This is a genomic window from Paucibacter sp. B2R-40, assembly GCF_025717555.1.
Lineage (GTDB): Bacteria > Pseudomonadota > Gammaproteobacteria > Burkholderiales > Burkholderiaceae_C > Paucibacter_A.
In genome coordinates, this window is the sequence record NZ_JAJIRP010000006.1 from 115,344 (window position 1) to 346,029 (window position 230,686).

At 60.4% G+C, this 230,686-nt stretch carries 190 protein-coding genes, 1 tRNA gene and 3 pseudogenes (2 of these 194 only partly in view); 102 read left to right on the forward strand and 92 right to left on the reverse strand.

What is annotated here, in order from left to right; translation table 11 throughout:
* A protein-coding gene (locus LNV09_RS13705) for a PA4780 family RIO1-like protein kinase (protein ID WP_263557632.1) crosses the window boundary here: on the forward strand, positions 1-771 show its 3' portion. The gene continues 75 nt to the left of window position 1, outside the view; 771 of the gene's 846 nt are visible here — the last part of the coding sequence; its start codon lies beyond the left edge, outside the window; its stop codon occupies positions 769-771.
* Between the two features lie 99 nt (positions 772-870).
* Complete coding sequence (locus tag LNV09_RS13710; RefSeq protein ID WP_263557633.1) at positions 871-1,734, forward strand: universal stress protein; 864 nt, start codon at positions 871-873, stop codon at positions 1,732-1,734.
* A gap of 9 nt (positions 1,735-1,743) precedes the next feature.
* Here LNV09_RS13710 and LNV09_RS13715 read toward each other — a convergent pair whose 3' ends face one another.
* Together LNV09_RS13715 and LNV09_RS13720 are read right to left on the reverse strand one after the other, a co-directional pair.
* Positions 1,744-2,925: an MFS transporter gene (locus LNV09_RS13715; RefSeq protein ID WP_263557634.1), complete on the reverse strand. Its 1,182-nt coding sequence runs from the start codon at positions 2,923-2,925 to the stop codon at positions 1,744-1,746.
* The gene (locus tag LNV09_RS13720; protein ID WP_263557635.1) at positions 2,922-4,268 is read right to left on the reverse strand and encodes a DNA recombination protein RmuC; all 1,347 of its coding nucleotides are present in this window, start codon (positions 4,266-4,268) and stop codon (positions 2,922-2,924) included. The genes LNV09_RS13715 and LNV09_RS13720 overlap by 4 nt, the downstream gene beginning before the upstream one ends.
* Positions 4,269-4,414: 146 nt before the next feature.
* Here LNV09_RS13720 and LNV09_RS13725 point away from each other — a divergent pair, with 146 nt between their 5' ends.
* Complete coding sequence (locus LNV09_RS13725; protein ID WP_263557636.1) at positions 4,415-5,965, forward strand: FAD-binding oxidoreductase; 1,551 nt, start codon at positions 4,415-4,417, stop codon at positions 5,963-5,965.
* A gap of 10 nt (positions 5,966-5,975) precedes the next feature.
* Here the strand turns inward: LNV09_RS13725 and LNV09_RS13730 are convergent, their stop codons facing one another.
* The 3 genes from LNV09_RS13730 to LNV09_RS13740 are packed head-to-tail and all read right to left on the reverse strand — an operon-like array spanning position 5,976 to position 10,427.
* Positions 5,976-7,343 (reverse strand): efflux RND transporter periplasmic adaptor subunit, encoded by a 1,368-nt coding sequence (locus LNV09_RS13730; protein WP_263557637.1) that lies wholly within the window; start codon positions 7,341-7,343, stop codon positions 5,976-5,978.
* Positions 7,344-7,368: 25 nt separating this feature from the next.
* Complete coding sequence (locus LNV09_RS13735) at positions 7,369-9,750, reverse strand: ABC transporter permease (RefSeq protein ID WP_263557638.1); 2,382 nt, start codon at positions 9,748-9,750, stop codon at positions 7,369-7,371.
* Between the two features lie 17 nt (positions 9,751-9,767).
* Positions 9,768-10,427, reverse strand: coding sequence for an ABC transporter ATP-binding protein (locus tag LNV09_RS13740; protein WP_263557833.1), 660 nt, complete (start codon positions 10,425-10,427; stop codon positions 9,768-9,770).
* Between the two features lie 235 nt (positions 10,428-10,662).
* Here LNV09_RS13740 and LNV09_RS13745 point away from each other — a divergent pair, with 235 nt between their 5' ends.
* From LNV09_RS13745 to LNV09_RS13760, 4 genes are all read left to right on the forward strand, one after another.
* Complete coding sequence (locus LNV09_RS13745; protein WP_263557639.1) at positions 10,663-12,699, forward strand: 3'-5' exonuclease; 2,037 nt, start codon at positions 10,663-10,665, stop codon at positions 12,697-12,699.
* 113 nt (positions 12,700-12,812) lie between these two features.
* Positions 12,813-13,415, forward strand: coding sequence for a PEP-CTERM sorting domain-containing protein (locus tag LNV09_RS13750; protein ID WP_263557640.1), 603 nt, complete (start codon positions 12,813-12,815; stop codon positions 13,413-13,415).
* Between the two features lie 28 nt (positions 13,416-13,443).
* Positions 13,444-15,378, forward strand: a complete 1,935-nt coding sequence (locus LNV09_RS13755; protein ID WP_263557641.1) for a bifunctional metallophosphatase/5'-nucleotidase — start codon at positions 13,444-13,446, stop codon at positions 15,376-15,378.
* Positions 15,378-16,577 carry a S1 family serine peptidase gene (locus tag LNV09_RS13760; RefSeq protein ID WP_263557642.1) on the forward strand — a complete coding sequence of 400 codons (1,200 nt, stop codon included), beginning with the start codon at positions 15,378-15,380 and terminating at the stop codon, positions 16,575-16,577. Before LNV09_RS13755 ends, LNV09_RS13760 begins: the two co-directional genes overlap by 1 nt.
* A 7-nt stretch (positions 16,578-16,584) precedes the next feature.
* Here LNV09_RS13760 and yghU read toward each other — a convergent pair whose 3' ends face one another.
* From yghU to LNV09_RS13785, 5 genes are read right to left on the reverse strand one after another with little or no spacing between them, the layout of a single operon-like run.
* Positions 16,585-17,475, reverse strand: a complete 891-nt coding sequence (yghU, locus tag LNV09_RS13765) for a glutathione-dependent disulfide-bond oxidoreductase (RefSeq protein WP_263557643.1) — start codon at positions 17,473-17,475, stop codon at positions 16,585-16,587.
* Positions 17,476-17,505: 30 nt separating this feature from the next.
* Entirely contained in the window at positions 17,506-18,420 is a 915-nt protein-coding gene (locus LNV09_RS13770; protein ID WP_263557644.1) for a LysR family transcriptional regulator, read from the reverse strand.
* A gap of 28 nt (positions 18,421-18,448) precedes the next feature.
* Positions 18,449-19,417, reverse strand: coding sequence for a 2-hydroxyacid dehydrogenase (locus tag LNV09_RS13775; protein ID WP_263557645.1), 969 nt, complete (start codon positions 19,415-19,417; stop codon positions 18,449-18,451).
* Positions 19,418-19,420: 3 nt separating this feature from the next.
* Entirely contained in the window at positions 19,421-20,128 is a 708-nt protein-coding gene (locus LNV09_RS13780; RefSeq protein ID WP_263557834.1) for a nitroreductase, read from the reverse strand.
* Positions 20,129-20,162: 34 nt separating this feature from the next.
* Entirely contained in the window at positions 20,163-21,119 is a 957-nt protein-coding gene (locus tag LNV09_RS13785) for a histone deacetylase family protein (RefSeq protein ID WP_263557835.1), read from the reverse strand.
* Between the two features lie 248 nt (positions 21,120-21,367).
* Here LNV09_RS13785 and LNV09_RS13790 point away from each other — a divergent pair, with 248 nt between their 5' ends.
* Both LNV09_RS13790 and LNV09_RS13795 read left to right on the forward strand, forming a co-directional pair.
* Positions 21,368-21,931 (forward strand): phasin family protein, encoded by a 564-nt coding sequence (locus tag LNV09_RS13790; protein WP_263557646.1) that lies wholly within the window; start codon positions 21,368-21,370, stop codon positions 21,929-21,931.
* Between the two features lie 296 nt (positions 21,932-22,227).
* The gene (locus LNV09_RS13795) at positions 22,228-22,782 is read left to right on the forward strand and encodes a phasin family protein (RefSeq protein WP_263557647.1); all 555 of its coding nucleotides are present in this window, start codon (positions 22,228-22,230) and stop codon (positions 22,780-22,782) included.
* 79 nt (positions 22,783-22,861) lie between these two features.
* Here the strand turns inward: LNV09_RS13795 and LNV09_RS13800 are convergent, their stop codons facing one another.
* Entirely contained in the window at positions 22,862-23,500 is a 639-nt protein-coding gene (locus LNV09_RS13800; RefSeq protein ID WP_263557648.1) for an LON peptidase substrate-binding domain-containing protein, read from the reverse strand.
* A 35-nt stretch (positions 23,501-23,535) separates the two neighbouring features.
* The gene (locus LNV09_RS13805; protein WP_263557649.1) at positions 23,536-24,495 is read right to left on the reverse strand and encodes a patatin-like phospholipase family protein; all 960 of its coding nucleotides are present in this window, start codon (positions 24,493-24,495) and stop codon (positions 23,536-23,538) included.
* Positions 24,496-24,562: 67 nt separating this feature from the next.
* Here LNV09_RS13805 and LNV09_RS13810 point away from each other — a divergent pair, with 67 nt between their 5' ends.
* The gene (locus tag LNV09_RS13810; protein ID WP_263557650.1) at positions 24,563-24,892 is read left to right on the forward strand and encodes a cupin domain-containing protein; all 330 of its coding nucleotides are present in this window, start codon (positions 24,563-24,565) and stop codon (positions 24,890-24,892) included.
* Between the two features lie 64 nt (positions 24,893-24,956).
* Positions 24,957-27,323, forward strand: a complete 2,367-nt coding sequence (locus LNV09_RS13815) for a penicillin acylase family protein (protein ID WP_263557651.1) — start codon at positions 24,957-24,959, stop codon at positions 27,321-27,323.
* A gap of 72 nt (positions 27,324-27,395) precedes the next feature.
* Here the strand turns inward: LNV09_RS13815 and LNV09_RS13820 are convergent, their stop codons facing one another.
* Positions 27,396-27,821, reverse strand: a complete 426-nt coding sequence (locus LNV09_RS13820) for an Lrp/AsnC family transcriptional regulator (RefSeq protein WP_263557652.1) — start codon at positions 27,819-27,821, stop codon at positions 27,396-27,398.
* Between the two features lie 161 nt (positions 27,822-27,982).
* On the opposite strand from LNV09_RS13820, the gene ocd reads away from it, so the two are divergent.
* A complete protein-coding gene (gene ocd / locus LNV09_RS13825) occupies positions 27,983-29,029 on the forward strand; it encodes an ornithine cyclodeaminase (RefSeq protein WP_263557653.1) in 1,047 nt (348 codons plus the stop codon).
* 4 nt (positions 29,030-29,033) lie between these two features.
* On the opposite strand, the gene LNV09_RS13830 is transcribed toward ocd, so the two are convergent.
* From LNV09_RS13830 to LNV09_RS13845, 4 genes are all read right to left on the reverse strand, one after another.
* Entirely contained in the window at positions 29,034-30,239 is a 1,206-nt protein-coding gene (locus LNV09_RS13830) for a hypothetical protein (RefSeq protein ID WP_263557654.1), read from the reverse strand.
* 55 nt (positions 30,240-30,294) lie between these two features.
* Entirely contained in the window at positions 30,295-30,738 is a 444-nt protein-coding gene (locus LNV09_RS13835; protein WP_263557655.1) for an HIT family protein, read from the reverse strand.
* Between the two features lie 14 nt (positions 30,739-30,752).
* On the reverse strand, positions 30,753-34,895 hold the full coding sequence (locus tag LNV09_RS13840) for a response regulator (protein WP_263557656.1): 4,143 nt from the start codon (positions 34,893-34,895) through the stop codon (positions 30,753-30,755).
* 92 nt (positions 34,896-34,987) lie between these two features.
* Entirely contained in the window at positions 34,988-38,914 is a 3,927-nt protein-coding gene (locus LNV09_RS13845) for a DUF3683 domain-containing protein (protein ID WP_263557657.1), read from the reverse strand.
* Positions 38,915-39,256: 342 nt separating this feature from the next.
* Between LNV09_RS13845 and ugpB the strand changes: the two genes are divergently transcribed.
* The 9 genes from ugpB to LNV09_RS13890 all read left to right on the forward strand — a co-directional run bounded on the left by ugpB (position 39,257) and on the right by LNV09_RS13890 (position 50,157).
* Positions 39,257-40,561 (forward strand): sn-glycerol-3-phosphate ABC transporter substrate-binding protein UgpB, encoded by a 1,305-nt coding sequence (gene ugpB / locus LNV09_RS13850; protein ID WP_263557658.1) that lies wholly within the window; start codon positions 39,257-39,259, stop codon positions 40,559-40,561.
* A gap of 220 nt (positions 40,562-40,781) precedes the next feature.
* On the forward strand, positions 40,782-41,663 hold the full coding sequence (ugpA, locus tag LNV09_RS13855) for a sn-glycerol-3-phosphate ABC transporter permease UgpA (RefSeq protein WP_263557836.1): 882 nt from the start codon (positions 40,782-40,784) through the stop codon (positions 41,661-41,663).
* Positions 41,664-41,678: 15 nt separating this feature from the next.
* Positions 41,679-42,530 (forward strand): sn-glycerol-3-phosphate ABC transporter permease UgpE, encoded by an 852-nt coding sequence (gene ugpE / locus LNV09_RS13860; protein WP_263557659.1) that lies wholly within the window; start codon positions 41,679-41,681, stop codon positions 42,528-42,530.
* A gap of 12 nt (positions 42,531-42,542) precedes the next feature.
* The gene (locus tag LNV09_RS13865) at positions 42,543-43,640 is read left to right on the forward strand and encodes a sn-glycerol-3-phosphate import ATP-binding protein UgpC (protein WP_263557660.1); all 1,098 of its coding nucleotides are present in this window, start codon (positions 42,543-42,545) and stop codon (positions 43,638-43,640) included.
* Positions 43,637-44,377, forward strand: coding sequence for a glycerophosphodiester phosphodiesterase (ugpQ, locus tag LNV09_RS13870; protein ID WP_263557661.1), 741 nt, complete (start codon positions 43,637-43,639; stop codon positions 44,375-44,377). Before LNV09_RS13865 ends, ugpQ begins: the two co-directional genes overlap by 4 nt.
* A 39-nt stretch (positions 44,378-44,416) precedes the next feature.
* Positions 44,417-44,848 (forward strand): hypothetical protein, encoded by a 432-nt coding sequence (locus LNV09_RS13875; RefSeq protein ID WP_263557662.1) that lies wholly within the window; start codon positions 44,417-44,419, stop codon positions 44,846-44,848.
* 215 nt (positions 44,849-45,063) lie between these two features.
* Positions 45,064-45,666, forward strand: a complete 603-nt coding sequence (locus tag LNV09_RS13880; protein WP_263557663.1) for a PEP-CTERM sorting domain-containing protein — start codon at positions 45,064-45,066, stop codon at positions 45,664-45,666.
* A 96-nt stretch (positions 45,667-45,762) separates the two neighbouring features.
* Entirely contained in the window at positions 45,763-48,543 is a 2,781-nt protein-coding gene (locus LNV09_RS13885; RefSeq protein WP_263557664.1) for a M4 family metallopeptidase, read from the forward strand.
* Between the two features lie 201 nt (positions 48,544-48,744).
* On the forward strand, positions 48,745-50,157 hold the full coding sequence (locus tag LNV09_RS13890; protein WP_263557665.1) for a hypothetical protein: 1,413 nt from the start codon (positions 48,745-48,747) through the stop codon (positions 50,155-50,157).
* A gap of 20 nt (positions 50,158-50,177) precedes the next feature.
* Here LNV09_RS13890 and LNV09_RS13895 read toward each other — a convergent pair whose 3' ends face one another.
* Positions 50,178-53,303 (reverse strand): ATP-binding protein, encoded by a 3,126-nt coding sequence (locus tag LNV09_RS13895; protein WP_263557666.1) that lies wholly within the window; start codon positions 53,301-53,303, stop codon positions 50,178-50,180.
* A 182-nt stretch (positions 53,304-53,485) separates the two neighbouring features.
* Here LNV09_RS13895 and LNV09_RS13900 point away from each other — a divergent pair, with 182 nt between their 5' ends.
* The gene (locus LNV09_RS13900) at positions 53,486-55,522 is read left to right on the forward strand and encodes a M13 family metallopeptidase (protein WP_263557667.1); all 2,037 of its coding nucleotides are present in this window, start codon (positions 53,486-53,488) and stop codon (positions 55,520-55,522) included.
* A 55-nt stretch (positions 55,523-55,577) separates the two neighbouring features.
* Here the strand turns inward: LNV09_RS13900 and LNV09_RS13905 are convergent, their stop codons facing one another.
* Positions 55,578-56,549, reverse strand: a complete 972-nt coding sequence (locus LNV09_RS13905; protein ID WP_263557668.1) for a glycosyltransferase family 9 protein — start codon at positions 56,547-56,549, stop codon at positions 55,578-55,580.
* Between the two features lie 71 nt (positions 56,550-56,620).
* Between LNV09_RS13905 and LNV09_RS13910 the strand changes: the two genes are divergently transcribed.
* Positions 56,621-57,277: a DUF4254 domain-containing protein gene (locus LNV09_RS13910; RefSeq protein ID WP_263557669.1), complete on the forward strand. Its 657-nt coding sequence runs from the start codon at positions 56,621-56,623 to the stop codon at positions 57,275-57,277.
* Here the strand turns inward: LNV09_RS13910 and LNV09_RS13915 are convergent.
* The 7 genes from LNV09_RS13915 to LNV09_RS13945 all read right to left on the reverse strand — a co-directional run bounded on the left by LNV09_RS13915 (position 57,274) and on the right by LNV09_RS13945 (position 68,788).
* Positions 57,274-58,338 carry a GGDEF domain-containing protein gene (locus LNV09_RS13915; protein WP_263557670.1) on the reverse strand — a complete coding sequence of 355 codons (1,065 nt, stop codon included), beginning with the start codon at positions 58,336-58,338 and terminating at the stop codon, positions 57,274-57,276. The genes LNV09_RS13910 and LNV09_RS13915 overlap by 4 nt on opposite strands.
* Positions 58,339-58,437: 99 nt before the next feature.
* Positions 58,438-64,674: a hybrid sensor histidine kinase/response regulator gene (locus LNV09_RS13920; protein WP_263557671.1), complete on the reverse strand. Its 6,237-nt coding sequence runs from the start codon at positions 64,672-64,674 to the stop codon at positions 58,438-58,440.
* Positions 64,675-64,690: 16 nt separating this feature from the next.
* Entirely contained in the window at positions 64,691-66,991 is a 2,301-nt protein-coding gene (locus LNV09_RS13925; protein ID WP_263557672.1) for a methyl-accepting chemotaxis protein, read from the reverse strand.
* Between the two features lie 61 nt (positions 66,992-67,052).
* The gene (locus LNV09_RS13930; protein ID WP_263557673.1) at positions 67,053-67,643 is read right to left on the reverse strand and encodes a chemotaxis protein CheW; all 591 of its coding nucleotides are present in this window, start codon (positions 67,641-67,643) and stop codon (positions 67,053-67,055) included.
* Between the two features lie 13 nt (positions 67,644-67,656).
* Entirely contained in the window at positions 67,657-68,022 is a 366-nt protein-coding gene (locus LNV09_RS13935; RefSeq protein WP_263557674.1) for a response regulator transcription factor, read from the reverse strand.
* A 54-nt stretch (positions 68,023-68,076) separates the two neighbouring features.
* Complete coding sequence (locus tag LNV09_RS13940; RefSeq protein WP_263557837.1) at positions 68,077-68,445, reverse strand: response regulator; 369 nt, start codon at positions 68,443-68,445, stop codon at positions 68,077-68,079.
* 190 nt (positions 68,446-68,635) lie between these two features.
* The gene (locus tag LNV09_RS13945; RefSeq protein ID WP_263532277.1) at positions 68,636-68,788 is read right to left on the reverse strand and encodes a rubredoxin; all 153 of its coding nucleotides are present in this window, start codon (positions 68,786-68,788) and stop codon (positions 68,636-68,638) included.
* Positions 68,789-69,038: 250 nt separating this feature from the next.
* On the opposite strand from LNV09_RS13945, the gene thiD reads away from it, so the two are divergent.
* From thiD to LNV09_RS13965, 4 genes are read left to right on the forward strand one after another with little or no spacing between them, the layout of a single operon-like run.
* Entirely contained in the window at positions 69,039-70,040 is a 1,002-nt protein-coding gene (thiD, locus tag LNV09_RS13950) for a bifunctional hydroxymethylpyrimidine kinase/phosphomethylpyrimidine kinase (protein ID WP_318023295.1), read from the forward strand.
* 41 nt (positions 70,041-70,081) lie between these two features.
* Positions 70,082-71,368 (forward strand): glutamate-1-semialdehyde 2,1-aminomutase, encoded by a 1,287-nt coding sequence (hemL, locus tag LNV09_RS13955; RefSeq protein WP_263557675.1) that lies wholly within the window; start codon positions 70,082-70,084, stop codon positions 71,366-71,368.
* 37 nt (positions 71,369-71,405) lie between these two features.
* Positions 71,406-72,770, forward strand: coding sequence for a UDP-N-acetylmuramate:L-alanyl-gamma-D-glutamyl-meso-diaminopimelate ligase (gene mpl / locus LNV09_RS13960; RefSeq protein WP_263557676.1), 1,365 nt, complete (start codon positions 71,406-71,408; stop codon positions 72,768-72,770).
* Positions 72,767-73,216 carry a GNAT family N-acetyltransferase gene (locus LNV09_RS13965; protein ID WP_263557677.1) on the forward strand — a complete coding sequence of 150 codons (450 nt, stop codon included), beginning with the start codon at positions 72,767-72,769 and terminating at the stop codon, positions 73,214-73,216. The genes mpl and LNV09_RS13965 overlap by 4 nt, the downstream gene beginning before the upstream one ends.
* Here the strand turns inward: LNV09_RS13965 and LNV09_RS13970 are convergent.
* Positions 73,213-74,445 carry an MFS transporter gene (locus LNV09_RS13970; protein WP_263557678.1) on the reverse strand — a complete coding sequence of 411 codons (1,233 nt, stop codon included), beginning with the start codon at positions 74,443-74,445 and terminating at the stop codon, positions 73,213-73,215. The genes LNV09_RS13965 and LNV09_RS13970 overlap by 4 nt on opposite strands.
* Before the next feature lie 80 nt (positions 74,446-74,525).
* Between LNV09_RS13970 and LNV09_RS13975 the strand changes: the two genes are divergently transcribed.
* The 3 genes from LNV09_RS13975 (at position 74,526) to LNV09_RS13985 (ending at position 76,902) form a co-directional block, all read left to right on the forward strand.
* Positions 74,526-75,347, forward strand: a complete 822-nt coding sequence (locus tag LNV09_RS13975; protein WP_263557679.1) for an AraC family transcriptional regulator — start codon at positions 74,526-74,528, stop codon at positions 75,345-75,347.
* Positions 75,348-75,377: 30 nt separating this feature from the next.
* Positions 75,378-76,481: a quinolinate synthase NadA gene (gene nadA, locus LNV09_RS13980; RefSeq protein WP_263557680.1), complete on the forward strand. Its 1,104-nt coding sequence runs from the start codon at positions 75,378-75,380 to the stop codon at positions 76,479-76,481.
* Positions 76,482-76,611: 130 nt separating this feature from the next.
* The gene (locus LNV09_RS13985; RefSeq protein ID WP_263557681.1) at positions 76,612-76,902 is read left to right on the forward strand and encodes a late competence development ComFB family protein; all 291 of its coding nucleotides are present in this window, start codon (positions 76,612-76,614) and stop codon (positions 76,900-76,902) included.
* A gap of 12 nt (positions 76,903-76,914) precedes the next feature.
* Here LNV09_RS13985 and nadB read toward each other — a convergent pair whose 3' ends face one another.
* Complete coding sequence (nadB, locus tag LNV09_RS13990) at positions 76,915-78,555, reverse strand: L-aspartate oxidase (RefSeq protein ID WP_263557682.1); 1,641 nt, start codon at positions 78,553-78,555, stop codon at positions 76,915-76,917.
* A gap of 1,044 nt (positions 78,556-79,599) precedes the next feature.
* Here nadB and LNV09_RS13995 point away from each other — a divergent pair.
* A complete protein-coding gene (locus LNV09_RS13995; protein WP_263557683.1) occupies positions 79,600-80,271 on the forward strand; it encodes a class I SAM-dependent methyltransferase in 672 nt (223 codons plus the stop codon).
* Between the two features lie 18 nt (positions 80,272-80,289).
* On the opposite strand, the gene LNV09_RS14000 is transcribed toward LNV09_RS13995, so the two are convergent.
* Positions 80,290-81,171, reverse strand: coding sequence for a sterol desaturase family protein (locus tag LNV09_RS14000; RefSeq protein WP_263557684.1), 882 nt, complete (start codon positions 81,169-81,171; stop codon positions 80,290-80,292).
* A 139-nt stretch (positions 81,172-81,310) separates the two neighbouring features.
* On the opposite strand from LNV09_RS14000, the gene LNV09_RS14005 reads away from it, so the two are divergent.
* Together LNV09_RS14005 and LNV09_RS14010 are read left to right on the forward strand one after the other, a co-directional pair.
* The gene (locus LNV09_RS14005) at positions 81,311-82,300 is read left to right on the forward strand and encodes an AraC family transcriptional regulator (protein ID WP_263557685.1); all 990 of its coding nucleotides are present in this window, start codon (positions 81,311-81,313) and stop codon (positions 82,298-82,300) included.
* Positions 82,297-83,313 carry a DUF2804 domain-containing protein gene (locus LNV09_RS14010; RefSeq protein WP_263557686.1) on the forward strand — a complete coding sequence of 339 codons (1,017 nt, stop codon included), beginning with the start codon at positions 82,297-82,299 and terminating at the stop codon, positions 83,311-83,313. The genes LNV09_RS14005 and LNV09_RS14010 overlap by 4 nt, the downstream gene beginning before the upstream one ends.
* Positions 83,314-83,338: 25 nt before the next feature.
* On the opposite strand, the gene LNV09_RS14015 is transcribed toward LNV09_RS14010, so the two are convergent.
* Positions 83,339-83,614: a DUF3297 family protein gene (locus LNV09_RS14015; protein WP_263557687.1), complete on the reverse strand. Its 276-nt coding sequence runs from the start codon at positions 83,612-83,614 to the stop codon at positions 83,339-83,341.
* A gap of 182 nt (positions 83,615-83,796) precedes the next feature.
* Between LNV09_RS14015 and LNV09_RS14020 the strand changes: the two genes are divergently transcribed.
* Positions 83,797-85,902 (forward strand): M3 family metallopeptidase, encoded by a 2,106-nt coding sequence (locus LNV09_RS14020; RefSeq protein WP_263557688.1) that lies wholly within the window; start codon positions 83,797-83,799, stop codon positions 85,900-85,902.
* A 44-nt stretch (positions 85,903-85,946) separates the two neighbouring features.
* Complete coding sequence (locus LNV09_RS14025; RefSeq protein WP_263557689.1) at positions 85,947-87,257, forward strand: M16 family metallopeptidase; 1,311 nt, start codon at positions 85,947-85,949, stop codon at positions 87,255-87,257.
* Positions 87,258-87,278: 21 nt separating this feature from the next.
* On the opposite strand, the gene LNV09_RS14030 is transcribed toward LNV09_RS14025, so the two are convergent.
* The gene (locus tag LNV09_RS14030) at positions 87,279-88,007 is read right to left on the reverse strand and encodes a GNAT family N-acetyltransferase (protein ID WP_263557690.1); all 729 of its coding nucleotides are present in this window, start codon (positions 88,005-88,007) and stop codon (positions 87,279-87,281) included.
* Between the two features lie 141 nt (positions 88,008-88,148).
* The gene (gene clpB / locus LNV09_RS14035) at positions 88,149-90,755 is read right to left on the reverse strand and encodes an ATP-dependent chaperone ClpB (RefSeq protein ID WP_263557691.1); all 2,607 of its coding nucleotides are present in this window, start codon (positions 90,753-90,755) and stop codon (positions 88,149-88,151) included.
* A 124-nt stretch (positions 90,756-90,879) separates the two neighbouring features.
* Between clpB and LNV09_RS14040 the strand changes: the two genes are divergently transcribed.
* Positions 90,880-91,395, forward strand: a complete 516-nt coding sequence (locus LNV09_RS14040; RefSeq protein ID WP_263557692.1) for a DUF1993 domain-containing protein — start codon at positions 90,880-90,882, stop codon at positions 91,393-91,395.
* On the opposite strand, the gene LNV09_RS14045 is transcribed toward LNV09_RS14040, so the two are convergent.
* Positions 91,392-94,910, reverse strand: a complete 3,519-nt coding sequence (locus tag LNV09_RS14045) for an ATP-binding protein (protein ID WP_263557693.1) — start codon at positions 94,908-94,910, stop codon at positions 91,392-91,394. The genes LNV09_RS14040 and LNV09_RS14045 overlap by 4 nt on opposite strands.
* 168 nt (positions 94,911-95,078) lie before the next feature.
* Here LNV09_RS14045 and LNV09_RS14050 point away from each other — a divergent pair, with 168 nt between their 5' ends.
* The 5 genes from LNV09_RS14050 (at position 95,079) to LNV09_RS14070 (ending at position 102,221) form a co-directional block, all read left to right on the forward strand.
* On the forward strand, positions 95,079-96,158 hold the full coding sequence (locus LNV09_RS14050) for a PEP-CTERM sorting domain-containing protein (RefSeq protein ID WP_263557694.1): 1,080 nt from the start codon (positions 95,079-95,081) through the stop codon (positions 96,156-96,158).
* Positions 96,159-96,211: 53 nt separating this feature from the next.
* Positions 96,212-98,164 (forward strand): PEP-CTERM sorting domain-containing protein, encoded by a 1,953-nt coding sequence (locus LNV09_RS14055; protein ID WP_263557695.1) that lies wholly within the window; start codon positions 96,212-96,214, stop codon positions 98,162-98,164.
* Positions 98,165-98,459: 295 nt separating this feature from the next.
* The gene (locus LNV09_RS14060) at positions 98,460-100,967 is read left to right on the forward strand and encodes a M9 family metallopeptidase (protein ID WP_263557696.1); all 2,508 of its coding nucleotides are present in this window, start codon (positions 98,460-98,462) and stop codon (positions 100,965-100,967) included.
* A 63-nt stretch (positions 100,968-101,030) separates the two neighbouring features.
* A complete protein-coding gene (locus LNV09_RS14065; protein WP_263557697.1) occupies positions 101,031-101,687 on the forward strand; it encodes a PEP-CTERM sorting domain-containing protein in 657 nt (218 codons plus the stop codon).
* Positions 101,688-101,729: 42 nt separating this feature from the next.
* Positions 101,730-102,221 (forward strand): YciI family protein, encoded by a 492-nt coding sequence (locus tag LNV09_RS14070; protein ID WP_263557698.1) that lies wholly within the window; start codon positions 101,730-101,732, stop codon positions 102,219-102,221.
* 48 nt (positions 102,222-102,269) lie between these two features.
* Here the strand turns inward: LNV09_RS14070 and LNV09_RS14075 are convergent, their stop codons facing one another.
* Positions 102,270-103,265, reverse strand: coding sequence for a collagenase (locus LNV09_RS14075; protein ID WP_263557699.1), 996 nt, complete (start codon positions 103,263-103,265; stop codon positions 102,270-102,272).
* A 110-nt stretch (positions 103,266-103,375) separates the two neighbouring features.
* Positions 103,376-103,606 carry a hypothetical protein gene (locus LNV09_RS14080; protein WP_263557700.1) on the reverse strand — a complete coding sequence of 77 codons (231 nt, stop codon included), beginning with the start codon at positions 103,604-103,606 and terminating at the stop codon, positions 103,376-103,378.
* Positions 103,607-103,859: 253 nt separating this feature from the next.
* On the opposite strand from LNV09_RS14080, the gene LNV09_RS14085 reads away from it, so the two are divergent.
* Positions 103,860-104,609 (forward strand): PEP-CTERM sorting domain-containing protein, encoded by a 750-nt coding sequence (locus LNV09_RS14085; RefSeq protein ID WP_263557701.1) that lies wholly within the window; start codon positions 103,860-103,862, stop codon positions 104,607-104,609.
* 144 nt (positions 104,610-104,753) lie between these two features.
* On the opposite strand, the gene crcB is transcribed toward LNV09_RS14085, so the two are convergent.
* Complete coding sequence (gene crcB, locus LNV09_RS14090) at positions 104,754-105,131, reverse strand: fluoride efflux transporter CrcB (protein ID WP_263557702.1); 378 nt, start codon at positions 105,129-105,131, stop codon at positions 104,754-104,756.
* Positions 105,128-105,613: a molybdenum cofactor biosynthesis protein MoaE gene (locus tag LNV09_RS14095; RefSeq protein WP_263557703.1), complete on the reverse strand. Its 486-nt coding sequence runs from the start codon at positions 105,611-105,613 to the stop codon at positions 105,128-105,130. The genes crcB and LNV09_RS14095 overlap by 4 nt, the downstream gene beginning before the upstream one ends.
* A 108-nt stretch (positions 105,614-105,721) precedes the next feature.
* On the opposite strand from LNV09_RS14095, the gene LNV09_RS14100 reads away from it, so the two are divergent.
* Genes LNV09_RS14100 through LNV09_RS14110 form a run of 3 tightly spaced genes read left to right on the forward strand, consistent with a single transcriptional unit; the run spans position 105,722 to position 108,649 of the window.
* Positions 105,722-106,765, forward strand: a complete 1,044-nt coding sequence (locus LNV09_RS14100; protein ID WP_263557704.1) for an SPFH domain-containing protein — start codon at positions 105,722-105,724, stop codon at positions 106,763-106,765.
* Positions 106,766-106,772: 7 nt separating this feature from the next.
* Positions 106,773-108,380 carry a DUF4178 domain-containing protein gene (locus tag LNV09_RS14105; RefSeq protein WP_263557705.1) on the forward strand — a complete coding sequence of 536 codons (1,608 nt, stop codon included), beginning with the start codon at positions 106,773-106,775 and terminating at the stop codon, positions 108,378-108,380.
* A gap of 44 nt (positions 108,381-108,424) precedes the next feature.
* Positions 108,425-108,649: a DUF350 domain-containing protein gene (locus LNV09_RS14110; RefSeq protein ID WP_263557706.1), complete on the forward strand. Its 225-nt coding sequence runs from the start codon at positions 108,425-108,427 to the stop codon at positions 108,647-108,649.
* 23 nt (positions 108,650-108,672) lie between these two features.
* Here LNV09_RS14110 and LNV09_RS14115 read toward each other — a convergent pair whose 3' ends face one another.
* The 3 genes from LNV09_RS14115 to LNV09_RS14125 all read right to left on the reverse strand — a co-directional run bounded on the left by LNV09_RS14115 (position 108,673) and on the right by LNV09_RS14125 (position 113,496).
* Positions 108,673-109,524, reverse strand: a complete 852-nt coding sequence (locus LNV09_RS14115; RefSeq protein WP_263557707.1) for a GNAT family N-acetyltransferase — start codon at positions 109,522-109,524, stop codon at positions 108,673-108,675.
* A 34-nt stretch (positions 109,525-109,558) separates the two neighbouring features.
* Positions 109,559-110,563 carry a transporter gene (locus LNV09_RS14120; protein WP_263557708.1) on the reverse strand — a complete coding sequence of 335 codons (1,005 nt, stop codon included), beginning with the start codon at positions 110,561-110,563 and terminating at the stop codon, positions 109,559-109,561.
* 191 nt (positions 110,564-110,754) lie between these two features.
* Positions 110,755-113,496: a zinc-dependent metalloprotease gene (locus LNV09_RS14125; protein WP_263557709.1), complete on the reverse strand. Its 2,742-nt coding sequence runs from the start codon at positions 113,494-113,496 to the stop codon at positions 110,755-110,757.
* 251 nt (positions 113,497-113,747) lie between these two features.
* Here LNV09_RS14125 and LNV09_RS14130 point away from each other — a divergent pair, with 251 nt between their 5' ends.
* Positions 113,748-114,353: a YqiA/YcfP family alpha/beta fold hydrolase gene (locus tag LNV09_RS14130; protein WP_263557710.1), complete on the forward strand. Its 606-nt coding sequence runs from the start codon at positions 113,748-113,750 to the stop codon at positions 114,351-114,353.
* Here LNV09_RS14130 and LNV09_RS14135 read toward each other — a convergent pair.
* Together LNV09_RS14135 and LNV09_RS14140 are read right to left on the reverse strand one after the other, a co-directional pair.
* Positions 114,350-115,258, reverse strand: coding sequence for a DUF2145 domain-containing protein (locus LNV09_RS14135; RefSeq protein WP_263557711.1), 909 nt, complete (start codon positions 115,256-115,258; stop codon positions 114,350-114,352). The two genes, LNV09_RS14130 and LNV09_RS14135, sit on opposite strands and share 4 nt — an antisense overlap.
* Positions 115,255-115,710 carry a hypothetical protein gene (locus LNV09_RS14140; RefSeq protein WP_263557712.1) on the reverse strand — a complete coding sequence of 152 codons (456 nt, stop codon included), beginning with the start codon at positions 115,708-115,710 and terminating at the stop codon, positions 115,255-115,257. The genes LNV09_RS14135 and LNV09_RS14140 overlap by 4 nt, the downstream gene beginning before the upstream one ends.
* 257 nt (positions 115,711-115,967) lie before the next feature.
* On the opposite strand from LNV09_RS14140, the gene LNV09_RS14145 reads away from it, so the two are divergent.
* The 4 genes and pseudogenes from LNV09_RS14145 to LNV09_RS24860 form a co-directional block, all read left to right on the forward strand.
* Positions 115,968-117,659 carry an alkaline phosphatase D family protein gene (locus tag LNV09_RS14145; protein WP_263557713.1) on the forward strand — a complete coding sequence of 564 codons (1,692 nt, stop codon included), beginning with the start codon at positions 115,968-115,970 and terminating at the stop codon, positions 117,657-117,659.
* 23 nt (positions 117,660-117,682) lie between these two features.
* Positions 117,683-118,303 (forward strand): DVUA0089 family protein, encoded by a 621-nt coding sequence (locus LNV09_RS14150; protein ID WP_263557714.1) that lies wholly within the window; start codon positions 117,683-117,685, stop codon positions 118,301-118,303.
* Between the two features lie 188 nt (positions 118,304-118,491).
* Positions 118,492-119,901, forward strand: coding sequence for a bifunctional enoyl-CoA hydratase/phosphate acetyltransferase (locus LNV09_RS14155; protein ID WP_263557715.1), 1,410 nt, complete (start codon positions 118,492-118,494; stop codon positions 119,899-119,901).
* 872 nt (positions 119,902-120,773) lie between these two features.
* Positions 120,774-120,920: pseudogene (locus tag LNV09_RS24860) on the forward strand (DUF8817 family protein); the annotation flags it as partial.
* A gap of 27 nt (positions 120,921-120,947) precedes the next feature.
* On the opposite strand, the gene LNV09_RS14160 reads toward LNV09_RS24860, so the two are convergent.
* From LNV09_RS14160 to LNV09_RS14170, 3 genes are all read right to left on the reverse strand, one after another.
* Entirely contained in the window at positions 120,948-122,564 is a 1,617-nt protein-coding gene (locus tag LNV09_RS14160) for a PEP/pyruvate-binding domain-containing protein (protein ID WP_263557716.1), read from the reverse strand.
* Between the two features lie 8 nt (positions 122,565-122,572).
* On the reverse strand, positions 122,573-124,531 hold the full coding sequence (locus LNV09_RS14165; RefSeq protein ID WP_263557717.1) for a DUF47 domain-containing protein: 1,959 nt from the start codon (positions 124,529-124,531) through the stop codon (positions 122,573-122,575).
* Positions 124,532-124,724: 193 nt separating this feature from the next.
* Positions 124,725-126,890 carry a prolyl oligopeptidase family serine peptidase gene (locus tag LNV09_RS14170; RefSeq protein ID WP_263557718.1) on the reverse strand — a complete coding sequence of 722 codons (2,166 nt, stop codon included), beginning with the start codon at positions 126,888-126,890 and terminating at the stop codon, positions 124,725-124,727.
* Between the two features lie 538 nt (positions 126,891-127,428).
* Between LNV09_RS14170 and LNV09_RS14175 the strand changes: the two genes are divergently transcribed.
* Together LNV09_RS14175 and LNV09_RS14180 are read left to right on the forward strand one after the other, a co-directional pair.
* Positions 127,429-128,223: a spondin domain-containing protein gene (locus tag LNV09_RS14175; RefSeq protein ID WP_263557719.1), complete on the forward strand. Its 795-nt coding sequence runs from the start codon at positions 127,429-127,431 to the stop codon at positions 128,221-128,223.
* Between the two features lie 344 nt (positions 128,224-128,567).
* A pseudogene (locus tag LNV09_RS14180) lies at positions 128,568-128,795 on the forward strand (IS1595 family transposase); the annotation flags it as partial.
* Positions 128,796-128,854: 59 nt separating this feature from the next.
* Here LNV09_RS14180 and LNV09_RS14185 read toward each other — a convergent pair.
* The 3 genes from LNV09_RS14185 to LNV09_RS24815 form a co-directional block, all read right to left on the reverse strand.
* A complete protein-coding gene (locus tag LNV09_RS14185) occupies positions 128,855-129,799 on the reverse strand; it encodes a PEP-CTERM sorting domain-containing protein (RefSeq protein WP_263557720.1) in 945 nt (314 codons plus the stop codon).
* A 480-nt stretch (positions 129,800-130,279) separates the two neighbouring features.
* A complete protein-coding gene (locus tag LNV09_RS14190; protein ID WP_263557721.1) occupies positions 130,280-130,654 on the reverse strand; it encodes a hypothetical protein in 375 nt (124 codons plus the stop codon).
* Complete coding sequence (locus LNV09_RS24815) at positions 130,612-130,791, reverse strand: DUF1214 domain-containing protein (protein WP_411969287.1); 180 nt, start codon at positions 130,789-130,791, stop codon at positions 130,612-130,614. The genes LNV09_RS14190 and LNV09_RS24815 overlap by 43 nt, the downstream gene beginning before the upstream one ends.
* Between LNV09_RS24815 and LNV09_RS14195 the strand changes: the two genes are divergently transcribed.
* The gene (locus LNV09_RS14195) at positions 130,761-131,129 is read left to right on the forward strand and encodes a DUF885 family protein (RefSeq protein ID WP_263557722.1); all 369 of its coding nucleotides are present in this window, start codon (positions 130,761-130,763) and stop codon (positions 131,127-131,129) included. The two genes, LNV09_RS24815 and LNV09_RS14195, sit on opposite strands and share 31 nt — an antisense overlap.
* A gap of 16 nt (positions 131,130-131,145) precedes the next feature.
* Positions 131,146-131,553: pseudogene (locus LNV09_RS14200) on the forward strand (DUF885 family protein); the annotation flags it as partial.
* A 187-nt stretch (positions 131,554-131,740) separates the two neighbouring features.
* Here LNV09_RS14200 and LNV09_RS14205 read toward each other — a convergent pair.
* The 3 genes from LNV09_RS14205 to LNV09_RS14215 form a co-directional block, all read right to left on the reverse strand.
* Positions 131,741-132,607 (reverse strand): hypothetical protein, encoded by an 867-nt coding sequence (locus tag LNV09_RS14205; RefSeq protein ID WP_263557723.1) that lies wholly within the window; start codon positions 132,605-132,607, stop codon positions 131,741-131,743.
* Positions 132,608-132,702: 95 nt separating this feature from the next.
* Positions 132,703-132,987: a hypothetical protein gene (locus LNV09_RS14210; protein WP_263557724.1), complete on the reverse strand. Its 285-nt coding sequence runs from the start codon at positions 132,985-132,987 to the stop codon at positions 132,703-132,705.
* A 5-nt stretch (positions 132,988-132,992) separates the two neighbouring features.
* Entirely contained in the window at positions 132,993-133,184 is a 192-nt protein-coding gene (locus tag LNV09_RS14215; protein WP_263557725.1) for a hypothetical protein, read from the reverse strand.
* A gap of 87 nt (positions 133,185-133,271) precedes the next feature.
* Between LNV09_RS14215 and LNV09_RS14220 the strand changes: the two genes are divergently transcribed.
* The 11 genes from LNV09_RS14220 (at position 133,272) to LNV09_RS14270 (ending at position 143,790) form a co-directional block, all read left to right on the forward strand.
* Positions 133,272-135,326 (forward strand): ribonuclease catalytic domain-containing protein, encoded by a 2,055-nt coding sequence (locus LNV09_RS14220; RefSeq protein WP_263557726.1) that lies wholly within the window; start codon positions 133,272-133,274, stop codon positions 135,324-135,326.
* A gap of 2 nt (positions 135,327-135,328) precedes the next feature.
* The gene (locus tag LNV09_RS14225; RefSeq protein WP_263557727.1) at positions 135,329-136,189 is read left to right on the forward strand and encodes a cell envelope integrity TolA family protein; all 861 of its coding nucleotides are present in this window, start codon (positions 135,329-135,331) and stop codon (positions 136,187-136,189) included.
* Positions 136,186-137,037 carry a shikimate dehydrogenase gene (gene aroE / locus LNV09_RS14230; protein ID WP_263557728.1) on the forward strand — a complete coding sequence of 284 codons (852 nt, stop codon included), beginning with the start codon at positions 136,186-136,188 and terminating at the stop codon, positions 137,035-137,037. The genes LNV09_RS14225 and aroE overlap by 4 nt, the downstream gene beginning before the upstream one ends.
* A 2-nt stretch (positions 137,038-137,039) precedes the next feature.
* Positions 137,040-137,804: a transglycosylase domain-containing protein gene (locus LNV09_RS14235; protein WP_263557729.1), complete on the forward strand. Its 765-nt coding sequence runs from the start codon at positions 137,040-137,042 to the stop codon at positions 137,802-137,804.
* Between the two features lie 14 nt (positions 137,805-137,818).
* Positions 137,819-138,439: a hypothetical protein gene (locus tag LNV09_RS14240; protein WP_263557730.1), complete on the forward strand. Its 621-nt coding sequence runs from the start codon at positions 137,819-137,821 to the stop codon at positions 138,437-138,439.
* Positions 138,432-138,980: a TlpA disulfide reductase family protein gene (locus LNV09_RS14245; protein WP_263557731.1), complete on the forward strand. Its 549-nt coding sequence runs from the start codon at positions 138,432-138,434 to the stop codon at positions 138,978-138,980. The genes LNV09_RS14240 and LNV09_RS14245 overlap by 8 nt, the downstream gene beginning before the upstream one ends.
* Positions 138,981-139,150: 170 nt before the next feature.
* Entirely contained in the window at positions 139,151-139,609 is a 459-nt protein-coding gene (aroQ, locus tag LNV09_RS14250) for a type II 3-dehydroquinate dehydratase (protein WP_263557839.1), read from the forward strand.
* A gap of 68 nt (positions 139,610-139,677) precedes the next feature.
* On the forward strand, positions 139,678-140,136 hold the full coding sequence (gene accB, locus LNV09_RS14255; protein ID WP_263557732.1) for an acetyl-CoA carboxylase biotin carboxyl carrier protein: 459 nt from the start codon (positions 139,678-139,680) through the stop codon (positions 140,134-140,136).
* 9 nt (positions 140,137-140,145) lie between these two features.
* A complete protein-coding gene (gene accC, locus LNV09_RS14260) occupies positions 140,146-141,495 on the forward strand; it encodes an acetyl-CoA carboxylase biotin carboxylase subunit (RefSeq protein ID WP_263557733.1) in 1,350 nt (449 codons plus the stop codon).
* A 201-nt stretch (positions 141,496-141,696) separates the two neighbouring features.
* A complete protein-coding gene (prmA, locus tag LNV09_RS14265) occupies positions 141,697-142,593 on the forward strand; it encodes a 50S ribosomal protein L11 methyltransferase (protein WP_263557840.1) in 897 nt (298 codons plus the stop codon).
* A 60-nt stretch (positions 142,594-142,653) separates the two neighbouring features.
* Positions 142,654-143,790, forward strand: coding sequence for a zinc-ribbon and DUF3426 domain-containing protein (locus LNV09_RS14270; RefSeq protein ID WP_263557734.1), 1,137 nt, complete (start codon positions 142,654-142,656; stop codon positions 143,788-143,790).
* Positions 143,791-143,845: 55 nt separating this feature from the next.
* Here LNV09_RS14270 and LNV09_RS14275 read toward each other — a convergent pair whose 3' ends face one another.
* A complete protein-coding gene (locus tag LNV09_RS14275) occupies positions 143,846-145,282 on the reverse strand; it encodes a cyanophycinase (RefSeq protein WP_263557735.1) in 1,437 nt (478 codons plus the stop codon).
* Between the two features lie 260 nt (positions 145,283-145,542).
* On the opposite strand from LNV09_RS14275, the gene LNV09_RS14280 reads away from it, so the two are divergent.
* Together LNV09_RS14280 and LNV09_RS14285 are read left to right on the forward strand one after the other, a co-directional pair.
* Positions 145,543-148,326, forward strand: coding sequence for a TonB-dependent receptor (locus LNV09_RS14280; protein WP_263557736.1), 2,784 nt, complete (start codon positions 145,543-145,545; stop codon positions 148,324-148,326).
* 22 nt (positions 148,327-148,348) lie between these two features.
* Entirely contained in the window at positions 148,349-149,422 is a 1,074-nt protein-coding gene (locus tag LNV09_RS14285) for a serine hydrolase domain-containing protein (protein ID WP_263557737.1), read from the forward strand.
* 23 nt (positions 149,423-149,445) lie between these two features.
* Here LNV09_RS14285 and LNV09_RS14290 read toward each other — a convergent pair whose 3' ends face one another.
* From LNV09_RS14290 to LNV09_RS14300, 3 genes are all read right to left on the reverse strand, one after another.
* Positions 149,446-149,667 (reverse strand): hypothetical protein, encoded by a 222-nt coding sequence (locus tag LNV09_RS14290; protein ID WP_263557738.1) that lies wholly within the window; start codon positions 149,665-149,667, stop codon positions 149,446-149,448.
* A gap of 212 nt (positions 149,668-149,879) precedes the next feature.
* Positions 149,880-150,530: a YceH family protein gene (locus LNV09_RS14295; protein WP_263557739.1), complete on the reverse strand. Its 651-nt coding sequence runs from the start codon at positions 150,528-150,530 to the stop codon at positions 149,880-149,882.
* 12 nt (positions 150,531-150,542) lie between these two features.
* Positions 150,543-151,325, reverse strand: coding sequence for an SDR family oxidoreductase (locus LNV09_RS14300; RefSeq protein WP_263557740.1), 783 nt, complete (start codon positions 151,323-151,325; stop codon positions 150,543-150,545).
* A 219-nt stretch (positions 151,326-151,544) separates the two neighbouring features.
* Between LNV09_RS14300 and LNV09_RS14305 the strand changes: the two genes are divergently transcribed.
* From LNV09_RS14305 to LNV09_RS14325, 5 genes are all read left to right on the forward strand, one after another.
* Complete coding sequence (locus LNV09_RS14305; RefSeq protein WP_263557741.1) at positions 151,545-153,230, forward strand: electron transfer flavoprotein-ubiquinone oxidoreductase; 1,686 nt, start codon at positions 151,545-151,547, stop codon at positions 153,228-153,230.
* Positions 153,231-153,352: 122 nt separating this feature from the next.
* Positions 153,353-153,742: a VanZ family protein gene (locus LNV09_RS14310; RefSeq protein ID WP_263557742.1), complete on the forward strand. Its 390-nt coding sequence runs from the start codon at positions 153,353-153,355 to the stop codon at positions 153,740-153,742.
* 135 nt (positions 153,743-153,877) lie between these two features.
* On the forward strand, positions 153,878-155,116 hold the full coding sequence (gene egtB / locus LNV09_RS14315; protein WP_411969291.1) for an ergothioneine biosynthesis protein EgtB: 1,239 nt from the start codon (positions 153,878-153,880) through the stop codon (positions 155,114-155,116).
* Complete coding sequence (gene egtD / locus LNV09_RS14320) at positions 155,113-156,075, forward strand: L-histidine N(alpha)-methyltransferase (protein ID WP_263557743.1); 963 nt, start codon at positions 155,113-155,115, stop codon at positions 156,073-156,075. Before egtB ends, egtD begins: the two co-directional genes overlap by 4 nt.
* Before the next feature lie 111 nt (positions 156,076-156,186).
* Positions 156,187-156,477 carry a hypothetical protein gene (locus LNV09_RS14325; RefSeq protein WP_263557744.1) on the forward strand — a complete coding sequence of 97 codons (291 nt, stop codon included), beginning with the start codon at positions 156,187-156,189 and terminating at the stop codon, positions 156,475-156,477.
* Positions 156,478-156,659: 182 nt separating this feature from the next.
* Here the strand turns inward: LNV09_RS14325 and LNV09_RS14330 are convergent, their stop codons facing one another.
* Positions 156,660-157,904 carry an ABC transporter substrate-binding protein gene (locus LNV09_RS14330; protein ID WP_411969292.1) on the reverse strand — a complete coding sequence of 415 codons (1,245 nt, stop codon included), beginning with the start codon at positions 157,902-157,904 and terminating at the stop codon, positions 156,660-156,662.
* Between the two features lie 486 nt (positions 157,905-158,390).
* Here LNV09_RS14330 and LNV09_RS14335 point away from each other — a divergent pair, with 486 nt between their 5' ends.
* The 4 genes from LNV09_RS14335 to LNV09_RS14350 are packed head-to-tail and all read left to right on the forward strand — an operon-like array spanning position 158,391 to position 163,534.
* On the forward strand, positions 158,391-159,707 hold the full coding sequence (locus LNV09_RS14335; protein WP_263557745.1) for an ABC transporter substrate-binding protein: 1,317 nt from the start codon (positions 158,391-158,393) through the stop codon (positions 159,705-159,707).
* A complete protein-coding gene (locus tag LNV09_RS14340; RefSeq protein WP_263557746.1) occupies positions 159,704-160,420 on the forward strand; it encodes a response regulator in 717 nt (238 codons plus the stop codon). The genes LNV09_RS14335 and LNV09_RS14340 overlap by 4 nt, the downstream gene beginning before the upstream one ends.
* 25 nt (positions 160,421-160,445) lie before the next feature.
* Positions 160,446-162,011 (forward strand): ATP-binding protein, encoded by a 1,566-nt coding sequence (locus LNV09_RS14345; RefSeq protein WP_263557747.1) that lies wholly within the window; start codon positions 160,446-160,448, stop codon positions 162,009-162,011.
* Positions 162,011-163,534 carry a tryptophan halogenase family protein gene (locus tag LNV09_RS14350; protein ID WP_263557748.1) on the forward strand — a complete coding sequence of 508 codons (1,524 nt, stop codon included), beginning with the start codon at positions 162,011-162,013 and terminating at the stop codon, positions 163,532-163,534. Before LNV09_RS14345 ends, LNV09_RS14350 begins: the two co-directional genes overlap by 1 nt.
* Positions 163,535-163,597: 63 nt before the next feature.
* On the opposite strand, the gene LNV09_RS14355 is transcribed toward LNV09_RS14350, so the two are convergent.
* The 4 genes from LNV09_RS14355 to hmgA form a co-directional block, all read right to left on the reverse strand.
* Positions 163,598-164,923 carry a sugar MFS transporter gene (locus LNV09_RS14355; protein ID WP_263557749.1) on the reverse strand — a complete coding sequence of 442 codons (1,326 nt, stop codon included), beginning with the start codon at positions 164,921-164,923 and terminating at the stop codon, positions 163,598-163,600.
* Positions 164,924-165,073: 150 nt separating this feature from the next.
* Positions 165,074-167,737, reverse strand: coding sequence for a TonB-dependent receptor (locus LNV09_RS14360; RefSeq protein ID WP_263557750.1), 2,664 nt, complete (start codon positions 167,735-167,737; stop codon positions 165,074-165,076).
* A 217-nt stretch (positions 167,738-167,954) separates the two neighbouring features.
* Entirely contained in the window at positions 167,955-169,274 is a 1,320-nt protein-coding gene (gene fahA, locus LNV09_RS14365) for a fumarylacetoacetase (protein ID WP_263557751.1), read from the reverse strand.
* Entirely contained in the window at positions 169,271-170,566 is a 1,296-nt protein-coding gene (gene hmgA / locus LNV09_RS14370; RefSeq protein WP_263557752.1) for a homogentisate 1,2-dioxygenase, read from the reverse strand. Before hmgA ends, fahA begins: the two co-directional genes overlap by 4 nt.
* A gap of 161 nt (positions 170,567-170,727) precedes the next feature.
* Here hmgA and LNV09_RS14375 point away from each other — a divergent pair, with 161 nt between their 5' ends.
* Positions 170,728-171,540 (forward strand): IclR family transcriptional regulator, encoded by an 813-nt coding sequence (locus LNV09_RS14375; protein WP_263557753.1) that lies wholly within the window; start codon positions 170,728-170,730, stop codon positions 171,538-171,540.
* Positions 171,541-171,547: 7 nt separating this feature from the next.
* On the opposite strand, the gene LNV09_RS14380 is transcribed toward LNV09_RS14375, so the two are convergent.
* The 3 genes from LNV09_RS14380 to LNV09_RS14390 form a co-directional block, all read right to left on the reverse strand.
* The gene (locus tag LNV09_RS14380) at positions 171,548-172,231 is read right to left on the reverse strand and encodes an N-acyl amino acid synthase FeeM domain-containing protein (protein ID WP_263557754.1); all 684 of its coding nucleotides are present in this window, start codon (positions 172,229-172,231) and stop codon (positions 171,548-171,550) included.
* Positions 172,232-172,583: 352 nt separating this feature from the next.
* Positions 172,584-173,339 (reverse strand): SapC family protein, encoded by a 756-nt coding sequence (locus LNV09_RS14385; RefSeq protein ID WP_263557755.1) that lies wholly within the window; start codon positions 173,337-173,339, stop codon positions 172,584-172,586.
* Positions 173,336-174,640: a hemolysin family protein gene (locus tag LNV09_RS14390; protein WP_263557756.1), complete on the reverse strand. Its 1,305-nt coding sequence runs from the start codon at positions 174,638-174,640 to the stop codon at positions 173,336-173,338. Before LNV09_RS14390 ends, LNV09_RS14385 begins: the two co-directional genes overlap by 4 nt.
* A gap of 112 nt (positions 174,641-174,752) precedes the next feature.
* Between LNV09_RS14390 and LNV09_RS14395 the strand changes: the two genes are divergently transcribed.
* From LNV09_RS14395 to LNV09_RS14440, 10 genes are all read left to right on the forward strand, one after another.
* Entirely contained in the window at positions 174,753-175,577 is an 825-nt protein-coding gene (locus tag LNV09_RS14395) for a symmetrical bis(5'-nucleosyl)-tetraphosphatase (protein ID WP_263557757.1), read from the forward strand.
* A 199-nt stretch (positions 175,578-175,776) separates the two neighbouring features.
* Positions 175,777-175,866 (forward strand) — tRNA-Ser (locus LNV09_RS14400).
* Positions 175,867-175,931: 65 nt separating this feature from the next.
* Positions 175,932-177,752: a site-specific integrase gene (locus LNV09_RS14405; protein ID WP_263557758.1), complete on the forward strand. Its 1,821-nt coding sequence runs from the start codon at positions 175,932-175,934 to the stop codon at positions 177,750-177,752.
* Positions 177,753-178,332: 580 nt separating this feature from the next.
* Positions 178,333-178,872: a hypothetical protein gene (locus tag LNV09_RS14410; protein WP_263557759.1), complete on the forward strand. Its 540-nt coding sequence runs from the start codon at positions 178,333-178,335 to the stop codon at positions 178,870-178,872.
* Positions 178,872-179,156, forward strand: coding sequence for a DUF433 domain-containing protein (locus tag LNV09_RS14415; protein ID WP_263557843.1), 285 nt, complete (start codon positions 178,872-178,874; stop codon positions 179,154-179,156). Before LNV09_RS14410 ends, LNV09_RS14415 begins: the two co-directional genes overlap by 1 nt.
* Positions 179,153-179,689 (forward strand): HAD domain-containing protein, encoded by a 537-nt coding sequence (locus LNV09_RS14420; RefSeq protein ID WP_263557760.1) that lies wholly within the window; start codon positions 179,153-179,155, stop codon positions 179,687-179,689. The genes LNV09_RS14415 and LNV09_RS14420 overlap by 4 nt, the downstream gene beginning before the upstream one ends.
* Before the next feature lie 253 nt (positions 179,690-179,942).
* Positions 179,943-180,785, forward strand: coding sequence for a hypothetical protein (locus LNV09_RS14425; RefSeq protein ID WP_263557761.1), 843 nt, complete (start codon positions 179,943-179,945; stop codon positions 180,783-180,785).
* A gap of 10 nt (positions 180,786-180,795) precedes the next feature.
* Positions 180,796-180,993, forward strand: a complete 198-nt coding sequence (locus tag LNV09_RS14430; protein ID WP_263557762.1) for a hypothetical protein — start codon at positions 180,796-180,798, stop codon at positions 180,991-180,993.
* A 298-nt stretch (positions 180,994-181,291) separates the two neighbouring features.
* Positions 181,292-181,765 (forward strand): hypothetical protein, encoded by a 474-nt coding sequence (locus tag LNV09_RS14435; RefSeq protein WP_263557763.1) that lies wholly within the window; start codon positions 181,292-181,294, stop codon positions 181,763-181,765.
* 97 nt (positions 181,766-181,862) lie between these two features.
* A complete protein-coding gene (locus LNV09_RS14440; RefSeq protein ID WP_263557764.1) occupies positions 181,863-182,072 on the forward strand; it encodes a hypothetical protein in 210 nt (69 codons plus the stop codon).
* Positions 182,073-182,515: 443 nt separating this feature from the next.
* Here the strand turns inward: LNV09_RS14440 and LNV09_RS14445 are convergent, their stop codons facing one another.
* From LNV09_RS14445 to LNV09_RS14455, 3 genes are read right to left on the reverse strand one after another with little or no spacing between them, the layout of a single operon-like run.
* Positions 182,516-182,947, reverse strand: coding sequence for a hypothetical protein (locus tag LNV09_RS14445; protein ID WP_263557765.1), 432 nt, complete (start codon positions 182,945-182,947; stop codon positions 182,516-182,518).
* A gap of 25 nt (positions 182,948-182,972) precedes the next feature.
* Positions 182,973-183,467 (reverse strand): hypothetical protein, encoded by a 495-nt coding sequence (locus tag LNV09_RS14450; protein ID WP_263557766.1) that lies wholly within the window; start codon positions 183,465-183,467, stop codon positions 182,973-182,975.
* A gap of 48 nt (positions 183,468-183,515) precedes the next feature.
* Positions 183,516-184,247, reverse strand: coding sequence for a hypothetical protein (locus tag LNV09_RS14455; protein WP_263557767.1), 732 nt, complete (start codon positions 184,245-184,247; stop codon positions 183,516-183,518).
* 1,574 nt (positions 184,248-185,821) lie between these two features.
* On the opposite strand from LNV09_RS14455, the gene LNV09_RS14460 reads away from it, so the two are divergent.
* Complete coding sequence (locus LNV09_RS14460) at positions 185,822-186,094, forward strand: hypothetical protein (protein ID WP_263557768.1); 273 nt, start codon at positions 185,822-185,824, stop codon at positions 186,092-186,094.
* Positions 186,095-186,486: 392 nt separating this feature from the next.
* Here LNV09_RS14460 and LNV09_RS14465 read toward each other — a convergent pair whose 3' ends face one another.
* The 4 genes from LNV09_RS14465 to LNV09_RS14480 form a co-directional block, all read right to left on the reverse strand.
* Entirely contained in the window at positions 186,487-187,233 is a 747-nt protein-coding gene (locus LNV09_RS14465; protein WP_263557769.1) for a hypothetical protein, read from the reverse strand.
* 459 nt (positions 187,234-187,692) lie between these two features.
* Positions 187,693-188,064, reverse strand: coding sequence for a hypothetical protein (locus tag LNV09_RS14470; protein WP_263557770.1), 372 nt, complete (start codon positions 188,062-188,064; stop codon positions 187,693-187,695).
* 531 nt (positions 188,065-188,595) lie between these two features.
* Positions 188,596-189,054 carry an AAA family ATPase gene (locus LNV09_RS14475; protein ID WP_263557771.1) on the reverse strand — a complete coding sequence of 153 codons (459 nt, stop codon included), beginning with the start codon at positions 189,052-189,054 and terminating at the stop codon, positions 188,596-188,598.
* Between the two features lie 289 nt (positions 189,055-189,343).
* The gene (locus tag LNV09_RS14480; RefSeq protein WP_263557772.1) at positions 189,344-189,844 is read right to left on the reverse strand and encodes a hypothetical protein; all 501 of its coding nucleotides are present in this window, start codon (positions 189,842-189,844) and stop codon (positions 189,344-189,346) included.
* 564 nt (positions 189,845-190,408) lie between these two features.
* On the opposite strand from LNV09_RS14480, the gene LNV09_RS14485 reads away from it, so the two are divergent.
* A complete protein-coding gene (locus LNV09_RS14485) occupies positions 190,409-190,612 on the forward strand; it encodes a hypothetical protein (RefSeq protein WP_263557773.1) in 204 nt (67 codons plus the stop codon).
* Positions 190,613-190,683: 71 nt separating this feature from the next.
* Positions 190,684-191,172, forward strand: a complete 489-nt coding sequence (locus LNV09_RS14490; RefSeq protein ID WP_263557774.1) for a thermonuclease family protein — start codon at positions 190,684-190,686, stop codon at positions 191,170-191,172.
* Positions 191,173-191,295: 123 nt separating this feature from the next.
* Here the strand turns inward: LNV09_RS14490 and LNV09_RS14495 are convergent, their stop codons facing one another.
* From LNV09_RS14495 to LNV09_RS14545, 11 genes are all read right to left on the reverse strand, one after another.
* Positions 191,296-191,760 carry a hypothetical protein gene (locus tag LNV09_RS14495; RefSeq protein ID WP_263557775.1) on the reverse strand — a complete coding sequence of 155 codons (465 nt, stop codon included), beginning with the start codon at positions 191,758-191,760 and terminating at the stop codon, positions 191,296-191,298.
* 113 nt (positions 191,761-191,873) lie between these two features.
* Positions 191,874-192,725 carry an OST-HTH/LOTUS domain-containing protein gene (locus LNV09_RS14500; protein ID WP_263557776.1) on the reverse strand — a complete coding sequence of 284 codons (852 nt, stop codon included), beginning with the start codon at positions 192,723-192,725 and terminating at the stop codon, positions 191,874-191,876.
* Positions 192,726-192,791: 66 nt separating this feature from the next.
* Entirely contained in the window at positions 192,792-193,106 is a 315-nt protein-coding gene (locus LNV09_RS14505; protein ID WP_263557777.1) for a hypothetical protein, read from the reverse strand.
* Between the two features lie 22 nt (positions 193,107-193,128).
* Entirely contained in the window at positions 193,129-193,626 is a 498-nt protein-coding gene (locus tag LNV09_RS14510; protein ID WP_263557778.1) for a hypothetical protein, read from the reverse strand.
* 327 nt (positions 193,627-193,953) lie between these two features.
* On the reverse strand, positions 193,954-194,613 hold the full coding sequence (locus LNV09_RS14515; protein WP_263557779.1) for a PEP-CTERM sorting domain-containing protein: 660 nt from the start codon (positions 194,611-194,613) through the stop codon (positions 193,954-193,956).
* A 228-nt stretch (positions 194,614-194,841) separates the two neighbouring features.
* Positions 194,842-196,215, reverse strand: coding sequence for a Y-family DNA polymerase (locus LNV09_RS14520; protein WP_263557780.1), 1,374 nt, complete (start codon positions 196,213-196,215; stop codon positions 194,842-194,844).
* 20 nt (positions 196,216-196,235) lie between these two features.
* On the reverse strand, positions 196,236-196,700 hold the full coding sequence (locus LNV09_RS14525; protein ID WP_411969288.1) for a LexA family protein: 465 nt from the start codon (positions 196,698-196,700) through the stop codon (positions 196,236-196,238).
* A gap of 180 nt (positions 196,701-196,880) precedes the next feature.
* Complete coding sequence (locus LNV09_RS14530; RefSeq protein ID WP_263557782.1) at positions 196,881-197,882, reverse strand: HNH endonuclease; 1,002 nt, start codon at positions 197,880-197,882, stop codon at positions 196,881-196,883.
* A 2-nt stretch (positions 197,883-197,884) separates the two neighbouring features.
* A complete protein-coding gene (locus tag LNV09_RS14535) occupies positions 197,885-198,274 on the reverse strand; it encodes an HIT family protein (RefSeq protein WP_263557783.1) in 390 nt (129 codons plus the stop codon).
* Between the two features lie 6 nt (positions 198,275-198,280).
* Positions 198,281-199,384, reverse strand: coding sequence for a protein NO VEIN domain-containing protein (locus LNV09_RS14540; protein WP_263557784.1), 1,104 nt, complete (start codon positions 199,382-199,384; stop codon positions 198,281-198,283).
* 312 nt (positions 199,385-199,696) lie between these two features.
* Positions 199,697-200,080, reverse strand: a complete 384-nt coding sequence (locus LNV09_RS14545) for an H-NS histone family protein (protein ID WP_263557785.1) — start codon at positions 200,078-200,080, stop codon at positions 199,697-199,699.
* 334 nt (positions 200,081-200,414) lie between these two features.
* Between LNV09_RS14545 and LNV09_RS14550 the strand changes: the two genes are divergently transcribed.
* Positions 200,415-201,359: a hypothetical protein gene (locus LNV09_RS14550; protein WP_263557786.1), complete on the forward strand. Its 945-nt coding sequence runs from the start codon at positions 200,415-200,417 to the stop codon at positions 201,357-201,359.
* A gap of 908 nt (positions 201,360-202,267) precedes the next feature.
* Here LNV09_RS14550 and LNV09_RS14555 read toward each other — a convergent pair.
* The 7 genes from LNV09_RS14555 to LNV09_RS14585 form a co-directional block, all read right to left on the reverse strand.
* Positions 202,268-202,894, reverse strand: a complete 627-nt coding sequence (locus LNV09_RS14555; RefSeq protein ID WP_263557787.1) for a hypothetical protein — start codon at positions 202,892-202,894, stop codon at positions 202,268-202,270.
* A 345-nt stretch (positions 202,895-203,239) separates the two neighbouring features.
* Positions 203,240-203,653: an NUDIX domain-containing protein gene (locus tag LNV09_RS14560; RefSeq protein WP_263557788.1), complete on the reverse strand. Its 414-nt coding sequence runs from the start codon at positions 203,651-203,653 to the stop codon at positions 203,240-203,242.
* Positions 203,654-203,699: 46 nt separating this feature from the next.
* The gene (locus tag LNV09_RS14565; protein WP_263557789.1) at positions 203,700-207,458 is read right to left on the reverse strand and encodes an SNF2-related protein; all 3,759 of its coding nucleotides are present in this window, start codon (positions 207,456-207,458) and stop codon (positions 203,700-203,702) included.
* A gap of 6 nt (positions 207,459-207,464) precedes the next feature.
* Positions 207,465-209,222 carry an EH signature domain-containing protein gene (locus LNV09_RS14570; RefSeq protein WP_318023297.1) on the reverse strand — a complete coding sequence of 586 codons (1,758 nt, stop codon included), beginning with the start codon at positions 209,220-209,222 and terminating at the stop codon, positions 207,465-207,467.
* Positions 209,219-209,908, reverse strand: coding sequence for an OmpA/MotB family protein (locus LNV09_RS14575; RefSeq protein WP_263557790.1), 690 nt, complete (start codon positions 209,906-209,908; stop codon positions 209,219-209,221). The genes LNV09_RS14570 and LNV09_RS14575 overlap by 4 nt, the downstream gene beginning before the upstream one ends.
* Positions 209,909-209,911: 3 nt before the next feature.
* Positions 209,912-211,948 carry an anti-phage ZorAB system protein ZorA gene (gene zorA / locus LNV09_RS14580; protein ID WP_263557791.1) on the reverse strand — a complete coding sequence of 679 codons (2,037 nt, stop codon included), beginning with the start codon at positions 211,946-211,948 and terminating at the stop codon, positions 209,912-209,914.
* Complete coding sequence (locus LNV09_RS14585) at positions 211,941-212,138, reverse strand: hypothetical protein (RefSeq protein ID WP_263557792.1); 198 nt, start codon at positions 212,136-212,138, stop codon at positions 211,941-211,943. The genes zorA and LNV09_RS14585 overlap by 8 nt, the downstream gene beginning before the upstream one ends.
* A gap of 382 nt (positions 212,139-212,520) precedes the next feature.
* Between LNV09_RS14585 and LNV09_RS14590 the strand changes: the two genes are divergently transcribed.
* From LNV09_RS14590 to LNV09_RS14610, 6 genes are all read left to right on the forward strand, one after another.
* Positions 212,521-214,332, forward strand: a complete 1,812-nt coding sequence (locus LNV09_RS14590; protein ID WP_263557793.1) for a type I restriction-modification system subunit M — start codon at positions 212,521-212,523, stop codon at positions 214,330-214,332.
* On the forward strand, positions 214,329-215,648 hold the full coding sequence (locus LNV09_RS14595) for a restriction endonuclease subunit S domain-containing protein (protein WP_263557794.1): 1,320 nt from the start codon (positions 214,329-214,331) through the stop codon (positions 215,646-215,648). The genes LNV09_RS14590 and LNV09_RS14595 overlap by 4 nt, the downstream gene beginning before the upstream one ends.
* 38 nt (positions 215,649-215,686) lie before the next feature.
* Positions 215,687-216,082 (forward strand): YjaZ family protein, encoded by a 396-nt coding sequence (locus LNV09_RS24865; RefSeq protein WP_505190994.1) that lies wholly within the window; start codon positions 215,687-215,689, stop codon positions 216,080-216,082.
* Between the two features lie 121 nt (positions 216,083-216,203).
* A complete protein-coding gene (locus LNV09_RS14600; RefSeq protein ID WP_263557795.1) occupies positions 216,204-217,034 on the forward strand; it encodes a hypothetical protein in 831 nt (276 codons plus the stop codon).
* Between the two features lie 109 nt (positions 217,035-217,143).
* Positions 217,144-217,446, forward strand: coding sequence for a hypothetical protein (locus tag LNV09_RS14605; protein ID WP_263557796.1), 303 nt, complete (start codon positions 217,144-217,146; stop codon positions 217,444-217,446).
* Position 217,447: 1 nt separating this feature from the next.
* Positions 217,448-220,531 carry a type I restriction endonuclease subunit R gene (locus LNV09_RS14610; protein ID WP_263557797.1) on the forward strand — a complete coding sequence of 1,028 codons (3,084 nt, stop codon included), beginning with the start codon at positions 217,448-217,450 and terminating at the stop codon, positions 220,529-220,531.
* Between the two features lie 511 nt (positions 220,532-221,042).
* Here LNV09_RS14610 and LNV09_RS14615 read toward each other — a convergent pair.
* Positions 221,043-221,660: an RES family NAD+ phosphorylase gene (locus tag LNV09_RS14615; RefSeq protein ID WP_263557798.1), complete on the reverse strand. Its 618-nt coding sequence runs from the start codon at positions 221,658-221,660 to the stop codon at positions 221,043-221,045.
* Positions 221,644-222,531 carry a hypothetical protein gene (locus LNV09_RS14620; protein WP_263557799.1) on the reverse strand — a complete coding sequence of 296 codons (888 nt, stop codon included), beginning with the start codon at positions 222,529-222,531 and terminating at the stop codon, positions 221,644-221,646. The genes LNV09_RS14615 and LNV09_RS14620 overlap by 17 nt, the downstream gene beginning before the upstream one ends.
* Before the next feature lie 571 nt (positions 222,532-223,102).
* Between LNV09_RS14620 and LNV09_RS14625 the strand changes: the two genes are divergently transcribed.
* Positions 223,103-223,612: a hypothetical protein gene (locus tag LNV09_RS14625; protein WP_263557800.1), complete on the forward strand. Its 510-nt coding sequence runs from the start codon at positions 223,103-223,105 to the stop codon at positions 223,610-223,612.
* A gap of 66 nt (positions 223,613-223,678) precedes the next feature.
* Here the strand turns inward: LNV09_RS14625 and LNV09_RS14630 are convergent, their stop codons facing one another.
* Positions 223,679-225,157: a hypothetical protein gene (locus tag LNV09_RS14630; RefSeq protein ID WP_263557801.1), complete on the reverse strand. Its 1,479-nt coding sequence runs from the start codon at positions 225,155-225,157 to the stop codon at positions 223,679-223,681.
* Positions 225,158-225,610: 453 nt separating this feature from the next.
* A complete protein-coding gene (locus LNV09_RS14635) occupies positions 225,611-226,216 on the reverse strand; it encodes a hypothetical protein (protein ID WP_263557802.1) in 606 nt (201 codons plus the stop codon).
* Between the two features lie 377 nt (positions 226,217-226,593).
* Here LNV09_RS14635 and LNV09_RS14640 point away from each other — a divergent pair, with 377 nt between their 5' ends.
* The 4 genes from LNV09_RS14640 to LNV09_RS14655 all read left to right on the forward strand — a co-directional run.
* The gene (locus LNV09_RS14640; protein ID WP_263557803.1) at positions 226,594-227,202 is read left to right on the forward strand and encodes a hypothetical protein; all 609 of its coding nucleotides are present in this window, start codon (positions 226,594-226,596) and stop codon (positions 227,200-227,202) included.
* Between the two features lie 140 nt (positions 227,203-227,342).
* Positions 227,343-227,873, forward strand: coding sequence for a hypothetical protein (locus LNV09_RS14645; protein ID WP_263557804.1), 531 nt, complete (start codon positions 227,343-227,345; stop codon positions 227,871-227,873).
* A gap of 254 nt (positions 227,874-228,127) precedes the next feature.
* Entirely contained in the window at positions 228,128-230,383 is a 2,256-nt protein-coding gene (locus LNV09_RS14650) for an McrB family protein (RefSeq protein WP_263557805.1), read from the forward strand.
* Positions 230,384-230,398: 15 nt separating this feature from the next.
* Positions 230,399-230,686 carry the beginning of a DUF2357 domain-containing protein gene (locus tag LNV09_RS14655; RefSeq protein WP_263557806.1) on the forward strand. It continues 1,257 nt past the right edge of the window, so the window shows 288 of its 1,545 coding nt (coding positions 1-288); its start codon is at positions 230,399-230,401; its stop codon lies beyond the right edge, outside the window.

Below are 230,686 nucleotides of genomic sequence, written 5' to 3' on the forward strand. Positions count from 1 at the left end.
GGCAAAGAGGCCCAAGTGTTCGTCGTCCAGTGCGGCGGCGAAACCCGTTGCGCCAAGGTCTACAAGGAAGCCACCCAGCGCAGCTTCCGCCAAGCGGTCGACTACACCGAGAACCGCAAGGTCAAGAACAGCCGCGAGGCCCGCGCCATGGCCAAGGGCAGCAAGTTCGGCCGCGAGAAGCAAGAAGAAGCCTGGCAAAGCGCCGAGGTCGATGCGCTGTATCGTCTGGCCGGCGCCGGCGTGCGGGTGCCCAAACCCTTCAACTTCTTCGAGGGCGTGCTCTTGATGGAATTGGTGACGGACGCCGACGGTTCGGCCGCGCCTCGTTTGAACGATGTGCAGTTCACGCCGCAGCAGGCCTTGATGCACCACGCCACACTGGTGCAAGAAGTGGTGCGCATGCTGTGCGCCGGCATCGTGCACGGAGACTTGTCGGAGTTCAACATCCTGCTGGCGGCGGACGGCCCGGTCATCATCGACTTGCCGCAGGCGGTCGACGCGGCCGGCAATAACCACGCCAAACGGATGCTTTTGCGTGACGTCGAGAATCTGCGCAACTTCTTCGGCCAGTTCGCGCCCGACCTGCTGCGCAGCGATTTCGGCCATGAAATCTGGGCGCTGTTCGAGCGCGGCACGCTGACGCCGGACGCCCGGCTGAGCGGCCGCTTTGTGCACCAGAGCCGCCCCGTTGATCTGCGCGGCGTGCTGCGCGAGATTGACGATGCCCGCGATGAAGATGCGGCACGGCGGCTGCGCATGCAGCAACAGTAGTCAGAGCACTGGCCCTGGCCCTGGCGAGATTTGGGCCCACAGCGCTGCAGGCGTTAGCATGCTTGCATCCAATCACTCATTCACTCAACGGAGGATGCGATGGCTGCGAGCAAGATCAAGTCTATGGTGGTGCATGTCAACGACAAGCCACGCTCGGCCCAAGTGGTGGCACTGGCAAAGCGTTTTGCCGAGGCCTTGGGCGCCAGTTTGGCAGCGGTGCATGCGGTGACGCCCAGCAATACCGGCGCCTATCTTTCGCCCGAAGCCGCCAGCCTGGCGCTGGACCTGCACGAAGGCGAAGATCAGCGCCGCGTGCAGCGTGCTGCCGAGTTGGTCAAAGCGGCCGGCGCCGACATCAGCTTCAGCAGCGAGATGGGTGACTCCGCCGAGGCGATGGTGCAGATTGCGCGCAACTGCGATTTGCTGGTCATGAGCCAGCAAGACCCGCAGGTGCCGGACGGTTCGGCCGATGGCCTGATTGGCCGCTTGCTGATCTCGGGCGGGTGCCCGATTTTGTTTGTCCCCTATGTCAACGACACGCCGCTGGCGCGCTGCGGCGAGCGCGTGCTGGTGGCCTGGACTGACAAGCGCGAGAGCGCCCGCGCCTTGCGCGACGCCCTGCCTTTCTTGCAGCGCGCCAAGCATATCGAGCTTGTGCGTTTTTCAGAAAGCGCCGAGCTCGGGCCCGAACCGCTGCTGCGCCCGCAAGCCTATCTTCGCCTGCACGGTATCGAGTGCACGCTGAAGGTCTTGCATCAACGCGAGCCCTCGCTGGGCGAACGCCTGATGTCATCCTTTATGCCGGACGCCTCGGTCGCCGAGGCCTTGTTGTCACACGCGGCCGACAGCGACCTGATCGTGATGGGCGGCTATGGGCAGACGCGGCTGTGGGAGCTGGTCTTGGGCGGCGTCACACGCTCAATGCTGCATTCGATGACGGTGCCGGTCTTGATGTCGCACTGAACAGCACGTTCAATGCTCACCGTTTTGATGGCGAGTTAGCCTTGCCGCAGGCCATTGCGCCAACAGCAACAAGCCCGCCATCAACCACAGGGGTGCGGCGCTGACGCTGGCGGCCGCCAGCAGGCCAAAGCCGACCGGCATCGCCACCGTCGCGCCATTGGTGGCCACCATGCGCAGACCCAGGGCCTGACCGTGACGGTCGGCCGGCGTGACTTGGTGCAGCATGGCCATCACCATCGGTTGCACCGAGCCCAAGGCCAGACCCAGCAAGGCGGAACCCAACATCAGCCCCGGCGTGCCGGGCAACCAAGCGTAGACGGCCAAGGTGGCGGCGGCCATCAGCATCGCCACCCGCAAGGCCTTCACTTCATCCAACTGTTTGGACCAGCGGATGATGGCCAGGCGCACGGCCATCGCGGCGACCGCAAACGAGGCCAGCACAAAGCCAATGCTGGAAGCACTCAGCCCCTTGGCATGGCCGATCACCGGCACCACAAAGCTGTGGGCATCCCAGGCCGCGGCCAGCACTACGTTCATCAGCAGCAAGTAGCGCAAGGCCGGTTGTCGCAACAAATCCCAGGCCGGCTTGGCACGGCTGGCCGCACTCTGGGCTTTCGGCGTGTGGCGGGGCAGCTTGGTGATGAACACCCAGGCCAGCACCGGCAAGAGCACGGCCAAGCCGAAAGCGGCCCGGAAGCTGACGAAATCGATCAGCAAACCAGCCGCCACCGGCGCCAAGGCGTTCGACATCGCCGGCCCCAGGGCCATCCAGCCGAACACGCGCTTGAGCTCGGAGGGCTCGTCGGCCATTTGCCCCGCCTCACGCTGCATCGCCACCGCCGCCACGCTGAGCGCGCCGCCAGCGAGGAAGCAGCTCAGGCCTATCGTCCACAGGCCTTGGCCCGCCAGCGCCACCAGGGCGCCAAACAGCGCCATCAGCACCGCGATGCCGACGGGACGGTGCAGGCCGTAACGGTCGGCCTGGCGCCCCGCCCACATTGCCAACAACATCGGCGCCACCGCAAACAGGCTCAGCAAAACCCCGACCGCCCACTCACCGTGGCCTTGATGCAAGACCCACAGGCTGGCGGCAACGCGCGTCACCGCCATGCAGGCATGCAAGGAAATGAGACCGGCGATCAACCAGGGGAAAGCGCGGCGCAAATTGGCGGCCGGGCTGGACTGAGTCAAGACCTGGCCTCGTCAGCTTCGTCATCATCAAGGGGACTGCCTGCCAATTTAAGCAGGGCCAAAGCCGCCTCATCCGGCAGCGCCTCCACATCCTTGAGCTTCCTCGTCATCACCCGAGTGCGGGTCTCGGCCAGGTCGATGCTGTTGCTGGCCTCGTCGAGCTTTTTCTTGGTCTTGGCCAAAACTTCGCCGAACTTGCCGAACTCGGTCTTGACCGCGCCCAGCACTTCCCAGACCTCGGCCGATCGTTGCTCCAGCGCCAGCGTGCGAAAGCCCATCTGCAAGCTGGTCAGCGTCGCCAGCAAGGTGGTCGGGCCGACCAGCATCACCTTGAATTCACGTTGCAGCGCCTCCAGCAAACCGGGCCGGCGCAGCGCCTCGGCATAGAGGCCTTCGGTCGGCACAAACAGCATGCCGAAGTCGGTGGTGTGCGGCGGCGCGATGTATTTGTCGCGAATGGTTCTAGCCTCGGCACGCAGGCGCGCCTCGATCGCTTTGCTGGACTGCTCGACGCCGGCCGCATCGGCGCGCTCCTGCGCATCGAGCAGACGCTCATAGTCTTCACGCGGGAACTTGGCGTCGATAGGCAGCCACAGGGCGACGCCATCGGCGCGCTGGCCCGGCAGTTTGATCGCGTACTCGACCCGTTCATTGCTGCCGGGGATGGTCGCCACATTGGCCGCAAACTGCTCCGAGGTGAAGACCTGCTCCAGCAAGCCCAGCAGTTGCACCTCGCCGAAGATGCCGCGCGTCTTCACATTGCTCAGCACTCGGCTGAGGCTGCCCACATCGCGGGCCAAGCCCTGCATCTCGCCCAGGCCTTTGTGCACCTGCTCCAGCCGCTCGGCCACTTGTTTGAAGCTCTCGCCCAAGCGCTGCTCCAGTGTGGCGTGCAGCTTCTCGTCGACGGTGGCACGCATCTGCTCCAGCTTCTTTTCATTGTCTTGCTGGATCAGGCTCAGGCGCTGCTCGACCGTTTGCGCCAAGGCCCGCAAGCTGTCGGTGAGCGTTTGAGTTTGGCGCTGCGCGGCCAAGTCTTGCGCCTCCCGGGCGGCCAAGGCCTGGGCGGTCTGCGCCTGCGTGCTTTGCCCCAGGCCGCTGCTCAAGGCTTGTTGGAAACGCGCCAAGCTCTGCTGCAACTCTTGGCGTGTGGCGCCGGCGCTGCGCGTCAGCTCATCGCGCAGTTCGCGCTCCAGGCGCTCATTGGCTTGCTGGACCCAGGGCAGCAAGGCCGCATGACCTTGCTGCGCCGCAGCCGCCCGGCGCATTTGCAGCCACAGCAACAAGACCCCCAGCAGCAGCATGAGCAGTGCCGCCACCAACATCACTTCGAAAACAGTCATGACGACATTGTCTCAGCAGCGTCGAATCGATGAGCACCGGGCGGGCGCCCTGCGGATATCCCCCGAGAAAACCCGCAGCCGGCACCATCAAAAGTGGTCCTAAACTGGTAGTAATTGAGGTGACAAATCATCCGGGAGCGAGAACAATGGACCGACGAAAATTCCTGCAATATGGCTCCGGCGCTGGCGCGGCCGCCTTGTTGAGCGCTTGCGGCGGCGGCTCGGGGCTTGATCCAGCACCACCGCCCACTCCCACTCCTGCTCCCCCACTCCCTCCAGCGCCGCCCAGCGGTGGCCCGGCCGCCAGCGAATGGGAGGCGCTGGCCTCACAACTCAAGGGCCAACTGATCCGCCCCGGCCATGCCGACTATGAGCGCCTGCGCCGACCCGCCAATGCGCGCTTTGATGCCGTGCTGCCGCAAGCCTTGATTCGCTGCGACGGTGCGGCCGACATCCGGGCCGGCCTGGCGTTCGCGAGCCGGCTCAAACTGGCCGTCGTGCCACGCGGCGGCGGCCACAGCTATATCGGCAACTCGACCGGCCCCGGCCTCGTCATCGACGTCGGCTCGATGGACAGCGTGCGTCTGGACGGCGAGTTAGCCACCGTCGGCGCCGGCGCCAAGTTGGCCGATGTGTACGAAGGTTTGATCAATCAGGGCCGCTGTATCCCGTCCGGCAGTTGCGTGACGGTAGGCATTGCCGGCATCACCCAGGGAGGCGGCTTCGGCGTGATCGACCGCGCCTACGGCCTGACTTGCGACGTGCTGCGTAGCGCCCGCGTGGTCACCGCCGACGGGACCGAACTGCTCTGCAGTGAGAGCCAGAACGCCGACCTGTTTTGGGCGCTGCGCGGCGGCGGTGGTGGCAATTTCGGCATCGTCAGCGAGTTCACGTTTCAGACCCATGCGGTAACCCCCTTGCAGCAATTCGCGGCCGATTTCTCCCTGGCCGATCTGCCGGCGGTATTGGCAGCCTGGAGCAAATGGCCCAAGACCATGCCGGATCAGATTTGGTCGCAACTCGTTGTCTCGCCCAGCGGCTGCCATCTCTGGGGCTTCAGCATCGGGGACGCGGCAGCCTTGCTGCCGCATTGGCAGAGCTTGCTGGCCCAGATCGGCCGCACTGCCTTGAACAATACCGTCCAAGCGCGCAGTTACCGCGAGGTGATGCTTGGAGCCTGCGCAGGTTTGAGTCCGACGCAATGCCATCTGCCGGGTCAGAACCCAGCCGGGCTGCTGGGGCGAGTCGCGATGGCCGCCAGCTCGGACTTCTTTGACAGCCTGGCCGATCCACAAGGCATGGCCGCCGCGCTGAGCGCGGCCATGCTTGAGCGCCGCAGCGCCGGCCGCCCCGGCACAGTGATCATGAATCTGATGGGCGGCGCGGTCGGCCGCGTGGCGGCGGACACAACTGCTTTTGCGCACCGCCAGGCCTTGTTCAGCGCCCAGTATTACGCCGAATACAGCCCGCTCGCATCCAGCAGCGAAGTCAGCGAAGGCGAGCAATGGGCTCATGGCATGCGGCAGACCCTGCGCCCCTGGAGCAGCGGCCGGGCCTACCAAAACTATCTCGACGCCTTGATCCCCGATCCCGAGCAGGCCTATTACGGCAGCAACTTGGCGCGGCTCAAGCAAATCAAGGCGAAGTTCGATCCGGTCGGCTTATTCAAACAAGCACAAGGCATCAGCGCCGCCTGAGCCCACCCATTCAGCGCAGCTTCACCTTGGCCTTGTCTGCGAGCTTGCTGTCCGGGTAAACAATCACTTGCGTGCCAACGGCGAGGCCTTCCTTGACCCAGGCGCTGACGCCATTGCGGGCTTGCACGCTGACCTCCTTCAGATAGGCACGGTCCTTCTCCACCACAAAGACCCCGACTCTTGAGCCGATCGGAAACAGCGCGCTGACCGGCACCATCACCGCGTTCTCCTGCACTTGCACCAGCACGCGCACATCGACCTTGAAGCCGTCGCCCAAGGCCTGCCATTGCGCGGCCGGCGCCGTGATGTCGACCACCACATTGACGCGCTGCTCTTCCACGCCCAGCGCCGACACCTTGGTGAAGGCGGCGGGCTCGACCCAGCGCACGCGGCCGCTGAGTGCCTGACTGGGCGACTGAGCGCCGCCCCAGTTCAAAAGCTCCACCGCAGCGCCGGGCTGCACCTGGGTGGCGTCTTCGGTCAGGATGTCCACCACCACTTCCAATTGGCTCGGGTCGCCCAGCTCAATCAGGCCGGTGCCCGCCGACACGCTGGCTTCGCTCTGCTGCAAGACCTTCAGCACCTTGCCGCTGACGGGGGCCTTGACGGCAAAGCTGGGCTGCACGCCGCCCAGCGGCGCTTGCGCGTATTGCTGGCGCGCGGCCATGGCCTGTTCCAGTTCGTGGCGGGCGGCATTTTCTTCCTGGCGCGCGCTTTCCAGCTCTTGCACGCGTTGGCGCAGAGCGAGCCGGCCGGTCTCGTTTTGAGTGGGCGAGATAAAGCCTTGCTGGGCCAGCGCTTCGCTGCGCCGTAGCTCCACCTGCGCCTGGTCCATCGCCGCCTTGGCGCGCCCTACATTGGCTTGGGCGCGGGCCAGCGCGGCCGCCATGGTGCCGACGCGCGCCGCTTGCTCGGCGCGCGTGCGTTCATCCAGCAGGCCAGGCGCCATCGGCCACAGCAGGGCCACGGTCGCCCCCTGCTCGACCTCGTCGCCTTGCTTCAGCAGCACCCGGCCGACCCGCCCGGCCAGCGGCGCGGAGACGATGAAGCGGTCCCGCACCCGCGTCTTGCCGTAGTCCTGCACCGCACGCTCGAAGCGACCCTGCGTCACGGCGGCCACTTCCACCGTGACGGGTTTTGGCATGAAGGCCCACAGCAGCAACGCGACCAGCAGCAGGCCCACGCCGCCCAGAATCAGATTACGCTTGAGCTTTGATTTAGCTGGCGCCTTGGGCGGAACAGGCGCCCCAGGCTTGGCCGGCTCGCCCGCTGCCGGTGGAGCGGGCGGAGTAGGCGTTGGCGTTGGCGTTGGCACTGTCGCCGGCACAGGCGGCGCAACAGCAGTAACAGCAGCAGGATCGTTGGGGCTTTGGCTCATATGGGTTCCAAGTGAGGCTGTTTCTTCATTCACGCGTCTTCAGCACCGCGACCAGGTCCAGCGCATCGACGCGCCGGCGCACGATGAAGGCGCTGACCGCACCGGCCAGCAGCACGCACAGGGCCGAAAACGCATAGGTGGCGGGCGTGATCACAAAGGGGAAAAAGAATTCGTCGGTTTGAATCGCTGTGACGATGCCGCTCGCCAGCAGGTAGCCCAACAGCATGCCCAGCGGCATGGCCAGCGCGATTTCAATCGCCAACTCACCCAGCAAAATGGCCGAGACTTCGCCGCGCGTGAAGCCCAGCACGCGCAAGCTGGCCAGCTCCCAGCCGCGCTCGGCCAGCGCAATGCGGGCATTGTTATAAACCACGCCGACGGCGATCACGATGGCAAAAGCGGTCAGCACCGAGCTGACCATCAGCAGATTGCCCACGGTCACATCCTCGATATTCTTGGCCATCGTCGACTTGCTGATGACCAATCCGACCCGGGGCAAGTCCTTGAGACGGCTCAGCAAGGCGGGCTCGGCGCCGACATCGCGCGCCACGGCCAAGGTGAAGCTGTTCACCAGATCGCCCTCGCGCAAGAGCCTGTTCAGGCTGGCCCGCTGCAGATAGGCATTGAGCCCCAGCATTTCATGCACGGTGCCGCTGACCGGCAGCTCCAGCACTTCGCGCCGGCCCTCCTGCATTTCCACCCGCAGCAAGTCGCCCACTTGCACCTGCAGCTTGGTGGCCAGGCGATCCGTCAGCAGCAAGCCATCGCGCGGAGCCGCGTAAGCGCGACCGTTCATATCCACAATCCGGCTCAGATCGGGCTGCGGCGCTTTGCCAGACAGGGTGCCGCGCCAATGATGCGGTCCATTGACCAACCGCACCGGCACGCTGCGCATGCCTTCCACGGCAGTGACATGGGGCAGCTTGGCGGCCTCATACAAGACCTCGGCAGGCGTGGCCTCCAGCAAGGCCGCCACCACGTCGCCGCGCAGCACCTGGCTGAACTGAATCTCCATCAGCACCGCCACCGAGTCGCGCATGAATGCACCGGTGATCACGATCGCCATCGACAGCGCCACGCCGAACACCGTCAGGCTGCTGCGCAGCGGCCGGCGGGCCATCGTGCGCAGCACCATGCGCAGCGCCGGTGACAGACTTTTTTGCAAACCCCAGCGCTCGATCATCATGGGCTTGTAAATGCCGGGCGAAGGCGCGCGCATCGCCTCGGCCGGGGCTAACTGCACGGTGGCGCGGATGGCGCTGACAGTAGCCAAGACCGCCGCGCCCAGCGTCACGAACACGGCCACCAGCACCAGATCGGGCCGCAGCCGAAAGCGCATGTCGGGGAAGCGAAATGATTCCGCGTAGACGCCGACAAAAAGCTGCCCCAACACGGCGCCCAGGGCCAGACCCAGCACGACACCCAGCGCCACGATCAGCAGCAGCAACTTCAGATAATGCAGGCCAATCGCCAGATTGTCGTAACCCAGCGCTTTCAGCGCGGCGACCTGCTCGCGCTGCGTGGCGATTTGCCGCCCCAGTACCACATTGAGCAAAAAGGCCGCGACCGCCAAGAAGATGCTGGGCAGCACCGTGCCCATCACCCGCTGCTGGCTGATTTCAGAGCTCAGCATCGCATGTGACATCTGCAAATCACGGCCATGCGCATTGCTGGCGCCATAGCGCGCCAGCAGACGGTCGAGCTGATCAATCACCGCGCCTTCGCTGGCGCCGGGGCCAAGCCGCACGGCCACTTGATTGAAGGCGCCCTCCATGTTGTAGGCGGCCGCCAGCGTTTTCTTGTCGACCCAAAACACGCCAAAGCCGCGCTGATCGGGCGAGCCCCCTAAGCCGGCAAAAATGTATTCCGGCGACAGCGCGATGCCAACGATCAGCAACTGCTCGCGGGTGCCGTTGATCAGCGCCGTGACCGAGTCGCCGGGTTTGAGCCCGCGTGCCTGGGCAAAGCCTTCCGACACCAGCGCTTCCATCGCGCCTATGCTGCTACCACTGCGGGCGGGGCTGAGCATGCGCCCGCTGCGCAGATCGACCTTGTTGAGCCGGGGCGGTGCCAGCGGGTCCAGCCCCAGCAGCAGGCCGACGATGGGGTCCGCCACATTGGCAATGCTGACCGGCACGACCTGCGCCTGCGAGGTTTCCACATGCGCCGCGCCGGCCATGGCCTGGAGCTGCGGCTCCAGCGACAAGGGGGCGCGCTTGAGGGTGGCGAACACATCGGCAAAGCGAGCGTCGGCGTAGTACAAATCGCGCGACCAGGACAAGGCGTCATAGGCGCTGAAGCTGGTGATGAAGCCGGCCACACCGCTGGCCACCACCAGCGCGATGGTGAGCGCCTGGCTCCACATCAGCCTCAGGTCGCGCAGCAGCTTTTTGTCCAGCGTCTTCATCGGTGCTTGACCTTGCCCTACCAGGTCAGCTCGGACGGCTGCAGCTTGTGAGCATTGACTTCGATCCGCTGCACCCGCCCCTCGCCCAGGTACAGCACACGGTCCGCCATGCCGGCAATCGCGGCGTTATGCGTAATGACGATGGCGGTGGTGCCCAGATCGCGGTTGATATTGGCAATCACCTCCAGCACCAGCTTGCCGGTCAGATAATCGAGCGCGCCGGTCGGTTCATCGCACAGCAGCACATCGGGGCGCTTGACGATGGCGCGGGCAATCGCCACCCGCTGCTGCTCGCCGCCCGAGAGCTGGGACGGGAAGTGATCGACCCGCTCCGCCAGCCCCACCAGCTTCAGCGCCTCCAGGGCAGGCATTGGATTGCTGGCGATATCGGTCACCAGTTCGACGTTCTCGCGCACCGTCAGGCTGGGAATCAGGTTGTAGAACTGAAACACAAAGCCGACATGTTCGCGCCGGTAGCGGGTCAGCTCGGCCTCGGTTGCCGCCGTCAAATCCTGCTCGCCAAACTGCGCCTTGCCGCTGCTGGGGCTGTCCAGCCCGCCCAGAATATTCAGCAAAGTCGATTTGCCACTGCCCGAGGGGCCCAGCAAGACAATGAACTCGCCCTTGTAAATCGTCAGGTCGACATCCACCAGGGCCGTCACCGTCACCTCGCCCATTTGGTAGGTCTTGGCCAGCGCTTTGGCGACAAAGATGGCTGAGCCGGGCTCCGGGCCTAACGCTGAGCGAGGTGGCGCGGCGGCTTGAGTGGACGAGACATTGTCGGTTTGCATAAACAATAACTTTGCCTGATAGAACCGGCGCGGGTCTGTTCGTTATCAAACATAGGCGAACACAGGCCAGACAAGTAAAGCAAAATGCCCGGCTCTGCTTGCACCGAATAGGCCTTTCCTCATGTCAACTCATGGCTCACTGCGCTTCAGCACCCAAGCCATCCCTGTCACCGCCGAGCAAGAAGATATACAGGCCTCGGGCGAGCGCTCCATCCTGATCGAAGCGGCCGCCGGCACGGCCAAAACCACCTCGCTGGCGCTGCGCATCTGCGAGGTGCTGGCGCGAGGTGCTGCGCCGCGCCGCATGTTGGCGCTGACCTTCACGCCCACCGCCTGCCTGGCATTGCGCCGGGCATTGCAGTTCCTGGCCGGCGACAGCCTCCCGCACAAGCAGGTGCGCATCGAGACCTTCGATGACTACGCGCGAAGCGTGCTGCAGCAGATCGAAACCATCGACGGTGTCAACCCGGTGCGCCAGCTGCGCAGCGCCGAGCAGGCCAGGCCCTATGTCTGGGCCGCCGTTGACGCAGTGGCCAACAACGCGGCTGAGCGTTTTGCCGACGAACTCAGCCTGCCCTCGTATGGCGCCGAATCCTATGTCGGTGAATTCTTGCGCCGCACACAAGGCATCAAGGGCCGCTTGTTGCTGGAGTTGAACCCGCCCGAGCAAGGCGAGAGCCCCGACTACGCGAGCGACGAACTGGGCCTGGACTACAGCCTCTTGCGCATCTTGCGCGCCTATGAGCATCTGCGCCTGGACTCCGGCCACGAGCATGCCAACTTCCGCCTGCCGCTGGACGCCACTTATGACCTCGCCCGGTTGCTGCGTTCGGACCGCATCGATGGGCCCGAGGAGCTGCCGCTGGGCCAGTTCGACGGCATCTTTATCGACGAAATGCATGATTGCAACGAAGCAATGTTCACCGTGCTGCGCGCGCTGCTGCACAGACCCGAGGTGTATTTTTGCGGCGTCGGCGACCGCGATCAGGTCATCCATCAACACTTCGGCGCCGACGCCCGCTTCATGAGCCGCGCACTCGACGCAGAACTCGGCCGCAAGCTGCAGCGGTTGCCACTGTCACTGAGTTTTCGCTATGGGCCCAAGCTGGCGGGCTGGATGGCCAAGCTGGCGGGCAAGCCGATAGCGGCCCAGCAGCAGCGCCAGACCGAGCTGCGAGCTATCGCTTGCGATGGCCCCACGACTCCGACAACGGCGGCGGCAACCGTGGCGGCCTTGCAGGCCTGGCGCAGCGAGCAGCGCAGCAATGAGGTCTACAGCGACTGCGCGGTGCTGCTGCGGCGCGAGTCCCAATCGGTGCTGCTGGAGAACGCCCTGCACGCCCAGGGCATCGCCTATCAATGCATGGGTTTTGTCAGTTACCTGCACAGACCCGAGGTGCTGTTCGTGCGCACCGTCTTTGCGCTAGCCAGTGGCAGGCTTGACACGCTGGGCGGCGCCGCCACACGCCGCTTGATCCCCGACGCCTTGTTCGAGATGACGCAGACGCCGCCGCTCAAGGCCGACGACCCCGACTACCAATCGTCTGAGGCTTTCATGCGCGAGGCGCGCGCGGCGGCCGCCGACAGCGAGCAGGTGGTGGCCTCGATCTTCAATCAGCACATCCTCGACTGGGCGCCGGCCCAGGTCAAACAGCGGCTGCAAAAAGCGCTGCAAGCGGTGCAGGACGGGGCGGGCTTCTCGGCTTTTCTGTCAGCGCTTGACATGACGCGCTTTGGTCGTGACGTGTTCGTTGAGAAAGAGCGGCGCGACGAGCTCGCTCGCCATATGCAAGGCCTGCTGGCGGCGGCGAATGACTATGCCAGCGTGCTCGATTTCTTCAAATCGCTGCAAGCGCAGGACGAGGCACAAGCGCAGCGCCTGGCAGGCCGCGCCGAAGGCAAGGTGCGCTCCAACAAGGCGCAGCCCGCCATCACCTTGGCCAGTGCCGCCCATGTCAAGGGACTGGAATTCGAGCATGTGCTGCTGCCCTATTTGAGTCAAGGCGTGTTCCCCGACGCCGAGTCCGAGGTGGCCGGCGAGCGCAATCTTTTCTATGTCGCCGCGACGCGCGCCAAGGGTCGGCTGACCTTGTTGGTCAACGCCCAGCGGCCGAGCAGCTTTGTGCCCGTGGCCTTGCTGAGCCCGCTGAAGCCATGATCCATTTGTCCTAGTTGGCGGGGTCCGAGGTCACGCCCCGGTCACTGCGCGCAGGCAGGATCGCGGCTTGTCGTTTTTTGACGGCGGCCCTCCCCTCCAACCAGGACTTGATCATGACAAGCAAATTCTTCATTCGTGCAGCTGCCGTCGGCGCATTGACATTGGCCAGCGCTTTGGGCGCGGCCCAGGCTGCCACTTTGGCCGCAAATGGCAGCTGGACCGAGTTCTTGGTCAATGTCGACCAGGCGCCGGCTTACAGCCTCGACTGGCTGGTGGGTTTTGATGATGCCTCCCCCGCGCACTTCAGCTTCACGATCGCCAACGGCTTTGTCGGCAGCCTGACCGTGCTGGACACCGGCATCTCCGGCGACCGCTTCATCGTCCAAAACAAGGGCGCGACCCTGGGCGAAACCAGCGTCGGCGTTGACGGCGACCCGATGTTGGAAGGCAGCTCGGTCACCGATTTCGATCTGGCCCTGGCCAAGCCCGCATTCAGCCGCGGCGTCTTCACGCTTGAAGCCGGCAGCTACGACATCAGCGGCTATTTGTCGCGCTCGGTCCTGCTGGACGGCAACCCGATGAACGTCACCACCGGCGGCATTGCGCTGACCGTTGCGGAAGTCTCCCCAGTGCCCGAGCCAGCGACGCTGCTGAGCCTGCTGGCCGGTCTGTCTTTGATCGCCATGCGCCGCCGCAACGCCGGCCAACAGCAATAACACGACCACCATCGAAAGAGCACCCATCATGTTGAACACACGCCCCCTGCTGCTGGCCCTGACGGCAGCTTTCGGCCTGACTATGGCCCAAGCTGCGCCCATCAGCGTCAAGATCATTGGTTTCAATGACTACCACGGCACGCTGGAAACGCCCGGCACCTTCGGCAAGAACACCACCGTCCCGACCAATCTGCGCCCTGCCGTCGGCGGCGCCGAGTACCTGGCCGCTTATGTGGCACAAATGAAGGCCAAGAACCCCAATACGGTGGTCGTCGGTGCGGGTGACTTCATCGGCGCTTCGCCGCTGATCTCGGCGCTGTTCTTTGACGAACCAGCGGTTGAAACACTGAACAAGATCGGCGTCGATTTCTCGTCGGTGGGCAACCATGAGTTCGACAAAGGAAAGGACGAGCTGCGCCGGCTGCAAAACGGCGGCTGCAAGTTGGGCGCTGGCGGCATCCCAGAGGCCAATAGCTGCAAGGGCTTCGGCTCCTCCGCAGCGGGCACTTTCGACGGCGCCAAGTTCAAATGGCTGTCGGCCAATGTGATCGAGACCGCCACCGGCCGCACCCTGCTGCCGGCCTATGGCATCAAGAGCTTTGGCGGCGTCAAGGTCGCCTTCATCGGCATGACGCTGATCGGCACACCGGGCATCGTCACCCCCACCGGCGTGGCCGGCTTGGAATTCAAGGACGAGGCCGACTCGGTCAACGCCTTGATCCCCAAGCTGCGCGCCCAGGGCATCGAGTCCGTCGTGGTGCTGATTCACCAAGGCGGCTTCCAGAACGCGCCGGCCGGCAGCGGCTTGACCAATGCCAGCGATATCAACGGCTGCTTGAATGACCTCAAGAACCCGGACGGCAGCGCCAGCGATATCGCCAAGGTCGTCGCACGCTTTGACAACGCGGTCGATCTGGTCATCAGCGGCCACACCCACGCCGCCTACAACTGCTCGAAGAACACCGTCGACGTGACCGGCAGCAGCGCCGCCAACGCGGTCATCACGCCGCGTCCTACCGGCCTGCCTAACAAGACCGGCCGACTGATCCCGGTCACCAGTTCCAGCGCCTTCGGCCGCGCCCTGACCGAAGTTGATTTGACGATTGACTCGGTGACGCGTGACGTCACGGCCGTCAGCGCCACCAACCGCTTGGTCGATCGCACTGACGCTGCCGTCAACACCGCCATTGCCAACAACCCCGAAGTCAAGAACGTGGTGCTGGCTTACAAGAGCGCGGTCTCGCCGATTGCCGGTCAAGTGGTGGGCACCATCACCACCGGTCTGAGCAATGCCGCCAACAGCGCCGGCGAAATGGAAGCCGGTGACTTGATCGCCGACGCCCAGTTGCAAGCGACACAGCCGGCCGCATTGGGCGGCGCCGTGATGGCCTTCATGAACGCCGGCGGCGTACGCAGCCCCGGCTTCGTCAAGCCCGCAGCAGCCAGCTATCCTTATGCGCTGACCTACGCCGACGCCTTCACCGTCCAGCCTTTCGGCAACAGCCTGGTGACGATGACGCTGACGGCTCAGCAGCTCAAAGATGTGCTTGAGCAGCAATTCGCCGGCTGCAAGGGCCAGACCGCCAACCGCGTGATGCAGTCCAGCAATGGCCTGAAGTACAGCTGGAGCGCCACAGCACCGGCTTGCGCCAAGATCCAGAACGTCACGCTGACACCGACCGATGTGACGGTCTACCCACCGGTTGTGACGGGTGCTGCTGACAACATCGTCATCAACGGCGTGGTGCAAAACCCGGCCAAGACCTACCGCGTGACGGTCAACAACTTCACCGCCACCGGCGGCGACGGCTTCACGGTCCTGCTGGGCGGCAGCAATGTCCAGGGCGGCGCACAAGACATCGATGCCTTGATCGCCTACCTGGCCGGCTACAAGAGTGCAGCAAACGCCTATAACCCCAGCAGCGCGGTGCTGAACAAGCCCCGCATCACACAGACGCCTTGATGAAAAAGAGCCGCCCACAGCTTGGAAGCAAGCGGGCGGTGTCGAGCTGGAACCCAAGCGTGGCCGGGCTATTTTTTAGCCTGGCCATCTTCGTTTCGGGCGGCACCCAAGCCCATGAACACAAGCATCAACCGGTGCAAGGCCAAGCCTTGCACACAAGCGAGCCCGAGCGTTTGGCGCTGCTGCAGGCCGCCCGCAGGGCGTTAGCCGCAGGCGACAGCGCGACGGCCATAGCCCGGCTTGACGCCGCTGCTGCGATCAGCCATTCCGCCGATACCGAGCTGCTGATGTTGCAGGCACAAATGCAGAGCGGCGACTACCGCGGCGCCTTGATGTTCGCCTCGCACACCGCCGGCGCGCATATCCATGATCCAGAGGCCTTGGCGCTGTATGCCTGGATGCTGGCTCTGGGCGAACAGCGGGTAGAGGCCAAGCGCATGTTGGACGTCGGCTTGCAGCGGCTGCCGGATGAGCCTACGTTGTCGGCCATGAGGCAGGCTTTGCCGGCAGCTGAACCGGGGGCCGAGGCCGAGTCCGACCCGCTGACCGCCCGCATTCGCCCGGGTCCGCTCGCCATTGGGGCGGACCTGCCCGCCCATGCGCAAGCCGTGGGCAGCGGGCTCTTGCTGGACGGCGGCCGCCTGGCCCTGGTACCGCTGGCACCCAGCCAAGCCGCGACGCAACTCTGGCTGCGCAATGGCTTGGGCCATACCAGCGCTGCACGCTTGGTGCAAACTTTTGACAACCTGGGCCTGGCCCTACTGAGCCTGGACAAACCATTGCCCACGGCGCAATCGACCCTGTCGCGCGCGCCCCGCGATGCCTTCGCCGGCAGCCCGGCCACCAGCTTTGCCTATCTGGCCACACCCTCGGCGCAGGCCGCCTGGCCGGCCATGCACCGGGGCTTTCTAGGCCGCATCAGCGCGGCCAACAATCAACAAGCCGTGGGTGTAGAACTCCCGATCGCCCCACGCGGCGGGCCAGTGTTCGACCAGGCGGGACGCTGGATCGGTCTGGTACTGCCAAACCAGGCCGGCGAACCCCAACTGCTGCCATTGAGCGTCTTGCAAGCCCAGCTGGGGACATCATTTACAGACGTCCCGGTGCTGCAGGCAGGTCGGCCCATTGCACTTGATCAGCAGTACGAGCAGGCGCTGCCTTTGACGCTGCAGCTGCTGGTAGAAAGCAAGCAGCCCTGAGCCAAAATCAGCTTGGCGCGCCTATTTTGTCTTGCGTCTGGGACTCGAAGTCACTCGCCTCATGGCGCTCCCATAGCTGGCCGGCCGGCTCGCCCCAGCTGCGATTGACCATGCGGCCGCGCTGCACCGCCGGGCGTGCGGCGATCTGCTTGGCCCAGCGCTGCACATGGACATAACTGTCTACCTGCAAGAACTCGGCTGCACCGTAGAGCTGACCCAGCACCAAGGCACCATACCAAGGCCAGACCGCAATATCGGCAATCGTGTAATCGCTGCCGGCCAGATAGGGGCTGTCGGCCAGGCGCCGGTCCAGCACGTCGAGTTGGCGCTTGGCCTCCATCGCGAAGCGGTCGATCGGGTATTCCATCTTGCTCGGCGCATAGGCATAGAAATGCCCAAAGCCGCCGCCAAGATAAGGCGCGCTGCCCATTTGCCAGAACAGCCAATTCAGGCATTCGGCGCGGCCGGCGGCGTCCGCAGGCAGGAAGGCGCCAAATTTTTCGGCCAGGTGCAGCAAGATAGAGCCCGACTCGAACACCCGGATAGGCGCAGCGCCGCTACGGTCCAGCAGCGCTGGGATCTTGGAGTTAGGGTTGACGGCAACAAAGCCGCTGCCGAACTGATCGCCGTCATTGATGCGGATCAGCCAGGCGTCGTACTCGGCGCCGCTATGCCCCAGCGCCAGCAACTCCTCCAGCAAGACCGTGACCTTGACGCCATTGGGCGTGGCCAGCGAATAGAGCTGCAGCGGGTGGCGGCCTACCGGCAGTTCTTTCTCATGCGTAGGGCCGGCGATGGGGCGGTTGATGCTGGCGAACTGGCCGCCATTTTCCTTGCTCCAGGTCCAGACCTTGGGCGGCGTGTAGGTCGAAGAATCGGGTTTGGCTGAATCGTTCATGCGATGAATTGGCTGCTTAGGGTTGGCGGATTACTGACTATCCCACAAGGGCTCGGGCGCGAACTGCTCGGCCAAAAAATCCAACATCACCCGTAGGGCCGCAGGCATATTCTTGCGCGAGGCGTAGACCGCATAAATGCTCAACTCGGTCGGCTTCAAATCGGGCAGCAGCGCGAGCAAGCGCCCCGCGCGCAGATGCTCGCCGGCCAGGTAGGTCGGCAGCAGGGCCACGCCCGCGCCGGCCAGAGCGGCCTGCATCAAAGCGCCGGCGTCATTGGCACTGACGTTGCCACTGACATTGACGCTGGTGGCGACCGAAGCGGGCGCGCCATCCTGCTCGAAGGTCCAGAGACTCTTGCCGTAGTAGAAATGGCTCAGGCAGTTGTGCTGGCTCAGCTCTTCCAAGCGTTTGGGCGTACCCCGCTGCTGCAAATAGGACGGCGCGGCGCATAGCACCGAGCGGCACACTGTCAAGCGCCGGGCGATCAAATGGGGGTCCAGCTCATTGCTGATGCGCACACCCAGATCGATACGTTCCTCGACCAGATTGACCGCTCGGTCCAGCAAGACCAGATCGACGGACACGGCCGGGTAAAGTGCGACGAACTCGGCCACCACACGCGCCAACTGGGCCTGCCCAAAGGAGCTGCTGGCCGTCAAGCGCAGCAGGCCTTGCGGCGCCTTGTCGGGCAAGGCCACGGCGGCCTGCATATCGGCGCTCAAGTCCAGTAACTGGCGGCAGCGCGGCAGCAGTTCATGGCCGGCCGCCGTCAGGCTGAGTTTGCGGGTGGTGCGGTGCATCAGGCGCGCACCGGCCCAGGCCTCCAGCTCGGCCAGGTAGCGCGACACGACCGGGCGCGACAGATCCAGCTGCTCGGCCGCGGCGGACTGGCTGCCACTGTCGACCACGGCCACAAAGACCTGCATCGCCGTCAACTTATCCATGCCGGATCTTCCGTGCTCAGGTTCGCGCTCAGTTCAAGCCGGTCAGGGGCTCGCCACCACCGAGCAAGGCGATCAAGTTGTCAACCGCCAGATTGCACATCGCGCGGCGCGTCGGCAGCGAAGCGCTGGCGATATGCGGCGTCAGCACCACATTGCTCAGCGCCAAAAGGGCCGGATTCAGCGCCGGCTCGCCCTCGAACACATCCAGGCCGGCAGCGGCCAGACGCCCGGCCGCCAAGGCCTCGGCCAGCGCCGCATCATCGACCACGCCGCCGCGCGCGATATTGGTCAGGGTGGCGGTCGGTTTCATCAACGCCAGTTCGCTCGCGCCAATCAAATGATGCGCCTGGGCTGAGTAGGGGACGACCAAGATCAGGTGATCGGCGCCCCGCAGCAACTCGTCCTTGCTCACCCATTGCGCACCCAGTGGCGTTTCTAACTCGGGGGCCAAGCGGCTGCGATTGTGATAAATCACCTGCATGCCGAAGCCCAAGGCGCCGCGCTTGGCAATCGCTTGGCCGATGCGGCCCATACCCAAAATACCCAGCGTGGCGCCATGCACGTCGGCGCCGGCCAAGAGGTCAATCGACCACTGACCCCAGCGACCGGCGCGCAGGTAATGCTCGGCCTCGGTGATGCGCCGCGCCGCCGCCAGCATCAAGCCAAAGCCGAAGTCGGCCGTGGTCTCGGTCAGCACCTCCGGCGCGTTGGTGACCCGCACGTCTCTGGCGCTACAAGCGGCCAGATCAACATTGTTATAGCCCACCGTCATCAGGCAGACGGCGCGCAGCTCCGGGCAGGCGGCCAGCAGCGTCGCGTCAATCAGCTCCGTCCCGGTCGCAAATAGACCAGCCTTGCCTTGCAGGCGACGGATCAACTCGGCCTGCGGCAAGGGCGTGTCATCGAGCGGCTCCTCGACGTCGAAATGTTCGGCCAAGCGCCCCACGATATCGGAAAAGATGCGCCGGGCCACCAGCACTTTTTTTCGCGCAGCCAAGCTTCAGTCCTCCAAGAAACGCGTGAACTCGGCCACCGCCGCGCGCTCGGTCTGCAGCGTGTTCTCGACCGCGTTCGGATCGGCATAGCCCAGCGCCATGCCGCACACCAGCATTTGCGTCGGCGGCAAGCTCAGTTCTTCGGCGATCAGACGGTGGAATTGGGTGAACGCGGCCTGCGGGCAGGTATGCAGGCCGTGGCCACGCGCCGCGATCATGATGTTTTGCAAGAACATGCCGTAGTCCAACCAACTGCCTTGCTGCATCACCCTGTCGATGGTGAACATCAGGCCGACCGGCGCATCGAAAAAGCGGTAGTTACGGCCATGTTGAGCGTGCATGCCGGCGCGGTCGGTCTTGGCCAGACCCAAGAGGCCGTACAGATCCCAGCCGACCTTGCGGCGGCGGTCGATATAGGGCGAGGCCCACTCGACCGGGTAGTAGGCATATTCCTCGCGATGCGTGCTCAGCTCGGCCGGATCGTTGTGAGCGGCCAGGATGCGCGCACTCAAGCGTTCCTTGGCCGCCCCCGTCAGCACATGCACCTGCCAGGGCTGGGTGTTGGTGCCGGACGGTGCGCGGGCGCCCACGCGCAGGATCTCTTCAATCAAACTGCGCGGCACCGGCGTGGGCAAAAAAGCGCGCATCGAGCGGCGGGTTTCAATCGCCTTGTCGACGGCGGCCTGATCTTGCGGGCTGGGGGTTTCAAACAAATTCACTGGTGCATTCCTTTGGAGGTGGCTGGGGCTATTCTTGCATTGAAGGCTGTGGCGGCATCCGCTGCCATTGCAGCCAGCTGTGTGCTGCGGTGTTCAAGGTATTGACCTGGCAGGCCAAGGTGCTCGTGATGTCACGGCCATAGCCGCCCGCCATGCTCAGCGCGACCGGGATGCGGCGGCTGCGCAAAGCATCCAGCACCAATTGGTCGCGTGCCAGCATGCCGGCGGTCGTCAGCTTGAGACGGCCGAGGCGGTCGCCCTCATGCGGGTCGGCACCGGCCAGATAGAAGGCCAAGCCGGGCGCCGCGCTCTGGTGGCGGTCCCAAACCCTTGTCAAAGCGGTATCAAGTGCGGCCAGGTAGTCGGCATCGCCGCAGCCATCAGGCAAATCCACATCCAGGTCACTCGCTTCCTTGCGGGCCGGGAAGTTCTTGGCCCCATGCATGGAGAAGGTGAACACGCTGGCATCGCCTTGAAAGATCGCGGCCGTGCCATTGCCTTGGTGCACATCGAGGTCAATCACCAGCACGCGCAACAATTGCCCGTGTTGCAGCTGCCATTCGACCTGCATCAGCCTGGCGGCCACCGCCACATCATTGAAGACGCAGTAGCCCGAGCCTCGATCGGCAAATGCATGATGGGTGCCGCCGGCCATATTCGCGGCCACGCCTTCTTGCAAGGCCGCGCGCGCCGCCGCGATGCTGGCACCGACCGAATGCCTCGAGCGTGCAGCCATTTGCGCCGACCAGGGGAATCCGATTTCGCGCTGCGCCGCCGCACTCAGTCGGCCCAGCAAGACCGCATCAAGATAGTCCGGCGTGTGCACCAGCGCCAACTCGGCCTCGCTGGCGGCCGGCGCGGCTTGCATACGCAACAGGCCCGGATTGGTTTCGAAATGCTCGCGCAGCAGCCGATACTTGGACTGCGGAAATGGGTGCGTTGGCGGCAGCGCCAAGCTATGGGCATCGGAATGAAAGGCCAACATGCCCACACCATAGCCGCTTTGGCGCGGCCCCGATGTCATGCCGGCGTCACGGGCCAAGCGCAAGCTCATGCGCAGGGCAGGCAGCGTCTCATTCGCCTACCCCCTAACTTGTTGCGGTGCAGCAAAAACCTCTTGCAAACTTATGGGTCGTCCATATACTTTGCATTGTTGCAGCGCAACAATCCCGCTGTCGAAGCAATTCAACAGACCCATATCTCGGGGGGTAGACCCCGATCAAGGAGTGCTACATGCTGAATACAGAACAAATCCTGGCCGCCCACAAAGCCAATATCGAAACGCTGTTTGGCCTGACCAGCAAAGCGTTCGAGGGCATCGAAAAGCTCGTCGAGCTGAATCTGCAAGTTGCAAAGACCGCCTTGGCCGAGTCGCTTGAGTCCACTCAAGCCGTGCTTTCGGTGAAGGACGCCCAAGAACTGCTGGCCCTGCAGTCGACGCTGTTGCAGCCAAGCGCCGAAAAGGCAGCCGCGTACAGCCGTCATTTGTACGACATCGCCAACAGCACCAATGCCGCCGTGAGCAAGGTTGCCGAAGCTCAAATTGCCGATGCGCAAGCCAAGTTCGCCGCCGTGATCGACAGCGCCGCCAAGAATGCACCGGCCGGCAGCGAAAACGCCGTAGCCCTGGTCAAAACCGCCGTGGCAGCCGCCAACAGTGCGTTTGAGTCTATCCAGCACGCGACCCGCCAAGCCAGTGAAGTGGCCGAGGCCAACTTCGAGGCCGCCGCTGACACCGCCGTCAAAGCATCGCAAACCGCCGCCCGCAGCAGCAACGGCAAGCGCGCGACGGCCTGAATACGGCGGCAGCCGCTCGGGCCCACGGCCTGAGTTTGCCTTGCCAAGCCCGGTTTTCGTAGCCGGGCTTTTTTTACGCCCGCTGCGCTCGCGCTCGCGCCCAATCTGGCCCAGCGGACGATGAGTTTTGAGGTTATTTGCTGCGCCGCAACAAATAATGCTTGCAAATCATTTTGAAGTCCCTACAATTCGTTTTGTTGCAGCGCAGCATTTAACTGTGCAGCAGCTTGCGAACATCCGCAAGACGAATTTCATTTGAAATCAACCGGGGGTCGCCCCCCACACAGGAGCACACCATGCTGACAGCTGAACAATTCTTCGCCGCCCACAAAGCCAATGTCGAAACCCTCTTCGGCCTGACCACCACCGCCTTCCAAGGTGTTGAGAAGTTGGTCGAGCTGAACATGCAAGTCGCCAAGACCGCCTTGGCCGAAGCCGTTGAGTCCACCCAAGGCCTGTTGTCGGTCAAGGACGCTCAAGAACTGCTGGCTTTGCAGTCGACACTGCTGCAGCCAAGCGCCGAGAAGGCTGCTTCGTACAGCCGCCACGTGCAAGAAATCACCAGCGGTACCAGCGCCGAAATCGCCAAGGTTGCTGAAGCTCAAGTCGCTGATGCCCAAGCCAAGTTCGCCGCACTGGTCGAAACCGCCGCCAAGAACGCACCGGCCGGTTCCGAGAACGTGGTTGCGCTGGTGAAGAACGCCATCACCACCGCCAACAACGCGCTGGAATCGGTGCAAAAGGCTGGCAAGCAAGCCGCTGACGTGGCTGCCGCCAACTTCCAAGCCGCCACCAACTCGGCCGTCAAGGCAACGCAAGCCGGCGCTCGCTCGTCCAAGCGTGCTGCCTAAGCAGTGAGTTGCGGGTCAGCCCCTCGGGCTGGCTTTGAAGTTTGAAAAGAGGCCTGCTGTACACAGCGGGCCTCTTGCGTTATTGCGGCGGGATTTGCAGGCGATCCAGTTGATCCGCCACCAACTCCAGCCGCAGCAAGGGGTTGTCCAACTGCATCAGGCGTTGGCGCTCGTCGGGCGGCAAGGGCAAAAGCTCGCACCAGCGATTGGCCAACCAGCCGCAGTCGGCCCAGCGGTAAGGCGGCTGCAAGGGCAGATCGAGCGCAGCCGCCCCCTGCTCCAGCTTGTGCAACAAGGTTTGCAAGAGTTCAGCCGCCGGCAAAAGATCGGTCGGCACCGCGACATCGGCATCTGCGGCCAGCAGCTCGGCCTGGCCCCACCACAGACCGTGCGGCGCCTGCTCGCTGCTCAGGAGCCTGAATCTCTGGCCACCTCGGCAACGCAGCCTGAACAAGCCGGCCTGTGGCTTTTCCAGCGCTTCAATATGCGCCAAGGTGCCGTGCAGATTGAAACGCTCGCGCACAAAGCTCGCTTGTCCGCTCAGGCGGCGGCGCACTTCACCGCCCTCCAGCAAGCTGACCACGCCAAAGGCTTGCCCTGATTGATGGCAGCGCTCCACCATGTCCAAGTAGCGCGGCTCGAACACCTGCAACTGCAAATAGCCACCCGGAAACAGCACCGATTGCAGCGGAAACAGCGGCAAAGAATTTGAGTTCATAAGGTGGGGCCGCAGCCAGGCAATCTCAGTAAGAGTCAATGCGTCTTGGCGGCGATTTTGGCCCGAATCTGCGGCAGCGCGACTAAAGCCGCTTCACGTCCCGCCTGCACCGAGCGTTTGCGCGCCGTGAAGTCGGCGCTACCAATGCCGTCGAGCTTGGGCCGCAGCACGATGTCGGCCTCGCGCAACTCATAGTTGTTGATGCTGCGCATCATGATGGAGACGGACTGGGCCGACATGCTGATGGCGTTGCCGCCGGGCTTCTCTTCGGGCGGCGATGTGATGTCCACCGCAATCACCACCTCGGCCCCCATCTTGCGGGCATAGCTCACCGGCACCGGCGCCACCAGACCGCCGTCAACATAGTCTCGCCCGCCAATCCTGACCGGCTGAAACACCGCCGGCACCGAGCTGGACGCACGCACCGCCGTGCCGGTGTCGCCGCGCCGAAACAAAATGCCCGAGCCGTCCGACGCGTCGGTGGCGACGATGCCCAGCGGCAGCTTCATTTGCTCGATCTGCTTGGCGCCTGTCTTCTCGCGCACAAAACGCGCCAAGGCCTCGCCACGGATCAGGCCACGGGTCGGGAAGGCCCAGTCGGTGATGACACCTTCATCCATGTTCTCGGCCAGCAGCGCCATCTCACGGCCACTGAGGCCGGACGCATAGAGAGCTGCAACCAAGCTGCCGGCCGAGGTGCCGGCGAGCAAATCAACCTTGATGCCCTGCTCTTCAAGCACCTGAATCACACCAATGTGCGCAAAGCCCCGCGCACCGCCGCCGCCCAGGGCCAAGCCAAGGCGGGGAGGCACCGGCGCCGGCAATGGCGCCGGCAAAGTGCTGCGGCCTGTTACTTCCGGGACGATCGTGACCGCCTTCTCCGGCGGGACCAAGGGCGCATGCGAACAAGCCGTGATCAGCAAACTCAGCGACAGGATCAACAACAAAGTGCCAGAGCGAGCCTGCCTGGAACTGCAAAAGAATGAAATGAGCATGGCCGATTCTAGAAGCCTGCAACACAATCAAGCGGCGAGCTTAGACTGCAAGCTCCTGGAGACCAGCATGGCAATCCAACACGCAAGCCTCGGACAATTGATAGACCTGAAGGCACTGACGGAGTTCAGCGCAGGAACCCCCAGCACCAGCTTGATCAAGGCCGAGCAGCTGCAACTGCTGCACCTGTTGTTGCCGGCCGGCCAGCGTTTGAGCGAGCACAAATTGGCCGGCGAGTTGTGCATCCAATGCCTGGCCGGACGCGTGCGCCTGGACATGCCGGGCACGCACTTGCCGCTCAGCGCGGGCCAGTTGACCGTGCTGCGCGCCAGCGAGGCGCACGCGGTGGTGGCCGAGTTGGACAGCAGCCTTTTGCTGACCCTGGTGCACACAATTTGATCTCCGCTTGGGGCAGGGAAACCCCAGGCCACAACAAGCTGGCGGCGCCACCACAATGGCCGCCATGAACAAAGCAAGCACAACGAAACGCCGCGCGCCGCGCCTGTTGCCGAGCCTATTGATCGGCGCCAGCAGCGTCTTCTTATTGACCGGGCTGTCAGCCTGGTTGGCAGTGCGAGCCAGCCTGCCGCAAATAGACGGCAGCATCACCCTGCCCGGCTTGGCAGCGCCACTGAGCCTGGAGCGCGACGCGCTGGGCACTGCCGTGCTGCGCGGTGAGAACCGACTGGATTTGGCCCGGGGGCTGGGTTACTTGCATGCGCAGGAACGTTTTTTCGAGATGGACTTGACACGGCGCTCGGCAGCCGGCGAGTTGTCGGCCTTGTTTGGGGACAAGGCCCTTGCGCGCGACAAAGAGCGTCGCGTCCACCGCCTGCGCGCCCGTCTGACCGAGCGACTGGCCCAAATGTCGGCCGCCGACCAGAGCTTGCTGAACGCCTATGCCGACGGTGTCAATGCGGGCCTTTCCGGCCTGCACTTGAGACCCTGGCAATACCTGATTTTGCGCGGCGAACCTGCGGCCTGGACGGCCGTTGACTCGCTGCTGGTCGTCGGCGAAATGTTCTGGATGCTGCAAGGCGGCAGCATCGACGCCGGCTTCGAGCGCGCGGCCTTGCGCGAACGCGCTGGTGATGCGCTGTTCGATTGGCTCAACCCACGCGGGGGCCACTGGGACGCGGCGCTCGACGCCAGCCCAGTGAAACCGGCCACACTACCGGGGCCAGCGCTGCTGGACCTGCGCAAGGCGCAGCCCAGCCCAGCACCGCAGGCTGCGCGCAGTGTGCAAGCTGTCGAGGAACAAGTTCTGGGCAGCAATAACTGGGCCGTGGCCGGCAGCCGCAGCGCCGATGGCCGCGCCATCTTGGCCGACGATATGCATCTGGACCTGGGTGTGCCCAGCATCTGGTACCGCACCCAATTGGAGATCAAAGGCAAAGGGGGTCAGGTCTTGCGGGCAGCGGGTTTGAGCCTGCCCGGCATGCCCAGCCTGGTGGTTGGCTCCAACGGCCAAGTAGCCTGGGGCTTTACCAATGCCTACGGCCAGTGGTTTGATTGGATCAAGCTGCCCGCCGAACTTGCTCCTGCGAGGCTGAAAAGCCATGTGGAAACTATCGCCATCAAGGGCGCGGCGCCGCAGCAACTGGATGTGCTGGACTTTGATGGCTCACCGATCGTGCGCGAGCGCGCTGGCCAACGCTATGCGCTGCGCTGGGTTGCCCATTTAGGCGAGGCCTACAACTTGAGCTTGGACAACATGCTGTGGGCCGGCGACGCAGCGGCTGCGCTACGCATCGCGCAGGCGTCCGGCATTCCGCACCAGAACATCCTGGTCGCCGATGCCAAGGGGCAGATCGGCTGGAGCGTGGCCGGCCGATTGTGGACACAAGCGCCCGATGAGGCCGGCTACGCTCGCTTTCAAACCATTCAATCGCCCAAGCATGAATGGCTGACCCTGGGCGACTATCCGCAATTGCTCAATCCTCCGGCGGGCCAACTCTGGACCGCCAACAACCGCCAATTGGGCGGCGCGCAGGCGCAGCTGATCGGCGACGGTGGTTTCGACCTGGGCGCCCGCGCGCAGCAGATCCGCGACCGCTTGAGCGAGCGCCCCATCCAAACCGCAGCCAGCCTGGGCGCGATTCATTTCGACACCGAGGCTCGCTTCATCAAGACCTGGGGGGAGCGCCTGATGCCTCTGCTGAACGCCGACTCAAGACACGCCGAAGCGGCCGCGCAGCTCAAGCAATGGAGCGGCCGCGCCGATGCCGAACAGGTCGGCTACCGCCTGATTCGCACGGTACGGCTGCGGACCCTGGACGCGCTTTGGGCCGCCTGGACGACGCCCCTGCTGGGCGCCATGCAGGCCGACGAAAAGTTGCGCTTCAAATGGCGCTCACAGTTCGAATACAGCGCCGTGCAAGCACTGACCGAACGGCCTGCCCACCTGCTGCCACCGGGCTTCGCCAATTGGGATGCCTTTCAACTGGCCCAAGTCGACGCGGCGCTGATGGAGCTGACCCAGGACGGCAAACAGGCATTGGCCCAAGCGAGCTGGGGCCAGTACAACACCAGCCGCATCCAGCATGTGATGTCCAAGGCCGTGCCCGCCCTGTCGGCTTGGCTGGACATGCCCTCCGCTCCGCAAGGGGGGGATGCCAACCTGCCCTTTGTCGCACGGCCGGCCTTCGGCCAATCCCAGCGCATGGTGGTTTCTCCCGGCTTGGAGGCCGAGGCGACCTTGAGCATGCCGGGCGGCCAGAGTGGTCATCCGCTGTCACCGTTTTACGGCGCCGGCCATGCCGATTGGGCGGCGGCCAAGCCGACGCCTTTGCTGGCTGGCCCCACGCTGCACCGGCTCAGCGCGAATTGAGGCCCGCCTGATCAAGCCTTCGCCGGGCCGGGCGAGATCAGAACTCCCAGGACAGAGGGCGCAAACCCGGGCTCAAGACAGTTTGTAGCTCTGCAAATGGATGCTGGTTTCGGTCGTCTCGATGCCCTTGATCAGGCGCACCCGCTCCAGCACATTGGCCAACTCGCCCAGGCTGGGCGCTCGCAACTCGGCCAAGAGATCCCAGCGCCCATTGGTGTCGAACAAGCCTGACACGCCGGGCTCGCCGAGCAAGATGCTGATCACCTCGCGCGTTTTATTGCCCTCCACCGCGATGCTCATCCAAGCGGTGATTTGATTCGGCGTTGCGTCCGGGCGCAGCTTGACCGTATAACCATTGATGACCCCGGTGTCCTCCAACTTGGTGATGCGGTTGCTGACGGTACCGCGTGAGACCTTCAGCTTGAGCGCCAAGGTGGCCACGCTGGCGCGTGCGTCCAAGCGCAAAAGCGCGATCAATTGCTGGTCCAAAGTATCCATAGGCTGAAGTCCTCATTCACCTTGCTTGCCGTCGATTCTGCCATTTCGGCAGCCACAGCTGACGAATTGATAGTTTCCGCTGACTTTTTGATCGTTTCTTGCTCTTCTCGCTAGCAGCGGGCTTGGCCAGAATCCACTCAATCGAATAAACGGAGACCTTCATGACCACCTTGCTGACTACCCAAGACGTTGCCCGCATCACCCAAACCCTGGGCCTGCCCGAGGTCTTCAAACGCATGGTGGGCTACCTCGAAGCCGACTATCTGCGCTGGAACGAATTCGACAAATGCGCCCGTGTGGCCAGCCATACCGACGACGGTGTGATCGAGCTGATGCCGATTGCCGACGCCAGCCTGTACAGCTTCAAATACGTCAACGGCCACCCCAAGAACACCCGCCTGGGCTTGCCCACCGTGATGGCCGTGGGCCTGCTGGCCGAAGTGGCCACCGGCCGGCCAGAGCTGCTCAGCGAGCTGACATTGACAACTGCCATCCGTACGGCGGCCACCTCGGCGATGGTGGCGCGCAAGCTGGCACGCAAGGACGCCAAGTCCATGGCCTTGATCGGCAATGGCGCGCAGAGCGAGTTCCAGGCGCTGGCCTTCCACTACCTGCTGGGCATCAGCGAGATCCGCATGTTCGACATTGACCCGGCCGCCTCCGCCAAGCTGTTGCGCCATCTGCAAGGCCTGCCGGGTCTGACACTCAAGGTCTGCGCCAGCACGGCAGAGGCCGTACGCGGTGCTGACATCATCACCACCGTGACCGCCGACAAAACCAATGCCACCATCATCACCCCCGAAATGATCGAGGCCGGCATGCATATCAATGGCGTCGGCGGCGACTGCCCCGGCAAGACCGAGATGCACCGCGGTGTGCTGGAGGCGGCCAAGGTTTTCGTTGAGTTCGAGCCTCAGTCGCGCATCGAGGGCGACTTGCAACAAATGCCGGCGGAATTTGCAGTGACCGAATTCTGGTGCGTGCTCAAAGGCATCAGCAGCGGCCGCGACAGCGCCGAGCAGATCACTTTCTTTGACTCGGTCGGCTTCGCGCTGGAAGACTTCTCGGCGCTGCGCTTGCTGCGCGACTGCGCGCGTGAGCTGGGTCTGGGCCAAGATGTCAGCCTGATCCCGACGATGGCCGACCCGAAAAACCTGTTCGGTCAGCTCGGCCTCGGTCAAACGGCCAGCACCTTGCAGGCCGCCTGAGCGGCTATTGGCTGGAATCGCCGACCCATTCGTGATCTCGCAAGGTCAAGCCGGCGCCCTGACGGCGTTGCTCACGCAGTTGCCGCACAACTTCATCCAGGCGCGCACTCTCGGCGGCCGCCAAACTGGCCAAGATGCGCTGATCCAGGCCGGGCAATTGCTGCTCGGCTTGATGCACCGCTTGCCGCCTCGCGGCCTGCCGCGCTGCCCATTGCGCGGCCGCCGCGGCCGCGCGCTCGGCTTGTCCAACAGCGCTGAAGCAGCGTGTTTGCGCGCGCAGCGCCGGCAAGGCCACCACATCCCGCACGCGCAATTGCGCGTCCTCGAACACCGCCGCCAGCAGCGTCAGTGCCTCTTGCGGGCGACCTTCGCCTTCTTCCATCAAGGCCAACTCCAGCAGGACCGGGCGGCGTACCGCGTGCCAGGCAAGCTCCGCCGCGCGCTGCTCCAGATCGAGGAAAGCGCCACGCGCCACCTGGCGGCGACCACAACGCCGGTGCCAGCGCGCCTGATTGGCCCGCCACATATTGACGATGTAATGGCTCGCAACCTCCGGCGCCAAGGCCGCGGCTTGATGGTTGAACCCATCTGCACGCTCCAGCACGGCACTCGCCGCGGCAAAATTCTCCGCATCGACATAGGCATCGTGCAGCGTGCAGATCAGATGCATCGCATTGGAGTAACGCCGCAAGCGCTCGTAGCCTGATTTGTGCTGGTCCATATGAACCAGCGCCTCGAAAATAAAAGTCAGCGCCGCCGAGCCGTCGCCCATCGACAAATAAGCCATGGCCAAACGCTCCAAGGCCTGCGCTGTCAACAAACTGCCCTGCAGTTGCAAGCCGTCTTGCAGCGCCACATGGGCGGCGCGCAGCGCCTGCTCGGGCATCAGCAAATTTGCTTGTGCAAACGACAGCTGAATCATCACGCTGGCGCGCTGCTGCGAGGGCTGGTCCAGCGACACCAGGTCAAGCATGCGGGCACAGTCCAGCAAGACCTGGTCAAAGCGATCGAGCTTGGTCAACGCCGCCACCCGCGCGGTCAGCAGGCGAATTTTTTGCTCCCGCATGGTCTCATCGCTGTCTTCGGGCAGACGCGCCAGCAGGCGCTCGGCAGCAAACAAACCGGCCTCAAACTGCTCGCCGTCCAACAGGGCTTGGGCGGCGCTGAATTCACTTTCAAACGGGCCCTCGGCGGCAAATTCAGCGCTCATGATGTAGATCCTAAAAACGGTGGACTGCGCGGCCCAGCCCTGGCTTTGTCGTCTCTCAGTTTAAGCCCGCAAGCGCCTGCGCTACTTGGGCGTCAAGCGCCGGCAAACCCAGTGCCAACCGGGCTTGCGCTGGCTCGGCCAAGGCGCGCAGCGGCTCGCCCCAGATCGGATTGGGGAAATGGCTGTCCCAATCGAAACGCGCGACGACATGCCAATGCAAATGCGGCACCACATTGCCCAAGCTGGCCAGATTGACCTTGGTCGGACGCAGGGCGCCGCGCAAGACGCGCTCGATGGCCGTCACCGCCCGCATGCAAGCGAGTGCGTCCGCGTCGCTCAAGTCACTGAACTCCGCCACATGGCCGAGCCAGATCAATCGGTAAAAGGCCGGGAAGTTCGCGTCCTCCACCCGCACCACCCGCCACAGCGGCGTCTGCACAATCAGCATGCCGCCCGCTTCCAGGCACAAGGGGCAGGCGTTGTTGGATGGAATGCTCATGGGGACCTTACCGTTCAAGATGGACGCACTGTAATCGCAGCACAGTCCATCGATGCAGCGGCTTGGGCCGAGGCAGCCCAATCGCTGATGAGTTTTGCCAACAGGGCCAGGTCATGTGTGCCGCTTTGCAGCTGCCGGGTGAAGTCGGTCCGCCACTGCGCATCGGGCATCTGCTGACGTTTGAACATCGCCTCTCCCTCGGCGCCCAAACTGGCCAGGCCAGTGGCGCCCAAGGTCGCTGCCAGACCCTTGAAGCTGTGCAGCGCCCGCTCGGCCTCAACGAAGCTTGCTGCGGCCAAGTAGCCGTCCACCTGTGCCGGCAGCCCTTGTGCCGAAACGCAAAAGCTGCTCACCATGCGCTGATAAAGCGCCGTCTTGCCCATGAATCGGTCGATGGTCGCCTGGGCCTCAAGTCCCATGCTGTCGGCCTTGCTCAGCAAGTCGGCAGGCAGCGTCATCGACATGAATTGCTGCCCTGACACCCCCTTGGCGGCCTTGGCCGCAGCCGTGCGCCCGCTGACGCGCAACAAGACCTGCACCAAGTCGGCCAACTCGAAAGGCTTGCTGACAAAATCCGTCATGCCCGCGGCCATGCAATCCTCGCGGTCCGAGGCCATCGCATTGGCCGTCATCGCAACCACCGGCAGCGCCGTCAAGCCCAGTCCTTGCGCGCCACGCGCGCGTATCAAACGCGTCGCCGTGAAGCCATCCATCACCGGCATCTGCACATCCATCAACACGACATCGAAGGCCGTGGGGTCGGCGCGCAGCAGATCCAGCGCCAGCTGGCCATCGCCGGCCAAGCGTACCGTGGCGCCGGCCTGCTCCAGCAGCGTTTGCGCCACCTCTTGATTGAGCTCGTTGTCCTCGACCAGCAGCAGGCGCAGCCCTGCCAGCACCAGCCGCTTGGCGGCTGCCGGGCGGGCATGGCGGCGCACATTGGACTGGCCGGTGCGGGCGCGCTTGAGCATGTCGTGCAACATCGCGGCGGTGATCGGCTTGACCAGGATACCGTTCAGGCTGGCTTGCTCCTCCTTGCTGCGCTCGGCCAGGCGCTCGCGGCCATGTGCAGTCACCATCACCGTGATCGGCGAGTTAGGCCCCATCAGCTCGCGCATGCGCGCGATCGCGGCCCAGCCGTCCATGCCGGGCATTTCCCAGTCCATAAAGACCGCATCGAAGGGCGGGCGTTCGGCCAGCTGACGGGCCTGCATCAGCTGCAAAGCCTCCTGCCCATCGGCCGCGGCTTCGGCCAGCCAGCCCAGCGACTGCGCCATATGCTGAACCAGCTCGCGGGCAATCGCGCTGTCGTCCACCACCAGCACGCTTAAATGTTCCGCCAGGTTTTCAGCCAGTTCATCGGCCGCGTCCGCTTCGGCGTCTACAGCCAGCGCCGCGCCGACCGGCAGCCTCAGGCTGAAATGAAAGCTACTGCCCTTGCCCAGCTCGCTGTCCAGCGCCAGCTCCCCGCCCATCATGGCCACCAGGCGCTGTGAGATATTCAGGCCCAGACCGGTGCCGCCAAAGCGCCGGGTGGTCGAGACCTCAGCCTGCGAAAAGCCCTCGAAAATTTTCTGTTGATGCTCCGGCGCGATGCCAATGCCGCTGTCGCGCACCACAAAGCGCAGGGTCACATCAGGGCCGATATCACTGACCAACTCGATCCGAATCACCACCTCGCCCTGGGCGGTGAACTTGATCGCATTGCCGCTCAAATTGATCAGCACCTGCTGCAAGCGCATGGCGTCGCCAACCAGCACCGGCGGCACCCGGGCGTCGATATCGAACAAGACCTCGACCGGCTTTTTGCCGATATTGGTGGACACGATGGTCGACAAATCGCGCATCAGCTGGTCGAGCGCAAAAGGCTGCGGGTCCAGCGTCATCTTGCCCGCATCCATCTTGGAAAAATCCAAGATATCGTTGATCAAACCCAGCAGAGATTTGGCGGCCCCGGCGGCCTTGAGCGTGTAGTCGCGTTGACGTTGATTCAGGTCGGTGCCCTGCAGCAGCTTGAGCATGCCCAGGACCGCATTCATCGGCGTGCGAATCTCATGACTCATATTGGCCAGGAACTGCCCCTTGGCGGCCGTCGCCGCTTCGACTTGGGCGTAAGCCTGGGCATTGTCGAGCGCAATTGCGCCGTAGCTGCACAGCGCGCGCATGATGAAAATTTCGCGCTCGCCATAGGCCATCGCACGCGGTGACTGCACCGACATCACGCCCAGCAGGCGCTCGCCAATCAGCATCGGGAAATACATCAGGCTGTTGGTTGCCAGCGTGCCGGGAATCACATCTGAGCCCTGCTGCTGCGCCTGCAGATTGATCAGCAGCTCACGCCGCTCGCGCGCGCAGAGCGAGAACGACGAGGTCTCGTCGCTCAAGTCCATGCTCATGCCCGGCACGGCTTGCTCGCCCTCCATCGCGAAGACCATCTTCAGCGCGCTGGCATTTTGGTCATACAAGCACACGCCGAAAAAGCTCGCGTCCATCATGCTGTGAACATGGCGGTGCAGCGCCGCAAAGACAGCCTGCGCGCTCAAACTGGCCGTGATCTCCCGGCCGACCTGGCCGAGCGTTTCCAAGGTATCGCTGGTGGCTTGCAGCAGCTCGGCGCGGCGCGACTCGGTCTGCGCCAGCAGGCGCAACTGCTCGGCGGCCGCATGCGCACGCGCCGTCTCCTGGCGCACCTGCATCGCGATGGCGCGGTTGCCGGCGTCCTTGCTGCGGGCGCTGTCACGTGCTGCGGCCGCGGCCCTGGCGCTCTTATAGGCCTGCTGATAGTCAGCGGCATCGGCATAGGCCTGCGAAAGTTCATCGAACAACTCGCTAGGCGACAGAAAACCGCTGATGCTGGCCGCACATTGCTGGGCCTGCTGCAAATAGTGCAACGCCGCTGTCGGGGCCTGCATGCCGGTCGGTGCGGGCAAGCTGTGCTGGCGATGCAAGTCGGCCAGCACGCGCAAGACCTTGACCTGTTCCTCGACATTGCCCTGCTCGACCACCAAGCGCAGCGCGGCTTCAATTTTTGCCAGCGCCTCCACGGGCCTGCCGAGCTTGGCCAGCGCACTGGCCTGGCCACGCCAGCTGCGCAGCACCGCGATCGGTTCGCCCAGCTTGGCCGCGGCCTGCTCGGCCTGGATGAAACGCTGCAAGGCTTCTTCGGGCTGGTCCAGGTCCAGCAAGATCTCGCTCAGACCTTGCATCACCATCACATAGGTATTCGAGGCCCCCAAACCCTTGAAAGTCTCCAAGGCTTCGAGCTGGCACAGCTTGGCATCCTCCAGCCGGCCCAGCAGGCGCAAGACCGAGCCGGTTTGCGTCAGGGCCAGCGCCAGCATCGCCGGCCAGCCGCAGCCACGCGCCAGAAGCAAGGCGCGTTCATCCCATTCCAAGGCGGCGTCCAGGTCGCCCAGGCCGGCAAAAGAGTCGGCACCATTGCTGGCGGACAAAATCGCGAAACGCAGCTGACCGGTTTCCTCGGCCGCATTGAAGGCTTGTAGAAAATAGCTGATCGAGGCACCCAGCTCGCCGGTATAGCCGGCCACCACGGCGCGCACACTGGCCAGCACCGGCTGCACCACCGGCCCCGGGTCCTGCGCCGCATCAAACTGCTGAGCCAGGCTGAGCCCGGTCGCTTTGGCATCGCGAAAGGCTTGGAACAGCAAGCCTCGGGCGCTGGCAAAGCGCAGACGCACCGCATCGCCGCTGCGCCGGTAGTCCTCCACGCATTGCAGCAGGGTCGTATCGCGCCGTGCCGGGTCGCCGGCATCGCTGCAGATCGACACCAACAAGCTCTTCGCATCACCGCTGCCGATGGTGTCGCCACTGCTCTCAAACACGGCCAGCGCGGCCTGCACCTTGGGTTCGGCAGCGGCCGATTGGCCGCGCAGCGAGTCGATCTCTGCCCGCAGCAGAGTCAGGCGCGCTTGCGCGCGCTGATGATCAATCAAGGGCAGATCGGACTGCGCCAGCAGGTGCTCGGCCTCAGTGGCCCAGACCAAGGCCTGTTCGCTAGCACTTTGACGCTGATACCAAGCCAATCGCAACAAAGCGGCCAGCCGATCAAGACCAAGCAAAGTCGGCAGCGTTTGTGTCAAGGAAGCCAGCATGTCCTTGGCGGCAAACAACTCAAGCGGAGGATTGAATTTCTTCACGCGAATGCGAGTCCCAAAACCCAAGGAATGGCCCTCATTCGACCACAGGTGGCCCGCCCTGCGATCCCAAAACTGACTGCTTTACTGCCCCTTTACACCAGCACCCTCTCGATGCCGCCGCTGTTCGCCTTGGCCACGTATTCAGGCATCCAGTCCTCGCCGAGGATCTGCCGAGCCATTTCGACCACGATGTAGTCGGCCTCCAGCAAGCCGTTATTGAGGTCATTGCCGTAGCGGCTCAGGCCTTGCAAGCAGCTCGGGCAGCTGGTCAGGATTTTGAGGTTTTCGGCGGCCGCGACCTTGCCGCTGCCGCGCAAATCGGCTTCCATCTTGAGCAGCTCTTCTTCCTTGCGGAAGCGGATCTGCGTCGAAATGTCTGGCCTTGTGACGCCCAGCGTGCCGCTCTCGCCGCAGCAGCGCTTGCTCTCGACCACATTCGGCCCGACCAGCGCATTGACGGTCAACATCGGCGCCTGCAGCTTCATCGGCGTGTGGCAGGGGTCGTGATAGAGATAGCTCTTGTCACTGCCCAGCGTGATGCCTTTTTCCAGCAGGTATTCATGGATGTCGATGATGCGGCAGCCGGGGAAAATGTCCTCGAACTTATAGCCCTGCAACTGGTCATAACAGGTGCCGCAAGACACCACCACCGTCTTGATATCCAGGTAGTTCAGCGTGTTGGCGACACGGTGGAACAAGACCCGGTTGTCGGTGATCATCTTCTCGGCCTTGTCGAACTGGCCCGAGCCGCGTTGCGGATAGCCGCAGCACAGATAACCCGGCGGCAAGACGGTCTGCACGCCGGCATGCCAGAGCATCGCCTGCGTCGCCAGCCCGACCTGGCTGAACAGCTTCTCCGAGCCGCAGCCGGGGAAATAAAACACCGCCTCGGTCTCGGAATTGGTCGCGGCCGGGTTGCGGATGATGGGAACGTAGTCCTTGTCCTCGATGTCCAAAAGCGCACGCGCGGTCTTCTTGGGCAGGCCGCCGGGCAGCTTCTTGTTGATGAAGTGAATCACCTGCTCCTTGATCGGCGCTGCGCCCACCGTGGCGCGGGGTGCTGCCGTCTGCTTCTTGGCAAAGCGTTTCAACACATCATGGGCCAGGCGCTGTGCCTTGAAGCCGACGCCGACCATGGCCGCACGCGCGAGCTTGATGGTCTCCGGGTTGGAGGCATTGAGCATGAACATCGCCGCCGCGTTGCCGGGCCGCCAGGTTTTTTGCCCCATCTTGCGCAAGAGATTGCGCATATTCATCGTCACTTCGCCGAAGTCGATCTTGACCGGACAAGGGTTCAGGCATTTGTGGCAAACCGTGCAATGGTCGGCCACATCCTCGAACTCCTGCCAATGCTTGATCGAGATACCGCGCCGGGTTTGCTCCTCGTACAAAAATGCCTCGACCAGTAGCGAGGTCGCGAGGATCTTGTTGCGCGGCGAATAGAGCAGATTGGCACGCGGCACATGGGTGGCGCAGACCGGCTTGCACTTGCCGCAGCGCAGGCAATCCTTGATCGACTCGCTGATCGCGCCGATATCGCTTTGCTGCATGATCAGCGACTCATGGCCCATCAGGCCAAAGCTGGGCGTGTAGGCGTTGGTCAAGTCCGCCGGGCTCGCACCGCCACGCAGCAGCTTGCCCTTGTTGAAGCGCCCTTCGGGGTCGACCTTGGCCTTGTAGCCCGCGAAGCCCGCCAACTCCGAGTCCAGCATGAACTCGAGCTTGGTGATGCCGATGCCATGTTCGCCCGAGATCACCCCGTCCAAGCTGCGCGCCAGCACCATGATGCGGCCAACGGCCTCATGTGCCGTCTGCAGCATCTCGTAGTTATCCGAGTTGACGGGGATGTTGGTGTGGACATTGCCGTCGCCGGCATGCATATGCAGGGCCACCCAGACGCGGCCGCGCAGCAGCTCTTTGTGAATGCGTTTGCACTCGTCCAGAATCGGTGCAAAGGCACCGCCGTTGAAGATGATTTGCAGCGGCTTGAGGATCTGCGTTTTCCAGGACGCGCGCAAGCTGTGGTCTTGCAGCTGATCGAAAAAGCTCAGCCCCTCGGGCTGCGCCACGTCAAGCTGATCCATCCACAGCTGCCATTGGCCGCCGACCTCGTCCAGCAGCGCCAGCGCTTGCTGAACCCGGTCACCCAGCAACTCGGCGCTCGGGATATCACCGGCGTCGTCGCTGCGGCCCAGCGGCAAGCTGCTCTGCGTGAACAGCTTTTTCAGGCCGGCCACAAAGGCCAGCTTGTTGCGCAGGCTCAGCTCGATATTGATGCGCTCGATGCCCAGCGTGTATTCGCCCATGCGCGGCAGCGGGATCACCACATCCTCGTTCACCTTGAAGGCATTGGTGTGTTTGGAGATCGCCGCCGTGCGCTTGCGATCGAGCCAGAATTTCTTGCGCGCATCGGGGCTGATGGCCACAAAGCCCTCGCCATTGCGGCCATTGGCCAAGCGCACCACCTCGGAGGTCGCACGCGCGACCGCGTCTGCGTCTTCGCCGACGATGTCGCCGACCAAGACCATCTTGGGCAGACCGCCCGAGGACGCGCCGGCCAGATTGGCGCGCTTGCTCTTGGTGCTGTAGCCAACCGCCTTCAGGTAGCGGTCATCCAGGTGTTCGAGGCCCGCCAGCACCGCGCCGCCGGGGCGCTTGGCCTCGGCGAACATGAAGTCCTTGATGTCGACAATCGCCGGCACGCAATCCTTGGGGTTGCCGAAAAACTCGAGGCAGACCGTGCGGACATGAGCGGGCATCTTGTGCACGACCCAGCGTGCGCTGGTGATCAGGCCGTCGCAGCCTTCTTTCTGGATGCCGGGCAAGCCGGCGAGGAACTTATCGGTGACGTCTTTGCCAAGGCCTTCTTTGCGGAAGGTGCTGCCGGGGATGTCGAGGCGCTCGGTCCGCTCCAGCCTCAGGCCGGAGGCATCGAAGTAGCGCAGCTCGAAGCTGGCCGTCTCCACGTCATGGATCTTGCCCATATTGTGGCTCAGGCGCGTCACCTCCAGCCACTTGGCGTCCGGCGTCACCATGCGCCAGGAGGCGAGGTTGTCTAGCGCCGTGCCCCAGAGCACGGCCTTCTTGCCGCCGGCATTCATCGCCACATTGCCGCCCACGCAGCTGGCCTCGGCCGAGGTCGGATCGACCGCGAACACAAAGCCATGCGCTTCGGCCAGATCAGCAACGCGCTGCGTGACCACGCCGGCCTCGCTCCAGATCGTCGCCACCTCGCGGTCCATCCCCGGCAGGGTCAGCATCTCGACGCCGCGCAAGGCCTCCAGTTTTTCGGTGTTGATGACGGCGCTATTCCAGACCAGCGGCACGGCGCCGCCGGTATAGCCGGTGCCGCCGCCACGCGGGATGATGGTCAGGCCTAACTCGATACAGCCCTTGACCAGGCTGGCCATTTCGAGCTCGGTGTCGGGGGTCAAGACGACGAAGGGGTATTCGACCCGCCAGTCGGTCGCGTCGGTCACATGCGAGACGCGCGAGAGGCCGTCGAACTTGATATTGTCCTTGGCCGTGGTTTTGCCCAGCAGCTTGGTCGTGCGCCGGCGCAGCTCGGCCACCGCGTCAAACTGAGCGGCAAAGCCGGCGATCGCGGCGCGTGCCGCGGTCAGCAACTCACCGACCGATTGATCGCGCAGCGGATCGGTGCTCGGGTCGCGGCGCAGCTCGACCTCATGCAGCCGATGCTCCAAGGCCTCGATCAGCAGGCGACGGCGCTTGGGGTTGTCGAGTAAATCATCTTGCAAATAGGGGTTGCGCTGCACCACCCAGATATCACCCAACACCTCGTACAACATGCGGGCCGAGCGGCCGGTGCGGCGCTCCTGGCGCAGCTGGTTGAGCAGCTCCCAAGCCGGGGCGCCGAGCAAGCGGATGACAATTTCGCGGTCGGAGAAGGAGGTGTAGTTGTACGGAATCTCGCGCAGGCGGGGAGCGGCATCGTGACCCTGTTTAACAAGGGTCAGGTCTTGAGTCGGGGCAGACATCAGCGGGAGCGGAGCATTCATGGCGGCCGGACGCTCAAAAGCGCCCATGGTTGGCTGTTGAGTGGGCATCTGGACAGACCCAAACAACAAGGCTGAGAATTTTTGTTTGCAAGTAGCGGCTGAGCTTGTGGCTTCGCATCTGCTGAATCTGATTCGAATTACAGGGAATACCCCATGCAAGCCGGGCGCCGATCGTACCGCAGCGCAGCAATATGCCGCGTCGCGTACGCCTATGCCCTTGCCTGATTTTGGGTAAACCGGCTCTGGCGAACTCTGTTCTACAAGCGTATTTTCGCAGCACTGTCGCTGTCACAATCCTGGCTGGTTTGTGCAGACTCATCACTTCTACGGAGCCATCACCTCATGACATCCAGACAACTCGCCGCGCTCACCCTGCTGCTCGCCGCTTTGGCACCGCAAGCCCAGGCGCAGACCGAAATCCAGTGGTGGCATTCGATGGGCGGCGGCCTGGGTGACTGGGTCACCGACCTGTCCAAGGAATTCAACGCCAGCCAGAAGGACTACAAAATCGTGCCCAGCTACAAGGGCAGCTACGACGAGTCGATGACGGCGGCGATCGCCGCCTTCCGAGCCGGCAATGCGCCGCATATCTTGCAGGTCTTCGAGGTCGGCACGGCCACCATGATGGCCAGCAAGGGTGCCATCGTGCCGGTCGGCGAGGTCATGAAAATGGGTGGCGCCAAGTTCGACCCAAATGCCTATGTGCCTGCCGTGGCCGGCTATTACACGGCACCGAGTGGCCAGATGCTGAGCATGCCTTTCAACAGCTCGACGACAGTCTTCCACTTCAACAAGGACGCGCTGAAGGCCGCCGGTATCACGACCCCGCCCAGCACTTGGCCCGAGGTGGCGCTGGCCGCGGCCAAGCTCAAGGCCAGCGGGCACAAATGCCCGTTCACCACATCGTGGGTCAGCTGGACGCAGTTGGAAAGCTTCTCGGCCTGGCATAACGTCGAGTACGCCACCAAGAACAACGGCTTCGGCGGACTGGACACGCGCTTGGCCTTCAACACCCCGCTGCATGTGCGCCATATCGAGAACCTCGCCAATATGAGCAAGCAAGGCCTCTTGGTCTACAAGGGCCGCGGCAATGCGGCGGATGCCACCTTTGTCTCGGGCGAATGCGCAATGATGACCGGCAGCTCCGGCATGTACGCCAATATCAAGAAGAACGCCAAGTTCGCCTCCGGTATTGCGCCGCTACCCTACTACCCTGATGTGCCCGGCGCGCCGCAAAACACCGTCATCGGCGGCGCCAGCCTGTGGGTGATGGCGGGCAAGAAGACGCCCGAGTACAAGGGCGTGGCCGCCTTTTTCAGCTTCCTGGCCCAGCCCGAAGTGGCGGCGGCCAGCCACAAGCGCACCGGTTATTTGCCGGTCACCAAGGCAGCATTTGAGTTGACGGACAAGAGCGGCTTCTACAAAGAGAACCCCGGCACCGATGTCGCCGTCACGCAGATGATCCGCAAGACCACCGACAAGTCGCGCGGCATTCGCCTGGGCAACTTCGTGCAGGTACGCACCATCATCGACGAGGAAATGGAGCAGGTCTGGGGCGGCAAGAAGAGCGCCAAAGAAGGCTTGGACGCAGCGGTGCAACGCGGCAATGAGCAGTTGGAGCGCTTCCAGAAAGCCAACAGCAAGTGAAACCGGGAACGCGCCCTCTTTGGGCCGAGCGCTGGGCCGCCAACGGCCTGAGGCCGTTGGCCTTCGGCAGGCACAAACAGTCCGCAGGGACTGTTTGTGTCCGGCCTCAGTTCACCGAGCCGGCCCGCTTGGCGATGTCCTTGCCGGTCGCGCCGGCAAGGATCGCCGTCCCCTCGGGGGACCGACCAGCGTACTCGCTGGACGAGGGGCTCAAATGAGTATAGAGAAGAGAGTTCAATTCAAGGCCTCCTGGCTGCCCTGGCTGCTGCTGGCGCCGCAGTTGCTGGTCATTTCGGTGTTCTTCTTTTGGCCGGCGGCTCAAGCCCTTTTACAGTCGCTGCAGCGCCAGGACGCCTTCGGCCTGTCCACCGAGTGGGTGGGCCTGGAGAACTTCAGTCAATTGTTCAATGACCCCGGCTATCTGGCTTCGTTCAAGACCACGGCGGTTTTTTCGCTGCTGGTGGCCGGCAATGGTCTGGTCTTGTCACTGCTGCTGGCGGTGATGGCCGATCGCGTGGTCAAGCGGGCCGGCGTCTACCGCACGCTCTTGATCTGGCCCTATGCGGTGGCGCCGGCGATTGCCGGCGTGCTGTGGCTGTTCATGTTCGCGCCCTCGATCGGCGTGGTGTCGTACTGGTTGACGCAAATGGGCATCCCCTGGAACCATTTGCTCAACTCGGATCACGCGATGACGCTGGTGGTGATGGCGGCGGTGTGGAAGCATATCTCCTACAACTTCCTGTTCTTCATGGCCGGGCTGCAGGCGATCCCGAAGTCATTGATCGAAGCGGCAGCGATCGACGGCGCCGGGCCTTGGCGGCGCTTTTGGACCATCATCTTCCCGTTGCTTTCGCCGACCACCTTCTTTTTGCTGGTGATCAATATCGTCTACGCCTTCTTCGACACCTTCGGCATCATTGACGCCGCCACGCACGGCGGGCCTGGCAAAGACACGTCCATCCTGGTCTACAAGGTCTATTACGACGGTTTCAAGGCGATGGATCTGGGCGGCTCGGCCGCGCAGTCGGTGGTCTTGATGCTGATCGTGATCACGCTGACCGTGGTGCAGTTCCGTTATGTCGAGAAGAAGGTTCAATACTGAGCGTGGAGCCAACACATGATTGAACGCCGCCCCATCCTCACCTTTGTCTCCCACCTGATCCTGATCCTGGGCGTGCTGATCGTCGCCTTTCCGGTCTACATCACCTTTGTCGCGTCCACACAGACGGCCGATGCAATCGTGCAAGCGCCTATGCCCATGTTGCCGGGCAGTCACTTGATCGAGAACTACAAGACTGCGCTGTTCGGCAACTCCGCCGGCGCGGGGTCCACCGCTCCGGTCGGCCGCATGATGTGGGTCAGCCTGGTCAGTGCGCTGACAATTGCGATCGCCAAGATTGCCATCTCGCTGCTGTCGGCCTTTGCGATCGTCTACTTCCGCATTCCAGGCAAGTCCTTCTTCTTCTGGAGCATTTTTGTCACGCTGATGCTGCCGGTCGAGGTGCGCATTGGCCCGACCTACCAGGTGGTGGCCGACCTCGGCATGCTCAACAGCTACGCCGGCCTGACCGTGCCCTTGATCGCCTCGGCCACCGCGACCTTTTTGTTCCGCCAATTTTTCATGACGGTCCCGGATGAATTGCTGGAGGCAGCCCGCATGGACGGCGCCGGGCCGCTGCGCTTTTTCAAAGACATCCTGCTGCCGCTGTCGACCACCAGCATCGCGGCGCTGTTCGTGATCCAGTTCATCTACGGCTGGAACCAATACCTGTGGCCGCTCTTGGTCACTACCGACGAGAACATGTACCCGGTTGTTATCGGCATCAAACGCATGATCAGCGGCGGCGACGCAGCGAACGACTGGAACATCATCATGGCGACAGCGATGCTGGCGATGATCCCGCCGGCCTTGGTCGTGATGCTGATGCAGAAGTGGTTCGTCAAGGGCTTGGTCGATACCGAAAAATAAGAAGAAAGACACATGGCTTCCATCTCCCTCAGAAACGTCATCAAGCGCTACGGCCACGGCCCCAAGGCCAATCAGGTCATCCACGGCGTCAATGCCGAGATACGCGACGGCGAGTTCGTCGTCATCGTCGGGCCCTCGGGCTGCGGCAAGTCAACCTTGCTGCGCATGGTGGCCGGCCTGGAGGAAATCTCTGGCGGCGAGATCGCGATTGGCGAGCGTGTCGTCAACAACATCGAGCCGGCCGAACGCGATATCGCGATGGTGTTCCAGAACTATGCGCTCTACCCGCATATGACGGTGTTCGAGAACATGGCTTATGGCCTGAAGATCAAAAAAGTGCCCGAGGCCGAGATCAAGGCCCGCGTCGACAAGGCCGCCAAGATTTTGGAACTGAGCGGCTTGCTGGACCGCACACCACGCCAGCTCTCCGGCGGCCAGCGCCAGCGCGTCGCGATGGGTCGCGCCATCGTGCGCAAGCCGCAGGTGTTCTTGTTCGATGAGCCGCTCTCCAACCTCGACGCCAAGCTGCGCGCGCACACCAGGCTGGAGATTCAAAAACTGCACCGTGAACTCGGCGTTACGTCTCTGTTCGTCACCCATGACCAGGTCGAAGCGATGACGCTGGCCCAGCGCATGATCGTGATGAACGGCGGCCATATGGAGCAGATCGGCACGCCCGAAGAAGTCTATGCCCGCCCGGCCTCCACCTTTGTGGCCGGCTTTATTGGCTCGCCGCCCATGAATCTGCTCAAGGGCCAGGCACAAGGCCTGACATTCAGCGTCGGCGGCATCACGCTTACCCTGCCCGAGGCTGCACCGCGCGATGGCGAGTTGATCCTGGGTCTGCGGCCCGAGCATCTGGATCATTGGCAGGACGCAATGGCGGGAAGCTCAGGCTGGCCCTTCACGGTCGAAATGATAGAGATGCTGGGAGCCGAGCGCCTGGTCTATGGGCGCTTGGGCTCGGAGCTGTTCACCTTGCGCATTGACGGCACGCAGCCGCCGCCGGCCATTGGCGCCAAGCTGATGCTGGCCCTCAGCGACAAGCACCTGCATTGGTTCGACCCACAAACTACCCAGCGTGTGCGCAAAGAAAAAGGTCCCCAATGAGAGCAAATGATTGGCCCCTTCCCTTTTGGATCGCCCACCGCGGAGCGGGCAAGTTAGCACCCGAGAACACGTTGGCGGCGTTTCGCCTGGGCGCGCAATACGGTTACCGAGCGTTCGAGTGCGATGTCAAGCTCTCCAGCGACGGCATGCCCTTCTTGCTGCATGACGCCACGCTGGAGCGCACGAGCAATGGTCAGGGTGTGGCGGGTCAAATGAACTGGAGCGCGCTGTCGCGCCTGGACGCCGGCAGCTGGCACAGCCGCAGCTATGCGGGCGAGGCGCTGCCTAGTCTGGATGCGTTAGCGCGCTTCGTCTTGGCGAACCGGCATGCGCTCAATATCGAAATCAAGCCGACACCGGGCCAGGAGCTGCTGACCGGCCAGGTGGTCGGGCGCGAAGTTTTGCGTTTATGGGCGGGATCAGGCTTTGCGCCCTTGTTCAGCTCTTTCGATCCGCTCGCCTTGAAGGGCGCCAAGGAGACCGCACCGGGCATCCCGCGCGGCCTTTTGCTCGACGAGCTGCGCCCTGGCTGGCTCGGAGAAGCGCAGGGCTTGGGTTGCCGCGCCGTCATCAGCAACTACCGGCTGATGGACCGTGCCACCATCGCTCAAATCCACACCGCCGGCATGAAGGCGCTGGTCTACACGGTCAATGAGGCGGCCGCCGCGCAAGCGCTGATCGCCGACGGTGTGGACGGCATCATCACGGACGCGGTGGACAGGTTCTCGCCGGTTTGAGCGCGCATCCCAACACGAAGCCATCGATCTGAAGCCCAGATGCGACTCCAAGCAGTGGTTTTTGCTATTTCATTGGCCTGGGCAGCGCCCCTATTGGCTGCACCGCTCACAAGCGAAGAGCAGGCCTCAGCACAAACCATCAACCTGAAGATCGGAGAATCCGCCCAAGCACGGGACGAGCCCGCCTTGCGCATCGGCTTCGCGGGCGTGGCGGCCGATTCGCGCTGCCCCAAGGGCGCGCAATGCATCTGGGCCGGCGAGGCCACCGTGCGGGTATGGCTGCAGCGCGGCAACGAGCCAAAGCTGACGCTGGAGCTGACCAGCAGCTCAGGCTCGGTGAAAACTTTGCAAGTACTTGATCAAGAGCTGAGCCTTCTGGACCTCAGCCCCTACCCGGTCGCCGGCAAGGCCCCGGCCGAGGAAGACTACACCGCCACGCTGTCTTTGAGCCGCAGTTCTGCCGCGAAGTGAAGCAGCTCTAGCCACTGTGCTGGGACCATGAAGCTCCCAAGTGATGCCTCAGCCAGCCTGAGCGATGGGTAGTGGATTTCCCTTGTTTGAGCCTACGACTCGTGGCTTTCCCTATGGTGGCTTTCCCTCTTTCAAATGGGTTGCGCTTCATGGAAACATAGGCTTACAAGAATCCAGCAGGATTCCCCCCATTTGACTCTAGCCAGGGACCTTGAATGAAGCCTACACATCGCTTAGTCGCAGCCGCCGTGCTGACTTTGCTGTCCGCGTCATCTTTTGCGACAAGCACGATTTACACTTCCTCCGCCGCCTTCCTCGGTAATGTCGCCGCAGGCTCCTACACGGAGAGCTTTGACAGCTTGGGTGAAATTCCCCTGGGTCCGCTTGCTTTCAACAGTGGTGCGTTTGCTTACGCTGTCTCGGCACCCGGCGCCCTTTATGCATCCGGCGAGTTCTTGGGCACCAGCCTGCCCGATGACGCGCTGACGATTACTTTCAGCAGCGGCAATGTGACGGCCGTCGGCAGCAACTTTTATGCGGTGAACCTGAGTGACGCGTTCCAGGCCGTGTCGCTGACCGTCACCCTGAGCGACGGCACCGTCACGAGCTTCACGCCCACTTCAGTGAATGATAGCTACCGGGGTTTCAGCTCGGATGTGGCCATCACTTCGCTGGTCATCAGCGGGCCGGGCACTTCGCTGTACGCCAGCATCGACAACCTGACCGTCGGCGTGAGCGCGGTTCCTGAGCCCAGCAGCTGGGCGCTGATGGGCCTGGGCTTGGGCGGTCTTTTGCTTGCCCGCCGCCGCGCGGCCTGATCGATTTCGGGTCACCAGGAGGGTGGCAGACATTGCCAGCTTCAACTCAAACGATTCATCATTGATGCAGCCACTGCGCCGCACAAGGAAGTGATTATGTCCAGAACCAAATTCCGCGTTTCATTGCTGGCCCTGTCCGTTGGCATGGCCTTGGCCGCTCAGGCTCAGGCTCAGAGCTCGCTGAAGGGTCAAAGCGAGGCCGCTGCGCGCCTCTCGGCCAACACCGGCAGCGAGGCGCAAGTCTCCATCCATGCCGCCACCGGCGCGGCCCGGTTTGTCCGCGTGGCCCCTGGCGTCAAGCTCAATGCCCAGGCCCGCACTGGCGCCAGCACCGATGTCGCAAAACAAGCCAATTCGGCCCAATTCCTGAACGAATATGCCGGCCTGTTCGGCATCAGCAATGCTGCCACCGAACTGTCTGCCGCCCGTGTTGAGAAAGACCGCCTGGGTGGCACGCACCTGACGCAGAAACAGGTCTACCAAGGCCTGCCGGTGTTTGGCGCCGAGCTGAAGTCGCACTTTGACGCCGCCGACAATCTGGTCGTCGTCAACGGCACCTTCATCCCCGGCATCGACGTCAGCGCCACCCCAACTCGCACAGCCGAGCAAGCAAGCGCAATTGCGCTGACCCTGGTCAAGGCCGACCTGGCTCGCCCTAGCAAGCTCGCAGCAAGTACGCCGACCCTGATGATCTATCGCGAAGGCCTGGCCAAGGGCGTGCCCGGCGCCAACCACTTGGCTTGGGCGGTCGAAGTCGGCAACCGTGCCGATGTACGCGAATTTGTCTATATTGACGCTCACACCGGCAAGCTGATCGACAGAATCAGCGGCATCCACGAAAGCATGAATCGCCGCGCCTTCGACGGCGAGGGCAAGCTGCCACCGGTGCCGAACTACCCGGGTAAGCCGTTCTGGGTCGAAGGCCAAGCCTTCCCGACCGGCACCACCGAGGCCGACAATATGATCGCCGCCTCCTCGGACATCTATAAGCTGTTCAGTACCGCCTTCGGCCGCGATTCCTTCGACGGCAAGGGCAAGACCATGGACTCGATCTTCAACCGTGGCGATGCTTGCCCGAATGCCTCGTGGAACGGCACCTACATCTCGTTTTGCCCAGGCACGACCACCGATGACGTCACCGCGCACGAGTGGGGTCATGCTTACACCGAGTACACCCATGGCTTGATTTACCAATGGCAACCCGGCGCGCTGAACGAGGCTTATTCCGATATCTGGGGTGAGACGGTTGACCGCATCAACGGCCGCGGCGGCGACACGCCCGATGCAGCGCGCTCGAACGCTGCATGTACCGTTTCGACCAAGGTGGCTCAGGTTTCGATCACTGCTCCGGCAGCGATAGCCGGTGTGAAGATCACCGGTACGGCAGCCTTCGGACCGCAAACATTTGGCGCCGTTGTCGGCGATGTGGTCGGCGTAGATGTGGGCAGCACGAGTGCCGGCTGTACCTCGCCATTTGCGGCCAATGTGAGCGGCAAGATCGCCTTGATCGACCGCGGCACCTGCGGCTATGCAGTCAAGGTCAAGAATGCCCAACTGAACGGCGCGATTGGTGTGATTGTCGGCAACAACACCGGCGGCGCTTCTATCGTCAATATGGGCGGCGCCGATGCCACCATCACGATCCCATCGCTGTCCGTCTCTCAAAACGACGGCACGGCGATCAAGGCTCAATTGGGTGCGGGCGTGAAAGCCTCGCTGATACGCGGCCCTGGCTCCGACAATTCGGTACGCTGGTTGATGGGCGAGGACTCCTCGGCCTTCGGCGGCGCGATCCGGGATATGTACACCCCGACCTGCATGGGCAACCCCGGCAAGGTCACGGATGCGCAATACGCCTGCTCGACCGCTGATTCCGGCGGCGTGCACGGCAACTCGGGCGTGCCAAACCATGGCTATGCATTGCTGGTTGACGGCGGCTCTTACAACGGCCAGACCATCAACGCCATCGGCCTGACCAAGGCAGCGCATATCTACTTCCGTGCGCAAAGCGTCTACCAAGGCCCTGCCAGTGGCTTCGCTGATCATGCCGACGCGCTGCAGCAGTCTTGCAAAGACCTGAGCGGCAGCAATCTCAATGATCTGAAAACCGGCGCGCCGTCGGGTGAAGTGATCAGCGCGTCTGATTGCGAGCAAGTCGCGAAGATGGCCACGGCCGTCGAACTGCGCACACCGCCAACGCAATGCAACTTCCAACCTTTGCTGGCCAAGGCACCACCGGCTCTGTGCACCAGCGGCAGCGTCGCACCCTTGCTGAGCGACAGCTTCGACGGCGGCAAGCGCGTCGGTGTCAAGTGGTTGGTCAGTTATGCAGGCAACAACCCTGAGTTCACACCACGCAACTTCGGTGTCGTCACAGGTCTGCCTGATGGTCGTGCCGGTTATGCCCTGTTCGCCGCTGACGCGAACATCGGCAGCTGCGCAGCGGGCTCCAACCAAGCCGGTCTGCAACGCGTCGAAAGCCCTGAGATCACCATTCCGGCCGGCAGCGCGGATGTGAAGCTCACGTTTGACCACTATGTGGCGACCGAGTCTGGCTATGACGGTGGCAATATCAAGGCGAGCGTGAACGGCGGCGCCTGGACCTTGGTACCGGCCGGCAGCTTCTTGTACAACCCGTACAACATGACCATGGCCGCAGCGCCGGGCAACGACAGCCCCTTGGCAGGTCAAGCTGGCTTCTCGGGCACCGACGGTGGCTCACTGGGCGGTTCATGGGGTCGTTCGATCGTGAACTTGGCCGGCCTCGCCAAGGCCGGCGACAAGATCAAGCTGCGCTTCGAAATGGCCAACGACGGCTGCGGCGGTATCAAGGGCTGGTACCTGGACGATGTGATGGTCTACAGCTGCAAGCCTTGAGTCTGGGCTGAGCTGAACCGGGCTAGCGTCCGGTGCGAAATCAAACAGGGGCGTCCGATGGGCGCCCCTTTTTTTGGCGGGTATTCAGCAGCACCATGGCCCTAGGTTCTGGCTTGACGGCTTCGTTTGGCGCGATCAACAATGCCCCGCCTTGCTGGCGACCTGGCCAAGGCAATTCTTCATCAAGCTCGGGAGAACCGCATGATCACTCGCAAGACCGGCAATTTCCTCAAGCCTTGCGCTTGGGGTGGTCTGATATTTTTCGCCGTCCATCTCGGTGCCTGGGCGCAAGTGCCGGACCCGTTCGCCGGCAACAACACGCTATACCCGGCCGATTGGTCGCAGCCGTTTCGGACCAGTCACTATGACTATCCGCTGCATCCGGTCGCGCCAAAATGGCCCACCGACAGGCCGGCCGGCCCCTTGAGCAAGAGCACTGCGCCGGCCTATGTGGCGGCAGTCAAGACAATGCTGGAGAAAGACTTGAAGGGGCTGCTCAATGACCCGCTGCACTGGTCTCCTCAGCAAGCGGGCTGGTACGACATGCCCTGGGGCGGCCAAGGCTCCACCATGAGCAACGGCAAGATCGACCCATCAACAGGCCGCGAGGCCCTGCTGGGCTCCTACACCGGGCAAATCCTGCAAAGCATTTCTTACCCCGAGAATCAACGCCCCACCGTGCCCTCGTTTCAGAACCATGCGGTGGTCTATTACAACGATGTCGCGGCGCATCAATTGGGCAAGGTCTGGAAGAATCCGCTGCGCCCGGATCTGAGCGCTGCGCAATTCCCGGAAGGCTCCATCGTGGTCAAGGTCGAGGGGGTGACCTTGCTGGAGGACCAGTGGCCGAGCAAGAACGGCCCGCCGGTCTTGAAGGGCTCGTCGGTTTCGCATCTCTACCGCCCTTCGGTCGCTTCGATGGAGAAGGAACCGGACCCGACCAAGCGCGTGCCCGTCATCACGCCGATGCGCTTCTTGCAGATGGCGGTGCGCATCAAGGACAGCCGCGCTTCGCCCAAGACCGGCTGGGTCTTCATCGCCTTCGCCTATGACAGCCGCTCCAAGGCCGCCACGGTCTGGGACCGCGCTTTGCCGGTGGGGGCGATGTGGGGCAACGACCCGGAACTGGCCAAATTTCCCGATGGTTTAGGCCCCAACGGTGTGCTGCAAGAAACCTGGGTCAGCCCGGACCTGCCCGACTTCATCAGCTACGGCCTGGGCTGGGGTGGCCGCCTCGCCGGCCCGCTGGATGTGGGCATTAGGCACAATGTGGTGACCGTGTCGGGGCGCAGGTCGGAGCTTGGCAAGCCATTTCCGGCCACCTCCTGCGTGAGCTGTCACTCGGCCGGCCAGTACCCCTTTGTCGCCAATCTCTACCCTTCGCCCAACAAGGTGTTTCCGGAGGATGGCGGCCAGTTCATGCTCTTTGACCCCGGCTCCAAGCAGTGGGCGCAGTGGTTCCAGAATCGGTCAGGCAAACAAGCTTTGTCCGGCAAAGGACGCGACGGCATCATCGCCACCGACTACGACATGATGCTGACCTTCGCCTTGATGACCGCCGGGGGATCGACCGGCGCTGATGTGTTCGTGCGGCCCCGTCTGCCTGGTCACTGAGCCGGGCCACTGACCCACAACTACTGCGGCAGCACTTGCGCCCTTCTGCTGGCGATGCGCTGCGACCAGGCGGCTGCACCTTGCTCGTGTGCCAAGGCGGCCGCTGACTCGAAACCCGCCTCGGCTTCGGCACTGCGCCCGGGCAGGGCAGCAAGGGCGGCTGCCCGCTCAGCCAGCAACAGGCTTTCAAACTGGCGCTCGCCGTTGGCCGCGACGCGAGCGAGTTGCCGCTCGATATGTTCCAACGCCAGGTTCTGCCGCCCCAATTGAGCCAGGATCTCTGCCTCCAGCACCGCGAACCAAGGCTGCCAGTTTTCGAATCCGGTCTGCGCCCAGCCCGCCATGCCCGCTTGCAACTCGGCCAGCCCCTCGTCCCAACGCTGCTGCCCATGAGCCCAAGCCCAACCGCGCGCAATCCGCGCCATCGCGATGAATTCCGGAAAACCGAACTGACCTGAAAACTCGATACAGCGCTCAGCCATCGGCAGCGCCTCCGCAATGTCGCCACGCATTACCGCCGTGTTGAAGTTGGCCAGCATCGCAAAGCCCAGCGTATGCGGTTGATTCAGGCCCTCGGCCAGCAACAGCGCCTCCGCGGCGATGCGGCGCGCGGCATCGGCAAAGCCCAGCACCTGGGTTGCCAGCGCCAGGTAGAAGCGCCCGAAGACGCCAAAATCCATCAGATAGACCGGGTAGAGCGCAGCGTCGCGCTGCGGCTCGTACAGCGCGGTGGACTGCGACAGATGCGCGCGCGCGGCTTCCGGATGGCCACGATGAAACGCCACCATGCCCGCCATCGTGTGGGCAGCCAGTGCCGCCTCGGTCTCGCCCGCGCGCAGCGCTGCGGCCAGCAGCAGACCATTGGACAACTCGCCTGCCGCAGCCAAGCGGGCGCGGCCCCAGTTGAACAAGCACCAGGCGTAACTGGTGGGGAACAGCCGCGGCTGACCGGGCAGGGTCTGGCTAAGGCTATAGGCGCGCTGCTGCACGCGGCCGAATTCATCGCTGCCGGGGCCCAGCAAGACCATGGTGGTCGGGCCCAGCATGGACAACAAGCCCAGCTCGGCGATGTCACGGCCAAGGCTTGGTGCGACCCCGTCCAAAGCCGCCACACCGGCGCGCAGATGCCCGGCGGCTTCGCGCGGCGCACCGCGCGACAAGGCCTGCCCACCGGCAGCCTGCCACCATGCGGCGGCTTCCAGGCCGCGCCCGGCCCGCGTCAGGTGCCGAGCAGCCAACTCGGGCTGATGATCAACACGGTCCTTGAACCGATTCAGCAGCACATCGGCCAAGCGGCCATGTATCTCGGCGCAGCGTTTGGCCGGCACCGAGCCATAGGCCGTATCCTCAACCAGGGCATGCTTGAACAACAAACGCTCACCGTCGGCACTGCCGCTCAGCAGCAGGCCGCTGTCCAGCATCGCCTGCAACGCCGCTTGCAGCCCGCCCTCGATGTCAGGGGCCGCAGCGCAGAGCAGCTCGCGGTCAAACTCACGGCCGATGACTGCCGCCACTTGCGCCAACTCCTTGGCCGCTGCCGGCAGCCTGTCCAGTCGCTCGGTCAGCAAGTCCACCAAGGTCTCGGGCACCGCATGGGCCAAGCCCACTGCGCCACTCGGTGCCGCGCGCCGCTCGATCAGCATGCGCGTCATTTCTTCAATGAAGAGCGGCACACCGTCGGTTCTTTCGATGACGGCAGCCAGCCATTGCGGCGGCAGATCGGCCAGTTGCAACTGCTGGGTCGCTACCGCGAACGCGTCACCATCGGGCAATCTTTGCAGTACCAGCTGCAGGAAGTTTTCGCTTTCTTGCCAGCGCGAGCCAAAGTCATGGCGCGCGGTCATCAGCAGCAGGATGGACGCGTCGTCGCCGCTGGCCAGCAATTGTTCGATCAACTCCAAGGAGGTCGGGTCGATCCAATGCATGTCCTCGATCACCAGCAGCAAGGGTCGCTCTTCCGCATGCCCGACAAAATAACGGGTTAGCGTCTGCTCATTGGCCGGGCTCAGGCGTTGATGGGCCAAGCCGGAGAAGTAATGTTTGAGTGCCTCCTTGATCAGCTGCAACTGCAACGGCGGAGGCAAGACCAAGGCGGGGTAGCGGCCATCCGAGGGCACGCCCAACAGCGCCGCAATCAATGCGCAGTCAGCGGGATCCTGAATGCCGCCGATGGCCAATTGGGCTTCGAGCTTGTCCAACTGCACCTGGTTGCTGTCACTGCTGCTCAGGCCGGCGGCCACGCCCAAATGCTGCACAAAGGGCTGCAGGGCACTGTTGACGTGAAACGGCGAACACTGCAGCCGCAACATGGTGTGGCCTTGCGCCGGCAGGGCCAGATCCAGCGCAGTGACCAAGCGCGACTTGCCCAGCCCCGGCTCCCCCAGCAACAAGGCGCCGCAGGTTCGCCCGGCGCTGGCCCGCTGCCAGATCGCTTGCAGGCTGCTGAGTTCGGCCGTGCGGCCTATCATCGGCAGCGTCGCGTCACGCCCGCGCCAGGCCGAGCGGCTGTCTTGCGACAAAGCCTTGCGCACAAGGCTGATCGCCACCGGTGCCTCAAAGCCTTTGAGTGCATGCTCGCCGAGCTCAGCGAACTCGAATTGCCCGCCGGCGATGTGCCGGGTGCTGGGCGCCACACCGATCGCCCCCGGCGGCACGGCGGCCTGAATGCGCGCGGCCAGATTGGGCGTCGGCCCTGCTACCGCGACGCCCTGCCCCACGCTGACAGCGACCATGCCGGTCGCAATCCCGATACGCAAGGACAGCGGCACACCCGGCTCCACCTCGATGCGCGGCAAGTCGGCCGCCAAATTCAGCCCGGTATGCAAGGCCCGCGCCGCATCGTCCTCGTTGGCAAGTGGATAGCCGAAATAGACGTCGACGCCGTCGCCGACGATGCGAGCCACAAAACCGCCAAAGCGCGCACTGACTTGACGCACCAAATCGTGATACTGCTGCAGGGCGCTCAACCAGTCGTCCGGGTCTACGCGCTGGGCCAATTCGGTGGAGCCGACCAGGTCACAAAACAAGACCGTCATCTGGCGCCGCGAGCTGCGCTGCACGGTGTCCGAGGCCGGCAAAGGCGCACCGCACTGCGCGCAAAATCGGCCGCCAGCTGGACTGGCGGCTTGGCAACGGGGGCAAAACATAGTGGACTCTTCTTGGTGGCGGACCGGCGCAGTGTACGCGCTGACTTCAAGGGTTAACTCGCTCTGCAAGCCCTTGCGCTGCACCAAGTCACCAAGGGTCAACCCTGTGTGCGGAAAGTCATCTTGCCAAGCAGCAGCCCATCCACTACGCTGCGCGCTCTCCTATTCAAGGCATCATCTGCATGAAACTCTTTCGACTATTGCCCCTGGCCGCACTGCTGTTGACGGCCGGCTTGGCACAAGCTGCCGCCCCGGCCATCCCAGCGACCTCCGGCCTTGATCTGTCGGGCTTTGACAGCAAAGTCCGCCCACAAGACGACCTCTTCCTGGCCGCCAACGGCGCCTGGGTCAGCAAGACCGCGATCCCCGCCGACAAGGCCGAGTACGGCAGCTTTTATCAGCTGCGCGACCTGTCCGACAGGCAAGTGCGCGTGATCGTTGAAGCGCTGGCCGCCAATCCAAAGGCGATCCAAGCGAAGGGCGGCGTCGAGCAAAAAATCGCCGCCTTTTACGGCTCCTACACCGACCTGGCGGCCATCGACAAAGCCGGTTTGAAACCCGCCAAAGCGATGCTGGCCAGCATTGACGCCATCAAGACGCCGGCCGACTTGGCGCGCTGGTTGGGTAGCGCTCAAGGCGCCGTCAACACGCCTATGGTGCTGTGGGTGATGCCCGACTTCAAAGAGCCCGGCATCAACCGTGCGCTGACCTGGCAAGGCGGCCTGGGCATGCCGGACCGCGACTACTACCTCAAGGACGACGACAAGCTGAGCCAGGCGCGCAAGGCCTATCTGGCCTATCTCACGACGCTGGCCAAGCTCTCGGGCGAAAAGGCACCTGGAGCGGCGGCCGCCCAAGTGCTGGCACTGGAAAAGCGCATCGCCGAAGCTCATTGGGACAAGGTCGAGAACCGCAATCCGGTCAAGACCTATAACCCGATGACTGCCGCCGAATTGGCCAAGGCCGCGCCCGGTTTTGACTGGGCCGCCTTCATGGAAGCCGCGCAACTGCAAGGCGTCGACCGGATCACGGTCTCGCAGCCCAGCACCATGGCGGCGCTGGCCAAGATGAGCACGGAAGTGCCCTTGGCCGATTGGAAGGCCTATCTGAAGCTGCGCGTGCTGGATGAGAACGCTGAACTGCTGCCCAAGCCCTACCGCGAGGCACGCTTTGCCTTCCACGGCAACGCACTGACGGGCGCCAAGGAAGAACGGCCGCGCTGGCAAAAAGGCATCGCCGAGGTCAACGGCGCCTTGGGTGAGGCGATCGGGCAGGTCTATGTGGCGCAACATTTCCCGCCGGCCTACAAGACCCGCATGGTCGAGTTGGTCAGCAATTTGATGAATGCTTACGGAGACTCCATCGACGGTTTGAGCTGGATGACGCCCGCCACCAAGGCCGCCGCCAAGGACAAGCTGTCCAAGTACATGGTCAAGATTGGCTACCCCGACACCTGGCGTGATTACAGTGCGCTGGAAGTGCGCGAGGGCGACGCCTTCGGCAACCGTGCACGCTCGGGCCGCTTTGAGTGGGAACGCATCGCCAAGCGCGTCGGCAAGCCGGTCGACCGGGCCGAATGGGGCATGACGCCGCAAACCGTCAATGCCTATTACAACCCCTCGATGAACGAGATCGTCTTCCCGGCCGCGATTTTGCAGCCGCCCTTCTTTGATATGGCGGCCGACGACGCGGTCAATTACGGCGCCATCGGTGCCGTCATCGGGCATGAGATCAGCCATGGCTTCGATGACCAAGGCAGCCAGTTCGACGGTGACGGCGCCTTGCGCAATTGGTGGAGCGATGCCGACCGCCAGGCCTTCGAGAAGGTCGGCGCGCAACTGGTCGCGCAGTACGAGAAATATGAGCCGCTGCCAGGCAAAACGCTCAACGGCAAGCTGACGCTGGGCGAAAACATTGCCGACTTGTCCGGCCTGCAGATCGCCTACAAGGCCTACCGGCACTCACTTGGCGGCAAACCGGCCGCCGTGATCGACGGCTATACCGGCGAGCAGCGCTTTTTCATGGGCTGGTCGCAAGCCTGGCGCGCCAAGGCACGCGATGAGCGCACCATGCAGAACTTGACCGTGGACCCCCATTCACCGGCCAAGTTCCGCGCCAACGGCGCCGCCGTCAATCACGACGGCTTCCACGAGGCCTTCGGCACCAAGCCGGGTGATCAGATGTTCAAGGCGAGCGAGGAACGCATTCGCATCTGGTAAGTTCTGTTAGGTTCTGGCAAGTTCAAACGGGCCCTCTTGCAGGGCCCGTTTCCATTCAAGCCGCTACGGGATGGAGGCGCTGCTGCACCCTGGCCAAGACCTCATCAGCGCTGAACCATTCGGGATAGCGCTGCATGATCTCGACATTTGGCCCCCAGGGCGCCCACAGCGCCAGCGGGGTCGGCCCGATGACACTGAGCAGCGGCGCGCCGACAGCCGCCGCCATATGGGCTGGGCCGGTGTCATTCGAGACCACCAGCCGGGCGCGGGCCAGCAAGGCGTTGTAGACGCCCAGGCCGACGCCTTCAAGGCGCAGCGCTGTGCCGTAGATGCGCCGCCCTCCCTCGACCTCATTGGGCCCCGGGCAGATCAGCACTTGCTGGCCGCTGGCCACCAGCCGCTCGACAAAGGCCGGAAAATGCGGCCAGGTTTTGTCGACCATTGCTATCGTGTCATTGGCAAACGGGCATACCAATACGAAGCCGGGCCGGATGCCCTGCTGCTCCAGCAAGGCATCGGCCTGCGCATATTGGGCAGCACTGACCTTGAAATCAATCGAAGCCGGCGGCGATTCGCTGATGCCGAGGAAAGCACAACTCAGATCCCAATAGCTGCGCAAGGTATGGACCTGCATATCGATGGGATGGCTGCGCGCCAGCAGCCAACTGCGCCCATCACCGGCATAGCCCTCGGCTCGCAGGCCGGCCAAGCGCATATCCAGCGCGGCCGAGATAGCACCGGGAAATACCAAGGCATTTGAGCGGCGATCAAAGTCGGGGTCGAGGCGCCTCGCCTCACAGCGCAACTGGCGCAACTGCTTGATCCGATCACCCAGCTTCTTGGGTCGCACATGCACCGGCCAGCCTTCGGCGGCGAACAGATCCGGCGCCCAGCCCTTGCCGACCAATTGCAGCTGATAGCCATGGCGCTCCAGCAGGCGCAGCGCCGGCAGGCCGAGTACCGTATCGCCGACAAAGTTGCGCAGACGCACAATCAATGGGCGCGGCCCATTTGTCTTGACTATCATTGCGAATACTCCCGGTTATGCTCTGCGGCGGCATTCTGCCATTGCACCCAATGCCCACTCTCGAGAACCTTATGCCCTCTGCTGCCCAAGCCCTGATTGCTTTGCCCACCGCGCGCGAAATCATTGCGCTGCAAACGCTGGCACTGGAACAGGGCTTGCCGGCCACGCCGCCCGTCGCCGACGACCTGCTCGGCTGGATCAGCGTCAACCATTTCTACAACGCCAGCCTCTGGGCCGAGGAAGATTTGGCCCGGCGCCAGCAGGCCCAGGACGCCGACATCGTCGCCAACAAACGCGCCATTGACCGCTTCAACCAAGCGCGCAATGACGCCATCGAACGCATCGATGAATTCTTGCTCAGCGCCTTGGGCCTGGTCGACCCCGCCAGCCTTGGCAGCCCGACGCCGCGCTCGACGCAGGGTGCTGGCGCCAGGCTCAATAGCGAGACCGCCGGCAGCATGGTGGACCGCATGTCCATCATGTCTTTGAAGGTCGAGGCGATGCGCTTGCAGACCCTACGCAGCGATGTTGACGAGGAACACCGCACCTTGTGCAGCGAACGCCTCGCCCGCCTGCACCAACAGCGCAGCGATCTGGGCGACTGCTTTGATGCCTTGCTGGCCGATTCACTCGCTGGCCGCGCCTACTTCAAGGTCTACCGCCAATTCAAGATGTACAACGACCCGCGCCTCAATCCCGCGCTGGTGGCGGAAAAGTCAAAGGGCTAGAACAGCTCCATCGCACTGAGTTGCGCCTGCTCGCTCATCTTGCCGGCCGAGACCAACTCGGCATGGCTATGCACTTGGTTGCGGCCCGAATCCTTGGCGTGATAGACGGCTTTGTCAGCGCGCTCGAACGCCGAGGCCGGCGAATCCTCGATACGTACCTGCGTGAAGCCAATGCTGACGGTGATGCGGCCAATTTGCGGGAAGGCGTATTGCTCGGTATTGAGGCGTAGGCGCTCGAAGGCATGGGCCGCGTCTAACTCGTCTTCGCAGCGCATCAAGACCACGAACTCCTCGCCGCCAAAGCGGTAAAGCAGGTCATGAAAGCGAAAGCTGCTGCGCATCAGGCGCGACAACAAGAGCAAAACCTCGTCACCGATCAAATGGCCAAAGCGGTCATTGACCTGCTTGAAGTGGTCGATATCGATGACACCTAAAAAGTAGCGAGGGCTGCTGCTCTCATGCCGCCGTCCATCATCGGTGTCGGCCAGGATTGCCCGCGCCGGCAACTCGCTGACGGCTTTCAGAAAACTGTCCTCGAAGGTCTTGCGGTTGAGCAGGCCGGTCAAGGTGTCGCGCTCGCTGTAGTCGAGCAGGCCCTGAAAGTTATGATAAATCCGCAGCACGCTGCTGACCATGCGCTGCGCCTTCGGACTCATGCGCTCCGCCGAAATAACTTCCAAGACCCCCACCACCTCACGATCGGTGGCAATAGGAAACAAGCTGATGAATTGCGCGGCAATCTCACCCACGGCCGCCGTTTCGCCCTGCACCACAGCGCGGCTGTGCATGCAGTCCAGGCGCTGCGGGTAGTCTTGCAGCAAGGGCAAGCCTGCCGGGTCGGACCACAGCGGGTCAGCGGTGGCCACCGCATCATCGGCATTCAGCCGCGCCCGGGTCAACCAGCGCTGTTCAGTGGCAGAGTCACCCACAGCCACGCAACGATAAATCGCCACGGACAAAGGCTCCAGCAGGTCACGCAGCGCCGACACCAGGGTCACATCCATGACATCCCGGTCCCGGAAGCCGGTCATTTCGGCCAGATGATCAACGACTTCGGACATTTTTTTGACTCACCCCATTGCAGGGGTTCGAGTTGTTTTCGTTTGCTTTTTAGGGTCCTAGCTGGTGATAGCCGGCCCAAGCCTCTTCACCCCATATTGCTAGATAGATTGCGGCGGCACGTGCTCGGCCGCAAATTGTGACGAAGTGTATCCAGCAATCAATGACAAAAGTAATTCTTCGTCATAGGGCTTGCCCAGGTAATGGTTGACCCCTAGCTGTTCGGCGTAGTCGCGATGTTTTTGCGCGATTCTGGAGGTGATCATCACCACCGGCAGGCCGGCCAGACGCGGATCGGCCCGCATATTGCGGACCAGGTCAAAGCCGTCCATGCGCGGCATCTCGATGTCGGACAAGACCATGGCCGGCAATTCCTCGGCGGCCAGGCACTCCATCGCGTCCAGACCATCTTTGGCCAACTGGACCCGGTAACCCTCGCGTTCCAGCAAACGCTGGGTGACGCGGCGCACTGTCAACGAGTCGTCAACCACCAGCACCAGCGGCGCCAACACATGTTCGGCCTCGACCGGTATGGCCTGGTCAACTTCAGCACCCGGCTCCAGCTGCTGGCGCAACAAGGCCAGGCGCTGCTGCGCGGCCACACCGTACCAAGTCGACAGTGCAACCGGGTTGTAGATCAGAGCGACCTCGCCAGAGGCCAGCAGGCTGATACCAGCCAGACCCGGCACCCGGCTCAGCTGTGGCCCCAGGTTCTTGACCACCACTTCCTGATTGCCCAAGACTTCGTCGATGTGCAGGGCGATGCGCTGCTGCGCGCTGCGCACCAAGACAACCGACATATTTTTGCCATGGCCATGGCCTCGTCCGGCCAAGCCTAGCAAACCGCCCAGCCAGTAAAAGGGCAAGGCCTCGCCGCCAAACTGCAGCGTGCCGCTGGCGTAAGCAGCCTCGACCTGCTCGGTCGGCACGCGCTGCAAGGAATCCATCAAACCGGCCGGCACCGCCACCACCTGCTCGCCGCAGCGCAAAAGTACCACTTGCGTCAGCGCCGTGGTCAGCGGCAGGCGCAACTTGAAAGCGGTGCCTTGGCCGGAGACCGAACTGGTCTCGATCGAACCGCCCAGCGTGCTGACTTCGGCCCGCACCACATCCATGCCTACGCCCCGGCCGGACAGCTCGGTCACCTGCGCAGCGGTGGAAAAACCGGGCGTGAAAATCAGCTGCATCAGGGCGGCCTCATCGAGCACGCCCGCCTTGCCCTCTTGCAGCAAACCCAGATGGAGACCGCGCGCACGGATGCGCTCCAGATTCAAGCCCGCCCCGTCATCGCTGAAATTCAGCAAGACCTCGTTGCCTTCTTGGCTGACCGTCAGGCGCAGCGTGCCGATCGGGTCTTTGCCCATGGCTATGCGCGCCTCGGCCGGCTCAATGCCATGGCTGACGCTATTGCGCAGCAGATGCTCAAATGCGCCCGCCATGCGCTCCAGCACGCTGCGGTCAAGCTCGGTCTGCGCGCCGACAATCTCCAGCCGTGCTTGCCGCCCAGCGTCGCGCGCGGCTTGGCGCACGACCCTGTGCAGACGCTCGGCCAAGCTCTCAAACTCAACCATGCGGGTGCGCAGCAAATCGTCTTGCAACTCTCGCGTCAGGCGAGACTGTGCGGCCAGCTCATCCTCACCTAACTGCACATTGCGCTGCAAAGCACGCTGCACGGTGGCCACGTCGCCGACCGACTCGGCCATCATTCGTGTCAACTCTTGGAAGCGCGTATAGCGGTCAAACTCCAGCGGGTCAAAGTCGGCTGAGCCGGCCTTGGCCTGGCGCAGTTCTTGTTGGCCGCCCAGCTGCGATTCGGCCTGCAACTCCAGCTCGCGCAGTTGCGAGCGCAAGCGGCCCAAGTTGTCATCCAGATCCAGCAAGCTGCCCTTCATCTGCGCCAACTCGGACTCCAGCCGTGCGCGTCGGATGCTGACCTCGCCGGCCTGTGCGGCCATGCGCTCCAGCAAGCTGCCGCGCACCCGAACCAGGGCCTGCAGGCCGGTAGCGGCCGCCTCAGTGCCCTCATCCTGCGGCGACGCGGTGAAACGCGACCAATCGATTTGGGGTCCGCCCGCCACGGGCTGCGTCGGCGAGGCTGGGCTAGATGCCGGCGCCTCCACCAACAGCGCCGGCGCCACAGCTTCGGCAGCAAGCTCGGCCAAGGACTCGGCAACAGCTTCAGAAACAGGTGCGGCCTCAGCTTCGACACTGGGCTCAGTGCTTGGCGCTGCACTCGGCTCGACCAGGGGCTCGACGATTGGCTCTGCCAGGGCTTCGACAACAGGCGGCACGACGGCCAACGAAGCCGGGGCCGGCGCTGCGACGCCCAATTGCTCAAAACTGACTTCAAGCGCGTCTGCACCGGCCTGCAAACCCAGCAAGTCGGCGGGCAAGGGCAAGCCGTTGGCGACAGCTCGCTCAAGGGCCGATTCCAAGGCATGCGCCTGCTCCCCCAAGCGCATTGCGCCGGTCAGGCGTGCGCCGCCCTTGAGTGTGTGCAACGCCCGCATACAGGCCGAGGCGCAACGCAAATCGCTGGGCTTGGCCACCCACTCACGCAAGGCGGCATGCAGATCACGCAGCAGGTCGCGTGCTTCCTCTTCGAAGATCGGCAACAACACCGGGTCGATCTCGTCGGGCAAACCGGGCTCGACCTCATCGGCGTCCGCCGACGGCGTCAGGGCGGTACCAAACTCAAGGGCTTCAAGCGTTTCAACCGTCTCAAGCGCTGCAGACGCGGCGCCCGGTCGCGAGTCGCGCCAATGCTTGCCATCGTCCTCAAGATCACTCAACTCGCCGAAGCGGCTGTTCGGCTCAAGATTGGGCTCATAAGCGCGCAATTGCGCCAGCGTGTCGGGGTCAAAAGTCTTCAGGAAACCGGCCGCAAATTGATGCAGCAACTGGCGCACTTGATCGGCCGCGCCGACAAACAACTGCGCCTCGGCCTCGCTATAGCGGCTGGCACGCCCGGCGCGGCCCAGGGCATGCTCCATCGCGCGCGTCAAGGTGGCCAAATCGTCAAACTTAACGGCAGCGGCGCTGCCCGACAGCGCGTGCGCCAAGGCCTCGCAATTGGCCGGCACCGGCCGGTTCAACTCCAAAGCCCATTCGGCCAGACTGGTGGCCAACCGGCGCGACAACTCATCGGCCTCGTTGAGGAAGATATTGAACAGCTCCAGCTTGACCGGCAAATTGCCAATCATTTTGAACTGCTCGTCCAGCGACTCGTCCAGCAGGCCAGCTTCGGACAAGAGCTCCGGCTCGACCTGAGTCTCCGGCGGCGGCTCGTCAACGGCACGCCCGCCTTTGACCAAGACCGGTTCAAAGGCCGCGCGCACCGGTGTGCGGGCAATGATGGGCTCGGCTGTCCCTTCTGCTTCTGCTTCTGCTTCTGCTTCTGCTTCCGTTGCCGCGTCTATATGAGCGTCAGCAACCGGCTCCACAGGCACCAAGGGCAGCGGCGTACTGGCCACGAAAAGCTGCTGCTCGATTTCCTCACCCAGGTCCAGCCTGAGCTCAAACTCGGGCAACTCAAATACAGGCGCAGCTTGCTCAAGCGCTTCACTGGGCAAGTGGAGTTCAAAGGGCAATTCTTCGGCCGCGATCTCCTGATCCAAGTCGGCCGGCTCAGCTGGCGCAGCTGACTCACCTGACACTTGGGCCAAATCTGGCAGCAAGGTTTCAGCGTGCTCCAAGTCCTCCAGCTCTTGCAGTTCCGGCAGCTCGCGCAAATCCAGCAGTTCCAAGGATTCAAGCGCTGCTGGCGCGAGATCCAGCGGCGCAATTTCGACTGAAGTGGCCGGCCATTCCGTCGCGGGAACCTGGACCGCCGGCGAGGCCGCAGCGCCCAGGCGCAAAGCATCGGCCGCATGGCGCAAATGCTCGGACAAATGCGAAACCGGCTGCTGTGCAGCGATCTGCGCACACCAAGCACCGAGGTAGTCCAAAGCCTCATTGGTGAAACTCAGCAGGGCCGCGTCACCTGTGGGCACGGCCTCGGCCAAACGAGCGTTGTACAACTGCTCACAGGCCCATGCACCTTCACCGAAGGCGTCCATGCCAACCATGCGAGCGCTGCCCTTGAGCGTGTGAAAGGCGCGCCGCAAGACTGTTAAGGCTTCCCGCTCGCTCGGCGCTTCTTGCAAAGTCGCCAGCGCTGCGCGAGCGTTGGCCAAGACCTCGGTCGCCTCTTCCAGGAAGATCTCTTGCATCTCCGGGTCATGCGGCACCGCCGACGCAGCAGCTGCAGCCGGCGCTGGCAGCTCCTGCACTACGGCCAGCGCCGGCAATGTTGGCTCGGGCGCTCGACTGACAGGCTGTTCGGGCGGCAATTCAAGGGCAAAGTCGAGCACCGGCAAGTCGGCTTGCACAGGCGCTGCTGCCGCCACGGGAGCGGGCACCGAAGGGACCGCGGGCACGGGTACAACAGCGGCCGCAGCGGCGGCCCCAAGCTCGACCACATCATGCGCCGGCAACAGCGGCGGCGGGCTCAGTGGAGGTACCTGGTTAGCGCCACTGCGTCGGCCCATGACAGGATTGAGCCGCCCACTGGCTTCGTCGAATACGAACATGCGCTTGGCCAGTTGCGGCTGCACGCTCAACATATCGATCAAGAATCCCAAGGCACCCAGGTTATTGGCCAGCCGGTCGAACAACTCTCGCGGCCCGCCACGTTCGACATCAACCTCGGTATTGGCCAACTCGTCGACCTCGTCGCGCATGCGCAAACAAGCCAGCGAGGCTTGATCCAGACCCAGCACCGTCAACACGCCCCGCATTGCCTGCAACTGCCCCGGCACCGGGATCAGCCGCTCACGCTGGCTGGGGTCACGGAAATACTCGTCCGCCTGGCGCTCAATCTCGGACAGGTTGACACGCAACTCCTGAACCACGCTGCCCAAGGTCTGACGATCCGAGACCCGGCGGTAAAGATCCTCCATCCAGGCTTCCAGCGGCTCGGGCTCACCGCCCCGCGCCACCGACTCGATACGGCCCGCCAGCCGGCGCACACGTTCGGCCTGCTCGGGTTGATCGAAAGCAGCGTCATCCAACGCCGCCTCGACATAAAGCAAGCTGGTCGCGACCTCCATCGCCAAGGCCGGCGGTGGCGGAGCTTCCGAGCGCAGGGTCGCAACCACAGCGCGCTGCAGCGACTCGGCCAGGACCTCGCCGCTGGGGAAGAGCTTTTGCAGCGATTCGGCCAAGGCGACAAACTGCTCGTTCAAGGCGTTGGCACGTTGGCTATCACCCTCGGCCGCACTGCCCCAAGAATCCTTGGCCGACACCACCCGGCGGCGTGCCTGAGTCACCCAAGCCGGGTCAATATGGCCCAGCGTCTGGTCCTCATAGTCACCCGCGGCGACGTCCAAGAGCCCGTAACTGGCCAAGGCCGCCTGCAAACGCGGGGCCGACTGCGCCAGCGCCAGCGTGCTACTTTGGGCGCAAAAGAACAGCAGGTCTTGCGCCAGGCGTTCGTTCACACCCGCATCGCCTTGCGCCACGGCGCGCATTTGCGACAGTAGTCGCGAGCCCAGTCGCTTGACCAAGGCATCGACCTCCAGCAAGCCCAGCGCCTGCGCCTCGAACATCGCGGCGGCCAGCTGCCACAAGGTTTTGGAACGCGGCGCGTCTAGACCCATGGCCAGGCCTGCGCTGAGTTCACTCAGGCTGCGTGCATGCTCGGCGCTCGGAGCCCGCATATGTTTGAGCAAGGCGGCCTCAAAGGCCGGCCGCACCGTCGCCGCCGGCAAGGCTTGAACGCGAGCATCCGGCGGCAGATGACGCCAGCTCCATTCAAACTGCCACAGATCGGCCGGGTGAATGCGCTCCGCGCCATTCATCGCCTGCAAGTCCCGGTAGGCCGGGAACAGACTCAAGGTCGACACGGGGCTCGCGGTCTGGCTTGGCAATGGGCTCGCTGTCGAACCACCGGCCAACATCCGCGCGATCAAAGACAGCAAAGCAAAGTCGGCACGTTCGATTGTTTCAACCCGCGCCAAGTCAATCTTGGCAGGCGCTTCAGCCAAGGTCGCCACAGCCTGCTCAGCGGCCCTCAGAACCAGGGAACCGGCCGGCAAACCGACCAAACCCAGCACGCCAGCGACTTGATGCAACTGCGCAGCGGCGGCTTGCAAAGCCGTCTGAGCGCTCGCATTCACCGACGCTGCGGCCTGCCCCTCGACACCCAATCCGGCCGCTGCGGTCTGACGATTTTCACCATCGCGCAAGAGACGGCGCAGGGTCTTGTGAACCGCTTCGAGCGAGCGACGCAACTCCTCTTGCACCCAGGCAAGCGGGCTGAGGTCGGCGGGCAGCTCTGAGTCGCGTGCAATATCCATGCTCAGGTCCCTGGCCTCAAGCAACCTTGAAGCGAGCCACCGACTGCTTCAATGCGTCTGCCGAACGGGACAACTCGTGCACCATCTGGGCGGTCGAACGCGTACCCTCACTGGTCTGCTCGGTCACCGCAAAAATATGCTGAATATTCGATGCCACCTCATTCGCCGACTGCGCCTCGCTGAGCGCCTGGCTTGAAATCTGCGCAATCAATTCATCCAGGCGGCGCGAGACCGTGTCAATTTCCTCCAAGGCGCGGCCGGCCGCATCGGACAAACGCGTGCCTTGCACCACGCCCAGCGTCGAGCGTTCCATCGCCGCCACCGCGTCATGGGTATCGGTCTGAATCGTCTTGACCAAGGCCGCAATCTGGCGCGTCGCATCACCCGAGCGCTCGGCCAAGCGCTGCACTTCCTCGGCCACCACCGAGAAGCCGCGCCCCGCCTCGCCGGCCGACGCCGCCTGGATCGCCGCATTCAGCGCCAGCACATTGGTTTGCTCGGTAATGTCCGAGATCAGCTCGGTAATTTCGCCAATCTCTTGCGACGATTCGCCCAGCCGTTTGATGCGTTTGGAGGTCTCCTGGATATGCTCGCGGATTGAATTCATGCCGCTGATATTGTTCTGCATCGCCTGCAAGCCAGACTCGGCCGCTTGGCGCGACTGCCGCGCAACGGTCGCGGTGGCCTGGGCCTGATTCGACACCTCATTGATGCGCCCGGCCATTTGCAGCACGGCTTCGCCGGTTGAGCGGATTTCGTGCAGCTGCTCTTTCGACGCGGCCAGCAGATCGGTCGAGGTCTGGTCGACCTGGCCGGTGGTGTCGGTTACCCGGGAAGCCGTCAGTTGCACCTGGCTGACCAAGTTACGCAATTCTTCGACGGTGTAGTTGACCGAGTCGGCGATCGCGCCGGTGATGTCCTCGGTCACGGTGGCTTGTTGGGTCAAGTCCCCCTCGGCCACCGCTTGCAATTCGTTCATCAAGCGCAAAATCGCGCCCTGATTGGCGTCATTGACGCGTTTGGCTTCTTGCTCCTGCGCCTCGGCCTCGGCCTTTTGCGACTCAGCCATGGCTGCGCGTTGCGCTTGACCGCTGACGTACAGGCGCAAGAATCCCAAAGCGCCGACCACCAAGGCGGTCAAGGAAGCCAGCATCAAAGCCAGCAAGCCCAAGCTGATGCCACCGGCCGACTCCAGCTCCAGGGCCACTTGCTCCAGGCCTTTGCGCAGGCCCTCGCTGTCTCCCAGAATGCTGCTCTGCGCCTCGCGCGCCGACACCAGGCCTTGCAAATTGCCCAGGATCGCCGTCGCCTGTGTGCGGGTTTGATCGTATTGCTTGAGCAGGCTGACCAAGCGGGTGCGCAGTTGGCCGTCTTTGGCGGCTGCCAAACGCAACTCGGCACTGCCATTGAGCAGCGCATCGGTGATCAGCTTGAAGGAATTCAAATCCTTGCCCAGCAAGAACACCGCCTCAGGGCTGACACCCTCTTGGGTCAGAAATTCATTCGCGCTCTTGCCAATACGCTGGGTCAGCATCACCAATTGGCCGGCCGCCGCGATCTCTCCGGCCGAGCCGCCTTGTTGCAATGATTCGGCCGCCACCGCCTCGGCACTTTCCAGCAAGTCAGCCGACTGCCGATTGATCGCCCGCAGGGCCGCCGCCACTTCGGTCAAGACCTTTTCTTGCGACTGCACCAATTGACCGTTTTTAGACGCCCGCTCCACCAGCGGCATCACCACCGCCAAGCTCGGCTGCACGGCCGCAGCCGCTGGGGCCAGCTCCCCTTCGCCACCGCGCAAATTGTTCACCACCGAGCTCAAGATGCCGGTACTTTCCTTCAACTCGGCGAACGCCGCCGGCGTGCCGATCAAGGCCGCTGACACGGATTTGGCCATGCGCTGCGAATGCATCAAGGCCTGGCCGGTGGCCCGCACCTGCGCTGCGCTGCGGGACGCGCCCACCAAGCTCAAACTCACCGTCGCGGCCGTACCCAGCAGGCCCAAGGCCACCAAGGCCGTCAGCACGGCCTGGCGGCGCCCACTGCTGGGCTTCACCGCAGGCACCCGATGGAGCCCATTTTCGGCGGCGGAAACAGTGGAGGCAAAGGTCGCTGTGGTCTCCCCAAATTCGGTGCTGGCGGCCTCCGTGGGCAAGGACTCGGCAATGATGGAGACGGCTGCATCGGGCTGTCTGCCCAAGCTGTCCGGCCCAGGCGCGGCAGCAGGCAAGGCATTGCCAGTCTGCACGGAAGCGCCTTGGTGCGCTGCCAGCTCCGCCTCGGTCTTACCCAGGTTCTTGATCTTGTCCAGGAAGCTCATCTCACCCTCGTTCTTCGTTGGTTAAGCGGGCTTGAACCCAGCTTGTACTTGCTAAACCGAATCAAACCACAACTCGCAAGAACTGTTCATGCCTAGAAAGGGCATCCAAATGCAGCTGTTGCCAAGATCGCCCCTCGGCGTCACGCATATGCGGGCCGGCAAAACGGGGTCGTTTCAAAGCAACTTCCTTCCCCGTTTCATCCAAGCGGGGCCGCTGGTCGCCGTCGCTGGCTTCATCCAGCAACGTCAACTGCTCATCGCCACGCAGACCGACCAAGCGGTCCACCAACAAGGCGCAATTGATATGCAACTCGGGGTTCAATGACACCAGCCGTGTTTGCGCGCTGTCGGCTCGCAACTCGGAACGCACGGCGCCGGTCTCCCGCAGGCCCAAGAACATGGCCAGATCCACCACCGTGAACAAACCGCCGCGCAGATTTGCCACCCCCACCATCCAAGGCTTTGCATAGGGCACGGGCTTGATGGCAACCGGCGTGAAGATTTCGGCCGCCTGCTTCAAAGATAAAAGCAGGCCGTAGCCTCCACATTCGACCGCCAGCCAACTGGCGACCTCGGTCTTTTGTTCGCGCGCATCTTGCATGCGCTGCGCCAGACGTTGCTGGAGCTCCCGCAGGGCTTGCTTATTACTCATTGCCGAGCAGGCCCTAGCCCAGTGCCTTGATCTTGGCCAACAACTCCTCGGCTTTGACCGGCTTCACAACATAGTCGCGCGCGCCCTGACGCATGCCCCAGACCTTGTCGGTTTCTTGGCCCTTGCTGGTGCACATGATCACCGGTACAGCGGCAAAGCGTTCGTCGCGGGTGATGGTGCGGGTCAGTTGGAAGCCGTTTTGGCCCGGCATCACCACGTCCATCAAGATCAGATCGGGCGTCTGCTCGGCCAAGCGCTTCATCGCTTCCTCGCCGTTTTCTGCGGTGCGGACGGTGAAGCCGCGCTTGATCAGCATCTCGCTGAGAACGTGCAACTCGGTCTTGGAATCATCGACCAGCAGGATGTTTTGGATAGGCATAGGTTGTTCCTCAGGCCAGAGCGGCGACAAAGGCGGGGCGCAAATAGCGAAACATCAAACGCCGCGCCGGTGCGCCAGCACAGCCTTCAGCAATTGATCTTTGGTGAAGGGTTTGGTCAGATAGTCTTGCGAGCCCACCATGCGGCCGCGCGCTTTGTCGAACAAACCGTCCTTGCTGGACAGCATGATCACCGGCACGCCGGCGAAGGCAGGGTTGCGTTTGATGATGGCGCAGGTCTGATAGCCATCCAAGCGCGGCATCAAGATGTCGCAAAACACCAGATCCGGCTGATAGTCGCTCAGCTTGGCGAGCGCATCAAAGCCGTCCTCGGCCAGCACCACCTCGTGCCCGCCTTGCTTGAGGAAGATCTCGGCGCTGCGCCGGATGGTGTTGCTGTCGTCGATGACCAGCACCTTGGCCACCGCAGCGTCGCCTGCAACACTGCCGAGTAGATTGCCAGGCGCTTTGCCATTTGCGTTGCCTTCAGGAACTTGCACGTCCAAGCTGTTCTCCCCTCACCAACAAACAAGTGGCCTAGCCTAGCGCCCCACATCAACGCAGTGTGACATGCCGACCCGGCCGTCACGCATTGTTACGTGGGTCGACACCCGTTCAGATGCGGACCATCTCGAAGTCATCTTTGCGCGCCCCGCATTCCGGGCAGGTCCAATTCATATCGACAGCGGCCCACAAGGTGCCGGGCGCGATGCCATGTTCGGGGTCGCCGGTAGCCTCGTCGTAAATCCAGCCACAGATCAGGCACATCCAAGTACTCGCACTAGCTTCGGTCACGATAGGTATCTTTTTTGCTCACTACAATGAGAAGATTGTAGCCACGCCGGACGAGTCCGCCGTCGCTGGTGAATCGGCAAGAATGCCACAGACTGTGGTCGTATTGCACAGTTATTGCACGCTTCACCGCGACCAGAATCCGGCCAAGCCTCTTGCCGCCTGCGGCCAGCCTATTGCAGCATTGATAAAGCTTGCAGAACCCGTTCGATCGCGCCGCACAGCCATGACAAAACCCGCCATTCCAGCCACCTCAGCGGCCGTCCTTGTCGACCCTGCGATGAGCCTCGAAGATCAAGAAGAAGCGCAAGCCCCGGCCTGCGTGATGAGCTTCAATGCCAGCGAAGCGAGCGGTGCCGGCGGCCTGGCTTGCGACATCGCCACCATCGCCGCGATGGGCGCGCATTGCCTGCCGGTGGTGACGTCCATCATCTTGCGCGACACCGCCGAGACCTTCGAGCACCACACGCTGGACTCCGAGACCATCGCCGAACAGGCCCGCATGATCTTGGAAGATGTGCCGATCTCGGCCTGGAAGGTCGGCTTCCTCGGCAGCCCCGAGGGCATCAGCGCGGTGGCCGAGGTCCTGAGTGACTACCCCGATGTGCCCTTGGTCGCCTATCTGCCCAACGTCTCCTGGCTGGACGAGGAGCAGCAGCAGAGTTATCTGGACGCCTTTCGCGAGTTGGTGTTGCCGCAAACCCACGTCCTGGTCGGCAACCACAAGACCTTGACCGACTTTTTGCTGCCCGACTGGGACGCCGACCGCCCGGCCTCGCCGCGCGAATTGGCGGTGGCCGCCGGCCAACATGGCACGGCGCATGTCTTGGTGACCGGCATCAGCATGGCCAACCAATTCGTCGACAACGTGCTGGCCAACTCGCTCGGCCCCATCACCGGTGAGAAGTTCGAGCGTCTGGACGCCAGCTTCATCGGCGCCGGCGACACGCTGTCGGCCTCGCTGGCCGCCTTGCTCTCGGTCGGGGCCGAGATTCACTCGGCCGTCGGCGAAGCGCTGTCCTTTTTGGATCAGGCGCTGGACGCCGGCTTCAGGCCCGGCATGGGCAACGCCATCCCCGACCGCTTCTTCTGGGCGCTGCCGCCCAGCGAGGAAGAGGAAGCCGCTGCGGCCGCCGAAGCTGCGGCTGCGGGTACCCTGCTGGCCGAGTCGGCCGTACCCGAGCCGGAAGACAGCCCGCCGACCCGCCCGTCGCGCCGCATGCATTAATTAGTTAGTTGGATAGATCAACCGTTTTCTCTCGCCCGCTCATGTCCAAAAATCAAACTCTGTTCGAACGCGCCCAGCGCGTGATCCCCGGCGGCGTCAATTCTCCGGTGCGCGCGTTTCGCGCCGTCGGCGGCACCCCGCGCTTCATCACCCGCGGCGACGGTGCCTATATCTATGACGCCGACGGTCAGCGCTATATCGACTACATCGGCTCCTGGGGCCCGATGATTCTGGGTCACGGTCACCCGGCGGTGCTGGAGGCGGTGATCAGCGCCGCGCGCGAAGGCTTCTCCTATGGCGCCCCGACCGAACGCGAAATCGAGCTGGCCGAAGAGATTCTCAAGTTGGTGCCCAGCATGGAACAGGTGCGCCTGGTCTCTTCCGGCACCGAGGCGACGATGAGCGCCATCCGCCTGGCGCGCGGCGCCACCGGGCGGAGCAAGTTCATCAAGTTCGAGGGCTGCTATCACGGCCACACCGATGCCTTGCTGGTCAAGGCGGGCTCGGGCCTTGCCACCTTTGGCCACCCGACCAGTGCCGGCGTGCCCGAAGAAGTGGCGCAGCACACCTTGGTGCTGGAGTTCAACCACTTGGCGCAGCTGGAAGAAGCCTTCCTGCTGCACGGCAAGTCGCTGGCCTGCGTGATCATCGAGCCGATTGCCGGCAATATGAACTTCGTGCGCACGCAAGTCGCCTATATGAAGCGGCTGCGCGAGCTCTGCACCGAGTCCGGCGCGCTCTTGGTGCTGGACGAGGTGATGACCGGTTTTCGCGTTGGCTTAGCTTCCGCGCAGGGCCTTTACGCCCAGCTGATCCCCGGCTTCAAGCCCGACATCAGCGTGTTCGGCAAGGTCATCGGCGGCGGCATGCCGCTGGCGGCTTTCGGCGCCAGCCGCGAGATCATGAAGCACTTGGCTCCCTTGGGCGGCGTCTACCAAGCCGGCACCTTGAGTGGCAACCCGGTCGCCACCGCCTGCGGCCTGGCAACGCTGCGCGAGATTCAAAAGCCCGGCTTCTTCGAGGCGCTGTCGGCCAAAACCCGCAGTCTGGTCGACGGCTTGGCGACGGTCGCCAAAGCCAATGGCGTGCCCTTCAGCGTTGACTGCGAAGGCGGCATGTTCGGCTTCTTCCTGATGGACAAGTTGCCGCAGGAATACCAGACGGTGATGACGACCGACAAGGCTAGATTCAACCAATTCTTCCACGCGATGCTCGACGCCGGTGTCTACCTGGCACCCGCGCTGTATGAAGCCGGCTTTGTGTCGGCCGCCCACAGCGAGGCCGATATCGAGGCCACGCTGGCAGCGGCCGCGCAAGCCTTGCGCTGATCCGCGCTGATTCGACATTAGCCAACCTCGGTTCAAGATGCATATCCACATCCTCGGTATCTGCGGCACCTTTATGGGCGGCCTGGCCGCCTTGGCCCGCGAGGCGGGCCACAAGGTCACCGGCTGCGACGCCAATGTCTACCCGCCCATGAGCGATCAGCTCCAAGCCCTGGGCATCGAATTGACAGAAGGCTTCGGTGCCGATCAACTCGCGCTCAAGCCGGATCTGTTCGTGATCGGCAATGTGGTCACGCGAGGCGAGAAGTTCCCGCTGATGGAAGCCATTTTGGACGCCGGCCTGCCCTACACCAGCGGCCCGCAGTGGTTATCGGACCATGTGCTGCAGGGCCGCCATGTGCTGGCCGTGGCCGGCACCCATGGCAAGACCTCGACCACCTCGATGCTGGCTTGGATTCTTGAGCACGCGGGTCTGCAGCCGGGCTTCTTGGTCGGCGGCGTGCCGCAGAATTTCGGTGTTTCAGCCAGGCTAGGTCTCGGGAACACCTTTGTTATTGAAGCGGATGAGTACGACACCGCCTTTTTTGACAAGCGCAGCAAGTTCGTTCACTACCGCCCGCGCACGGCCGTGCTGAATAACCTCGAATTCGACCATGCCGACATCTTTGCCGACCTGGCCGCCATCGAGACGCAATTCCATCACTTGGTGCGCACCGTGCCGGCCAAGGGCCGCTTGGTCGTCAACGCACGCGAAGAGGCGCTGCAGCGGGTCTTGAGCCGCGGCTGCTGGAGCGAATTGCAGCGCTTTGGCGCGCGCAAGGAAGAGCCAGGCGCGCTGCGCGCGCGCGGCGAGCCGCAGGCCTTTGATGTGCTGCGCGGCAGCCTGAAGGTTGCGCGCGTCGAGTGGGCTTTGTACGGCGAACATAACCAATTGAATGCACTGGCTGCGATCGCTGCAGCCGAGCATGTCGGCGTGACGCCCGAGCAAAGTGCCGCAGCGCTGGCCGCTTTCAAGAATGTGCGTCGCCGCATGGAGCTGCGCGGTGAGGTGAACCAGATCAAGGTCTACGACGACTTTGCCCACCACCCGACCGCCATCCGCACCACGGTGGGCGGCCTGCGCCGACGCATTGCGCCAATTGAGCGCATCCTGGCCATCTTCGAGCCGCGCTCCAATACGATGAAGCTGGGCGCCATGAAGGCGCAGCTGCCCTGGGCGTTGGAAGAAGCCGACCTGAGTTTTTGCAATCAGCTAGGCCTGGACTGGGATGCCAAGGACACCTTGGCGCCACTGGGCGCGCAGGCCATCGTCGGTGCTGATGTCGACGCGCTGGTCGCAGCCGTAGTCAAGGCCGCCAAACCCGGCGACCACCTTTTATGCATGAGCAATGGCAGCTTCGGCGGCATTCATGAGAAGTTGCTGGCCGCCTTGGCTGGCAAATGAAGGACTCCATTCGCCCCACGCGGATTGATGAAATCTCCCGCCTGTTCGAGATTCGCGCGACCACCCGCGAAAACGCCATCGGCAGGGCGCGTTTGGCCGAGCTGGGTATCACGCCCGACAGCATTCGATCGGCCCTGCAGGCGGGCGAAATGCACAGCTGGGTCGCCCTGCCGGGTGAACACGCCGTCGCGTTTTGCAGCGTCGCAGACCGCAGCGGCGAGGTCTTGGTGCTGGCGGTGCAAGCCGGCTTTGAAGGCCGAGGTTTGGGCCGGGCCTTGCTGCAGACCGCCGTAAAGCATCTGCGCGAAGTGGCCGGCTGCGAGCGCATCTGGCTGATGGCCGGCGTAGACCCAACGCTCAGATCGCACGGGTTTTATCGCGCCCAGGGCTGGCGGCCCAGCGGGCGGCGCGATGAGAGCGGCGATGAGGAATTGAACTTGGCTTAGCGCCGCCGCACCCAACCCACCAAACTCGCCGCACCAATGGCCAGCAACAAGGCCAGCGCCGCGCCATAGAACACGCCTCTGGGCTGCCCTCGGTCCATCAAAGCACCGAAAATTGGCGCGGCCACGGCGAAGCCCAGATCCAGCCCCGAGTAGACGGTACCGTAGACCCGCCCAGTGGCGCCCGGTGGCGCGGCGCGCTTGATCAACATATCGCGCGAGGGCCCGGCCAGGCCGGTGCCAAAGCCCGCCACCGCCACCACCGTGGCAGCCAGCAGCGGTGCGATCCAACCCGTCGCGGCCAAGGCCAAGAGCGCGCTGGCGCCGGCCAAGCCGACGGTGATATTGCGCTCCAGCGATGCGGACTTGGCGACCCAAAAGCCCCCAATCACCATGCCGAGGGCGCCACTGAGCATATAGCCGGTGACGACAAAGGCGGTGGCCTTCAAAGGCAGGCCGTAGAGGCTGGCCAAGGCCGGGCTGGCAAAGCTCTGAATTGCCGTCAAGGCGGCGGTGCCGAAAAAGAAAAACGAGAAACACAGCCAGACCGAGGGCAGGCGCAAAAAGGCCATCGGATGCTCATCTTTGACTGCGGCGGCGCCGGGTTTGTCATGCGACCAAGCGCCCTGGCTGTCGTCGATGGCATCCCGCTTGAGCCATAACAGCGCCAACACCGCCAGCGCCAACATGCCGGTACCCAGATAGGCATAACGCCAATTTCCACTGGTTTCGGCGATGCCAATGGAAAACACCGGCGCCAGCGCCCAGCCCAGATTGCCGGTGATGCCATGCACCGAGAAGGCGTGGCCCAGCCTGGCTTGCGAAACCCGCTTGTTCAGGATCGTGAAGTCGGCCGGGTGGAACGGCGCATTGCCCAAACCCGCCAGTGCGGCCGCCAGCAGCAATCCGCCAAAGCCGCCCGCCAAGGCTGCCGCAACCGAGGCCAGCACGAAACAGCTCAGCGCCGCGAACAAGACCGGCCGCGCGCCGGTGCGGTCGACCAAAAAGCCGGCCATGGCTTGACCCAGGCCCGAGATGATGAAAAACGTCGTCACCAACAAGCCGAGCTGCGAGTAGCTGAGGCCAAAGTCATGCATAAAGGCCGGGAACAGCGGCGGCAAGAGCATATGGAAAAAGTGCGAGGTACCGTGAGCCAGGCCGATCAAGCCTATGGTGGAGAAGTCGCGGCGCGCTTGCTCGCTGGCCTGGAGAGGAAGGGTTGCTGTGTTCATGGCTAGACTTTAGGCGCGGCGCTGCCGGCCGGGTTACGATAGGCCGACAAGTTCTATCGAATTCAAGCCATCGCTGCTCCGTGACCCGCAAACCATCCTCCCAAGGCATTGCCAAGCGCATCAGCCTGCCGCCGCTGGACCCGCAGCGCTACGCGCCATTTGCCGAGCGGCCGGTGCGCGCCAAGGCCCGGGTCTTGGACCATGATGTGGACATTCAGGCCCACCACCATGCTTGGGGCCAGCTGGTGTTTTCGATCAGCGGCGCGGTGCGAGTCAACACCGCGCATGCCACTTACCTGGTGCCGCCGGCGCGCGCCGTCTGGATCGCGCCGGGCATCGTCCACGCGGTGACCGCCGTCGAGCGCGCCGATCTGCGCACCGTCTACCTGCATCAAGCGCCCAGCGACGGACCGGCATGGCTGGATTGCCGCGTGCTGGAGGTGACACCGCTGCTGCGCGAGTTGGTGATGCAGTTGGCCATCTCGCCCGATGCAGCCCAGGAGCCGCGCCGCGAAGCTTGCATCGCCAGCCTGGTGCTGGATGAATTGAGACGCGCCAACAGTCTGCGCTTGGGCGTTGACCTGCCGCAAGACAAGCGCCTGCGCCGCCTGTGTGAGGCAATGCTGGTCGAGCCACTGCGCCATGCCGATCTGGACGGCTGGGCGGCCGAGGTAGGGGCCAGTGCGCGCACGGTTTCGAGACTGTTCCGTGATGAGCTGGGCAGCAGCTACGCGCAGTGGCGCTCGCAGGTCTTGCTGGCCCGCGCGCTCACCCTGGCCGCCCGCAAGATGCCGATGAGCCTGATCGCGCATGAACTGGGCTACGCCAGCGCCAGCGCCTTCACCGCGATGGTGACGCGCACGGTCGGCATGCCACCCAGCAAGTTCTTCGCTGAGGCTTGATGTTTTTGTCACACCCTTAAAATTCTCGCCATGAATCAACAAGTTCTCTTTGACTACACCCGCCAAGACGGCGATGGCCTCAGCTGTACCGCACAAGCCTGGGCTAAAACGCCTGCGCCGCTGAACAAGAGCCAAAAGCAGGCGCTCAAGGCCCGCGCGGCCGAGTTGCTGAAGGCCAAGAACGCGGTGCTGGTGGCGCATTTCTACGTCGACGGCGACCTGCAAGACTTGGCGCTGGAGACCGGTGGCTGCGTGTCCGACTCCCTGGAGATGGCTCGCTTTGGCCGCGACCATGCGGCCTCGACGCTGGTGGTGGCCGGCGTGCGCTTCATGGGAGAAAGTGCCAAGATTTTGAGCCCTGAAAAGCGCGTGCTGATGCCCGATCTGGACGCCACCTGCTCGCTCGATCTGGGCTGCCCGGCCGATCAGTTCGCGGCTTTTTGCGACGCGCATCCGGACCGCACCGTGGTCGTCTACGCCAACACCAGCGCTGCCGTCAAGGCGCGCGCCGACTGGATGGTTACCAGCTCCTGCGCGTTGGAGATCGTCTCGGCGCTTAAAAGCCAGGGCAAAAAAATCCTCTGGGCGCCCGACCGCCATCTGGGCCGCTATATCGAGGAGCAGACCGGCGCCGACATGCTGATGTGGCAAGGCGACTGCATCGTCCACAACGAATTCAAGGGTCTGGAGCTCCAGTTGCTGCGCGAGCAGCATCCGGACGCCATGATTCTGGTCCACCCCGAGTCACCGCAAAGCGTGGTGGCGCTGGCCGATGTGGTCGGATCGACCTCGGCGCTGATCAAGGCGGTGGTCGAAGGGACGGCACAGGAATACATCGTCGCCACCGACAACGGCATCCTCCACCGGATGCGCCAGTTAGCTCCAAGCAAGACGCTGATCGAAGCCCCCACAGCGGGAAACAGCGCCACCTGCAAGAGCTGCGCGCACTGCCCCTGGATGGCGATGAACGGGCTGCAAGGTCTGGTGGATTGCCTGGAGCGCGGCCTGCCGGAGAACGAGATCGAAGAGGCCACCCGCGTCAAGGCACTGGGCTGCATTGAGCGCATGCTGGACTTCACGGCCAAGTCAAAAGCTTCGGCAGCGCGCCTGGTGCCGGGCATCGGCGCAGCCTGAAGACGCCAAACAGGCCAAACAGGCCAAGCAGGCAGGCCGGCAAATAAGCGACCAGATCAGGGCTTTTCAGCGGCCCGCTGAAGGCAAAAAGCGTTTATCGTGTGGGAATCTCTGACGCAGGACTAGCCCCATGACCCAAGACTTCAGCTCGATCTATAACCACCACGAACGCGAGGTGCTGGGTGCCGTGATGGCCTTGGCGCCGCAGTTCCCGGCTATCGCCGCCGACAGCGACCTGCTCTGCGACGTCGCCTGCGTGGCCCTGAACCGCCTGCCGCCGCGCTACATCCGCCACGCGGTCGACTTCTTGTTCTACCTGACCGAGCATGAGCGACGCGAGATTGACGCCGCCATCGAAGAGTCGGTCGGCTACGCCTTCAACTTCGTGCAGGCGCGGTTGGCGCTGCGCGCCAAGCCCTGAGGGCCGGCTGCGTCAAAGCTTGCGCAAGCCTCGCTCAGCCATCAAGACCGTCGGGAAACTGACCGGCAGCGTCAGCGGATAGTCGCGGCTGTAATGCAGGCCGCGGCTCTCGTGGCGAAGCAAGGCAGAGCGCACGATCAACTCGGCGCAGTCGACCAGATTGCGCAGCTCCAGCAGGTCGCGGCTGACGCGGAAATTGGCGTAGTAATCATCGATCTCGCCGCGCAGCAAGGCGATGCGGTGCAGCGCCCGCTCCAGCCGTTTGGTGGTGCGCACAATGCCGACATAGTTCCACATCAAAAGACGTAGCTCGTCCCAGTTATGCGCGATGACGACCTGCTCATCGGCGTCTTCGACCTGGCTTTCATCCCAACCCGGCAGGGGTGCAGGCTCGGTCTCGGGCAGGCCCAAGATGTGCTCGGCACAGGTCTGGCCCAAAACCACGCATTCCAATAGCGAGTTGCTGGCCAGGCGATTCGCGCCATGCAGGCCAGTGTAGGCCGTCTCACCCACCGCATAGACGCCCGGCATATCGCTGCGCCCGGCCAGATCGGTGACCACGCCGCCACAGGTGAAATGCACGGCCGGCACGACCGGAATCGGCTGTTTGGCGATGTCTATGCCCAAGCTCAGGCAGCGCGCATGGACGGTCGGGAAATGCTCTTTCAAAAAGGCCTCGCCCAGATGCGTGGCGTCCAGCCACACATGGTCAACGCCGTGCTTCTTCATCTCGAAGTCAATCGCGCGAGCAACGATATCGCGCGGCGCCAGCTCCATCCGTGCATCATGCGCGGCCATGAAACGGCCACCACCCACATGCTCGGGCAGCTTCAAATAGCCGCCCTCACCGCGCAGCGCCTCGGTGATCAAAAAGCTGCGCTCCTGGGGGTGATACAAGCAAGTCGGGTGGAACTGGATGAACTCCATATTCGCGACCCGGCAGCCGGCCCGCCACGCCATCGCGATGCCGTCGCCGGTGGACGTATCCGGGTTGGTGGTGTAACGGTAAACCTTGCCGGCGCCGCCGGTGGCCAGCACCACTGCACGCGCCGGCAGCGCTTCAACGCGCTGGGTGTCGATGTCGAGCGCGTAGATGCCGTAGCAACGCGGCTCTTCCTCGCGCTGCACATGGCGCGAGGTGATCAGATCCAATGCCATCCAGCGCTGGCGCAGCGTGATGTTCGGGTGGGCCTTGGCGGCAGCCAGCAACTGGTCATGGATGGCCTTGCCGGTGGCGTCGGCCGCATGGGCAATACGGCGCACCGCATGGCCGCCTTCGCGCGTCAGGTGCAAGCCCAGCGGGCCGTCGTCATCGGGCGTGAAGGGCACGCCCTGGTTGACCAACCATTCGACCGCCGCGGCGCTGCGCTCGGCGATGAAGCGGGCTGTAGCCGCATCGACCAGGCCGGCCCCGGCGTCTTGCGTGTCGCGCACATGGGACTCGATGCTGTCGTCATTGCCCAGCACGCCGACGATGCCGCCCTGCGCCCAGGCGGTGGCCCCTTCGGTCAACTCACGCTTGGCCAGCACCACCACCGGCACCGTGTCAGCCAGATGCAGCGCCACTGTCAAACCGGCCAGGCCGGCTCCCACGATCACAACGGGCGACACCGGCGGGGCGGGCGACTTCGACTTGGCAGCAGCAGCATTCATTCGTGGGCTTCCGGCGCCTTGTTGAGGGCGCCATGCAGGGGCAGGAGAATGGATTCTAAAGACAGGCTTGGGAGGCAGAGCCGAACGGGCTGGGATGCCACTTCAAACTGAGCGCCCACTCGGAGTGGATTGGGCAGTCGAACTACGTTTCAGCTGTCTTAATTTCAATGATCTAGCTGGGCTAAACGGTGCCGGGATCATTGCGTAAGGCCTGATGGACTTCGGCTAATCCACCCTCCCCGCACGATGCCGGGAGTTCGCCCCGGCGGGCGACCTACTTCTCTTGTCTCGCCAAGAGAAGTAGGCCAGAGAAGGCGACCCTGCCGCATGGCCCTGCGGGTTCGCTCGGATGCTCCAATTTGCCGGGCCGCGCCCAACTCACTTCGCGCCCTAACGGCCGCTACGTTCAAACAGGGGGCGCGAAGTCAGTTCTTGAAGTCGCTGCGCGACGCCCAGCAAATTCTCCGCTCCTCGCCCATGCAGAAGGGGAACTCCAAAGAACACGGCTCGCTGCGCATCGCCTCGAACTGGGTGCTGCGCGCAGCGCGCACCCCTCAAGGAGATGCGCAGCGAGCCACAACGCTTAGTCCCGTATGACTGGGTGAGGAGCGCAGCAATTCAGGGCAGGCGCGCAGCGCCCTCAATGACTGACTTCGCGCCCCCTGTTTGAACGTAGCGGCCGCAGGGCGCGCAGTGAGTTGGGCGCGGGCCCTGAATTGCGAACACCGCAACGAACCCCGCAGGGGCCAGGCGTCCGGGTCGACTTCTCTTGCCTACTTCTCTTGGCGAAGCAAGAGAAGTAGGTCGGCTGCCGGGACGAACTCCCGGCATCGTGCAGGAAGAGCAAACATGCATCTGATCAGGTCTTGCTGACCCCGATCCAGAGCGTCTGGCCAGGGTGGCGCAGCTTCAAAGCGAAAAGCACAGCTGCATTCGCTGGCCTGACAACGCAGGGGACTGTGAGAAAGTGGAGCCCAGTCCAGCGTAGTTTGCGAAGACTGAGCTGAGCCACACTCCAAGTCAATCTCTTGCCTCCTGAGCAACATGGATCACAGCGACCAGTCCTCATCCACCGCCCAAGCCTTCGGCAGCTTCGCGCAGAGCTACGCCGAAAAATACTTTGGCCTTCCGGACTACCATGCTCATCTAGACCGCTTCCTCAACGGACTGAAACTCGAACAGACCGCCCTCCTGGACCTCGCCTGCGGCCCGGGCAACGTCAGCGCTTATCTGCTAGCGCGCCGTCCAAGCCTGCGCATCCATGGCCTGGACCTAGCCCCCGAGATGATAGAGATCGCGCGCCGAAAAATTCAGGATGCGGTCTCTGAAGTGGGCGACTGCCGCGACCTGGCCCTACTGAACCGCCAGGGTCTCCGCTACGACGCAGCGGTTTTTTCCTTCGGCCTGAGCTATCTCAACGATGGGGACGCCGACCAATGCCTCAAGGGCTTGTACGCCCAGCTGCGGCCCTCGGCCTCGCTCTACCTCACAAGCCTCACCGGCGACCCCGCGCAGTCTGGCTCCATCGAGGTCAACGGGCACAGCCTCTATACAGCCTATCGCAGCGCCGACGACATCCTGGCCCGCATCACGGCTGCCGGCTTCCAGGTAAGCTTCAGTGCATTGATCTCAAGCCCGGCGAATGCGACAGTGCAAACGCAGGACTTGGTGGCAATTGCGACCCGAGGAGAGGATGAAGTGCAGACGGGGCGTTAAGGGTCTGCAGCCTCACCACTACCCCACATCCCCCCGTTCCCACTCCGGCGGCGCCCACAAATGCTTGAACGCCAGCCACCAAGACCCCTTCTCGCGCAACTCGCGCCGCATGTCCTTCAACATCGCCGCCCATTCATGCACATTCAGCCAGACCAGATTATTGGTCGGCACCGGGTGCTCCAGGCCGTAATCCACCGCCTCCTGTTCCGGCACAAAGCTGCCGAACAGACGGTCAAAAATGATCAAGGTGCCGCCGAAGTTACGGTCTATATAAACGGGGTTGCGGCCATGGTGAGCGCGGTGATGCGAAGGCGTGTTGAACAGCCACTCGAACCAGGCCGGCAGCTTGCCCACCCATTGCGTGTGCACAAAGAACTGATAGCCCAGGTTCAGAGACAGCGCAAACAAGACCCAATGCGGCTCGAAGCCCAGCCAGACCATGGGCGTGTAGAACAACCAATTGCCGGCAATCGCATAGAACCAGCTCTGGCGCAGCGCGGTGGTGAAGTTCATATGCTCGGAGCCGTGATGCACGACATGCGCGCACCAGAACCAGCGGATGCGGTGGCTGGCGCGGTGAAAGCCGTAGTACAGCAGCTCAACACCCATAAAGAGCGCAAAAAAGGTCCAGGGCGTGATCTCTATCGTCCAGATTCGAAATTGATAGGCCCACTGCATCGCCGGGATCACCAAGACGATCACCAGCAATAGGTCGACGAACAAATAGCTGCCGCCGCTGTTCATGCTCATGAAGGTGTCGCGCCAGGTGTAAACGCCGGGCGTCTTGCGAAAACGCCAGGCCTCCAGTGCGATGCTCAGCATGAACAGTGGCGACAAGAGCAGCAGGGTCAGGTCGCGCGGGTCGAGATGCTGGCGAAAAAAATCGAGCAAGTGTTCCATGTCTTCACAGGCCTATGGGTTCAAATCGAGCTGCCGATCTTGCAAGCTTATGTGCGTTTTGCCTTGACCATACGCGCCAACATGGCGCGGGGTAAACCACGGCTGTGATGGGCGCTGCGCTGCGGCATCATCATGCCCCATGACCGAAGCCCGCCTTGCCGCCTCCTATGTGCATCTGCTCTACGAGTATTTGCGCGGGCTGGGGCTTGACCCCCTGAAGCTGCTCGGCCCCTTGCCCAGCGGCCATTTTGTAGCGCTGGCCACATGGCGCGCCGCACTGGATCTGGCCCAAGCGTTGGACCCTCGCCCTGCTTTGAGCCTGCGCCTGGCCGCCGGCATCAGCGCGCGGCATTTCGGGGTGGTGGGCTTCGCGGCGCTGGCCTGCCCGAACCTGTTCGCGGCGCTGCAGCGCCTGGAGCGCTTTCACAACTCGGTCTATGACGTCAACCCGGCGCAGGTCCAGCTTAGCGAACAAGGCCTTTGCATTGAGTGGGGCACGGCACGCGGGCGCCCGGGCGCCTTGGTTGACGAGACCGCGCTGGCCTCGCTGGTGCAGTTGACGCGCGACTTCACCGGGCGGCGGCTGGCGCCGCTGCAAGTCGACTTCGTCAACCCAAGGCCGCTCGATACCTCGCCTTACTTGAGCTTCTTCGGCTGCCCGGTCTATTTTGAGCAGCCTTCGACAAGGCTGCTGCTGGCGACGCAAGACCTCGCCCTGCCGCTGCGCAAGTCTGACCCTGCCCTCTTGGCGCTGCTTGACGCGCAAGCTGAAGCCTTGTTGCAAGCGGTCAGTACGGTGGCTGCACCCGTTGCGGCCTTCCGGCTCAGCTTGGTGGCCTTGATACGCGAAGGCCACACCTCGCTGGCCGCGCTGGCGCGGGCCCACCACCTCAGCCCACGCAGCCTGCAGCGGCGCTTGGCCGAGCAAGGCCTGAGCTTCCAAGCGCTGCTGGACGGCACCCGCCGGCAACTCGCCGAAGCCTATTTGCGCAGCTCCGATCTGGAGCTCAGCGAGATCGCTCTGCTCTTGGGTTTTTCCGAGCAAAGTGCCTTCACGCGCGCCTTCGGTCAATGGACCGGCATGGCCCCGGCGAATTGGCGCAAACAACATTTGAGAGGCCCACTTTGACTGAAGCCCGCAGCCGCTTGCCGACGCCACCGCCCGAGGTGGTGATAGACGGCGCACCGGCAATCGGCCGTTATGCCGGACGCATCGCGACGATTGACTGGCGCGCCTTGAGCGGGCCGCATCAACGCTCGGACTTGTGGCTGCGCCTGCATCACAAGCGCTGGCACTATGTGGGGCTGGGCAATGGTGAGTTGTTCATCGGCGTGGCCATCGTCGACCTGGGTTGGACCTGCACCGCATTCGCCTATGTGTTCGAGCGCGGCAGCAAAACGCTCTTGGCCAATTGGCGCCAGGACGGTTTGCCGGGCCTGCAATGCCGCGTGTCGGATCAGCCCTTGAGCGGATGCGACAGTTGGTTCCGAGGGCCTGGTGCGCGCCTGAGCTTGCGCCATCAGCCTGAGGACACACTGAATCTGAAGGTGCAGACCGCTGGCATCGACTTGCAAGCCGAGTTGAGCTTGACTGACGCCGCGCCCTTGCTCTTGGCCATAGGCCGGATAGAGAACGGCGGTGTGGCCCATGCGACGCAAAAGAGCCCGGCGCTGACGGTCAAAGGCCTGTTGAAGGTCGACGGCCACGCTTCTTTCTCACTGGACGATGCGATCGCCAGCGTGGATGCCTCCAACGGCCTCTTGGCTCGCAACACCGATTGGCGCTGGGCTTGCGCGCACAGCACGGAAGTCGGCTTCAATCTGCAGAACGGCTATTTCGGCGCCAACGAGAACGCGCTCTGGCTGCAGGGGGAATTGATTCCCCTGGGCGCGGCGCGTTTTGAGTTTGACCCCAAGTGCCCGCTGGAGCCCTGGCATGTCAGTACTGATGACGGCCTGCTGGACCTGAGCTTCAGCCCCGAAGGCGCGCGCCAAGAAGACCGCAATTTATTCATCGCGGCCAGCCATTACATCCAGCCGGTTGGCACCTTCAGCGGCATGGTCAAGGCCTCAAAAGACGCCCTGCCCTTCGCCGTCAAAGGCTTGCTCGGCGTGACCGAGGATCACCAATCGCGCTGGTGATCGTGGCGATGCCCCGGTCAGCTGCTTACTTGTAAAACGCTTCGACCTTGCCCTTGATCTTCATCATCAGCGGGTTGCCCTTGCGGTCGCGCGTCTTGGCGGCGCGCACCATCACCCAGCCTTCGCTGATCGAATATTCCTCGACGTCGGAACGCTCTTTGCCATTCAGACGGATGCCGATTTCATGCTGGAACACGGCCGCGTTGAAATGCGGGCTGCGCTCGTCCACCGACAGGCGGTCGGGGATGGCGGGCTTTTCAGCGGCGGCTGCGGCGGTGATTTCTGGCTGGGCTTCGGTCATGATTTCTTTTGCTACTGATTTCAATGGCGCCTCACAAGTGCATCTAGGAGGCGGACAGGCCCGATTCTCGCGGATAAATCTCAGTTAACTCTGCCAAGCCGCAGCGTTTTCACCCGGATCGCGGCGGGCAGCTCGCGGCGATACTGCAGCCCACCTGACCCAATCCGCCCTCGACACGCTCCATGCGCAAACTTCTGCTTCCCTTTTTGCTTCCCGTCTTGCTCGCCACCAGCTTCGCAGCCGGCGCACGTGACAACCCGCTGCTACAGCCCTCAAGCCTGCCGCTCGGCTATCCGCATTTCGACCAGATCCAAGACGCCGATTTCGCGCCGGCGCTGCAGGCCGGCATGGCGCTGCACTGGCGTGAAGTCGACAACATCCTGCGCAATCCGGCAGCGCCGACCTTCGAGAACACGGTGGAAGCGTTGGAGCGCGCAGGCCGCCTGCTTGGCCGCACGCAAAACATGCTGGGCAGCCTCAGCGGCACCGACAACAACCCGGCCCGCCAAGCCTTGCAGCAACGCTTGGCGCCCGAGATGGCCGCACACCGCGACCGCATCGCGCTGGACCCGCGCCTGTTCGCCCGCATAGACGCGCTACTCAAGGCCAAACCCAAACTCGACGCCGAGCAGCAACGCCTGCTGGAGCGCATGCACCGCAATCTGCGCCGCGCCGGCGCCGAGCTGCCCCTCGACAAGCAGCAGCGCCTGCGCGAGATCAACAGTGAACTCGCGCAGATGGGCGCAGAGTTCAACCGCAAGGTGCTGGCCGGCGTCAACGACGCGGCCTTGTTCATCACCGACCGCGCTGCACTGACAGGTCTGAGCGATGCCGAAATCGACGCACTCAAGCAAGCCGACGGACGCTTTCAAATAGCGCTGCAAAACACCACCGGCCAGCCCTTGTTGCACCGCTTGCAGCACCGCCCCCTGCGCGAGCAGCTCTACAAGGCTTCGATTGCACGCGGCAGCCAGGGCGACGCCAACGACACCACAGCCCTGGTCAGCCGCTTTGCCGCCCTGCGCGCCGAGCGCGCCGCGCTGCTGGGTTTTGCCACCTACGCGGACTTTGAATTGCAGGAGCAGACCGCCAAAGAGGTCAAGACCGTCAATGCGCTGCTGCGCCAATTGGCACCTGCGGCAGTGGCCTCGGCACGCAAGGAACAGGTCGCGCTGCAACAGCTGGCCGACCAGGAACAAGACGCCGCCGGACAGCCGCGCTTCGCCTTGCAGGCCTGGGACTGGGATTTCTACAGCGAGCGTCTGCGTGCCGTCCAGCATGGCTACGACGGCGAGCAGCTGCGCCCCTACCTTGAATTGCAGACGGTGCTGGAGCGCGGTGTTTTCCATGCCGCCACCGAACTGTTCGGTTTGACCTTCAAGCGGCGCCACGATCTGCCGGTCTACCACCCCGATGTGCAGGTCTGGGAGGTCTTCGCGCCGAATGGCAAGACGCAGGCGCTGTTGCTGCTGGACCTCTACGCCCGCCCCAGCAAACGCGGTGGCGCCTGGGCCAATGGCTATGTGCGCCAGAGCCGCTTATTCGGCGAGAAGCCCGTGGTCGGCAACCATCTGAACATCCCCAAGCCGGCGCCAGGCCAGCCCACACTATTGACCTGGAGCGAAGCCAACACCTTGTTCCATGAGTTCGGCCACAACCTGCACAGCATGCTCAGCGACATCCGCTACCCCGGCTTGGCCGGCACGCCGCGTGACTATGTCGAGTACCCATCCCAGGTCAACGAAATGTGGCTGAGCTGGCCCTCGGTGTTCAAGCACTATGCCCGCCACCATCAGACTGGCGCGCCCATGCCCGAGGCCTTGTTGAACAAGGTGCTGGGCGCCGGCACTTTCAACCAGGGCTTCGCGACCACCGAATACCTGGGCGCGACGCTGCTTGACCAGCGCTGGCATCAACTGAGCTTGGCCGAAGTCCCCAAGCCCGAAATGGTGATGGCGTTTGAAGCTCGCGTGCTGCAGCAAGAAGGCTTTGGCCCCGACCAGACCTTGGTCGCACCGCGCTACCGCACGCCTTATTTCAGCCATATGGTCGGCGGCTATTCGGCCGGCTACTACAGCTATCTGTGGAGCGAGCTGCTGGATGCGACCACGGTCGAGTGGATAGAGAAAAACGGGGGCTTAAGCCGCCAGGTGGGCGAGCAACTCAAGCGCCATGTGCTGTCGATTGGCGGCAGCAAAGACATCATGGCGGAGTTCGAGACGATGGTCGGGTCGAAGCCGAAGCTGGAACCGTACCTGAAGCGACGTGGACTGAGCTTGAGCAACTGAGCCTCGATCGCTTGCTTGATAACGACTGATTAACACAGACCATTTTGAACAATTTGACCGCCTTCCACCCCAGCCACAACGCCCAATTCGAAACGCTGCCAAACGGCCTGCGCACCGTCGTGATTCCTATGCCCTGGCGCCAAACGGTCAGCCTGAGCGTCTTCATACGCACCGGCAGCCTTGATGAGAGCTCCCGGCAGAACGGCATCAGCCATGTCGTCGAGCATATGGCCTTCAAGGGCACGGCAAGCCGTGATTGCCAGCGCATCAACCTCGACGCCGAGGCCATGGGCGCCGAGGTCAATGCACACACCGACAAAGACCACACCGCTTTTCACATCGAAGGCTTACCCGCCGACTTGCCGGCCTTTGTGGCCTGGCTGGCCGACATTGTGCTGAACAGCAACTTTCCGGCCGATGAGCTGGAACGAGAGCGGCGCGTGATCGAGCAAGAGTTCAACGAGTTCGAGGACGACCCCAGCAGCGTCGTCTTCCAGTTGCTGGACCGCGCGTGCTATGGCCAGCGCCATGCCGCTGGGCGACCCATCATCGGCACGCGAGCCAATATCCTGCGTTTCAGCCGCGATGAGCTGCTGGCCTACGTCCAGGCCCAGTACACCGCCAGCAATGTGGTGGTGGCCGTGGCCGGGCCGGTGGACGGGGAGGCGTTTTCGCGGCTGGTTGAGCAGTTCTTCGGCGCCATGCCTGAGGGTCAGCCGAATGCGCTGAGCGCGCCGCTCTGGCAAGGCGGCATGAAGACCAGGCGTATGGCGGGCAGCGGCCAATGTCAGCTGATGCTGGGTTTTGAAGCGCCAAGCCTGGGCGAGTACAAGAGCCGCCGGCATCTGCCCCATGTGCTGGCCGCTGCCCTGCTGGGCGAGGGCATGAGCTCGCCGCTGCTGGACGAGATCCGCGAGCGCCGCGGGCTGGCCTATCACGTCGCCTGCTCAGCCGACATCCTGCCGCTCTACGGCCAGTTTTTGATCGAGGGCGCGACCGCACCGGCCCAGGCCGAGGAGTTCTTAAAAGCGGTGCAGCAATTGCTGCAGCGTCAGGCCGACGGGCCGCTGAACAAGGTCGCGCTGGCGCGTGCGCGCAAGCAGTTGCAAGTGCGCGGGCTGCGGGCGCTGGAGCAGCCGGCGCGGCGCATGGAAGCCGCCGCGCAAGAGCTGTTCAACTTCGGCCGGCTGCGCGAGCCCCAAGAGGCGATGGCGCAACTGCAAGCGGTCACGGGCGCGCAGGTACAGGCGGTGTTCGAGCAGCTGCTCCAGCCCGGCCGCTCAAGCCCGGCCATTGCCTTGGCAGGCAGCGTGCCGCAACGCGCAAGGGACTCCGCCGAAGCGCTGTTTTCCTGATCCCGAGCTGGCCGGCTTGAACTAGGCTTCCTCGTCCTGCGCGATCACATCCCAATTGCCATACAAACTCAAACCGGCGGCCTGGGCCAGGGCAATCGAGGCCGCGTTGTCCAGTTGGCAGCGATATTGAGTTTGAAACCCGGCTTGAGCTGCATGGCGACAAATGGCCCGCACGACCCGGCGCGCTTGGCCTTGGCCGCGAAAGGCAGGCAAGGTCAAAACACCGATGTCCGTGATTGGCGCGCCGTCCCAGGGGTACATGCTGGCCGCGCACATCAGCTTGCCTTTCGCATCAAAGGCGCCAAACACCGCCCAGTGATCCAGCTCGACCCAAGCATCATCCAAATCCTGCTCACTTGCCTGCGACTGGAATTCGGCAAACAGCTTTTCATCGCTAGCATTCAATGGACGGATGTGATCCGCCTGAGGCTCAGCCAACAAGGCCGCAAATACCGCTTCGCTGAAATGGAAAACATGATCTGCCCCGTGCAAGGCAATGCCGGCGGCCTGCAAGTTCAGCCGCAAGCTTTCCGGCGTCAAGTTCTGGGTTTGTGACAACAAGCCAATCTGCTGCGCCAACGCTGGCTTCATGGCCACCATCAGCTTGCCCTCAATGCGTTCCAGCAAGACAAGCCGGCGCGACTCTTCCAGTTCAGGATTGATGTGAACGCTCAGGCGTTCACTGTCGAAAGCCGCTGTCTCTGACAGGAATTGGCTTTGCCAAAAAGATTCAATAACCGGAGGGAACATAGGCGTGACGGGCGCTGAACGCCCTTTTGAATGGGGGATTGATTGATCCAATCCCCCATTATCAGAGCGCATAAGACACGGTGAGCCAAGGGACGGCCCCTTCACGGGGCCGTCTTGGAACCGTATGAAGTGCAAGCTTCCTCAGTGCACCACCCGCCCAAAGTGGAACTGCCCGTCCAGCACGTCGACCGGGATCACATCCTTGGGTCCGAACTTGCCTTCCAGAATCAGCTTGGACAGCGGATTCTCGACCCGCTGCTGGATCGCGCGCTTGAGCGGCCGCGCGCCAAACACCGGATCAAAACCGACCTTGGCCAACTCGGCGATCGCCTCGTCGCTCACGTCCAGCTTCATCTCCAGTTTCTCCAGCCTGGATTCGAGAATCTTCAATTGGATCTTGGCGATGGCCGCGATGTTCTTGGCATCGAGCGCATGGAAGATCACCGTCTCGTCGATGCGGTTCAAGAACTCGGGTCTGAAATGCGCCTTCACCTCGCCCCAGACCGCTTCGCGGATCACCTCGGCAGGCTCACCGACCAGGCCCATGATCTGCTGAGATCCGAGGTTACTGGTCATCACGATCACGGTGTTCTTGAAGTCCACCGTGCGGCCCTGCCCGTCGGTCAGGCGGCCATCGTCCAAGACCTGGAGCAGCACGTTGAAGACATCCGGATGCGCCTTCTCGACTTCGTCCAGCAGCAGCACGCTATAGGGCTTGCGCCGCACCGCCTCGGTCAGATAGCCGCCTTCGTCGTAGCCCACATAGCCCGGCGGCGCGCCGATCAGGCGTGACACCGAATGTTTTTCCATGAACTCGCTCATGTCCATGCGAATCAGGTGCTCTTCGCTGTCGAACAAAAAGCCGGCCAGCGCCTTGCACAACTCGGTCTTGCCGACGCCGGTGGGGCCGAGAAACAAGAAGGAGCCCAGCGGCCGATTCGGGTCGCTCAAGCCCGCACGCGAACGCCGAATTGCATCGGCCACCGCCGTGATCGCCTCGTCCTGGCCGACCACGCGCTGATGCAACTTGCCTTCCATTTGTAAGAGCTTGTCGCGCTCGCCTTGCAGCAGCTTGGAGACCGGAATGCCGGTCGAGCGCGCCACTACTTCAGCGATTTCTTCGGCGCCGACCATGGTGCGCAAAAGGCTGGGCCGCGCACCTGGAGCGGCGTTCTTGCCTGACTTACCGGCTTCCTTGGCCTGCGCATCCTTGAGCTTGGTTTCCAGTTCAGGCAAGCGGCCATATTGCAGCTCGGCGACCTTGTTGAAGTCGCCTTTGCGCTTCCATTCCTCGATCTGCTGGCGGATCTGGTCGATCTCTTCCTTCACATGGGCCGAGCCCTGCGCCTGCGCCTTCTCGGCCAGCCAGATTTCTTCCAGATCGTTGTACTCGCGCTGCAGCTTGAGCAGCTCGACCTCGATCAGATCAAAGCGCTTGATCGAGCCTTCGTCCTTCTCGCGCCGCACCGCCTCGCGCTCGATCTTGAGCTGGATCATGCGTCTATCGAGCTTGTCCATCACCTCGGGTTTGGAGTCGATCTCGATCTTGATCTTGGCCGCCGCCTCGTCGATCAGATCGATGGCCTTGTCGGGCAGGAAACGGTCGGTGATGTAGCGGTGGCTCAGCTCGGCCGCGGCAATGATGGCCGGGTCGGTGATCTCCACGCCATGGTGAACCTCATACTTTTCCTGCAAGCCGCGCAGGATCGCAATCGTCGCCTCGACGCTGGGCTCGTCGACCAGCACCTTCTGGAAGCGCCGCTCCAGCGCCGCGTCTTTCTCCACGTATTTGCGGTATTCGTCCAGCGTGGTCGCACCGATGCAATGCAGCTCGCCGCGCGCCAAAGCAGGCTTGAGCATATTGCCGGCATCGATCGCGCCCTCGGCCTTGCCCGCGCCGACCATGGTGTGGATTTCGTCGATGAACAGGATCGTCTGGCCTTCGTCTTGCGCCACTTCTTTCAAGACCGACTTCAGACGTTCCTCGAAATCTCCACGGTATTTGGCACCGGCCAATAGCAGGGCCATGTCCAGCACCAGGATGCGCTTGTTTTTGAGCGAATCGGGCACCTCGCCGTTGACGATGCGCTGCGCCAGACCTTCGACGATGGCGGTCTTGCCCACACCGGGCTCGCCGATCAAGACCGGGTTGTTCTTGGTGCGGCGCTGCAGCACCTGGATCGAGCGGCGAATCTCGTCATCGCGCCCGATCACAGGGTCGAGCTTGCCGGCGCGTGCGCGCTCGGTCAGATCCAGCGTGTATTTCTTCAAGGCCTCGCGGTTGCCTTCAGACTCCTGGCTGTCGACTTTTTGGCCACCGCGCACCGCCTCGATCGCAGTTTCGAGCGCCTTGCGGTTCAGGCCATGGCCACGCGCGATGCCGGCCAGATCGGTCTTGGCGTCGCTGAGCGCCAGCAGGAACATCTCGCTGGCGATGAAATGGTCGCCGCGCTTGGAGGCCTCTTTCTCGGCCGCTTGCAGCAGTTGCACCAAGTCGCGCCCGGCACCCACTTGCTGGCCCTCGCCTTGCACCTGCGGCAAGCCGCTGACGATCGCATCAAGCGCCGTCTTCAGCGCAGCGGTCTTGACGCCACCGCGCTCCAACAAAGCCTTAGGACCATCTTCTTGGGCGAGCATCGCCACCAAGAGGTGGGCCGGCTCGATATAGGGGTTGCTGCGGTTGATGGCCGAACTCTGCGCCTCGGCCAGGGCTTCTTGAAAACGCGTGGTGAATTTATCGGGGCGCATGAATCATTCCTCCGGTTAGAGCTAGACGAGCAGATGAGGTAAAGCTTGGCTGATTTCAAGACGGGCAAAAAAACAAGGCTTGCCTTGACAATGCGAGTCAAATTTCAACCCGTGCTTCTTAACTATGAGCTTGAACCTTTATGCGGCCTCGGTGCCGGTTTTTCAACGCTATCTCGGGCAATTGAGTGCAATGCTTGATTTAGCTCAAACGCGGGTTCAGGCCGGCCCAATTTCAGAAGCCGACTTGCTCAGCGCTCGTTTGGCGCCCGATATGTTGCCGCTGCGATCCCAGGTCGAGGTGGCCGGCGGCTTTGTGCTGCGGGCCCTGGCGCCGCTCTTGGACCGCGAGTTGCCCGCGTTTGGCGACTTTTCAGCCGACTTGCGCGGGCTGCAAGCCATGATCCACGCTCACCAAGCTTGGCTGATGGACTTGACACCCGAGCAGTTCGCGGGCGCCGAAGCCAAACTCATCAGCAGCGACGCCGGCCACGCGACGATCAGGCTGCCAGCGGCCGATTTTCTATGCCAATTCGCGCTGCCTAACTTCTTCTTTCACCTGAGCTGCGCCTACGCCATCCTGCGCCAGCAAGGCGTGGCCTTGAGCAAAGAAGACTTCGACGGGTTGCATCGCTGGCGCTAGCCTTGCCCAGCAAGCACCTGCCGGTTATGAGGATTGGATTCAAGAAAGCTGGGCAAAAAAGCCGGCGGCACGAAGGGCTTGGCTTGCTCGATCCAGTCTCTGGCCTGTGCAAGTGCCTGCTGCGCTGCGGGCTCGTACGCCTTGCTTGCAGCCAGCGCCTGCGCCGCAAGCCAGCACAACTCCACCAGCTCCAGCTCCACCGGCTTGGCCTGTTCGATCCAGCGCAAGACCTGTTCGGCCTGGCCCGCTGCCTCTTGCCCGCGCCCCAAGCGGCGCAAAGCATCCGCGCGCCAAGCGCCAAGGCTGAGCCGCACGGACAAAAGCTCGGCAGGAACAAGGGCCTGCAAGCGATCACAGCGCACAAGCGCCGCCACAGCGCTCTCGTAGCGCAGGATGTTCAGCTCCAGAATACAGCGGTCCATCAGGTCCACGGTATCGCCATCCCAGGCCGCCTGCGCTTGCAAAAGACGCGGCAGCACGTCTTGCCTGTTCAGTGCATCGAGCCTGCATTCCAGGCACAGCCGAGCGATGCGGTTGCCCACCCGCAGACCGTCGGGCAGCGCTGTCATCACTTGGCGCGCCCGCGCCCATTGACCTAGGCGCAAATAGGCTTGGGCCAGCCGGTTCTCGGCAATCACCGTCCAGACCGGTGCCTGCCCCTGCCGAAACTCCTTCAAACACCAATCCAGCAATTCAAGCGCCTCGGCAAAGCGCCCCCGCAAAAACAAACTTGAGGCCACATGCAGCAAATTGCCGGCGTTGCCCGCGCCCCCGGGCTGCCCCATTCGCTCCCAGACCGACTTGATGCGCTCGTAGATGGGCAGGCTGGCCTCACCTTGGCCCAGCAATTGCTGGCAAACCGCAAGATTGCCCAGATGATCTGCCGCTTCGCTCAGGTCCCCCATGCCTTCGGCCAAAGCCGCGGCCTGCGCCAGCGGCGCCAGCGCCTGCTGATAGCGCGCACAGCCATGCAGCACATAGCCGTAGGCCCCAAAAAAATCGAGTTTGAGCCGGGCCTCGGGCTGGGCCAGCACCCAATCCTTGAGGCCCTCGAACAAGCCCAAGCCCTCCTCGGCACGCTGCGCGAACACCAAGGCAATGCCCAACCACGCGACTGCCAAGGCCTCGCTCGCCCGATCGCCCAGCGAGCGCGCCAAAGCCAGCGCCTCGACGCCGATGTCAAGCCCGCCCAAACCGCTCACCACAGCCTCGTACCGCCCACACAACAGCAAGGCCCGCAGCCGCTGGTTGTCGCCCTGAGCCTGGGTCAAGAGCGCGGCCAGCCGCCCATGCACTTTCTCGGGCGGCTCCGCCACCATGGCGGCTTGAAGCGCCAGGCACGCCACCTCAAACAACTGAGGCTGCGGGGCCTGTTGCCGCTGCAGACAGGCTTCGGCGCGCGCCATAAAGCTCAGCTCTTCAACCCGGCGCGATGCCTGCCGCGCCTGCTGCGCAGCCGCCAGCCATTGCTCTGCGGCATAGGCCCAGGCCTGCGCTAGCTGCCAATGCATGGCCACCACGGCGGCAGCCGAGCCGCCCGCTTGCAGCACCGGCGCAATGGCCGCATGCAACAGACAGGCCAGCGCCTGCGGCACCGAAGCTGCAGCAACTTCGGCGGCCAGATCGAAGGCAAAGCCGTCCTCGCTCATGAACTGCGCCGCCTGCAACTCGGCCCAGGCGTCCACCAGATCAACCGGATGCTGGCCCAGTACCGCAGCCACCCAGTCAAGGCGAAAGCGCGGACCCAACAAGGCCGCAACCCGCAGCAGGCGTAGCGCCGGCGCACTCAAAACGGCCAGTCGCTTGGCAATCAACGCCTGCAGCGGCGGCGCCAATGTCGTTTGCCCGGCCACCGCCTGCGCCAGTTGACCCGCCGCGCCGCGCAAGATCTCCAGCATGAACAAGGGCCGCCCGCCCGTAAGACGCTGCAAGTTAGCCAGCTGCTCGCAGTCTGGGGCCATAGCCACAGGCCGACCTTCCTGCGCGCCAAGCGCCGCCATAGGCAAGTCAAGTGACAGCACGAAGGCGGCCGCGGCCACTTCCGTCAAAGGGCCCAGTGTCAGCTCGAACAGACCGTCAGGCTCTCGGGCCAGCCACTGCGCCAGCGGCGCTGGCAAATCCTCGTCATTGCGCGCCGTCAGCACACAAAGCGCAGCCGCAGGCCCCACCTGCAAGGCCGGACTGGCCAGCACCGGCAGCAAGCACTCCAGCGAGGCCAGGTCAATCCACTGCACGTCATCCAGCAAAAGCCACTGCGTTGCAGCGCCTTGGCAGGCCTGCAGCAAGGCTGAACAGGCGCCCTGCAAGCGCTGCGGCTGCAAGGGGGCTGCAGCGGCCTCACCGAACGCGGGCAGGATGCGGGCTAGCTCCGCCAAGGCCCAGCCCGGCAAGTCGCCCGCCGCCGGGCCAAGAAGCTCCCAAAGCCCTTGCAGCCAACGCGCCAAGAATGCATAGGGCGTGGCTGCGTCCGCCGCCGAGGCCTTGATCACCAGCCCCGGCCCGGCGCTCGCGCAAAAGTCCTGCGCCAGCCGCGTCTTGCCCATGCCCGCCTCCCCGCGCACCAGCAGCAGCTGCCCGCGCTGCGCGGCGCTGGCCAAGGCCTGCCATTCGGCCTCGCGGCCGATCAGGCGCGGAGGGCGCCACAGCGCCGCCGCGAGCGCGGGTGGCAGCGCGACAGGGCGGGCCTGCGGCGCCGCAGAAACCGTCTGACGGGGCGGTGCGGAGCCTGCAGCCACACCCGCCGGCAAGGGCTGCAAAACCGGCGTCGCAGCCGGGCTGGCAGACGCGGCTTGCAGGGCCGGCGCGCTGGCCTCGCTGCGCTCTATCATCTCGGCCAGAGCCCGGGTCTCAGCCCCCGGCGTCACACCCAAGTCCTGCAGCAAACGCTGCCGGCAAGCCCGGTAAGCGGCCAAAGCGGCGGTGCGATCGCCGCGCCGGTAATGCAAGCGCATCAGGCGCCGATGCGCATGTTCGCTGCTGGGTTCATGGAGGGTCAGGTGTTGCGCCCAAATCAAGGCCTGCGCCAAATGGCCTTGCGCCTCCAGCGCCTCGGCCTGCTGCGCCGCCCAGCTACGCCGCTGCTTCAGCCACTGCTGCTGCATTTGCTCCACACGCTCGGCCAGCGGCTCGCAGTCCAGGTAGTTCAATCCGCCCAGCGGCACCGCCTCTTCGCTCAATAACTGCGGCTCGGCGCCTACATCAAGGTCATGACGCAGCCCGGGCCGCAGCGCCAGCATCTCGCCCTCGGCAAACACATCCGCAGCCAAGCGGCGCTTGAAGCGAAACAAGCGCTGGCGCAAATTGGTCAAAGCCATGCGCTCGCTCACATCGGGCCACAGCGCTTGGGCCATCTGCTTGCGGGAGGCCGCGCCGCTCAGCGCCAAGAACACCAACAGGGCCGCGTCCCGCCGCTCCAATAAATGGTCCGGCAAGCCCGGCCTCAACACCCTCGGCCGGCCCAACAGCCGCAAGTCCAAGCGATCCAGTGCAACAGCATGAGCTGTAAGAGCCGTCATCAGCCAAACCTCTGCAACAAAGTCGTCACAAACGAAGCGCCATCGTCGCTGACACCCCCCTGTTTGAAGGTTAGCACAGGCTCTTTACACGAACAGTGCGCAGCAGTAACGCGTCAGTAACGCGGGTCGGGAGATGCTGCGTTCAAGCCAACAAGCCGCGCAACTTGGATGCTGCCAGCGTCGGCAAATTGCGCCGAATCATTCGACTTACACAGATCCCCGCCTCAGGCTCAATTCAGGGAGAGAACCATGATTTTCAATGCGAAAGCGCAAATCCTCGTCGGCTTGACATTCTGCGGCGCGAACTGTCTCGCCGCCGGTGCAATGTCTGCAAGCAGTGTTTCCTACATCTATGGCGCGCCGCCAACGACTGCGCTCTACCAGACAAATACAACAGGCGCGACCACAGAGTCGTCAATATCTGCCAACACCAGCTACAACGGTGTGGAGAGTGCTTATGCCCAGGCCTCACTGCGAACAGCTTCACTCAAGGCCCGCTCCGGCGGCACCGCTGATCAAATCAACAGCCGGGCCTCCGCCCAGTTTGGCGACTCTTTTGGTGCCGTAGACAGTGCCACCGGTCAGGCCCACAACTGGCAAGCAAATGAAAAAGTCAGCTTCAACTTCGCCATTACCGGCGCAGTTCAACAATCGCTGAGCTCGGAGCAGATGTCGGCCTTGGATTCCCAGTTTTCGTCAATGAATCACTTTGGGATCAGCGTCTATCGCCCGGGATACTTCAGTCGCGCGGCGCGCATGGAAGAACTGTGGGCCTTGCCCTATACCGATGCGGTTGCACTGGAACTGTCGGTCTTGAATGCGGAGATCGACTCGCTCAGGATTGCTTCAACCCACGCTTGGCTTGGGCGGGTGTACACGCCTTGGTTCGATGGCTCGCAGGCGCCCTATATCAATATCGACGCCCAGAACCCGACCGTCGTTTCACTGGATTTTGCGCCGGGTGGCAGCTTCGAGTGGACGGCCTATCTGGAGGTCATGACCCGGTTCCAGCCGAGCACGCCGCTGGCCGAGCGTCCAACATTCGTTGCTGACTTTTCACACTCGATCGGGGTCAGTTTCACCGGGATTGATGGAACGGTCACCACATCCACTTCTGGCTACTTCCCCGACACCATTGCCGTCGCTGCAATTCCGGAGCCCAGCACTTGGGCGCTGATGCTGGGCGGTATGGGCCTGCTGAGCTGGCTGCGCAAGCAAAGCCCTAGCAAGCGCACAGAGCTGGCTTGACCCCCGAAAAAGTAAAGACCAGACCGCTGTCATCACCCGTTAGGAATATCGACATGAAAAATATTGATCGCAAGTTTGCACCAGCATCACCGAAACGCCGGCACCTGCGTTCGGCACTCAGACTCAGCTGCGTTGCCCTCGCGCTGGCAGCACTGCAAACGCCTGCCAGTGCAGTGGACTATCTCTGGAAAGGCAATTGGGGCAATTGGGAAGACGCCAATCAATGGACGCTGCTCGGCGTTCCGGGCGCGGCTGACGCTGTGGAGTTGGCCGGCGGCGCGAGTTGGCTGTCCACCACACGCGCGGTCAGCAGCCTGCGAATGAGCGGAGGGCAGCTCTGGGGTGATGGCTCTTTGACAAGCGGCAGCCTCGACTTTCGATCCGGGATTCTTGGCGGAGGCGGGCTCGCCGACACTTACCCGACCGGATTTACCACCATCACCGGCGCCGCTGTGTTTGACGGCTCCCGCAGCCAAGAGGTAGCCAACCACCACACCCTGAGCTTGCAAGGCAAGAGCACTTGGACGGCCGGCACGGGCTCGATCGGTGGCACCCCGTATGGTGGCTCCATCATCAACAACGCCAGCTTCACCGACCTCGGCACCGGCTCCAACGCGACCAATTCGAACAAGAGCCTGCGTGCTGCCAGCGAGTTTGGTGGCGGGGTCTTCATCAACAAGGGCAGCTTTGTGCGCGATGGCCTCGGCGTGACCCGAGCCTATGGCTTCGAGAACGCAGGCAATGTGCAAATTCAAAACGGTACGTTCCAAATGCGGGACACGGGCAGCTCAGCAGGCCAGATCCAAGTCAGCAAGGGCACCGAGCTGTCTTTTTACGAAAGCACAGCGACGGTCAGCGGCAGCATCAACAATCAAGGCCTGGTGAGTTTCGACAGGAGCAACGTCGCCCTGACAAACACGGCCACATTGAATGGAGATGTGAGCGTCCTGGGCGGCTTGGTCCGAAACGACAGCACCAACACGCTCAACACCTTGGTTCTGTCCGGCGGACAAATTGCGGGTACCGGCCACCTCACGGTGAAGAGCCTTGAATTCAAGGCCGGAATTCTGGGAGGAGGCGGGCTCAGCGACTCTTACCCGACCGGATTCACCACCGTGACCGGCGCCGCTTTTTTCGATGGTTCCAAGGGTCAAAATGTGGGCGCCAAGCACACGCTGACTTTGCAAGGCAACAGCACTTGGACGGCCGGCACCGGCACGATCGGTGGCACCCCGCATGGGGGCTCCATCATCAACAGCGCCAGCTTCACCGACCTCGGCACCGGCTCCAACGCGAGCGATTCCGACAAGAGCCTGCGTGCTTCCAGCGTGTTTGGTGGCGGTGTCTTCATCAACAAGGGAAGCTATGTGCGCAATGGCCTCGGCGTGACCCGGGCCTTTGGTTTCGAAAACGCGGGTGTGCTCCGAATCGAAGCCGGCACATTTGCTGACGAAGAGGGTTTCAGCAACAAAGGGACGGTTCAAATCGCTGATAAAGGCACGCTCAGAACTTCATTCACGAATGCAGGCCTTGTTCAAGGAACTGGACGGGTTGATACGGGTTCAGTCAACAATGCACTCGTCAACAATGGCACGATTGACCCAGGAATCGACGGCGCCTTAGGCACGCTGACCATCTCCGGCGACCTCACGCTTGCAGCCAATGGTGTGCTGCACATCGACCTCGCCAGCGCCGGCCAGTCGGACCAGTTGGTCGTCACCGATGATGCGCTCTGGGCCGGCGAGTTGTCGATCTGGGCAACACCCGGAACCGAGCTGCATCTTGGGGATGTCTACACCATCGCCAGCTACGGCAAACGCCAAGCCAACTCCAGCTTCCAAAACATCAGCTGGCACGGGCTGAGCGCCGACCAGTTCTCAGTGGACTACACCAGCAACAACATCACGCTGCGCGTCACGGCAGTGCCCGAGCCGGCCTCTATCGCCCTGCTGCTGGCCGGCCTGGGCTGGGTCGGATGGGTCAGCCGTAGAAAACTCAATGCCTGATTTCAATGCCTGAGACCGAGCGCTGACAAGCCGCTCAAACGGGCTTGTCGAACAATGATCGTTGCGGGGCCTGGAGCAATCCAGGCCCCTCCACATTGAGCATGGCGTCGACTGAGTCAGTTCGACACAGCTCCGCAAAAACCCCATCAGTAGTTTCCATATTTATCAAATATATTTATAGTATTCATACAAAAAACATTCTCTAATGCGGCACGGATGAGCTGGCATACCGCCAAGTCCATGACTTCGTGAACTGCTCCACCCCAGCCCACGAAAAGCCCCGCAGGAGAATTGAATGTCTTCGCTAAAACTGGCCCCAGGCGGCCAATTCCTAACTCAATGGCTCAGCGCCACCGGCGCCGCCCTCTTGCTCTGTGTCTACGCCCAAGCGGCACCCTCGACCGAGCAAGCACATAGCGCAATTGCGGCGCAGCAGCGCCAAAACCTGTTGCCGAATGACCCCGGCGCGCCTCGCCCAGGTAGCCACGCCGCACGCCTGGGCGTGCACCCGGCCCAGTTGCCTTTGCGCCGCGCGGACGACGCCGTCGCACAACGCCAGCGCATCGGCGAAGCGCCAACAGTCACTGATGCGAGCAGCCTGCCGGCCTCGGCCCAGGCGGCTTTGGCGGTGCAAAACGGCAGCACTATGCGGCAACTCGCCGCCGGCGCCGCTGCTCCACTGGCCTGCAGCGGCACCGACTTTGTCGGCAAGAGCGGCGCCGCCTTGATCGCCTTCATCGACGCCGCCGATCTGCGCGGCTGCATGTACCAGCTCTACTACGGCTCGGCCACCGACTACGCCACAGTCTTCAGCGATGCCAACATCATCACCGTCTCCAAGACCCTGAAGGCACGCGCCGAGCAGTACCCCGGCAACAACAGCAACAAGGCGATGAATCTGTTGTCCTTTTTGCGCACCGCGGGGTATTGGAGTTATCTATCGGTCTATGGCGACGCAGCCAACGGCATCCCGGCCGGCAGCCGCGTGATGATGAATACAGCGCTCGGCGCGCTCAAACAATTGATCGCCTCACCGCGCTTTTACGACAGCACCGAGGACAACGCCTACTTCGTCAGCGAGGTCTTCAAAACCGTCTCATCGGGCTTCGCGCGCGCTTACGCGCCGGCTGCCAAACGCTGGCTCGATCAGGTGCAGCCGGCCACGACCAAGATCGGCTACTGGACCAATGACGCCATCTTGAGCGCGATGAATGTGCTGTATTACGGCGAGTACCAGGCCGACTACCGCGCCGCAGTGGCCGCCGACGGCAGCTATGCGCAGACCCTGAGCGCCTTCCTCAGCCGCAATCTCAGCCTGCTCGGCAGCAACGAGAGTTACCACCTCGCCAATGCCATGGGCGAGCTCTTGCGCTTTGTGCAATACCCTGCCTTGAGCGCCCCAACCCGCAGCCTGGGGCTGAGCCAGATGGCGCATTTCCCGGTCACTGATGACAACACCATTGACGTCTGGATGCGCGCGGCCAGCATGGTCGACCAATACGATGCCAGCAACTGCGGCCTCTACGGCACTTGCAATGGCTATGAGACGGTTGCGCAGCTGAAGCTGCCGATCCGCTATGCCTGCGGCAGCCAATACACGATACGAGCGCAAGCGATGACGCCGGCTCAGCTGGCCGGCAGCTGCGCCAGCATCAGCCATCAAACGGCTTACTTCCACGCCTTGATGGGCACCGATGCAGAGCACCCGGTTGCCGACGACCACAATGAGACGCTGGAGCTTGTGGTGTTCGACAGCGCCAACCAATACAAACGCTTTTCCGGCTATCTGTTCGGCAACGACACCAATAACGGCGGCATGTATCTGGAGGGCTACCCGAGCGAGCCCGGCAATCAAGCCCGCTTCCTGGCGCACCGGGCTGACTGGTTGGGAGAATTCGAGATCTGGAATCTGAACCACGAATTTACCCATTACCTGGACGGACGCTACAACATGCGGGGCAATTTCGGCGACTACCCGCTGGAGCTGGGCGACGGCGCCGTCGCCAACTCCGCCGTTTGGTGGATCGAGGGTGTGGCCGAATATGTGTCCTACAGCTACAGGCGCGCCTACTACGCCGACGCGACCTCACGTGCCCAGACCGCGCCGCTGCCCTTGAGCGAGCTGCTGAGGAACACCTACTCCAGCGGCCAGACCCGCGTCTATAACTGGGGCTATCTGGCGGTGCGCTACATGCTGGAACGCCAGCTTGAGCAGGACGGCGCCTTCTTGCCCAAGATGCGGGCCGGCGACTATGCCGCCTACAGCGAGCAAATCTCGGCCCTTGGCACCTCATTGGACGCGGACTTCAGCCACTGGCTCAGCCAATGCGTCGGCGGCGGTGATATTGCGAGCTCCACCTGTCTGAGCCAGCGCGCCAGCACCTTGCCGCTGCTAACGCCAAATGCCTTGGGCGAATGCAATCTCAGCGCCAGCAACCGGCTGGCCAATGGCTGCGCGCGCAGCTTGACCCCGGGCTCGGTGATGCAGTTCGCCATCCCCTCCAGTTCCTGGGCGCAAAGCATCTTCACGCTCAGCGGCGTGAGCGGCAGCGCCGACATCTATGTCCGCGCCGACGGCTGGGCCAGCCCCAGCAACTACGGCGATATGGCCAGCAGCAGCGGCGGCAAGGTTTCCGTCAAGGTGCCGACCGGCAGCAGTGGCTGGAGCTATGTGACCGTGGTCCCGCGCAGCGGCTTCACCAAAGCCACTTTGCGCGGCATGTTCAGCGAGTTGCCCTTTGCTGCAGCAAGCAAGCCTGGCAAGTCAAAAGTTGCCCCTGGCCAAACATCAGCAAGCCATTAAATCCATCAAGGGCGGCGCATCAACTCCAAAGCAGGCGTCGCCTACTCTTCAGAGAGAAAATCCATGAAACCACGCAACACCCTCATTGCACTGGCAGCCGCTGCCATGCTCAGCCTGCCCGCCCAGGCGGAAATCCTGGTCTTCCATTCGCAAGCTGCCTTCCAGGCCGCCAGCAGCGGCCTGGGCAGCGACAGCTTTCAAGGCCTCAGCACCGGCGAGGCGCTCAGCGGTCCGCTGTTGCGCCAAGCCGGCGACCAGGCCTACCGCGTCAGCGCGCTGGACGGCATCGAGAACCAGTTCTACCCGGTGGAGGGGGAGAACGGCGCGGTTTGGCTGTCAGCCAACCGCAGCCAAGCGCATCTGCTGTTTGATGGCTTCAACGCTGGCGTGCGCGCCATTGGCGGCAACTTTCTCGCCACCACCTATTTGGGTGAACCTTGGGCTGATGCGCGCCTGAACATCACGCTTACCGATGCCAGCGGCCAGCACCTGCAGCAGCTGGATCTGTCCAGCGCCAGCGGCTTCTTGGGCTTTATCAGCACCGATCAATTGACGAGTTTTGACATCGCCTTGTTCGACAGCAATTTGGCAGTCTTCCCGACCGTGCAGGACTTCAGCCTGGGTCTGGCCGCTGCTGTGCCTGAGCCCACGCCAGCAGCGCTGCTCTTGGCCGGATTGGGGCTGCTGGCTTTGCGGCAACGCCGCAGCTGCCAAGCCTGAGGGTGGCGTAGCATGGCTGCAAACTCAATGGAGATGTCAGCCATGCGAATGCTTCTCGCCAGCCTAGCCCTTTGCTTGCCATGGGGCTTGGCGCTCGCCCAGGCGCAGCCACCCTCAGCGGCCCTCAGCACCACAAGTACGACCAGTCCGATCTACAACGCTGAAATGGCAAGTGCCGTCGGCGCTGACGACTACGGCATGAAAAAGTATGTGCTGGTGGTCCTGAAAACCGGGCCATCGCCCATGCCTGCTGGCGCAGAACGCAGCGCGATGTTCAAAGGGCATTTTGCCAATATCAATCGCCTGGCCGCCGAGGGCAAGTTGGCCCTGGCCGGGCCTTTTGACGGCGTGGACGGCTGGCGCGGCCTGTTCATCCTGGCCGTCAGCGACATCGAAGAAGCCAAGCAGCTGACTCAGACCGACCCCGTCATCAGCAGCGGCGAGATGGTGGCCGAGTATCACAAGTATTACGGCTCGGCGGCGCTGATGCTGGTGAATGACGCGCACAAGAAACTGGCGAAGAAGAGCTTTTGAGCCCACCTCACTCGGATTGATTCAGCGAACGAGGTTTGCGATGCCGCGCTACTTCAATGCTGTCTGCGTATGCGGCTGCGTCTGGGTAGGCGCAGAATTCAAACTCTCCAACCATTTCGCAAACTCCGCGTCCAAGCTGCTGCCCCAGCCGCGCAGCAAGGCTTGGTAGCGGGGGTAGTCGCCGCTGCGCGTGAAGCTCAACATCTGCTCCAGCCGCGGGCGCTGCTGCTCCAGCATGAAGCGGGCGGCCAAATAACCCCAAGCATAGACGCGCTCATCGCCGCTATTGCTCATATAGCCGGTGTCAAACAACTGGCTCAGGCTGAAGACCTTGCTGCCGGCCAACTTCAAGGCTCTGGGGTGATCGGCGCCGCGCGCGATGTACTCGGCCACGCCTTCGGTCCACCAGATCAGATAGGGTGTTTGCGGCGCTGGCTTGGCGCAATTCTCCGGCGGCTCATGGGAGTCATGCAGATTGGCGCAAAAGTCACCATAGAGGTTGAAGCGCCCATCCAGATAATGCACATACTCGTGCCCAAGATTGCGCACGCTGCCGTCCTTGTTCTGGTTGGCAACAAATTCGGCGCGATTGCCGGTCTGCTCGGGCAGGCCTTCCAGGTACATGCCGCCGTTATTCGTCGGCATATTGAAATGCGCGCCCGCATAACGAATAAATTCATCGGCAGAGGCATAAATATTGGCGCGCAAGGAGTTGTTCAAGTCATGCTTGACCGGCTTGCCCTCGGTGCCGAACACCCGGTGAAAGCGAGCCTCGATATCGGCCAACTCTTGGCAGATGGCCTGCTCTTGCTGGGGGCTCAAGGCTTGGGAGCGCAAGTCCAGCGTGGCGCTGCAGCGATAGCCGCGACTCAAGACCTGGTCCGTGCCGCCTAGCTCAACCGCGACTGGCTTGACTTCAACTGCGGTATGGACTTCAGCGGCAACCGCTTGCGTCGCCGCCAAGAATCCCAGGCTCAGCAGCAAGCTGATGGCCACACAAACATCCCTGCACGCAAGCGTGCCGGCAGCCGCAAATTGGTTCATCGTGCTCAACTCTGTCTCCCCGCTCATGCGTCCAAATCACTAATATATCTGAAATATAAGTTGTATTTGAATCACGGAGCAGCGAGCAAACCCGTAAACCACCGCGCAGCTCAGCGCAAGCGATCGTGCATGCGCAAGGCCGTGCTGAAACAAGGCCAATGACTCGGCCGAGTTGGCCCAAAGGTGCTCAGCACGCCCAACAAATCGGCGACCAAATAAATCATTGGGCCGTGGCCATTGCAAGCCATGGCCATACCGATCACGCGCCAAGCGGCCAGATGGGCCATCGGCATACCGAGCGCAAAGCCAGCGAAGCTGGTGCAAGGGTGATTGCGCCACATGCTGGTATTCCAGCGCAGCGCTGGCGCCAAGCTTCGAGTCGCTGTTGCCAACAAGCCCGGCACCCTGGCCGTCCAAGCGGCAATGCCCCCCTTGCTTGGGGGGATGCCGCCTCTTTCACCCCCTCAAACTAGGGGGATCGAGAGCCCAATTGCCCGCTTGCACACCAGACAATGCAGACATCGCAGGAAGTTGGGATTGACCGGCTTTCAAGAATGTGGTCGCTATCCTCCCCTGTTAACTGGAATAAGTCTTATGCAAACCCAACTCCGCACCCTCGCAACTGCTGTTGCCCTGACGCTGTCAGCTGCCACAGCGTTTGCCGCGCCTGCTCTGCTGACCGTCGGTTCGGCCGACTTCAGCAGCGCCACCAGCGGCCTGGGTTGGGGCAATAATGCTTGGGCCACTGCGGCCGCCAGCTTCCAGAATGGCCAGCTGCTGCTCAGCGGCACAAACGAAAACGCAGCCACCCGAAAGCTGAACAACAGCATTAGCTCTGCAGTGCGAGTGGAATTCGACCTCAGCTTCAGCGGCGTACTGAGCAGCAACGACTTTGCCGCCCTGTGGTTCGGCAACTCGAACGGTCCCAATATCGGCTTGAAGGCCAACTGCGGCGGCAACTGCAGCAACGACTTGTTTGTGCGCGGCAGCGGCAGCGCCGGCTCTTTCGCGAATAACTTCGACATCAGTAACAACACCGTGTACCACCTGATGGGCTTGCTGGAAAAAACCGGCAAGAGCGCAAACTACGACAGTTTCAAGCTCTGGGTTAACCCCAGCGAAACCGAGCGTGTGCAGCTGACCGGCGCCGATACCTTCTCGAACTTGACCTCAAACCTGAGCAGTTTTGACAAGATCGGCTTTCGCACCGCCAACCTCACAGGTAACGACCGGGTCAGCATCGACAACCTGAACATCAGCGTGGTGCCCGAGCCCGCTTCGTTGGCCTTGACCGGGCTTGGCCTGGCACTCCTGGCCTTCACCAAGCGTCGTCGCGTAGGCTGATTCGCAGGCGGCCTTGGCAGATCCCCCTCTGCCAAGGCCCGTCCGCACTGCCGCATAAGCAAAAGGCTCGTCTCATGGACGAGCCTTTTTTTTTGGGGCTCAAAGCAGCCCGGTCGAGCCGCGCTGAATGCCTGCTGATTGCCATCAAGCCCGCAATAGCCGCATCCCGATGGCCGCGCAGGCAAGCCCGCCCAGCATATGGGCGCCGGCATGCGTGAGCAGCAGACCGTAGTGGCCGCGCTGCAGCAGACTCAAGGACTCGGCCGAGAAGGCCGAAAAAGTGGTCAGCCCACCCAAAAAGCCGGTGACCAGTAAGAGCTTGAGTAAATCGTTGGGGCTGCGGCCAAACCAGGCCATCGCCATGCCGATCAAGAATCCACCGACCAGATTGACGGCCAAGGTACCGAGCGGAAAGCCGGCATAGCTGGCGTTCAGCCAAAGACCTGTGCCCCAACGCGCCAACGCCCCGACGGCCGCACCACCGGCGACGGCCGCCGCCTGCAGGAATATCGCCGTCGTCATACGCGGGCGTTGCTCGAGACCAAGCCCCAGCGCGCCAGCGCCGCGTCGTCGCTGTCTCGCGCATCGACCCACTGGGCGCCCTCGGGCGTGGTTTCCTTCTTCCAGAACGGCGCCTGCGTCTTCAGATAGTCCATCAAAAACTCGCAGGCCTGAAAAGCCTGACCGCGATGCGCCGAGGCCACCAGCACCAACACGATCTGATCACAGGCCAACAAGGCGCCGACGCGGTGAATCACCCGCGCGGCGCGAATATCAAAGCGCGCAAAGGCCGCGTCAATCATGCGCTCGATCGCCGCTTCGGTCATGCCGGGGTAATGTTCCAACTCCATGGCGCTGACGTTCTGGCCATGACTGGCATCTCGCACGGTGCCGACAAAAGCCACCACGGCACCTATACCGCCGTCTTGCCCACGCAGGGCCAGCGTTTGCGCGCCCAGATCAAAGTCTTCGGTCTGAATGCTGACACGGGGAATTTTCTTCATGGCGGAATTGTGCCTGCACCCGACGGTGAAAATCACCCACAGGAGGGAGTAAAACCCGGCCACAGATGTCGCATACTGCTGCGCACGCCTACAACCAAGGAGCACGCCATGGGACTGATGGACTTCATCAAGAAACAGTTCATAGACATTATTCAGTGGACCGAAGACACCGACGGTACGCTGGCCTGGCGCTTCCCCATGGCTGATATGGAAATCCAGCAAGGCGCCTCGCTGACCGTGCGCGAGTCGCAGGTCGCCGTCTTCGTCAATGAAGGCAAGGTTGCAGATATGTTTGGGCCCGGCATGCACAAGCTGACGACGCAGACGCTGCCGATCCTGACCTATCTGAAGAACTGGGACAAGCTGTTCGAGTCACCCTTCAAGAGCGATGTCTACTTCTTCAGCACCCGCCAGCAAATCGATCAGCGCTGGGGCACCCAGCAGCCGGTGACGATTCGCGACAAGGATTTTGGCGCGGTGCGCTTGCGCGCCTTTGGCAACTTCGCCTATCGCATCGGTGACGCCAAACTGTTTCACACCGAGATTTCCGGCACGCGCGAGCGCTACAGCGTGCAAGACCTGGACGGCCAACTGCGCGGCATGATGCTGCAGCACATCAGCGACGCGGTCGCCCAGGCCGGCATCCCTTTTCTTGACCTGGCCGCCAATCAGGTGGAATTTGCCAAACAGTTGCAAACCGTCACGGCGCCAGAGTTCGAGAAAATTGGCCTGAAGCTGGAGAGCGTGACGCTGCAAAACGTCTCGCTGCCCGAGGAGTTGCAAAAGATCCTCGACCAGAAAATAGGCATGGGCATGATTGGCCAGAACATGGGCCAGTTCATGCAGTACCAAACCGCGCAAGCGATCCCCAAGTTTGCTGAAGGGGCCGGCAATGGCGGCGGCGGCGGTGGCGTGGCCGGTGACGCGATGGGCCTGGGGGCAGGTCTTGCCATGGGTCAGGTGATGGCGCAGCAATTGCAAGCCGGTTTGGCGGGTCATGCTGCCCCAGCTGCAGCGGCGACCGCCCCGGTACAAACCGCCGATGACATCATGGCCTTGCTGGAAAAGCTTGGTGATCTGAAGGCCAAGGGCATCTTGACCGACGAGGAGTTCGCCGCCAAGAAGGCCGAACTGCTGAAGAAGCTCGGCTGATTCTCCTTTGAGTCAACCGGCATCCTCTCAGCGCCGCTGGAGCGCGGCCTGCCCGAACTGCGGCGCTCAGGTTGAGTTCGCGTCGGCGGCTTCGGCCAGCGCGGTTTGCAGCTTCTGCCGCAGCAGCCTGCTGCGCGACGGTGAAGCATTGCGCAAAATCGGCATCAGCGCCGAGTTGCTGGCTGACTATTCGCCGCTGCAGCTGGGTGCCGGCGGCCGCTTCGCCGGCGAGGCCTTCTCTGTGCTTGGACGCCTGCAGCTGGGCTATAGCGGCGACAGCTGGAACGAATGGCATGTGCTGTTTGATTCGGGCAAGAGCGGCTGGCTGAGCGAAGATAACGGCCAATTCGTGCTGAGCTTTGACGCCACCTTAAGCGAAGCGCCGCCGCAGTCGCATGAACTGGTGCTGGGCGATTTGCTGGTGCTGGCTGGCCAGAGTTGGCGGGTAGCGGCGCTGACGCAGGTCAAGGTCTTGGCCGCGCAAGGCGAGTTGCCGCGCCCGCCCGAGCTGCAAACAGCGCATTGGCTGGCCGAGCTGCGCAATGACAAGAACGAAGTCGGCACGCTGGACTTTTTTCAAACCGGCGCCGTTCAATGGTCACTGGGCCGGCCGGTACGCTTTGAAGAACTGGCCATGTACGGCCTGCGAGAAGACAAACAAGAGGCCGCGTTCAAAGCACGCAGCTTTGAGTGCCCCAGCTGCGGTGCGGCGCTGACGCCGAAGTTGGCCATCAGCAAGGCCATCGTTTGCGGCCAATGCCAGGCAGTGGTCGACATCTCGCAAGGCCTGTCTGCCGATCTGGGGCACTACGCGCAAGAAAATGGCGGCCGCGAGCCGCAGATTCCGCTCGGCGCTATTGGTCAGTTGGCATTTGACGGAAGCTCGCAGCGCCCCTGGCAAGTGCTCGGCTACCAAGAGCGCTGCGACTTGCCAGCTGCAGGCAGCGACGACGAGCAGACCTTCTGGCGCGAGTACTTGCTTTTCAACAAGCTGGAGGGCTTTGCATTTCTGGTGGACACCGAGGAAGGTTGGAGTTTGGTGCGCCCGCTGACCGGCTCACCGCAAGGCAGCGGCGACAAGGTCCAATGGCAGGGCAAGGGTTTCAAAAAACGCTGGACCTACCGAGCCAAGGTCACTCATGTGCTGGGCGAGTTTTATTGGCAAGTCGAGCGTGAACAACAAGCCTTGATCAGCGACTACGAAGGCGCCTCGGGCAATCCGGGTGCACTGCTCAGTCGCGAGCAGACCGACAAGGAAGTCACCTGGAGTCTGGGCCAAAAGATCGATGCCGGCGCAGTCGCCAAAGCCTTCAAGCTGGCAGCGGACGCGGGCTCCGGTTTGACACGCGATGCCGGCAGCCTCAGCAGCCGAGGCACGGACCCGCGCTTTGTGCGCAACTTCGTGCTCGGTCTGTTCGCGCTGTTCTTTGTCTTCATGCTGGTGAAGTCCTGCAGCGGCGATGACTGCCAGAGCTACAAGGACAACTTCGGGGAAGCGAGTACCGAATATGCGCAGTGCCTGCGTAGCGGCGGCCCGCGTATCTATCCCGGGGGTGGGTCCTACAGCGGTGGCTCCTACGGCGGCTCGGGCAGCGGCGGCGGCGGCCACAAATGAATTTTTCGGCCGCACCTTAGCAATCAGATTTCAAGGAGAACCCTATGAGTGGATTTGAATGGTTACGCCCGGCCGTTGTGCTGGGCTCCATCTTGTATGCCGTGATCGGCGTGCTGGTGTTCTGGATCAGCTTTGTCATCATCGACAAGCTGACGCCTTACAAGCTGTGGGAAGAAATCGTCGAGGAAAAGAATGTCGCGCTGGCCATCGTGGTGGCGGCGATGTGTATCTCGATCGGGCTGATCGTCGCGGCAGCGATTCACGGTTGAGGAATGGCCTTGGCCAACACCGCTCAGCGGCTTGCTGGCTGCGGCCGGCACCGATAGCGCATCGGCCAGGTCTGGCAAATCGGCTTGAAGCCGATGGCCTCCAGAATAGGTCGGCTCATCAAGGACGCGTCCACTGCCATCCACTCAAAGCCCCGCGCACGGGCTTCGTTGAAACGCACATTGAACAAGGCCGAATAGACACCCCGGCCGCGCCAGGCGGGCAGCACCGAGCCGCCGTGCAACTCCGGGAATCTCGAGCCGGGCGGGTAGTCGGTCCAGCCCGTGCCTATGGGCTGACCGTCGGCGTAGGCGCAGAACATGCTCATGTCTTCGGGCTTGTGCAGGCTCGCTGCCAGCTTGGCGCGCAGCCATTCAAAGTCGCGCCCCCAGACTTGGGCCTGCACGGTCAGCACATCATCCAAATCCAGCGGATCAACGATGCGGCGCAGGCTCACGCCGGCAGGCAAGCCTACATTCGCAGAGGCCTTCGCGGGCGTGTTTTCAAGCAAGTGTTCAAGCAAGGGATAGAGCATGAAAAGCTCGGGCTCGTCGGCCACAAAACCCTGCGCTTCGAGCAATTGCTTGAGCGCCGCGGGCTGCTCAAACCCATACAGCTTCCACTCGAAATTTTGCCGTCGAGCTTCAAAGTAGTCGATCTGCTCGCGAATCTGCCCGGCCTCTTGGCCGGCGCTCAAGCGCGAAAAGCACAGCAGCGCTTCGGCGTCGGCGCTGTCACTGTGCGGCAGATAGCGGCGCAGATGCGGCAAGACTTCGAGGCGGAATCCCTCGATGTCATGGTCTTGTCGGTCGGCCCGGTAGGCTTCAAAAAGTTGCTGCTCGTTCGTCATCGCGAGGCCCTTGGTCACCCTATTCATGGGGCTGCCGCCATGTGGCACAGCAGCGCCTTTCTCAATCCTTCTTCCTGAACGCCAGCCACCCCGCCACCGCCGTGAACCCCAGCACCACCAGCGCCAAGATGCTGAAGCCATGCGGATGATCGGACAAGGGAATGCCGCCCACATTCATGCCGAACATGCCGGCCATGATGTTGATGGGCAAGGCCAAGACGGTCACCACGGTCAAGGTAAAAACACTGCGATTGGTTTGCTCGCCCACTTGCGCGACCATTTCTTCTTGCAGGAGCTTGATGCGCTCTTGCAGTGCGGAGAGGTCGCGGATGACCAGCGAGAACTCCTCGGTCGCCTGGCGCAGCTCGTCCAGATCATGGGCCGTGACCCAAGGTGGCGGCAGGCGCAAGAGCCGAAACAGCGCGCCCGGCTCGGGCGCCAGCAAGCGCTGCAAGCGCACCAGCACGCGCCGCAACTTGCCCAGCTCGCCGCGCTTTTGCTGCAAGCGCCCGACCAGCAAACCGTCTTCGATATGGTCCACCTGCAGCGTCGCTTCGCGCACGATGCGCACCAGCACGTCACCCTGGTCATTCATCAAATGGTTCAGCAATTCGACGCTGGAGCTGAAGCGCGCACCGTCCTTGACTGCTTGGCGCAAGCGGTCGATCGAACGCAGCGGATGCACGCGCGCACTGACCAAGACCCGCTCGCTCACATTGACCCACAGCGTGGCGATTTCGGACGGATCAAACGAGAACTCGAAGGCCACATCGTTGACGACGGCGATCAGGTTGTCGGACGCGTCTTCGATGCGGGTCGAGCGCGAGCCTTCACGCAGCGCCTCAAAAAACTCCGGCGGCAGGCTCAAATTGGCCTGCATCCATTTCTCGGCCGTGGTGTCGGTGAGGTTGAAATGCAGCCAGATGAACTCATCGGCGGTCTGCTCAGCCCCCTGCGCCAACCAGCTCAGGGATTCGGCCAAGCCTATGGGCCGGCCGGCCCGCCCGGGAGCCAGCACAAAGCCGCAGATCAAGGCGTTGTCGACAGCGCCAAACACATAATTCATTGCATCCTTCCCCAAAGACCAGCACAGCCCATTGCAGGCCCGTCACAGACTCACCACAGACTCCTGGCGGCCTTATTCGCAAGCCATTGCGGGCCCGATTGTCAGGCAAGTAAAGCGGGCACTTGTGCGGTGCAATAAAAAAAGGGCCGACGCAGCCGCGCCGGCCCTTCCAGAGCTGATTTATCTAACGATCAGCTGCGCTGCATATTGGCTTTGAGCACGCTGCTCAAGGTGTCCAGGCTTTCGGCCAAATGGGCGCGCGTTTCAATCGACAGCCCGCCCTTGCTCGAGGCCGCCCGCAAATCAGACTGCAACTGCACCGCATGGAAGCGCACCATCGCATAAGCATCGGCCAAGAGGCCGGGGCCGCCGCCGCGCGTCAGCACCGCCTGCAAGCGCTTCAGATGCTCGCGCTGCAGATTGCGGCGCATGCCGTCGATCTCGGCGCCGGTCTTGAGTTCGCTCCAAACGGCCGCGTTCAAGGTGCTATAGACCTCGGACAGCGAGACCAAGCCCTTGCGTTCCTTCTCGCCGACAAAGGCCGGCATATCGATCAGGCGGCGCGCGGTATTGGCCGACATCAGCCGGTCCAGCACGGTCGCTTGCACGGCGCCAACGGCGGCCGGAATCGACAGCTGCACGCGCTCCCACTCGTTGTAGTCCAGCGTCTGCGAGGCCAGGAACTCGGGGCGGAAGCGGAAAGAGTTGGCCGACAGCAAGCCGGTCGAGATGAACTTCAAGGCTTCACGCTGACGCGCAGGCTCGACGGCACTGAAGGCCGGACGGCCGGTGCTGCCGGGCAGATCACGCAGCGCGTGCATGCCGCCGACATACTTGCCGGTCAACTCGGCCGAACGGGCCAGTTGCCGGAAGCTCTCGACGATGGAGCGGCGGTCACGCAGCGGGTCGCCGCCGACCACCGGCTTGCGGTCCTGCACGCGCGCCCACAGCTCCTGGCTCAGCGCCAAACGGCGCTTGAAGTAGGCCAGCGGGTCGTCGCCCAGATCGAAGCGATTAGCGTCCGGGTCGAAACCGTCATACGGGCCGCCCACGCCGGCGTCGATGTCATCGGCATAGGCCAGCTGCGGCTCGGTGCTGCGGGCAGCGATTTTGGCCAGATCGGCCACTTCGGTCTCGGCGGGCAAAGGCTTGTAAGCGTATTCAATTGCCCAGTAGTCGTAGGCACCCAGCGTCGTGTTGGTCAGGCTGCCCTGCGGCTCGCCCTTCAGCGACAAGTTGTAGGCGTTGTAGTCCATCACCGAGTTGGAGATGCCGTATCTCTCGGTATAGGCCTTGTCCTGCAACTGCTTCAGGCTGACCGAGGTGGAGGCCTTGAAGTTGTGCTTGAGCCCCAACGTGTGGCCGACCTCATGCGTGATCACGTCCTTGATAACGGCCTGCACAAAGGCCTCGGCCTCGGGGCTGTCGGGCGCCATATCGCCACGGCCTTCCAGCAGATCGAGCGCAAAGCCCATTTCGGCGGCGGACTCATTGGCATAACTGCAATAGTCGGCGGCGCCATGCTGGTGGCCACGACGGTCCAGCGCCAGCGCCGAAACAGCCGGGCTAGCAGGCGAAGCCCCCAGATCATCGTTGATGAAACGGCGCGAACCGCGCGCGAAAACATCGCTCATGCCGATGTCGGCATCCAGAATTTCGCCGGTGCGTGGATCGGCGTGGTTGGGACCAATGGCGAAGCCCACATCGGCGCCCACAAACCAGCGGATCGAGGCGTGGCCGGAGTCCATATTGTCCCAATCGGCATCATCGGGCTGCTGCTTGGCGTGGATGGCGTTCTTGAAACCGATTTTCTCGAAGGCCTTGTTCCACTCCAGGATGCCGGCCTCTACCGCAGCGCGGTACTGGGGCGGGATGTTCTTGTCCAGCCAGTAGGTGATGGGCTGGATCGGCTCGCTCAACTCGGCATTGGCATCTTGCTTTTCCAGGCGCCAGCGCTTAACCATGTGCACGCGCACATTGGCCTTGCTGTCGCTGCCGAAGTCGGAATAAGACTCGCCAAAATGGCCCAGGCGCGGATCCAGTTTGCGCACCGGCATCGGCAGGTCGGGCAGCGCCTGGAAGTTGTAGACGAAGCTGAAGAACATGCTGCGCGGATCGGGCGTGGTCTGCGGCGGTGTGGGCACGGGTGCCGGCGGCGCGACCAGCGGCGGCGCGGGGATGCGCGGCGTGAAGAAGTGCATGCGCGCGGTCAGCGTGCTCAGCTTGGCATCGGCGCGTGAGGCCTCGAAAGAAGAATTGCTGCGGTCCGGTGCATAGGGCAGACGGTAGGCCGCTTCCAGCCTTGTGGACAGGCCGGGGATGTCGGTCAGGAATATGCCGGCATCGACCAAGATCGATTTGGTCTGCGGATGCTCGGCGCTGCCGACTGGGCCGGCCGCCAGCAAGCTCGGCGAGAAGGCTTGGGCTACAGCCAGCTTGCCGCCACCCTCGCCACGGAAAGCGGTGTTCAGTGCCACCAATTGAATCTGGTTGCCGATCCGACGCCACTCGACCATTTGGTCGGCCACCATCTGGCTGGCGTAAAGCCCGCGCTCGCCGATCGCGCTGGCGATATTGACGGTGAACAAAAAGGGCTTGCCAATCATCGCCTTTGGAATCTCGAGCCAGACTTTTTCGTCCTTGCGCCAGATCGGGAACAAGCCGGCCTGCACCTTGGCGTCTTTGCTGACTTCGGCGAAAGGCTTGGGCGCGGCCGGATCGGCCGGAGGCTTGGCGGCTGCATTGGGCGCCGACGCGGCGGAAGCAGGAGCGGCTGCCGCCACAGGGCTGGCTGGGCTGGCGGCCGTTGACGGCGCAGCCGGCGCTGCGCCCTCGGGCGTCGTGGTGGCACAAGCGCTCAGCAAGGCCACGGCCGCAGCCACGGCAGACAGGCTCAAACGGCGGGAAACTAGCGGCGATTCATATGAAGTCATTCAGACCATCCTGGAACATTGCACAAGGCTCACCAACATGGCATGAGCCCGAAAAATCGGCAGCGCCGGCGCCCATCAGTGAGGCACGCTCGGCAAACAAAGTCGGCCACTGTGAACCAGCCGCCGCGCGCCGTCAACGTCGCCGAGCGTGGTTCACACAAAGCGAACCGCCATTCGTCGCATTTAGTCACCAAGCAAAGGGTTTACCCGAAACCGACCGAGCCCCGCACGTGGCCATTTAGACTGCGGCCATGCCTGCCCAACACAAAACCACCCACCTGCTGTATCTGCATGGCTTTCGCTCGTCACCACGCTCGGCCAAGGCAATGCGCATGGCCGAGTGGGTGCGCGCGCACAAGCCCGAGCTGGTGTTCGCCTGCCCGCAGCTGCCGCCCTCACCTGCCGAGGCAATGGCCTTGCTGAAGACCTTGACGGCAGACTGGCCGAGCCAGGGCGGCGCGCTGATGGGTAGCTCATTGGGCGGTTTTTATGCCACCGTGCTGGCCGAGTGGCCGCGCTTTCAAAGCAGCCGGGTCGTGCTCTTGAACCCGGCCGTAGCCCCGGCCCGTGACCTGGAGAGCTATATCGGCGAGCAAAGCTGCTGGCAAGACCCGCTGGAGCGCTTCTTCTTCCGCACGGAATTCATTGCCGAACTGCTAGCGCTGAGCACGCCGGTCACCAGCAGCCCGCAGCGTTTGCTGGCCGTGATCGCCAAGGGTGATGAGTTGCTGGACTGGCGCGAGATGCGCCAGCGCTATCTGGCCTGCCGCATCAAGCTGCTGGAAGGCAGCGACCATGGCTTGTCGGACTTTGACGATTATTTGCCCGAGTTGAGCGATTTTCTGGGTCTGGCCTAATTCAATTCAATGACGGTGTCTTGCGCCTCGGCCACACAGGCCTCGGCCAGACCCGGCCCCCAGCCACGCCGGACCAGCACATGCCGGCCGTTATGGCAAAACTCGATGCGCTGCGCGCCGGCCATGGTTTGCTGCACAAAGCCTTCGATCGAAGCCGGCATGCTGACGAGGTAGCGGGCCGCTGCCAGGTCGTCGGCCGGATGATCATCGTTATGCACCCAGGGGATAAAGGCGGCTGCACCCCATAGCAGCGGTGTGAAGCCGATGTCGAAAAGCGCGGGCCGGTAGCCCTGCGCCTTCAACCAGGCCTGCGCCTGCGGGCGAACATCTTCGACCGCGCCCTGCCCCAAATTGCCCAAGCTGGCCGCCAACAACTCCGCCACCCATTGGTTGCAGTTTTGATAGCGTGTGCTGAAAGCGTAGGCATTGGCGCTGTAATTGGGCGCCAGCAGCTGCAAGGCGCTGCGCTTGTCCAGCGCGGCGCGCTCTATCGCTGCGGCTTCGGCAGGCGGGAACAGCACCACCGACAAGAACCCCAGCTCGGCCTGATTGGCCCCGATCAAGAAACCAGCCAGGCCTTGGTCGTAGAGCTTGGGGGCCGCTTCATCGCATACGTAGTAAAGCTGGCGCACCGACCAAGGCGTGTTGTCGCTGTCCCGCAATGCCAAACCGGCGTGCGAATAGCGCATCTCGAAGCGACTCAGGTCGGTGCCGGCGCGCGACACCAGCGCGACGCCCTGCCCGCTGCGTTCCAGCTCGTCTTTGACGATGGCAATGAAGCGCAGCTGCTTGTCTTGCTGGCTGGCGTTGAGCTGCTTGGGCTGCTCGCAAAAGCGCAAGCCCCCGGCCTGCGCTGCGCTGCAGCCGACCAGCAGCAGCGCCAGCAGTCCAAGGGCCCGATTCAAAGCACGACGGCCCTGCTATCGAGTTCCCGGTACCACTCATCGCTCAACACCAGGAAGAAAGCCTGCTGGGTCTGGTGATTGGCAAACTCAAGGCCGTAAGCATGTTGGCGCGCCGTCACGAGCTGACCCGCCACGAGCTGGCTTTTCTCGAAGGCCGGCTCAGGCAGCACCAAGTAGAAGTCATCGGCAGCCGCTTGCAAGTGCACGCGCACCATGCCGGGCCGGTCAGCGGCGGCCGCCACGTCGATGATTTTGTAGTTGCCGGCCGCGACCTTGTCACCCTTGGTCGACGAGCCACTGGACGCCTCCAAAGATTTGGAGCCACTGCTGGCTGCGCTGCTGGCACCCTCGGAGGCAGAGGAAGCGGTCGAGCTGGCGGCCAAGGCCGAGAGAGACAGGCTCAGCAGCAGCGCGGCAGCCAAAGACTGTTTAAGTACAAAGCTTGTATTCATATTGAGACGTCCCGGAATCGGCGTACCTGGTGGCGAAGTTGGCCGCCATGGTAGCAAGGCTTTGCGGCAGCTCAGCCTTGCTACCCCCTGCCGAATGCCGTGGTCCATCAGCACCATAAGGTCACACAGCGCCCCTACAGTCGCCGCGATCCGAGCCTGCTTGCCAGCACCGTTCGGATCAAGCAAGCGGCATCTTCCGCAACGCCCGCAAGTCTTCCCCCACTCGCGGCGCCAAACAAGCACAAGGACAGTCCATCATGGGTCGCCCCTCCATCATCAAGCCCGTTCGCGTCGGCAGCAGCCGCCGCGCTTTCTTCAAGAGCTCTGGCTCGGCCGCTGCTGCCTTGGTGGCCGCGCCCTTGCTGCCTTTGGCCGGCACGGCTGAAGCGGTCGCCATCAGCAGCAACTTCCAGCATGGCGTGGCCAGCGGTGACCCGCTGTCCGACCGCGTGATCCTGTGGACCCGCGTCACCCCGACCAATGGCCGCAGCGCGCAAGTGGTCGATTATTCAATCGCCAAGGACCCGGCCTTCACGCAAATCGTGTCCAGCGGCCGCAGCAAGGCGATTCTGGAGCGCGACTTCACGGTCAAGATCGACGCACTGGGTCTGAGCCCCAACACGACGTATTACTACCGCTTCTCGGTTGACGGCGTGATCTCGCCCATCGGCCGCACCAAGACGCTGCCGGTCGGCGGCGTCAGCAATTTGCGCATGGCCGTGGTCAGCTGCTCCAACCATGCCTATGGCTACTTCAATGCCTACCGCCGCATCGCCGAGCGGGCCGATCTGGACATGGTCGTGCACCTGGGTGACTACATCTACGAATACGGCGCCGGCCAATATGGCAATGTGCGCACGCCCGAGCCGACCAACGAGATCGTCACGCTGGCCGACTACCGCATGCGCCATGCCCAGTACAAGCGCGACCCGGACTCCCAAGCCATGCACCGCCAGCATCCTTTGGTTGCGATTTGGGACGACCATGAGACCGCCAACAACGCCTATGTCGACGGCGCCGAGAACCATCAGGCCAGCGAAGGCGCTTGGGCCGCCCGTGTCGGCGCGGCTTTGCAAGCCTACTACGAGTGGATGCCGGTGCGCGTGGTCGACCCAGCCAAGCCGCGCAACAACGCGCGCAGCTATGCCTTCGGCAACCTGGTCGACCTGATCATGCTGGAAGAGCGCCTGAATGGCCGTTCGGCCCAGCTGGGCACGAATATCGGCAACGCCAGCGGCTACTTCATTCAAGCCGGTGCCTATCTGGACCCGGCCCGCCAACTGCTCGGCGCCAGCGAAGAAGCCTGGCTGTTCAACAAGCTGCGCAGCAGCACCGCCAAGTGGAAGTTCCTCGGCCAAGGCGTGATGTTCGCCCAGGTCAAGGTGCAAGGCGCGCCGAATTCGGCCGGCGGCGGCGTGTTCTTCAACTCCGACGCCTGGGACGGCTACCAGCCCGCCCGCGACCGCGTCTACGACGTGCTCAAGGGCAACAGCAGCCTTGGCCAGGCCCCGGTCAACAACGTCGTGATCCTGACGGGCGACATCCACAGCAGCTGGGCGGCCGATCTGAGCCAGGACCCGAACAATGCCAACGTGGCTACCGGCGGCTACGACAAGGTCACGGGCCAAGGCTCGCGCGCGGTCGAATTCGTCGGCACTTCGATCTCTTCGCCCGGCGTGGACAACCCAGCGCAAGCAGCCGGCACCATCGCAGCGCTGGCACCGGCCAACCCGCACCTGAAGTACATCAACCTCGACAAGCGCGGCTATATGTTGATCGACGCCGACGCCACTCGCTGCGTGTGCGAGTGGTGGTATGTCGACACCGTCGCCAGCGTCAGCAATGTGCAGACCTTTGCCACCGCCTTCCAGGTGGTGGACGGCGCCAACCGCCTGACACCCGCCGCTCAAACACCGAACCGGGCCAACCCGCCTGCGCTGGCGCCTTGACCTCACGAATTGGAATCAAAACCATGAAGATCTCAAAATCATTCGCCCGACTCGCCCTGAGCAGCGCGCTGCTCGCAGCCGCCGCTGTGTCATCCGCCCAAGCAGCCGACTTCGGCTTCTCCGGCAACGCCGTCTACAACACCGACGTGGTGCGCATCAGCTTCAGCCTGGACGCCGACAGTGCAGACTTCAAGGCCTGGACTGACTCTTGGGCCGCCGGCCTGAACTTCGACCCGGTCTTGCAACTCTGGGCCCAATCGGGCAACGACTACAGCCTGATCACCGAGGTGGACGACAACGACCAGATCGGCCCCGGCCAAGGCTCGCTCGACGCCGGCATCCAGCAGGCCGGTCTGAGCAAGGGTCAATATCTGCTCACGCTCAGCGCCGCCGACAACTACGCCAAGGGCCAAATGCTGTCGGCCGGCTTTACGCTGGACGGCAGCACGCCTGTGGCCATTGCCGACTGGACGCAAAGCAGCAGCAACCCCAACTTCCCCGACCAAAAGGGCGGCCTGTGGAGCGTCAAGCTGAATTCGGTGGACCAAGCTGCCGTGGTGCCCGAGCCCGCCAGCTGGGCTTTGATGGGCCTGGGCTTGGTCGGCCTGCTGAGCTTGAGCCAGCGCCGTCAGCGCAAAGCTTGAGTTAGCAAGCAGGCAAGCAAGAAGGCAAGCCCACCGAGCGGGGCTGCGACCGAAACGGGTCGCAGCCCCGTTCTTTTTGATCCAGCTCAAGCGAAGCAGCAGCAAGTCCAGGGGCCAGCCGCAGCGTCACGCGCCTGACATGAAGCAAATCCAAGCTATCGCTTCATGTCCTTTGGAGCAAGCCGCCCATGAACGCCCCCGACCTCTTGCGCAGCGACTGGATGCGCAACCGCACCTATGACGAGCTGGCTCTGGGCCAGAGCGCTCGGCTGGTGCGCACGCTCAAACACAGCGATATCCAGGCTTTTGCCCTCGTTTCGGGCGATGTCAATCCGGCCCATCTCGACGCCGAGTACGCCGAGAGCACGCGCTTTCACGGCGTGATCGCGCATGGCATGTGGGGCGGCGCTTTGATCTCCTCGGTACTGGGCAATGAGTTCCCCGGCCCCGGCACCATCTATATGGAGCAGACGCTGCGCTTCTCGCGTCCGGTGCACATTGGTGACACCTTGACCATTGTGCTGACCGTGCTGGAGAAGAACGACGACAGCGGCGTCGTCAAACTCGGTTGCGAAGCCGATAACCAAAAAGGCCAGACCGTCATCAGCGGCCTGGCCACCGTGCTGGCCCCGCGCACGCGCATCGAGCGGCCGCGCCCGGCCTTGCCCGAGATGCATTTTCTGTTCGATGCCGAAGCGCGCATGAACGCTTGGCTGAATCAGATTAAGCTGGCCACGCCGCTGCGCTGCGCGGTGGTGCACCCTTGCAGCGAAGACGCCTTGCGCGCCGCATTGCTGGGTGCCGAGCGCGGCCTGATAGCGCCCACCTTGATCGGGCCCGAGCAGCGCATACGCGCGCTGGCCGAGCAGCTCGGGCTGGATCTGCACGGTTGCCAATTCAAGCCCACGGCGCACAGCCATGCTGCCGCCCAACAGGCCTGTGCGATGGCGGCCTCGGGCCAGCTGGACATGCTGGCGCAAGGCAGCTTGAGCGGCGACGAGCTGCTGGCGGCGGTCCAGGCGACACCTGCGCTGCACGCCGGCCAGCGACTGGCGCATGTTTACCGATTCGACATACCCAGCTATGCCAAGCCGCTGTTCATGAGCGACGCGGGCATCAATATCCGTCCCGATCTGGACGCCAAGGCCGACATCCTGCGTCTGGCGATAGGCCTGGCGAAAGCGGCGGGTGTGCCCTGCCCCAAGGTCGCCTTGCTGTCGGCGGTGGAGACCATCACCGAGCGCATCACTTCAACACTGGACGCAGCAGCGCTGTGCAAGATGGCGCAGCGCGGCCAGATCGAGGGCGCGATTCTGGACGGTCCCTTGGCCTTTGACAGCGCCGTCAATCTGGAAGCGGCGCGCCTGCAGGGACTGAACTCGCCGGTGGCCGGCGACGCCGACATCCTGCTCGCACCCGACCTGGAATCGGGCAGCCTCTTGGCCAAGTTGCTCGAATACATGGCCGGTGCGGCCAGCTGCGGCGTCGTGCTGGGTGCGCGCGTGCCCGTGGCGATGAGCGGGCGCACGGACAGCTTGCGCACGCGGCTGGGGTCGGTGGGCTTGGCGGTGCTGGCGGCGCGCGCCACCAAGGACTAGCTCAAGTTCTTAGCGGGCTGAAGTCAAAGTGGGCTAGACAACAAGGCTGGAAACCCTGAACATAACGTCCAAACAATGTGGCAATATATGCTGCACACATCAAAACGCTTGCGTTGATGGCTATTGCGCCTGACACAGAACTGGTTCCAATGGTCCTCGCTGCCCGCAAGCCCACCCACGTAGCGGCGCTGCGCTGACAAGCTGTCCTTGTCTGTTCTGGTTTGCCACAAAAGGAATGTCATGCACCGTCTGATTTTTTCAGCCGCAGGGCTGTCAATTCTTTTTGCAGGCTGCACCACTGCGCCAGGCCTAGAGCCTGTCAGGCCAGAACCTGATTACGTACGTAACAGCGTTGAATGCGACGAATTGGGAAGTCCCGATCTTCCGGAGTCATTTAAGTTGGACTCTATGCCGTATGGTTGGGCGCTGGTTCGAATCGACGTTGAGCGCGGCGTTGTAATCAGCGTTGAAATTCTGGACGCCAGTCCAAGGAAAGTTGTAGAGGCCCCGACGACAGCCCTTTTCCAGAGCGTGCATTTTCCTTCGCTAAAGTCAGCTCGTGAATGCTTTTGGATCCACAGTCGTTCAATCACGCCTGGAAGCGATTGATCAACAGGACCGTTAGCGGCAAGAGTCGCAAGGCGTTGTCTATGCAAAGCCATGACATCGCCATCCCTCCGCTCCGCTCCACATCAATGGCGAGCACATTTGCCTTTTAGCGCCGGCTTGGCTTCGACTGCGCAGTCGTTTCGCCATCCGACGACTACGCGATTGCTGACCGTGGCTCGCTCGAGGTTCACTTCCTTCTACACGAGTCCCTGATTCCCGAAGAATCGTCCTTTGGCTGCTAATTCAGGGTTCTAAACGTTGATGCGCTTTATGCCGAGTTTGCCAAGGCCGGCTTACCTAAGCATGGCATTCCGCGCATGACAGCGCTGGAAGACAAGCCCTGGGACAAGCGCGAGTTTGCCGTCATTGATGAAGACGGCTCACTGATTCGGATCGGGCAAGAGTTGTAAATACATAAGGCTCTTGCCTGGTCGTTCTCAAGCCGCTTCCGCCACTTCCTGCCTGAGTTCAGCCAACTCGGCCAGCAGCTCCGCCGGGCAGGACCACTCGGTCTGCACCTGGCCGGCATAGATACAAGCTTCATTGCCATCCAGGCTGAGCCAATCGCCCTCAACCAAGCGCGTCTCGCCGATGCGGATCTCGCGCCGCGCTTCGTCGACGGTCAAGCCCTCGCACGCGACCAGACAAACCTTGCCCATCTGGCGCGCCACCACCGCCGCATGCGAGGTGCGCGCGCCGTTCTGCGTCAACAGACCCAGCGTCAACTCCAAGGCTGCGCTGTCGCTGGTCTCGGCATCGCGGCGCACCAGAATTGCCGGCAAGCCCGCCGATTGGGCAGCACGCGCGCCCGCTTCGTCCAGCACGATCTGCCCCATCGCCACGCCGCTGCTGGCCGCCTGAGCGCGGGCCAAGGGCTGCAGCGGCTGACCTTCCGGGCTGACCACAAGGCTGACGCGCAAGCGCTCGGCGTCCAGCCCTTCGCAACGCCGCCGCGCCGTTGCGATATCAATCACGCCCTCGCTCAGCAGATCGAGCGCAATGCGCGCCTGGGCCTGCGGCGTGCGCTTGCCGTCACGTGTTTGCAGCAGGTACAAACGGCCATCCTGCACGGTGAACTCGAAGTCCTGCATATCGCCCATCTCGCGCTCCAGCCGCGTGCAAGCCTGCTGCAGCTCGGCCCAGACCTGCGGCAAGACCTGCTGCAACTGCTCATGCCCCTGCGCGCTGCGCCGGCCGGACACCACATCTTCGCCCTGCGCATTGAACAAAAAATCCACCCACAGCGTGGCCTCGCCGCTACGCGGGTCGCGCGTGAAGCCGACCCCGGCACCTGAGCGTGCGCCGGCATTGCCGAACACCATGGCCTGCACCGTCACCGCCGTGCCTATCGTGTCTTTGATGCCGTGGGCGGCGCGGTAACTGCAAGCCTTGGCGGACTGCCAGGAATCGAACACGGCAGCGATGGCCTGCTGCAATTGCGCTTCAGCCGCCTGCGGGAAAGGCCGGCCGGCGGCCTGCGCAAACAGCTGCAAATAGCGCCGGCTCAGTCCCCGCAGCTCGGCAAAGTCGAGCAGGCGCTCGTCGCGCCCGGCACAGAGCAGCGTCAATTCATCTTCGAACAAGGCGGCCGGCAGCCCCGCCACCACCTCGCCAAAGCTGGCGATCAGGCGGCGATAGGCATCCCAGGCCAGGCGCGGGTTGCCCGTCTGGCGGATCAGGCCCTGCACGGTCTCGTCGTTCAGGCCGATATTGAGCAGGGTTTCCATCATGCCGGGCATGGACACCGGTGCGCCGGAGCGCACCGACAGCAGCAAGGGCCGGGCCGCACACCCAAAGCGCAGGCCCGCGCTGGCAGCTTCCAGGGCTTGCAAGGCCGGCGCCCAAACTTCAGGCTGCGCAGCCTCGGCCCGCAGATCAGCATCGGCGCAAAAGCGCGTGCCCAGGACAAAAGCCGGTGGCACCGGCAAGCCCAGCTCGGCCATGCGTAGCAGATTGAAGGCCTTGAAGCCCAAGCGCTGCGGGCTGGTCTGAGCGACCGTCGTCTGGCCTGGGCAGCCAATCAAGAACAATTCGGCGTTCGTGCCGACTTTCATTGCGGCATTCATGCGCCCACCTCGGTCTTGCTGAACACCAGCTCGCGCAAGGCATAGGCCGCGTTCAGCAGCCGGTCGGACGCGAACTCCAGCTGATTGGCCAGGTCATTGACCAGCATCAGCGCGGCCGCGTTGCTCACCTCGGCCGCCATGCAGCGCTTGGCCGCGCGCAGCAGTTCATCACATTGGCGCTCGGCGCGCAGCACCTGCCATGTCGCCGCCACAAACTCATCATGCTCGGCGGCCTCGCTGGCCCCGTTCAGGCCGCGCGCCACCGCCACAGCCTTGACCTGCTCTTGCGTTGCATGCAGCACCGCCTGCGCCAGCTGCGACAGCAAGTCGCGCAACTCGCGGTTCCAGCCCTGGTGGTGATGCTCGGCAATCAGGCTGAGTAAAAACGCGCATTCCTCCAGCGCATCGGCCGCGTCGTCAGCCGTCTCCAGCAGGCGCGCAAACTGGCCCCAGCGTGGCTGGCGGCGCGCCCGCTCGCGCGCTTGCATCACCAGATGATCGGCCTGGCGCTCCCAGGCCTTGGCGCGCTGCGCCAGCTTGGCCGCCGCGTCTTTGTCTTGCTCCCAGCCATGGGCCAGAGCCTGGCTGATGGCTTCGGCCAAGGTCTGGCAATAGGCGGCATGCTCGGCCAGCAAATCGAACTCCGGCGCACGCTTTTGCAATTGGCGCGCCAGCAGCAAACGGGTTTCATCGGCCACCAAGGCAACCGGCTGCTGCTGCAACATCGCCGTTGACGACAGGCGCAAAACTTCGACCAAAAAGGCCTGTGCGCCGGCCTGGCCTAACACCTCATCCAGCCGGTCACCGATGCGAAATGCATCCGCACCCAAGGCCTGCATGGCCTCGAACAACATGCGCTCGGCGCCGGCCTTCAGCCAGGCCATATGGCCGATCTCCAGCTTGGCGGCCTCGGCCAGGACGGCGATCGCCTCGCGTTTGCCGACGAAGTTCAGCAGCCGCTTGCGGGCGCGATTCCAGTCGATCAAGAAGACGATGCGCGAGGCCACACCTTCCAGCATCCACAGCAGCTGCGCCTCGTCTGTAGCCTCGAAGCGCGCCGTGCCGAGTTGATAGGCCTCGCCCCGGTTCAGCCCGGCCGAAACCCGCGCCTCGGGTGAAGACCATTGCGCGCCATAGGCGGCCAGCAGGGCCTGAAAGAACTCGAAGCGGCTGCTGTGCAGATCGGAATAGGTCAGGCTGATCGTCAGCCCTTGCACCTGCAGCACCAGCACATGGGCGTCATTGGTGCCGATGTCGTTCTGGATCAAGAGTCGCTCGCCATCGCGCGTGGCGGCGGTATCCAGGCCCGGGTGCTCGAACTTCAGCGCGGCGGTGCGCTGCAGGCCGCGCATGAAAGCGGCGACACGCGGCCGGTCGCTGTCCTGCAACTGCCACACATGAGCGCCGTCTATGACTTCGCTGGCCAGGCTGGCGGCCAAATGGTTGAGCTGCTTGTGCAGGTCCATCACCAGCAGGTGCAGGCTGTCATCCGCAGGCTCACCATGCTTGGCACGATGGCCGTGGCTCAAGGCTCGCAGCAAGGTGGGACTGAGCAGTTCTTCCTCATGCAGGCCTTCCAGCTTGCTCGCCCAAAAGGCGAGCCGCTCGCGGGTGCGCTGATCGGTTTCGGTCTGCAAGAGCGGGCGCGCCATCAGGGTCAGGTCTTGCGCGAGTTGCGTGGCCAGCTGCGGCAGCTGCGGCAAGAGCACGTCCTCGCCGTCGCGGCTGGCCTGCGCCGGCATCTCACGCAGCCAGGCGGCGTCAAGACCTGCGGCGGCCATTTCACTGCGCAGATCGGGCAGCGACTTGGCGGGGGCCATGGCGTGATCGGCGGCGGCTTGCAGAACCGTCAGGCACAGCTTCAAGCGGTCATTGGCGAGCAAAGCGGTCTTGACCCACGCGGGCAGCAAGAGGCTGTGTTGGCCCAGCGAGGCGACGGCGTCGGACTTTTCCATGATGATGAGGCGCCGGGGCAAAGCGGCGATAGAAACAATGCCTGGCAGTATGTTCAGCGCGCCGTGACAGCATGGTTACAAAGCTCGGCAAACGCTAGGCAAGATGGCGCGGGATTGATCTGGCTCAAAGGCATGAAAAAAGCCGGGCCATCTTGACGATGGCCCGGCTCGGGTTCTGCCCTATTGGACTACTTCAGCGCTTGGGCTGAAAAGCCGCGTCACCAAATTGCCACAAGAAGAAACTCCACACATCGGCGGTTTCATCCAAGCGCTGCGCCAGGCCTGAGCCCATGCCGTGGCCGCCGTCGAAGTCCACCCGCAGGATCACCGGGCGAGTCTTGGCTGCGTCTGGATTGGCGGTTTGCATGCGTGCGGCCAGCTTGGCCGGGATCCAGGCCTCGACGCGCGGATCATTGGCGCCGGTGGTGACGATGACGGCCGGATAGCTGCGCCCATCTTTGACGTTATGGTAAGGGCTCAGCGCGAACATGCTCTTGAAGTGCGCCGGGTTGGTTACCGTGCCGAACTCGGCGATATTGGGCGCACCGTTCAGCGTCAGCTCCATGCGCAACATATCGGACAGGCCGACCGCACTTTGCGCCGCTGCGAACAACTCGCCGCGCTGCGTGACCGCGCCGCCGATCGTGATGCCGCCGGCGCTGCCGCCCGTACCAGCAAGCGTCGCAGGTGAGGTGTACTTGTTGGCGATCAGCCATTCGGCGCAAGCAATGAAGTCCGAAACCGTGTTCTGCTTGGTGGCGATATAGCCACCACGGTGCCAGTCATCGCCCAGCTCGCCGCCGCCGCGCACATGGCATATCGCCTGTACGCCGCCGCGCTCGGTCCAGGCCAGGCGGGTGGCGCTGAAGCGCGGCTCTTGCGTGATGCCGTAGGCGCCATAGGCATTCAAAATCGTTGGGCGCTTGCCGTCCAAGGTCAAAGACTTGGGTGCCACGATGGACAGGGGCACCATCACGCCGTCATGGCTCTTGACCATCACGCGGCGCGCTTCAATGCCGGAGGTGTCAACGCTGACAGCTTTTTGGATGCTCAGCCGCTGCGCTGGCGCGTCAGCTACACCACCTGCCTGCAAGAGCAAGCTCTGCGGTGCCTGCGTCCAGCCTTCGTGCAGAACCAGGAGCTCGTCACCCTTCAGCGGCGTGACGCTGCGCAGCGTGCCCTCAAACGGCAGGGCCACGGTCGACACCTTGCCGTCCTTCTTGCCCACACGCCAAAGTTTGCTCACACCCGCGTCCAGCGCCTTCACATAGACGGCCGCGTCGCCGGTCTCGATGGTTTGCAGCACGCTGTCCCCTGCGGGCAAGGCAGTCTTGAAGCCGGCCTTGGCAGAGGTCAAATCCAGGCTCAGCAGTTCGCGGCGCGAGGCTTTTTGCTGGCTCAGCGCATACAGCGAGCCGCCGGCCACTTCGGCCCGTGTAACCTTGTGCTCAGGCCGCACCACGCGCCGCCATGGTGTGGCCGCGCCCTTCAGTTGATCAACCCGCGCCACCCAGTAGCTGCGCTCGGCCGCGTCGCCATGCAAAACCTCGGCCAAGGCCCAGGGCGAGCCCTTGGTGAGGCGCACATAGGGCAGATCGGCGATCTCAAAATTTTCTTTCTTGCTCACCTGCCAGCCGAACTGCGCCACGTCCTTGGCCGGGTCCTGGCCCAACTTGTGCATGAAGACCGCGCTCTTGTTGTAACGCTCCTCTGCGGGATGGCGGTTGTACAGAAAACCGCTGGCATCGGGCAGCCAAGCCACACCGCCTTCGTTCAAACCGGTGCGGTCAATGGCCAATGGCAGCAGCTTGGCCGTGGCAACGTCAAGCAGGCGCAAGACGCTGTTCTCGCTGCCGCCCTTGGACAGACCCACCGCCAACAAGCGGCCGTCGGGCGAAACGCTATACCAATCGACCGCGTGTTTGCCGGGCTCGCCGGGCAGGTTGTTGGGATCCAGCAGTTCGCGCTCGGCACCGTTCAAGCCGTCACGCACCCATAGCCTCGCCTGGTTTTGCCCAGGTGCGCGCTTGGAATAAAACAGCTTACCGGCCACCATCTCGTAGCCGCCAGTGCTTTCGCCCGCATCGGCCAGCACACCCAGGCGCTCGCGCAAGGCGGCACGGCCGGGGATCTGGGCCAGCACGCCGTCCGCATAGGCAGCCTGCGTCTTCAGCCAGGCCTGAAACTCTGGCGACTTCATGTCCTCCATCCAGCGGTAAGGGTCGACGACCGAAGTGCCGTGATAGACATCGGTGACCGGCTTGACGGACGTGGCCGGATAAGGGCCGACTTGTGCCAATACAGACAGTGGAGCGACCAATAGCGCTGCCAGGGCGGACTTGAGGATGGATGAGTTCATCGTTTGCCTGAATATTTGAGATGCCGCGGTGGCGGCGAAATTGCAGCTGTGCAGTTTACGCATTGATTGGGCTGAGGGCGCAATAGCTCTGCGAACGCCCTCCCAACTTGACCCGGCTCGCGCGCACTGCGCTGCAAGCAGGCGCCAGCTTTGTCCGCAGCGGGTCATGCGCCCTTTTTGGCGCAAAGGCACGCCAAGCGCGTCAGCTGAGCTAGCGAGCTAGTCAGGCAGAGTCAGGCCCGTCCCAGTCAAAGAGATCTATTTTTTGCAGCGAGCGTAAGGATGTCATGCAGCAGCACGACCGAGATCGGTACGCAAAACGGTGTCCAGGAGCGTGCAACCCAAGCCAGCCTGTCACCAACCACATCACCCACTTCACCCATCTGGAGATTGATATGCAAGCCACTCTCAAAACCGGCCTGAGCATTGCTGCCACGCCATGCAACAAGACCGGCGGCAAGGACGGGTAAGGAGCCCGCACTGCTTCCAGGGTTTATTTGAAATTTGTTCTACTTTTTCAACTCTTTCGAGGTCACACATGAAATTCCCAACTTCTTTGAGCAAGAGCCTGCTGTGCGCAGCGATTTTTTCTTCAGCCGGCGCGCAAGCTGCCATCGTTGACTTAACGGTAACCGTCCACAACCTCGCCCCCGTGAACAGCGTCGTCGTGGCGCCGCTGAGCGTCGGTTTCGGCCAAGGCTTGTTTGACGGCTTCGACATCGGCGGCTCAGCCAACGCCTCCATCGTCAAAGCGGCCGAACTGGGCAACGGCAATCTCTGGCGTGATGCCTTCTCCGCCACAGACGCTGGCGCCGTGGTTGGCGTGGTGGGCGGTGCGCCACTCGCTGCGGGTCTGTCGGCCACCCAGACTTTCCGTGTCGACACCTCGCTGAACAGCTATTTCAGCTTTGTCGCCATGGTGGTGCCGAGCAATGACTTCTTCATCGGCAACGATTCCGCCACCGCCTTCAAACTGTTCGACGGCGCCGGCAATTTGCAGATCAGCAGCATTGGCCAAAAAGCCCGTGACATCTGGGACGCTGGCTCCGAAGAGTTCAATGTGGCCAACGCGGCCTTCATCGTCGGCTCGAACGCTGTTGCCCGTGATGCTCAAAATTCCGTCGTCGCACGCAACTTTGGCGAGTTCGCCGCTTATAACGGCTTGAGCACCGCCTACGGCTATACCTTCAACAGCGGATTGAGCGGCGGCAGCGATGTCTACCGCATCGACTTCTCGGCCCAAGCGGTGCCTGAACCTCAGTCCTACGCTCTGATGTTGGCGGGTCTGGCAGCCATGGGCGCGGTAGTGCGCCGTCGCAGCAGCGCAGTCTGAGCGCAGTCAAGCTGCACAAGCTAAAGCGGCCGAGTTGGTGGCCTTAGCTCTCAACACAGCATGCCGGCGCACAACAATAGCCACCGACTCGCATCGCATCGCATCGAGCCGGCGGCTATTTTGTTTATTTGCATCGGCCATCAGCCTGCGCCTTGTACCTTCAACGGCCACACGCCGACACGATTTCTCCCTGCACTTTGCAGCAGGATGCAAAAGTCAGGAGCGCGCCCATTCCGGGTATTCGCACGGCATCAGCAGATTCACGCAATCGACCCAGAGCGGGTACTGACCGGTGCTGAATTGCTGCCGCGAAGCGGTCAATCATCGAGTTAGCGGCGAACCGCAGCCAAGCCAAGACGGGCCTGTCGGTGTTGGCGTCCAAGCGCCAGATCGGTGTGAAGTACGCCACTGCCTGGCTGCTGCATCTGAAGATCAACCGGGCAATGGCAGCGCGTGAGACCTGCCATCCGCTCCAGGGCGCCATTCAGGTCGACGACGCTTACCTCGGTGGCGAGCGAGTGGGCGGCAAGCTCGGTCGCGGCTCGGAGAACAAGTATCCAGGGGTTTGTTCCTGGTTTTCGCCGGCTGCGCACCACGCTTGGCCGGATATCTGGGCAACCAGTACCTGAATTCAGGACACCCGCCGTCGTGCGGCGAAGGCCAGCACGCCAAGCCCGGCGACTCCAAGCCACAAGGTTGCCGGCTCCGGCAAATGAGCAACCTCGGCGACACCGAACTGTGTGAGGTGGACCGAAAACTGGTCAGTCGCACCCGGTGCAAGAGTGATCTCGTACCTCAATTTCCCGATCGCGGGAGGCGGATTCGGCCGCACCGGGACCATGGACACCGGCGGATCAGAGGGAGGGTCGCCTGCGACATTGAAGGCAATAGCGTCCTTAGGATCACAGCATGGAAGACCCGCTCCGATTCCAGCAAAAAGTTTGGTCTCCACCAAGGCACTGTCGCTGGGCGGATGATCGGCATGCGCCCTGGCTGTCAAGTTGTAGTTCACTGTCCAGACCACGGTTAGCGGATCCGCTGTCATATTTTTGAAGAACGTGTTCGCCAGCCAGTTCACGCCGGCCGACGCGTAGCCTATGGATTCAAACGCCTCGCCAGTGATGTTTGAATTCATCGTGAACGAGAGCCCTGACCCAGACGGGGTCGCACACGCACTTGCTGCCCCCCTCGACGAACTGGCGTTCGCGCAGGGATAGTCGAGCGATCCATTTTTGTCTTTGAAAATCAGCGGGGCGATTCCGCCGTTCAGGTTGACCTCGTCGTAGGGTATTGGCGGCGCGTATTCCCTATTGACCGATTGGTTGACGTGCGAGATCTGGTAGGCCGCATCCCCCTGCGTCGCCACCTGGGCCGAGGCATCAAGAAAGTTCGAACCCGCAGCGAAGCCGAGGCCGGACCATGACGCGCCTTGTCCAAGGCTGACCGTGGCGGTCACGTCGGCGTAGGAGTTGAAAAAAGTCGCGGCGGCTACATTGACCGGGTAAATTCCGGCAGCACCGGCAAGGACAATGGCGTTTAGTGCGACGCGATGTGACAGGCTGTGCGAAATGGTCATGACGGAGTCCCCTGCAGTGGCAGAGCGCCTAAGCGCGTTCGTTGGAAGCATAGTGTTAAAGAGTCGTTGAAGCTTGAGGCAAGTCAACAGGTGTCGTCGTCTTGGAGCGCTCCACTGTCATTGACGCTTCAGGCCGCTGTTCAACAAAAGTGACAGTGAACTATTCAAACCCTCGTAGCGATGTCAAAGCGATTCTGTTCTTGGCTCCATTGGGCACATGGGAAAAAGGCAGTCCCGTGGCCACCGAGTTCTCCAGGAGTAAAAAATCTAAGCTCAGCTCCTGCGCCCCATGCCGAAAGCTGACCGTGGCGAGCGGCACGTTATGGCCGGTCGCGTGAGTTCGTCCAACTGGACCGGATGACTGCAACGAGCACGTTGCAGACGCTGGGAGCCTACCCAACTTGTGCTGACTGAACCCGCTTGTTCATATCGATCTGGAAGCCACATGCCTTAAGTTCGCGTGCCGTTTCGGATTTGAAGCTAGAACGGAATCTCTGCTGCCGATGCATTTTCCAAATCAACAAAGAGAATGATTTGAGAAGTGAAGACAGCCAGCATGTACTCAGCGATTTCCGGGGTGACTTTCCCTCCGGTTGCACCCCCGTGAGCAACACCTTCACCGCAGAGTTGATGAAAGAACAGATAGAGGCCAGCACTCGCCCGTACGCCCCTTTGTCTTCTAGAGGCTGACACTGGTACGAAAAGGGTCAACTGGACTGCGGCTTCGTGATTGATGTCGCAGGGAAGAGCTAGGGCGCGACTTCTTTTTTTCGAATCCTCCGTTGTTGAAGGTCGTACCAGTTGGCCGGGCGTTAGCCTCCGCCAGCAGCCAGGATAGGCTTTGATTCCTTCCATGTTCTTTTCAGCACTGATTCCGCAGGAAGATAGAGCCGGATGACGTAGAAGAACGGACCCTCAGGGGGAGTGGGGATCCAATTGCTTTCCTTACCTTTCCCGGGCGATGTTGATTGCCGACCAGCTGCAGCGTTCACGCGCCGTGGTGGGCCTGGTGCCCAAGGCGGCGCTGGAGGTTCAGCGCGTACCCGAGTTCAAGGAAAAGACCTCGGCCGGCGCCTACTACAAGCCACCGGCGATGGACGGCACCCGGCCGGGGGTCTTTTACGCCAACCTGCGCAACCTGAACGAATTGCCGAAGTTCGGCCTGCGCACCCTGTCCATCCGCGAAGGCGTGCCAGGCCACCACTTCCAGATCGCGCTGGCGCAGAAACAGAAAGGCGGCCCGATGTTCCGAAAGGTGCTGCCCTTCACCGACTACGCCGAGGGCTGGGCGCTGTACGCCGAATGGCTGGGCACCGAGTTGGGCGTCTAAGTACGACCCCTTCAGCGACCTGGGCCGCCTGCAGGCCGACATGTTCCGTGCGGTGCGCCTGGTGGTCGACACCGGCCTGCACTTCAAGCGCTGGCCGCGGCAGCAGGCCATAGCCTACATGGCCTGCCTGGCCTACATGGCCGACAAGACCGGCAAGCCGCAGGGCGAGGTGCTTGCCGAGATCGAGCGCTACATCGTCATGCCCGGCCAGGCCTGCTCCTACAAGGTGGGCATGCTGATCATCCGCGCGGCGCGCACGCGGGCCGAAAAGGCGCTGGGCGCGCGCTGGAACGCCGAGGCCGAGAAGGCCTTCCACGACACCGTGCTGGGTTCGGGTTCGCTGCCGCTGCAGATCCTGGACGAGCAGGTCGACGCCTGGATCAAGAGCCGGCTACGGGAGCCCAGCACAAGCCAAGTCAACTGACTCCCTTGCACCCAAGCGAGCCTCGGCGGCGCGACCTGTGGGCGGCGGTGATTGCGCGGGTCATGCCGGCGACGTTGCAGCTTATGCCGGCGGCATCATGCCCGCCAGGGTAGACGCCATCGAAGTGGCCGGAGCCTTGGGCGTGAATCAGCTGGCGTCGCGTCGAAAGCGTGAGCCGTTCTCGCCCCTACTCTGCGAACTGCGGCTTGCTGCGCCGCTGATAGAACTGCTCGATCTGTGGCCCCAGACGTTTCAAGGCTTCGGGGTCAAAATAGCCTGCACTGGCTTTCTGCAGATGGGCCGCGCCCTCGGGGGTGCCCAAGACTTGATCGATGGCTCGGCTCGCCGCCAGACCCCAAGGCGTGCGTGGGCAGGCGATGCTCAGCTGCAAGGTCCGTGGGGCGCCCTGGATAGCCAGGGCGATGAAATCGTCGATCGGCAGCCCACGCGCTTGCATCTGTATCAAAGCGCCGCTCACATCGATCCAGAAGTCGGCGCGGCCTTTCACCAGCATGTCTTGCAGGCGCTCGCCAAAACCCTGGGTGGCGTAGTCGGCCAAATAAGGGCCTCGCGGCTGCTGGGCCAAAACACCGTCAACGAAATCGCCATAGCTGCGCCCACGGACGATCGCCCCCCATAGCTGTGCCCTCTTGAGCAGCAAAGCCAAATCCACTTCATCGGCGCTATTGCGCGGCACCAGGGCCAGTTTGTCGCGCCTGACCAGTAACTCGGCGTGCGGGGTCAACTGGGTGTCGACGAAATAGGCCTCTTTTTCGCGCGCTGCAGTGCGCACGGTCTCGGACCGGCAGGCCGGCTCACCATGCTGAATCATGTGCCAGCTGCGTATCGAATTGGTCGATAGGTACTCATGGCGCACTTGCGGCAGCTTTTGGGCGATGAAGCTCAAAATCGGGTCGCTGCGGCTCGCATCTGCTTTCAACCAGATGATGAGCTCAACAGGTTCCGGCGTGTTCGATACTGCCTCGGGTGTGGCCCATGCCATACGCGTCATCAGCAGCAGGCCAATCATCGACATCCACAGCAGCTTGCTCATCGGCGAGGGTTCCCTAGGCGCCCGGAAGACTTGAGCAGTTTAGGGCGCAGATTTTGTTTTGGGCACTGGATTCACGCAACTGTTGCGCCGCGTGCTCAGAATACTTTGCTGGGTCGAGCATGATCTTTGTAGAACGCTGCATGCCGGCTCGCGCAAGCGCGCCAGGCCCCGGGCTGCAGCCGTCGGTCGGACGACTCGCGCAACATCGCCGCGCCTGCCGGCATGCTCACAACCCGATTGATCTGGTTGATTGCCGCCAGATCCCAGGGTGTGCTCGGACAGGCCACGCCGCTCACCACCAGTTCACTGGCGCCTTGAACCGACAGGCTGAGCAAGGCCTGCGGGTCCGATCTCGGGCTGTGGTTGAGAAGGAGATCCATGGCGGTCAGATAGTCATCTGCAGCAACTTGCCGCCACAGTCGCCATGCGCGTGGCTGAACACGGGCCGGTTCTCAAGGCGGGTCGCGAGAATGGCGTCGATGTATTTGCGGTAGCTGCGCTTGTCAGCTGTGCGCTTTTGCGCGTCCGTATGAACAAGGTGGGTTTTGGGCCGGCACAGGGAGTCCGTGACGGGCACGGAGCTGACTTCCCAATTCGGCGGACTATCTGGTCGGCTGGACACGCCCGCAGCCCCTCCCCGACTATCAGCGACAATCCCCCCCATATGTTTGCACTGTTCGATGACGCCGGAAAATTCCTCGCCGGCCGCGTGATGTCTGAAGCCGATAGTTCGATGCAGATCGAAATGGATTCGGGCAAGCGCGTCAAAGTAAAAGCCGCCAATGTGCTGCTTAAATTCGATAAACCCGCACCGGCCGAGCTGATTGCTGCAGCGCAGGCGCTGGCCAAAGAGATCGATCTCGACCTCGCCTGGGAGTTTGCGCCAGAGGGCGAGTTCGGCTTTGCGGAGCTGGCGCGAGAGTACTTCGACGCCAAGGCCAGCCTTGCCCAGCAGGTCGCCGCGCTGTTCGCCTTGTTCGAAGCACCGCATTACTTCCGCCGCGCCGGCAAGGGCCAGTTCAAAAAGGCGCCGGAAGAAATCGTCAAGGCTGCCCTTTTGGGCCTAGAGCGCAAGCGCCTGCAAGCGCTGCAGATCGAAGAATGGGCCACCGAGCTGGTCGAGGGCCGCTGCCCAGGTCCGGTGGCGGAGCAGATCTACAAGATTTTGTTCAAACCCGACAAGAACGGCCCTGAGTACAAAGCGGTGGCCCTGGCCACCCAGCGCGCCCGCAAGGCGCCGCTGGAGTTGCTGCAAAGCGTCGGTGCGATCAGCAGCGCTTACCAGTTCCACTGGAAGCGCTTCTTGTTCGACCAGTTCCCCAAGGGCTATAAGTTCCCGCCTTTGAGCGCGCCCGCGATCAAGGACGATTTGCCTCTGTCGACCGTGAGTGCTTTCTCGATCGACGATTCAGCCACGACCGAAATCGACGATGCGCTGTCGGTGCAAGGCCTCGGCACCGGCAAAGTCATCTTTGGCATCCATATCGCAGCACCGGGCCTGGCTTTTGAGCCCGATTCGGCGATCGACAAGGTCGCACGCGAGCGCCTGTCCACCGTCTATATGCCGGGCTGGAAGCTGACCATGCTGCCCGACGATGTCGTGCAGGCCTACACGCTGATCGAGGGCCGCGCCTGCCCTGCGGTGTCGCTGTATGTGACCATGGACGAGGCGACGCTGGCCATAACCGGCAGCGAGACCAAGCTGGAGCGCGTGCCTATCACCGCCAATCTGCGCCACGACAAGCTTGACGCCGTCATCACCGAAGCGACCTTGACCGGCGAGGCTGCGGCCGACTACGCGTTTGAGCCCGAACTGGCATTTGCATTCCGCCTGGCTCGCCACTTGAAGGCCGGCCGCGAAGTGGTGCGCGGCAAGCCGGAGAACTTCAACCGGCCGGACTACAACTTCCGCCTCGACTCGAACGGCGCGCATGAGCCCAAGGGCGGCGAGATCGTCAGCATCACGACCCGCCAACGCGGCGCGCCGCTGGACCTGATCGTCGCCGAGGCGATGATTCTGGCCAACTCGACCTGGGGCGGCTGGCTCAACGACATGGGCCTGCCCGGCATCTACCGCAGCCAGGCCAGCATGGCGCCCGGCATCAAGGTGCGCATGGGCACGCGTGCCCAGCCGCATGCCGGCTTGGGCGTGGCGCAATACACCTGGTCGACCTCGCCGCTGCGCCGCTATGTGGACCTGGTCAACCAATGGCAAATCATTGCCTGCGTGCGCAATGGCCGCACCGCCGCGCTGGTGGCACCGTTCAAGCCCAAAGACGCGGCGCTGTTCTCCATCATCTCGGGCTTTGACGCGGCTTATGCGGCCTACAACGGCTTCCAGAACGGCATTGAGCGCTTCTGGACCATCCGTTATGTGGTGCAAAACCAGATTACCGAGATGACAGCCACGGTGATGAAGGACGGCTTGGTGCGCGCCGACGACTTGCCGCTGGTCTTCAAGGCGGCCGGCTGCGACGCGCTGCCGCGTGGCTGTGCGGTGCGCGTGCGCATCACCGGCACCGATGAGATGACGCTGGATGTGCATGCGACGCTGATCGAGCGCCTGGATGCGGCGGCGGCATTGCCGGTCGAAGACGAATCGGCCGAGGACGAAGACGAAAGCGAAGGCGCCGGACCCTTGACGCTGACCGTCGACATGGACGCGCCGGAAGCCGTGGCCGACCAAGCCAGCGAAAGCGCCGAGGCGACGCCGACCTGACGATGGCCGTCAAGCCCTCCACCATCCACTACGCGCTGCTGGTATCGCTGGGCCTTCACGGCGCCCTGCTGACCCTGCGTTTGGTGGACCCGGAGCGCTTCAACCGGATGTTCCAGGACACGCCCTTGGAAGTGGTGCTGGTCAACAGCCGCAGCCAGGAAGACCCGGCCAAGGCGCTCGCCTTGGCGCAAGCCAGCTTGGCCGGCGGCGGGCAGGCCGAGGCGGGGCGCTCGACCTCGCCGCTGCCGCCGTCCAAAACCATCGAAGTCGGCGAAGCCAGCGAGACCCAGCGCGCCCAGATTGCCCAGTTGCGCGAGCAGGAACAGCAACTCCTCGCCCTGGTGCGGCGCGAGCTGGCGCAGATGCCCGCGCCCGACCCGCAGCACAACAAGGGCGCAACGGCAGCGCAAGAGCAGACCGAGCGGCGCCGCCAACTGGTGCAACTGCTGGCCGAAATCGAAATGCGCGTCAACGAGGAAAGCGCCCGCCCACGCAAACGCTATGTCAGCCCAGCCACACGCGAAGTGGTCTATGCCCAGTATTACGACAGCCTGCGCCGGCGCGTCGAAGCGCGCGGCACGCGTGACTTCCCCGAATACAAGGGCCGCAAGCTGTATGGTGAGCTGACCATGAATATCCATGTCAACCAGCGCGGCCGGGTAATCGAGACCGACATCGTGGCCTCCTCGGGTGACCCCAACCTGGACCGCCGCGCCGAAGCCATCGTGCGTGCGGCCGGGCCGTTCGGCAACTTCAGCCCGGCGATGCGCAAGGGTGCCGAGGTGTTGGTGATCACCTCGCGCTTTCGCTTCACGCGGGATGAGGGCCTTGAAACCACCTTGAGCGCATCGCCAACACCATGACTTCTTCCATTGATATTGATCGCTATGCCGTGGCCGGCAACCCGGTGGCGCACAGCCGCTCGCCCGAAATTCATGCTCAGTTTGCCGCGCAGACCGGCCAAGACCTGACTTACGAGCGCCTGCTCTGCCCGCTGGACGGCTTTGCCGACAGCATGCGCGCCTTCGCGGCGAGCGGCGGGCGCGGTTGCAATGTCACCGTGCCTTTCAAATTTGAGGCACACGGCTTGGCGACGCACTTGAGCGAGAGGGCCAAGCTGGCCGGTGCGGTCAACACCTTAAGCTTTGATGAGCAAGGCTGGTTCGGCGACAACACCGACGGCGCCGGCTTGGTGCGCGATATCGAAGTTAACGCTCAGCGCCCGTTGGCAGGCAAGCGCGTGCTGCTCTTGGGCGCCGGCGGTGCCTCGGCGGGCGCCTTGGGCAGCTTGATCGCCGCACGGCCGGCATCGATTTGCATCGCCAATCGCAGCGTGAACAAGGCCCAAGCCTTGATCACCGAACACCAGTCCTACGCGCAGACGCATGGCGTAGCGCTTGCGGCCACTGGGCTGGACGATTGCGGCGAGGGCTACGACTTCCTGATCAATGCCACCAGCGCCAGCTTGGGGGGCGCCGGCGTGCCGGTCGCGGCGAGCGTCTTGGCGCCGGGTGCTTTGGCGCTGGACATGATGTATGGCCCGGCCGCAGCGCCCTTCTTGAGCTGGGCCCGCGAGCATGGGGCCGAAGCACGCGACGGCCTGGGCATGCTGGTGGAACAGGCCGGTGAGGCCTTCGCAATTTGGCGCGGCGTGCGGCCGGACACGGCGGCTGTGTTGAGCGCCATGCGGTTGAAGTTGAGCGCGGGCTGAGCATGAAGCAGATCGGGCGAAGCTTGCTGCGCTTGGCCGCCCTGCTGCTGCTGGGCGTGTTGGCGCTGCAGCTCTACTTCGCGGCACGCATTGCCTTGATGATTGTGGTCGCGCCGCAATCGACCAGCTTTCAGCGCTCCGAAGCCTGGCGTTTAGCCACGGAAAGCGGTCGTATCAATTGGAGCCAGCAATGGGTTGACGACAAGGAATTGTCCAAAAACCTCAAGCGCGCCGTCATTGCCAGTGAGGACGCCGGTTTTGTCGAACATGGCGGCGTCGAATGGGATGCTTTGGAAAAAGCCTGGGCGCGCAACCAACGCGAAGAACAACGGGTGATCAAACGCGTGCAAGCGAGCAAGCCCAGCAGCCCGGCTGTGCCCGGCAAGCTACGCGAGCCAAAGGTGATTGGCGGCTCCACCATCAGCCAGCAGTTGGCGAAGAATCTGTTTCTCAGCGGTGAGCGCAATTTGGCCCGCAAGGGCCAAGAGTTCATCATCACCTTGATGCTGGAGGCGCTGCTGAGCAAGCAGCGGATCCTGGAAATCTATTTGAACAATGTCGAATGGGGCGAAGGCGTCTTCGGCGCGCAGGCGGCCGCCCGCCACTATTTCCACATTGATGCCAAGCAGCTGAGCCCGGCACAGGCGGCCCGCTTGGCCGTGATGTTGCCAGCACCTAAGCGGTTCGAAAAACGCCCGGCCTCGCCCTATGTGCTGGCGCGCGCCGCGACCATAGAAGCCCGCATGGGCGCGGTTGAACTGCCCTAGTGTTAGCCTCCAGCATGACGTCAGAGAACAGCATCAGCACCGAAATCGCCGCCACCGCCGCCCGCCTGGTGGTGGAAGAAGGCATGGAATATGGCCCCGCCAAGCAGCGCGCGCTGAAGGTCTTGGGCCTGAGCCGCAATAGCCGCGCCGCTTTGCCCAGCAACGACGAGCTGGAAGACGAGGTGCGCGACTATCTGGCGCTGTTCTGTGCCGACACCCAGCCGGCCGAGTTGGCCGCGCTCCGCGAATTGGCGGCCGAATGGATGGCCCGTTTGGCCGAGTTTCGCCCTCATTTATGCGGCGCGGTCTGGCGCGGCACCGCCACCCGGCAATCCAATATTCATTTGCAGCTCTATTGCGATGACAGCAAGTCCGCCGAAATCGCGCTGATCAATATGGGTATTGACTATGAGGTCGGCGCCATCAGCGGCCCCAAGGGCTCGCGTGGACGCGACATCGATGTGCTGTCCTTGGCCGCCATGAGCCGCCAACTGGGCGAACTGATCACCGTGCACCTGAGCATCCTGGACTTTGACGATTTGCGCGGCGCCCTCAAGGTGGACGCGCGCGGCTGCAGCGAGCGCGGCGATCTGGCCGCTTTGCGCAAATTAATGGAACAAGCTTCGAATGAGTGAACCCACTTCAAACACCCGCCGTAATCTTTTCATCGCGGCCGGCGTTGGCGCCGCAGCGATCGGCGCGGGGCTGGCTCTACGGCATCGCCCTGCAGAGCCAGCCCCGCTCTCGGCGGCGGCCGCGAGTTTTTGGGGCGCTCGGTTTGACCGACCCGAGGGCGGCGAGTTGCTGGCAAGCGAATTCAAGGGTAGACCGCTGCTGCTGAATTTTTGGGCCACTTGGTGCGCACCCTGCGTCAAGGAACTGCCCGAGCTGGCGCAGTTTCAGCGCGAATTCAAAGACAAGGGCTGGCAAGTTGCGGGCCTTGCGGTCGACAGCCCGAGCGCCGTGCGTGAGTTTTTGAAGAAATTGCCACTGGACTTTGCGCTGGGTTTAGCCGGATTGACCGGCACCGAATTGACACGGACACTGGGCAACACACAGGGGGGCCTGCCCTTCAGCGTCGCCTTCGATGCCTCGGGTGAACTGATTTGGCGCAAACTGGGTGCGACGAATTTAGAAGAGTTGCGACAAATGACTCTCAAACTTACGCCGGTTTGACGCCCAGCATGTCGCCGCGTAGATCGCAAAAGCAAACTGAGGTCAAGCGAATTATTTACGGCCAGAAGTCACGAACAAGGCTTAAAACGCGTAAAGTTCGGCCTTTTCCGCTTCTAGGGTCTTCACTCTAAGCTGCCAATTGCGGCAGACACAGAGCCGCACCATCGTCGCTGATGCATATTCTTGTTATTCATGGCCCCAACCTCAACCTGCTCGGCACCCGCGAGCCTGGGGTCTATGGCTCGCAAACTCTGGCCCAGATCGACGCAGATCTAAGCGAGAAGGCGACCTTAGCCGGGGTTGAACTAAAATCCTTCCAAAGCAACCATGAAGGCGCTTTGGTGGATCGCATCCAAGCGGCGGGCAGCGATGGCTGCCAGTTCATCATCATCAACCCGGCCGCCTACACCCACACCAGTGTGGCCATGCGTGATGCCTTGGCTGCAGTGGCTCTGCCTTTTGTCGAAGTTCATCTTTCCAATATTCACAAGCGCGAATCGTTTCGGCATCACAGCTTTTTTTCTGCACTCGCCGATGGCGTGATTTGCGGACTGGGTGCCCAGGGCTATCAATTGGCCTTGGCTTACGCGCTTGAGAAGCTGAAGAACCCGCCCAAGCGCCCGACCTGAATGGTCGGAGCCGCAGCCGGCGACCTCTTTAATCAACAAACAATAACCAATCTCGTTGGAGAAAAAATATGGATCTGCGCAAGCTCAAGACCCTGATCGACCTGGTTTCCGAGTCGAATATTTCCGAACTTGAAATCACCGAGGCCGATGGCAAGGTGCGCATCGTCAAGTCCGACGGCGCCGTCGCCGTCCCCATGATGATGACAGCCGCGCCTGCCGCTGCCGCACCCGTGGCCGCCGCGGCGCCCGTCGCCGCCGCAGCCCCCGTCATTGCCGCAGTCCCAGAAGAAACAGGCCGCATCGTGAAGTCACCGATGGTGGGTACCTTCTACCGTGCCGCCGGCCCGAATGCCAAGCCTTTCGCTGAAGTGGGCCAGGCGATCAAGGAAGGCGAGCCGATCTGCATCATCGAAGCGATGAAGATCATGAACGAAATCGACACCGAAATTGCTGGCACGGTGACCAAGGTGCTGTGCGAGAACGGCCAACCGGTCGAGTTCGGTCAGCCCTTGTTCGTGATCGAATAAGGCACGGCGATGTTCAAGAAAATCCTGATTGCCAATCGAGGCGAGATCGCCTTGCGGATCCAGCGCGCCTGCCGCGAGTTGGGTGTCAAGTCGGTGGTGGTCTACTCCGAAGCCGACCGCGACGCCAAGTATGTCAAGCTGGCCGATGAGGCCGTTTGCATCGGCCCGGCCGCTTCCTCGCTGAGTTATCTCAGCATGCCAGCCATCATCGCCACGGCCGAGGTCACCGACGCCGAAGCGATCCACCCCGGCTACGGTTTCCTGAGCGAAAACGCCGACTTTGCCGAGCGAGTCGAGCAAAGCGGCTTCACCTTCATTGGCCCAACGCCCGAGTCGATCCGCATGATGGGTGACAAGGTCTCGGCCAAGCAGGCGATGATTCGCGCCGGCGTGCCTTGCGTGCCCGGCTCTGAAGGTGCCTTGCCCGAGGACCCGAAGGAAATCATCAAGATCGCCCGCACGGTCGGCTACCCCGTGATCATCAAGGCAGCCGGCGGCGGCGGCGGACGCGGCATGCGCGTGGTGCACACCGAAGCGGCACTGGTCAACGCGGTGCAGATGACGCGCACCGAAGCGGGCGCGGCCTTCGGCAACCCCGAGGTCTATATGGAGAAGTTTCTGGAGAACCCACGTCATGTGGAAATCCAGATCCTGGCCGACACCCACAAGAGCGCGGTCTGGTTGGGCGAGCGCGACTGCTCGATGCAGCGTCGTCACCAGAAGATCCTCGAAGAAGCACCGGCACCGGGCATCCCGCGCCGCGTGATCGAGAAGATCGGTGACCGCTGCGCAGCGGCCTGCCGCAAGATGAACTACCGCGGCGCAGGCACCTTCGAGTTCCTGTATGAGAACGGCGAGTTCTATTTCATCGAAATGAACACGCGCGTGCAAGTCGAGCACCCGGTCACCGAAATGGTCACCGGCATCGACATCGTACAGATGCAGATCAAGGTGGCGGCGGGCGAAAAGCTGCCCTTCACGCAGCGCAATATCGTCATGCGCGGCCACTCGATCGAGTGCCGTATCAATGCCGAAGACCCGTTCAAGTTCACGCCCTCGCCCGGCCGCATCACGATGTGGCACGCACCGGGTGGCCCGGGTGTGCGGGTCGACTCGCATGTCTACAGCAACTACGTCGTGCCGCCACATTACGACTCGATGATCGGCAAGATCATCGTCCACGGCGACACCCGCGAGCAGGCCCTGGCGCGCATGCGCATCGCCTTGTCGGAGACCGTGGTTGAAGGCATCTTGACCAACATCCCCTTGCACCGCGAGTTGATGGTGGACGCCAAGTTCATTGAAGGCGGCACCAATATTCATTACCTCGAAGGTTGGATGAGTCAACATAAACGGTGACCACCCCGTAGGCGCTTCGCGCCACCCCTCAAGGGGCGGCGACCGGACTAAAACAGTCCATGCGGACTGTTTTAGCCTGGCGCCGGACGAAGCCTCTGGCTTCGGCTGAGCCCCGTGACCCATGGGCTCTACTGGATTGGCTCTTTTGCCAACACAAGTCAGGTCGACTACAAGAAGTTTGGAATTGATATGTCTACCACCCTGCATGAACTGCTGCTGATTTGCGGTGAGGACGATGTCGAGATCGTCAGCGATGCTTTGATGGAACTCGACGCTTTGGCCGTCTCGGTTGAAGACGCCGATGCCGACACCGACGCGGAGCGGGCCTTGTTCGGCGAACCCGGCATGCCCGCACCTAAGGGCGGTTGGCAGCGCTCGGTCGTCAAGGCCTTGTTCCCGAACGAGCAAGACGCGACCGAATGCGCGACCCTGATCCTGAGTCAGGACTGGGCCACTGGCGTGCATGTGCAGGCGATTCAAGCGGTGCCCGAGCAAGACTGGGTGCGCTTGACGCAGTCGCAATTCGCGCCGGTCGAGATCACGCCCGAGTTCTGGATCGTGCCGTCCTGGCATCAAGCGCCCGAGCAGGCCAAGCAGGTGATGAGCCTGGACCCTGGCCTGGCCTTCGGCACCGGCACGCACCCCACCACCCGCATGTGCTTGCGCTGGATCGCCCAGCAGGCGGCAGCGCTCAGCCCGAGCTGGACACGAGTGTTGGACTACGGTTGCGGCTCCGGCATTCTGGCCATTGGCGCGGCCCTGCATGGCGCCCGCAATATCGATGCAGTCGACATTGACCCGGCGGCCATCATCGCCAGCAAGGCCAATGCCGAAGCCAACAAGGTCAGCCTGACAGCGGCGTTGCCCGACGCGGCCCAAGGCGAATACCCGCTGGTGATCGCCAACATTCTGGCCACCCCGCTGCGCCTGCTCGCACCCCTGTTGTGCGCCCATATGGCGCCCGGCGGTTACCTGATCCTGGCCGGCATTCTGGAGCGCCAAGCGGACGAGCTCAAGGAGGCCTATGCACCTTGGGTCAAGCTGGAAGTCAGCGACAGCCAAGAGGGCTGGATTCTGATGACGGCCCAACGAGCTTGACACGGCGCTTGACTCGAAACGTAAGCCCGAAGCCCAGCGGACTCATGGCATGATCACGCCATGAGTCTCGCCACCCGTTGCAGCGCCTGCGGCACCATCTTCAGGGTGGTGGAAGATCAGCTGCGGGTGTCCGACGGATGGGTGCGCTGCGGCCGTTGCGCCGAAGTGTTCGACGCCCGAGCGCAGATCTTCGACATAGACCGCGAAGCGCCGCCACCCTGGCCCACCGAAACGCCCGCCTCCCCGCCGCCCGCACCAGCGCCCACCCCTGCGCCGACCCCTGCGCCCCTAGCACCGGCGCACAGCCGGCAGCCAGACCCCGGGCCTGCAGCTTGGGCCGAAGAAACGCCAAAATTCGAGCCAAGGCCCTCGCAGTTGACACCGGATCACCCCGTCTATCCTGTCGATCCAGAGTTGGACACTGCAGCGGAGCCGCTGCATGAGCAGCCTCAAAATTCACGGCTTGACGCCCGTTTGGAACCTCATTGGTCGGACGAACAAGCTGCGCCAGCGCCCGCACAAGCGGCCTTGGCGAGCGCGTTGCCGAGCCCGCAAGCCGAGCCGCCGGCCATGGACTTGCACGCAGACATCAACGAGCGCCCCGACGTCGTGTTGGGCGAACGACTGGCCCAGCACCATGCGCCCGCACAAGCAAAAGCCGAAGCCCCCGCCGACAATGCCGCGATACCCGAGTTCCTGCGCACTCAAGCCACCCGAACCAAATGGCGCAATCCCAAACGGCGCATCGCCTTGAGTCTGCTGGCCTTGTTGCTGCTGAGCGCGCTGCTGCTTCAAGCAGGCCTTCACTACAGGAACACAGTTGCGGCAATCCAGCCTGGCCTGCGCCCGGCCTTGCAAGCGGCCTGCGCCTTCGCGGGCTGCGAGATTTTGCCTCGGCAACATATCGAAAGCATCGGCGTTGAAAGCAGTGCCTTGAATCAAGCCGGCCCAGGCAACCAGTATCAATTGGTGGTCGGTCTGCGCAATAAGAGCAGCACGGAAGTGGCGACGCCCTGGGTCGAGCTCAGCCTGACCGATTCAGCCGGCGCCCTGGTGGCCAAGCGCATCTTGGCCCCGGCCGACTTCAAGTCCGACAAGCTCGCCATGCCGGCCGGCTCGGACTTGGCTCTGCAAACCCTGCTTTCGACCGGCAGCAACCGCGTCAGCGGCTACAGCGTCGAGATCTTCTATCCCTAGCGTTTGAAGAAATTGTGCCCACAGGCAAGGCTGTGGGCGCTGGCGCCATCCACCCTTATTTTGAGACATCGCCCCGCACCGGCTCGGCCGGCGCAACACGTCCCGGCCCAGGCCAGACACTGTAGATGGGCTGTGGCATGCGTACCGGTGTGATATCGAGGTAGAGATTGATCACCGTGTACTCCTCCGGGCCCATCTCATCGGTGCTCCAGCCATAACTGCCTTTGCCCTTGTACACACGGAACAAAAAGCCCAGATCCGCGACCGGATCATCGGCCTTGGCGCCCACATCAAAGGTCAGGCCGCGTACTTCGCTGAGTGGGCTGTCGATCAAATAGTTCATCGAGTTGGAGATGGTCGTGTCGCCCAACATATCGAGGTGAAACAGCGGCTCGGTGTAATAGGGCTTGTAGTCGGGGGCGGAGGGGTCCAACTTGTCGCCGCGCAGCTTGATGGCGGACGGCGTGGTCACGCGGCTCTTCATGCCGTAGTGGTCACCATGATCCAGGTAGTTGAGCCGGGCATTGGTCAGGTTGAAGGCACCCAGCGTGGGGTCGGTCTTCACTTCGGTCAAATCGACCAGCATCGCGCCCTTGCCGCCAATCACCTCAATGTCATCGCCATGAATGATGGCGGCCGAGTTCTCATCCACGCCCAGACCCAGCTTGTAGCCCTTGGCCATCATCAAGGGAATCATGCGGCCGAAGCGGCCGCGCTTCAAGAAGTGCTGATCAACAAACAGATCGGGGCCGACAAAGCCCAAACCCCGGTCGATTTGTTTCCCCTCGACCCATTTGCCCTTCATGATGTTGATGACGCTGGGCGCATCACGGAACATCACCGTGCTCATGATGGCTGCACCCGCGCTGGTCCCGACGACCACACCGCCCTTGCGGTAGACCTCCCAGATCGCCTCCAGCATCGGCGTCGGGTGGCCTCCCGGCATCAACACGTCGACGATGCGCTCTTGTGAGCCGCCGGTGAAAAACACGCCGCGCGCCGCTTTGACCTTGTTGATCAAGGCCTGATCGCGCACCACCTTGTTCAAATCCACCCAGCCAAACTTGGGCGCCACTGGCAAGGCCTCAGCCACCGCGCCACGCCGGTGCAGCATCTCGATCGCCTGTTTGGCGCTGGCTTCAGGGTCCTCGGACGCGGTACCGAAGACGACAAAGCGCGCACCCTTGCCACCGGCAAGCGCAACGATGCGACCCCAGACCTCTTCGTTATCGGCCTTCAAGGCGCCGCCGATCGGGATCGCATAGCCCTTGATCACAGGCTCGGCCTTGGGTGGCGCCGCGGGCATCAGAGCCGGCGAAGACGGCGGCGGCGTCGGCGTCGCCTGGGCCGGACCAGATGCAGCGCGCGCCGGGGCTGCAACTGCGCCACGCGAAGCCTGAGCGCAAGCCGGCTCGGCCAGCACGGCACAGAGTGTCAAAAAGACAAACAGATGGGGTCGCAAGAGATTGCGGAGTTTGAAACTGATGGGCATGGGGGCGGCTGCGAGCTTTGCGTGTGTTGCCTCAATGTAGCCCAGCCCAGCGCTTTGCACCCTCCCCCTCAGGTACGAGTCAGCAAGCTTGCTTCGCAATCGCACTGTGTCACCCTGGGAAACGAGGACTTTGCGCAATTTCCAAACCTAATGCGCCCGTTGCGCGCACACGACTCCAAGCGTAAACCCCAGCAAACCACAGGCGTCCAAATCCTAGACTCAGGCGATCGCAGCCCTGCCGGCGCCAAGGAGAGAAGAAGATGAAGAACAAGTTCTATCAAGCCAGTGACCGTGCCCAGCAAGCCCTGCGCCCCACCCTTCACTTCGCGCTGCGATCCTGCACCAAGGCCGTGCTGCTAAGCCTGGCAGCCCTGCCCGCATTGCCTGCGTTTGCACAGCAAGACGACAGCGACGCTAGCAAGAAGATCGAGCGGATCGAACGGGTCGCAGTGACCGGCTCCGCCATCAAGCGGCTGGCCGATGAAACGGCCTTGCCGATGCAGGTCATCACCCGTGCGGACATCGTCAAGCAGGGCTTGACCACGGCGTCCGAGATCGTCGCTCGGATCAGCGCCGCCACAAACAATATGACCGACGGCGGCAGCATTGCCTATGGCGGCTTTCGAGACCAGATGGGCATGAACGCGGCCAATCTGCGCGGTCTTGGCGTGTCATCCACCTTGGTGCTGTTGAACGGCCGGCGCATGGCCAATTTCGCCTCGCCGGGTGACTCGTCCGGCGTTGACCTGAACACCATTCCTGCCGCCGCGATTGAGCGGGTCGAAGTCTTGCTTGACGGTGCCTCGGCCATATACGGCAGTGATGCCATCGGCGGCGTGATCAACTTCATCACCCGCAAGGACTACAGCGGTGTGGAGCTCAGCGCCAGCTACGGCGACACCTCCGAGGGCGGCGCCAAGAAGACCACCGCGTCGATCGCGGGCGGCATCGGCGATGCTGACCGTGACGGCTTCAATATCTTTGCCGTGCTGGACCTGCAAAAGACCGGCAGCCTGAACGCCAATCAGCGCAAATTCATCAAGGAGCTGGACATCCCGGGTCGCCTGCCAGATTTGCTGTCCAGCGCGACCTTCCCCGGCAATATCCGGCTCGCCAGCAGCCAGCGCGACCTGCTGATTGCCGATGGTTTCTCCAGCAATGGCAAGACCGTCATCGACAGCCGGACCGTCAACCCGGCCGCCGCCAAGGGCTGCAATCCGCCGGCCACTTTGTATTTGCCCGATGGCATCGGCGGTGCCGACGGCTGCACCTACGACTACATGCGCGATATCGAGCTGTACCCAAAGTCAGAGAAGTCCAGTTTCTTCGGCCGCGGCGTGCTCAACTTGGGCGGTGGCCACCAGTTCTTTGCGGAGGCCGCATTGAACCGGGCCAAGACGCTCTATGCCGGCACGCCCAATCGCGTCGATGCCGATATGGATGTATCCAAAGTTTCGTCATTGGCTGGCACCAGCTTAAGCAAGCTGGACGCCGACGACGAAGATCGCATCATCACCGTGCGCACTCGACTGGCCGAAGCCGGTCTGCGCACCAGCGAGTTGGTCTCGACCGGCCAGCGCTATGTGACGGGGGTGAACGGCACGCTCTCCACATGGGACTATGAGCTGGCCTACAACCACAGCATCAGCACTGTCTCCGACCGCAACTACCAAGGCTATTTGAACGAGCCCATGATCCGCGACGGCTTTGCCACCGGCACGCTGAACGCCTTCGGGCCGTCCAACGCGGCCGGCTTGGCGCTCTACGACAAGGCGCAGATCCGCGGCGAGGTGCGCCACGCCAAGGGGACGATGGACAGCGTGGACTTCCGCGCCACGCGCGCGCTCTATGCCTTGGCCGGCGGCGATTTGGCCCTGGCCTTGGGCGGCGAGTACCGGCGCGAAAAGCAGGACTATCACCAGTCAGAGGCGCTGGCCAAGGACCTGATCCTCGGTGAGACCTCGCAAGGCCCGGACGCAGACTTTGGCCGCTCACGCAAGGTGGCTGCCGCTTTTGCCGAAATCAGCGCGCCCGTCACCAAAGAGCTGGAGTTGCAAGCTGCGCTGCGCTATGAGCGCTATCAGGTATCCGGCAACGCCAGCAGCCCCAAAGTTGGGCTGAAATATGTGCCGATGAAAGAATTGCTGCTGCGCGCCTCGGCCGGCGCGGGCTTTCGCGCGCCGAGCTTGTCGGACCTCTACCGACCCGTCACGCAAGGCAGCTCCGCCACACTGGTCGATCCGGTCTGCATGGCCGAAGATCCCAGCAACACGGTCACTGATTGCTCGGACATCTGGGCCACCTTGAACTACAGCAATGCCAAGCTCAAGCCCGAAAAGTCAAAGCAGTTTTCGCTCGGCGCGGTGCTGGAGGCGCGCCAGGGCATGACGCTCAGTTTGGACTACTGGAACATCGAGAAAAGTGACCTGATCAGCTCGCTGGGCGTGGACTCCATCTTCGCCAACCTCGACAAATACGGCAGCCTGGTGCACCGCGACGAGGACAATGTGATCGACCACATCGATCTGGTGAAAGAAAACCGCGGCAAACAAAAAATCAGTGGCCTGGATCTGGGCGTGACACTGACTGGCCTGAAGAGCGGCATCGGCACCTGGGGCCTGCACCTGAACGGCACCTGGACGCTGAACTCCGAGCAACAAACCGGCGACGGTGATCCCTTCTATAGCAACCTCGGCCATTTCGTCAACGACGGCGTCGTGCAACGCTGGCGCCATACGGCCAGCCTGGACTGGAGCCAAGGCGACTTTGGCGCCACGCTGACCAATAGCTACTTGGCAAGCTACACGGACCAAAGCATCGTCGGCAAGGCCGACCGCAAGGTATCGCAGTACTCGCTGTGGGACCTGACTGGCGCCTGGGCGGTCAACTCCGCCCTCACGGTGCGCGCCGGCGTGAAGAATCTGCTCGACACTGCGCCGCCGTTCTCGCAGCAGGCCTGGTTCTTCTTGTCGGGCTATGACCCCAGTTACACCGACCCGCGGGGCCGCTTCCTGTTCGTCAGTGCGCAATACAGATTCCGCTGAGACGCTCCGGCGTCGCAGCGCCTTGGGATGGTTCGGTGCCTGGGCACTGTGCCCGGCTTGGGCCCAAGATGGGGAAGCTCAGCTTGAGCTGAAGCAGCAATTGCAGCAGACGATTCCCGCGCTGCTGCAGGAACTGCATATACCCGGTGCGGCCTTGGTCCTGTTGCAGCATGGCAAGCCGGTGTGGTCGGCTCAGTTCGGCCATTGCGAAGCGGGCACGGACCGGCAGGTGCAGGCCACGACCGTGTTCGAAGCCGCCTCGATGAGCAAACCGCTGTTTGCCTACTTAGTATTGCAAGCGGTACAAGCCGGGCGTCTTGATCTGGACCGGCCGGTCCTGCAATACCTGCCGCAAGAGGTCTTCAAGCCGCCGCAAGTTTGGCAGCGCTTGATCACCGCCCGCATGCTGCTGACGCACCGCTCGGGCCTGCCCAACTGGCGCAGCCTTGAAGATGAGAGCAGCCAATCGCTGCACATCGCCTTCGAGCCGGGACAACGCTTCAACTACTCGGGCGAAGGCTATTTCTATTTGCAGCGAGTGCTGGAGGCAATCAGCGGCGAACCGCTGCAGGACATGGCCGAAAAGCAACTCTTCAAACCACTGGGCATGCAGCACAGCGGCTTCGTGCTGACGCCGCAACTGGACGGCTTGCGGGCACGTGGCCACGATGCCCAGGGTCACGTCTTGCCGCCCCTAGCCTACCGGCAAGCCAATGCGGCCTACACGCTCTATACGAGCGCCGAAGACTATGCCTTGTTCCTGGCCGAGATGATGAACCCCGATCGCAGCGGCGCGCATTCATTGAACGCGGTCAATCTGCAGTCGATGCTGGCCCACGCCACCATCGCCACCGACCGAGCGCCCATTGCTCGTCCCGGTTTGGACCAGGGATTGGAAGTCTATTGGGGCCTGGGATGGGCCATCAACACGACGAATCAGGGTGACATCGTCCACCACACCGGCACCAACAGCACCGGCTTTCGCAACTATTGCCAGTTCTCAGCCAGCCGCCTCAGCGGCTTCGTGCTGTTGAGCAATGGTCTGAACGGCAATCAACTCTGGATGCGCTTGATGGGGCTGTTAGGCAAATCATGACGGCCAAGCCCAGGCAGGCAGACTCAGAGCCCGGTCTTCTCGTTCGCGTCCTTGACCACGACATTCTCTGACGGGCGGGATGCCTTACGCGGAATGCGCGAGCCAGTAACGAACTCTTGCTCGCCATTGCCCCCAACGGAACTGGCAGCTGGAGCCTGAGCTGACTTTGCATCATTGCTTGCGCATCCCTGCATGCCCAATATCGACAGCGCAGCCAGCATCAAGCCGAATGAAAACTCACGCATATTTATCTCCCTCAAGATTATTTTTTAACTCGACGAGCCTAGCTACCGAGCAAAGCTTTTCTACCTGCTGCTTTGTCTTCTGGTGACGTACCGTCGACCCGACCCTACCAATTTGACTCGGGCCAGCTTGCCAACTTTCAAGCGCGCCTAGGCTAACAGCCCACACACCGAATCGGGGCATGCCAAAAGTCATGCGCCAGGCAAACTGATGCTCAGGTGTCGCCCATACCCAGCTCGCTCGCCATACGCTGCACCAGCGCCTTCAGGCTTTCCAGCTCCGCATTCATGCGCTGCTGCTCGGCGCGCAAAAACGCCAATTCCTCATCGCGCGGCAGCGCACCAAGGCCGACTTCTTGCTGCACCTCGCCGCACAGAAGATGCGCCCAACGTGCTTCGCGCGCGCCCGGCGCTCGCGCCAGCTTGATGACGTACGCGGGCCGTGTGTCGGTCTTTTCGGCCAACTCTTCCAAAAAACCTTCGACCGAAGAAAGATCCGCAAAGCGGTGCAGGCGCTCGGTGTGCAGGCGCAACTCGGCGGTAGTCAGCGGCCCGCGCAGCATCAGCAGTGTCAGGCAAGCCAGCGCCGCACCCGGCACGCCCAAGCCCCTTGCGCCGTTGTGCTCGAAGCGCAGCACCCGGTTGCCACTAACCGTGTTGACCAAATGCATGGACTTCAATTCTTCCAGCGCCTGCAGCACATCGGGCTCGGCCGCATTCATCACCGGGTCGCGCGCGGTCTTCTGATTGCAGCCCATGGTCAGGGCGTTCAGAGAGAGCGGATAACTGTCGGGCACGGTAGCGGCTTTCTCGACCAGCACCGCCAAGACGCGCGCCTCCAGCGCGCTCAGGGTTCGCAAGCTCATATCGGTGCTGATCTAGACGCCGAACCCATCATCGGCTTGAATGATGGCGCCGTTGATAAAGTGACTCTCGTTGGCGCACAGCATCAGCAAGGAGGTGTCCAGATCCTGCGGTTGACCGACCCGCTTGCGCGGCAGCAGCTCAATCAGCTTCTTGCCCTGTTCGGTGCCCCAGTGGTGATGATTGATCTCGGTGTCGATATAGCCCGGGCAGATCGCGTTGACGTTGATGCCGTACTTGCCCCACTCCAGCGCCATCGCGCGCGTCATGTGGATGACGGCCGCCTTGCTCATTGAATAAACGCCGATCTGGCTCAACACGCGCAGGCCCGCCATCGAAGCGATATTGACGATGCGCCCGCCGATAAAAGTGCCCGGCGAAGAACCCTTGGCGCGCCCCAACATGCGCTTGCCCACCTCTTGCGCCACGAAAAAAGCGCCGCGCACATTGGTGTCCATCACATAGTCATAGTCATCACCACTCACCTCGGTGAGCTTTTGAGTCGTGCTGACGCCGGAGTTATTGACCAAGATGTCGATGGTGCCGACCTCGGTCTCGGCATGCGCCACCGCCGACTTGATGCTGTCCAGATCGGTCACATCCAGCGTCACCACATGGGCGTCGCCACCCTTGCCTTCGATTTCGCTGCGCAAAGTCTTCAGGCGCTCGGTGCGCCGACCGGCCAACACCACACAGGCGCCCGCCTGCGCCAGGGTTTTGGCAAACTGGGCGCCGAGGCCGCTGGAGGCGCCCGTTACGAGAGCCACACGGCCCGACAAGTCAATGCTATAGCTCATGCTCAATCCTCCTGAATCACTGTGGGCAAGATTAGCACGCTGACCGGTCGACTTGAGCGCTTGACTCGGCAGCAAAATTACTAGACTCACTTCACCAATGAAAAAAGCACGATCGTTCTTTTTTTGAATCTGCCCAGTAGAATGCGGCCCAATTAGTCAGCTACGGGTGGGCACAGACAGCCAAGCGCCCACACTCAGAATTCAAGCCAAAGGATGAACATGACCAACTCAGAGTTGATTGCTCAATACGGCCCGCGTGACAGCATGGACTACGACGTCGTCATCGTCGGCGGTGGCCCCGGCGGCTTGGCCGCAGCGATTCGGCTGAAACAGTTGGCGGCCGCGCAGAGCCGCGAGCTGTCGGTCGTGGTGCTGGAGAAGGGCTCGGAGCCCGGCGCTCACATCCTCTCGGGTGCCGTGATGGACCCGCGCGCGCTGACCGAACTCCTGCCCAATTGGGAACAACTCGGCGCGCCGCTGAAGCAGCCGGTGACTGCCGATGAGGTGTTGTTCCTCAACGAAACCGGCGCCACCAACACGCCGCAATGGCTGATCCCCGAGTGTTTCCACAACCACGGCAACTATGTCATCTCGCTGGGCGCGGTGACGAAATGGCTGGGTGAACAGGCAGAAGGCCTGGGCGTTGAGATCTTCCCCGGCTTCGCAGCGGCTGAGGTCGTCTACGGCGAGGACGGCTCGGTACGTGGCATTGCCACCGGCAATATGGGCGTTGGCAAAGACGGCCAGCCGCATGACGGCTTCCAACTCGGTATGGAACTGCTGGGCAAATACACCATCTTTGCCGAGGGCGCGCGCGGCCATTTGGGCAAGCAGCTGATCGCCAAGTTCGGGCTGGATGCGGGCAAGGACCCGCAAAGTTATGCGCTCGGCATCAAGGAGCTGTGGGAAGTGCCCGCCGCGCAGGCCAAGCCCGGTCTGGTCGTGCACACCGCCGGCTGGCCGATGGACGGCGACACCTATGGCGGAGGTTTCCTGTATCACTTGGAAGGCAACAAGGTCACGCTGGGCTATGTGGTCGGCCTCGACTACAAAAACCCCTGGCTCTCGCCGTTTGAGGAAATGCAGCGCTGGAAAACTCACCCCAGCATCCGCGCCCATTTGGAAGGTGGCAAACGCCTCGGCTACGGCGCCCGCGCCATCACCGCCGGTGGCCTGCTTTCCTTGCCCAAGACGGTGTTCCCCGGCGGCGCCCTGGTCGGCTGCGACGCCGGCTACCTGAATGCTTCGCGCATCAAGGGCAGCCATGCCGCCATCAAGAGCGGCATGCTGGCCGCCGAGGCCGCTTTTGAAGCCGTCGGCGCCGGCCGTCAACATGACGAGTTGGTGGCCTACCCGGCTGCGTTCGAGCAAAGCTGGCTGCATGCGGAGCTGAACCAAGCGCGCAACTTCAAGCAATGGTTCAAGAAGGGCAATACGGTCGGCACCTTGATGACCGGCATCGAGCAATGGCTGCTGCCCAAACTCGGCATCAAGAGCCCGCCATGGACCATCCACCGGACCGTGCCCGACCACCTTTACCTCAAGCCGGCCGCCGAATGCGCCAAGATTGATTACCCGAAGCCGGACGGCAAGCTGACTTTCGATCGCTTGTCCTCGGTATTCGTGTCCAACACCAATCACGAAGAAAACCAACCATCTCACCTGACGCTGAAGGATGCGTCGGTGCCGGTGGGCATCAATCTGGCCAAGTTTGCCGGGCCGGAGAGCCGCTATTGCCCGGCCGGCGTCTATGAATTCATCAAGACCGAAGCCGGCGCCGACAAGTTGCAGATCAACGCGCAAAACTGCGTGCACTGCAAAACCTGCGACATCAAGGACCCGACGCAAAACATTGTCTGGGTCACGCCCGAGGGCGGCGGCGGACCGAATTACGCGGGGATGTAGGCGCCGGGTGAACTGGCGCGCTGAGTCGGGGGTCGGCCCGCCGTCAAGGCCGGCCTTTGGCAAGCCCACTGCGGGACTGTGCGGTGACAATGCGTCGCCTCTACTCTTTGAGCCTTGTTCCCATGCGCCCCACCCTCCAGTCCATCTTCCTCAGCGCATCGGCGCGGCCGCTGTGGCGCTTGGTTTTTCTATTGCTGCTGGTGTTCATCAGCTATATGGCCTTGTCGCCTGCGCCGCCCAAAGGACTGGGCAGCAGTTGGGACAAACTCAACCATGCGATGGCCTTCGCCAGTCTGGCTTTTTGTGGCCACTGGAGCTTGAGCAGCCGGCGCGCCCGCTGGTTCGCTCTGCCGCTGGCTCTGTTGGCCTACGGCGGCGCCATCGAATTGCTGCAGCTCAACATTCCCGGGCGCGACGGCGAATGGGCTGATTTGCTCGGTGACGCCGTCGGCATCTCCGTCGGCCTGGCTGCAGCAGCGACACTGCTCAGCTTGACCAAACGGCCCACCTAGATTCACTGGTTTCACGCAAACATCGCAAATATAGGCTACCGTCGGGACGCCCCGCTTCTTGGAGAACGATGCGTGAAACCCAGCCTTGCAGATGATGGCCCCCGCAACACCAGCAGCAGCAGCAGCAGCAGCAGCGTGGCACAGGCCGAGCAAACCGAGCGAATCGAGCTTTTGGCCCGCCTGCAAGCAACCCGCCGACACACCGAGCATCTTGCCGCAGCTTTGTCGCCCGAGGATCAAGGCCTGCAGTCCATGCCCGACACCAGCCCGACCAAATGGCACCAAGCCCATACGACCTGGTTCTTTGAAACCCTGGTGTTGCGGCCTTGGGCGCGGGACTACCAAGTCTTTGATCCGCACTTCGCGCAGCTGTTCAACTCCTACTACGAGGCGCTGGGTGCGCGCCACCCGCGCCCCCAGCGAGGCCTGCTCAGCCGCCCGGCGCTGAGCGAGGTGCAGGCCTACCGTGCCCATGTCGACCGCGCCTTGGCCGACCTGGCCCTGCATGCCGATGCCGACAGCTGGGCCCAAGCCCGGCCGCTCTTGGAGTTAGGGCTGCAGCATGAGCAACAGCATCAAGAGCTGATTTTGAGCGACATCTTGCACGCCTTCAGCCTCAACCCTCTTGCACCGGCCTATCTCGCGCCAGCCTATCTCGCGCAAGCGCCAGCCAGCCACCCCGCCACAACGCTGCAATGGCTGGCCCACCCAGGGGGGCTTGTCAGCGTCGGCGCGCCTGCCGGAGGCTTTGCCTTTGACAACGAGAGCCCGCGCCATGCGGTGCAGATGGCCGGCTTCGAGATCGCCAACCGCCTGGTGAACTGCGGAGAATTCGCAGCCTTTATCGAAGACGGGGGTTATCGCCAAGCCAACCTGTGGCTCGCGGACGGCTGGGCGCTGGCGCAAGCCCAGGCTTGGCAGCAGCCCAGCTACTGGCGCCCCCAGCCCGACGGCTCATGGCAGGTGTTTGGGCTGGCGGGCGAGCAGGCGCTGGACCCGCACGCCCCAGTCATGCAGCTGAGCTTTTACGAAGCGGCGGCCTATGCCGAATGGGCCGGTGCGCGACTGCCCACCGAGTTCGAGTGGGAAGCGGCTGCAGGCTCGGGCCGCCTGAGTCAGCTCTTCGACCAAGCCTGGCAGTGGACCCATTCCGCCTATCACCCCTACCCCGGCTTCAAACCCTGGGCCGGTGCCGTCGGCGAATACAACGGCAAATTCATGGTCGGTCAGATGGTGCTGCGCGGCGGCAGCCTGGCCACGCCGCCCGGCCATGCCAGGCTCAGCTACCGTAACTTCTTTGCGCCGCAAGCGCGCTGGCAATTCAGCGGCCTGCGCTTGGCGCGCGACCTCCCATCTCATCAAGGTCAGACATGAGCCCTGCCCCACTGCTGCAAGTCGTCAACAAGGCAGGCTTTGCCGCTGACTTGCATCACGCCCTGGCCGAGCGTCCGCGCAGCATTTCGCCCAAGTACTTCTATGACGAAATCGGCTCGGCTTTGTTTGAGCAAATCTGCACGTTGCCCGAGTACTACCCAACACGCACCGAGTTGAGCCTCTTGCGCCGACATGCTGCAGAGTTGGCCGACTTGTTCGGCCCTCAAGCACAGCTGATCGAATATGGTGCTGGCGCGCTGACCAAGGTTCGGCTCCTGCTGGCGCAGATGGTGCGACCGCTAGGTTTTTTGCCCATTGACATCTCGGGCCCGCATCTCCTGCAGGCCTGCGCCGCGCTGCAGGCTGAGCACCCGCAGCTGCATATTCAGCCGGTGGTGGGAGACTTCACACAAGCTGTGGCGCTGCCTGCTGCGCCCGTACGGGGGCTGGGTCAGCGGGTCGGCTTTTTCCCCGGCTCCAGCATTGGCAACTTCACGCCGACGCAAGCGCTTGAGTTTCTCGCAATGACGGCCGAACAATTGCGCGGCGGTGGCCTGCTGATTGGGGTCGACCTGATCAAGGACCCGGACCTGCTGCACGCCGCTTACAACGACAGCCAAGGCGTGACGGCCCGCTTCAACCTCAACCTGCTGGAGCGCGCCAGGCGCGAGCTGGGCTGCCGCTTCGCTGCCGATGGTTTTCGCCACAGCGCCTTCTATAACGCCCCATTGCAGCGCATAGAAATGCACTTATTGAGCATGCGCCGCCAAGTCCTGAGCCTGCAAGGCGTGGACTACAGCTTTGAAGCCGGCGAAACCCTGCACACCGAGAATTCCTACAAATACAGTGTCAATGGTTTTCTGGCGCTGGCCGAGCAGGCCGGTTACAAAGCCGGGCCGGTTTGGACCGACGAGCAGGCCTGGTTCAGCCTGCATTGGCTGCAGGCGCCGGCTTGCTGAAATCCGCTGAAGCCGGCCGCACGCGCCTGTCACCAAGCCTTCACACAAGTCAGCAATGCTCAGACTTGCGGCATGTCGCCGTAAGCCCTTATCTGAACGGAAGAGCAAGCCATGAGCAACGAGCAAACGCTGGATACTCCTTTGGACCAAGCTACGGCACTGCAGGACGAGTTCCTTGACGAAGAGTTGGACTCGATCGGCGACCACCACCGCATGGCGGCGCACCACTTTTCGCTCGCGGCCGAACACCATATTGCCGCCGCTGCGGCCGATGATGACGGCGACGACGAGAGCAATGCGCGCCACGCCTATCTGGCTTACCGCCATCAACTCAATGCGGTTCAGTATGCGGAGATCGCGGCATTGGATAACGACTGCCTGGACGATGCGATCGAGGGCTGATGAGCTCTGAATTGCGCTGAAAAAAAGACCTGTGAAACGGCCCGCATTGGTGTTTGAGCCGATTCACAGGTACCGATGGAGGTCTGAATTGATGCGGATAACTGAGCAGTAAGGTCCGCATCGGTCAGGCACTTGCTGTGCCCTGGTCTTTTTTAGTGTTTTGCTGCTGCTTTCCTTTTTCCTCAGTTCGCTGCTTTGCTGATGCTGGCCTGCATCTTGGCCGCCGCCGCAGCAGGGCTCAATTTGCCGGCCACCACCAAGCTATGCACCGACCAAAAATCTGACTCCAAGCTCGGCCGCCCGCGATTGAGAATCTGCGCATTGAGGCGAATCGTCGATGCACAGGACTTGCGCCAATCCATCATTTGCTTGGCGACCGGGTCCAGAACCGGCACCAGATGGTTGGACAAGCTGAAAAAGCCCGTCACCTTGTTGGTGTAGAGATCGGCAAATTCTTGCGACGCCATCCAGGTCAAGAATTTATAGGCTTCCTCCTTGTTCTTGGCGCGTGGGTTGATGCCCATGCCGATGTCAGAGTGGTCGGAGATATGGCAGGCCGCACCCGGTTTGGGCACCGGCGGTGGAAACGCGCCAAAGTCCAGGCTTTGCGCCCGTATCGGCCCGATATCCCAGGAGCCGGCCGGATAGACAGCCGCACGGCCGAGACCGAACAGACTTTGTGAATCGGCATTCGTCTGCGTCGCCGCGCCCTTGCTCAAATAGGGCTGCAGTTTGGCCATCAGCTCCCAGACATTGACGAACTCGGCATCGGTGAGCTTTTTCTTGCCCGCGATCAAACCCTTGCGGCCGGCCTCGCCTTGCCAGTAGGCCGGGCCCATGCCGTTGAAAATGACTTGGTGGGTTTCCCACCGGTCAGCCAGGCCCAAAGCCAGCGGCGTGTACTTACCCTGAGCCTTGACGGTATCCATCAGCTTGAAAAATTCAGCCTCGGTGCCGGGCGGTTGCAAGTTCAGTTCGGCAAAGATCTTCTTGTTGTAGAAAAAGCCATGGATCACCGAAGCGATTGGCATGCAATAGGTTTCGCGCCCGTCATCGGTTTGCCAGGCCAGCTTGGCCGAGGCCGGAAAGTCATCCAACTGGGTCCGCCCCTGGCCGTCCAAGCGCTCAAGCAAGCCCTTCTTGTACAGATTCAGCGAGGCATCAAAGGGGCGGCAGGTGATCAAGTCACCGGCCGTTCCGGCGCTCAAGCGCTGCTGCAGACCCGCGTCATACTCGGTCGGTGCCGTCGGTACGAACTTGACGAATGTTCCCGGGTTCTTGCGCTGAAAGGCCGGAATCAGCACCTCTTCCCACAAGACCTTGTCGTCGACCCGCCAACTCTCGATCGTCAGAACAGCCGCCCGCAGAGTCGCCGGCAGCAGGGCCGCGCCAAGACAAAACATGAAACTGGCCAGGCGAATTTGCATACGCATTTGGATCGGTCGAATCAAGGCTGGTGAACTTCGGATTGAAAAAGAGATCACACAGGCCACACCATAGTCATCCAGCCCCTGTAACGCAATCAAGTGGCAGGTGCCAAACGCCATGCTAGGCTCAGAGCAGCAAGGTACTAACGGCAAATTCAGTCAGATTGCAGTGGCCAGTGCCCGATTGCCCCATCACCAGTCGGGTAGTCCTTGATTTAAACGCCTTGCGGTGCCGAATCTGTGGCGCGCAGGCGTCGTGTTACGTTTTTTAACGTCAGGCTAGGAGGCCCTCCTCATAGGAGAACTGAGCAAAGCAGGACCTCCAAAAGCTTTTGCCCAGCGAAACCCCCAATCGCCAAGCCACCCTGGCGCCCCCGACAATTGTCACAAGCGCTCATTGATCTGCCTGCCTTGACTTACACAACATCACCGAAGTCCAACGATTCTTTGGCTTGGGGCCTTTGGCCTCAGGGCAAGATGGCTCGCATGTTTGCTTTGCTCGCATTTGCGCTGCCCGCAGCGGCTCCCCTCGGTTTGATCGCCGCCGCGCCCAGCAGTTCGGCAGCGCCGGCGCCGCCTGCAACGTCCGATAGCACCACCGAACTCAATGTCTTGCATTGGTGGACCTCAGCCAGTGAGCGCGCCGCAGCCGACCATGTGGCCGCCCGCATGAGCGAGCTGGGCCTGCGCTGGGTGGACGGCGCGGTGGCCGGCGGCGGAGGTGGGCCGGCGATCAAGGTGCTCAACGAGCGCACCTTGCGCGGCATGGCGCCCAAGGTGGCGCAGCTGAACGGCCAGGCCACCATCGAATGGGCCGAAATGGGCCTGCTGCTGGAGCTTGACGGCGTCGCCAAACGCCGCCAATGGGCGCGCACCATGTTCCCGCAGGTGATGGCCCAGCTGAATGTGCGCGAGCATGTGGTGGCCGCACCTCTGGGCATTCACCGCATCAACAACCTGTATCTGAACAAGGCCGTGTTTCGCCGCCTCAATATCGAGCTACCGACTCATTGGAGTGGCCTGCAAAGCGCGGCACTGGCCCTGCGCGCGGCGGGCGTCACGCCGGTCGCTTTCAGCGACGAGCCCTGGCAAGTCGCCACCGTGTTCGAGACTTTGCTGCTTGCCGAGGCCGGGCCGGCCTTGTACCGCCGCATGGTCGAGCAACGCGACCCGCAGGCCTTCAATGACCCGTCGGTTGAACGCGCCTTCCAGCGCCTGCGCGACTGGCGCAATCTGGCGGCAGGCCCGGGCGAGCGCCCCTGGACTCAACTGGTGGCCGACTTTGCCGCCGGGCGCGCGGCGATGTTGATCATGGGGGACTGGGCGCGTGGCGAGTTGGGCACGCTGGGCCTGGAAGGCGGCCGCGACTTTGCCTGTCAGGCCGTGCCGGGCACCAGTGGCGTGCACCAATTCAGCATCGACACGCTGGCCATGCTGGCTGGCAATTACAGCGCTCAGGCCGAACAAGAAAAGATGGCCGAACTGCTCGGCAGCGCGACCTTGCAACTGGGCTATAACCGCATCAAGGGCTCGGTGCCGGTGCGCCGCGATGTGCCGGTGGATGAGCTGGACTATTGCGCCCAACAGTCTTACCAGCTGTTCGCCAACCCGGCCACCGCACGCGTGCCCAGCCTGGTGCACCGCATGGCTTTTGATGAGGTCGGAAAAAACGCCTTCATCGAAACCGTCCACCGCTTTGCCCTGGACCCCAAACAAACACCCGCCGCAGCGCAGCGCAAATTGCAGGGTCTGCTGCGCGCTCTTGGCCCGAAATCTATGAAATCTGTGCAAGCGACACCATGACCCGTACGATCTTGATCGTTGATGACGACCAGAAAATCCGCACCCTGCTGAAGACCTATCTGGAGAAAAACCAGTACGAAGTCCGCCTGGCGCACGACGGCGCCAGCTTTTTGGCCGAGTTCGAGCGCTTCAAGGATGAAATCAGTCTGTGCATTTTGGACGTCATGCTGCCCGACACCGAGGGCTTTGCGCTGTGCCAGGCGGTGCGCAAGCGCTCCGATGTGCCGGTCATCATGCTGACCGCCAGCGCCGATGAGACCGACCGCATCGTAGGTCTTGAGCTCGGCGCTGATGATTACATCGGCAAGCCCTTCAACCCGCGCGAACTGCTCGCCCGCATCAAGGCCATCCACCGGCGCTCTGGCCAGGACCGCGGCCAGACGGCGCGCTACTTCCGCTTCAACGGCTTTTGCCTGGACATTCTGGAGCGCAGCCTGATCGACCCCACCGGCGAAGCTTCGGCCCTGTCGGGCATGGACTTTCAGCTGCTCAAACTTTTGGTCGAGCATCCCGGTGAGGTGCTGGACCGCAGCCGTTTGGCGGAGGTCACGCGCGGGCGCGACCTCGGGCCTTTAGACCGCTCGCTCGACGTGCAGGTCAGCCGCCTGCGCCAGCGCCTGCATGACGACGGCAAGCAGCCGGCCTTGATCAAAACCGTGCGCGGTTCGGGTTATGTTTTTTCCACCACGGTGACGGCGGGCCATGCGCCCTGAGCTTGGCAGGATACTGACAAGCAGCATGCCGGCAAGCATCAATTCAGGAACGATAGGTGGGCGCGGCTGGCCGCAGCGCTTTGTCGCCTTTTTGTTCGACAGCCTGCAGGGCCGCTTTGTGCTGGCCATGTTGGGCGGCCTGGTGCTGGTGCAGCTCTTGATCAATCTGCTCTGGTACAAGCAACTGGAGCAACGCACCACCCGCCAGACCGAACTGGCCGCCCACCATGTCGCCAGCGGCGCCCTGGGCGCGTTGCGGGCCTTGCGAGAGCTGCCCGCCACCTACCGGCCGCTCTTGATCGAGCAGCTGCGCACCATGGGCGGTACGCGCTTTCTGGTCTTCTTCAATAACGCCGAGGTTGCGGTGCAACCGCTGCCCGACCAGGCCTTGGCGCGCCTGCTGGAGGGCCGCGTGCGGCAGGAGCTGCTGGGCCAATTGGCGCCGGGCTCGCGGCTGCGCGTCACGTTGGCCTCGCCTGTGGGCTTGAAGGTCTCGCCCAGCGGCGCCTTGTTGGCCGATTTGCCCGACAGCTGGGTCGACCCCTCGCTCTTGGATGCCGAGCGCCCCGCCCCGTTCCTGGTGATTCAAGCGGAGACCGAGCCGGGCCAATGGCTGTACCTGAGCAGCGCCATGCCTGACCCCTACTTTCTGGAGCAGCTGGAGTTTTTCACCTGGCAGCGGATAGTGCCGCAACTACTCACGCTGGGCCTGGCCTTGCTGATGACCTTGATCACCGCCCGCGCGCTGACCAGCCCCTTGCGCGGCTTGAGCCGCGCGGCAGCAAGAGTCGGACGGCGCGCCAACCCCAAACCCCTGACCGTCACCGGCACGGCCGAAGTGCGGCGCGCGATCGAAGCCTTCAATGAGATGCAAGAACGCATACGCCGCTACCTGAGTGACCGCGAGCGACTGTTCGCTTCGATCTCGCACGACCTGCGTACGCCCATTACCCGGCTGCGCTTGCGTAGCGAGTTACTTGACGACCCGGCCGTGCAAGATGAGTTCCACGAGGACCTGGACGAGCTCGACATGATGGTCAAAACGGCGCTGCAAATCGTCAAGGACACCGATATTCACGAGAACCGCGTGCCGGTACGCATCGACCTGGTGCTGCAAAAAATGGTCCGCGATGCCCGCATGGCTGGCCAGCAAATAGAACTGTCGGAGCAGCCTTTGACCGTCTTCGGCAAGCCCTTGGCGCTCAAGCGCGCACTCGGCAACCTGATCGACAACGCCATGTTTTATGGCGCCAACGCCGGCCATACCGGGCTGCACAAGGCCGAACTGTTGATGAGCGTAGGTGCGCCCGGCAGCCCCGAGGAGGGTCTGGTCTTGCTGACTGTGCGCGACTTCGGGCCCGGCGTACCCGACAGCGCTTTGGCCAAGCTGGGCCAGCCCTATACCCGCCTGGCCCATGGCTCCAAGATGCGCGAGGAGGGCTTGGGGCTGGGCCTGTCCATCGTGCGCGACATCGTCGCCGACCATGGCGGCGCCTTGCGCTTTCGCAACCATCCCCAAGGGGGTTTCGAGGTGCGCGTGGCGCTACCCGGCCACCCGGTTCAAGCCAACATCCCAAGCAATACACCTTGATGCAACAAGCACCCCAACATATCGTCATCATCGGCGGCGGCACCGCCGGCTGGATGGCGGCCAATCTGCTGGCCCACCAATGGCACCGGCATGGCACGCAAGTCACGTTGATCGAGTCCAGCGACATCGGCATCATCGGTGTCGGCGAAGGCTCCACGCCCTATTTGCGCCAATTCTTTCAGCGCCTCGACATCCAAGAAAGCGAGTGGATGCCGGCCTGCAACGCCAGCTACAAATGCGGCATCAGGTTTCCGGCCTGGTCGACTCAGCCCGGCTACGAGCAGTATGTGCATCCGTTCTTCAATCAGGAAGACTTGGCGATCGGCAGCGAACTCTTTACCAACGCGCGTCTGCGCCGGCGCGGCACTGCGGCCGACGCCAACCCGCAGGACTTCTTCATCGCCGCCGAACTGGCGCGCCAATGCAAAGCGCCTTTCTATTTGCCGCGCAGCGATGGCCGCCCCAGCCCGGCGACCGACTACGCCTATCACTTCGACTCCGGCTTGCTGGGCGCTTTCCTGAAGACCCATGCGACCCAACTCGGCGTTCAGCACCAGCTCGACACCGTCGCACAGGTCAATCTGAGCCATACCGGCGACATCGCCAACCTGCTGATGCGCAGCGGCAGCGTCGTCACCGCCGACCTTTTTGTAGACTGCAGCGGCTTCAAGGGCTTGTTGATCAACGAAGCCTTGGGGGAACCCTTCATGTCCTTCAAGGACAATCTGTTCAACGACCGCGCCATCGCCATACCCAGCAGCTTGGACGAGACGCAGGATATTGCGTCCGAGACCACCTCTACCGCGCTGCGCCACGGCTGGGTTTGGCAAATCCCGCTCAGCAGCCGCTACGGCAATGGCTATGTTTACGCCTCAGATTTTGTCAGCCCGGAACAAGCGGAAGCTGAGTTGCGGGAACATTTAGGTGCCGCCGTCCACAATCAGGAAGCGCGCCACTTGAAGATGCGGGTGGGCCGGGTCGAGCAGCACTGGCGCAATAACTGCTTGGCCATCGGGCTGTCACAGGGCTTCATCGAGCCGCTGGAGGCTACAGCCTTGATGCTGATTCAGTTTTCGCTCGAGACCTTCATCGAGTTGATGGAAGAGAACAACTTCAGCCGCCGCCCACAAGCGCAATTCAATCAGCACATCAACAAGATGTTCGAGGGTGTGCGCGACTATGTGGTGGGCCACTACCAACTCAACACCCGCGAGGACAGCGACTACTGGCGCGCCAACCGCGCCAACCGGCATATCTCGGACCGACTGGCCAGTATTTTGGAAGTCTGGGATCAGGGCGGAGACTTTGAGGCGGAACTGACCCGGCATGGCGACGCGCTGATGTATATCCGCCCCTCTTGGTACTGCTTATTGGCCGGCATGGGACGCTTCCCAGCGAACTTGAAGACGCCGACCCAGGCGGAGTATCAAAAGATCTGCAGCGCAGAACAAGCGCGTTCCGGCCTGGCGAAAACGGTGGCACAGTTTTATGGTCACCGTCAGTATTTGCAGTTACTGAAATAGTTGCGGCCGTTGAGGGCCAAGCGACAAGGCCGCATCAAAGCGGCCTTGTCGGTCAATTGCGGATTACTTCCAACTGCGTATTTTGTGCCCCTTCAGGGCATAGAACAGAATCAACAAATAACAAGGCAGCATCACCCAATAGGCACTTTGCGAATTGCTGACATCGGCGAAGCGCCCGTACAGCATCGGCAACAAGGCGCCGCCGGCAATACCCATGATCAGCAAGGCCGAGCCGCTGGCCGTGTACTTGCCCAGACCTTCCAGCGCGAGCGGCCAAATCGAGGGCCACACCAAGGCATTGGCAAAACCCAGCAAGGCCAGGAACATCACCGTATTGGGCACCACCGGCACACCGGCCCAGCCGAGCAGCATCTGCGCCAGGCTGCTGTCGGTTGCGGAACTCAAGGCCACACCTACCGTAAAGGCAATACCGCTGACGGCCGACAGCAGCAGGGCAGCTTTTTGCGACATGAATTTCGGGATTGCGACCACGCCCAGCAAATAGCCCAGCACCATGAAGCCCATGGTGTAGGAGGTCAAGACCGCAAAATTCTGCACGCCGAGTTGGTGCCCATACAGGCCAATCGTGTCGCCGGCAATCACCTCGACGCCGACATAGGCAAACAAGGCCAGCGCACCCAAAACCAGCTGCGGAAACTGCAGTACGCCATATTTGGTGACCGCCTCGCTTTGAGCTTCGTTCTCCTCCTTCAATTCCGGCAGGGACGAGAAGTGAATGATGAGCATAAAGACCAATAAACCGGCGGCCATCACGGCATAAGGGAATACCAAGCGCGCCGACAACTCCGAGCGCAAAGCCATTCTGCCGGCTTCATCCAAAGCAGCCAGCGCCGCATCGGAGTATTTATCCATGCCGGAAAGAATTACCGCCGAAAACACCAGCGGCACAATAATGCCGGCACCCTTATTGAACAAACCCATGACGCTGATGCGCATAGCCGCGCTTTCGCGCGAGCCTATGCACACAATATAAGGATTGATGGCGGTTTGCATCAAGGTCATGCCGGTCGCCAAGGTAAAAAGCGCCAACAAAAACAGGCCGTAATAACTCGACTTGGCCGCTGGAATGAACAGAATGGCGCCCACAGCCATCACGCCCAAGCCCGCCGTCATGCCGTTTTTATAACCGATGCGACTCAGTACCGCAGCCGAGGGCAAGGCCATCAAGGTATAGGCAATATAGAAAGCAAACGTCACCCATAGCGCCTGAAAATTATTCAGGTCGCAAACAATCTTCAAAAATGGAATAAGTGAGCCATTCAACCAGGTTGCAAAACCCAGGATAAAGAATAAGAGGCTGATGAACAGCATGGCGACCACCACATCCTTGGATGCCGAGGGTCCCGCCGTTTGAGTTTTTTGATGCATGACGGAGTCCAATTTACTTTGCCTTCATCGGTATTTAAGAATTACGCGCAAGCAGGTGTCAAAAAAGCCTCCCTTTGGAGTGGGAGGCTTTCTTTCTATTTCATCGTCAGTCGATCTGATTTAACTCAGATCTCATCGTGATGAGGCCGCTTAGAACCTGGCGCGCAGACCCACCGTATAGCGTGAACCGTTCTCGTAAATATCCAAAGGCAAACCATCGGTGGTATTGCGCTTGACCACTTCATTGGTCAAATTGACTGCCGATGCGTACAGCGTGATCTTTGGTGTGATATCCCAACCGGCTGAAGCATCCCACTGGCCATAAGCACTCGTCACTGCCTGACCGCCATCCGTCAACTCGCCATAGGACTTGTCGCGGTAGTTGTAGGAGATACGCAGGCTGATGCCGTTTTGCTCATAGAAGGCGCTGGCGTTCAGCTGATTCTTGGAGTTACCGGCCACTTTGAGAGCTGGCTTGCCATCCACCGAGCCGGCTGTCGCATCGGTGTAGGTGTAATTGATCACCGAACCGAAGCCCGTGCGACCGAAGGGCTGCTGCCACTGCAATTCAAGACCATTGATCGTCGCACCGTTGTCCGCATTAAACGGACGCTTGACTTGCAAATTGCCTTCTTGTTTGGTTGTCGTGTAGACAAAGGTATCCAAACGCTTGGTGAATACCGTCGCCGATAAGAGCGATGCGTCTGCGAAATACCACTCGGCACCAAACTCAGCCTGATTTGCCAAGATCGGTTTCAACATGGGATTGCCTGCCGTCGCGCCATTGCCAGTTCCGTTGATTTCGGTGGTGGCGCTCAAATCGCTGTAATTCTGGCGGGCCATGGCTCGGGAGACTGCACCGCGCAAAAAGATGTCTTTGCGCAACTGATAGACGCCGTTGAAATTGGGCAGCACATTGTTGTAATTGTGGTCGACGCTGCCAATTCCGTAGCCAGGTGTTCCTGCCACGCCTTGATAAGCCTCCGAGGTTTGCTGGGTACGGACAAAGCGAACACCAAAATCACCACGGAAATTGTCGATCAGATAATCAGCCTTGATATAGGCTGCCGTGATCTTCTCCGTAATTTTGTAGTACTCCGGTGTGTACTGCTTATAAACAAAGCCCTTGGCGTACATGTCAAAGACTTTTTGTACCTTGCTGTCATCGACCCACGCATATTGGGTGAGCGATCCGGCCGTCGCCGCAGCCTGACTCAACATTGGCGATGGGCCCGAAGAGATATCTGCCAAGCTTATCGGCACCCAAGTGGCCTTGGTCGTGTCAAAAGTACCAATCGTGCGATTGTTCTTCACTTCAGCATCGCGGAATTTGATACCTGCCTTGATGTCGCTGATGAAGGAGCCGTTGATGTCATAGGTCAAATCGGCTTGAGCATAATTTTCCTTGCTCTCCATCTTGCGAACCCAGTCACGCGGCGAAGGACCACTCATGGGGCTTGCCAAAGCCAGCGTCATTGCCTTGGGATCAAGGGGATTCAGACCGAGGTACTTCCACTCGAATTGGTCTTTGGCCAGATTGAGCACGGCCTGACCTTGCCCAGCTGCATTGAGGAATGGCAGGTTGCGATCATGGTCGCTGCCGCCCTCAGCCTTGGTGCTGCCCACTTGGCCGTGGATCTGCCAGCCATTGCCGGAATAGGTGCCATCGAGATCAAGCACGCTGGACCGAATAAAAGATTCACGATAGATCGGCTCAAAGGCCGCAGTTCCATTTTGAAGGGTGCCGCCCACCAAAGACTTATTACCGTCCGAAGTCGTGATGAACTTAGGATCAGTCACGTTGATTTTGCCTGTGCCGGCCAAATCGTCGGCGCCCGTACCCAGAAACAGATAGTTCTGGTTGTTGTTGTTCATCTTCATGTCTGAATTCAGGTAATTCAGAACAATATCGGCCTCGCGGACAGGTTTGAATTCCAATGTCGCGGTACCGGTCGTCCGCTCACGATCCTGGCGGAAGATCGCCGACCCACCACCCCAGGGCGCGTAAGGCGCCTTGGTGACCGCACCCTTTTGGTCCACGACGTCAACATAGCTACAACTGCACAGGAAGTTCTCCAAGCCGTCGCGGCGCAAAGTGCGCTTTTGCTCGCTCAGAGCCAACAGCACGCCGAAGGTCTTTTCTTCATTCTTCCAGTTCAACAAGCCGGCAAATTGCGGGTCGGTTTTGCCTGGCAGCTTGCTGTAGGTCGCCTCAACCGAGCCTTGCGCGGTGAACTGATCCTTGAAGCTCAAAGGCTTGCGGGTCTTGACGTTCACCAAGCCGCCAATGCTGCCTTCATCGAGGTCAGCCATCGGGCTCTTGTAAACGTCCAGGCTGCCGATCACTTCGGAGGGCAGGATGTCGTAGTTGAAGCCACGGCTTTGTTTGTCGTTCTTCCACCAGTAGGCCGAGGCGACCGCCTGACCATTCAACTGCGTCATGTTCAGGTTCTTGTCGGTGCCGCGCACAAAGATGTCGCGACCCTCGCCCCAGCTGCGATCGACCGAGATGCCGGGCACACGCTGCAAAGAGTCCGCGACGTTCTTGTCCGGGAACTTGCCCACGTCTTCGGCCGAGATCGAATCGATGATGGCGGAGGACTCACGCTTCTCAATAATGTTCTTGTTCAGCGTCGCGCGGATGCCGCGAATCTCAACCGTTTCCAGCTCGGCATTCTTGCCGGCCGCGGCCGTCGAGGCGGCGGCTGCTTGGGGAGCTTCGTCGGCGGCGCTGGCGTTGTGAAACGCCGCAGCGCCCAACATCAGGCTGATAAGGCTGGGCAGAAGTTTCTGCTTGAAAAGGGGCTGGGACATGGTTGACTCCGTTTGAATTTGTGGACGAAGGGATTTGGGCAAATCAGTTCGAGGCCGCAATTTAGCGGCTCAAACGGGCTTTGGAGCGCGGCGTTGCGTTTTGTTGGACTTCATTGCAGCCAAGTTACAAAGCCAGCCGGCGGCGCAAGATTGGGGCCGGCCTGAGTCCGGGTAGACCCTGATCTCCCGGTCAGGGTCTACCCTCATTCTGGCAAATTCAGAGCTGCGGCGCCGGCACGATGGTGGCCGAACATTCGCCAAAGCCGATGCGGCGTGCGCCTTCTTTCAGCGCATAGGCGCGCAGACTGATGCAATCGCCGTCAGCCAGGAAGCTGCGCGTCTCGCCATTGGGTAGCGTCAGGCTTTGTTTGCCGCCCAGCGACAATTCCAACATCGAGCCGCCCTCATTGGCCTCGGGGCCAGATTGAGTCCCGGTACCCAACAAGTCGCCTGGTTGCAAATTGCAGCCATTGCTGGCGTGGTGCGTCAGCATTTGGGCGAGCGTCCAATAGGCATGTTTGAAGTTGGAGCGCATCAGACGTGTGGCCGGCTCGCCGGCAACTCGCATGGTCTCGGTCTGCAACCAGACCTCCAGCTCGATCTCGTAAGCACCCTCACCGCGGTTTTTGTCGGAGTCCAAATAGGGCAGCGGCTGCGGATCGCTGGCAGGGTGGGCAAAGGCACTTCGGAAGGGCTCCAACGCATCCATCGAGACGATCCAGGGCGAGATCGTGGTAGCGAAGTTCTTGGCCAGGAAGGGGCCCAGCGGCTGATATTCCCAGCCCTGCATGTCCCGCGCCGACCAATCATTCAACAGCGTGACGCCGAACATGTGGTCGTCAGCCTCGGCCATCGGGATAGGTTCGCCCAAGGCATTGCCGCCGGCCACAAACAGGCCTAGCTCCAACTCATGATCGAGCCGCTTGCAGGCCGCCCGCACCGGCGCCTCAGCGCCAGGCGGCATCAGCTGCCCCAAAGGGCGGCGTACCGTGCTGCCGCTGACCCCAATCGAGCTGCTGCGGCCGTGATAGCCGATCGGCACCCATTTGTAGTTGGGCAATAAGGGGTTGTCTGGGCGGAACAACTTACCGACCGTGGTGGCATGGTGGATGCCGGTGTAGAAGTCGGTGTAGTCGCCGATGCGGCAAGGCACGGCCATCTGCGCTTTTGCTTGCGGCACAAGGGCGACTGTCAGTGCAGATTGCTGTTTAGAGCCCGCCAGCAATGCGTCAAACAGGGCATGACGCACCTGGCGACGCTGGGCCGCCGGCTGCGCCATGAAGCTATTGAGATCGCCGTCCGCCAGGGGCTGCAGCAGCACCTGCACGGCCGAGCTCCAGCGCCCGGCACTTGCCGCCAGATGCAAGTCGAGAATCTGATCGCCGATAGCGATGCCGACGCGGGCGTTTTCGTTTGAGCCGGCGCGGCGGAACAGGCCGTAAGGCAGGTTCTGCAGCGGGAAGTCCGTGTCGGCCGCATTGGCGCTGGCGACCCAGCTCTGCGCGGCCGGGTTGTGGGTGTGGTCAAGCAGGCTCATGAAAGTTTTTCCTGAAAGTTGTCGGTCAGGCCGGCCCAGCAGGCGGCGTAATCGGATTCCAACGCGCCGCCGCGCAGCGCGAACTCGGTCGGCAGCAAGCGCCAGCGCGTCTCGAACATAAAGGCCAAGGTGTTGTCGAGTTTGTGCGGGGCCAGCCCGGAGTTGGAGGCCTTGGCGAAAGCCTCTGTGTCCGGGCCATGCGGCACATAGGCATTGTGCAGGCTTGAGCCGCCGGGCTTGAAGCCTTCGGGCTTGGCGTCGTACTGACCCAGCACCAGGCCCATGTATTCGCTCATCACATTGCGGTGATACCAAGGCGGGCGGAAACTATCCTCGGCCACCATCCAGCGCGGCGGGAAGATCACAAAGTCGCAATTGGCCCAGCCGGCGGTGTCGGAAGGTGAGGTCAAGACGGTGAAGATGCTCGGGTCCGGGTGGTCAAAACTGATCGACCCAATCGTCATGAAATGCTTGGTGTCGTATTTGTACGGCGTCAAGTTGCCATGCCAAGCGACCACATTGAAGGGACTGTGCGCTTGGTTTGCACGCCACAGGCTGCCGCCGTATTTCTTGACGATCTCATAGGCACCGGGCGAGGCCTCAAAGGCCGCCACCGGCGCTTGAAAGTCGCGCGCATTGGCCAAACCGTTGGAGCCAATGGGTCCGAGCTCAGGCAAACGAAAGGCGGCGCCATAGTTCTCGCACACATAGCCTCGCGACGGACCTTCAACGGCAACCTTGAAAGCCATGCCACGCGGCAGCAAGGCGATCTCGCCGGGCGCCACGTCCAGCAGGCCCAACTCGGTGGTGATGCGCAACAGACCTTGCTGCGGCACGATCAACATCTCGCCATCGGCGTTGATGAAAGCGCGTCGCTCCATGCTTTGATTGGCGATGTACAGATGCGTGGCGATGCCCACCTGCGCGTCCGGGTCGCCGTTGACGGCCATGGTGCGCAGGCCATCAATGAAGTCGGTCGACTCAAGTGGCATCGCAATCGGCGCCCAACGCAGCGGATCCGGTGGCGAGACCTGCCCCTCGCGCGCGCCGCTGCACAGAAAGCCATGCTGCAGCGGCTGGAAGCTGCCGACCACCACCGAGGGTTGGCGCCGATACAGCCAAGTGCGCAGGTTTTCATTGCGCGGCGCGGTGAAGGCGCTGCCCGACAGCAACTCGGCGTAAAGGCCATGCGCCACTTTTTGCGGGCTGTTGCGCCCGATGGGCAAACTGCCGGCGACGGCCTCGCTCTGATGCTGATTGCCGAAACCGGCTGAGTAATTCAAGGCGCTCATGGGCAACTCAAGGTGGTGAAAAGAACAAGTCAAAGGGGTGCCATTTGCAGCTTTTTCGCCAGGCCCGGAATTAAACCAAAGACTAATTAGTTTGTCTATAGCGAATATTTCAGGGAAAACGACCAAGCTGATCACCCCAGACCTCGGGTCTAATTCGACCCATGACAAGCTCAGCCCACACCAGCTCAGACAAGCATCCGCGTGGCGGCGGCCCGCGCGGCATCCAGAGTATTGAAGTCGGGGGGGCTTTGTTGACGGCGCTGGCGCACCACGGCCGGCCCTTGGCGCTGAAGGATTTGGCGCGCGAGGCCGCGATGGCGCCGGCCAAGGCCCATCCCTATTTGGTCAGCTTTATCAAGCTGGGTTTGGTCGAGCAAGAAGCGGTCAGCGGCCGCTATGGGCTGGGCCCGCTGGCGCTGCAACTGGGCCTGATCAGCTTGCAGCAATACGACCCGGTGCGCTTGGCTACACCGCGCATCGAAGACCTGGCACTTCAGTTGGGGCACACGGTCGCGATCGCCGTTTGGGGCAACCGCGGGCCGACGATTGTGCGCGTAGCCGAAGCCCCAAGCCCTGTGCACATCAGCATGCGGCACGGCACAGTGATGGGCCTGCGCGGCACGGCTTCTGGTCGCTTATTCGCTGCACATTTGCCGGCCGAGGCGGTGTTGGCGGCCCTGGCCAATGAAACTCCGCACGGCCAGGCGCCCAAAATTGACGCAGCATTCGTGACCCTGCTCGCCACAACGCGCAAAGACGGCCTGGCCAGCGCCCATGACGGCATTGTGCTGGGAGTCAGCGCTTTGGCCGCGCCGGTCTTTGATGACCAAGGCCGGATCGCGCTGAGCTTGACCGCCATTGGCCCCAGCGGCAACTTCGACCTGAACTTGCATGGACCAATAGCCAAGGCACTCAGACAAGCTGGCGTCGACTTGTCACGTCAGCTGGGCTGGCGCGAGCTGGCGCAAGCCTGATCGCGCTCTATTGGCGCAGCTTGGCCAGTACGGCGGCTTCATCGGCCGCGCCATAGAAATAGGGGTAAAAGGTGCGTGTTGCCGCAGCATTGGCAACGCTGGCTGCGCTGCCGCCATAACTACTGATCTGTTCGGCCATATATGACAGGTCAATTGCCATCAAAACCGCCGGCGCATTGACTCGCAAGTTCAACCTCGCTTCGGCGCACACCTTGAAGCCCAACATACGCCGGTAAAACGCCACGTGCCGAGGGTTGACTTCAATCACCGCCAACTCAGCCCCCCCCAATCGATGGGCATGCAAATAGGCCAAATGGAATAAACGGCCCAGCAAAGCCTTGCTATCACTGACATATTGGTCCAATGCCAGGCGACTGAACTCACACAGACGCTGCCCACTGACTCGCAAATCACTCACCTCCGGGCCAAACACCGCATCAGCATTCAACCCTTGCTCAGAGTCGTATCGCACCGCAATCGTGCCTACCGTAGCCGAGCCTTCGAAGGCCGAGCAAACAATCACCGATCCGTCCGCGTGAGTGCTGAGATCACTGCTGATATAGCCGCGCTCGGCATAGCGCCGCGCCACCAAACTATGTGCATCGGGGTAGTGCCAAGCCTCAGCCGTACGAATTGCAGGGCCTGAATGAAGAGGCAGGTGGAGTTCAAAGGAACTTGTATTCGTGAACATCGCGGACTCTCTTGTCAATCACCCATTGCGGGGAGGGGCTACAGAACGACGCAAGTCTATCGAAATTTTCGTGACAAATTCACGTAGAAACAGACCGTTACGATTGAGCGCATCGTGCTAACCACACAGAGGCAAGCAAACCAAGGGAAAGTCCTGAGAGTCGATGCTGCGCAGCCAGAGAGGGTGGCGCGAATTGATACAGGATGTCCAACAGGCCGTCGCGAGCCAGTCAGAAACCAAGCAAGAAGACCATCGACCAAGACCTGAGATTCAAGACTTGAGATGGGTGGCGAGCCTGCTCCCGCAGACTCGCCAAATTCCAGCCGCTTTGCGGCGTCGAGCCAGGGGCCAATCAAGCCGCTGCGGCCGCGCCTTCTTGACTTGCCAGGCGATTCATATTGCCCATCGAAACGCGGTGCATCTCCAGCAAGGACAGCAAACCGTTGCGATGCAACTCGACCACTTTGGCGTCGTCCAACTCGGCCAGCTTTTGCTCATCCACGGCCAGGAAACCTTCGACGTCGATCTTCTCGCCGCTGGCCAAAGTAGCCTCGAAGCGCATATCGCGCAAGAGATCCAACTCCACCAACATCTGGCAGAAGGCTCGCGTGCGCTCGGACTCTTGTTCAAAATTCTCCAAGAAGGTCTTGGCATTCAGCAAGAACTCGGTCGGCTGACCATCGGCCGCGAACAGCGAAGTGCCTTCGGTCTCGGAGAAGCCAGGCCATTCGCTGTCAAAACAAACCGCGATGGTGTCGGAACCCTCTTCCAGGCGCGCCATCGCGAAGGGATAACGGCGCAAATATGCGGGCACATAATGGCCGGTCCACTTGCCGTCTTTGAGGAACAAATTGCTGGCCGGCTTCAGACCCAGGACGGCCAATGGCGCAACCACGGGCTTGGCGCCCTCGGCCGGCGGCTCGCCCACGCGTACGAACACGATGGGGTACTCCTTGCAGGCTTCAGCAAACTCAACCACGGCCAAGAACAAAGAGTTCATGCCCTTCACGCGGTCCAGCGTCGGCAGCTCCGTTTTCAGGCGCAGGTTCTTATGCGCGACACGATCCAATGGCGTCAAATTGCCATACAACATAGGGCTTGCACTCATTTCTCACTCTCTCCATCTACGGCCAGGCGACTGACCAACACTTTGTCAACACGCTTGCCATCCAGGTCCACGACCTCGAAGCGCCAAGCATTCCACTCCACCACATCGGCCGTGCGCGGCAAGCGCCCCAGCAGCAGCATCACCATGCCGGCCAAGGTGTTGTAGCGCCCACGATCCTCTTCGGGTAGTTCTTTCAACGCCAGACGGTCCTTCAACTCGGTCACCGGGATCAGGCCATCCAAGAGCCAACTCCCGTCCTCGCGTTGTACCGCCCAAGCATCACCATCGCCGGGCACATTGAATTCGCCCGCAATGGCCTCCAGCACGTCGCGCACAGAGATCACCCCCTGCACCTCGCCATACTCATCCACGACAAACACCAAGGGCGCGTCCGAGACGCGGAACTGCTCCAGCAGTTCCATCCCCGACAATGTCTCCGGCACGAACACCGGCGCCTCCAGATCCTCGGACAGAGACAGCGGCGCGCCACTCAGTGCGCGCTGCAAGAGTGCCTGCGCCGACACAATGCCCAGCACCTCACTCAAGCCATCACGACAGACCGGATAGCGGCTAAAGCCATGGCCGCGCAGAACCTCCAAAACCTGCTGCGCTGAGTCGGTGACATCGAGCCAGGCGATTTCGCCGCGCGGAATCATCATCGAACCGATCTCGCGCTCATCCAAGCGAAACACATTGCGCACCATTTGATGCTCATGCTCTTCGATCACACCGGCATCGCGGCCCTCATCCAAACTGGCTGCGATCTCTTCTTCGGTCACGCCGCGCTGCACTCGCCCGCCCTGCCCCAGCAACCCCAAAATAGCCTCGGTGCTGAAGCTCAAAAATTTCACCAAAGGCCGCGCCGCCGCAGACAAAAAATTCATTGCCGGGGCGACCCGCCGGGCGACTGTTTCCGGGTAGATCTGACCAATCCGCTTGGGCACCAACTCACCAAAAATAATCGTCACGATGGTGATGATCACGACCACCATGGCGGTCGAGGCGATATCGACCGCGCGGTCATGCAGGCCGAAGCGTTCGCCCAACCAATGCGACAGCGGGCCCGAGAAGGCGGCGTCCCCGACGATGCCGTTCAGGATGCCGATAGACGTGATGCCGACCTGAACGGTCGAGAGAAACTTGGTCGGGTTGTCGTGCAAGTCCATGGCTGCCCGAGCGCCGGGTTCGCCAGCCTCCACCAAGACCTGCAAGCGCGCCTTACGGCTGGCCGACAAGGCCATTTCCGAGGTCGCAAAGAATGCATTCAACAACAACAAAAAAATAAGTAAGGCGGTATCCATTGGGGGCGCCAGCAACGATTAACAAGGGTTAACCCTTGATGTGCGCAGGCAAGCAGCAAGAGGCCGCAAGCGTAGCAGAAGGCCGTGACGATAGAAGTCGCACAATCCCGATATGAACTATCTCATCGGTGATCTGCAAGGCTGTTGCGACGCGCTCGACCGCCTTCTGCGCAAAATTGACTTCTCGCCGTCGCGCGACCGCCTCTACCTGCTTGGCGACTTGGTCAACCGCGGACCGGCCTCCTTGGCCACACTGCGTCGGCTGATAGAGTTAGGCGACTCAGCGACCTGCTTGTTGGGCAATCACGACCTGCATTTGTTGGCGATTGCCTACGGCGCGAAAAAAGCGCATCGCAGCGACACCGTGCAGGGCATTCTTGATGCAGCAGATCGTCCAGCCCTGTTGGACTGGTTACGCCACCAGCGCATGGCCTGCTTCGAGCAGGGTTGGCTGATGGTGCACGCAGGCGTGTTGCCGCAGTGGACGCTAGCCGACACCTTGGCCAGGGCCGGCGAAGTCGAAACGATGTTGCGCGGTCCGGGCTTGGGCGCTTTTGTGCAAGAGATGTATGGCAATGAGCCGGGCGCCTGGGACGATGGATTGAGCGGCATGCCGAGGTTGCGTTGCATCGTCAATGCCTTGACCCGGCTGCGCTTTGTAGACATTGCGGGTCGCATGGACTTCAAAACCAAGGACGGGGCGGATGGCTCGCCACCAGGCTTTTTCCCTTGGTTTGATCTGGCCAACCGGCGCACCCTGGGCGTGCCGATCGCATTTGGTCATTGGTCCACGCTGGGTTTGCTGCAGCGCCGCGACTTGCTTGCACTGGACACCGGTTGCGTCTGGGGTGGGCGCCTCACGGCGGCGAAAGTTGAAAACGGCCGCGCGCTGGAGCTGATTTCGGTGAAATGTGAGCAGTCTCAAAAGCCGGGCTAGAATCGTGGCCTTGTTGCATTCAATGCAACGGTCAAAAAATTTGTAAGTACGTGGGAAGCTTGGCCGAGCGGTTTGAGGCACCGGTCTTGTTCAATCGACGCGAACGCGGCGATTGCGCCGGAGCTCATATCGCTAAAGCGATGTGAGCGCAGGCAAAACCGGTGATAAGTCGCCGGCACAGTTGGAATTGAGATTTACAGGAAGCTTGGCCGAGCGGTTTAAGGCACCGGTCTTGAAAACCGGCGAGGGCTTATCCCCTCCGTGAGTTCGAATCTCACAGCTTCCGCCAATTGCATGGTAAGTCGTTGATTCGCCTACAATCCCCTGTTCAAGGGGCTTCTGTAGAGATTGGGTATGACAAAAACATATGCCAAAGCGAGTAAAAAACTCACCGTGCCGAAATATTTTGAAAAGCCCAAAAACACGAGTTGCTGGTACGTTCGGCTCACTCCTCCCAAGCATGTTCAACACGTAGCTGGGACGCGGCCGTACCGGGTTACCACCGGCCAATCTGACCTTAAAAAAGCCAAATCAATCGGCTTGACCATGATTGGGGCAAAGCTGAGTGAATGGGACCGGCTTGCTGAACAGAACAGCCCGTCTACCGCCAAGCCGGTCATCCTGACGTCAGCCCTTATTGACGGAATTTGTAGCGCAAGGCTCTATTCTTGGATGAAGTCTGACGAGGAGCACCGAGCTGATGGTCTTCCAGACGACGAGTTGCAAAGTATCGAAGAATACTGCCGACACTCGGACACAGCCATGCGGGCATCTCTAGCCCAAGGACCTGCTTCAGCCCATTGGCCAAGCTTGGCCAAAAGCGTGCTGGAATGGTCCGTGGACATGGGCTATGAACTGAGTCCGCAAGATGCGCTGATGCCAACCTTAATGCGTCAATTCGCTCAAGTGGAGCGGAAGGCAAGCGAAGGCATCAGTATGCGCAACAAAGGGGATACATATGAGACGCCGCGCGCCCCCGCCGACAGTCATTTCATAACGCTGTCGGCCATTACAAACATCTATCTCACCCACAAAGCCGTCGACGGCAATAGCAAGCACATCAATACCATTTTGAACGCTTGGCGACTATTCATTGCCCACGTTGGCGATGTTCATTTTGATAGCGTCAAACCTTCGCATGTCTTTGATTTCATGTCAGCGCGAATGAATGCGGAAGACAAACCTTGGTCCGAAGCGCGTACAAAAAACTTTGGTAAACGCGCGCTGCGAGAAATTTTTGGGCTGGCCCGAACCAAGGGCATGATGAATGCCCCAAATCCTGTAGACGGGCTTGAAGTCTTTCCTTCACTCAGCAAGGCAGATGAGGAGTCACGCAAACGGCCTCGCTTTCCTTTTACCAATGTGCAGCTGAATGCTATCTTTGCGTCAGCTTGGTATGACCCAAACGAAAGCCAGCAAATCAGAGGTAAGTTGCGAACTGACTTGGGCGCAAGGTACTGGATTCCGTTGCTTGGTTTGTGCCACGGCAATCGGGTCAGAGAGGCTGCACAGTTGGTTGTATCCGATTTCAGCCGTCGAACCGGGCTATTGGTCCTGACCTTTCGTATCGAAATTGATTCTGCCGACGACGAAAAGGGCAAGAACAAAGCCGAGCCTGTCAAATCATCAGAGGTGGCGGCAATTGACAGCGTTGAGTCTCTTCGCTCATTGAAGAACGTTTCAGCGAACCGAACGGTGCCCGTACACCCGCTCCTGCTGGAACTTGGGTTCGACGAATTCATCGAAGCTCGTCGACAAGAGTCTGGAAATCAAGCTTTGCTGTTTCCGTCGAGCCAACCGGAAGCAGGCGGCGATTCACCCAAACTTGGCCGAGCCTACGAGCAAGCTTTTTTGCGTTTTGTGCGTGACCGTTTGGCGTTCGGCAACGGATTTGGTAACCACTCCTTTCGGCATCAATTGGAAGACCGCATTCGTCATGTTCAGTCCAAGTCAGGACTTTGGCCAGCCGGCATGGGCCAGCAATATTCCGGACGAAAAATCACTCGCCCTGTCGACCGAAATGTTCTTTTGACGGAGGGGAGCGAAGACAGATACGGAAGTGGCTACACGCCAGACGCGATGTTGCCCTATATCAGCCGCCTTGATTTCAGTGCCATTTCCACGCCCGTCCCCTACTTCCAATGGCTGAAGGGAAGCCCTGAGGCTGGTCCGTAATTCTGCAAGTCTCGAGGGCTTAGGTCGACTGTGGCGCGTTTCTACGTAGAAAGAACGTCCTTCTGGCTGCCTGCACTTGAGAGCCCTCGCGAAGCACCAACGCAGTCTTGAGTTGAGCGCTACCAGCGCAACGCCCAGGCCTCAGTTGCACCGCAGCAGTAGCACCCAACTGGGGACTTTTGCGTGTTCCTTTGCAGCGGGGGCTGGCGTAAAAGGAGGAGCTGGAGGCAAGAGCCCGGCAATGTAAGTTGTTAACAATTTCCGGGGATAAGTGCCGCGAAAGGCAACCGCTAGCCCTTGTGGATACGCCTGCCAGACGGAAGTTGTCGGGGCGCCCAAAAAAGAGGCAATTGGTGGGGCGCGGTGATTTTCACCCGTTGTGTCGAAAGTTGTGGCGAGAAGTGCTCCCACAGCCTACGTTTACGTTTCCACCCAGATGTGGAAGCTCTTAGGTTTTGTTCGCAATGAAGCCCACGCGAAACAGTAAGGGCGACCCAATTTAAGCAGGCTCTGGAAGTACCTTCAACAGCACAAAAAGAGTCCGTTGAGTTAAATAGTTAGGACTGGTAAGCTCGCCGGCATGAGCAAAAAACCTGTTCCCCCTCCTGACGACGCGCCACTTTTGTACGCAATGGACCCTGACCTGCTTCAGTTGCTGGTGTCAGGCGGAGTCTGGCGCACGGCCTCTGTAAGCGAAGCGCCCCAAATCGTCTTAGAAAGCTGGACGGTTCGACAGCTCGAGAACGGCGACAGGCATTTTGTAGGTTGGAATTGCACCCACCACGAAGGTCGCGCCAGCAGCAAAATTATTCAGTTCGACCCCGTGACGCTGCGCGGCGTGACACGAAGCGGGCGTGTGTACGAGCTGAGGGGCAAGCCTGGCCACGACCGCGATGCCGAGCATGTCTGGTCCAGCTGGTGCCGCATAAATGGCGCGGAGAAGTGGACAGACGTGACGCCTAAGGCCCCGCGGCGAGCCGACGATGCTGACGCAGCGGCTGCCGCAGACTTCGCACGCATGTGCGCTGAAAAGTCCCAAGAACTGCTTGCGCTGGATGAGCTGGAACAAGAGGTTCCCGTTGCCAAAGATTTCGGCCCTTTTCGTGGCCGCAGGCAATGATGGCGCCCCCTGTCCCTCCGTTTTTTGTCGACATTGACGACGATGGAGTGCCTGTTTTCAAAGGGACTCGTGTGCCCCTCGACGTTGTTGCCGCTTCACTTGCTGCGGGAATATCGTTCGAGCGCGTTAGAGCGTCTTATCCGTTTTTGACAGCAGAGCTAGCTATGGCTGCCGTGGTCTACATGCACGAAAACCCGGAATCCCCACGCAGGCCGGGCATCGCTGAGACTCACCCGGACTGGACTATTTCGCGGAAGTACGACCTACGCGGAGGCTTGAAATGAGCACCCCGAGACCCCTGCTTTTCCTCGATATTGACGGAGTTTTGTGCCTGAGCAAACCTTACGGCGGCCACGCGCTGAAAACACAACCGCCCGGGATTTGGGACCTGCTTTTCGCCCGCCACGCCGTTGACGTGCTGAACCTGGTCATGCGCGAACACGCGCCTCAGGTGGTTATCACAAGCTCTTGGCTGTCATTTCTAGAGCACGGCGCATTCGACAAAGTTTTTCGGAAAACTGGGCTTAGTCTCGTTGCGGACGGCTTGCATCCAGCTTGGGAAGCCCCCCAAAACGCTAACGAGACACGCTGCCAAGCGATTGACCGTTGGTTCCAAGAGTATGGCTGGCCCGGGGAGCCTTACGTGATTCTTGACGACCTGGAGTCAGGCACAGGGCTAAAACGGAGCTACCACGACAGCCGCGGCCGGGTCGTTTTTTGCGACGAGGGTGTGGGCCTGTCAGTTGAGAACTGGCTGCAAATATCGCTTTGCCTTGACACAGTGCCAGCGCCACGTGACGGATTTTCAAAGCCATGAGCTCGCCCGCCCCTGAGCCTCGGTTTGTCCGCTGTCCGCACTGCGGGACTATCCATCTCGTAGTGCCGGCCGCCATCATTCTCGCGACGCGCTACATGCTGAATTTCAACCAACTGCGCCACCTGCGACCCCCGAACGGTTGCTCGCGGTGCGGATTTGATAGCAAATATTTTGAGGCCACGGAGCGCCCAGCAGAGCGCCAAGCCGGTGGCTGGCCGGAGTGCGTTATGCCGGGCGAAACAGGAAGTCACTCGTGACAACAGAAGAAAAACCAGCACCGCGCGCGGTCAGGTGCGCGGCCTGCGGCTGGGTGCATTTCGCATTGAGCCCAGTCGAAATTCAGGAGTTTGTAACTGCCGAAAACGAGGCCAGCTACAGAAACTGCTCGCGTTGCGGGACCCCTGACAACTTTGTGCCAGCCAGCCCTACGGATGCTCCGCCGTTGCTGGCGAACGTGCCGGGGTGCATTTGCGAGCCTACCAGCCCCCCTGCGCAGGAAGAGCAGGTTGCAGCGCGTCCGCGGACGGCCAAGATGGATTCAGTTGCCAAGCATGTTAGTTCCAACGGGTGGTACGCTTTCGATGCAGCCTGCTCCGCCGTTGGCAATGCCTTCAAGACGGGACCTGTCGATTTAGAAGCCTTGGCGCTTGCGACGGGCGTTTATGTTGAAGTACTGCGCACTTTTGCCGGCATCTCGGACCCCGAAAACCGGCATTTGTTTACAGCTGCGTACTTTCTAAGTAGAAAAGTGAGCGGCGATTTTCTACCTGAGCACGCGTTCAGCCTGAACTTCAAGTTAGCACCTCAAGACGCTGACCACGGAAAAATCATGGAGCGGCTCAGTGCTGTTGGCTGCACGGACGCGTTAGTTTGTCTGGGTGTTGAAGGCCACGTTGGGCTAGAGATTCTGCGAAAGGCCGGTTCGCGCGAAGAAGCTGTTCTCAGTGCAATCGAGGACGCGAAGAAAGCGCTTCCTACGGCGAAGCTGGTTGAAGATTTGTTCACAGCGGAGCACGTGGGTAATGCGCTCAAGCTAGCAGCTATCAAAGCAGCAAATTCAGGAGATGTGACAGATGCCGACCCCGAGAATTTATAAGCCGCGGTGCGTGACAACAGAAGAAGATGAAGAGGAAGACGGAGAGCTGGTCCCCGTGGACTTAGAAGCACTGGCACAAGAGGCAGGAGTTTCGGCTGAGGTGCTGCGCGCTTTTGCAGTTCTCACCGACGCCGAAAACGCCCACTTGTTCGCAGCGAAGTTCTTTCTACGTAGAAAGAACGCTTCTTGGAGGCAACAGCGTGACTGAATTGTGGTCAATTTGGTGCCCATGCACGACCGGATGGCGCTCTCAAAAAGCGGTGCCGGGCGGGACTTACACAGTATCAGTTGCGTTTGAGCACCTGCCGGACCGAGCAGGATTTACTGCTGATGTAGCTTCAGTCGAAGAAGCTCAACCGCTGTACACCAGAGTGTGCCGCCGAGAGTTCTTCAGAAAACTGATGCCTTACCTGCCCCCACTGCACCCCGCGTTGAATGCGTCCGCTGACGAAGAAGACGAGGACTCGCCTCGCGCGTAGCCGAGGGGAACATCAGGGAGATTTGCAATGAGCAAGAAAGCAACTCAAAGTAGCCGCGTGCTTCGCGAACTGCTTGAAACTGCAGAAGACTTGTTCGCGCACGGCGTCTTGTCGAAGCCGGACTTGGAACAAATGAAGGTACTCTGTGAAGGGTCACCATTGCTGGCAAGCGTGCCCGGGTGCGTCATTGCGCAGGGCACTGTTGACCTGGAGGGTCTGGCCTGTGAGACAGGAATTTCGGTTGAAGTTCTGCGAACTTTTGCAGCAATCTCCGACCCCGAAAACGCGCAGTTGTTTACAGCGGCGTCCTTTCTACGTAGAAAGGTGAGCAACGATTTTCTACAAGAACGCGCTTCACAGCATCAATCTGCGCGTCGTCTTTCGGCCGCCGGGACTCGAATGGAAGTTTCTGAAGAGCCTACGCGCGATAGCTTAGTGCAAGCGCGACAAATGGCGGGCGATTCAGGTGTTCGGTTTCCGACTCTGCGGGAAACGGACTGAGTCATTTTTTGCTGACTCTCTAGGATTCCACCACTTGCACGCAAATCTGCGCGTGAATGGTGGAAAAGCTTTGTAATCAACAGGTTAGGTGCACAAAATGGCGTTTTTCGTAAAAATACAATTATCGTTGGCCACGATAACGAACGATAACGAAGCGCTTTCGCGCGCAAATAGTGGATGTGCCGCGGCTGTCGCGAGCGCAGACGAAGAAGCTGTCCTGTCCAGCATCACATCGTCGGAAGAGTTCACTCTCGGCACGGTGCTGAACATGTACGCAGGCGTGCAACGCTTGCGGGACGAGAAATGAATGTACAGAATGGCCGGCTTCATATCGGTACTGCTGAAAGACGAAGAACTTTCGCGCACCGTTATTGCCGTAGTCGCAGCAGTCGGTGGCGTGGCCGCAATCGTTCTTGCTGTCTGCCTTTCTAAGTAGAAAGGCCGTTATCGCTCGTTATCGTGGACAACGATAACGAGCGATAACGAAGAGCGCTCGCGCTCAGTCAGATAATGGAATCAAGGTCTGCTTGTATGAATACGAACTTCAACGCAATCAAAGCTCTGCTAGCTCCCCTGTCGGACGAACGGTTCGAGGAGTTGTTGCACGCGCAAGTCGGTGAGCGTGGGCGCCGAATCGAGGAGGACGCCGTGACTCTGTGTGAGGTAGGACTGGACGCAATGGCTCGCGAGGTCGTTGCTGAACGAGACGTAGGGTCGAACTGAGCAATCTCGTCCTCGCTGTCGCCCTTTCTACGTAGAAAGGCCCCCTGCTTCTTGGCCTTCGTCGGGAAACGTGAGCGTCCGCATCATTTTGGTAGCAATAACAAACCGCGGCTCGTCATTGCGACTCTCTGCCTGAACTGCTGCCTCGTCGGCTTTTTTGACGACCTGCAGCAGTGCTGCGCACACGCCTGGGAGCCCGGCTTTTTCGTACCAACCTGGGAGCGAGTCTGCAAGTTTCGCGAGGACTCTCAGCTCGAAATGGTCAAGTTTGTCCAAGTGCCCGCCGGTCCGGGGGCCTGCCATTGCTGGCAGGCCTGCCGTTTTGTGCCAATTTGGCAGTGACGCGGTGAGCTGTAGCAGAGCGGCTTCTGGCGTTTGAAGCACCCCCGTTGCAGGCAAACCAGCGGCAGTCGCACGACGCTCAGCGAGTATGCGGGCTTCTTCAGGGTTTTGTTCCATGAAGTGCTTTCTACGTAGAAAGAAGTTAAGCCGCTTCCTCTGCCGCGTCCTCAGCCTCCCCCCGAGCCTTGCGTGCTTCCGACTCAGCTTCTTGCTTTTTCCAATTAGCCGCCTCTGCCTCTACCGCGCCGAGCTTGTAGGCAGGGTAGTCGTCCGCCGCTTCAGGAATTTCTTGGTCCCGCGCATACATGAATAGCAAGCCTTCCGGGCCGTTGCACAGCATCGCCGCTGTATACCCATCTGCCGCTGTTCCGTTCACTGTAAATGCTGCCTCATCACCATCGTCCTCGTCGCCACCATCGGCAAACTCACCGTTAAAACGCGGGTCGTCTTCAGTAAAGTCCTCATTGTCATGAAACCCGACTACCTTCGCTCCCGTGATGGTGGTCTGGCCACAGTAAAAATCGGAAATTCCGCTTTCGGTCGAGTACTCAGCAGCGCCTGCAATTGCAAACCAGCCGTCCCGGCCTTCAACAGGCGTCACGGGGAAGGTGACTACAGTTCTCAAAATCATTGTCATAAAAATCCTCTTATTTGGTGTTGAAAGTACTTTCTACGTAGAAAGAACTCAGGCCTTGGCCTTTTTGGTGGCGGGCTTCTTGGTAGCCGCGGGCTTCTTCGCTACCGCCTTGGGCTTTTTTGCTGGCACCAGCGAAGCTATGTCGGCGGCAGTTGCTTGACGGCAATACATCACGCCATCGCGAATCTCATAGAAAGGCTGCGTAAACGAAAATCTGCAGGTGTCGTCGTCTTTGATAGACCTGTCCGCGCGCTGTATATCCTGCACTGCCCTGCGGTGTGCGTAGAACGCGTCTGTCTGCTTAGCAGTAAGGTGAATATGAGGTGGCAGTGGGTTGGCTTTGAAGTACTTGATTTCAGCTTTATGGACACGGAACTCTTCCGGCAGCTCTTCAATGCGTCTTTCCAAAGTGTTAGCAATATCGTCGCACCGGGAAAAACTCTCTTCGCAGTTTGTTGAGTCACCGAGGTGCGCCAGCGCCTGCCACCATCGGTCGGGGATTCGGAAGCAATCGTCGTAAGTGCTCAGCTGCTCGAGAAACCAAGCCAAGCCAGATTTGCTAGCAAACAGCTGCTTAGGCCACTCGTACTCTTTGACAATCCCGGCTTCCACGGCAGCGGTGATAGCGTTCAGAATGTCGCAAACGTCTACCTCGGTATCAGCGCATTTCAGCGGCTTGAACTTCTTCTTGGCTTCGTCGTAGCCGCCGTGTTCTTCGTGAAAGTAGCCGACGGGGTCTTTACGATTGAATTCGTATCCTGCGAAAAACTCTGTGCGCATGCGTTTCCTTGTTCCGTTATGCAGCGCCTCCCTGGCGCTGCTTGGGAGCAATCATCAACGCAAATAACCCCCTATTCGAGGGGTCAACTGGGGTCAGCGTGACGGACTGCGCAGCTCGCACGGAAATCTAGGTTCCTCGCGAAATGCTGGCAAATTTGGAGGGCAGCAATCGGAAAATTTTTTATGCACCGGCCTCAATATGTCTATCGGGATTGAGCGTCGTTCTGCAGCAGACTCAAAGCAGCCCTCCCCTCAAGCCTGGCGCTCATTCTTTCTACGTAGAAAGAACCTGGGCGCTCATTGCCTTGGCCGACACGACCCAATGGGCAGTAGCCTCAATCTGCCGTCGGCTGGCAATTCAAGCGTCGACCTCTACTTTTTCAATGGAGATTGACCGTCATACGATGGCCGAGTCAATGAAGTCCGTGTCGACCTTGTACCGACTCTTTCTACGTAGAAAGAGTCGGCTAGCTCATCGCCTTGGCCGATGCGCACCCAACGGCTAGTTGCCACAATCCGCCGTCGGCAGGCAATTCAGGCGCCGACCTTCACATTTGCACTGGGAATGACCGGCATCCCACGGCCGCTTCAAAGCAGTCCGCGCAGTCCACATATCCATTCTTTCTACGTAGAAATCCCATCTTGCGAAGAATCGGGCTCCCGCAAAAGGGGCAGGTACTCAATCTTTCTACGTAGAAAGCGCGACGGGCAAGCCTTCAAGGCAGCGAGCCGGCAAGCTGAAGATTCCCAAAAGACGCGTCAACCTAAAATTCGTTCCGACCGACAAGGGCAAAAGCGTCTCCATTCTTTCTACGTAGAAAGCCCCAGACCGCTCATCACCCAGACCGAAACACGAACGGCGGGCATTGAGGCAAAGCAGCTCTGAACGCCTGGCAACCATTCTTTCTACGTAGAAAGAGACTGAGCTCACATCGCCGTGGTCGACACGCACCCAATGTGCAGTAGCCTCAATCTGCCGTCGGCTGGCAATTCAAGCGTCGACCTTCACATTTCAAATGGGGAATGACCCGCGTCCCACGGCCGAGTCAAATCGGTCCGCACTGTCCCCGTATCCATTCTTTCTACGTAGAAAGCGCCACGGGCAAGGCCCCTGGTCAGCAAACCAGCAAGCTGATGATTGCCGAAGAATGGGCCAACCTCAAAGTTCGTGCCGCTCAGAAATGGCAACCGTCTCCATTTTTTCTACGTAGAAAGCGCGACGGGCAAGACCTCAGGGCAGCGAGCCCGCAAGGTGATGATTCCCAAAAGACGCGCCAGCCTCAAAATTCTCTCCGACCAACAAGGGCAAGAGCGCCCCCATTTTTTCTACGTAGAAAGCCCCACGGTCAAGGCACCAGGACAGCGAACCAGCAAGCTGTTGATTGCCGAAAGAACACGCCGACCTCAAAGTCCGCGCCGGGCAGCAAGCGCAAGCGTCCCCATTCTTTCTACGTAGAAAGAACCAGAGCGCTCATCGCCCTGACCAAAACACCCCCAAAGGCAATTGGGACAAAGCAGCTATGAAGCCCGGGACAAAGTCTTTCTACGTAGAAAGGAACTGGAATCACATCACCTTGGCCGAACCCATCCAATGGGAAACTGCCTCAATCACCAGTCAGCTGGCGATTCAAGCGCCAGCCGCCAAATTTCTAATGGCGATTGACCGTAATCCGATGACTGAGTCACAGTTTTCCGCACAGACCCCTATTCATGCTTTCTACGTAGAAAGCTCCAAAGGCAAGGCCTCCGCTAAGCAAACCAGCAAGGTGATGACTGCCGAAATTTGGCACCGACCTCCAAACTCGCGTCGGTCAGAAAGGGCACGCGTCTTCAATATTTCTACGTAGAAAGCGCTCCTTGCGAGAAATCGGGCGCCCGCCCAAAGGGCGGGTCCTCAGTTCTTTCTACGTAGAAAGCACCGCAGGCAAGGCCCCTCGGTCAGCGATAGCTGCCGAAAGACGCGCCGACCTCAAAGCTCGCGCCGGTCAGCAAGGGCAGCGTCTTCATTCTTTCTACGTAGAAAGAACCTGACCGCTCATCGCCCTGGCCGCCACGCAACCAACGGGCAGTTGAAGCGCCGGCCTTCACAATTCCAATGTGAGAGCCGGCATCCCACGGCCGAGTCAAAGCTGTCCACACATCCCTCGTATCCACTCTTTCTACGTAGAAAGAATCTGGTACAAGGAACAGTCATCAGGCGATGAGCCGTTGGTCAGCAGCACCTAGGCCAGTCGGACAATCAGGCGGCCTTCTTGTCGGCCGCTGCAGCCTTCTTGGCGGCGGCTGCGGCTTTCTTTTCTGCCTTCAGTGCTTCTTGAGACGAGTGAGGCCAAGGATTCGGCGCAAGCATGCTCTTCTGTATAAGGTCAAAGGTCCGCTGCCCTTCGGCGCTCAACTTGAATAAACGCAGTTGCAGGTCTCTTTCTTTAGATTCTGCCGAGTTAGACAAAACAACAATCAATTTTCGATTGCGCAGCTCACGGAACCCGTCCTCCGTGAAATCTCGCGCTTCTTGCCGGTCAAAACCGCTTGGCCGCAGGATGATTTGCACACCGACCTCGCATTCACCTGTGGTGTCTCTGCTCGATGCTCCGACTGCTACAAGGCAAAAAGCAGCTTGGGCCGACAGCGGCTTCTTAATAGATTTTTCGTAGCTGGCTTGGCCGAACCACGTCGGAACAAGGAACTTAGACACTTCGTAAATCAGGTGCCGCCTGTCGTCTTCTGACGATGCCGCCCCCCGCAGCTTCGCGGTGGGCACGACCTGCATCTTCGGGCCCACGTTTGGTACTGGTACTGCTTTCAATTTTGCTTTTGTATTCAAAAAAATCTCCTTTTGAGTGTGTGAGTTGCTACGTAGCAACTTCGCTTTCGCTTCCATTTTTGGAAGTGATTGATAGCTATCTTCTGATTGGATGAACGACGTCTCGTGGGATGCGAAAGGGCACGTGCTTTGCAGGGTTGAAGCCGCTTTCAATCGCGTCATGCAAAACGGCATTCACACCGCCTAGACATATAAGCGCATATTCAAGGGACTCCTTGGCCGCTTCGAGTTCACCCTCGGACCAGTTTTTACCTACAGCGAGTACGTTCTCTGCGACGACTTGGCAAATTTGTTGCACTGATGAAGTTGATTCCAAATTCTCTACTCCTGTACTGCGTCATTGCGAAACCTCCCTGGTACCGCTTGTGAGCAATCATCACAGCAGAATTCCAGCGTTATGGGCTCGCAATGGCAGCCTCTATTTGTATCTGTGAATTGAGCCACTGAACTTACAAACAGATACCTATTAACTGCCAGTAAGTTCTAGTGGCAAAAAGTTGGCTTACTCATTGCACTGTGCATGCGAGTGCACTTAATTGGGCTCGGCAGATGCACGGCGCTCGTGAGCATTGAGGCAAGCCAGGAGGCAGTCCTATTTGACTGTCTCCTGGCCTTGTTGACTTAGACTGACAGCTGCTGGGTTCCCTGCGGCCAGATTTCCTTGTACCGCTTGAGTAGTTCTACCTCAGTGACGTCGGAGTCGTAGCAGCGAAGCGTTTCGCAGACCAACATGACCACCTGCGGAAAAATGATTCGTTGATTTTTCACGCCACGACCGGTTCTTGCTGGCTCCTTAAGTTCACCGCTCTCGTACTTCTCCTCGCGTACAGCGGCAGCCAGCGCCCTCTGCAGCACGTCTGTCACTTCGTGCGCATATTTAAATGGCGCTTTGGCGTAGTACCGAACATCGGAGCCCAGTTGTTCGTACATTACTTGGTCAACTCCAGTGCGTTCAACTTCGCACAGAAACTCAAAACAAACGTCTGAAAGCATTTTTTCATCCTTAGAAAAATGCCCAGACCTCGCTCGATAGGCAAGGCCTGAGCGATTGATGTTTGACACGCTGATTGCGTGTCGAAAATTGATTTCTTTTGGGAGGTTTTTAAAGAGCACCCGATGACGGGTCCACTCGTCTGAAGACGAAGGCGGCCGGTGGATGCTCCTTGCTGAGTTGAGACTCAGGGGCGGTGGCGCATTGCGCGCTCACAAGTCGTTAGCTTAAGCTAACTACACATCTGTGCGCGCAAATTGCACTCCAGCGGCGTGGACAAGTTCACGGACACTCAGTTCACCTTGCCGTAGTCCCGTTGAAACATCGCCCGTCCAGGAAGTGCGCGGCACCACTCCTGACGGTTCACTCGAGATTGATGAACTGGGTGCTCGTTCGTTTGCTGCTTGATGTCGTTTGACATAGCGTTCTGAATGTTGAGGCAGGCACTGATTGCCCGCTTAGTGATTCAGGACTCGTTCAACATTGAGACCTCAGTCAACGAGTGCCCCATCCAAAACGATGAGGCCCGCAAATCAATGAGTGGCCAGTACCTCCCAGCGCTCAGCCATGCGTTGCACCATCTCTGTTGGCACGTCATGGCTGTTCTCCCATTTACCGAGCGCCTCGACGATTCGAAGGTTCGAAGTCATGGACCGGTAGGGCTCGATTTCCCGGAGCATTGTGAAAGTGTTGCTGACAACAACTCGCCTCCCGCTCGACAGTGCTTCTCGGGTCAATTTTTGACACCAAGCGTGAGCGTCCCGAATGCGTGTGGCGTCGTAGTGGTAGACCCCATCACGCATGAAGAACATGTCGGCTTCGTAGTGCTCGTACCCTACGAGAGTTAGCACTGAGGCCATCGTTGATTTGCCGCTGCCAGGTAGCCCGCGGATTAGGACAAGCTCTGTTTTGACCGGATGATTGGGCTGACGGGCTGTCTTCGAACAAGTTGTTTGATTGAAGGAATTTGATGGAGTTGTTTGATTTTGCATTGGGGTTCATGTTTGTGGAGCCCAGTACAGTGATGCTGTTTATATCTGGCGCGATGCTGCCGCAGTTCGTCGCCATTTACAGCGTCGACAGCCTGGACTGTTTCTTCTAGTCGGCTGCCCTACCGTTGTTGACAGGGCACTGCTTTAATTGACCGTTAGCCTTCATGATTTTTGTTTTCATGCTTTCTCTACGCGCAAATGAGAAGGGCTCGCTACATGGTGCGAGCCCTTCGTTTACTTGCCAATTTGTCTCACCTTGTGGCCCCTACTAGGGCCGGCTAGATTCCTCTCAAGCAGCCTTGCGTTCAATAGAGAAGCCGTCTTCTTTGTCTACAACAACGTACCCTTCCGCGATGTAGCGGGCCTTCATCTCCTGTATGTACAGAGGCATTCGCTCTTCATCCTGACGAATCTCAGCAGTCATCAGCGCGCCAAGGAGGCCCACAATTGCGGTCTGTATTGAGGTTGACGTACCCGAATCAGCAACAGCGCTGGACACGGCTTGTGCCGCTTCGGCTAGCTTGCTCAGAATGGCGTCGCTAAAACGATGCGGCCTGACGTTATGGTCCCGTCGCATTTCATTCATCTGACGCAGTATTTCGTAGGAGCCGACTTCCATGTCAATGAGGGACGTAGCGTTTGCATCTAACCGCATGGCGTCAAGCATTTCGCCCACTTGATTCCAATGAGCATTCAACTTCTTGACTTGTTGCTTATTCATTTGATTCCTTGAAGTATTTTTATTTCCCCAAGCAGGTTCTTTGTGACCAGCTTGGGTGTTGGCTGCCAATGGCACACGCCAGGCAGTCCATGTGATTTATTGCTGTGCATGACACAGCTCGAGAACTGCCTGATTGCAGTTCATCGCCTATTCGCGCTTGCGGGGCGAAGCCGTTGCAACCAAGCGCTCGGGTCCGGTGCCAGCGGGGATGCCGTTCGATGGGTTGCTTGCAGATTTTTAAAGAACAAACGAGCCGATGCCCGCAATGATTTATTTGAAGATTTCGTCAGGCTGAATAGCCCTGGCCTTAAGCGAGCAAAGTCGCTTTGAGCGTGTATCGACGAGTACCTCCGCCTGGGAGAGTCGCCGGTGGCGAGCTAGCTATTGAAGTAGCTAGTCGCTGATGTGTGAACGAATATTAGTTGCGCGGTGCTACAGCGGCAAGAGGGTCAAAGCCGAGCAACGTGAACTTCCTCACATCATTCTCACAATGATTCCGCGTTGCCAACGCTGCCTGTGTCGAGCCCCCTCCCCCCAATGGGGGAGACTGAGCCCCACCCTCCCCCTTCAGGTTGATAGAAAGCGGGCCATGCAGCGCCGAAACTTGCTACATCAACGACCTGCGAGGCAGACATGAGCAGAATTGACTATTCACAAGTCCGTGGCCCTCTAGCAAAGGTGCTGCATGACGCAGGCCTCTGGCTAGCGGCACGTAGCCAGCCAAACACTTCAAAGTCAACAATTGAAGGGCTTGAAGTGACAGAGTTGACGCTTGAAGAGTGGACCGATGCCTGCTCACAATGGGACTACACCCACATGGAACAAGCTACCCATTGAAAACTTCTTTTTCGCGTCTGCCAGGTGTGCCGGCATGGCCCCGCCAATTGTCATCAAAGTATCCAGCCCCAATGGCCACGCTTGCTGCCCTGCTTGCGCTGACCCTCGCCCTTGGCTGCCAGGCTGAAACAATTGTTGGCAAAGTCGTAGGCGTCGCAGACGGCGACACTGTCACTGTGCTCGATGGTGACCGAATCCAACACAAGATTCGTCTGTCTGGAATCGATGCGCCGGAGAAGAAGCAGCCCTTTGGTCAGAAGTCAAAGGAGAGCCTGTCCGGGCTTATTTTTGGAAAGGCTGTGTCCGTTGACACCACAAAAAAGGACCGGTACGGCCGTGAAATTGGCAAGGTTCTGGTTGATGGCAAAGATGCCAATCTTGAACAATTGAATCGAGGGATGGCGTGGCACTACAAGGCCTACGCGAAGGAGCAGCCGCTGACAGACCGGCAGCAATATGCAGCGACCGAACAATCAGCCAGGGATGCGAAACGAGGACTCTGGCATGATTTAGAGCCAATTCCGCCGTGGGAGTTCAGGCACAACAAAGCCAAGCACTGACTAAATTGGCGCTCAACGTCGGTAAATCAAGAATTCTTAACGAAGCTGGGCTTGGACCAGGCTACAGCTACACGGGTAGCAACCAGCTCACACAAAACTCAGTAGTTCGGAGGTCGCCAGCGGCTACTTGAGTGTGATGTTTCCCGCCTTGAATCGTGCCATTGGGTCGCCATTTTCAAAGCACCACCCCTTCGGCATGGTTGATTTAAACCCGAGTTGGTAGTCAAGATGGTCTGCCTGCTCCTTAGTAATGAAGGCAAGCATCCAGTTTTTTTGAAGTAGGCGGCCAATTTCCATGTCGTTGTGGCGACCCTCCTTTACTAACCGTCGTACTTCCCCTACTAGCACCGCACATGGAACGACATGCTCAGGGTGAGGCCTGAATTTCGGATTGGCCTCGGTTGCTGAGTAAGCCTCAGGAGAAGTTCCGATATAGATAAAATCTTTCTCGGGGTGAAGAATGTGGGAAAAGAGTCGGGTGTGGATTCCTCCACGGGCCTCCTCAACATGGTTTCGAATGTGCCTAACAATAGTGAGGCAAGTTCTGTAAACAATGTCTACTGTCGTGAAATCGGTCGAGTGCATCATGCGTGAGAATCTTTTCGGGTCTTGCGTCAACGGGTGTTAAGTCGGTCGAGCGGCATGCGCATGTCGAAGTGAATGGTAAAGCGACTCAATCTCTCGCACCGATTCGAATTGCCTTATTCATTTCGCTTGGTCCGGTACCAAGCCAACCGTCTTCCATCCTCGGCAGGCAGGTAACGAAGCTCAAACAACTTCGATTCACTCAGCACCTGAGGCCAAGTACGGCACCCATACTTTGCCGGCAACTGCTCTGGATGGTGCTGCGCGACCAATCTTTTTGCGCTGTCCAACAATGTCCATCCGGCCTCAGAAAGCTCCTCGGCCGCCTCGCGCAACACCCGCACTATTCCGGTGTTGGGCCAGTCGAAGGAGCCATCTAGGGCGATGCCGCTAACAACGAGGTCTTCAAAGGCTTCACTCTGAAGAAAGTTGGCGGCAAGTGCTTGGGTGTGAGCCATTTCATTCGCCCATTGATGAAGCTGCTCGTAGTGCATATCGATGCGTTCATAGCTTTGCATCAAATAGCTTGACGCGGCTTTACACCCGTCGATGCCTTGTACGTCGAAACGCTCAATTAGGTGATGGACGAGTTCATTGCGTAACTTGACCAACTCCTCGACGGCCGACTTTGTCTGCGCCCGCCGCTCTTTAGTCATTGAAATTCTGTGGCGCATCACAAACGAAGACCCATTTTCTACAATAGATGCGTCATTCGGAACAGGTAGGTCTGAGCCCTCAGCGACAACAAATGAATCGAACAGCGCCTTGACCAAGGTTCCTAGCGTCTTGTCGGCAAAGGCATCAACTCGGGCGGCACCTTTGGCTTCAATCTCACCCACCGAACCGGCAATCGTGTGCCGCACGAGGATTGACTTCATCAGGCGCTCGTATTGCTGCAATCGCAGCATGCAGCGCCCAAGCAAACGCTCAACTTCGCGCTGAAGGTCAGGAATGTCGCCGTAGTTCATTGGGTTCTGTGCCTAAGTCAGGAATAGCTGAAGTTGTTTCTCTGTTCATCAAAAACAACTGGCGCTCTAGCCCCCTGCATTCAATAGATTTTTGAGCTCAATGGCATCCAGCCTTGATGTAAACAACATAACAAGCTCAGCGGCACCGAGCTCATTTACGAGCTCATGCTGACGAACGGGGTGGTTTCCTAGCCGGAAGGCTTGCTCAGTCGTCCCGTCCTGGTCCACTGCAACTTTGTAGACACCCCAGGTACGCGGAATCGTGTAATTGCCATCAACGACAAAGCTTCCGTCCGCCACTGATTTCTCTTGGAGTTCTTGGAACCGCTGATTGCTCATGAAATACCCCGTTATGTCGTGCTGCGCCCGCTTGGCGGACACGGCCTTCTTTTGATATTGCCGCCTACAGCCCCGAGTACCTAATTGTCAGCAAATTTGGCCTGAAGAACGCAGGCTCCTCCTCGTCCGGGAACTCGACATCTTGAAGCCTCAAGATAGGGCTACCAAGGCGCCTGATACGCTCGAAGCGGACAAGCCAGAAAACATGATTTACCAGCAAGGCCTGCGTGTGGCGGGGGCACTCATCAAAAAAAAGATGAAGCTTACTAAGCAGGTCAGCCGGCAGTGTCCAAAGCCTCACGCCCCGCATGTCCCAAGGAAGAAGCAGCCCCTCAGAATTACATGATTGTTCTACAGGAAGTAGGAGGTCAGAGTTGTGGATGAACTCAAACCATTCATCCCAATTCTCTTCATGGTAAGGGTCGCAGTCGGCAAGTGTGGCTTGAACTTCCAACTCATCTGGAAGCTCGACACAATCGGCCAAGTCATACACCTCGCCGTCAAGCCCGCAAAGAACGGACTCTCCTTTAATTCGCCATGCTTCAGGGTCTATGTCGTCCATTGAATTTGTCCACCGGGGCGGTTCAGCGCAACGCAACCTTCGAAGCTATCCTAGCTCCTAGAGTACCCCTTGGAAGAAACGCCATGCGGGTAATCTTCCCGAGCGGAAGAATCCTTACTTAGCCTTTCACAGTGATGGGCTGATGCTCTGTGCACTCAATTTACACAAAATACCGCGTCGCCTATGGTGGATTCGTTTCGGTCTACCAATGCTCGGAGCCAGACTCAATGCGGATTTGGCGAGGGGCCATGTCCAGTGTCAATCGCAAAAGAAAACCGGCAACTTGTGCCGGTTCATTGCGTTTCTCAAGGTTCAATCAACCGCCGTCTACCCCCTGCTACGAAGACCCGCAAAGCATCCGATGACGCCCAAGCCGGCCAGCAACATGGCGTAGGTTTGCGGTTCTGGAACAGATTGGGTCACTGAAAAATCGTCAAAGTACACCGCTTCAGTCGCGTTGTATGCACTTATTAAGAAAGCCGTCGAGCTGGTGGCTGCAACGGCTTGATATGAGTAATTTTGCCAATGGCCGTACCCAGTACCAATCTTCCCTGGAGAAGCGACTATTCCTGAAAGGCTGCTACCTTGCCACCAGACTTCCATCGCATCGCTGCTACTGGTTGGCTTTTCGAAGACCCAAAAGGAAATGTCATATTTTGTACCAGGTATCGTTTTGAGGCTTTGCGAAAGAAAGGCTCCAGTAACCGGGTTCAGACAATCTGGACTAATTGACGGCGACCTGCAATGTGCTGAAGCAGAGTAACTGAGCGGCTTGTCAACTGAGTGACTTTGACCGTCGAGCTGAAAATGCTGCGCTTGCCACGGAAACAGGCTACTACCACTGAAAGTTGGGTCTAAGACTAAGTTCTCAGCATGGCTTTCCTGCGAAACCGTCAACAACAAAGCCAGTACCGTCAATGCAACGGCCCCGGTTCTTTTTGATGTGCTGCGAATATGACTGCTTTGGAGTGAATATTTTTTGACCATCGAGTGCTTCCCTGTTGATTTGAGCCTGAACTTGTCAAGCAGACCTATTGAAGTCTCAACAAGGGGTTGCCGTCCTGACCTTTGGAGCCAAAGATGCGACCCTACAAACCGCCCCCCCTAAGATAGTGGCGAGGTAGATGTGTTGTAGGGGCCAGGTGGCCGGTGACAGGCAGCAACAGAAATAGCACCGCCATCAAGATATCAACCGAGTTCCAAGTTCGTCCGCAACTAAGCCCTAACAATCGCCATATCGCCCCAGCAAGTCGTGTACTGAGGCGTCCGCCGCTCCTGCTTCATTGCCCACCCTTTGCGGTCAATCTCCAACCCCGCTCCAGCGAGCTTTAACGAACCACGCCCATACCGCCCATTGACCGCATCCATCGCTGACATCAATTTCACGCGGTCTCGCTGCCCGCTTTGATGGCAAGTTACTGCCGTCGCAGATAAGCCCGAACCCTGTTCGCTGCCAAGCCCTGGCAAGGGCTCTATGAAATTAAAGTCCAGTTCCCCCTGCTGCACATCCGTTGACTGCAAATCAACCAGCATTACCCCTGCTTTGGCGTACTTGAAACCGGTCTTGTAGATGCCGCGCAGACCTGCAATCGCCGAGGTGACGAGCAGTGCGCTGTCAGCAGTGGGTCGAACCAAGGGAACAGTCACGGTTGCGCTGTATTGCGGGTCATCCTTTCGAAACGGGCTTGTTCGAACAAAAACAACGATGGCTCCAGCAGTGCTGCCCTGCCCTCGCAGCTTCTCGGCCGCGCGACTTGTGTATTCAGCGATGGCGGTCGCCAGGTCCCTCCCCTTCGTCACCACATGACCGAAGGAACGACTCACCATAATTTGCTGTTTCGGCGCGGGTTCGTCATCGACTTCAATACATTGAGTACCTTGAAGTTCACGCACGGTCTTTTCAAGAACCACCGAGAAATGCCGCCTGGCCGTGGACGCATCGAGTCGCACCAAGTCAAGAACTGTGGACACGCCACCTTCTCGGAGCTGAGCGCCAATGCGCTTGCCAACGCCCCAGACTTCCCCGACGTCTGTCGCGGCAAAAACGGCATGCATGTCGTCTTGCGACATCGCGCCGAGGTGACAGACCTGAGCCAGCCTCTCTGGGTAGCTACCAGGCTTTCGTTCGGTGGTTTTGGAGATGTAGTTGGCAAGCTTGGCCAGGGTCTTTGTCGGTCCGATACCTACGCCACAGGGGATACCAACCCACTGCAATATTTGGGCTCGCATATCTCGACACATAACGACCAAATCACCCTGAACCCCCGTGAAGTCTAGAAATGACTCGTCAATGGAGTAAATCTCTTGCCTCGGGGCATAGCTCGACGCGACAACCATCATCCGGTCGGACATATCTCCGTACAGCGCAAAATTTGCACTCAAAGCAACCAGGCCATGGTCGCGTTCGAAGTCCTTGCATTGAAACCAGGGGTGGCCCATCCGAACGCCGAGAGCTTTGGCTTCATTTGAGCGCGCGATGGCGCAACCGTCGTTATTGGATAGAACTACGACGGGCCGGCCGACAAGTGATGGCCTAAAGACGCGCTCGCATGAGACGTAGAAATTGTTGCCATCAACAAGCGCAAACATAGCAGGGCGACATGCTGAGTTCAGACGCGCATCGATTTGATGGCAGTCGTGACAACCCCCCAGACTTCAACGGTCTGTCCGTCGCGCGGGAGGATATCCGGGTAGGTCGGGTTGGCGGCTTGGAGCTTCAGGTTGCTGCCACGCTTCCAGAGTCGCTTGACGGTGAACTCTCCGTCAACAACTGCGACAACAACGTGGCCATGGGTCGGTTTGATGGCCCGGTCGACAAGTACAACGTCACCGTCATCAATGCCAGCCTCCCGCATAGAAGCCCCCCGCACGCGCATCAGAAAGGTCGCCTGCGGGTGTTTGATGAGTTCCTTGTTGAGGTCAATGCGCTCGACGCCATGGTCTTCAGCTGGCGAAGGGAAACCCGCTTGGACTGAGCCGAGGAGGCCTTTTACCCAGGCGGCGTCTACGGCGACAACGGGCACTGGTGAGGATGGACCATCTGTCGAAGAGTGCGCTTGCGAAATACTGTACATAACAACAGTTTACGCCTTGCGGCCACCCAGACTGAAAGCCGAAGAATTTCCGGATGTCAGAACGGCAACTGAATGCCCCCGGAAGTCCTGCGCTCAAGTCGTCATCAAAACATCAATGTCCGACGATTTGAGCAGCGCCAGGTAGTGTTCGTCGACCACCTCATAGCTCTTCGGCGCCTTTCAAGCGATTCCGCCACTTGCCTCAGCACTTTTGTACCCCCATTCGGCGATTCGATGGCTAGTGTGGGCATCAGCTACCACTCCAGCCCGTTCACCTATGTCCTGAAGCGCGTCATCACGTTTCAACAACCGCTCCAACCACCGCTCAAGGTGGAAGCGCCCAGCCAGCATGTCTGATTTGCTCCTGTTGCAACCGGGATGCGCCAATACGAAGTTCTGAGCCAAGTCGCGCGGATACAAAACAAAGGGAATGAAATGGTCCACGTCAAACGTGGCCAGCGCTTGACCGCAGTAGAAGCACGAGTTTCCATCGAGCTTCTTCAGACCCTCTCCGACAAGTGCAAGAGACTGCCTTGACGTTGAAAACAAGAATTCCTCTAAGTCCCCTGCCTCGCCCAGAATACTCGTGTTTCTACGGTTGGACTTGATGTGCTCGACCCAGCGCGCCCGGCTAAGCTGCTGGACAAAGGGATGGAAGCGACGGAAGCAGTAAGCAACTCCTGGCAGCAAGCGAACCCTCCCCCCTCCAAGCCTTTCGTACAGAAAAGGGTCGGTTGAACCTCCAAAATTCTGCAAGTACTTCAGCGGCTGGGCCGAAACAGTTTGGCAGACTTGAGACAACATCGCGTTGTAGGCGGGATGGGCTCGAGCTTGGTGAATCGAAACTGCCCCCACTGTTGAACGGAAGTTCGCGATGGCGGAGACCACTGCTGCCTGTGCACCATTGTTCTGAGTCAGAATTCCAGGTGCGGTACCCAATCTACCCGCCCCGTAGGGCAACGCTTGCTTCCAATACAAATCGACGAAGCGTTCACCTATCTGCCTTGTTGTCAGAATCAACTCGCTGCCATCATCAGAGCCAAGCTCTACAGCAAGGTCTGACAGGGAAATGATGAGCGCTAACTTGTAGGTTGCAGTGAAGTCAGCCTCGTTCAATAGACGCTGAAGCTTCGACAAGAAGCCAAGCAAGACTTCGGCAGGTGGCGGAGGTGCCTTAAACATACCTATCGATTTGACCAGTAGTCAGCCTTGTCCGGTATGACCCATCGGACGCCGCCGCGGGGGTCCGGCAAATCGCCCTCAAACCTTGGAATCAGGTGGATATGCAAATGTGGAACCGTCTGGCCAGCTGCTGCTCCATCATTGATTCCAATATTGAAACCGTCCGGCTGGAATTCGGCCTCGGCAGCCAATTTCGCACTTTCAAGCAAAGCCAGAAATGCATGCTGCTCATCCGTTGATGCATCGAAAAAGGATGCGATATGTCGCTTTGGGATGACTAGGCTGTGCCCTGGCGAAACGGGGTATCCATCCCGAATCCAGACAGCATGCTCGTTCTGCCCCTCGATGCGATTGGATGGAAGCGTGCAAAAAGGGCAGAGAGTTGCAGACACGAAGATTTACTCAGCAAGGCGCCGGAAGGACGCTCGATAGTCGATGGGCTCAAGATGAAGGTGCTTCGAAACGTCGCCTTGCAGCATATACAAGGCTGGCTCCTGCCGGAACTGGAAGACGCGGTACAGAAAGAAGGCGTCTTCCGTCTCCTTGGAAAAATCAAGTTCATTACGGCTAATGATGAAACTAGACGCATGCGTGCTGTTGGTCGTCTTGACCTCGATGTACCGTGGTTGACTCGGCGTGTCGTAGGACAAGATGTCGTAACCGGCGCCATCCCCCAGCCGGTCAGATATCCAATCAACTCGCTGATACAGCTCAGGCTGGCCCGCCTCATTCATCCGTTGCTGCTCAAACTCGAGAACCCACTGCTCTCCGGCCCGGCCGAGACGGCGATTGGACTCATCACGCGCGGCGAAATCAATCTTTCGTGGAAGACGTACGCGAGGTCCCTGTGTTTCCAAGCGCACCACAATTTCTACGGGCGGGGGGTTCACCAAGACCGCTTTAAATTCACGTTCCCCCGGAGCCTTCATCTCTTCCATCGCATCGACAACCTGACCCACAAGCTCAGCGTGTTCCAGTACGTATTGCTGAACCGCCTTGCGCAGCAGTAACTGCACATTGCTGCTTGGTTTGTAGCCTGGGATGAACGGAAGTCCCATGCTGTGGAGCACTGAACTAACGTTCTGGTGCTTGAACTCCACTGAAGCCTTGCTGCGCCCATTTAACTGCTGACGCAACGCAGTATTGAACGCAGCTTTGACATAGGCTTCCTGCCTTGAGTCAAGCGCGAGCATTTCGAAATAGGCAGCCACTGTTGCCTGGACTTCTTCCTGGCTCCAATCTTCGCCAATCTTCACGACCTCAAACCCGAGGCTCTGCAACTTGGGCACAACGGTAGCCTCACCACCAGAAAAGTCGCCCGGTTTGAGTGGACCTTCGTCGGGGTACTGATAGCCATATGCTGCGCCAATGATTGCTTTCGAGTCGCACCGCTCACCCGAATTCGGATTACAAACAAGGTAGTCCCGGGACTTTCCAAAACCGTAGCGCTCAAGAAACGCTGTCCGCCCCAGGAGACCAAACTCATCGAGTGCGGCCTGCACAGCTGCAGGGCTCCGAAGGCGCGATAACTCAGCAGCCACTCAGAAACCCGCCAACACAAAGCATGTTTGGACTTGGACTAGCCTGGCCACTCATCGGAACATCCATCCCTGAAGGTGCCGTCGAAATCGCTGAAAACTGCAGGCGCTTGAAAGACATAACTGCATTCTAAAGCGCAATGCCAGAACCCAAAGGGAAGCGCTTAATGGCGAACAGGCTAGACGGGCTAGCCTTGCTGTTGCACAAGAATTTGGGCTAACTGGTCCGGCTAGGTGTCAGAGCATTGAGCAGCAATCAAAGCCGGCAACGCTCAATCAGCTCACTTTGTTAGCAAGCAAATCCTCAGCCGTCTTGCCCGCAGCAATTGCCGCCTTAAACCACCCTGGCCGAGTGCCCTTGCCTGTCCAATTGTTGCCAGTCCCATCGGTGTACTTGATAACACCGGCAGGCTTCTTGGCCGCGGCGTTCTTGCGCGGCTTCTTGGCCGGAGTATCAGCTTTGGCAACAACAGCTTTTCGCCCTTTGCGCCCAACAAGACCAAGGTCTTCTGCTGTCAATTTGTAGTGCTCGATTGCGCCTTTGATTCTCTCGATGACGTCAGCGACTTCTTTGCGTCGGAGAGTGTCAGCCTTTGCCTGCAGTGCGGCGATTTGAGCGTTAATTGCAGCAAGTGCAGTGCCAGGATTCTTTGTAACCATGTTTGGGACCTCTTTGTAGGCAGCGTAGGGACTGGAAGTTCAGAAGAACGCTACTGTTTGAATGTTAGCAAGACCTGGCGCCGTTCGATAGCGCCGGATTGTTGTCAATGGAATGCGATTGACAACTCTTTCGAATTCAACTGCCAAATGACGAGTTGATGTACTGCACGCGCGTGTTGCTAACATGACCTCCAAAAGGAACACTTTGGCTCCCTGGTCCTTGAAAGCTCCAAATGTCTCATGAAGGTGCACGCTTGAACGGTCTTCCCTGGATTACATGCAAATGAGTGACAGCAGCCCCCGTTTTCGCTCCCTTGGCGCAAAGAGGCCTCCTATGTTGGCGGCAGAATTCAAAGCACCACAAGTCAGGCGCTTCTGGCCAAAAATCGGAGTCGCGGCCTTCTTGATTTCAATGCTGGTCGTAGGACTAAATTGGTCACAAATGGCCAACACAATTGCGCTCCAGAAGGCCTACCAGCACGATAGGGCCGCCCAGCACCGGTTTGAACTCGCTGTTGACCGCCGTATCAATGAGCATGCCGAGCGCTTGCACATTGCAAGCAAGGCGGCTGCAACTGAGTTGTCGACGTTTACTTCGTGCGCGCAAATCGTTTACTACTTGGCGTGGGACTCCGCTCGGTCAACTTCAGAAACGGAAGCCTTCTTGAGCAAAACGGCGGTAGCAAAAATTGCACCCGCATTCAACGCATTGGCCGCGGACATAGAGGCTGACCTCAAGCTATTCGAGGCTGAGCTGCGCGAAAGCTCAAGACCTTTCACGGGGCAGGTTTCAAGTACCAAGGGAAGCGGGAACCCACAGCTATTCCAGATGGCCATGGAAAAGGACGATAAGAAGGCAGTTCAAGATGCGTCGAAGCCTATGGTTGCTGAGGTAAAAAGAGTTGCCTTTGACTCCATATTCTTCACCTCAGAATTCGAAGCGCTTGCTACTTCGCTATGGAGAAGCTTAAGTTCCTTGGCGAGGGTAACTTTTGCAAAGCAGGTTACCAGGGTCGCGGCCTCGGCAAGTATTGCCGCCGCTAGCGGGCGCCTGCCTATTGGGGAAATCATTGCTGCGGTAATGCTGGCATGGTCCGCATATGACATTCACGAAGCGTCAAAGCAATTTAAACTTCAGGCCCAAGGTGCATTAACTGAATCGCTCTTGCACACAAAACAGCATCTTCGCGACGCTTCGTTTCGTTCGGCGGCGGATGCTGTCAAGAGACATCAGCAGGAACTCTTAGACTTGGCTAAGTTAAGTGCGCCTCAAGGATAGCAGCACTTCGGACAAGCTCCATTTCCCCATCCGAACGCGGGGCCTGTTGGCCGAACGGGCGATAGGGATACCTCGAGAAGGTTCTGAACACTGCCACCTTAGCAGCACAGGTGTTCGTATTACTTGCGCGGAACACACTCCAAGTCAAAATCGGAACAACCCATTTTGAAATTGCGGTATCGAATCGGGCCTGTTTCATGGCTATTTGTCACAACATGCTTTCCGTCGGGAACACCCTTGACAAACATTCCCTCAGTGGAAATAACTATCCCCTCTGGAATTCCAACAACGAGTTTCCCCAGCCCAGTTACCGGACTACCGGGCTTGCAAGATGGACCTATCCATCTTGCGCTATGGTAGTACTCACTTGCCCTCTTGGTTTCGGGACCAACTTGAACATAATATAAACATCCCGACCTTGTTTTCAGGGGAGCCCAAGAATTTTTGTCGGCTGCATTTGCATTATTTGCCGACGCCAATAGTACAAACATCACTGCAGATAAATTTTTTTTCACAACAACCTCAAATCATGCCTTCAACAAAATTCAATCTAAATAATATTAGAAATAAATATCACAAACCACAATCGAAAAAAAATACAACCACATTAACTACCCACCCTCACACTGGGTATTTTTGCCAAAATCTCAATTAACAATTAAAATACAGCACACGCAATTTAGCAAACTGCCAAATTTCATATTCATGATGCGTTGCCAGAAAAAATGCCCAATAGAACACGCTATAAATTATATGCCTGGCACCAACAAGTGTAACGCGACCTTGACGTCACGGAATCTATTGCAAATAGTATTACAGCGGCCTACTAGAGGCAACCTTAAATATTTATCCAAAAATAAATAGCAAGCATTCTTACGAAACATCAACGCACGGCGCAAAAAAAACTGTCAAAGCATACCACTAGACAAAATAGTCCTATTTCCCCTTGAATCTCCGTGCAATCTAACCACGGCACATTCCCATGAAATATCAAATCTAGAGCCAGTCCAGACAGCATCTGCCGAAACAATCGATTCCCCGGTAGATGGTAAGCAATGAGCCGATATTTCAGGTGGCACATTGAGCTCAAGTACTTCTATTACGTCATCAAGAACACATTGGTCACCCGGGGCCAACGACCTTGGAATGCAGTAGGCGGCAAAAGGCAAATATTTTTTTGACAATGGTGCTTCAGAAGGCCAAACAACCTTCCAGCTGTCATTGAGGAGGGCATGTCCATTGGCCACCTCTTCATACAACTCAATTTCACAAGTTACCGAGTTTTTATATGCCGTCCAATCCTCATACATGCTTACCATGATGGCGCCGCCCCTTAAGCCAGCCCGATACTCGGAACGTTGGTCCAAATTCAGTTCAATTCCCTTCAAAATACCAGGGTCGATTTCACTCAAACAATCCACAACCGACTCAACACAACAATTAACCTGAACGCCAATCAATTTAAATCCACTGCGACTGGCGAGAACCATTTCAGAAATAGTCCACGCAGTGTCAATCAATTTTTTTTCAGACATACAATAAATTAAAACCACTCTGCGGTTGAAATACAACCATCAATGCGACGCGAATTTAAAACCTCTATTTAGGCAGCCCGTCTTACAATCACCATATCGCTTCCAAACCTCTTCATTATTACTTATCAAGAAATGGCGAAATTCGATAGTGTCTCCACGCTAGAAAAATAGTCAAAACAATAATTCTATCGGCTTGAATTTGAATTTCGTGTCGCGTAGGGTGCAAATTCGACTGGCTGGCTCGAACAAACCTGCGCTACGCAGTAAATGTCACATCGAAAAAAGGCCAGCCTGTTGACTGACCGGACTTAAATCCGAGTTCGGCTCATCAAGGCCGAAAGGGCTTCATCGAAGCCCTTTCGGCGAAATCAACGCAATCTCTTCAAAAAGCGTTGAATACCGCCGTTTTAGCTCATAAAAATCTTCCATTATTTCAACTGAGCTTCGTGAAATTTCTTCAATCCTGACATCTTGGGACCAAGACATTTCCGCTATCTCACTTTTCGGACGAGCCACACCGGAAGTTCTTGCATAAAAGACTTTATGGGAACAATAGCTACTCTCGGTTTCGAACAGAAACAGCAATGAACTAGCTTCCAAATCAACCTCCTCTTTCAGCTCACGAATCGCGGCCACCAATCTTGGCTCACCTCTATTCGCTGAACCACCGGGAAGCATGAACCTGTCGCTCTTCATTCGCACAAGCAAAACACCTCGACTGCTCTCAACTATTGCAGTTCCGCGTCTCTTCTTTGACATCTAAAGCTCCGCAATTTCGACTTGCCTAAGTTCATCCAAACCGAACTTAAGCTGCATTGCTTTCAGGCTCCCATTCGGCGTAAAGCAGCCGCTCGATATCCTTCAAGGTCACCGAATGCTGCTCGAGCAATTCACCGAGGCGGTGCTGGTCAATGAGTTCCACATTGTTGAGCTCAGCTTGGGATTGCGCTTGTGAATTGAAGAACTGATTGGTGACACCGACCTTGTTGAAGGAAACATTAGGGTGCTTTCTACGATAAAAAGCCTCGCCCCCCACAACATCTTTGACTGTTTCCCATCCAAGTTTTGTTCCTTCATTTCCCGAAGTCTTGGTTTGGATGAGCTCGCCTTTAGAGCCACAAATCGCAACAACATCGACTCCGTTGTCGTTAGCACTGGGCGTGCAGTAGCAAATTGGAAACCCTCGCTTGTTCCATAAGGCTGCGGTCATTCCCTCAAAGTGACGCCATTCCATCCGCAGAGCCATTTCAAGATTGACTCGCTCATCAATGGATTCGATGTCACCGCCGGGGATGATGTCACTAACGTTGAAATCACCTGGTCCAAGGTCACCGGAGCCATTCAGCATGTCGCCGGCAAGCTCCCTCTTCTTGGTCAGCAATTGGTCAAGCTTGACATCAAACGTATGGAAGTCGTCGGCGACGACGACAGGGTAGTACACATAGACGTCCTTCATTTGCCCAATTCGGTAGGCTCGGTCGGTAGCCTGGTCTTCTTTGGCGGGATTCCACGTCCTGGTGTAGTGAACAACATGGTTAGCTCCTTGAATATTCACGCCGAACCCAACAGCCACGGGCGACAAGATGATGACGCCAAAGCCCGGCTTTTGCTGAAATGCCTTTATGCGCTTCTGACGACTTGCGACGTGACTAGACGACGCACTGGTATCCCCGTTGATGATGTCGGGACGAACTTTGAAAACTTCTTCGATGTAATGCTGCAGAAGTCGCTGAATGTTTCTGAACTCACAGAAGACAATGACCTTCTCTTCCTTTGCCTTGATGTGCTCCAACTGCCTCAACAACCAATCGAGCTTCGGAGCTTTTGTACGATATTGGTCGAGAGGCTCAGGCTTGAATACACTCAATCCATGTCGACGTGGGTCCGTACAAATTAGGCGTAAGTACTGAAGAAGTCCGAGGTGATTCTTGAACGGGGACTGCGACTTCGGGTCGTTTCGCTTCTTGAAATCATCAATGGCCTTCGCGTACAGGTTCCGCTGATTGGCGGACAACTGAAGTCGCCGGCAGTCATCCACAACTATTTTCTGAGGAAGGTCCTTCGCAACCTCTGCCTTGGTTCTTCGAAGAATTTGAGGCGAAATTCGTTGGCGAAGCTCTTCGACTCGAGCTCTCTCGTCGTCAGTTTTCGCCTCGATTGGCTTCCCGTAGCGCTGACCAAAGTCGTTGAGCGCCCCCAGGAGCCCAGGCTGCACGAAGTCAAATAAGCACCACAGGTCTGCCAATCTGTTTTCAACCGGCGTTCCGGTGCACGCGATTTTGAAGCCAACGTTTTGCTTCTTTGCAGCTCGGGTAACCATGGCCGCAGGATTCTTTATCCGCTGCGCTTCGTCACAGACCATAACTGACCACTTTTCCGTGGCGAACGAAAATTCAAGGTCGCGCAATGTCTCGTAGGTCGTCAGAACAACCTTGGCGTTCCCGACCCACTGGGGCTTCAAAAAGCGCACCAAGCCATCTTCAGTACGCAATCTAGCGTCTACCGCTTCCCGCGGTACACGAAGCGGCGCGAGCGCATCGCCATAGGCAGTTAGTACTGGCAATGCCCCGGGGACTAGAAATTTATCAGCCTCTTCTTTCCAGTTCTCAAGCAATGAGACAGGGGCTACCACGAGCATGGGATGCACCTGGACATCCTGCTCCACCAACCAGGCCATGAAAGCCAAAAGCTGAAAAGTCTTCCCGAGCCCCATGTCGTCCGCCAGGACTGCCCCGCGGACATGGTGCTCGGACTGAGATTTGTAGAGATGCTGCAACCAAGCGAGTCCCTCCAATTGGTGCGGCAAGAGAGCGCAATCCGGTCTCAAGCTGCGCGGGAGTTCGGGTGCAACAGGAACAGTCAGCAGCGCCTCCCGGCGACCTTCTTCGTAGTCGACGGCCTGGATGTTGGCACGCAGAATGAGGCTCTTTTTGGCTCCAAGCTTTTCTTTACGGTCCGCAGCTCGCTTCGCCGGGTCAAAAGTTCGCTTGTTGACTTCGCCCAAGACCTCATCGAACGTGTGGGTGATGTCTTCAGCTTCTGCGATGGGCATCGGCGTCGGTAACCACGGAACCTCCACCACATCTTTGCCATCAGCGCGAGCCTGGATAGATGCTGCCCTCAGTTGGTCTAGCGCATCCTTGGTTGCAGGTACAGCAACAGGCTCAGATTCACCTTCCGGCGTGTAAGCAATGATTGGGAGCACGTTCTCAGGGAACCACTCGCCGTCATCCTTATTCTTCGCAATGTAGGGCGAGTAGTACGGCTGCTCAACACCTATGCCCTCAATCCGAGACGAGTAGGCACTCAGGTCGTGAACTTGCGCATAGGACACCATCAAGGGCGTTCGACTGCGCTCAACCTGAATCGCTTTCAGCTCTTCAAGGTGGAGTGGGCTGTCGCCCTGAAGTTCAAAATCGTAGCCTTGCCAGCCCAAGAGCTGGAAACCCCGTTCTAACGAATTCCCAAGACGCTGTACAAAATCACTCAGTTCCTTATCGTTCAGCCATACCGTCTCTGATTCAGCGGGGCCCGAAGCACTGGCAGTCTCTATCAGGAGCCCAATTCGTTGGGGGTAGCCCGTGGCATCGCGTTCTACAAATGGGAGGAAACGCTCATACAAGAGACCCGCGTCTTCGCGAGCCTTCTCGAACTGTTCCTCTGCAATGACGTCTTTGGCATCCTCGCCGAGCGCCGCATATGGATTCAGTATGAAAGCCTGTGCTCTCGAACCAGCAACACGGCGAAGCGGGAGTCTCTTAATTTCCTGAAGAACCGCCTTGACCTTTGGTGTGATGAGAACCTGAACTATTCCATCTGGCGTCACGATGTCATAGCGGTCCTTGACCTCTCGCGCATTGTCGAATCGCTCAAGCCAGTCTGATGGAGCGCCGGCAAATTGAGGCTCAATTTCAACAACGCTATCGCCTGCAATCTGGGCGGACTTGCGAAGCCCGATATCAAGACGCTCAGGCGTCAGGACTACTGAGCGATGCAGGAAGTCATCCAATTTTGCGTTAGCTGCTACCGCAAGTTTCCGGATGCGACCCCAAGCCTGCCTGTGCACCAAGTCATTGCGTTCAGTCGAATCTCGCTTCGAAAAACCAACAACCTCGCTGAACAACGACCAGTGCGCCGGCTGCATCAATTCGACTCTTTCTCCAAATGTCAAAACAGGCCCAAAGCACTGGAAGTCGACTTGAGCACCGGAAGCTTCTTGCCATCCGGCGATGGCAATGGAAAAGTTGTCGTCCGTCAACGAATTTGCGCTGCGAAGCACAGGGCGGACAGTCGTTGGAGCAGGCAAATGAAGCACCTGCGGTAGGTCTGCATAACCAGGGCTCTGTATGGCCTCAAAAAGCATATCCCATTGAATCAACAACTCTTCGTTGGATTCAACCGCGTATCCATCGTCCAATAATTGAGCCAAATAGGCTTGCAGCAACGTGCTGTCAAGTGGTGCGCCTTGTCCGCTCCGCGTGAGGGTCACCCCTTGAGCTGCGAAGTTACGCCGCCACTCAGGGACAGAAGGACTTGCAAGCTTGCTGAAAAATTTGAATGCCATGAATGGTTACCGCCACCAGCCTTTAGGTGCCCTGTATCTGAATTGCCAGTCGAGCAAAATTCGGTTCACCGAAAGGTCGCCGTCATCGGTTCTGACCCAAAGGTTGCCACCTTTATCTTCTTTGCTGAAATCTTCAATTTTTAGACTTCTTGCGCGGGCAAATTCGTCAAGCGCCTCCATGCTGAAAGCCTTCTTTGCACCCTTAGAAATAGGCACTGGACCTGCCTTTGGCACTTCAGGCTGCATGACTCTCAGAGGAGGAACTGTTGGCCGAACAATTTGTGAGCTACTTGGCGCTGTCGCATCTTTTGCCGCAGAGGGAGTTTGGCTCCGAGCTACTCGGCGAGGCTCCACGTTCGGCTTGATACCAAACTCTTGTTTCAGTGTCGCTTCGAACATCTCCTCCCACTTGTTCCATCCCTTAATGCCATCTTGATGCGACATCCACAACATGCGCTGCTTGTGTTTCAAGGAGTTCTTTGCGTCTACGGTAGTGACGACCGGATGGGCCATATCAAATGGTAATACCTTGCTCTGGTCATATCCATAAAGTGCATGGCCCATGCCTCCGAACTCCACGGCAACCAAGTCGCCCATGGTCATCACAAAAGCGTTGTTCGAGCTATCAGTGGTCTTAAGCTCGGTGTACAGGCCCTTCATCTTTGTGCGAAGCGCCTTAAAGTCGCGGTCGCCTGAGTACAGCGCCTGGGCACCTAGTGCGAACTGAACGGTATCCATTGACTTGACGTATCGAAGCCAAAAGTTCGCGCGCCGCCGGTCACCTACGCCGTCCTCTGCTAGCTTGGTAAAGAAGGCCTCAATGAACTCGCTTTTTAGCCAGACCGATACCATTTCTCGAGCTGCGGGAACTACCCCGCCCCAACGTGTCTCATTCGAAGGCAGCCAAGGATTTCCCCACCACTCAACGGAGGCATTTCTAAGCGATTCGTTGAGCGCAGGTTGAGCAACGGATGCATGCTTATCAAGCATCAAAATCAAACCGCGGTCCCGCAACACCGTGTTGTTTGCGATGAGCTTGACGAGGTCGGGAATAAGTTCTTTGAACTTGTCTTGGCTAAGCAAAGTAGCCTGACGGACCTGAGCCAAAACCAACTCCCGCAGGAACCAGGACGCTTTGATGACACCCAGCTGTTCACAAAGTTCGTCGATGACTTCAGTATTGCCTTTCAAAACCTCTGCAGCGTATGGCGCACAAGGGTCTTCACCGAAAAGCTGACGGTTTCCGACTGCCGTCGTGACCCAATCAGGATTCAGCGTCTTGTCGACGATATTTCGAGTACGGTCATGCAGGTAGTCACGAAGGTCTCCCCAGTTCTTTCTTCCGACGGTTGAATGACGTTCAACGTTTGGGTCATACGTGAAATAGCTCCGAACCAAACCTTGATAGCAACGCCGATACCACCGCGGCTCGTCGACCCACTGGTCCACCCCGGTTTGTCGGTCAAGCACAGCCTGGAAGCGAAGCCGGTCCTCCATAATGCAAGGGCTTGAAGCGCCACTCGGAATGCACAGACCAAACGACACCAGTCGAGCGTCCTTCAGGTTGTCGAATCGCTGCGACTCCCAGAATCGACGAACGGCCTGAACTTGGAGGTCCTCCGAGACCGGGGTCTGTGACCCCCCGCGTGCATGGCGTTGGAGCTGAGTGATTACAGCGTCAAGGCTTGAGTCTGCTGGCATCGGCCTATCGCCTGCGCTAACGCTTGTGCGCAGAAGACCAGCAAGGAAGTCCAGAGCGCTCATCGGAGTGCGCAATCGCCAAAGTTGCCATCCGAGGCTGGTGGGCTTGCCCTTCGCTCGCCAATGCCCAGGAATTCGAGACGCATCTCAACACGCCGACTTTCCTCGGCCGTATCCTTGGCTGCGTTGAAAGAGTAGCCCCCTACAAAGAACAAGCTGCGAGCGTCTTCCTTCTGAGCCTTGCTCAACAGGCTAGGACCTGTGGTGGCAAACAATGAACACACAACCCGCTGGCTCCGCTGCAAACTGAGGTTCAAGTTCGAGAGATAGGTGCCCTTCTTGTCGGTATAGCCTTCGACAACGATTCGCTTCAATATGCTCTTGCCAAGCTCCTCGTTTGCAAGCGCGACGATTTCAGGAACGAATTTGCGAATCACCTCTTCTTGGTCAGCATTCAAACGCCAATCTCCGAAGGCGAACTGGGCTCGCTCACCAAAATTTATGACCTGCCTATCCTTGTCCACAGTGATGCCTTTGTGACGCTTCGCTGCCTCTTCAAAGCGTTCAAGAATTTTGGAGATTTCATCCTCATGCTTCTTTCCATCCTTCGTCACAGCCAAAAGAGCAACGCCCATGACGATTAAGAACATAACCATCAAAGCAGTCATGAGGTCAGCAAAGGAAATCCAAAACGGTTTTTCCGCTTCGTCACGACCACCGCGGTTAGAAACTTGTCTTGCGGCGAACATGGTTTACCGCCTTGGGGCGAGGCTGCCCAGTGTTACTTCAAGCTCTTGAACGGCCGTTGATAGAAGCCCCACGGCACCGCTGAGCTTCGTGTGGAAGTCATGATTGACCTTGGACAAAGTAGACACCACAGACTCACGGAATGCCTCACTCGAATTGGCAAGAACGGTGCTGACGCCATCGAGATAATCGTCGGCGGCCTTTTGGGCTGTGCCAAGTTTCGCTGTTGAAGCTTCTATCCTTTGGAGAACATCCGCTGTCAAGCTGGCTTCCTTGCGCGCCAGCTCCACGGTTGCTCGGACCCCTGCCAAGAGCTGCGAAACCGCCTCGCGCTGGCTACGGTAATCACTGAGTGCCTCCTGCACAGCACCAGCGCTGACGGTAAGCGCGCCTGAAACTTCATTCAACTTTGCGCTCACAGTTGCCGCCTGCCCCATCACGCCGGAAACCTTCTCGCCAGCAGTAGCGAAGTTGGTAGCGGCGCTGTTCAGCCGTTCTGCACCAGCACTCAGCTTATCAACCGAAGTCGTGGTGGCTGCAGCCAACACAGACACGCTCTGTGTCATGGACTGAGAAGCTGCCGTCATCTCTTTGACCGCAGACTCAACACTTCCAGTCATACCTGAGACCATTCCCTGAGCTCGGTCCGCCATCGACTCCTCTCGCGCCCGATTGCTTTCAAAGGCTCGGGTTTGGGTCTCTCCCAACGTCGTCAAGATGGTTGTCATCTGCTGCCCGATGGTTTCCAACGTGGATTGGAGCTTCTGCTGCGTCTCCGCCTGAGAGCTTTCGACCAACTTGCGAATTTGTTCTACAAAAGCCTGGCTCTGTTCGTTCATGCTGCCTTGCCGCTCTTCCATTGCCTTGATGGAAGCAGCCATTTGGCTGGCCATCTCGTTCGTCGCGCGTGAACCACTGTCTTCAAGCTTTCCAACAAGTGCACTCAATGAAGCCACAGCATCTTGCATGCCTTGCGCCGTCTGTTTGTTCAGTTCATTGATGCCATTAATTTGCCCCCCAAACAGGTCATTCAACCTTTGACTGAAGCTCACCATGACATCATTCAGCATCTGAATGGCGGAAGAACTCTGGTCTCCGGATGCGGACTTAACTGTTGAGGCGATGTCCTCCAATGGCCCCTTCAGACTCCTTTCGATGCTTTCAGCAATGGCATCGCCAAGAGCTTGGTTGTCTTCACGGGCTGCGGACACTTGCTTATTTGAGGAATCCTCGATGCGTTGGGCCAGTTGAAGGTTCATCCTTTCGCCCGTAGCGAGTTGCGACGCCGTCAATTCGCGCAAGATGTCCCCAAGTTCTTTAACCAGAGCGTCCTTCAAAATCTTTGTCTGACTAGCCGAAGCTTCTGAAGCTGTGACCAACCGAGACAGGTACTCCTCTCCTGCGCCACCATCAAACCGTGCATCAATTGCATGTGCAATTTCTTCTGACTTCCGATACAACGCAGCCAGCAGAAACTTCTCGAAGAATGTGACGGCCATAGCCGCGGTAATTGCTGCAGCGGAAATGAGGAAGGCCTCGCCAACCGAGTGCATCAGCGACTCTAGGCTCTCGCGCACAGTGGCGGCGTTATCGCTGACCTTGAAGTTCGCTAGGCCCGAAATCAGGCCAGTGAACGTCCCAATGATGCCGAGGCCCGTGAAAATCCCTGGCAAATGCTTAAAAAACTCAGTCCTTAACCGGCTATCTACAACAAACTGGTTGTTGAAAAATGCTTCCGCTGGAACTGTTGAACGCACTGCTGTGACAAGCATTTGTCCTTCATGTTCCTCACGCTGGACATGAAGAGTGTCTTGGTACTCGCTCCAAAGATGGGCCAGTCGCAAGTCATTTACAAAGACCTTTTTCAATTCAGCTGGGGGGCTTTTCCCCGCTAAGGCCAGCACGCTGCTCAAAACCGCCCTGAGGCGAAACCAGTGGCGAATACCTGGCAGCAGGAACAGTACGATGAAGCTGAGCACTAGCAGGGCTAAAAGTCCACCCGTGACTAGCAAATGAAATGGGACAGCCGAAACATCAATCATTTATTTTCTCTCCCTGCATATGCATATTTTTAGTAGCGTCTTCAAGACCAATGTTTTTTCCGTAGGCAAATACGAGTGTTTCCAGCATATTCGTCTGAGACCGGTTTTCTAGCTTTGCGGCAGCCTCAAGCAGCCGCTTGAAATGAGGAGTCACACGAAAACTGACTGAAACTCTTTTCTCGTCGTTCATAGTTCTCTTTTCAAGAAGTCCGAAAGGCAACGGCATGCGCCCTCTCTAAAGTGGGCGGGCGAAGCTGTGTAGTCAAAAGGAAAGCAATTCGTTCGGAACTGTCGCAAAAACTTCGGCCCATACAAAGTCCTTGAAGATTTCATGTCCAAGGCTGAGGAATGGACGAACCGTGATTTGGCTCATCTGCCGGCAATGAGCCCTCTAACTGGTAGAGCTTTTCACCGGATTTATGGCTTATTGACATGTATCGCGTCACGCAATACAAGTTGCGGCATCGTACACACTCAAATGCCGATTCTTGGCAGCAGACCGTCCTCCCCCCTTTAGAGGGATAGAGGTCACGGTAACAAGGTCGCGTCGCGAGCACCTGTACATTGCAACCATGGCACAAAATTTCTCCGAACTCGCAAATCTCATCTGGTCCGTCGCAGAATTGCTCCGCGGCGACTACAAGCAAGCCGACTACGGCAAGGTAGTCCTCCCCTTCACGCTTCTGCGTCGCCTGGAATGCGTCCTGGAGCCCACCAAAGACGCCGTATTGGCCGAGTTTGCCAAGCGCAAACCCGAGGGCGTAAACCTTGAGCCGTTCTTGAAACGCAAGAGCGGCCGAGCCTTTTACAACACCAGCACGTTCACCTTGCACGGCTTGCTTGCAGACCCCAAGAACATCAAACACAACCTCGTTGAATACATCGGGGACTTCTCTGACGACGCCCGCGACGTGTTCGAGCGATTCAAGTTCGTAGAGCGAGTCGCTGAGCTGGACGAAAAGGACCTCCTGTTCCAAGTGGTCCAGGAATTCGCCAAGGTCGATTTGCATCCAGATACCGTGCCGAACGAGACCATGGGCCTGGCCTTCGAAGAGCTCATCAGGAAGTTTGCTGAAGCTTCCAATGAGACCGCCGGCGAGCACTTCACTCCCCGCGAAGTGATTCAGCTCATCGTGCATTGCCTATTTGCTGGCGACGACGAGGCACTGTCCAAACCAGGCGTTGTTCGCACGATGTACGACCCCACCGCGGGCACCGGTGGCATCTTGTCCGTCGGCGAAGCCGTCGCACGCAGTATCAACAATACCGCCATCGTGAGACTGTTCGGGCAAGAACTCAACGATGAGTCCTATGCCATTTGCAAGGCGGACATGCTCATTAAGGGACAGGACCCGAAGAACATCGTCCGCGGCAACACTTTGTCAGCAGATGGGTTCCCCCAAGACAAGTTTGACTACCAGGCTTCCAACCCACCTTTTGGCGTTGATTGGAAGAAAGTCCAAGACCAGGTCAAAAACGAGCACACGAGCAAGGGCTACGCAGGCCGATTTGGCCCTGAGCTGCCACGCATCAACGACGGCTCCATGCTCTTCCTGCTCCACTTGATTTCAAAGATGCGCCCTGCCTCCGAGGGCGGCGGCCGCATCGGCATTGTTCTCAATGGCTCGCCCTTATTCACGGGCGACACGACTTCAGGCGAATCAGACATCCGGCGCTACGTCCTAGAAAACGACCTGCTTGAAGCCATCGTCGCGTTGCCAAACGACCTGTTCTACAACACCGGCATCGCAACCTACGTTTGGCTGCTGAGCAACCACAAGCGTGCTGACCGCAAGGGCAAGGTTCAGCTCATCGACGCGACCCGCATGTACGCCAAGATGCAGAAGTCGATGGGCAACAAGCGCGTGCGCATCACTGAAGAGCAGATTGCGGAAATCGTCAAGGTTTACTCAGGCAATCTGAAGGACGCGACATTCGGCAACGAGTTCATTGACCCCAAGGTGGCGGCCCCCAAGGAGCCTGAAGCGCCGCGCATTGTCTCCAAGATTTTTGAAAACAAGTTTTTCGGGTATCGCAAGGTCACCGTTGACCGGCCAATTGCGCCAGGCAAGGTGGTGAAGGTCAAGTTCAAGAAGGGCCAGACCCCGTACGACCCCGAACTGCGCGACACCGAGAACGTCCCTTTGCTCGAGGACCTCGGCACCTACATCCGACGCGAGGTGCTGCCCCACGTACCGGACGCCTGGGTGAATGGAGACATAACTGACGAGAAGGACGGCAAGGTTGGCAAGGTTGGCTATGAAATCAACTTCAACCGATATTTCTACGTCTACAAGGCTCCGCGAAAGCCCGAAGTCATTGCTGAAGAAATCCGCGAAATGGAAAAGCGGTTTGTGGAGCTGATGAAAGGGGTGGTGGCGTGACGAGCCCCGCTTTCTCCACCATACCGCTAAAAAGGCTCATCCACTCGATTTGTTCAGGGGTAAGTGTCAATGCGTCCGACACGCCGGCAGAGTATGGGCAACTGGGCGTTCTCAAGACAAGCTGCGTCTATTCCGGAAGTTTTGACCCCAGAGAAAACAAGACCGTCATCCCGGAAGAGCTTGGCAGGGTTTCATGTCCTGTTCGAGCAAATACTCTAATCGTCAGTCGCATGAACACGCCAGACCTGGTCGGCGCGGCAGGACTGGTTACTAAAGATGCACCTGAGCTTTTTCTACCAGACCGTCTTTGGCAAGTCGAATTTTGTAGTGATATGGCGGTGCCGCGTTTTGTCTACTGGTGGACACGCTCGGAGCTCTATCGCGAACAAGTCAAGATGGCTTGTGAGGGTACGAGTAGCAGCATGCAAAATTTGGACCAAACAAGCTTTAGAAACTTTGCCGTCCCGAGGGTATCACTCAGCAATCAAGAGCTAATCGCCAACTTCCTTGATGACAAGACGGCGCGCATTGATACGTTGATTGCAGAGAAGGAGCGGTTACAGGAGGCTTTGACTGAATGGCATGCCGCGGAACTAACGCGAATCTGCTTCGGTGCCGACCAACCCCAATTAGCCACAGGAAATGGCTGGATTCCTTCTTTGCCAAAAGGATGGAAGCTGATGCGGCTGCGCCACCTGGTCAAGGGTATTGAACAAGGATGGAGCCCGGAATGCGAAGCAAGGCTCGCTGACGGTGATGAATGGGGCGTTTTGAAAGCTGGGGCAGCCAATGCGGGAACCTATCGGGAAAATGAGCACAAAGCACTTCCAGCATCCCTTAAAGCTCTGCCCGAGCTTGAAGTGAAGGCGGGCGACGTCCTGATTACACGAGCAAGTGGAACAGCCGAGTACGTCGGTTCGTTCGCCTATGTATACGGCACTAGGCCACGATTAATGCTCAGTGACAAGAATTTTCGGCTCCGTTTCGAAGCCAAACCGCCCCTTTTGCCTGAACTTTTAGCCTGGGTTTGCAACACCCGAGCATTGAGAGAGCAAGTGCTCCAGTTTGTTAGCGGCGCTGACGGATTGGCCAGGAATATCGGCTCAGGAAACCTGCGAGAGCTGTGGCTTGCAGTACCCCCTACAGGGCTTCAAACAGAGCTCGTGGCGAAGCTACAAACAATGCGTGCACAAGTTGGTGAGCTTCACGAACACCTATTGGCCCATATTGACCGCCTCCGAGAATACCGCTCGTCTTTGATTTCAGCTGCCGTCACGGGCCAGCTGACTGACGGTGCTATGCAGGAGATTGCGTGAAGACAAACTTAGATTTTGACGTGACCGTCGTTGACCACATGGAGGTTGTGGGGCCACATCACAGGTTTGCCAAGGTCACTTTTCAAGGGCAAGCGCTCGACCTTGCTCACGTTGATGCTTTTGCTCTCAAAGTCGCCCCTGAACTGGGACCCCCCATAGGTGAGATGATTCTATTTCCGCGTCACTGCTTTACGTTTTCATTTAAGCACGACGGGCGAAATGAGTCAGATATCCCGCCTGCTGAGAATTTTGACAATGGCAGGGAGCGTCGGGTGACATGCCCGCTCAGGTACCTTCAGTCAAAAGAGCTGCCTGGAATTGTCAGGGACTTGTCAAATCGTCGCGTTCAACGCTCAAAATCACACTCCAGAAAGCGCAACGCCACCCGGAGGTGGCGCCTTGCTCTAATGCGTATGAGGTCATCACCGGCTTAGTTACCTGTCTACACACAGTACACAGGTGCGGGAGTGGGCTCCTCAAGGCCTACCGTGCAAGTCTAGCAAAATGTTTTAAATGAGTCAACCAATCCACCCTACCCCACCTCCTGCAGCTCAAATGTTGACTCTATTGGCAGCTCCTAGGGTACAGCCCTACAAAACTCATTTCAAGCCAGCAAATGATGATGAGCACTTAGGCGCCTACATGTGGGGACAAGCTGTGAGCGCCAGCTTCCATCCGTTTCTTGGGATAGCCGAGGTCGTGCTTAGAAATGCCATTCACGAAACGCTATCGACACAGTGCTCAGGCGGGTCCTCGACTTCTTACCCGTGGTACGACAGAGCGTTAGCGAACTCTGTACCCATACAGGGCAAGTCGCTTGAAAAGGTCGAAGCTTTGTTGTGCTCAGGTTCGCCCCCAATTCGAAAAGCTATTCAGCCTAGCCCAGACAAGGTCATTTCTGAGCTGACATTCGGAATTTGGCCAAATGTTATGGAGGGGCTGTCGCAACGATTCGCTCCGCGCGCGTTCACTGCCGTATTTCCAAATCATCCGAATTCAAAACCCCAACATTGGAGCTATGTTCCTAACAAGGCACCCCTTGTCCTGAGGCTCAAAAGACTACAAGACCTGCGAAACCGTGTTGCACATTTTGAGCCTGTTTGGAAACCTCACTGGCTAGGCTCGCCAAACACCCACTGGAGTCATTCGGTACAGGCGTTGAGGCAACTTCACACCGAACTCTTGGAGCTGGTCGAATGGTCAGCGCCTGATGCCGTGATTGCTTACAAGGGCTCATTTGGATGGAACTGGTTCAATCGCCTTTGCACTACAAATGCTGTGACGGCATTCATGAGTGACCAAAGTGCGTGCGGACTGCTGCCTGCCTTTCCGTCGAAAGCTACCCTTGCTGCGCCAAGCTCCACAAATCAGGTAGGGGCTGCTTGAAGGGCAACCACTGCGGACAAAACGCTGCACGAACTTAAACGGGTCACTACCGAACCCGACGAGTTGAGCTAAAACCGTTCACCAAACAAAAGAATTTCAGGGAGTGTCAATGTTTCGAATCCTCTCAGCTCTGGTCTTGAGCCTTCTGCTAGCCGCTTGCGGCGATTCCTCGCCCGGTCCCTTGGCTGGAACCTGGCAAGCCGCCGGTGCCATGCCCCTGAAAATCTCCTTCAGGGACGGTGAAACCGAGTCCATGGGCTTGATTGAAAAGGTCAGCTACAAGACCGAAGGCAAGGCGGTCCTTGTGACCTACAAAGACGGATTGATGAAAGGCACCGCTGTTCGCTTCGAGCTCGTAAATCCGACGACAGCAAAAGCGATGAATCTCACCTACCGAAAGGTGGGCAACTGACATGGCGACTGCTGGCATTCACACCGAGAAGGTCTTCGAAGACGAACTTTGCGCGCAATTGCAGGCCGACGGCTGGGACCTACGAACGCACCTGAAGGACGCCACGTCCTACTCGCGCGAGTTGGCCATCTACCCGGACGACCTGCTTAGCTACGTCAAGGACACGCAGCCGGCCGAATGGGCCAAGTTCAAACGCTGGCATAACGGCAAATCCGATGACATGTTCGTCAAACGGGTTGCCAAGCAACTGGACACCCACGGCACGCTGCACGTCCTGCGCCATGGCTTCAAGGACGTTGATGCCAAATTCTCGCTGTGCCAGTTCAAACCGGCGCATCGCAAGAATGCCAAGCTCTTCGAAACCTACAAGAAGAACCGCCTGACCGTCATCCGTCAGTTGCACTACAGCCTGCACAACGAGAAGAGCATTGACCTGACCTTCTTCGTCAATGGGCTCCCGGTAGCCACGTCTGAGCTCAAGACAGACCTCACGCAGAGCGCCAAGGACGCCATCAACCAGTACAAGAACGACCGCCACCCGAAGGACCCTAAGTCCAAGGAACTGGAGCCACTGCTTCAGTTCAAGAGCCGCGCGCTGGTGCACTTCGCTGTTTCCACCGACCTGGTCTTCATGACCACAAAGCTCGCAGGCGAAGCTACGCATTTCCTGCCCTTCAATGTGGGCAAGCCGGACGGCGTCGATGTGTTCAGCGCAGGTGCCGGCAACCCTCCTGCGCCCAAAGGCAAGGGCTACCCCACGTATTACATGTGGGACTTTGTATGGCAGCGGGACACGCTGCTTGAAATTCTCGGTGACTTCATGCACCTTGAAGTCAAAGAGGTCGAGGAAAAAGGCAAGGTCATCCGCAAAGAGTCGCTCATCTTCCCGCGGTTCCATCAACTGGTTGCGGTCAAGGAACTGGTCAGGTGCGCCGCCGAGGAAGGACCCGGCAACACCTACTTGGTTCAGCACTCGGCAGGCTCCGGCAAGTCAAACTCCATTGCGTGGACCGCCCACCGGCTTGCCAACCTGCACAACGACGCTGACAAAAAGGTTTTCGACACCGTCATTGTTGTCACCGACCGCCGGGTTCTGGATAAGCAGCTGCAAGACACCATCAGCCAGTTTGAGCACAAAAAGGGTGTCGTACAAACCATCAGTGATAACAGCGCCCAGCTGGCCAAGGCGCTCAATGACGGTGTGCCGGTCATCGTCACCACCTTGCAGAAGTTCGGCTTCATCCTTGATACGGTCAATGACCTCGGCACGCGTTCTTTCGCGCTTATCGTGGACGAGGCCCATTCGAGCCAGTCCGGGTCTGCTGCCACCAAGCTCAAGCGCGCGCTGACCAAGGGCTCCCCGAAAAAGACCCTTGTTGTTGACCTGGATGGCGAAACAGTGGAAGTTGAGGCCGATGTAGAAGTTGACCCCGATGACATCACCACGGAAGACATCATCAACGGCGTGGTCGAGGGTCGCCAGCGGCCGACCAATGTGAGCTATTTCGCCTTCACAGCGACACCCAAGGCCAAGACCTTGGAGCTCTTTGGGCGCAAGGATGAAGACGGTAAGCCAATCCCCTTCCATGTGTATTCGATGCGGCAAGCCATCGAGGAGGAGTTCATCCTTGATGTGCTCAAGCACTACACGAGCTACTCGACCTTTTACAACCTTGGCTCCATTCACGACAGCAAGGTCGTGCCACAGCAAAAGGCACGCAAGGCCCTGACTCGTTTCGCCAAGCTGCACCCTCACAACATTTCGCAAAAAGTTGTGGTCATCGTGGAGCACTTTCGCGAGCACGTTGCCGGCAAAATTGGCGGCAAAGCCAAGGCCATGCTGGTAACAGACAGTCGCAAGGCAGCTGTTCGGTACAAGCTGGCCATCGACCGCTACATCCGCGAACAAAAGTATCTTGACCTGCACACCCTGGTGGCGTTCTCCGGCTCAGTCATCGACCCGGATTCTGGTGAAGGCGAGTTCAATGAAAGCTCGCTGAACCCCGCAATCAAGGGGCAAGAGCCCTCTGAGGCGTTCAAGTTGGATGAGTATCGTATCTTGCTGGTTGCCAATAAGTACCAGGTCGGGTTTGACCAGCCTCTGCTGCACACAATGTACGTCGACAAGAGGCTCTCGGGCGTACTGGCCGTCCAGACCTTGTCACGCCTCAACCGCATGTACTTTGGCAAAAGCGACACCTTCGTGCTGGATTTTGTGAACAAGCCCGAAGAGATTCTCAAGAGCTTCCAGCCCTACTACCGTACGGCCCAGCTTGAGGATGTCACCGACCCGAACATCGTTCATGAACTGCTGAGCAAGCTCAACAAAGCGAACGTCTATTTCTGGACTGAGGTTGAGGCTTTCTCTGAGGCGTTCTTCAGTCCAAAGGTCAAAAACCAGGGCGCCCTTCATGCTCAGCTCAAACCTGCTTTTGACCGCTTCGTTGCTCTTGAAGTAGAAAAGCAAGAGCTCTTCCGCAAGGACCTGGGCTCGTTCCTTCGCCTATACGAGTTCCTTTCGCAAATCGTGCCGTACAACGACACTGAATTGGAGAAGCTTTTCGTGTTTGGCAAGAATCTGATGCCAAGGCTGGCAGAAGCCGCGCGAGGGGAAGTCCTGTCGCTGGACTCAGATGTGAAGCTGACCCATTACCGACTGCAGCGCCTTGGTGAGCAGAAGCTTGACCTTGAGAAGGCTGAAATCATCAAGCTCCCTGGCGTCAGCGAGGCCGGCACAGGTGCACGGCCTGAGGATGAGCACAAAGAGCTGCGCGAAATCGTTTCGAAAATGAACGACCTGTTCGCGGGCGAAATCACTGAAGCTGACTTCATCGGCGCAGTGACGGCATGGAAGGGCCACCTCATGGCCAATGAAGCGCTGGCAGAGCAGGCAGTGAACAACTCCGAAGAGCAATTTTCAATGGGGGACTTCAAGGATGCGTTCATGGACGTCATCATTGACGCCAAGGATGCTCAGAACAGCATTGCTGACCAACTGCTCAAGGACAACCGTGTCTTTGGCGTCATGCAGAGCATGTTGGCAAAAATGGTTTGGCAGCAATTTCAGAGTGGTCGGGGGGCTTAGGACGATGGCAAAGTTAACGCCATTTCCGCCCCCTTCTGGCCTGCCGACTTTCCCACGGCCGGGCCGGGCCGGGCCTGGCGCAGTGCCGTGCCAAGCCCGGTCAAGCGGATGTGCACCTGCGAGTATTCCTGTCCTACTTGTTAAATGCGGAGCCCTTCCGGGACTCGGCCGAGATGCATGCCACGGCTTGCTTGTGAGAGCAGGCTGGTTCGCTTCCACTGACTGATTGCGCATACTGCTTAGCTTTTGTGGAGCCCTCACCGGTGTGAGTGACAATGAGTTCAGTCGGCGTGTGCCGGAATACAAAAGACCCCAAAAGCGAGAAATTCACGCACAGGGTGCTGGGTTGGACTGAGCGGGAGCCTATAAAGGAGAAGGTCAGCTTTGGCAGCTAACGCTAAGCGGCGAGTGTGAGGTGAAGGGCTCCCTTGTACCCTTGAAGGCTCGCCAGCAGCGGGCCTTTATTCCTTCTGCGGGGCAGCTCCCCCGCTTCAAACCCGCCAAGACCCGCTCAGACCCGCTTCACGTTAAACGACTCGCAAAGGCCGTCGATGACGTCCTCGGGCAAAGCAAAGGAACTGTCTCGAATCACGTCACTTCGGTCAAAAAGTGCAAAGCAGTGCGCACTGTTGTGCTGGCGACTCACGTACCTGATGCCGTCCAAGATAGGGTGTGCAGCATGGAGCGCTGCGGCCCATTGCTGTGGAATGCTGTAGTCGCTGCCTGCGGAAATGTCGTTGTTCAAGCCAAGGGCTTTCAGAGCGTCGCCGGTCAGGTCCGCCACAGTCAGCCGCTTGCGCGAACGGTGGGTGAAGGTCACTAGGTGCCGCTCACCCAACTCAGCGTCGGACACTTCATAGCTGCCCGCAACAAAACGCGAATTTCCGTGAATGACAGATTCGCAAAAAGCTGTCTCAGCGTCCTGAGCAACATAGAGCACGCCAAAAGTTGCGGCGCCGGGGTTTCCTGTGGGGTCGGGTAGCCCTGCTGGGTCGTCGAAGCGATACGCCCCTTTGACTGCAAAATAAGGCTCGGTTGCAGGGAAACGGCTCAGCCTGAAAAGGCCCGCCACCGGCACGACCACCGAGCGCACTTTGGCCAGTGCGGCCGCGTCAGGCAGCCTCGACATGCCCGGCGTATTCTTCAGCGAATGTCTTAGCAAGGTGAGCGACGCGCGCGAGCTTTCCGCCGGCAAGGGCTTGCTCCAGCGTCTGTCCGCCGAGGGCGCCATGTGGGCGATTCCAAAAAATCACTTGCGCTGCAGGGTCTACGTTCTTCAGAAGCAGACAGATGGCTTTCACTGTTTCAGCGGACAAGTTAAGGAATGCCGCAGGGTAATGGTGCCTCCCCGCTACCTTCAAGCTGAAGAGCTCGTGCCGCTCACGTGCCTGGTCCAAAGCTTGCCGCTGACGCCCGCCCCAAGCCTCGCCCAGAGCGGCCCAGCCGACGAGCAGGCCTGATGAGACCCATTCGTGCTTAACTGCCTCAGAAGTTTCGGCCCGAGTCAGGCCCTCGCCCTCTTCCTGCGGCGCCTTCGAGGCAAGACGCTGTCGCAGGGCATTCACGGCTGTCGCCGCAGTGGACAAAGGACCGGGCTTTTTCAAACTGTTCTCGCTCAAAATCGAGAGCAACCGTTTGAGGGTGAGGGCTTGGTCAGCGAGCAGGAGAGCTTGCGCCGTCTGCTGTTTGCGTATCGCTTTCAAGACTCGCTCTTGGTCAGATAGCTTTTCATTCAAAAGGCGGAGTTCTCGAGCTGCCCTCCTGTTCGCCGAGATTTCAGGTGTATTCGGGTCCAGCCGCGCAGTACGTGTCGGTATATCAAAATTGCTTTCGTACCTTGAACGCTTCCGGGCGTCTTGGAGGGCCTTGAAAACATCATCGCCCCCTATCGGCCGCTCACCTTCACGGAGAAACGGGTCTGGGGGCGTTTCCTTGCTGCGACGGGCAGGGCTGCTGAACTTGCCCTCGATTTTGAGGCGCGAGAGGTCCTTTGTGCTCATAACATGAGGATACCAGAGCGGCCGGCCAGGAGCAAGCAGAGCAAGCATCGCGCAAATCCAGACGTGGAAAAAGCCGTCTGGTTTTTTTATCCGGGGCGGTTGTTGAAATCAATCAAAGGTTGGTGGTGCTGAATCAGTTCAGTGCGAAGGTTCTTGCGGTACTGGTGCGGGGGTCTTTGTTGCGGAGGAGTCTCTATCAATCCCCATAGCGGGGACATTTCTGAACTTAGCTAGGTACTTACCTGTTAAAAGGTGGGGTGCGGCCGCGCGGATGCGGCTCGCAGTTTCGAGGTCTCCGAACTGTTTTGCTCTCAAAGCCGCTTTGACGGTTTCAGGGAAGGCATCCACCTTGCACCTACCCCAAAGCGAAGGGCGGGCAAGCCTGTGGACCAAATTAAGAGTAGAGATGCCTGCCCTTGGACCTAGTAATTGGAGCCGCAATCGGTGCGTGGACATCGATGGAGGGCTCATCACCCCAAACAGTTGCATGGAGCGCCGGCCAAGGTGATTGCGCCAAGTCATAGACTTGCGTCCCCAGGATTTTCCTGCCTCGACCTCCAACAATAGCCCCATGGCCATCATCACCCAATCAATACTCGTCAACGCTGTCAAAACTGTCGGCCGCATGACCCTGGAGGAAAAGTCAGAGCTTGCTAACGAGGTATTTGCTCAGCAGCCGCACCTGCTGGCATCGGTGATTGTCCAGCAGCGCTACGGGACATCTCTTGAGCAGCTCGATGTACTGGTCAATCTCTTGCTGACATTTTTCCAGGCCATGAAAGACACAGTACTGGTCTGGCCCATCATCTCCGAAGACATGCAAGAAAGCTGTTTGAAACGCGTTGTAGGGCGAATCAACTTCGTTGAAGGCCTCAGTTCCGCTCAGACAGCCGAAGCCGTTGCCGATTTCACCAGCAGCCATCCGGAGCCCCATTTGATTGCATTTGTCTTTGACGAACTCGGTCAAATGGACATTCTTGACATCAAAACGGAAGCTGAGAAGTACTTTGTTTTGGCAGCAGTGAATATGGTCGAATGCATCTGTGAGGCTGCGAAAGCACTCGCTCCAGTCAAAGGTTAAGGCTGGCAAGTAGGAGCAGCGGGCTGACAAGAACCGCCCTGCCCGACCCGGGCAGCTGCCATGCCGCTAGGCCAATCGTCTTGCTGCATCGCTGCAGAGCAAGACCCATTCCTCGTACGAACCTTGCCTTTGGCCGTCTCTTCGGTCATAGACCATCCAATACGACCTCAGCTCTGCTTCGACAGCGATGACTAGCGGCTCTGCCAAGAAACTCTTGCATGCGGCCATCAAGCCAGGCACAGCCCCATATGCTGAACTGGCGAATTCAATAAACAACTCGAGGTCCGGCTGCATGCCGCGGAATCCGTCGTCACCGTCGGGCAAGGTTGCCCGGCGCCCCGACAGGAACACCCGTAACCACGGCAAAGAAATCAGGGCATCAACAAGCTCTGTTCGGAAGCCTTGTTGATTGCCCGCAGCGTACTCGGTGAAAGCGCGAATCGCCGAAGCAGTTTGGCCTGCGTCAGTGGCAAGGCCCTTCAACGCGCGTTTGGCGGCCGGATAGTCGCCCAGCTCAAGCAGGAGTAACGGCAGGGCGAGCCGCACGCCGAAGTTGTCAGCAGGATTGAGCCTCAACTGCTTGCGAGCGAGGCGCACCGCTGACTTCAAATCGCCAGCCACAACGTGCATCTCAAGCCTAAGCCAAAACATCCGGTGATAGAAGCGGTTACCAACCTGACTCCAAAGAATCTGGCCTTTGAAGCCAATGGGGATGAGCGCCTCGGCTTGCTTGATATAGCGTTCCAGGGTGGCTGAAGCGCCCTCCTCTTCGGCGTCGTACTGCATTGAAGCCAAGGCCAATCCAGCTTCCAAGAAACCAGGCTGAGCAATCAAAGCTGCCTCGACCCACTTGCGGGCCCGCTTCTGCTGCGGCTTCGTGAAGTCATCGTAGCCTTGCCATTGGCCGTCCAATTCCTCAACGAGCTCGTAACAAGCGGGACTCCAATCGAAGAACCCTGCTGACGCTGTGGCAGTAGACGAAGCTTCTTCATAGCCATAGCCATTCCCATTACCTTCGTCTACCAAGAATTGGTACAGCGCAGTCCGGGCCTTCAGGGGACTCCGGTTCCGCACCTCTTGCCAATTCTTGCCGCCGCACAGCGCAGCGCAAACGTCGTCAAGAACGTCCTGCGTCGGCGTGTCGCTAAGCATTCCAAGTGTCTGGCCAAGACGCTCGAAGGCCTGGAGCTGTGCCTCCGGCATCTTGACGTCAGCCTCCGGCTGAACCAGCACCAAAAGCGTGGAGCTCAATGCGTCAAGCCAGGCTTGGGGAGCCTTCGCTAGGTCTGGCCCCAGAGCGCGCGCGAGGTGTGTCGACAAGTGGTGCCAGTCGGAGAAGCGGACAGCCTGGGACACGGCCTCAAGGGCTTTACTGTGTGGCGCTAGGCTTGTTCTAGCGAGGTACTTCGCAGTGAGCTTGATGCGCTGAGTGATGAGAGCCGCAAGTTCAGCAGGCTCATGTCGAAGCATCGTGACGCGAAAGCTCAGGTCGAGGTCGCACACCACATCATCAAATGTGGATTTGGTAGGGAAACGGGTGTTCACAGGCACTCCAAAACAAACGACGAAAGGGCGGCCCGCTCGACCAGCGTTTGCAAAGTGTTGTGTGTAACTAAGGTGATGATGCAGATTCGAAGTCGCTCTGGCAGGTTCTCCGAGGCGGGCGGAAGGTGTGCGACGAACACCGGCCCACAGCTTACCTCAATCAACTCGAGCTCGGGGCGAGCCTCGCTTTATCAGCACAGGAATTACCTTCGCCGAAGAACGCAGAGTCTTGCAGTCGACTATCGAGAACACGGACCATGCAGACGTGGCTCATACCGACGCGTAGAAATTTCTTTGTGTGTCTGCGCATGGACGGTAACTGGCGTATCGCCGGTAACAGAGCCTGGCCTTGAAAAGGACCACTCACTCCCCTGCGGCGATTGAACGCCAGCAAAAAATGGGCGGACACGAGGTCCGCCCAAATCAGAAATCAACGCCTCCCTCAGTGCCTATTCAACTCAAGTCTTCAGACCCGCTCGGAACTTCAACAAGCACTTCGGCCAAACGGACCTCACGAGCATCGACGCACGCCTTGAGCTTTCGCACCATCTCCGGAAGGTCACCCACTCGAAAAATGTCCTCGTCCACTTTCTCAGCGTAGAGCAGTACCAACGCTTTCTTCGCCTCAGCAGATAGTGCCATCAGGTCAACGGGAATCATCAATCTGATTTGCGGGTCATCGAGCATTCGTGAAATCGCCTTGTTGACAGATTGCTCCTCGCTCAGTACCGGGGACATGAAGTCCCTGACCTTTATCGAACCGCTCACTACTTTGACAACAATCGTTGGCACCCCAAGGTAAGCGGCGCAAGCGTCAGACACGTCTTGGCTGATGTGAGCGGTGCAGCGCATGCCGACTCTCAGTTGATTGATATAGCCGTACGTCACGCCCAAATTGCGGGCCATGACGTTCAGGTCCTCGCCACGACGCCGAGCCTCATCAAACAGCCAGGCAATCAATGGCCCGCCCTGGGCCGCATAAAGGCGACGACCTCGCTCGTCTTCCGTCTCCATAGACAGTTCTGTTGCGTTGCCCCGGTTGATATTGGCAGCGTTCATTGGATTTGCTTGGTTCAACTTGTTTCCTATTTGTCCGTCTCATGCAAATGCATGCACTACGTATAGCAACAGGATTAATTCACCGAAGAAATTCCAAAGTTGCAAGGACCCCGAGCAACAGAATGAAGATTCACTCAACAAAGACGGAATATTCACGCTTCGCTCAGTTCTTGCAAAATTAGCTGACACGAAAATGGGTCTCGTTAGTCTAATGAATAAGAAGGCAGCGACTGGTGCTTATGTTGAACACCACTGATTTAGGCCTCCCAACCAATTTGCTTCACAAAGGATTGAATAAAACTCATCTTTCTACACAACTGAAAACTCGACGAAGGGCGCATAGACGAAAAAACAAAATTCATCAAAAAAATCGGCCAATGCCGCATGAAACCTGTTACCAATCATTTACGAAAAGAATGCCTATGCCACAAGCAATTAAGACACCCACCAGCATCAAAAAAGTGAACCGCTATTCCAAAAAATCAGACGGATTGATAGGAATTATTCGCAACCAAGAACCGCTCAATGAATGTGTCGATTACCTGCACGACAAGCGTCTAGCAAAACTTGAACATGGGGTTCATCTGCGAACCGGCTGGGGTCGGCGAAGCGTTTCGAAGGCACTTGTCATTACGCAAGCATCAACAAGGTACTTTGACCTCATCGAGCAAGCACGTCGCAATATTTCAGACCTGTTTACACATGCTGAATTCGCAACAATGCTCAGCACAACATGCTCAGAAATATGGGATTGGCGGCCTGGTTGCTCGATGGCTGTTGTCGTTGCAGACAGCAATGGTATCGACCTGTACTGCGAGCTTACCGATGAATGCGACCTTCATATACTTCTTAAAAAGCTCCTTCAATTGGACATGCTTGAAAACGAAGCTTTGTTTGATATCTGCGAATACGCATGGAGAGGTGCGTCCAATCTTGACCTTGAAGGTTATCTAGAAAACTTCGATTTTTTCCTTAAGGCTGGTTGAAAAATCCCCCTGCTATTCACGTCCAGGCCTGGTCCGAAAAAATATTTTCAAAATAGTTGACACAAAAACGGACCTCGTTAGTCTAATGGTATACAGGACAGACACTCCTGCATCTCTTCAACAACACTTCAAGGAACTGCATGTCAAACATCACTACCGCACTCGAACAGAACATCTCGAAAATCAACTCGGAAATCAGCAGCACGGAAAGGCCCTTGGCTTTCGAATACGAGGAGGCCTATTCGTTCTCTACGTGGTACGCATCGGAGCACCTTGGCGCGAAGACCATGTTTCAAGATTCACCGAGCAGCTCCGAAATTTCTATTTTGGCCGTCGCTCGATATGAATGGATTCTTCAAAAATATGTCAAGTCCATCTCGAGTATCTTCACTGAAAGAGATGTGGTGGCGCTGCTTGACTGCTATCAAGGAGAAATCTTCTTTCCTGACCGGTTTGATTCCATTGCATCCGACCTTTGCAACCACCTGGGGATTGAGCTTGACGAGTATGAGTCGTCAGATGTTGCTGAGCTTATCAACAAGCTGCGAGGGTTGAGCCCGATTCAATGCGCAGTTCTCGCAGAAGTACTCGAACACCTGTGGAACACGGACATGAGGGCCGGCCTCAACATTGGGGACGCATGTGCCGCTCGAGGGATTCAGTTGCTGTAACGGCGGGCATCAACTTACAGGCCGTGCAGCAAAGGATGTAATTCGCTGCTGCACGGCCAGTCATGACTAAGCTCGAGAAGGCCTTTCCCAGCAATGAAAGTCGCCCTTCGTCTTGCTTCTCTTCCCCTCCATAAGTATTCCGGTCGCTTTTCAAAGCTATGTTGGTTAGACCCGGGGATGGCAATCTAGCTGCGAGAATACTTTTGCCAAGCAGACCAAATCGCATTGGCCAACCACTTCACTCAGGGGAATACGTGAGCAAAAGACTCGAAAGCGATACAGCATTGAAAGGTCACCTAGACGCCGTCCTCGGAAGTTCAGCTGCGTCGAAAGACGCACAGGATTGGTACGCTAGGCTCGACGAGTTTGTATCTGAAGTCAAAGCAGCAATCCCTCACAAGCTTCAGGATGCACTCTTCCTTAAGAGACTTTGGGATGACAACCCAGTTGCATCTACAGGCATGGGCTCAGTCAAGATGGCACCGGCACTTGACGACCCGACCTTTCGAGCCTGGTTCGCAAGTGAGGTTGCGAAACCTTTGCCGGCCGACCCGACTGCGGCTGAAGTGCAGTTGACGCAGTTCTACGATGGACTTTGCCAGCGCCTCAGCGTTCTTTGTGGACGCACACCGCGCCTGAAGCTCAACCGCGTCCTTTGCTCAATCTATCCCGAACACTTCACTTCAGTTGCGGACCCTGGAAAGCTGCTGTTCCTCCACAAGGAGATGGGAGGGGGCAGCAACGACCATCCAGTTCACGCGCACAGAGTAATTCGAGCACGATTCGACAACCTACTTGGCCCAATAGCCTCTACGAGCCATCTCGAGTTGATGCGCCGAGTTTGTCTTCCCTGGCTGGTCTACGAGCGCCTCCCTGACGAAGCAACAATTGACACCCCTTCAGTCCCGCCCTCTGCCATTGAGGGCTTAATGCCGCTTCCTGCGAGCTTGCGGAGAAAAGGGCTGACTGCAATGAAGGGTGGCTTTCCAGCACTTCTAAGCTTTCTGCCTGAATTGAAAGATGGCATCTCAAAAGATGAGTTCGCAGACCTCGTAAAGCAAGCAAATCCTGAGCTCGCACAAAGCACCCTCAATTCCAACATCAATGTCGTTGCGCGCGAGTTTGACTTATGTCGGCGCGATGGAGAGATGTATACCCTTAGCGCCCGAGGCATCAATCTTCTAAGCACGCAAGACCCCGACGAGTTTGCGGACATCCTTCTGACGAGAGTACTCGGCGTTGACCACGTCATCAAAGGACTGGAAACAGAGGCACAGCCAAAAACAAGTCTTGTTACCTTGCTTAAGAGCGTACATCCAGGCTGGACATCAGACTTCGCGCCAACATCGATTCTTAATTGGTTAACCAGCCTCAGCGTTATCGAGGTGAATGACAAGAAGCTGCTCCAACTTACCGAGCGAGGAAAGCGGTGGGCTGAGCTTATTACTTGGACTCCAGAGTGCTTGCCCAAGCAACTGGAGTCCATTGTTGAAATCAAGTCAACCGCGACAGAGCCAATTGCTCTACCTTCATTTGCACAGATATCTGAGCGACTGAAGAAGTTGGTCGCGGGCAAGCTGGTGTTAGACCCATCTTTGATAGGTCAACTGCACGCAGGACTCTGGTTCCACCCCGTAAGGCATTTCGCTGTGCTGACCGGCATCTCAGGCTCTGGCAAGACTCAACTTGCTCAAAACTATGCATTGGCCCTGTGCGATTCAGACATCAAGGACAGCGAGCACGTTCGAGTAATCCCTGTTCAGCCTGGATGGTATGACCCAAGCCCATTGTTAGGTTACGTCAATCCAATTCAAGAATCGTCATATCGAAGCACGCCTTTTCTTGACCTTCTACTTCGAGCAGTGGCAGACCCAGACTCGCCATACATAGCAATACTGGACGAACTTAACCTTTCACATCCGGAGCAATACCTCGCACCCGTCTTGTCTGCAATGGAGACGCACGGATGGCTTGACCTTCACCAGTTGGGTGAGGGAACAACTCAAGTACCAGGTCGAATTCGATATCCAGCAAATTTGGCCATCATTGGCACGCTCAACATGGATGAAACAACGCACGGACTTTCCGACAAGGTACTAGACCGTGCTTACACGCTAGAGTTCTGGAACATCAATGTGCATGACTTCCCCGGATGGGCAACTACCAAACTCACTCAAGAGTTGAAAGATAAGACCCAAATCGTGCTTTCGGCACTTGGCGAGGCGCTATCTCCTGTAAGGCTCCATTTCGGCTGGCGAACAATTGATGACGTGCTTAGCTATTTGGCTTTCCATGCATCGCTATCGACAAACGATTTGTCTGCGCTCGACGACGTTCTGTATGCCAAAGTTCTACCCAAGCTTCGAGGTGAAACATCCACAAAGTTTCAAAAGGCATTAGCAGACACGTACAAAACGTTGGCTGAAAACGGTCTTAACAGATGCGCCGAGAAGATTTTGAGCATGAATGATGACCTGAAGACAACAGGTTCCTGTCGTTTCTGGCGCTAGAAATTGGTATCAGCAATGCTCAAATTTCGCCGAAAACACGACGCACAAGGCTGCACGTGGACGGAGATATTTCCTGGTCAGATTGGTAGCGGCCTTCATGAAGACACCGATTACTTACTTAGCACTGAAAACCAGTGCGACGTTCGCGTATTTGTAGATGACGTCGAGTTGACATGCTGTTCTGAGTCTTTGTTTTCCTGGCGTCCATGTTTCTACGCTGGACGAGTCAATGTTGACGTCTTGAAAAATAACGAGATTAGTACGCGGTACTTTCTTGATGTCAGCCCAAGCAAATCGAAGTCC

Excerpts from the sequence above, each read along its gene's own strand:
- LNV09_RS13710 (WP_263557633.1), top strand. The coding sequence starts at position 871 with ATGGCTGCGAGCAAGATCAAGTCTATGGTGGTGCATGTCAACGACAAG.
- LNV09_RS13720 (WP_263557635.1), bottom strand. The coding sequence starts at position 4,268 with ATGACTGTTTTCGAAGTGATGTTGGTGGCGGCACTGCTCATGCTGCTG.
- LNV09_RS13725 (WP_263557636.1), top strand. The coding sequence starts at position 4,415 with ATGGACCGACGAAAATTCCTGCAATATGGCTCCGGCGCTGGCGCGGCC.
- LNV09_RS13730 (WP_263557637.1), bottom strand. The coding sequence starts at position 7,343 with ATGAGCCAAAGCCCCAACGATCCTGCTGCTGTTACTGCTGTTGCGCCG.
- LNV09_RS13735 (WP_263557638.1), bottom strand. The coding sequence starts at position 9,750 with ATGAAGACGCTGGACAAAAAGCTGCTGCGCGACCTGAGGCTGATGTGG.
- LNV09_RS13740 (WP_263557833.1), bottom strand. The coding sequence starts at position 10,427 with ATGGGCGAGGTGACGGTGACGGCCCTGGTGGATGTCGACCTGACGATT.
- LNV09_RS13745 (WP_263557639.1), top strand. The coding sequence starts at position 10,663 with ATGTCAACTCATGGCTCACTGCGCTTCAGCACCCAAGCCATCCCTGTC.
- LNV09_RS13750 (WP_263557640.1), top strand. The coding sequence starts at position 12,813 with ATGACAAGCAAATTCTTCATTCGTGCAGCTGCCGTCGGCGCATTGACA.
- LNV09_RS13755 (WP_263557641.1), top strand. The coding sequence starts at position 13,444 with ATGTTGAACACACGCCCCCTGCTGCTGGCCCTGACGGCAGCTTTCGGC.
- LNV09_RS13760 (WP_263557642.1), top strand. The coding sequence starts at position 15,378 with ATGAAAAAGAGCCGCCCACAGCTTGGAAGCAAGCGGGCGGTGTCGAGC.
- yghU (WP_263557643.1), bottom strand. The coding sequence starts at position 17,475 with ATGAACGATTCAGCCAAACCCGATTCTTCGACCTACACGCCGCCCAAG.
- LNV09_RS13770 (WP_263557644.1), bottom strand. The coding sequence starts at position 18,420 with ATGGATAAGTTGACGGCGATGCAGGTCTTTGTGGCCGTGGTCGACAGT.
- LNV09_RS13785 (WP_263557835.1), bottom strand. The coding sequence starts at position 21,119 with ATGTTGGCCTTTCATTCCGATGCCCATAGCTTGGCGCTGCCGCCAACG.
- LNV09_RS13790 (WP_263557646.1), top strand. The coding sequence starts at position 21,368 with ATGCTGAATACAGAACAAATCCTGGCCGCCCACAAAGCCAATATCGAA.
- LNV09_RS13795 (WP_263557647.1), top strand. The coding sequence starts at position 22,228 with ATGCTGACAGCTGAACAATTCTTCGCCGCCCACAAAGCCAATGTCGAA.
- LNV09_RS13800 (WP_263557648.1), bottom strand. The coding sequence starts at position 23,500 with ATGAACTCAAATTCTTTGCCGCTGTTTCCGCTGCAATCGGTGCTGTTT.
- LNV09_RS13805 (WP_263557649.1), bottom strand. The coding sequence starts at position 24,495 with ATGCTCATTTCATTCTTTTGCAGTTCCAGGCAGGCTCGCTCTGGCACT.
- LNV09_RS13810 (WP_263557650.1), top strand. The coding sequence starts at position 24,563 with ATGGCAATCCAACACGCAAGCCTCGGACAATTGATAGACCTGAAGGCA.
- LNV09_RS13815 (WP_263557651.1), top strand. The coding sequence starts at position 24,957 with ATGAACAAAGCAAGCACAACGAAACGCCGCGCGCCGCGCCTGTTGCCG.
- LNV09_RS13820 (WP_263557652.1), bottom strand. The coding sequence starts at position 27,821 with ATGGATACTTTGGACCAGCAATTGATCGCGCTTTTGCGCTTGGACGCA.
- ocd (WP_263557653.1), top strand. The coding sequence starts at position 27,983 with ATGACCACCTTGCTGACTACCCAAGACGTTGCCCGCATCACCCAAACC.
- LNV09_RS13830 (WP_263557654.1), bottom strand. The coding sequence starts at position 30,239 with ATGAGCGCTGAATTTGCCGCCGAGGGCCCGTTTGAAAGTGAATTCAGC.
- LNV09_RS13835 (WP_263557655.1), bottom strand. The coding sequence starts at position 30,738 with ATGAGCATTCCATCCAACAACGCCTGCCCCTTGTGCCTGGAAGCGGGC.
- LNV09_RS13845 (WP_263557657.1), bottom strand. The coding sequence starts at position 38,914 with ATGAATGCTCCGCTCCCGCTGATGTCTGCCCCGACTCAAGACCTGACC.
- ugpB (WP_263557658.1), top strand. The coding sequence starts at position 39,257 with ATGACATCCAGACAACTCGCCGCGCTCACCCTGCTGCTCGCCGCTTTG.
- ugpE (WP_263557659.1), top strand. The coding sequence starts at position 41,679 with ATGATTGAACGCCGCCCCATCCTCACCTTTGTCTCCCACCTGATCCTG.
- LNV09_RS13865 (WP_263557660.1), top strand. The coding sequence starts at position 42,543 with ATGGCTTCCATCTCCCTCAGAAACGTCATCAAGCGCTACGGCCACGGC.
- ugpQ (WP_263557661.1), top strand. The coding sequence starts at position 43,637 with ATGAGAGCAAATGATTGGCCCCTTCCCTTTTGGATCGCCCACCGCGGA.
- LNV09_RS13875 (WP_263557662.1), top strand. The coding sequence starts at position 44,417 with ATGCGACTCCAAGCAGTGGTTTTTGCTATTTCATTGGCCTGGGCAGCG.
- LNV09_RS13880 (WP_263557663.1), top strand. The coding sequence starts at position 45,064 with ATGAAGCCTACACATCGCTTAGTCGCAGCCGCCGTGCTGACTTTGCTG.
- LNV09_RS13885 (WP_263557664.1), top strand. The coding sequence starts at position 45,763 with ATGTCCAGAACCAAATTCCGCGTTTCATTGCTGGCCCTGTCCGTTGGC.
- LNV09_RS13890 (WP_263557665.1), top strand. The coding sequence starts at position 48,745 with ATGATCACTCGCAAGACCGGCAATTTCCTCAAGCCTTGCGCTTGGGGT.
- LNV09_RS13895 (WP_263557666.1), bottom strand. The coding sequence starts at position 53,303 with ATGTTTTGCCCCCGTTGCCAAGCCGCCAGTCCAGCTGGCGGCCGATTT.
- LNV09_RS13900 (WP_263557667.1), top strand. The coding sequence starts at position 53,486 with ATGAAACTCTTTCGACTATTGCCCCTGGCCGCACTGCTGTTGACGGCC.
- LNV09_RS13905 (WP_263557668.1), bottom strand. The coding sequence starts at position 56,549 with ATGATAGTCAAGACAAATGGGCCGCGCCCATTGATTGTGCGTCTGCGC.
- LNV09_RS13910 (WP_263557669.1), top strand. The coding sequence starts at position 56,621 with ATGCCCTCTGCTGCCCAAGCCCTGATTGCTTTGCCCACCGCGCGCGAA.
- LNV09_RS13915 (WP_263557670.1), bottom strand. The coding sequence starts at position 58,338 with ATGTCCGAAGTCGTTGATCATCTGGCCGAAATGACCGGCTTCCGGGAC.
- LNV09_RS13920 (WP_263557671.1), bottom strand. The coding sequence starts at position 64,674 with ATGGATATTGCACGCGACTCAGAGCTGCCCGCCGACCTCAGCCCGCTT.
- LNV09_RS13925 (WP_263557672.1), bottom strand. The coding sequence starts at position 66,991 with ATGAGCTTCCTGGACAAGATCAAGAACCTGGGTAAGACCGAGGCGGAG.
- LNV09_RS13930 (WP_263557673.1), bottom strand. The coding sequence starts at position 67,643 with ATGAGTAATAAGCAAGCCCTGCGGGAGCTCCAGCAACGTCTGGCGCAG.
- LNV09_RS13935 (WP_263557674.1), bottom strand. The coding sequence starts at position 68,022 with ATGCCTATCCAAAACATCCTGCTGGTCGATGATTCCAAGACCGAGTTG.
- LNV09_RS13945 (WP_263532277.1), bottom strand. The coding sequence starts at position 68,788 with ATGTGCCTGATCTGTGGCTGGATTTACGACGAGGCTACCGGCGACCCC.
- thiD (WP_318023295.1), top strand. The coding sequence starts at position 69,039 with ATGACAAAACCCGCCATTCCAGCCACCTCAGCGGCCGTCCTTGTCGAC.
- hemL (WP_263557675.1), top strand. The coding sequence starts at position 70,082 with ATGTCCAAAAATCAAACTCTGTTCGAACGCGCCCAGCGCGTGATCCCC.
- mpl (WP_263557676.1), top strand. The coding sequence starts at position 71,406 with ATGCATATCCACATCCTCGGTATCTGCGGCACCTTTATGGGCGGCCTG.
- LNV09_RS13965 (WP_263557677.1), top strand. The coding sequence starts at position 72,767 with ATGAAGGACTCCATTCGCCCCACGCGGATTGATGAAATCTCCCGCCTG.
- LNV09_RS13970 (WP_263557678.1), bottom strand. The coding sequence starts at position 74,445 with ATGAACACAGCAACCCTTCCTCTCCAGGCCAGCGAGCAAGCGCGCCGC.
- nadA (WP_263557680.1), top strand. The coding sequence starts at position 75,378 with ATGAATCAACAAGTTCTCTTTGACTACACCCGCCAAGACGGCGATGGC.
- LNV09_RS13985 (WP_263557681.1), top strand. The coding sequence starts at position 76,612 with ATGACCCAAGACTTCAGCTCGATCTATAACCACCACGAACGCGAGGTG.
- nadB (WP_263557682.1), bottom strand. The coding sequence starts at position 78,555 with ATGAATGCTGCTGCTGCCAAGTCGAAGTCGCCCGCCCCGCCGGTGTCG.
- LNV09_RS13995 (WP_263557683.1), top strand. The coding sequence starts at position 79,600 with ATGGATCACAGCGACCAGTCCTCATCCACCGCCCAAGCCTTCGGCAGC.
- LNV09_RS14000 (WP_263557684.1), bottom strand. The coding sequence starts at position 81,171 with ATGGAACACTTGCTCGATTTTTTTCGCCAGCATCTCGACCCGCGCGAC.
- LNV09_RS14005 (WP_263557685.1), top strand. The coding sequence starts at position 81,311 with ATGACCGAAGCCCGCCTTGCCGCCTCCTATGTGCATCTGCTCTACGAG.
- LNV09_RS14015 (WP_263557687.1), bottom strand. The coding sequence starts at position 83,614 with ATGACCGAAGCCCAGCCAGAAATCACCGCCGCAGCCGCCGCTGAAAAG.
- LNV09_RS14020 (WP_263557688.1), top strand. The coding sequence starts at position 83,797 with ATGCGCAAACTTCTGCTTCCCTTTTTGCTTCCCGTCTTGCTCGCCACC.
- LNV09_RS14030 (WP_263557690.1), bottom strand. The coding sequence starts at position 88,007 with ATGTTCCCTCCGGTTATTGAATCTTTTTGGCAAAGCCAATTCCTGTCA.
- clpB (WP_263557691.1), bottom strand. The coding sequence starts at position 90,755 with ATGCGCCCCGATAAATTCACCACGCGTTTTCAAGAAGCCCTGGCCGAG.
- LNV09_RS14040 (WP_263557692.1), top strand. The coding sequence starts at position 90,880 with ATGAGCTTGAACCTTTATGCGGCCTCGGTGCCGGTTTTTCAACGCTAT.
- LNV09_RS14045 (WP_263557693.1), bottom strand. The coding sequence starts at position 94,910 with ATGACGGCTCTTACAGCTCATGCTGTTGCACTGGATCGCTTGGACTTG.
- LNV09_RS14050 (WP_263557694.1), top strand. The coding sequence starts at position 95,079 with ATGCTGCCAGCGTCGGCAAATTGCGCCGAATCATTCGACTTACACAGA.
- LNV09_RS14055 (WP_263557695.1), top strand. The coding sequence starts at position 96,212 with ATGAAAAATATTGATCGCAAGTTTGCACCAGCATCACCGAAACGCCGG.
- LNV09_RS14060 (WP_263557696.1), top strand. The coding sequence starts at position 98,460 with ATGTCTTCGCTAAAACTGGCCCCAGGCGGCCAATTCCTAACTCAATGG.
- LNV09_RS14065 (WP_263557697.1), top strand. The coding sequence starts at position 101,031 with ATGAAACCACGCAACACCCTCATTGCACTGGCAGCCGCTGCCATGCTC.
- LNV09_RS14070 (WP_263557698.1), top strand. The coding sequence starts at position 101,730 with ATGCGAATGCTTCTCGCCAGCCTAGCCCTTTGCTTGCCATGGGGCTTG.
- LNV09_RS14075 (WP_263557699.1), bottom strand. The coding sequence starts at position 103,265 with ATGAACCAATTTGCGGCTGCCGGCACGCTTGCGTGCAGGGATGTTTGT.
- LNV09_RS14080 (WP_263557700.1), bottom strand. The coding sequence starts at position 103,606 with ATGTGGCGCAATCACCCTTGCACCAGCTTCGCTGGCTTTGCGCTCGGT.
- LNV09_RS14085 (WP_263557701.1), top strand. The coding sequence starts at position 103,860 with ATGCAAACCCAACTCCGCACCCTCGCAACTGCTGTTGCCCTGACGCTG.
- crcB (WP_263557702.1), bottom strand. The coding sequence starts at position 105,131 with ATGACGACGGCGATATTCCTGCAGGCGGCGGCCGTCGCCGGTGGTGCG.
- LNV09_RS14095 (WP_263557703.1), bottom strand. The coding sequence starts at position 105,613 with ATGAAGAAAATTCCCCGTGTCAGCATTCAGACCGAAGACTTTGATCTG.
- LNV09_RS14100 (WP_263557704.1), top strand. The coding sequence starts at position 105,722 with ATGGGACTGATGGACTTCATCAAGAAACAGTTCATAGACATTATTCAG.
- LNV09_RS14110 (WP_263557706.1), top strand. The coding sequence starts at position 108,425 with ATGAGTGGATTTGAATGGTTACGCCCGGCCGTTGTGCTGGGCTCCATC.
- LNV09_RS14115 (WP_263557707.1), bottom strand. The coding sequence starts at position 109,524 with ATGAATAGGGTGACCAAGGGCCTCGCGATGACGAACGAGCAGCAACTT.
- LNV09_RS14120 (WP_263557708.1), bottom strand. The coding sequence starts at position 110,563 with ATGAATTATGTGTTTGGCGCTGTCGACAACGCCTTGATCTGCGGCTTT.
- LNV09_RS14125 (WP_263557709.1), bottom strand. The coding sequence starts at position 113,496 with ATGACTTCATATGAATCGCCGCTAGTTTCCCGCCGTTTGAGCCTGTCT.
- LNV09_RS14130 (WP_263557710.1), top strand. The coding sequence starts at position 113,748 with ATGCCTGCCCAACACAAAACCACCCACCTGCTGTATCTGCATGGCTTT.
- LNV09_RS14140 (WP_263557712.1), bottom strand. The coding sequence starts at position 115,710 with ATGAATACAAGCTTTGTACTTAAACAGTCTTTGGCTGCCGCGCTGCTG.
- LNV09_RS14145 (WP_263557713.1), top strand. The coding sequence starts at position 115,968 with ATGGGTCGCCCCTCCATCATCAAGCCCGTTCGCGTCGGCAGCAGCCGC.
- LNV09_RS14150 (WP_263557714.1), top strand. The coding sequence starts at position 117,683 with ATGAAGATCTCAAAATCATTCGCCCGACTCGCCCTGAGCAGCGCGCTG.
- LNV09_RS14155 (WP_263557715.1), top strand. The coding sequence starts at position 118,492 with ATGAACGCCCCCGACCTCTTGCGCAGCGACTGGATGCGCAACCGCACC.
- LNV09_RS14160 (WP_263557716.1), bottom strand. The coding sequence starts at position 122,564 with ATGAAAGTCGGCACGAACGCCGAATTGTTCTTGATTGGCTGCCCAGGC.
- LNV09_RS14165 (WP_263557717.1), bottom strand. The coding sequence starts at position 124,531 with ATGGAAAAGTCCGACGCCGTCGCCTCGCTGGGCCAACACAGCCTCTTG.
- LNV09_RS14170 (WP_263557718.1), bottom strand. The coding sequence starts at position 126,890 with ATGAACTCATCCATCCTCAAGTCCGCCCTGGCAGCGCTATTGGTCGCT.
- LNV09_RS14175 (WP_263557719.1), top strand. The coding sequence starts at position 127,429 with ATGAAATTCCCAACTTCTTTGAGCAAGAGCCTGCTGTGCGCAGCGATT.
- LNV09_RS14185 (WP_263557720.1), bottom strand. The coding sequence starts at position 129,799 with ATGACCATTTCGCACAGCCTGTCACATCGCGTCGCACTAAACGCCATT.
- LNV09_RS14190 (WP_263557721.1), bottom strand. The coding sequence starts at position 130,654 with ATGGAAGGAATCAAAGCCTATCCTGGCTGCTGGCGGAGGCTAACGCCC.
- LNV09_RS14195 (WP_263557722.1), top strand. The coding sequence starts at position 130,761 with ATGTTGATTGCCGACCAGCTGCAGCGTTCACGCGCCGTGGTGGGCCTG.
- LNV09_RS14205 (WP_263557723.1), bottom strand. The coding sequence starts at position 132,607 with ATGAGCAAGCTGCTGTGGATGTCGATGATTGGCCTGCTGCTGATGACG.
- LNV09_RS14210 (WP_263557724.1), bottom strand. The coding sequence starts at position 132,987 with ATGGATCTCCTTCTCAACCACAGCCCGAGATCGGACCCGCAGGCCTTG.
- LNV09_RS14220 (WP_263557726.1), top strand. The coding sequence starts at position 133,272 with ATGTTTGCACTGTTCGATGACGCCGGAAAATTCCTCGCCGGCCGCGTG.
- LNV09_RS14225 (WP_263557727.1), top strand. The coding sequence starts at position 135,329 with ATGGCCGTCAAGCCCTCCACCATCCACTACGCGCTGCTGGTATCGCTG.
- aroE (WP_263557728.1), top strand. The coding sequence starts at position 136,186 with ATGACTTCTTCCATTGATATTGATCGCTATGCCGTGGCCGGCAACCCG.
- LNV09_RS14235 (WP_263557729.1), top strand. The coding sequence starts at position 137,040 with ATGAAGCAGATCGGGCGAAGCTTGCTGCGCTTGGCCGCCCTGCTGCTG.
- LNV09_RS14240 (WP_263557730.1), top strand. The coding sequence starts at position 137,819 with ATGACGTCAGAGAACAGCATCAGCACCGAAATCGCCGCCACCGCCGCC.
- LNV09_RS14245 (WP_263557731.1), top strand. The coding sequence starts at position 138,432 with ATGAGTGAACCCACTTCAAACACCCGCCGTAATCTTTTCATCGCGGCC.
- accB (WP_263557732.1), top strand. The coding sequence starts at position 139,678 with ATGGATCTGCGCAAGCTCAAGACCCTGATCGACCTGGTTTCCGAGTCG.
- accC (WP_263557733.1), top strand. The coding sequence starts at position 140,146 with ATGTTCAAGAAAATCCTGATTGCCAATCGAGGCGAGATCGCCTTGCGG.
- LNV09_RS14270 (WP_263557734.1), top strand. The coding sequence starts at position 142,654 with ATGAGTCTCGCCACCCGTTGCAGCGCCTGCGGCACCATCTTCAGGGTG.
- LNV09_RS14275 (WP_263557735.1), bottom strand. The coding sequence starts at position 145,282 with ATGCCCATCAGTTTCAAACTCCGCAATCTCTTGCGACCCCATCTGTTT.
- LNV09_RS14280 (WP_263557736.1), top strand. The coding sequence starts at position 145,543 with ATGAAGAACAAGTTCTATCAAGCCAGTGACCGTGCCCAGCAAGCCCTG.
- LNV09_RS14290 (WP_263557738.1), bottom strand. The coding sequence starts at position 149,667 with ATGCGTGAGTTTTCATTCGGCTTGATGCTGGCTGCGCTGTCGATATTG.
- LNV09_RS14295 (WP_263557739.1), bottom strand. The coding sequence starts at position 150,530 with ATGAGCTTGCGAACCCTGAGCGCGCTGGAGGCGCGCGTCTTGGCGGTG.
- LNV09_RS14300 (WP_263557740.1), bottom strand. The coding sequence starts at position 151,325 with ATGAGCTATAGCATTGACTTGTCGGGCCGTGTGGCTCTCGTAACGGGC.
- LNV09_RS14305 (WP_263557741.1), top strand. The coding sequence starts at position 151,545 with ATGACCAACTCAGAGTTGATTGCTCAATACGGCCCGCGTGACAGCATG.
- LNV09_RS14310 (WP_263557742.1), top strand. The coding sequence starts at position 153,353 with ATGCGCCCCACCCTCCAGTCCATCTTCCTCAGCGCATCGGCGCGGCCG.
- egtD (WP_263557743.1), top strand. The coding sequence starts at position 155,113 with ATGAGCCCTGCCCCACTGCTGCAAGTCGTCAACAAGGCAGGCTTTGCC.
- LNV09_RS14325 (WP_263557744.1), top strand. The coding sequence starts at position 156,187 with ATGAGCAACGAGCAAACGCTGGATACTCCTTTGGACCAAGCTACGGCA.
- LNV09_RS14330 (WP_411969292.1), bottom strand. The coding sequence starts at position 157,904 with ATGCAAATTCGCCTGGCCAGTTTCATGTTTTGTCTTGGCGCGGCCCTG.
- LNV09_RS14335 (WP_263557745.1), top strand. The coding sequence starts at position 158,391 with ATGTTTGCTTTGCTCGCATTTGCGCTGCCCGCAGCGGCTCCCCTCGGT.
- LNV09_RS14340 (WP_263557746.1), top strand. The coding sequence starts at position 159,704 with ATGACCCGTACGATCTTGATCGTTGATGACGACCAGAAAATCCGCACC.
- LNV09_RS14345 (WP_263557747.1), top strand. The coding sequence starts at position 160,446 with ATGCCGGCAAGCATCAATTCAGGAACGATAGGTGGGCGCGGCTGGCCG.
- LNV09_RS14350 (WP_263557748.1), top strand. The coding sequence starts at position 162,011 with ATGCAACAAGCACCCCAACATATCGTCATCATCGGCGGCGGCACCGCC.
- LNV09_RS14355 (WP_263557749.1), bottom strand. The coding sequence starts at position 164,923 with ATGCATCAAAAAACTCAAACGGCGGGACCCTCGGCATCCAAGGATGTG.
- LNV09_RS14360 (WP_263557750.1), bottom strand. The coding sequence starts at position 167,737 with ATGTCCCAGCCCCTTTTCAAGCAGAAACTTCTGCCCAGCCTTATCAGC.
- fahA (WP_263557751.1), bottom strand. The coding sequence starts at position 169,274 with ATGAGCCTGCTTGACCACACCCACAACCCGGCCGCGCAGAGCTGGGTC.
- hmgA (WP_263557752.1), bottom strand. The coding sequence starts at position 170,566 with ATGAGCGCCTTGAATTACTCAGCCGGTTTCGGCAATCAGCATCAGAGC.
- LNV09_RS14375 (WP_263557753.1), top strand. The coding sequence starts at position 170,728 with ATGACAAGCTCAGCCCACACCAGCTCAGACAAGCATCCGCGTGGCGGC.
- LNV09_RS14380 (WP_263557754.1), bottom strand. The coding sequence starts at position 172,231 with ATGTTCACGAATACAAGTTCCTTTGAACTCCACCTGCCTCTTCATTCA.
- LNV09_RS14385 (WP_263557755.1), bottom strand. The coding sequence starts at position 173,339 with ATGAGTGCAAGCCCTATGTTGTATGGCAATTTGACGCCATTGGATCGT.
- LNV09_RS14390 (WP_263557756.1), bottom strand. The coding sequence starts at position 174,640 with ATGGATACCGCCTTACTTATTTTTTTGTTGTTGTTGAATGCATTCTTT.
- LNV09_RS14395 (WP_263557757.1), top strand. The coding sequence starts at position 174,753 with ATGAACTATCTCATCGGTGATCTGCAAGGCTGTTGCGACGCGCTCGAC.
- LNV09_RS14405 (WP_263557758.1), top strand. The coding sequence starts at position 175,932 with ATGACAAAAACATATGCCAAAGCGAGTAAAAAACTCACCGTGCCGAAA.
- LNV09_RS14410 (WP_263557759.1), top strand. The coding sequence starts at position 178,333 with ATGAGCAAAAAACCTGTTCCCCCTCCTGACGACGCGCCACTTTTGTAC.
- LNV09_RS14415 (WP_263557843.1), top strand. The coding sequence starts at position 178,872 with ATGGCGCCCCCTGTCCCTCCGTTTTTTGTCGACATTGACGACGATGGA.
- LNV09_RS14420 (WP_263557760.1), top strand. The coding sequence starts at position 179,153 with ATGAGCACCCCGAGACCCCTGCTTTTCCTCGATATTGACGGAGTTTTG.
- LNV09_RS14435 (WP_263557763.1), top strand. The coding sequence starts at position 181,292 with ATGAGCAAGAAAGCAACTCAAAGTAGCCGCGTGCTTCGCGAACTGCTT.
- LNV09_RS14440 (WP_263557764.1), top strand. The coding sequence starts at position 181,863 with ATGGCGTTTTTCGTAAAAATACAATTATCGTTGGCCACGATAACGAAC.
- LNV09_RS14445 (WP_263557765.1), bottom strand. The coding sequence starts at position 182,947 with ATGGAACAAAACCCTGAAGAAGCCCGCATACTCGCTGAGCGTCGTGCG.
- LNV09_RS14450 (WP_263557766.1), bottom strand. The coding sequence starts at position 183,467 with ATGACAATGATTTTGAGAACTGTAGTCACCTTCCCCGTGACGCCTGTT.
- LNV09_RS14455 (WP_263557767.1), bottom strand. The coding sequence starts at position 184,247 with ATGCGCACAGAGTTTTTCGCAGGATACGAATTCAATCGTAAAGACCCC.
- LNV09_RS14465 (WP_263557769.1), bottom strand. The coding sequence starts at position 187,233 with ATGACGCGATTGAAAGCGGCTTCAACCCTGCAAAGCACGTGCCCTTTC.
- LNV09_RS14470 (WP_263557770.1), bottom strand. The coding sequence starts at position 188,064 with ATGCTTTCAGACGTTTGTTTTGAGTTTCTGTGCGAAGTTGAACGCACT.
- LNV09_RS14475 (WP_263557771.1), bottom strand. The coding sequence starts at position 189,054 with ATGCAAAATCAAACAACTCCATCAAATTCCTTCAATCAAACAACTTGT.
- LNV09_RS14485 (WP_263557773.1), top strand. The coding sequence starts at position 190,409 with ATGAGCAGAATTGACTATTCACAAGTCCGTGGCCCTCTAGCAAAGGTG.
- LNV09_RS14490 (WP_263557774.1), top strand. The coding sequence starts at position 190,684 with ATGGCCACGCTTGCTGCCCTGCTTGCGCTGACCCTCGCCCTTGGCTGC.
- LNV09_RS14495 (WP_263557775.1), bottom strand. The coding sequence starts at position 191,760 with ATGATGCACTCGACCGATTTCACGACAGTAGACATTGTTTACAGAACT.
- LNV09_RS14500 (WP_263557776.1), bottom strand. The coding sequence starts at position 192,725 with ATGAACTACGGCGACATTCCTGACCTTCAGCGCGAAGTTGAGCGTTTG.
- LNV09_RS14510 (WP_263557778.1), bottom strand. The coding sequence starts at position 193,626 with ATGGACGACATAGACCCTGAAGCATGGCGAATTAAAGGAGAGTCCGTT.
- LNV09_RS14515 (WP_263557779.1), bottom strand. The coding sequence starts at position 194,613 with ATGGTCAAAAAATATTCACTCCAAAGCAGTCATATTCGCAGCACATCA.
- LNV09_RS14520 (WP_263557780.1), bottom strand. The coding sequence starts at position 196,215 with ATGTTTGCGCTTGTTGATGGCAACAATTTCTACGTCTCATGCGAGCGC.
- LNV09_RS14525 (WP_411969288.1), bottom strand. The coding sequence starts at position 196,700 with ATGTACAGTATTTCGCAAGCGCACTCTTCGACAGATGGTCCATCCTCA.
- LNV09_RS14530 (WP_263557782.1), bottom strand. The coding sequence starts at position 197,882 with ATGTTTAAGGCACCTCCGCCACCTGCCGAAGTCTTGCTTGGCTTCTTG.
- LNV09_RS14545 (WP_263557785.1), bottom strand. The coding sequence starts at position 200,080 with ATGGTTACAAAGAATCCTGGCACTGCACTTGCTGCAATTAACGCTCAA.
- LNV09_RS14550 (WP_263557786.1), top strand. The coding sequence starts at position 200,415 with ATGTTGGCGGCAGAATTCAAAGCACCACAAGTCAGGCGCTTCTGGCCA.
- LNV09_RS14555 (WP_263557787.1), bottom strand. The coding sequence starts at position 202,894 with ATGTCTGAAAAAAAATTGATTGACACTGCGTGGACTATTTCTGAAATG.
- LNV09_RS14560 (WP_263557788.1), bottom strand. The coding sequence starts at position 203,653 with ATGTCAAAGAAGAGACGCGGAACTGCAATAGTTGAGAGCAGTCGAGGT.
- LNV09_RS14565 (WP_263557789.1), bottom strand. The coding sequence starts at position 207,458 with ATGGCATTCAAATTTTTCAGCAAGCTTGCAAGTCCTTCTGTCCCTGAG.
- LNV09_RS14570 (WP_318023297.1), bottom strand. The coding sequence starts at position 209,222 with ATGAGCGCTCTGGACTTCCTTGCTGGTCTTCTGCGCACAAGCGTTAGC.
- LNV09_RS14575 (WP_263557790.1), bottom strand. The coding sequence starts at position 209,908 with ATGTTCGCCGCAAGACAAGTTTCTAACCGCGGTGGTCGTGACGAAGCG.
- zorA (WP_263557791.1), bottom strand. The coding sequence starts at position 211,948 with ATGATTGATGTTTCGGCTGTCCCATTTCATTTGCTAGTCACGGGTGGA.
- LNV09_RS14585 (WP_263557792.1), bottom strand. The coding sequence starts at position 212,138 with ATGAACGACGAGAAAAGAGTTTCAGTCAGTTTTCGTGTGACTCCTCAT.
- LNV09_RS14590 (WP_263557793.1), top strand. The coding sequence starts at position 212,521 with ATGGCACAAAATTTCTCCGAACTCGCAAATCTCATCTGGTCCGTCGCA.
- LNV09_RS24865 (WP_505190994.1), top strand. The coding sequence starts at position 215,687 with ATGGAGGTTGTGGGGCCACATCACAGGTTTGCCAAGGTCACTTTTCAA.
- LNV09_RS14600 (WP_263557795.1), top strand. The coding sequence starts at position 216,204 with ATGTTGACTCTATTGGCAGCTCCTAGGGTACAGCCCTACAAAACTCAT.
- LNV09_RS14605 (WP_263557796.1), top strand. The coding sequence starts at position 217,144 with ATGTTTCGAATCCTCTCAGCTCTGGTCTTGAGCCTTCTGCTAGCCGCT.
- LNV09_RS14610 (WP_263557797.1), top strand. The coding sequence starts at position 217,448 with ATGGCGACTGCTGGCATTCACACCGAGAAGGTCTTCGAAGACGAACTT.
- LNV09_RS14615 (WP_263557798.1), bottom strand. The coding sequence starts at position 221,660 with ATGTCGAGGCTGCCTGACGCGGCCGCACTGGCCAAAGTGCGCTCGGTG.
- LNV09_RS14620 (WP_263557799.1), bottom strand. The coding sequence starts at position 222,531 with ATGAGCACAAAGGACCTCTCGCGCCTCAAAATCGAGGGCAAGTTCAGC.
- LNV09_RS14625 (WP_263557800.1), top strand. The coding sequence starts at position 223,103 with ATGGCCATCATCACCCAATCAATACTCGTCAACGCTGTCAAAACTGTC.
- LNV09_RS14635 (WP_263557802.1), bottom strand. The coding sequence starts at position 226,216 with ATGAACGCTGCCAATATCAACCGGGGCAACGCAACAGAACTGTCTATG.
- LNV09_RS14640 (WP_263557803.1), top strand. The coding sequence starts at position 226,594 with ATGCCGCATGAAACCTGTTACCAATCATTTACGAAAAGAATGCCTATG.
- LNV09_RS14645 (WP_263557804.1), top strand. The coding sequence starts at position 227,343 with ATGTCAAACATCACTACCGCACTCGAACAGAACATCTCGAAAATCAAC.